The sequence below is a fragment of the Blastococcus sp. TF02-09 genome (genome assembly GCF_003319105.1).
Classification (GTDB): Bacteria; Actinomycetota; Actinomycetes; order Mycobacteriales; family Geodermatophilaceae; genus Blastococcus.
This window is the reverse complement of sequence record NZ_QOHH01000001.1, coordinates 225,096-450,921: the sequence shown is the minus strand read 5'-3', so window position 1 is coordinate 450,921 and position 225,826 is coordinate 225,096. Positions and strand designations below refer to the sequence as shown.

At 73.7% G+C, this 225,826-nt stretch carries 212 protein-coding genes, 1 tRNA gene and 3 pseudogenes (2 of these 216 only partly in view); 96 read left to right on the top strand and 120 right to left on the bottom strand.

Annotation, left to right across the window (positions count from 1 at the left end):
* Both gcvP and DQ239_RS02130 read left to right on the top strand, forming a co-directional pair.
* Window positions 1–2,987, top strand: partial view of an aminomethyl-transferring glycine dehydrogenase gene (gene gcvP / locus DQ239_RS02135; protein WP_199582488.1) — the 3' portion only. The gene continues 55 nt to the left of window position 1, outside the view; 2,987 of the gene's 3,042 nt are visible here — the last part of the coding sequence; the start codon falls outside the window, past its left edge; its stop codon occupies window positions 2,985–2,987.
* A gap of 62 nt (window positions 2,988–3,049) precedes the next feature.
* A complete protein-coding gene (locus DQ239_RS02130) occupies window positions 3,050–3,634 on the top strand; it encodes a DinB family protein (protein ID WP_113832585.1) in 585 nt (194 codons plus the stop codon).
* 35 nt (window positions 3,635–3,669) lie between these two features.
* On the opposite strand, the gene DQ239_RS02125 is transcribed toward DQ239_RS02130, so the two are convergent.
* Both DQ239_RS02125 and coaA read right to left on the bottom strand, forming a co-directional pair.
* On the bottom strand, window positions 3,670–3,873 hold the full coding sequence (locus tag DQ239_RS02125) for a DUF5999 family protein (RefSeq protein WP_113832584.1): 204 nt from the start codon (window positions 3,871–3,873) through the stop codon (window positions 3,670–3,672).
* A 163-nt stretch (window positions 3,874–4,036) separates the two neighbouring features.
* A complete protein-coding gene (gene coaA / locus DQ239_RS02120) occupies window positions 4,037–4,990 on the bottom strand; it encodes a type I pantothenate kinase (RefSeq protein ID WP_113832583.1) in 954 nt (317 codons plus the stop codon).
* A gap of 123 nt (window positions 4,991–5,113) precedes the next feature.
* Between coaA and DQ239_RS02115 the strand changes: the two genes are divergently transcribed.
* Window positions 5,114–5,920, top strand: coding sequence for a GNAT family N-acetyltransferase (locus DQ239_RS02115; protein ID WP_113832582.1), 807 nt, complete (start codon window positions 5,114–5,116; stop codon window positions 5,918–5,920).
* 1 nt (window position 5,921) lies between these two features.
* Here the strand turns inward: DQ239_RS02115 and DQ239_RS02110 are convergent, their stop codons facing one another.
* Window positions 5,922–6,467: a YbhB/YbcL family Raf kinase inhibitor-like protein gene (locus tag DQ239_RS02110; RefSeq protein ID WP_113832581.1), complete on the bottom strand. Its 546-nt coding sequence runs from the start codon at window positions 6,465–6,467 to the stop codon at window positions 5,922–5,924.
* A 156-nt stretch (window positions 6,468–6,623) separates the two neighbouring features.
* Here DQ239_RS02110 and DQ239_RS02105 point away from each other — a divergent pair, with 156 nt between their 5' ends.
* Together DQ239_RS02105 and DQ239_RS02100 are read left to right on the top strand one after the other, a co-directional pair.
* On the top strand, window positions 6,624–7,367 hold the full coding sequence (locus DQ239_RS02105; protein WP_233488643.1) for a beta-phosphoglucomutase family hydrolase: 744 nt from the start codon (window positions 6,624–6,626) through the stop codon (window positions 7,365–7,367).
* A complete protein-coding gene (locus DQ239_RS02100) occupies window positions 7,364–9,754 on the top strand; it encodes a glycosyl hydrolase family 65 protein (RefSeq protein WP_113832580.1) in 2,391 nt (796 codons plus the stop codon). Before DQ239_RS02105 ends, DQ239_RS02100 begins: the two co-directional genes overlap by 4 nt.
* Here DQ239_RS02100 and DQ239_RS02095 read toward each other — a convergent pair.
* Window positions 9,751–10,467 carry a M50 family metallopeptidase gene (locus DQ239_RS02095; RefSeq protein ID WP_113832579.1) on the bottom strand — a complete coding sequence of 239 codons (717 nt, stop codon included), beginning with the start codon at window positions 10,465–10,467 and terminating at the stop codon, window positions 9,751–9,753. The genes DQ239_RS02100 and DQ239_RS02095 overlap by 4 nt on opposite strands.
* Window positions 10,468–10,761: 294 nt before the next feature.
* On the opposite strand from DQ239_RS02095, the gene DQ239_RS02090 reads away from it, so the two are divergent.
* A complete protein-coding gene (locus tag DQ239_RS02090) occupies window positions 10,762–11,247 on the top strand; it encodes a GNAT family N-acetyltransferase (RefSeq protein WP_158544764.1) in 486 nt (161 codons plus the stop codon).
* A gap of 508 nt (window positions 11,248–11,755) precedes the next feature.
* Here DQ239_RS02090 and argB read toward each other — a convergent pair.
* Both argB and DQ239_RS02080 read right to left on the bottom strand, forming a co-directional pair.
* The gene (gene argB / locus DQ239_RS02085) at window positions 11,756–12,775 is read right to left on the bottom strand and encodes an acetylglutamate kinase (protein ID WP_233488642.1); all 1,020 of its coding nucleotides are present in this window, start codon (window positions 12,773–12,775) and stop codon (window positions 11,756–11,758) included.
* 47 nt (window positions 12,776–12,822) lie between these two features.
* Entirely contained in the window at window positions 12,823–14,298 is a 1,476-nt protein-coding gene (locus DQ239_RS02080; protein ID WP_233488641.1) for a M1 family aminopeptidase, read from the bottom strand.
* A gap of 185 nt (window positions 14,299–14,483) precedes the next feature.
* Here DQ239_RS02080 and DQ239_RS20520 point away from each other — a divergent pair, with 185 nt between their 5' ends.
* On the top strand, window positions 14,484–15,647 hold the full coding sequence (locus tag DQ239_RS20520; RefSeq protein ID WP_199582482.1) for a hypothetical protein: 1,164 nt from the start codon (window positions 14,484–14,486) through the stop codon (window positions 15,645–15,647).
* A 67-nt stretch (window positions 15,648–15,714) separates the two neighbouring features.
* Here the strand turns inward: DQ239_RS20520 and DQ239_RS02070 are convergent, their stop codons facing one another.
* Genes DQ239_RS02070 through DQ239_RS02060 form a run of 3 tightly spaced genes read right to left on the bottom strand, consistent with a single transcriptional unit; the run spans window position 15,715 to window position 21,885 of the window.
* Entirely contained in the window at window positions 15,715–16,431 is a 717-nt protein-coding gene (locus DQ239_RS02070; RefSeq protein ID WP_199582480.1) for a BPL-N domain-containing protein, read from the bottom strand.
* Entirely contained in the window at window positions 16,412–17,695 is a 1,284-nt protein-coding gene (locus DQ239_RS02065; protein WP_147251963.1) for a heparan-alpha-glucosaminide N-acetyltransferase domain-containing protein, read from the bottom strand. Before DQ239_RS02065 ends, DQ239_RS02070 begins: the two co-directional genes overlap by 20 nt.
* On the bottom strand, window positions 17,692–21,885 hold the full coding sequence (locus tag DQ239_RS02060; RefSeq protein ID WP_113832574.1) for a Pls/PosA family non-ribosomal peptide synthetase: 4,194 nt from the start codon (window positions 21,883–21,885) through the stop codon (window positions 17,692–17,694). The genes DQ239_RS02065 and DQ239_RS02060 overlap by 4 nt, the downstream gene beginning before the upstream one ends.
* A gap of 1,070 nt (window positions 21,886–22,955) precedes the next feature.
* Between DQ239_RS02060 and DQ239_RS02050 the strand changes: the two genes are divergently transcribed.
* Both DQ239_RS02050 and DQ239_RS02045 read left to right on the top strand, forming a co-directional pair.
* Window positions 22,956–23,423, top strand: a complete 468-nt coding sequence (locus DQ239_RS02050; RefSeq protein ID WP_158544763.1) for a 4'-phosphopantetheinyl transferase superfamily protein — start codon at window positions 22,956–22,958, stop codon at window positions 23,421–23,423.
* 80 nt (window positions 23,424–23,503) lie between these two features.
* Window positions 23,504–24,073, top strand: coding sequence for a TPM domain-containing protein (locus tag DQ239_RS02045; RefSeq protein ID WP_233488640.1), 570 nt, complete (start codon window positions 23,504–23,506; stop codon window positions 24,071–24,073).
* Between the two features lie 4 nt (window positions 24,074–24,077).
* On the opposite strand, the gene DQ239_RS02040 is transcribed toward DQ239_RS02045, so the two are convergent.
* The 3 genes from DQ239_RS02040 to DQ239_RS02030 form a co-directional block, all read right to left on the bottom strand.
* The gene (locus tag DQ239_RS02040; RefSeq protein WP_113832570.1) at window positions 24,078–24,269 is read right to left on the bottom strand and encodes a hypothetical protein; all 192 of its coding nucleotides are present in this window, start codon (window positions 24,267–24,269) and stop codon (window positions 24,078–24,080) included.
* Window positions 24,270–24,321: 52 nt separating this feature from the next.
* Complete coding sequence (locus DQ239_RS02035) at window positions 24,322–24,684, bottom strand: VOC family protein (protein WP_113832569.1); 363 nt, start codon at window positions 24,682–24,684, stop codon at window positions 24,322–24,324.
* A 99-nt stretch (window positions 24,685–24,783) separates the two neighbouring features.
* Entirely contained in the window at window positions 24,784–25,392 is a 609-nt protein-coding gene (locus DQ239_RS02030) for a hypothetical protein (RefSeq protein WP_113832568.1), read from the bottom strand.
* 509 nt (window positions 25,393–25,901) lie between these two features.
* On the opposite strand from DQ239_RS02030, the gene DQ239_RS02025 reads away from it, so the two are divergent.
* Complete coding sequence (locus DQ239_RS02025) at window positions 25,902–26,147, top strand: hypothetical protein (RefSeq protein ID WP_113832567.1); 246 nt, start codon at window positions 25,902–25,904, stop codon at window positions 26,145–26,147.
* 60 nt (window positions 26,148–26,207) lie between these two features.
* On the opposite strand, the gene DQ239_RS02020 is transcribed toward DQ239_RS02025, so the two are convergent.
* Window positions 26,208–26,609 (bottom strand): hypothetical protein, encoded by a 402-nt coding sequence (locus DQ239_RS02020; RefSeq protein ID WP_233488639.1) that lies wholly within the window; start codon window positions 26,607–26,609, stop codon window positions 26,208–26,210.
* Window positions 26,610–26,774: 165 nt separating this feature from the next.
* On the opposite strand from DQ239_RS02020, the gene DQ239_RS02015 reads away from it, so the two are divergent.
* From DQ239_RS02015 to DQ239_RS02005, 3 genes are all read left to right on the top strand, one after another.
* The gene (locus DQ239_RS02015; RefSeq protein ID WP_199582477.1) at window positions 26,775–27,551 is read left to right on the top strand and encodes a glycerophosphodiester phosphodiesterase; all 777 of its coding nucleotides are present in this window, start codon (window positions 26,775–26,777) and stop codon (window positions 27,549–27,551) included.
* Complete coding sequence (locus DQ239_RS02010; RefSeq protein WP_233488638.1) at window positions 27,536–28,276, top strand: thymidine kinase; 741 nt, start codon at window positions 27,536–27,538, stop codon at window positions 28,274–28,276. The genes DQ239_RS02015 and DQ239_RS02010 overlap by 16 nt, the downstream gene beginning before the upstream one ends.
* A gap of 204 nt (window positions 28,277–28,480) precedes the next feature.
* Window positions 28,481–28,825, top strand: coding sequence for an RNA polymerase-binding protein RbpA (locus tag DQ239_RS02005; RefSeq protein WP_040339339.1), 345 nt, complete (start codon window positions 28,481–28,483; stop codon window positions 28,823–28,825).
* 64 nt (window positions 28,826–28,889) lie between these two features.
* Here DQ239_RS02005 and DQ239_RS02000 read toward each other — a convergent pair whose 3' ends face one another.
* The 3 genes from DQ239_RS02000 to DQ239_RS01990 all read right to left on the bottom strand — a co-directional run bounded on the left by DQ239_RS02000 (window position 28,890) and on the right by DQ239_RS01990 (window position 32,510).
* Window positions 28,890–29,396, bottom strand: coding sequence for an FxsA family protein (locus DQ239_RS02000; protein WP_113832565.1), 507 nt, complete (start codon window positions 29,394–29,396; stop codon window positions 28,890–28,892).
* 23 nt (window positions 29,397–29,419) lie between these two features.
* Window positions 29,420–31,036 carry an apolipoprotein N-acyltransferase gene (lnt, locus tag DQ239_RS01995; protein ID WP_233488637.1) on the bottom strand — a complete coding sequence of 539 codons (1,617 nt, stop codon included), beginning with the start codon at window positions 31,034–31,036 and terminating at the stop codon, window positions 29,420–29,422.
* Window positions 31,037–31,649: 613 nt separating this feature from the next.
* Window positions 31,650–32,510 carry a lysophospholipid acyltransferase family protein gene (locus DQ239_RS01990; RefSeq protein ID WP_113832563.1) on the bottom strand — a complete coding sequence of 287 codons (861 nt, stop codon included), beginning with the start codon at window positions 32,508–32,510 and terminating at the stop codon, window positions 31,650–31,652.
* A 169-nt stretch (window positions 32,511–32,679) separates the two neighbouring features.
* On the opposite strand from DQ239_RS01990, the gene DQ239_RS01985 reads away from it, so the two are divergent.
* Entirely contained in the window at window positions 32,680–33,534 is an 855-nt protein-coding gene (locus DQ239_RS01985; protein ID WP_113832562.1) for a hypothetical protein, read from the top strand.
* Between the two features lie 28 nt (window positions 33,535–33,562).
* Here the strand turns inward: DQ239_RS01985 and DQ239_RS01980 are convergent, their stop codons facing one another.
* Genes DQ239_RS01980 through DQ239_RS01970 form a run of 3 tightly spaced genes read right to left on the bottom strand, consistent with a single transcriptional unit; the run spans window position 33,563 to window position 37,385 of the window.
* Window positions 33,563–35,740 carry an intein-containing Rv2578c family radical SAM protein gene (locus DQ239_RS01980; RefSeq protein WP_113832689.1) on the bottom strand — a complete coding sequence of 726 codons (2,178 nt, stop codon included), beginning with the start codon at window positions 35,738–35,740 and terminating at the stop codon, window positions 33,563–33,565.
* Window positions 35,741–35,782: 42 nt separating this feature from the next.
* Window positions 35,783–36,256: an Lrp/AsnC family transcriptional regulator gene (locus DQ239_RS01975; RefSeq protein ID WP_199582474.1), complete on the bottom strand. Its 474-nt coding sequence runs from the start codon at window positions 36,254–36,256 to the stop codon at window positions 35,783–35,785.
* The gene (locus DQ239_RS01970; protein WP_233488635.1) at window positions 36,231–37,385 is read right to left on the bottom strand and encodes a Xaa-Pro peptidase family protein; all 1,155 of its coding nucleotides are present in this window, start codon (window positions 37,383–37,385) and stop codon (window positions 36,231–36,233) included. Before DQ239_RS01970 ends, DQ239_RS01975 begins: the two co-directional genes overlap by 26 nt.
* A 76-nt stretch (window positions 37,386–37,461) precedes the next feature.
* Between DQ239_RS01970 and DQ239_RS01965 the strand changes: the two genes are divergently transcribed.
* Window positions 37,462–38,379 carry a 5'-3' exonuclease gene (locus DQ239_RS01965; RefSeq protein WP_113832561.1) on the top strand — a complete coding sequence of 306 codons (918 nt, stop codon included), beginning with the start codon at window positions 37,462–37,464 and terminating at the stop codon, window positions 38,377–38,379.
* Window positions 38,380–38,381: 2 nt separating this feature from the next.
* On the opposite strand, the gene DQ239_RS01960 is transcribed toward DQ239_RS01965, so the two are convergent.
* The 8 genes from DQ239_RS01960 to DQ239_RS01925 all read right to left on the bottom strand — a co-directional run bounded on the left by DQ239_RS01960 (window position 38,382) and on the right by DQ239_RS01925 (window position 46,076).
* Window positions 38,382–38,756, bottom strand: coding sequence for a DUF4333 domain-containing protein (locus DQ239_RS01960; protein ID WP_158544761.1), 375 nt, complete (start codon window positions 38,754–38,756; stop codon window positions 38,382–38,384).
* Between the two features lie 11 nt (window positions 38,757–38,767).
* Complete coding sequence (locus DQ239_RS01955) at window positions 38,768–41,614, bottom strand: DEAD/DEAH box helicase (protein ID WP_113832559.1); 2,847 nt, start codon at window positions 41,612–41,614, stop codon at window positions 38,768–38,770.
* Between the two features lie 9 nt (window positions 41,615–41,623).
* Window positions 41,624–42,529 carry a diacylglycerol kinase family protein gene (locus DQ239_RS01950; protein WP_113832558.1) on the bottom strand — a complete coding sequence of 302 codons (906 nt, stop codon included), beginning with the start codon at window positions 42,527–42,529 and terminating at the stop codon, window positions 41,624–41,626.
* Between the two features lie 14 nt (window positions 42,530–42,543).
* On the bottom strand, window positions 42,544–43,452 hold the full coding sequence (gene tatC, locus DQ239_RS01945) for a twin-arginine translocase subunit TatC (protein ID WP_233488632.1): 909 nt from the start codon (window positions 43,450–43,452) through the stop codon (window positions 42,544–42,546).
* Between the two features lie 25 nt (window positions 43,453–43,477).
* Window positions 43,478–43,831 (bottom strand): Sec-independent protein translocase subunit TatA, encoded by a 354-nt coding sequence (gene tatA / locus DQ239_RS01940; protein ID WP_113832557.1) that lies wholly within the window; start codon window positions 43,829–43,831, stop codon window positions 43,478–43,480.
* 77 nt (window positions 43,832–43,908) lie between these two features.
* Window positions 43,909–44,103 carry a hypothetical protein gene (locus DQ239_RS01935; RefSeq protein WP_113832556.1) on the bottom strand — a complete coding sequence of 65 codons (195 nt, stop codon included), beginning with the start codon at window positions 44,101–44,103 and terminating at the stop codon, window positions 43,909–43,911.
* A gap of 9 nt (window positions 44,104–44,112) precedes the next feature.
* Window positions 44,113–45,099, bottom strand: coding sequence for a WYL domain-containing protein (locus tag DQ239_RS01930; RefSeq protein ID WP_113832555.1), 987 nt, complete (start codon window positions 45,097–45,099; stop codon window positions 44,113–44,115).
* On the bottom strand, window positions 45,096–46,076 hold the full coding sequence (locus tag DQ239_RS01925) for a WYL domain-containing protein (protein WP_113832554.1): 981 nt from the start codon (window positions 46,074–46,076) through the stop codon (window positions 45,096–45,098). Before DQ239_RS01925 ends, DQ239_RS01930 begins: the two co-directional genes overlap by 4 nt.
* A gap of 65 nt (window positions 46,077–46,141) precedes the next feature.
* Between DQ239_RS01925 and DQ239_RS01920 the strand changes: the two genes are divergently transcribed.
* Window positions 46,142–47,251, top strand: coding sequence for a DUF3866 family protein (locus DQ239_RS01920; protein ID WP_113832553.1), 1,110 nt, complete (start codon window positions 46,142–46,144; stop codon window positions 47,249–47,251).
* Window positions 47,252–47,301: 50 nt separating this feature from the next.
* Here the strand turns inward: DQ239_RS01920 and pafA are convergent, their stop codons facing one another.
* The 8 genes from pafA to DQ239_RS01880 all read right to left on the bottom strand — a co-directional run bounded on the left by pafA (window position 47,302) and on the right by DQ239_RS01880 (window position 56,049).
* Window positions 47,302–48,660, bottom strand: a complete 1,359-nt coding sequence (pafA, locus tag DQ239_RS01915; protein ID WP_113832552.1) for a Pup--protein ligase — start codon at window positions 48,658–48,660, stop codon at window positions 47,302–47,304.
* Window positions 48,661–48,740: 80 nt separating this feature from the next.
* On the bottom strand, window positions 48,741–49,622 hold the full coding sequence (prcA, locus tag DQ239_RS01910) for a proteasome subunit alpha (RefSeq protein ID WP_113832551.1): 882 nt from the start codon (window positions 49,620–49,622) through the stop codon (window positions 48,741–48,743).
* Between the two features lie 3 nt (window positions 49,623–49,625).
* Entirely contained in the window at window positions 49,626–50,483 is an 858-nt protein-coding gene (prcB, locus tag DQ239_RS01905) for a proteasome subunit beta (RefSeq protein ID WP_113832550.1), read from the bottom strand.
* Entirely contained in the window at window positions 50,480–51,256 is a 777-nt protein-coding gene (locus tag DQ239_RS01900) for an endonuclease VII domain-containing protein (RefSeq protein ID WP_233488630.1), read from the bottom strand. The genes prcB and DQ239_RS01900 overlap by 4 nt, the downstream gene beginning before the upstream one ends.
* 33 nt (window positions 51,257–51,289) lie before the next feature.
* Window positions 51,290–51,499 (bottom strand): ubiquitin-like protein Pup, encoded by a 210-nt coding sequence (locus DQ239_RS01895; protein ID WP_113832685.1) that lies wholly within the window; start codon window positions 51,497–51,499, stop codon window positions 51,290–51,292.
* Between the two features lie 93 nt (window positions 51,500–51,592).
* Window positions 51,593–53,098, bottom strand: coding sequence for a depupylase/deamidase Dop (gene dop, locus DQ239_RS01890; protein ID WP_113832549.1), 1,506 nt, complete (start codon window positions 53,096–53,098; stop codon window positions 51,593–51,595).
* Window positions 53,099–53,307: 209 nt separating this feature from the next.
* Window positions 53,308–55,089 (bottom strand): proteasome ATPase, encoded by a 1,782-nt coding sequence (arc, locus tag DQ239_RS01885; RefSeq protein ID WP_113832548.1) that lies wholly within the window; start codon window positions 55,087–55,089, stop codon window positions 53,308–53,310.
* Between the two features lie 114 nt (window positions 55,090–55,203).
* A complete protein-coding gene (locus tag DQ239_RS01880) occupies window positions 55,204–56,049 on the bottom strand; it encodes a tRNA (adenine-N1)-methyltransferase (protein WP_348519319.1) in 846 nt (281 codons plus the stop codon).
* A 125-nt stretch (window positions 56,050–56,174) separates the two neighbouring features.
* Between DQ239_RS01880 and DQ239_RS01875 the strand changes: the two genes are divergently transcribed.
* Window positions 56,175–57,104, top strand: coding sequence for a RecB family exonuclease (locus DQ239_RS01875; RefSeq protein ID WP_113832547.1), 930 nt, complete (start codon window positions 56,175–56,177; stop codon window positions 57,102–57,104).
* An 8-nt stretch (window positions 57,105–57,112) separates the two neighbouring features.
* On the opposite strand, the gene DQ239_RS01870 is transcribed toward DQ239_RS01875, so the two are convergent.
* The 3 genes from DQ239_RS01870 to DQ239_RS01860 all read right to left on the bottom strand — a co-directional run bounded on the left by DQ239_RS01870 (window position 57,113) and on the right by DQ239_RS01860 (window position 59,471).
* Complete coding sequence (locus tag DQ239_RS01870; protein ID WP_233488628.1) at window positions 57,113–57,856, bottom strand: HAD family phosphatase; 744 nt, start codon at window positions 57,854–57,856, stop codon at window positions 57,113–57,115.
* A 49-nt stretch (window positions 57,857–57,905) separates the two neighbouring features.
* Window positions 57,906–58,601 (bottom strand): class F sortase, encoded by a 696-nt coding sequence (locus tag DQ239_RS01865; RefSeq protein WP_233488626.1) that lies wholly within the window; start codon window positions 58,599–58,601, stop codon window positions 57,906–57,908.
* A gap of 93 nt (window positions 58,602–58,694) precedes the next feature.
* Complete coding sequence (locus DQ239_RS01860; RefSeq protein ID WP_113832546.1) at window positions 58,695–59,471, bottom strand: hypothetical protein; 777 nt, start codon at window positions 59,469–59,471, stop codon at window positions 58,695–58,697.
* Between the two features lie 302 nt (window positions 59,472–59,773).
* On the opposite strand from DQ239_RS01860, the gene DQ239_RS01855 reads away from it, so the two are divergent.
* Together DQ239_RS01855 and DQ239_RS01850 are read left to right on the top strand one after the other, a co-directional pair.
* Window positions 59,774–60,280 carry a copper resistance protein CopC gene (locus tag DQ239_RS01855; protein ID WP_158544760.1) on the top strand — a complete coding sequence of 169 codons (507 nt, stop codon included), beginning with the start codon at window positions 59,774–59,776 and terminating at the stop codon, window positions 60,278–60,280.
* Window positions 60,277–61,677 carry a CopD family protein gene (locus tag DQ239_RS01850; protein WP_113832544.1) on the top strand — a complete coding sequence of 467 codons (1,401 nt, stop codon included), beginning with the start codon at window positions 60,277–60,279 and terminating at the stop codon, window positions 61,675–61,677. Before DQ239_RS01855 ends, DQ239_RS01850 begins: the two co-directional genes overlap by 4 nt.
* An 8-nt stretch (window positions 61,678–61,685) precedes the next feature.
* On the opposite strand, the gene DQ239_RS01845 is transcribed toward DQ239_RS01850, so the two are convergent.
* Both DQ239_RS01845 and metH read right to left on the bottom strand, forming a co-directional pair.
* On the bottom strand, window positions 61,686–62,669 hold the full coding sequence (locus DQ239_RS01845) for an NAD(P)-dependent oxidoreductase (RefSeq protein ID WP_113832543.1): 984 nt from the start codon (window positions 62,667–62,669) through the stop codon (window positions 61,686–61,688).
* Window positions 62,666–66,466 carry a methionine synthase gene (gene metH / locus DQ239_RS01840; protein ID WP_233488623.1) on the bottom strand — a complete coding sequence of 1,267 codons (3,801 nt, stop codon included), beginning with the start codon at window positions 66,464–66,466 and terminating at the stop codon, window positions 62,666–62,668. Before metH ends, DQ239_RS01845 begins: the two co-directional genes overlap by 4 nt.
* A 213-nt stretch (window positions 66,467–66,679) precedes the next feature.
* Here metH and DQ239_RS01835 point away from each other — a divergent pair, with 213 nt between their 5' ends.
* Window positions 66,680–67,549: a PAC2 family protein gene (locus tag DQ239_RS01835; RefSeq protein WP_113832541.1), complete on the top strand. Its 870-nt coding sequence runs from the start codon at window positions 66,680–66,682 to the stop codon at window positions 67,547–67,549.
* A 111-nt stretch (window positions 67,550–67,660) separates the two neighbouring features.
* Here the strand turns inward: DQ239_RS01835 and DQ239_RS01830 are convergent, their stop codons facing one another.
* Together DQ239_RS01830 and mshC are read right to left on the bottom strand one after the other, a co-directional pair.
* Window positions 67,661–68,695 carry an HD domain-containing protein gene (locus tag DQ239_RS01830; RefSeq protein ID WP_113832540.1) on the bottom strand — a complete coding sequence of 345 codons (1,035 nt, stop codon included), beginning with the start codon at window positions 68,693–68,695 and terminating at the stop codon, window positions 67,661–67,663.
* Window positions 68,695–69,945: a cysteine--1-D-myo-inosityl 2-amino-2-deoxy-alpha-D-glucopyranoside ligase gene (mshC, locus tag DQ239_RS01825; protein ID WP_113832539.1), complete on the bottom strand. Its 1,251-nt coding sequence runs from the start codon at window positions 69,943–69,945 to the stop codon at window positions 68,695–68,697. The genes DQ239_RS01830 and mshC overlap by 1 nt, the downstream gene beginning before the upstream one ends.
* 81 nt (window positions 69,946–70,026) lie before the next feature.
* Here mshC and DQ239_RS01820 point away from each other — a divergent pair, with 81 nt between their 5' ends.
* On the top strand, window positions 70,027–70,743 hold the full coding sequence (locus DQ239_RS01820; RefSeq protein ID WP_113832538.1) for a maleylpyruvate isomerase family mycothiol-dependent enzyme: 717 nt from the start codon (window positions 70,027–70,029) through the stop codon (window positions 70,741–70,743).
* A 36-nt stretch (window positions 70,744–70,779) separates the two neighbouring features.
* Here the strand turns inward: DQ239_RS01820 and DQ239_RS01815 are convergent, their stop codons facing one another.
* From DQ239_RS01815 to DQ239_RS01790, 6 genes are all read right to left on the bottom strand, one after another.
* Window positions 70,780–71,166, bottom strand: a complete 387-nt coding sequence (locus DQ239_RS01815) for a VOC family protein (RefSeq protein WP_113832681.1) — start codon at window positions 71,164–71,166, stop codon at window positions 70,780–70,782.
* Window positions 71,167–71,171: 5 nt separating this feature from the next.
* Window positions 71,172–71,999, bottom strand: coding sequence for a thioesterase family protein (locus tag DQ239_RS01810; RefSeq protein WP_113832537.1), 828 nt, complete (start codon window positions 71,997–71,999; stop codon window positions 71,172–71,174).
* A gap of 54 nt (window positions 72,000–72,053) precedes the next feature.
* Window positions 72,054–72,803: an SCO1664 family protein gene (locus DQ239_RS01805; RefSeq protein WP_113832536.1), complete on the bottom strand. Its 750-nt coding sequence runs from the start codon at window positions 72,801–72,803 to the stop codon at window positions 72,054–72,056.
* A 13-nt stretch (window positions 72,804–72,816) separates the two neighbouring features.
* The gene (locus tag DQ239_RS01800) at window positions 72,817–73,368 is read right to left on the bottom strand and encodes a DUF3090 family protein (RefSeq protein ID WP_113832535.1); all 552 of its coding nucleotides are present in this window, start codon (window positions 73,366–73,368) and stop codon (window positions 72,817–72,819) included.
* 105 nt (window positions 73,369–73,473) lie between these two features.
* Window positions 73,474–74,172, bottom strand: a complete 699-nt coding sequence (locus DQ239_RS01795; RefSeq protein ID WP_113832534.1) for a histidine phosphatase family protein — start codon at window positions 74,170–74,172, stop codon at window positions 73,474–73,476.
* A gap of 35 nt (window positions 74,173–74,207) precedes the next feature.
* Window positions 74,208–75,053: an undecaprenyl-diphosphate phosphatase gene (locus DQ239_RS01790; protein WP_113832533.1), complete on the bottom strand. Its 846-nt coding sequence runs from the start codon at window positions 75,051–75,053 to the stop codon at window positions 74,208–74,210.
* Window positions 75,054–75,216: 163 nt separating this feature from the next.
* Here DQ239_RS01790 and DQ239_RS01785 point away from each other — a divergent pair, with 163 nt between their 5' ends.
* Both DQ239_RS01785 and DQ239_RS01780 read left to right on the top strand, forming a co-directional pair.
* On the top strand, window positions 75,217–76,197 hold the full coding sequence (locus tag DQ239_RS01785; protein ID WP_113832532.1) for an aldo/keto reductase: 981 nt from the start codon (window positions 75,217–75,219) through the stop codon (window positions 76,195–76,197).
* Window positions 76,194–78,206 carry an AAA family ATPase gene (locus DQ239_RS01780; RefSeq protein WP_233488621.1) on the top strand — a complete coding sequence of 671 codons (2,013 nt, stop codon included), beginning with the start codon at window positions 76,194–76,196 and terminating at the stop codon, window positions 78,204–78,206. Before DQ239_RS01785 ends, DQ239_RS01780 begins: the two co-directional genes overlap by 4 nt.
* A 19-nt stretch (window positions 78,207–78,225) precedes the next feature.
* Here DQ239_RS01780 and DQ239_RS01775 read toward each other — a convergent pair whose 3' ends face one another.
* Entirely contained in the window at window positions 78,226–78,489 is a 264-nt protein-coding gene (locus DQ239_RS01775) for a hypothetical protein (protein ID WP_199582471.1), read from the bottom strand.
* Between the two features lie 131 nt (window positions 78,490–78,620).
* Here DQ239_RS01775 and DQ239_RS01770 point away from each other — a divergent pair, with 131 nt between their 5' ends.
* Window positions 78,621–78,824 carry a DUF5703 family protein gene (locus DQ239_RS01770; protein ID WP_113832680.1) on the top strand — a complete coding sequence of 68 codons (204 nt, stop codon included), beginning with the start codon at window positions 78,621–78,623 and terminating at the stop codon, window positions 78,822–78,824.
* Here DQ239_RS01770 and DQ239_RS01765 read toward each other — a convergent pair.
* Together DQ239_RS01765 and DQ239_RS01760 are read right to left on the bottom strand one after the other, a co-directional pair.
* On the bottom strand, window positions 78,800–79,642 hold the full coding sequence (locus tag DQ239_RS01765; RefSeq protein WP_113832531.1) for a pentapeptide repeat-containing protein: 843 nt from the start codon (window positions 79,640–79,642) through the stop codon (window positions 78,800–78,802). The genes DQ239_RS01770 and DQ239_RS01765 overlap by 25 nt on opposite strands.
* A gap of 32 nt (window positions 79,643–79,674) precedes the next feature.
* Window positions 79,675–80,631 carry an NADPH:quinone oxidoreductase family protein gene (locus DQ239_RS01760; protein ID WP_113832530.1) on the bottom strand — a complete coding sequence of 319 codons (957 nt, stop codon included), beginning with the start codon at window positions 80,629–80,631 and terminating at the stop codon, window positions 79,675–79,677.
* 119 nt (window positions 80,632–80,750) lie between these two features.
* Here DQ239_RS01760 and DQ239_RS01755 point away from each other — a divergent pair, with 119 nt between their 5' ends.
* A complete protein-coding gene (locus DQ239_RS01755) occupies window positions 80,751–81,335 on the top strand; it encodes an rRNA adenine N-6-methyltransferase family protein (RefSeq protein WP_113832529.1) in 585 nt (194 codons plus the stop codon).
* On the opposite strand, the gene DQ239_RS01750 is transcribed toward DQ239_RS01755, so the two are convergent.
* Window positions 81,336–82,136: an SDR family NAD(P)-dependent oxidoreductase gene (locus DQ239_RS01750; RefSeq protein ID WP_113832528.1), complete on the bottom strand. Its 801-nt coding sequence runs from the start codon at window positions 82,134–82,136 to the stop codon at window positions 81,336–81,338.
* A 13-nt stretch (window positions 82,137–82,149) separates the two neighbouring features.
* The gene (locus DQ239_RS01745; protein ID WP_113832527.1) at window positions 82,150–83,469 is read right to left on the bottom strand and encodes a M20/M25/M40 family metallo-hydrolase; all 1,320 of its coding nucleotides are present in this window, start codon (window positions 83,467–83,469) and stop codon (window positions 82,150–82,152) included.
* Window positions 83,470–83,607: 138 nt separating this feature from the next.
* Here DQ239_RS01745 and DQ239_RS01740 point away from each other — a divergent pair, with 138 nt between their 5' ends.
* Both DQ239_RS01740 and DQ239_RS01735 read left to right on the top strand, forming a co-directional pair.
* Entirely contained in the window at window positions 83,608–84,645 is a 1,038-nt protein-coding gene (locus DQ239_RS01740) for a GGDEF domain-containing protein (protein WP_233488620.1), read from the top strand.
* A gap of 55 nt (window positions 84,646–84,700) precedes the next feature.
* Window positions 84,701–84,785 (top strand) — tRNA-Leu (locus tag DQ239_RS01735).
* Here the strand turns inward: DQ239_RS01735 and DQ239_RS01730 are convergent.
* From DQ239_RS01730 to DQ239_RS01700, 8 genes are all read right to left on the bottom strand, one after another.
* Entirely contained in the window at window positions 84,767–85,132 is a 366-nt protein-coding gene (locus tag DQ239_RS01730) for a hypothetical protein (protein ID WP_199582468.1), read from the bottom strand. The two genes, DQ239_RS01735 and DQ239_RS01730, sit on opposite strands and share 19 nt — an antisense overlap.
* A 21-nt stretch (window positions 85,133–85,153) precedes the next feature.
* Window positions 85,154–86,173: an alcohol dehydrogenase catalytic domain-containing protein gene (locus tag DQ239_RS01725; RefSeq protein ID WP_113832526.1), complete on the bottom strand. Its 1,020-nt coding sequence runs from the start codon at window positions 86,171–86,173 to the stop codon at window positions 85,154–85,156.
* Window positions 86,174–86,283: 110 nt separating this feature from the next.
* Complete coding sequence (locus DQ239_RS01720) at window positions 86,284–87,051, bottom strand: SDR family oxidoreductase (protein ID WP_113832525.1); 768 nt, start codon at window positions 87,049–87,051, stop codon at window positions 86,284–86,286.
* Between the two features lie 57 nt (window positions 87,052–87,108).
* On the bottom strand, window positions 87,109–88,776 hold the full coding sequence (locus DQ239_RS01715) for a Na+/H+ antiporter (protein ID WP_113832524.1): 1,668 nt from the start codon (window positions 88,774–88,776) through the stop codon (window positions 87,109–87,111).
* A 43-nt stretch (window positions 88,777–88,819) separates the two neighbouring features.
* The gene (locus DQ239_RS01710; RefSeq protein ID WP_113832523.1) at window positions 88,820–89,212 is read right to left on the bottom strand and encodes a nuclear transport factor 2 family protein; all 393 of its coding nucleotides are present in this window, start codon (window positions 89,210–89,212) and stop codon (window positions 88,820–88,822) included.
* A gap of 2 nt (window positions 89,213–89,214) precedes the next feature.
* Window positions 89,215–89,391 (bottom strand): hypothetical protein, encoded by a 177-nt coding sequence (locus tag DQ239_RS21335; protein ID WP_348519317.1) that lies wholly within the window; start codon window positions 89,389–89,391, stop codon window positions 89,215–89,217.
* A 9-nt stretch (window positions 89,392–89,400) separates the two neighbouring features.
* Window positions 89,401–90,099, bottom strand: coding sequence for an aldo/keto reductase (locus tag DQ239_RS01705; protein WP_348519316.1), 699 nt, complete (start codon window positions 90,097–90,099; stop codon window positions 89,401–89,403).
* 85 nt (window positions 90,100–90,184) lie between these two features.
* Window positions 90,185–91,615, bottom strand: coding sequence for an MFS transporter (locus DQ239_RS01700; protein ID WP_199582465.1), 1,431 nt, complete (start codon window positions 91,613–91,615; stop codon window positions 90,185–90,187).
* Between the two features lie 100 nt (window positions 91,616–91,715).
* Between DQ239_RS01700 and DQ239_RS01695 the strand changes: the two genes are divergently transcribed.
* The 3 genes from DQ239_RS01695 (at window position 91,716) to DQ239_RS01685 (ending at window position 93,969) form a co-directional block, all read left to right on the top strand.
* The gene (locus tag DQ239_RS01695; protein WP_113832522.1) at window positions 91,716–92,612 is read left to right on the top strand and encodes a helix-turn-helix transcriptional regulator; all 897 of its coding nucleotides are present in this window, start codon (window positions 91,716–91,718) and stop codon (window positions 92,610–92,612) included.
* 444 nt (window positions 92,613–93,056) lie between these two features.
* Complete coding sequence (locus DQ239_RS01690; protein WP_113832521.1) at window positions 93,057–93,230, top strand: zinc transporter permease; 174 nt, start codon at window positions 93,057–93,059, stop codon at window positions 93,228–93,230.
* Between the two features lie 127 nt (window positions 93,231–93,357).
* Entirely contained in the window at window positions 93,358–93,969 is a 612-nt protein-coding gene (locus tag DQ239_RS01685) for a thioredoxin domain-containing protein (RefSeq protein ID WP_113832520.1), read from the top strand.
* 304 nt (window positions 93,970–94,273) lie between these two features.
* On the opposite strand, the gene DQ239_RS01680 is transcribed toward DQ239_RS01685, so the two are convergent.
* From DQ239_RS01680 to ptsP, 3 genes are all read right to left on the bottom strand, one after another.
* The gene (locus DQ239_RS01680) at window positions 94,274–94,630 is read right to left on the bottom strand and encodes a DUF5335 family protein (protein WP_147251959.1); all 357 of its coding nucleotides are present in this window, start codon (window positions 94,628–94,630) and stop codon (window positions 94,274–94,276) included.
* Window positions 94,631–94,755: 125 nt separating this feature from the next.
* Entirely contained in the window at window positions 94,756–95,718 is a 963-nt protein-coding gene (locus DQ239_RS01675) for an MBL fold metallo-hydrolase (protein ID WP_199582462.1), read from the bottom strand.
* A 257-nt stretch (window positions 95,719–95,975) separates the two neighbouring features.
* Window positions 95,976–97,673: a phosphoenolpyruvate--protein phosphotransferase gene (gene ptsP, locus DQ239_RS01670; RefSeq protein ID WP_113832517.1), complete on the bottom strand. Its 1,698-nt coding sequence runs from the start codon at window positions 97,671–97,673 to the stop codon at window positions 95,976–95,978.
* Window positions 97,674–97,825: 152 nt separating this feature from the next.
* Here ptsP and DQ239_RS01665 point away from each other — a divergent pair, with 152 nt between their 5' ends.
* The 6 genes from DQ239_RS01665 (at window position 97,826) to paaI (ending at window position 103,427) form a co-directional block, all read left to right on the top strand.
* Window positions 97,826–98,596: a DeoR/GlpR family DNA-binding transcription regulator gene (locus tag DQ239_RS01665; RefSeq protein WP_113832516.1), complete on the top strand. Its 771-nt coding sequence runs from the start codon at window positions 97,826–97,828 to the stop codon at window positions 98,594–98,596.
* Complete coding sequence (locus DQ239_RS01660; RefSeq protein ID WP_113832515.1) at window positions 98,593–99,612, top strand: 1-phosphofructokinase family hexose kinase; 1,020 nt, start codon at window positions 98,593–98,595, stop codon at window positions 99,610–99,612. The genes DQ239_RS01665 and DQ239_RS01660 overlap by 4 nt, the downstream gene beginning before the upstream one ends.
* A gap of 19 nt (window positions 99,613–99,631) precedes the next feature.
* The gene (locus DQ239_RS01655) at window positions 99,632–101,758 is read left to right on the top strand and encodes a fructose-specific PTS transporter subunit EIIC (protein ID WP_113832514.1); all 2,127 of its coding nucleotides are present in this window, start codon (window positions 99,632–99,634) and stop codon (window positions 101,756–101,758) included.
* 53 nt (window positions 101,759–101,811) lie between these two features.
* Window positions 101,812–102,072 carry an HPr family phosphocarrier protein gene (locus DQ239_RS01650; RefSeq protein ID WP_113832513.1) on the top strand — a complete coding sequence of 87 codons (261 nt, stop codon included), beginning with the start codon at window positions 101,812–101,814 and terminating at the stop codon, window positions 102,070–102,072.
* Window positions 102,073–102,207: 135 nt separating this feature from the next.
* Entirely contained in the window at window positions 102,208–102,999 is a 792-nt protein-coding gene (locus DQ239_RS01645) for an enoyl-CoA hydratase-related protein (protein WP_113832512.1), read from the top strand.
* A complete protein-coding gene (paaI, locus tag DQ239_RS01640; protein WP_113832511.1) occupies window positions 102,996–103,427 on the top strand; it encodes a hydroxyphenylacetyl-CoA thioesterase PaaI in 432 nt (143 codons plus the stop codon). The genes DQ239_RS01645 and paaI overlap by 4 nt, the downstream gene beginning before the upstream one ends.
* Before the next feature lie 17 nt (window positions 103,428–103,444).
* Here paaI and DQ239_RS01635 read toward each other — a convergent pair whose 3' ends face one another.
* Entirely contained in the window at window positions 103,445–104,056 is a 612-nt protein-coding gene (locus tag DQ239_RS01635; protein WP_113832510.1) for a TetR/AcrR family transcriptional regulator, read from the bottom strand.
* The gene (gene paaK, locus DQ239_RS01630; protein WP_113832509.1) at window positions 104,053–105,396 is read right to left on the bottom strand and encodes a phenylacetate--CoA ligase PaaK; all 1,344 of its coding nucleotides are present in this window, start codon (window positions 105,394–105,396) and stop codon (window positions 104,053–104,055) included. The genes DQ239_RS01635 and paaK overlap by 4 nt, the downstream gene beginning before the upstream one ends.
* Window positions 105,397–105,474: 78 nt before the next feature.
* Between paaK and paaA the strand changes: the two genes are divergently transcribed.
* From paaA to DQ239_RS01600, 6 genes are all read left to right on the top strand, one after another.
* Window positions 105,475–106,434, top strand: coding sequence for a 1,2-phenylacetyl-CoA epoxidase subunit PaaA (gene paaA, locus DQ239_RS01625; RefSeq protein WP_113832508.1), 960 nt, complete (start codon window positions 105,475–105,477; stop codon window positions 106,432–106,434).
* On the top strand, window positions 106,427–106,792 hold the full coding sequence (gene paaB / locus DQ239_RS01620) for a 1,2-phenylacetyl-CoA epoxidase subunit PaaB (protein WP_113832507.1): 366 nt from the start codon (window positions 106,427–106,429) through the stop codon (window positions 106,790–106,792). Before paaA ends, paaB begins: the two co-directional genes overlap by 8 nt.
* A 10-nt stretch (window positions 106,793–106,802) precedes the next feature.
* The gene (gene paaC / locus DQ239_RS01615) at window positions 106,803–107,714 is read left to right on the top strand and encodes a 1,2-phenylacetyl-CoA epoxidase subunit PaaC (RefSeq protein WP_113832506.1); all 912 of its coding nucleotides are present in this window, start codon (window positions 106,803–106,805) and stop codon (window positions 107,712–107,714) included.
* Window positions 107,715–107,740: 26 nt separating this feature from the next.
* Window positions 107,741–108,214, top strand: coding sequence for a 1,2-phenylacetyl-CoA epoxidase subunit PaaD (gene paaD, locus DQ239_RS01610; RefSeq protein WP_233488618.1), 474 nt, complete (start codon window positions 107,741–107,743; stop codon window positions 108,212–108,214).
* Window positions 108,214–109,302 (top strand): 1,2-phenylacetyl-CoA epoxidase subunit PaaE, encoded by a 1,089-nt coding sequence (paaE, locus tag DQ239_RS01605; protein ID WP_113832504.1) that lies wholly within the window; start codon window positions 108,214–108,216, stop codon window positions 109,300–109,302. Before paaD ends, paaE begins: the two co-directional genes overlap by 1 nt.
* 115 nt (window positions 109,303–109,417) lie before the next feature.
* Window positions 109,418–110,323 (top strand): class III extradiol ring-cleavage dioxygenase, encoded by a 906-nt coding sequence (locus tag DQ239_RS01600; RefSeq protein ID WP_113832675.1) that lies wholly within the window; start codon window positions 109,418–109,420, stop codon window positions 110,321–110,323.
* 150 nt (window positions 110,324–110,473) lie between these two features.
* On the opposite strand, the gene ppk2 is transcribed toward DQ239_RS01600, so the two are convergent.
* The 7 genes from ppk2 to DQ239_RS01565 form a co-directional block, all read right to left on the bottom strand.
* Window positions 110,474–111,310, bottom strand: a complete 837-nt coding sequence (gene ppk2, locus DQ239_RS01590; RefSeq protein ID WP_113832503.1) for a polyphosphate kinase 2 — start codon at window positions 111,308–111,310, stop codon at window positions 110,474–110,476.
* Between the two features lie 71 nt (window positions 111,311–111,381).
* Entirely contained in the window at window positions 111,382–112,155 is a 774-nt protein-coding gene (locus DQ239_RS01585; RefSeq protein ID WP_113832502.1) for an SDR family oxidoreductase, read from the bottom strand.
* Between the two features lie 42 nt (window positions 112,156–112,197).
* Entirely contained in the window at window positions 112,198–112,503 is a 306-nt protein-coding gene (locus tag DQ239_RS01580) for a muconolactone Delta-isomerase family protein (RefSeq protein WP_113832501.1), read from the bottom strand.
* A gap of 132 nt (window positions 112,504–112,635) precedes the next feature.
* Entirely contained in the window at window positions 112,636–113,427 is a 792-nt protein-coding gene (locus tag DQ239_RS01575; protein WP_255411189.1) for a DUF3500 domain-containing protein, read from the bottom strand.
* The gene (locus tag DQ239_RS21130; RefSeq protein WP_255411187.1) at window positions 113,355–113,807 is read right to left on the bottom strand and encodes a DUF3500 domain-containing protein; all 453 of its coding nucleotides are present in this window, start codon (window positions 113,805–113,807) and stop codon (window positions 113,355–113,357) included. Before DQ239_RS21130 ends, DQ239_RS01575 begins: the two co-directional genes overlap by 73 nt.
* Before the next feature lie 171 nt (window positions 113,808–113,978).
* The gene (locus DQ239_RS01570; protein ID WP_113832500.1) at window positions 113,979–115,304 is read right to left on the bottom strand and encodes an MFS transporter; all 1,326 of its coding nucleotides are present in this window, start codon (window positions 115,302–115,304) and stop codon (window positions 113,979–113,981) included.
* Window positions 115,305–115,433: 129 nt separating this feature from the next.
* Entirely contained in the window at window positions 115,434–116,183 is a 750-nt protein-coding gene (locus DQ239_RS01565) for a TIGR04222 domain-containing membrane protein (protein ID WP_158544759.1), read from the bottom strand.
* A 60-nt stretch (window positions 116,184–116,243) separates the two neighbouring features.
* On the opposite strand from DQ239_RS01565, the gene DQ239_RS01560 reads away from it, so the two are divergent.
* A complete protein-coding gene (locus tag DQ239_RS01560) occupies window positions 116,244–117,122 on the top strand; it encodes a helix-turn-helix transcriptional regulator (RefSeq protein WP_113832498.1) in 879 nt (292 codons plus the stop codon).
* 133 nt (window positions 117,123–117,255) lie between these two features.
* On the top strand, window positions 117,256–118,230 hold the full coding sequence (locus DQ239_RS01555; RefSeq protein ID WP_113832497.1) for a zinc-binding dehydrogenase: 975 nt from the start codon (window positions 117,256–117,258) through the stop codon (window positions 118,228–118,230).
* 37 nt (window positions 118,231–118,267) lie between these two features.
* On the opposite strand, the gene DQ239_RS01550 is transcribed toward DQ239_RS01555, so the two are convergent.
* Genes DQ239_RS01550 through DQ239_RS01540 form a run of 3 tightly spaced genes read right to left on the bottom strand, consistent with a single transcriptional unit; the run spans window position 118,268 to window position 120,276 of the window.
* Complete coding sequence (locus tag DQ239_RS01550) at window positions 118,268–118,507, bottom strand: hypothetical protein (RefSeq protein WP_113832496.1); 240 nt, start codon at window positions 118,505–118,507, stop codon at window positions 118,268–118,270.
* 1 nt (window position 118,508) lies between these two features.
* Complete coding sequence (locus DQ239_RS01545) at window positions 118,509–119,111, bottom strand: hypothetical protein (RefSeq protein ID WP_113832495.1); 603 nt, start codon at window positions 119,109–119,111, stop codon at window positions 118,509–118,511.
* Between the two features lie 16 nt (window positions 119,112–119,127).
* On the bottom strand, window positions 119,128–120,276 hold the full coding sequence (locus DQ239_RS01540; protein WP_113832674.1) for a zinc-dependent alcohol dehydrogenase: 1,149 nt from the start codon (window positions 120,274–120,276) through the stop codon (window positions 119,128–119,130).
* 402 nt (window positions 120,277–120,678) lie between these two features.
* Between DQ239_RS01540 and DQ239_RS01535 the strand changes: the two genes are divergently transcribed.
* A complete protein-coding gene (locus DQ239_RS01535) occupies window positions 120,679–121,800 on the top strand; it encodes a DUF2254 domain-containing protein (RefSeq protein ID WP_255411186.1) in 1,122 nt (373 codons plus the stop codon).
* 13 nt (window positions 121,801–121,813) lie between these two features.
* Here DQ239_RS01535 and DQ239_RS01530 read toward each other — a convergent pair whose 3' ends face one another.
* The 6 genes from DQ239_RS01530 to DQ239_RS01505 form a co-directional block, all read right to left on the bottom strand.
* Window positions 121,814–123,958: an EAL domain-containing protein gene (locus DQ239_RS01530; RefSeq protein ID WP_113832494.1), complete on the bottom strand. Its 2,145-nt coding sequence runs from the start codon at window positions 123,956–123,958 to the stop codon at window positions 121,814–121,816.
* Between the two features lie 61 nt (window positions 123,959–124,019).
* On the bottom strand, window positions 124,020–124,694 hold the full coding sequence (locus DQ239_RS01525) for a DUF1345 domain-containing protein (RefSeq protein WP_199582456.1): 675 nt from the start codon (window positions 124,692–124,694) through the stop codon (window positions 124,020–124,022).
* A gap of 24 nt (window positions 124,695–124,718) precedes the next feature.
* Window positions 124,719–125,894, bottom strand: a complete 1,176-nt coding sequence (locus DQ239_RS01520) for a zinc-dependent alcohol dehydrogenase (RefSeq protein WP_113832493.1) — start codon at window positions 125,892–125,894, stop codon at window positions 124,719–124,721.
* Window positions 125,891–126,379 (bottom strand): hypothetical protein, encoded by a 489-nt coding sequence (locus DQ239_RS01515; RefSeq protein WP_113832492.1) that lies wholly within the window; start codon window positions 126,377–126,379, stop codon window positions 125,891–125,893. The genes DQ239_RS01520 and DQ239_RS01515 overlap by 4 nt, the downstream gene beginning before the upstream one ends.
* Window positions 126,376–126,951: a type 1 glutamine amidotransferase domain-containing protein gene (locus DQ239_RS01510; RefSeq protein WP_113832491.1), complete on the bottom strand. Its 576-nt coding sequence runs from the start codon at window positions 126,949–126,951 to the stop codon at window positions 126,376–126,378. The genes DQ239_RS01515 and DQ239_RS01510 overlap by 4 nt, the downstream gene beginning before the upstream one ends.
* A gap of 1 nt (window position 126,952) precedes the next feature.
* Complete coding sequence (locus DQ239_RS01505) at window positions 126,953–128,107, bottom strand: glutathione-independent formaldehyde dehydrogenase (RefSeq protein ID WP_113832490.1); 1,155 nt, start codon at window positions 128,105–128,107, stop codon at window positions 126,953–126,955.
* Between the two features lie 216 nt (window positions 128,108–128,323).
* Here DQ239_RS01505 and DQ239_RS01500 point away from each other — a divergent pair, with 216 nt between their 5' ends.
* Together DQ239_RS01500 and DQ239_RS01495 are read left to right on the top strand one after the other, a co-directional pair.
* On the top strand, window positions 128,324–128,542 hold the full coding sequence (locus DQ239_RS01500) for a hypothetical protein (protein WP_113832489.1): 219 nt from the start codon (window positions 128,324–128,326) through the stop codon (window positions 128,540–128,542).
* A gap of 51 nt (window positions 128,543–128,593) precedes the next feature.
* Complete coding sequence (locus tag DQ239_RS01495; RefSeq protein ID WP_113832488.1) at window positions 128,594–129,622, top strand: hypothetical protein; 1,029 nt, start codon at window positions 128,594–128,596, stop codon at window positions 129,620–129,622.
* Window positions 129,623–129,627: 5 nt separating this feature from the next.
* Here DQ239_RS01495 and DQ239_RS20245 read toward each other — a convergent pair whose 3' ends face one another.
* Both DQ239_RS20245 and DQ239_RS01485 read right to left on the bottom strand, forming a co-directional pair.
* Window positions 129,628–130,716 carry a LysR family transcriptional regulator gene (locus tag DQ239_RS20245; protein ID WP_158544758.1) on the bottom strand — a complete coding sequence of 363 codons (1,089 nt, stop codon included), beginning with the start codon at window positions 130,714–130,716 and terminating at the stop codon, window positions 129,628–129,630.
* Window positions 130,713–133,241 carry an ATP-dependent Clp protease ATP-binding subunit gene (locus DQ239_RS01485; protein ID WP_113832487.1) on the bottom strand — a complete coding sequence of 843 codons (2,529 nt, stop codon included), beginning with the start codon at window positions 133,239–133,241 and terminating at the stop codon, window positions 130,713–130,715. The genes DQ239_RS20245 and DQ239_RS01485 overlap by 4 nt, the downstream gene beginning before the upstream one ends.
* A 251-nt stretch (window positions 133,242–133,492) precedes the next feature.
* On the opposite strand from DQ239_RS01485, the gene DQ239_RS01480 reads away from it, so the two are divergent.
* Window positions 133,493–134,536, top strand: a complete 1,044-nt coding sequence (locus DQ239_RS01480; RefSeq protein ID WP_113832486.1) for a helix-turn-helix transcriptional regulator — start codon at window positions 133,493–133,495, stop codon at window positions 134,534–134,536.
* 19 nt (window positions 134,537–134,555) lie between these two features.
* Here the strand turns inward: DQ239_RS01480 and DQ239_RS01470 are convergent.
* From DQ239_RS01470 to DQ239_RS01460, 3 genes and pseudogenes are all read right to left on the bottom strand, one after another.
* Window positions 134,556–137,252, bottom strand: a pseudogene (locus DQ239_RS01470) (glycoside hydrolase family 2 TIM barrel-domain containing protein).
* A gap of 80 nt (window positions 137,253–137,332) precedes the next feature.
* Window positions 137,333–138,163 carry an FAD binding domain-containing protein gene (locus DQ239_RS01465; RefSeq protein WP_113832483.1) on the bottom strand — a complete coding sequence of 277 codons (831 nt, stop codon included), beginning with the start codon at window positions 138,161–138,163 and terminating at the stop codon, window positions 137,333–137,335.
* Window positions 138,160–138,660: a (2Fe-2S)-binding protein gene (locus DQ239_RS01460; RefSeq protein WP_113832482.1), complete on the bottom strand. Its 501-nt coding sequence runs from the start codon at window positions 138,658–138,660 to the stop codon at window positions 138,160–138,162. The genes DQ239_RS01465 and DQ239_RS01460 overlap by 4 nt, the downstream gene beginning before the upstream one ends.
* A gap of 128 nt (window positions 138,661–138,788) precedes the next feature.
* Here DQ239_RS01460 and DQ239_RS01455 point away from each other — a divergent pair, with 128 nt between their 5' ends.
* Window positions 138,789–141,170, top strand: coding sequence for a xanthine dehydrogenase family protein molybdopterin-binding subunit (locus DQ239_RS01455; protein ID WP_113832672.1), 2,382 nt, complete (start codon window positions 138,789–138,791; stop codon window positions 141,168–141,170).
* Between the two features lie 12 nt (window positions 141,171–141,182).
* Here DQ239_RS01455 and DQ239_RS01450 read toward each other — a convergent pair whose 3' ends face one another.
* The 5 genes from DQ239_RS01450 to DQ239_RS01430 are packed head-to-tail and all read right to left on the bottom strand — an operon-like array spanning window position 141,183 to window position 146,675.
* Window positions 141,183–141,950, bottom strand: coding sequence for a type II CAAX endopeptidase family protein (locus tag DQ239_RS01450; protein ID WP_233488617.1), 768 nt, complete (start codon window positions 141,948–141,950; stop codon window positions 141,183–141,185).
* Entirely contained in the window at window positions 141,947–142,888 is a 942-nt protein-coding gene (locus DQ239_RS01445; RefSeq protein WP_113832481.1) for an NAD(P)H-binding protein, read from the bottom strand. The genes DQ239_RS01450 and DQ239_RS01445 overlap by 4 nt, the downstream gene beginning before the upstream one ends.
* A gap of 49 nt (window positions 142,889–142,937) precedes the next feature.
* The gene (serA, locus tag DQ239_RS01440) at window positions 142,938–144,149 is read right to left on the bottom strand and encodes a phosphoglycerate dehydrogenase (RefSeq protein ID WP_113832480.1); all 1,212 of its coding nucleotides are present in this window, start codon (window positions 144,147–144,149) and stop codon (window positions 142,938–142,940) included.
* Between the two features lie 10 nt (window positions 144,150–144,159).
* On the bottom strand, window positions 144,160–145,077 hold the full coding sequence (locus DQ239_RS01435) for an NAD-dependent epimerase/dehydratase family protein (protein ID WP_113832479.1): 918 nt from the start codon (window positions 145,075–145,077) through the stop codon (window positions 144,160–144,162).
* A gap of 29 nt (window positions 145,078–145,106) precedes the next feature.
* Window positions 145,107–146,675 (bottom strand): acetyl-CoA acetyltransferase, encoded by a 1,569-nt coding sequence (locus DQ239_RS01430; protein WP_113832478.1) that lies wholly within the window; start codon window positions 146,673–146,675, stop codon window positions 145,107–145,109.
* 65 nt (window positions 146,676–146,740) lie between these two features.
* On the opposite strand from DQ239_RS01430, the gene DQ239_RS01425 reads away from it, so the two are divergent.
* The gene (locus DQ239_RS01425) at window positions 146,741–146,944 is read left to right on the top strand and encodes a zinc-ribbon domain-containing protein (protein ID WP_113832477.1); all 204 of its coding nucleotides are present in this window, start codon (window positions 146,741–146,743) and stop codon (window positions 146,942–146,944) included.
* Between the two features lie 8 nt (window positions 146,945–146,952).
* Here DQ239_RS01425 and DQ239_RS01420 read toward each other — a convergent pair whose 3' ends face one another.
* Entirely contained in the window at window positions 146,953–147,351 is a 399-nt protein-coding gene (locus DQ239_RS01420; RefSeq protein WP_113832476.1) for a nuclear transport factor 2 family protein, read from the bottom strand.
* Window positions 147,352–147,483: 132 nt separating this feature from the next.
* On the opposite strand from DQ239_RS01420, the gene DQ239_RS20240 reads away from it, so the two are divergent.
* Together DQ239_RS20240 and DQ239_RS01410 are read left to right on the top strand one after the other, a co-directional pair.
* Window positions 147,484–148,485, top strand: coding sequence for a hypothetical protein (locus DQ239_RS20240; RefSeq protein ID WP_158544757.1), 1,002 nt, complete (start codon window positions 147,484–147,486; stop codon window positions 148,483–148,485).
* A complete protein-coding gene (locus DQ239_RS01410) occupies window positions 148,479–149,540 on the top strand; it encodes an aminoglycoside phosphotransferase family protein (protein ID WP_113832475.1) in 1,062 nt (353 codons plus the stop codon). Before DQ239_RS20240 ends, DQ239_RS01410 begins: the two co-directional genes overlap by 7 nt.
* An 18-nt stretch (window positions 149,541–149,558) precedes the next feature.
* Here the strand turns inward: DQ239_RS01410 and DQ239_RS01405 are convergent, their stop codons facing one another.
* Genes DQ239_RS01405 through DQ239_RS01395 form a run of 3 tightly spaced genes read right to left on the bottom strand, consistent with a single transcriptional unit; the run spans window position 149,559 to window position 153,327 of the window.
* The gene (locus DQ239_RS01405) at window positions 149,559–150,929 is read right to left on the bottom strand and encodes an MFS transporter (protein WP_147251957.1); all 1,371 of its coding nucleotides are present in this window, start codon (window positions 150,927–150,929) and stop codon (window positions 149,559–149,561) included.
* A complete protein-coding gene (locus DQ239_RS01400; protein WP_113832473.1) occupies window positions 150,929–152,251 on the bottom strand; it encodes an alpha-amylase family protein in 1,323 nt (440 codons plus the stop codon). Before DQ239_RS01400 ends, DQ239_RS01405 begins: the two co-directional genes overlap by 1 nt.
* Window positions 152,248–153,327, bottom strand: coding sequence for an NADH:flavin oxidoreductase (locus DQ239_RS01395; RefSeq protein WP_113832472.1), 1,080 nt, complete (start codon window positions 153,325–153,327; stop codon window positions 152,248–152,250). Before DQ239_RS01395 ends, DQ239_RS01400 begins: the two co-directional genes overlap by 4 nt.
* Window positions 153,328–153,447: 120 nt before the next feature.
* Between DQ239_RS01395 and DQ239_RS01390 the strand changes: the two genes are divergently transcribed.
* Window positions 153,448–153,840 (top strand): VOC family protein, encoded by a 393-nt coding sequence (locus DQ239_RS01390; protein ID WP_113832471.1) that lies wholly within the window; start codon window positions 153,448–153,450, stop codon window positions 153,838–153,840.
* Window positions 153,841–153,905: 65 nt separating this feature from the next.
* Here DQ239_RS01390 and DQ239_RS01385 read toward each other — a convergent pair whose 3' ends face one another.
* Window positions 153,906–155,396: a DHA2 family efflux MFS transporter permease subunit gene (locus tag DQ239_RS01385; RefSeq protein WP_113832470.1), complete on the bottom strand. Its 1,491-nt coding sequence runs from the start codon at window positions 155,394–155,396 to the stop codon at window positions 153,906–153,908.
* On the bottom strand, window positions 155,393–155,863 hold the full coding sequence (locus tag DQ239_RS01380) for a MarR family transcriptional regulator (RefSeq protein ID WP_113832469.1): 471 nt from the start codon (window positions 155,861–155,863) through the stop codon (window positions 155,393–155,395). The genes DQ239_RS01385 and DQ239_RS01380 overlap by 4 nt, the downstream gene beginning before the upstream one ends.
* Window positions 155,864–156,036: 173 nt before the next feature.
* Here DQ239_RS01380 and DQ239_RS01375 point away from each other — a divergent pair, with 173 nt between their 5' ends.
* The 12 genes from DQ239_RS01375 (at window position 156,037) to DQ239_RS01320 (ending at window position 170,651) form a co-directional block, all read left to right on the top strand.
* A complete protein-coding gene (locus DQ239_RS01375; protein WP_158544756.1) occupies window positions 156,037–158,016 on the top strand; it encodes an arabinofuranosyltransferase in 1,980 nt (659 codons plus the stop codon).
* 149 nt (window positions 158,017–158,165) lie between these two features.
* Window positions 158,166–158,936 carry a class I SAM-dependent methyltransferase gene (locus DQ239_RS01370; protein WP_199582449.1) on the top strand — a complete coding sequence of 257 codons (771 nt, stop codon included), beginning with the start codon at window positions 158,166–158,168 and terminating at the stop codon, window positions 158,934–158,936.
* The gene (locus tag DQ239_RS01365) at window positions 158,933–159,829 is read left to right on the top strand and encodes a methyltransferase domain-containing protein (RefSeq protein ID WP_113832467.1); all 897 of its coding nucleotides are present in this window, start codon (window positions 158,933–158,935) and stop codon (window positions 159,827–159,829) included. Before DQ239_RS01370 ends, DQ239_RS01365 begins: the two co-directional genes overlap by 4 nt.
* Before the next feature lie 133 nt (window positions 159,830–159,962).
* Window positions 159,963–162,299, top strand: coding sequence for a CDP-alcohol phosphatidyltransferase family protein (locus DQ239_RS01360; RefSeq protein ID WP_199582446.1), 2,337 nt, complete (start codon window positions 159,963–159,965; stop codon window positions 162,297–162,299).
* Window positions 162,296–163,279, top strand: coding sequence for a zinc-binding alcohol dehydrogenase (locus DQ239_RS01355; RefSeq protein ID WP_113832466.1), 984 nt, complete (start codon window positions 162,296–162,298; stop codon window positions 163,277–163,279). Before DQ239_RS01360 ends, DQ239_RS01355 begins: the two co-directional genes overlap by 4 nt.
* A 3-nt stretch (window positions 163,280–163,282) precedes the next feature.
* On the top strand, window positions 163,283–163,681 hold the full coding sequence (locus DQ239_RS01350; RefSeq protein WP_113832465.1) for a 6-carboxytetrahydropterin synthase: 399 nt from the start codon (window positions 163,283–163,285) through the stop codon (window positions 163,679–163,681).
* Entirely contained in the window at window positions 163,678–164,760 is a 1,083-nt protein-coding gene (locus DQ239_RS01345) for a glycosyltransferase family 4 protein (RefSeq protein WP_113832464.1), read from the top strand. The genes DQ239_RS01350 and DQ239_RS01345 overlap by 4 nt, the downstream gene beginning before the upstream one ends.
* A 22-nt stretch (window positions 164,761–164,782) precedes the next feature.
* On the top strand, window positions 164,783–165,781 hold the full coding sequence (locus DQ239_RS01340; protein ID WP_113832463.1) for a lysylphosphatidylglycerol synthase transmembrane domain-containing protein: 999 nt from the start codon (window positions 164,783–164,785) through the stop codon (window positions 165,779–165,781).
* Complete coding sequence (locus tag DQ239_RS01335; RefSeq protein WP_113832462.1) at window positions 165,774–166,493, top strand: RibD family protein; 720 nt, start codon at window positions 165,774–165,776, stop codon at window positions 166,491–166,493. Before DQ239_RS01340 ends, DQ239_RS01335 begins: the two co-directional genes overlap by 8 nt.
* Entirely contained in the window at window positions 166,490–167,146 is a 657-nt protein-coding gene (ribA, locus tag DQ239_RS01330) for a GTP cyclohydrolase II (protein ID WP_113832461.1), read from the top strand. Before DQ239_RS01335 ends, ribA begins: the two co-directional genes overlap by 4 nt.
* Window positions 167,147–167,303: 157 nt before the next feature.
* The gene (locus DQ239_RS01325) at window positions 167,304–168,959 is read left to right on the top strand and encodes an AMP-binding protein (protein ID WP_113832460.1); all 1,656 of its coding nucleotides are present in this window, start codon (window positions 167,304–167,306) and stop codon (window positions 168,957–168,959) included.
* A gap of 75 nt (window positions 168,960–169,034) precedes the next feature.
* Window positions 169,035–170,651, top strand: coding sequence for a GGDEF domain-containing protein (locus tag DQ239_RS01320; protein WP_113832459.1), 1,617 nt, complete (start codon window positions 169,035–169,037; stop codon window positions 170,649–170,651).
* Between the two features lie 22 nt (window positions 170,652–170,673).
* Here DQ239_RS01320 and DQ239_RS01315 read toward each other — a convergent pair whose 3' ends face one another.
* The gene (locus tag DQ239_RS01315) at window positions 170,674–171,993 is read right to left on the bottom strand and encodes a lytic transglycosylase domain-containing protein (protein ID WP_147251955.1); all 1,320 of its coding nucleotides are present in this window, start codon (window positions 171,991–171,993) and stop codon (window positions 170,674–170,676) included.
* Between the two features lie 96 nt (window positions 171,994–172,089).
* Here DQ239_RS01315 and DQ239_RS01310 point away from each other — a divergent pair, with 96 nt between their 5' ends.
* Entirely contained in the window at window positions 172,090–172,596 is a 507-nt protein-coding gene (locus DQ239_RS01310) for a cupin domain-containing protein (RefSeq protein WP_113832457.1), read from the top strand.
* Window positions 172,597–172,608: 12 nt separating this feature from the next.
* Here DQ239_RS01310 and DQ239_RS01305 read toward each other — a convergent pair whose 3' ends face one another.
* Window positions 172,609–173,391, bottom strand: a complete 783-nt coding sequence (locus DQ239_RS01305) for an alpha/beta hydrolase (protein WP_113832456.1) — start codon at window positions 173,389–173,391, stop codon at window positions 172,609–172,611.
* Between the two features lie 147 nt (window positions 173,392–173,538).
* Between DQ239_RS01305 and DQ239_RS01300 the strand changes: the two genes are divergently transcribed.
* The 8 genes and pseudogenes from DQ239_RS01300 (at window position 173,539) to DQ239_RS01265 (ending at window position 181,003) form a co-directional block, all read left to right on the top strand.
* A complete protein-coding gene (locus tag DQ239_RS01300; protein WP_233488616.1) occupies window positions 173,539–174,342 on the top strand; it encodes an ABC transporter ATP-binding protein in 804 nt (267 codons plus the stop codon).
* 1 nt (window position 174,343) lies between these two features.
* The gene (locus DQ239_RS01295; RefSeq protein WP_113832455.1) at window positions 174,344–176,887 is read left to right on the top strand and encodes an ABC transporter permease; all 2,544 of its coding nucleotides are present in this window, start codon (window positions 174,344–174,346) and stop codon (window positions 176,885–176,887) included.
* A 68-nt stretch (window positions 176,888–176,955) separates the two neighbouring features.
* Window positions 176,956–177,648 (top strand): annotated as a pseudogene (locus DQ239_RS01290) (rod shape-determining protein); the annotation flags it as partial.
* A 62-nt stretch (window positions 177,649–177,710) separates the two neighbouring features.
* Entirely contained in the window at window positions 177,711–177,950 is a 240-nt protein-coding gene (locus tag DQ239_RS20775; protein WP_348519318.1) for a rod shape-determining protein, read from the top strand.
* Window positions 177,951–178,570: 620 nt separating this feature from the next.
* Complete coding sequence (locus DQ239_RS01285; RefSeq protein WP_113832454.1) at window positions 178,571–178,753, top strand: hypothetical protein; 183 nt, start codon at window positions 178,571–178,573, stop codon at window positions 178,751–178,753.
* A gap of 450 nt (window positions 178,754–179,203) precedes the next feature.
* The gene (locus DQ239_RS01275) at window positions 179,204–179,851 is read left to right on the top strand and encodes an HAD family hydrolase (protein WP_113832452.1); all 648 of its coding nucleotides are present in this window, start codon (window positions 179,204–179,206) and stop codon (window positions 179,849–179,851) included.
* A 38-nt stretch (window positions 179,852–179,889) separates the two neighbouring features.
* Complete coding sequence (locus DQ239_RS01270) at window positions 179,890–180,429, top strand: GNAT family N-acetyltransferase (RefSeq protein WP_158544755.1); 540 nt, start codon at window positions 179,890–179,892, stop codon at window positions 180,427–180,429.
* A gap of 94 nt (window positions 180,430–180,523) precedes the next feature.
* Window positions 180,524–181,003, top strand: a complete 480-nt coding sequence (locus DQ239_RS01265) for a GNAT family N-acetyltransferase (RefSeq protein WP_113832450.1) — start codon at window positions 180,524–180,526, stop codon at window positions 181,001–181,003.
* Between the two features lie 1,043 nt (window positions 181,004–182,046).
* Here the strand turns inward: DQ239_RS01265 and DQ239_RS01260 are convergent.
* The gene (locus tag DQ239_RS01260) at window positions 182,047–182,547 is read right to left on the bottom strand and encodes a hypothetical protein (protein WP_147251953.1); all 501 of its coding nucleotides are present in this window, start codon (window positions 182,545–182,547) and stop codon (window positions 182,047–182,049) included.
* Window positions 182,548–182,772: 225 nt separating this feature from the next.
* On the opposite strand from DQ239_RS01260, the gene DQ239_RS01255 reads away from it, so the two are divergent.
* The 3 genes from DQ239_RS01255 (at window position 182,773) to DQ239_RS01245 (ending at window position 184,031) form a co-directional block, all read left to right on the top strand.
* Window positions 182,773–183,105 carry a hypothetical protein gene (locus DQ239_RS01255; protein WP_147251951.1) on the top strand — a complete coding sequence of 111 codons (333 nt, stop codon included), beginning with the start codon at window positions 182,773–182,775 and terminating at the stop codon, window positions 183,103–183,105.
* A gap of 105 nt (window positions 183,106–183,210) precedes the next feature.
* Window positions 183,211–183,555: a hypothetical protein gene (locus DQ239_RS01250; RefSeq protein ID WP_113832447.1), complete on the top strand. Its 345-nt coding sequence runs from the start codon at window positions 183,211–183,213 to the stop codon at window positions 183,553–183,555.
* Window positions 183,556–183,689: 134 nt separating this feature from the next.
* The gene (locus tag DQ239_RS01245) at window positions 183,690–184,031 is read left to right on the top strand and encodes a hypothetical protein (protein ID WP_113832446.1); all 342 of its coding nucleotides are present in this window, start codon (window positions 183,690–183,692) and stop codon (window positions 184,029–184,031) included.
* Between the two features lie 850 nt (window positions 184,032–184,881).
* On the opposite strand, the gene DQ239_RS01240 is transcribed toward DQ239_RS01245, so the two are convergent.
* The 4 genes from DQ239_RS01240 to DQ239_RS01225 all read right to left on the bottom strand — a co-directional run bounded on the left by DQ239_RS01240 (window position 184,882) and on the right by DQ239_RS01225 (window position 189,960).
* Window positions 184,882–187,830, bottom strand: coding sequence for an FtsW/RodA/SpoVE family cell cycle protein (locus tag DQ239_RS01240; RefSeq protein WP_233488614.1), 2,949 nt, complete (start codon window positions 187,828–187,830; stop codon window positions 184,882–184,884).
* A gap of 17 nt (window positions 187,831–187,847) precedes the next feature.
* A complete protein-coding gene (locus DQ239_RS01235; RefSeq protein WP_113832445.1) occupies window positions 187,848–188,933 on the bottom strand; it encodes a hypothetical protein in 1,086 nt (361 codons plus the stop codon).
* 167 nt (window positions 188,934–189,100) lie between these two features.
* Window positions 189,101–189,703: a hypothetical protein gene (locus tag DQ239_RS01230; protein WP_147251949.1), complete on the bottom strand. Its 603-nt coding sequence runs from the start codon at window positions 189,701–189,703 to the stop codon at window positions 189,101–189,103.
* A gap of 47 nt (window positions 189,704–189,750) precedes the next feature.
* On the bottom strand, window positions 189,751–189,960 hold the full coding sequence (locus DQ239_RS01225; RefSeq protein WP_113832443.1) for a hypothetical protein: 210 nt from the start codon (window positions 189,958–189,960) through the stop codon (window positions 189,751–189,753).
* 118 nt (window positions 189,961–190,078) lie between these two features.
* Between DQ239_RS01225 and DQ239_RS01220 the strand changes: the two genes are divergently transcribed.
* Entirely contained in the window at window positions 190,079–190,753 is a 675-nt protein-coding gene (locus DQ239_RS01220; RefSeq protein ID WP_113832442.1) for an NRDE family protein, read from the top strand.
* A gap of 12 nt (window positions 190,754–190,765) precedes the next feature.
* Here DQ239_RS01220 and DQ239_RS01215 read toward each other — a convergent pair whose 3' ends face one another.
* Window positions 190,766–193,057, bottom strand: a complete 2,292-nt coding sequence (locus DQ239_RS01215; protein ID WP_113832441.1) for a lysylphosphatidylglycerol synthase transmembrane domain-containing protein — start codon at window positions 193,055–193,057, stop codon at window positions 190,766–190,768.
* A gap of 193 nt (window positions 193,058–193,250) precedes the next feature.
* On the opposite strand from DQ239_RS01215, the gene DQ239_RS01210 reads away from it, so the two are divergent.
* From DQ239_RS01210 to DQ239_RS01195, 5 genes are all read left to right on the top strand, one after another.
* Window positions 193,251–194,762, top strand: coding sequence for an NAD(P)/FAD-dependent oxidoreductase (locus tag DQ239_RS01210; RefSeq protein WP_113832440.1), 1,512 nt, complete (start codon window positions 193,251–193,253; stop codon window positions 194,760–194,762).
* Between the two features lie 23 nt (window positions 194,763–194,785).
* Window positions 194,786–195,607 carry an alpha/beta fold hydrolase gene (locus DQ239_RS01205; RefSeq protein ID WP_113832439.1) on the top strand — a complete coding sequence of 274 codons (822 nt, stop codon included), beginning with the start codon at window positions 194,786–194,788 and terminating at the stop codon, window positions 195,605–195,607.
* 60 nt (window positions 195,608–195,667) lie between these two features.
* Complete coding sequence (locus DQ239_RS01200; protein ID WP_113832438.1) at window positions 195,668–196,696, top strand: LLM class flavin-dependent oxidoreductase; 1,029 nt, start codon at window positions 195,668–195,670, stop codon at window positions 196,694–196,696.
* Window positions 196,697–196,743: 47 nt separating this feature from the next.
* Complete coding sequence (locus DQ239_RS20515; protein ID WP_199582443.1) at window positions 196,744–196,914, top strand: hypothetical protein; 171 nt, start codon at window positions 196,744–196,746, stop codon at window positions 196,912–196,914.
* A gap of 141 nt (window positions 196,915–197,055) precedes the next feature.
* The gene (locus DQ239_RS01195) at window positions 197,056–198,087 is read left to right on the top strand and encodes an MsnO8 family LLM class oxidoreductase (protein ID WP_113832437.1); all 1,032 of its coding nucleotides are present in this window, start codon (window positions 197,056–197,058) and stop codon (window positions 198,085–198,087) included.
* A 39-nt stretch (window positions 198,088–198,126) separates the two neighbouring features.
* Here the strand turns inward: DQ239_RS01195 and DQ239_RS01190 are convergent, their stop codons facing one another.
* Window positions 198,127–198,489: an STAS domain-containing protein gene (locus DQ239_RS01190; RefSeq protein WP_199582440.1), complete on the bottom strand. Its 363-nt coding sequence runs from the start codon at window positions 198,487–198,489 to the stop codon at window positions 198,127–198,129.
* A gap of 424 nt (window positions 198,490–198,913) precedes the next feature.
* On the opposite strand from DQ239_RS01190, the gene DQ239_RS01185 reads away from it, so the two are divergent.
* Window positions 198,914–199,630, top strand: coding sequence for a GAF and ANTAR domain-containing protein (locus DQ239_RS01185; RefSeq protein WP_233488612.1), 717 nt, complete (start codon window positions 198,914–198,916; stop codon window positions 199,628–199,630).
* 128 nt (window positions 199,631–199,758) lie between these two features.
* Here DQ239_RS01185 and DQ239_RS01180 read toward each other — a convergent pair whose 3' ends face one another.
* The gene (locus DQ239_RS01180) at window positions 199,759–201,012 is read right to left on the bottom strand and encodes an MFS transporter (RefSeq protein ID WP_113832435.1); all 1,254 of its coding nucleotides are present in this window, start codon (window positions 201,010–201,012) and stop codon (window positions 199,759–199,761) included.
* 108 nt (window positions 201,013–201,120) lie between these two features.
* Here DQ239_RS01180 and DQ239_RS01175 point away from each other — a divergent pair, with 108 nt between their 5' ends.
* Window positions 201,121–201,780: a TRIC cation channel family protein gene (locus DQ239_RS01175; protein WP_113832434.1), complete on the top strand. Its 660-nt coding sequence runs from the start codon at window positions 201,121–201,123 to the stop codon at window positions 201,778–201,780.
* Between the two features lie 115 nt (window positions 201,781–201,895).
* On the top strand, window positions 201,896–202,918 hold the full coding sequence (locus DQ239_RS01170) for a porin PorA family protein (protein ID WP_158544754.1): 1,023 nt from the start codon (window positions 201,896–201,898) through the stop codon (window positions 202,916–202,918).
* 14 nt (window positions 202,919–202,932) lie between these two features.
* Here the strand turns inward: DQ239_RS01170 and DQ239_RS01165 are convergent, their stop codons facing one another.
* The 5 genes from DQ239_RS01165 to DQ239_RS01145 all read right to left on the bottom strand — a co-directional run bounded on the left by DQ239_RS01165 (window position 202,933) and on the right by DQ239_RS01145 (window position 209,320).
* A complete protein-coding gene (locus DQ239_RS01165; protein WP_113832432.1) occupies window positions 202,933–204,060 on the bottom strand; it encodes an acyl-CoA dehydrogenase family protein in 1,128 nt (375 codons plus the stop codon).
* Window positions 204,057–205,256 (bottom strand): acyl-CoA dehydrogenase family protein, encoded by a 1,200-nt coding sequence (locus DQ239_RS01160; protein ID WP_233488610.1) that lies wholly within the window; start codon window positions 205,254–205,256, stop codon window positions 204,057–204,059. The genes DQ239_RS01165 and DQ239_RS01160 overlap by 4 nt, the downstream gene beginning before the upstream one ends.
* A gap of 46 nt (window positions 205,257–205,302) precedes the next feature.
* The gene (locus tag DQ239_RS01155; RefSeq protein WP_113832430.1) at window positions 205,303–206,796 is read right to left on the bottom strand and encodes an AMP-binding protein; all 1,494 of its coding nucleotides are present in this window, start codon (window positions 206,794–206,796) and stop codon (window positions 205,303–205,305) included.
* Window positions 206,797–206,959: 163 nt separating this feature from the next.
* Complete coding sequence (locus tag DQ239_RS01150) at window positions 206,960–208,900, bottom strand: MFS transporter (protein WP_113832429.1); 1,941 nt, start codon at window positions 208,898–208,900, stop codon at window positions 206,960–206,962.
* 138 nt (window positions 208,901–209,038) lie between these two features.
* On the bottom strand, window positions 209,039–209,320 hold the full coding sequence (locus DQ239_RS01145; RefSeq protein WP_113832428.1) for a hypothetical protein: 282 nt from the start codon (window positions 209,318–209,320) through the stop codon (window positions 209,039–209,041).
* A gap of 194 nt (window positions 209,321–209,514) precedes the next feature.
* Here DQ239_RS01145 and DQ239_RS01140 point away from each other — a divergent pair, with 194 nt between their 5' ends.
* The 3 genes from DQ239_RS01140 (at window position 209,515) to DQ239_RS01130 (ending at window position 212,285) form a co-directional block, all read left to right on the top strand.
* Window positions 209,515–210,498 carry a hypothetical protein gene (locus tag DQ239_RS01140; RefSeq protein ID WP_113832427.1) on the top strand — a complete coding sequence of 328 codons (984 nt, stop codon included), beginning with the start codon at window positions 209,515–209,517 and terminating at the stop codon, window positions 210,496–210,498.
* A gap of 81 nt (window positions 210,499–210,579) precedes the next feature.
* Window positions 210,580–210,951, top strand: a complete 372-nt coding sequence (locus DQ239_RS01135; protein ID WP_113832426.1) for a hypothetical protein — start codon at window positions 210,580–210,582, stop codon at window positions 210,949–210,951.
* Window positions 210,948–212,285, top strand: coding sequence for an ANTAR domain-containing protein (locus DQ239_RS01130; protein ID WP_113832425.1), 1,338 nt, complete (start codon window positions 210,948–210,950; stop codon window positions 212,283–212,285). The genes DQ239_RS01135 and DQ239_RS01130 overlap by 4 nt, the downstream gene beginning before the upstream one ends.
* 25 nt (window positions 212,286–212,310) lie before the next feature.
* Here DQ239_RS01130 and DQ239_RS01125 read toward each other — a convergent pair whose 3' ends face one another.
* From DQ239_RS01125 to DQ239_RS01105, 4 genes and pseudogenes are all read right to left on the bottom strand, one after another.
* Window positions 212,311–214,263 (bottom strand): CheR family methyltransferase, encoded by a 1,953-nt coding sequence (locus DQ239_RS01125; protein WP_113832424.1) that lies wholly within the window; start codon window positions 214,261–214,263, stop codon window positions 212,311–212,313.
* Between the two features lie 4 nt (window positions 214,264–214,267).
* Window positions 214,268–215,293 (bottom strand): chemotaxis protein CheB, encoded by a 1,026-nt coding sequence (locus DQ239_RS01120; protein ID WP_147251947.1) that lies wholly within the window; start codon window positions 215,291–215,293, stop codon window positions 214,268–214,270.
* Between the two features lie 118 nt (window positions 215,294–215,411).
* A pseudogene (locus tag DQ239_RS21245) lies at window positions 215,412–215,945 on the bottom strand (UGSC family (seleno)protein).
* Complete coding sequence (locus DQ239_RS01105; RefSeq protein ID WP_113832665.1) at window positions 215,942–217,339, bottom strand: thioredoxin family protein; 1,398 nt, start codon at window positions 217,337–217,339, stop codon at window positions 215,942–215,944. The pseudogene DQ239_RS21245 and the gene DQ239_RS01105 overlap by 4 nt, the downstream one beginning before the upstream one ends.
* Window positions 217,340–217,474: 135 nt before the next feature.
* On the opposite strand from DQ239_RS01105, the gene DQ239_RS01100 reads away from it, so the two are divergent.
* The 4 genes from DQ239_RS01100 (at window position 217,475) to DQ239_RS01085 (ending at window position 220,491) form a co-directional block, all read left to right on the top strand.
* The gene (locus DQ239_RS01100) at window positions 217,475–218,716 is read left to right on the top strand and encodes an HNH endonuclease signature motif containing protein (protein WP_113832420.1); all 1,242 of its coding nucleotides are present in this window, start codon (window positions 217,475–217,477) and stop codon (window positions 218,714–218,716) included.
* A gap of 189 nt (window positions 218,717–218,905) precedes the next feature.
* Window positions 218,906–219,373 (top strand): DUF4375 domain-containing protein, encoded by a 468-nt coding sequence (locus DQ239_RS01095; RefSeq protein WP_158544753.1) that lies wholly within the window; start codon window positions 218,906–218,908, stop codon window positions 219,371–219,373.
* A 290-nt stretch (window positions 219,374–219,663) separates the two neighbouring features.
* Window positions 219,664–220,026 carry a DUF6228 family protein gene (locus tag DQ239_RS01090; RefSeq protein ID WP_147251946.1) on the top strand — a complete coding sequence of 121 codons (363 nt, stop codon included), beginning with the start codon at window positions 219,664–219,666 and terminating at the stop codon, window positions 220,024–220,026.
* 183 nt (window positions 220,027–220,209) lie between these two features.
* Window positions 220,210–220,491, top strand: a complete 282-nt coding sequence (locus DQ239_RS01085) for a hypothetical protein (protein WP_113832417.1) — start codon at window positions 220,210–220,212, stop codon at window positions 220,489–220,491.
* Between the two features lie 836 nt (window positions 220,492–221,327).
* Here the strand turns inward: DQ239_RS01085 and DQ239_RS20065 are convergent.
* Window positions 221,328–221,558: a hypothetical protein gene (locus DQ239_RS20065; RefSeq protein WP_147251944.1), complete on the bottom strand. Its 231-nt coding sequence runs from the start codon at window positions 221,556–221,558 to the stop codon at window positions 221,328–221,330.
* A 342-nt stretch (window positions 221,559–221,900) separates the two neighbouring features.
* Between DQ239_RS20065 and DQ239_RS01070 the strand changes: the two genes are divergently transcribed.
* Together DQ239_RS01070 and DQ239_RS01065 are read left to right on the top strand one after the other, a co-directional pair.
* On the top strand, window positions 221,901–222,254 hold the full coding sequence (locus DQ239_RS01070) for a hypothetical protein (RefSeq protein WP_113832414.1): 354 nt from the start codon (window positions 221,901–221,903) through the stop codon (window positions 222,252–222,254).
* A gap of 164 nt (window positions 222,255–222,418) precedes the next feature.
* Complete coding sequence (locus tag DQ239_RS01065; protein ID WP_233488608.1) at window positions 222,419–223,465, top strand: TerC family protein; 1,047 nt, start codon at window positions 222,419–222,421, stop codon at window positions 223,463–223,465.
* Window positions 223,466–224,010: 545 nt separating this feature from the next.
* Here DQ239_RS01065 and DQ239_RS01060 read toward each other — a convergent pair.
* A complete protein-coding gene (locus DQ239_RS01060) occupies window positions 224,011–224,667 on the bottom strand; it encodes an AAA family ATPase (RefSeq protein ID WP_113832412.1) in 657 nt (218 codons plus the stop codon).
* 167 nt (window positions 224,668–224,834) lie between these two features.
* Here DQ239_RS01060 and DQ239_RS01055 point away from each other — a divergent pair, with 167 nt between their 5' ends.
* Window positions 224,835–225,761, top strand: a complete 927-nt coding sequence (locus DQ239_RS01055; protein WP_147251942.1) for a serine hydrolase — start codon at window positions 224,835–224,837, stop codon at window positions 225,759–225,761.
* Between the two features lie 58 nt (window positions 225,762–225,819).
* Here DQ239_RS01055 and DQ239_RS20235 read toward each other — a convergent pair whose 3' ends face one another.
* Window positions 225,820–225,826: the 3' portion of a hypothetical protein gene (locus DQ239_RS20235; protein WP_158544752.1), read on the bottom strand. It continues 578 nt past the right edge of the window; only the last 7 of its 585 coding nucleotides appear in the window; its start codon lies beyond the right edge, outside the window; its stop codon occupies window positions 225,820–225,822.

Below are 225,826 nucleotides of genomic sequence, written 5' to 3'. Positions count from 1 at the left end.
TGACCGGGTCGCTCCCGTCGCTGGAGTCGTTGAACCCCGCCGGGTCGTTCGCAGCCCGGCACATCGGGCCGCGGGGGGACGACACCGCGGCGATGCTCGAGGTCGTGGGGCACCCCACGCTCGAGTCGCTGGCCGACGCCTGCGTGCCCGAGAAGGTGCGCGACCGGACGCCGCTGGCGCTCCCGGCCGCCGCCGACGAGGGCGCGGTCCTGGCGGAGCTGCGCGAGCGCGCCGCGGAGAACGACGTCTTCACCTCGATGATCGGGCTGGGCTACCACGGCACCGTCACCCCGGCGGTCATCCAGCGGACCGTGCTGGAGAACCCGGCCTGGTACACCGCCTACACGCCCTACCAGCCCGAGATCAGCCAGGGCCGGCTCGAGGCGCTGATCAACTTCCAGACGATGGTCTCCGACCTCACCGGGCTGGACGTGGCCGGCGCCTCGATGCTCGACGAGGCAACCGCCGCCGCCGAGGCCATGACGCTCGTCCGGCGCGCCGGACGGGCCAAGCCGCAAGCGGTCTTCGTGGTCGACGCCGACACGCTGCCGCAGACGCTGGCGGTGCTCGAGACCCGCGCCGAGCCGCTCGGCATCACCCTGCACGTCACCGACCTCGCGCAGGGCTGGCCGACCGACCTTCCCGAGGCCGGCGCGTTCGGCGTCCTGCTGTCCTACCCGGGCGCCAGCGGTGCCGTCCGCGACCACCGCGCACTGGCCGCGGCCGCGCACGAGGCCGGTGCGTCGGTGGTCGTCGCCGCCGACCTCCTCGCGCTCACGTTGCTGGAGGCCCCGGGGGAGTGGGGCGCCGACGTCGCCTGCGGCACCACCCAGCGCTTCGGCGTCCCCATGGGTTACGGCGGCCCGCACGCCGGCTACCTGTCGGTCCGCGAGGGGCTCGCGCGGCAGCTGCCCGGCCGGCTGGTCGGTGTCTCGGTCGACGCCGACGGCGACGTCGCCTACCGCCTGGCGCTGCAGACCCGCGAGCAGCACATCCGCCGCGAGAAGGCGACCAGCAACATCTGCACCGCGCAGGTGCTCCTGGCCGTGATGGCCGGTGCCTACGCCGTCTACCACGGGCCTGAGGGCCTGGCCGCGATCGCGGCGCGGGTGCATCGCAGCGCCCACGCGCTGGCCGGCGCCCTGCGTGCCGGTGGGCTGCCCCCGGTGCACGAGCACTTCTTCGACACCGTCACGGTCGCCGTGCCGGGCCGGGCCGCCGAGGTGGTGGCCGCGGCGGCCGAGCGGCGGATCAACCTCCGCCTCGTCGACGGCGACACCGTCGCGGTCGCCTGCGACGAGACCACCACGCCGGAGATCCTGCGGGCCGTCGCGGAGTCCTTCGGGGTCGCGTTCGACGACGCCGCGCTCGCCGACGACGGCGGCGACGCCCTGCCGGCCGAGCTCCGGCGCCGCACCGCCTACCTCACCCACCCGGTGTTCTCCGCGCACCGCTCGGAGACGGCGATGCTGCGCTACCTGCGCATGCTCAGCGACAAGGACCTCGCGCTGGACCGCACGATGATCCCGCTGGGCTCGTGCACGATGAAGCTCAACGCAGCCACCGAGATGGCGGCCATCACCTGGCCGGAGTTCGCCGGGCTGCACCCCTTCGCCCCGGCCGAGCAGGCGCGTGGTTACAGCCGCTTGATCGACGAGCTCTGCGGCTGGCTCGCCGAGGTGACCGGCTACGCCGCCGTGAGCGTGCAGCCCAACGCCGGCTCGCAGGGCGAGTTCGCCGGCCTGCTGGCCATCCGCGGCTACCACCGCTCCCGCGGCGACGAGGGTCGCGACGTCTGCCTGATCCCGAGCTCCGCGCACGGCACCAACGCTGCCAGCGCAGTCATGGCCGGCATGCGCGTCGTCGTCGTCGCCTGCGACGAGGCGGGCAACGTCGACCTCGGCGACCTGCGTGCGAAGGTCGACCAGCACGCCCAGCGGCTCGCCGCGATCATGCTGACCTACCCCTCCACGCACGGCGTCTACGAGACCGAGGTGCGCGAGATCTGCGCCGCGGTGCACGACGCCGGCGGTCAGGTCTACGTCGACGGCGCCAACCTCAACGCCCTGGTCGGCCTGGCCCGCCCGGGCCGGTTCGGCTCCGACGTCAGCCACCTCAACCTGCACAAGACCTTCTGCATCCCGCACGGCGGGGGCGGTCCCGGCGTCGGCCCGATCGGCGTGGCCGAGCACCTGGTGCCCTTCCTGCCCGGCCACCCGCTGGTGGACACCGGGGCGAAGGGGCCGGCGGTCTCCGGCGCGCCGTACGGCTCCGCGGGGATCCTGCCCATCTCCTGGGCCTACGTCCGGCTGATGGGGCCCGACGGGCTCACCCGGGCCACCGAGCACGCCATCCTCGGCGCCAACTACCTGGCCGCCCGGCTGCGCGAGCACTTCCCGGTGCTCTACACCGGCGCGGACGGCATGGTCGCCCACGAGTGCATCCTCGACATCCGGCCGCTCACCAAGGCCACCGGCATCACCAACGACGACATCGCCAAGCGGCTCATCGACTTCGGCTTCCACGCGCCGACCATGAGCTTCCCGGTCGCGGGGACGCTGATGGTCGAGCCGACCGAGAGCGAGGACAAGGCGGAGCTGGACCGCTTCGTCGAGGCCATGGTGACCATCCGCGGCGAGATCGAGAAGGTCGCCACCGGCGAGTACGACCGCACCGACAACCCGCTGCGCAACGCGCCGCACACGCTGGCGATGCTGGCGGGGGAGTGGGAGCGGCCCTACCCGCGGACGACGGCGGTGTACCCGGTGCGCGGGCTCCAGGGCCGCATGTACCTGAGCCCGGTGCGGCGCATCGACCAGGCCTACGGCGACCGCAACCTGGTCTGCGCCTGCCCGCCCATCGAGGCGTTCGCCGACCACGACTTCGGGGACCACGCGCCGGCGGCGGGCGGGTCGACGCCCGAGCGCTCGGCCGGTGCCCTCGACGACCTGGGGACGGCGGCGGACGTGGTGGGCGCCTCGGCCTGAGCCGCCGGGGGAGTGGGGCGACCCGGTCGACGCCGTCGTACCCCCGTGCGACGGTGTCGCCCGTGACCCCTGACGACGACGCCAAGGCCGACCTGCGCACCTACCTCCAGGAGGGCCGGGACGTGCTGGTGTTCAAGCTCGACGGCCTCCCCGAGTACGACGCCCGCCGCCCGCTCACCCCGACCGGTACCAACCTGCTGGGGCTGCTCAAGCACCTGGCGTACGTGGAGATGGGCTACTTCGGCCCGGTGTTCGGCCGCCGCGTGCCCGAGGTCGAGGCGTGGATGGCCGAGGAGGGCGAGCCCAACTCCGACATGTGGGCCACGGAGGAGGAGTCCCGGGCCGACGTCCTCGCCCTCTACCGCCGCGCGTGGGCGCTCACCGACGCCACCGTCGCGGAGCTGCCGCTCGACGCCGGCGGGCGGGTGCCGTGGTGGTCGCGGCCGGAGGTGACCCTGCACCGGGTGCTGGTGCACGTCATCGCGGAGACGCACCGGCACGCCGGGCACGCCGACATCGTCCGCGAGCTGGTCGACAGCTCGGTGGGGAACCAGGGCGTTGGCGACAACCTGCCCGAGCGGGACGCCGACTGGTGGCGCGACTACCGGGGGAACCTGGAGGACGTCGCCCACCGGGCGGGGAGGTGACCGCGGCGGCCCGGGTGTCCCGGGCCGCCCCGCGGTCAGGCGCCGGCCGGCTCCGGAGCCAGCCAGGTGTGCGGGTGGCTGATCGCGCGGCCGTCGGGCAGCAGCTCGCCGTCGTCGTCGAAGAGGACGACGCCGTTGCACAGCAGGTTCCAGCCCTGCTCGGGGTGGCTGCGCACGATGGCGGCGAGGTCGCGCGCCTCGCTGGCGGCGTCGGGGCAGGGCGTGACGTGGGGGCACATGGCGGTTCCGTCCGTTCGAGCCTCGTGAGCTCAGCTGACTGCGGGTGAGCGATCGATCACCGACCACTGCCAGTGTGCGCGCGTGCTCGCCGCGTCTCGGTGACCCAGGTCACCAAGTCATCCCGCCGGGTGGTGCGAAGTTGCCAACGGCCGCGGCCGCCGGTCAGAGCTTGCGGAGCAGGATCCGCCGCACGGAGTGGTCGGCCGCCTTCTGCAGGACGAGCCGCGCCCGGGACCTCGTGGGTGCGATGTTCGAGCGCAGGTTGGGCGCGTTGACCGCCGACCAGATGCCCAGCGCGGTATCCCGCGCCTGGTCGTCGGTCAGTGCGGCGAACCGGTGGAAGAAGGCGGTGGAGTCGGCGAACGCCGTCCGGCGCAGCGCCAGGAACCGCTCCACGTACCAGGTCTGGATGTCGCTCTCGGAGGCGTCGACGTAGACGGAGAAGTCGAAGAAGTCCGAGGCGAACACCTCCGGCGCGGTGCCGTCGGGGCGGGGTCCCGCCTGCAGCACGTTGAGCCCCTCGACGACCAGGATGTCGGGCCGGTCCACGGCCTGCTGCCGGCCGGGCACGATGTCGTAGGACTGGTGGTCGTAGACCGGCGCGAAAACCTCCTCGCGGCCGCTCTTCACGTCGGCGAGGAAGCGCAGCAGCGCCCGGCGGTCGTAGCTCTCGGGAAAGCCCTTGCGCCCCATCAGGCCCCGGGCCTCGAGGACGGCGTTGGGCAGCAGGAACCCGTCGGTGGTGACCAGGTCGACGCGCGGCGAGCCGGGGCCGGCGGCGAGCAGCGTCTGCAGCAGCCGGGCCGTGGTGCTCTTGCCGACGGCGACGCTGCCCGCGACCGCGATGACGAAGGGCACCTTGGCCGTGGAGTCGCCGAGGAACTCGCTCTGCGCCGCCCACAGGCTGCGGCTGGCGGTGACGTGCAGGTGCAGCAGCCGAGCCAGCGGCAGGTACACCGTGGCCACCTCGTCGAGGTCGATGCGGTCACCCAGCGAAGCGAGCGCGGAGAGGTCCGCCTCGTCCAGCGGGAGCTGCGACCCCGCGGCCAGCGCCCGCCACGAGGCGCGGTCGAACACCGCGTAGGGCGAGATGGAGCCGCGCGTCCCTGCCGTCACGCCCCCATGGTGCCGTCCGGCCCTCCGGGGCCCTGCGCGCGGGTCACCCGTGCGGGTGGGGAAGGCATGGTCGCGGCCCGCGCGGGGGATGCCCCGCCGCCGGGCCGGTCTAGGGTTCGCGCTGTGCCAGCCCGCCCGGGACTGCTCGAGTGCATCGAGCGCTACCACTCCGCCGCACCGCTCGCGGACGCACGGATCGAGCGCGCCGGCGCCCTCGACGTCCCGGTCGGCGATCCGGCCTGGCCCTATCCGGCCCGCCCCCGGCGGGGCACCGAGTCGCGGGTGACCGTCGCCGACGTGCGCGCGGCGACGGCGCTGCAGCAGGAGGCGGACCTGCCGGTCGCCCTCGAGTGGCTCCCGCAGCGCAGGCCCGAGGTGGGCGCGGCCGCGCGCGCGGCGGGCCTCGTGGTGGAGGAGCTGCCGCTGCTGGTGGCCGACGAGCCGGTCGAGCTGCTGCTGCCGGCGGGGGTGCGGCTCTACCTCGTGGGTGCCGACGACCCCGAGCTGCCGCACTACCAGGAGGTCTCCGCGGTCGCGTTCGCCCACCCGGGGGGACCGGACGACGTGCAGGCCACCCGGCCCGATCCGGCGGCCCGGGACGCCGCGACCACGGCCGCGCTGCGCGAGCGGATCGCGACCGGCCGGACCGTGATGATGGTCGCCATCGAGCGCGGCGCGCCGGTGGCCGTCGGGCTGCACCAGCCCGTGGACGTCGACGGCACCGTGGTCAGCGAGATCCTGGGGCTGGCGACCAGTCCGCACCTGCGTGGCCGCGGGCTGGGCGCCGGCATCGCCTCCGCGCTGGTCGCCCACGCGCGCGAGACCGCGGACCTGGTGTTCTTGGCGGCCGGCGACGACGACGTGGCCCGCGTCTACGAGCGGGTCGGCTTCGCCTGGCTCGCGCGGGTCGCCGTCGCCGGCCTGCCCTGACTCAGCTTTCCTCGTAGGTGACGACCAGCGTCGCCCGAGCCAGCGTCTGGAAGAACAGGTTGAAGCCGAGGACGGCCGGGGTGGTGTCGCCGTCGACGTCCAGCTTGTCGGTGCCCACGGCGTGCACGACGACGAAGTAGCGGTGCGGTCCGTGGCCGGCCGGGGGAGCGGCCCCGACGTACCCCGCGAAGCCGCCGTCGTTGCGCAGCTGCACCACCCCCGGGGGCAGCTGCGGGGCGTCCTTGTTGCCGGCGTCGGCGGGCAGCTCGGTGACGGAGGCGGGGATGTTGGCCACCGCCCAGTGCCAGAAGCCGCTGGCCGTCGGTGCGTCCGGGTCGTAGACGGTGACGGCGAAGCTGCGCGTGCCTTCCGGGAACCCCGACCAGGACAGCTGCGGCGAGCGGTCCTCCCCGCCCGCGCCCATCACCCCGCTGACGTGCGGCATGGGCAGGGTCGCGCCGTCGGTGACGTCGGTGCTGGTGACGGTGAACGAGGGCACCTGCGGCAGGAAGTCGTACGGGTTCGGGGGCAGCGGCCGGTCGGCCATGTCGGTCCTCTCGTCGACGGAGCGGGACGGGCGCGACCTGGTGCTGGCGCGCCCTCGTCGCGACCCTAGGCAGCAGCGGCGGCTCGCGCGCGTCGGCACACGACCGATGCAGCGTCGGAACGGTGCGGCAACGTCGGCGCCGGTAGCGTGCCTGCCGTGCCTGGATCCCGCCTGGGGCTGCCCGAGTCCGTCCGCGCCTGCCTCTTCGACCTCGACGGCGTGCTGACCCGCACGGCCACCGTGCACATGGCCGCCTGGAAACGCACCTTCGACGAGTTCCTGCACCGGTTCGACCCCGCGCAGCCGGAGTTCAGCCAGTCCGACTACAACAGCTTCGTCGACGGCAAGCACCGGGCCGACGGCGTGCGCGGCTTCCTCGCCAGCCGCGGCATCACCCTCCCCGAGGGCGGTCCCGACGACCCGCCGGACGCCTCGACCGTCCAGGCGATCGCCACCCGCAAGAACGCGCTGGTCCTGCGCGAACTCGAGGAGAACGGCGTGGAGGTGTACCCGGGTTCGGTGCGCTACCTCCAGGCCGTCAAGGAGGCCGGCCTCCCCACCGCGGTGGTCACGGCATCGGCCAACGGGGAGCAGGTCATCGCCGCCGGCGGGTTCGCCGACCTGATCGACGCGCGGGTGGACGGCGTCGTCGCCGCCCGCGAGAGCCTGAAGGGAAAGCCGGCCCCCGACACCTTCCTGGCGGGGGCCCGGCGGCTGGGCGTGGAGCCCGCCGAGGCGGTGGTCTTCGAGGACGCGCTGTCCGGGGTGGCCGCCGGTCGCGCGGGGCACTTCGGCTTCGTCGTGGGCGTGGACCGGGTGGGGCAGGCCGACGACCTGGCCGCCGCCGGCGCCGACGTCGTCGTCACCGACCTGGAGCAGCTGCTGGGGGAGCGGGCATGACCGAGGGCCGGACGATCTTCCCCGTCGAACCGTGGTCCCTCACCGAGGTGGGGCTGGACCACGGGAGCCTCGGGGTGCACGAGTCGGTGTTCGCGCTGGCCAACGGGCACATCGGGATGCGCGGGTCGTTCGACGAGGGCGAGCCCGCCGTCGTCCCCGGCACCTACCTCAACGGCTTCTACGAGGAGCGGCCGCTGCCCTACGCCGAGCGCGGCTACGGCTACCCGGAGCAGGGGCAGACGGTCGTCAACGTCACCGACGGCAAGCTGATCCGGCTGCTGGTGAAGGACTCCCCGTTCGACCTCAACTACGGCGAGATCCTCGACCACCGGCGCACCCTCGACCTCCGGGCCGGGGTGCTGCGGCGGATCACCGACTGGCGCTCGCCCGGCGGTCGCTCCGTGCGCGTGACCAGCACCCGGCTGGTGTCGCTGTCCCGCCGGTCCATCGCCGCCGTCGAGTACCAGGTGGAGGTCATCGACGACCTCGGCGACCTGTACGTGGCGCTGCAGTCGGACCTGCTGGCCAACGAGACGGCTCACGGCGAGAGCGCCGACCCGCGCGCGGCGGCGGCGCTGGACAAGCCGCTGCAGGCCGAGTTCGGGGTCGGTCGCGGACGGCGCGCGGTCCTGGTGCACCGCACCGCCCGGAGCCGCCTGCGCATGGCCGCCGGCATGGACCACGACGTCGTCGTGCCGGACACCAGCACCGAGGACCTCCTCGCCAACGGCGACCTCGCCCGGTACACCCTCGCCGCCCGGATCCCCCCGGGAGGCTCCCTGAAGCTGGTCAAGTACCTGGCCTACGGGTGGTCCTCGCGCCGCTCGGGCGCGGCGCTGCGCGACCAGGTCGAAGGAGCGCTGGCCACGGCGAAGCTGGCCGGCTTCGACCGGCTGCTGCGGGAGCAGCGCGAGCTGCTCGACCAGCACTGGGACGAGGCCGACGTCGAGATCGAGGGCGACGACGAGCTGCAGCAGGCCGTCCGGGTCGGGATGTTCCACGTCCTGCAGGCCGGGCTGCGCGCCGAGCGCCAGCCGATCCCCGCGAAGGGGCTCACCGGCCCGGGCTACGACGGGCACACGTTCTGGGACACCGAGACCTACGTGCTCCCGGTGCTCACCTACACCGCACCGGAGGCGGCGCGGGACGCGCTGCGCTGGCGGCACTCGATCCTGGAGCTGGCCCGCGAACGGGCCCGGGTGCTGGGCTTGCGGGGTGCGGTCTTCCCGTGGCGGACGATCCGCGGCGAGGAGACCTCGGGCTACTGGCCGGCGGGGACGGCGGCCTTCCACATCAACGCCGACATCGCCGACGCCGTGGTGCGCTACTACAACGCGACCGACGACGAGGACTTCGACCGCGACTTCGGGGCCGAGCTGCTCATCGAGACCGCCCGCATGTGGGCGTCGCTCGGGCACTTCGACGACGAGCACGGGTTCCGGATCGACGGCGTGACCGGGCCGGACGAGTACACCGCGGTGGTCGACAACAACGTCTTCACCAACCTCATGGCCCAGCGCAACCTGCGGGAGGGCGCCCGGGCGGTGTCCCGGCAGCCCGAGGTGGCCCGCCGGCTCGGCCTGGAGGACGACGAGGTCGAGGTGTGGCTGCGGGCGGCGGCGCTCATGGCGGTGCCCTACGACACCCAGCACGGCGTGCACATGCAGTCCGACGGCTTCACCCACCACGAGGAGTGGGACTTCGCGGGCACGCCGGCCGACCACTACCCGCTGCTGCTGCACTACCCCTACTTCGAGCTCTACCGGAAGCAGGTGGTCAAGCAGGCAGACCTGGTCATGGCCCTCCACCTGCGCGGGGACGCCTTCACCCTCGAGGAGAAGATCGCCAACTTCGCCTACTACGAGGCCCGCACCACCCGCGACTCGTCGCTGTCGGCCAGCGAGCAGGGCGTCGTCGCGGCCGAGACCGGCCACCTGGACCTGGCCTACGACTACTGGGCCGAGGCGGCGCTCACCGACCTGCAGAACCTGCACCACAACTCGGGGCACGGCCTGCACATCGCCTCGCTGGCTGGCGGCTGGACCGTAGCCGTCGCGGGTTTCGGCGGCTTGCGCGACCACGACGGCGAGCTCACGTTCGCGCCGCGGCTGCCCAGCCGGCTGACCAAGCTGCGCTTCCGCGTGGTCTACCGGGGCCGGAAGCTGGTCGTCACTGTGACGCCGACGCAGGCCACGTACCGGCTGGTCACCGGCGAGCCGCTGGACATCCACCACCACGGCAGGCTGGTGACCGTCGACCAGGCCGACCTCGTGCTCGACATCCCGCCGCCGCTCCAGGTCGACCCGGTCAGCCAGCCGCTGGGCTGCGCACCGCGGCGGCGCACCCGCCCCGGCACCAGGCCGCTCGAGCACCGCACGCTGGACTAGCCGGAGGTCCCGGCCAGCAGCCAGCTGCCCCCGAGCAGCAGCGCGCCGACGTCCACGGCGAGGAAGAACCCGACCCACACCACACCGGGGACGCGGGTCAGCCGGGCCAGCTGGTCGGCGTCGGAGTCCGGGGCCCGCCGGTGCCGGCGGGCGCGCTGCAGCTCCACGACGGCACGCGGTGCGGCCAGCAGCAGGAACCAGGTGGTGACGGCGGCGAACGCGGCCTGGGCCTCCGCGGCGAGGAACCAGGTGGCGGCGAGCACGAGGCCGCCGCTGACCAGCACCGACCAGAGGCCGTACCAGTTGCGGATCTGCACCAGCAGCAGCCCGAGCAGCCCGACCAGCGCCCAGAGCGCGCCCACGGCGTGCCCGGCCGCCAGGAGGGCGGCCGCCCCGAGGCCGAACAGCCCGGGACCGGTGTAGCCGGCGGCGCAGGTGAGCACCATGCCGATGCCGGTCGGCCGCCCGGAGGAGACGGTGACCCCGGAGGTGTCCGAGTGCAGCCGGATGCCCGCCAGCCGCCGGCCGACCGCCAGCGCGACGAGCCCGTGCGCGCCCTCGTGCGCGATGGTCACCGCGTGCCGCGTCAGCCGCCACAGCGGGCCGTACAGCACGAGCACGGCCGCCGCGGCCGCCGTGAGGAGCAGGACGGTGGGGGAGAGGTCGGGAGCGGGGGCGCTGACCCGGTCCCAGAACCGGTCGAGTGCGTCCACGCCGGGCAGTCAACAGCAACCGGCGAGCGCACATCGGCAGGACTGCCGATGGCCTCCGCCGGACGAGATCCTCCATCGTGGAGGCAGGAGGGACGGTCTGGTGCTGCCGATCTCCGGGACGACCGCATCGCACCCACGAACGGAGCACGCTGTGAGCGAGTCAGACGGACGCGACCGGCCCGTAGTGCCCACCCGACAGCCCTGATGCGGGTGCGTTCCAGCGGACAGGGTGCTCACGCCTTCGTCGGGGAGCCTCTCGACGACGAGCCACAGAACGTCGGGATCACAGCGACAGTGGTCGGCCCGGAGGACTGGCGCCGCTGGCGGCGGCTGCGGTTGGCCGCCCTGGAGCAGGCGCCCGAGGCCTTCGCGGAGCGTCTCGCCGCCTGGACCGGCCGCGGCGACACCGAGACACGGTGGCGTGCCCGACTCACGGACATGCCGTTCAACCTGGTCCTCACCGTGGACGGCAGCGACGCCGGGATGGTGAGCGCCACCCGGAGGGACGCCGACGGCCGGATCACCCTCACCTCCCTGTGGGTCGCTCCGTGGGCGCGCGGCCTCGGCATCGGCGACATCGCGGTGCAGGCTGTGCAGGCGTGGGCAGCAGAGCGCGGCGGCTGTGACGTGGTGCTGTCGGTCAGGGCGACCAACGCTGCGGCGATCGCGCTGTACCGGCGGAACGGCCTGGTCGACATCGGTAGATCCCCCCGGGACCCGCACAAGAGGTTGATGCGCTGCGCGGGGCGGACGGGTCGCCCCGACGGCCACGGCGAGTGAGGGCGGTCCGTCGGCCCTCACTCTCGAGACGTCATGCCGAGCGGTCCCGGAGCGGGGCGATGCAACAGCCGTCGCAGCCATGGGCAGCGGAGACGCCCCCGGTCGACTGGAGCTCGACGACGTCATCAGGGTCCGGGTGCCCGTAGCCGTGCGGGCACCACCGCAGGTGGTACCCACGGTGAGCGCTCCAGGTCGAGGGCCACTCCCTCATGTGGTGATGGCTGGGATGGTGCCGAGAACAGCCACGGCCCTCGCACGAGCTCGGGTCATGGGCAGCGGGGGGCGTCATCGCAGTCGTCTCACGGTGTCGCCACAGCTTCGTCCGGTTCCCTGCTCCCCGCGGGCTGACGATCGCCGGTTCGCGCCCGCGGGTGCAGGATGCCACAGCAGAGCCGGGCGGAAGGGGCGGAGCGACGTCCTCAGGGTGGCGGGTCCACGTGTCCATGCCGAGCACTGTTCCGTGTGCAGCTCCCGCTCCGCGGTGAAGCAGCTGTGAACCCCCTGGGGGTCAGGGCGTGGGTCGACCGTGGTCGGCCGGGAGAACCATCGTCCCGGCGCCGTCGTCGGTGAACATCTCCAGCAGCACGGCGTGCGGTGCGCGGCCGTCGACGACGGTCGCCTGCCCCACTCCGCCCTCGACCGCCCGCAGGCACGCGGCCATCGTCGGGCTCATCCCGGCGTGCAGCGCCGGCAGCAGCTCGGCCAGCTCGCGGGCGCCGATCCGGTGGACGAGCGAGTTCCGGTCGGGCCAGTCGGTGTAGAGCCCCTCGACGTCGGTGAGGACGACGAGCTTCGCCGCCCCGAGGGCCGCGGCGAGGGCGGCGGCCGCGGTGTCGGCGTCGACGTCGTGCACGACGCCGTGGACGTCCGGGGCGAGACTGGCGACGACCGGGATGTGGCCGGAATCCAGCATCGTGGTGACGGCCGACGCGTCGACGGTCGCGACGTCGCCCACGAGGCCGATGTCGACCGGCTGCCCGTCCACCACCGCGTGCGTGCGAGCCGCGGTGAAGATCCCGCCGTCCTCACCGGACAGTTGCACGGCCATCGAGCCGTGTTGGTTGATCAGCCCGACGATGTCGGGGCCGACCTGGCCGGTGAGGACCATGCGGACGACGTCGACGGTCTCGGGGGTGGTCACCCGCAGGCCGCCGCGGAACACGCTCCCCGCGCCCAGCCGGCCCAGCATCTCGGTGAGCTGCGGGCCGCCGTCGTGCACGACCACCGGGAGGATCCCGCAGGCCCGCAGGAAGACCACGTCCTCGGCGAATGCACGCCGGCACTCGTCATCGATCATCGCGTGGCCGCCGTACCTGATCACCACGACGCTGCCGTGGAACTCCTGGAGCCAGGGCAGCGCTCCGGTGAGCACGGCGACCTTCGTCGCAGCTCCCACCGGACCCTCGGCGAGGATCCGGGTGCCACCCTCTCCCGGGGCGGTACCGGTTCCTCCGGCCGGTACCCGGGCCAGGTGCGCTGCGGGGTCTCGACGGCTGTCGTCGGCATCGTTCAGTGCGGAGAGCGTCACGGTGTACTCCTGGAGATGGGGAACCGGGTGTCGTGGCGGGGCAGTGCTCAGGTCAGCGCGCCGACCTCGCGGAGCACCGCGAGCACGTCGGGGAGGTCCTCGAACGCCGTCCGTACGTCGGCGGGCGTGGCGATGGAGTGCGCGTTCTCGCGCACGTACCGGGAGAGCGCGGCGTCGAAGGCCTGGTGCCCAGCCCGGTCCCGCGCCTCCACCAGGGCCGCGCCGCCGAGGGTGTAGACGGTGTCGTAGTACGTGCTGCTGGGGCGGCGGAAATCGGTCCAGGAGGACATCGACCCACCGACCGGCGGGAGATCGGAGTCGGGGGTGTGCACGTAGGGCTCGTCCTCGCCGTCCGCCACGATCTGGGCGAAGGTGGCGAAGGACTCGTCCAGCCAGGGGTGCTCACCCTGGTCGTTGCCGACCAGTCCGTAGAACCACATGTGCGCCAGCTCGTGGCTGATCAAGCCTCGGCGTCGTTCCGGATCCACGTCGCCGAACTGGATCGCTCCCGGGAACTCGATGCCGCTCGTCTGGGCGGACAGCACCGTGACCCAGAGGTCGTCGTACGGGAATGGGCCGAGCAGTTCCACGAGGTCGCGCGTCGACTCCGCGATCGACGCGAGCCAGGTCGCCGGGTCGGCCGCTGCCACCGCCGCGTCCACTCCCACGTGCACGCGGACGCCGTCGACCACCCGCTCGACCACGTCGAGGTTCCCCACGGACACCGCGACGTCGCGCACAGCCGGGGCGGTGAACCGGTGGAGCGTCGTGCCGTCCCGCGCCTTCTCGGCCCCCATGGCGCTGCCGGTGCCGAGCACGTCGTACCTCGAGGGGGCGACCACCTCCAACGACGCCAGCTCGAAGTCCTCGCTGACCGCCATCTCCCCACTGACCGGGACCGCCGGCCCGCGTGCCCATCCTCGATCCCGTTCCCAGGCCAGCAGCGGGAACGCGGTGGCGAACCACGCCACCTCGGCGGCCGAGGAGGTGCCGATCCGCTCATCGACGTCCTCGCCCAGCTCGAGGTCGAAGTCGGTCTCCACCGAGATCTCCTGGCCGGGCTCCGCACACTGCTCCAGCGGAACCTCGATGAGGGTGCCGGCCGGGGCGCTCTCCGGCGCACCTGCGGCGACGTCGTCGACGTCCGCCGGCCTCCCGTCGACGCGGACCTCGGAGACCACGAGAGAACTGCCTTCCTCCGCCGTGAGTGGCTTGTTCGGCCACGCCCTCAGCACCACGTCGCAGGTCGCGAGATCAGGGGTGAAGACGATCCGCTGCCACGCGCTCACCGACGTCAGGTCGTCCGCCACCTCGAAGCGCAGCTCGACCACCGGACGGTCGGCCCAGGGGTCGGAGGCGATCCGCTCCGGGTCAGGTGAGCCCGGCGCCGTGCACCCGGCCGCGGAGAGTGCCAGGCAGCACAGTGCGGTCGCCAGCAGTCGCCGGTAGCGCCTCGTCTCCGCCACCGAGGGCCGGCGCCGCCGGTCGGCGGGCGAGGCCACCCCGACGCGCCTCTGCCTCATCGGCGCGGGCCCATTCGAACCGTCATCGGCAGGGCGCGGTGACGCCTGGGGTCGGTGTGACGGGTGCGACGAGACAGCCTCCGTCGTGACCTTTCCTCGACCCAGCGAGCATGGCAGCATCGAACTGTCACGGGGGCATTACGCAACGTCACTACGATCGATGAACCACCGGGAGACCCGTTTTCGTGCCCACCACTCGTTCCGCAGCCGGTCGCTGCTCCCGCCTCCTCGCCGCTGCCGCGCTGGTGACCGTGATCACTGCGTGCGGTCCCGTCGACGTCATCGCGTCCGCTCCCGACGCCGGCACCAGTGCGCCGACCAGCGCTGCCGGAGCCGCCGTCGCCGACGTGCCGGCCTCCCCGCCCGTCGAGCCGGCCCCGGAGCAACCCGTCGGCACGGCGCCGATCGACGAGGCGCCGGCCGTCAGCGAGCCGGTCGACAGAGAGCCCGTACCACCCTCCGGTCCGCAGGCCGACGAGTCGTCCGCGCCGGCCACCACGCGCGCCGCCGAGCCCGGCCCCCAGGTCCCGCTCCGGTCCGCGGCGGCGGCCGGCCCGAGCGCCGAGGCACCCGAGCCCTCCACCGGGTCCGGCCAAGTGCACGGTGCTTCGCTCGCCACTCCGGTGGCCCTCACAGCCAGCAGCGGCGCGGGCGGGTCGTACACCGACCAGCAGCGCACGGCCTTCACCGCCACCAACGGCAAGACCGGCCGATTCCTGCGGTACGCCGGCGGCATCGATCCGTCGCGCCCCGTCGGGCTGGTCGTCTATGCCGACGGAACCGGTGAGTACGGCGTCGACAATCCGTCGTCCTCCTACGCGCTGGGTGGGTCGTCCGGGCTGATCGCCGTGGCCAGGAATCGCAACATGGTCACCCTGGCCGTGGAGAGCCCTGACCAGTCGTGCGAGTGCTGGCACACCGGCGACACCAGCCGCAATGCCGACTTCCTCGCCGAACTGATCGAGAAGCAGCTGCGCAGCTATCCGATCAGCGAGGTGTGGTTGGTCGGCTTCTCCTCCGGCGCCCAGGAGATCACCCGCTTCCTGGTGCCCCGGCATCCGGAGCTGCTGCGCCTCGGCGGAGGCTGGGTCGTGTTCGGCGGCGGCGGCCCCGCCGCGGAGAGTGGCAGCAAGGTCACCGCGCAGCGGATGGCGGGGGTGAGGGGGCACTGGTTCACCGGCACCGCGGACACCGCCGTCCCGCTGACCGCGTCCTGGGGTGCAGCGGCAGGCGAGCGGTGGTACGGCGCCCGCGGCGTCAGGACCTCCCACGACTGGGCCTCCGGGGTCGGGCACAGCCTGGACGGCCGACTGGGACGTACGGTCGCGCGACTGCTCGACGAAGGCTGAGCGAGCCCCGGTGCGCCGCCCCCACGGGCGGCGCGCCGGGCTCGTCGCTGGCCATGCACTCATCCCTTCAGCGGACGGGCAACCGCGCCAGGACCCGGTCGAGCAGGTCCTGGGTGAGGTCCGCGGTGAGGTCGGGCGGCACCGGAAGGCCGCTGTCGACGTACCAGCCCGCCGGCGCCTCGGGATGCGGGCCCACCACGCCCACCATCCCTCGGGCGAACGGCGCGATGAGGGCGGCCGGGAGTCCGTTGGCGTACGTCGCCAGGACGTCGGCCGGCCCGCGGGCGGCGTCCAGGTCGAACCAGGGGCCGTCCTGGAAGAACATCTGCCGGTGCCGGCCGTTCCAGTCCAGCGTCACCAGATCGTCGCCCGCGTGGTCCGGCCGGGCCCCCGGCGAGGAGATGTAGCGGTCGCTGTCCCCGGGCAGGAGCCCGAAACCGGGAGTCTCGCCGGCCAGGTACCCCCCGAGGCAGAAGCCCAGGTAGCCGCCGCCGGTGCGGACGAACGTCCGGATCGCCGGCGCATGACGCCGCAGCCTGCGGTACGCCCTCCGGAGCGTGCCGCCTCCCGGCTGGGCGAACAGCGCCGCGCGCGCCAGCGTCTCCGGGCAGAGCGGCAGCGCCTCCCTCGGTCCGACGTATCGCACGTCCAGGCCCCAACGGCTGCGGACCAGCGCCTCGGCCACCGCCTCCGGGCAGCCGGGCGTGGACGCCGGACCGCGGTACACCAGTGCGAGCCGGCGTCCGTCCTGCGGTGCCCGCGCCTCAATCCCCGGGTGCGGCACCGATCGTCCCCTTCGCACCCCGGCCCGAGAGGAGCCGCCGCCGGGTGGCACTGGTCGCCGACGCCACGACGTCCTCGAGCGGACCGCGCGCGTGGTACCGGCTCCACCCGAGACCGAAGGCGACGACCACGGCCACCTGCAGCAGGAACGACGCACCGTCGTGGTCGGGCATGAACGGGGAGCTGAGCATGAGCAGGTGCAGGCAGTAGAGCGTCAACGTCATGCTTCCCGCCGCTGCGAGCGGGCGCAGCCAGGAGGTGCCCGTGCGGCCGATGAGGATGCAGGCGCCGAGCACCGCCAGCGCCACCCCGATGGTGAAGACGAGATCCAGCGGGGTGCTCGAGTGCGGAGAGACGGTCGCCAGCCACCACGGGGTGTCCGCCGGGGTGATGCCGGAAGGCCCCCAGTCCAGCAGATCCGTGTACTCCTCGCTGGACAGCGACTGCAGAGCCACTGCCTCGAGCTCCGACCGTCCGCCCAGCACGTCGAGCAGGAACCAGGACACCGCTCTCGCGCCGACTGCCAGGCCCAGCCCGGCGACGGCCATCGTGGTCGCGACGCGTCGCGTGGACAACCGTGCCTGGCCGACGGCCATGCCGACGCACAGATAGGCCAACCAGCTCAGCGCCGGGTAGGTGCCGGTCAGCGTCAGCTCGGTGAGCAACCGACCGGGGTCCCCGAGCAGGTCCTCGAACGTCGGGTTTCCCGCGACCGCCGTCTCGGTCCCGGCACGCAGCAGGTGGCTGAGCACCGGCATGCCGACCACGATCACTGCGGCGACGGCGAGCAGCGCCCGGATCGACAAGGACAGCAGCGGGATGGCCAGCAGGAACAGCAGCGCGTAGTACGGCAGGATCACCGCAGCCAGGCTGCGGGGCACCAGGTAGCCGAGCACCAGTCCCACCATGGCGATGAGCAGCGCACGGACAGCCAGGGACCCCGCGTTGGCCACCCACGCCCGCCCGTGCGGGCGGTGGCGTCGGCCGCTGGAGAAGGCGATGCCGACGCCGGCCAGCAGCGCGAACAGTGCGGCCGACTTCCCGCCCGCCAGGCTCCAGGCGAGGGACGGCGTGCCGTCGGGACCGACCGGGTCCAGCACGTGGACCGCCATCATGCCCACCAGCGCGACACCGCGGGCGGCGTCGATGCCGATCAGGCGGGATCTGGCCCGGTCGGGCGCCGCCGCGCTCGACGGCGTGCCGGCGACGTCGCCCGGCTCGCAGGCGTGGGCCAGGGAAGAGGCCTCCTGCGGCCCCGCCGTCATCGCCGGGCCGCCGCGGTCAGCGAGCGGACACGGACACCCGTGGGCGGTGGGGGCGTCGGCGGGCGGGCCACCTTCTGCGCGGGGATGCCGCACCACGTGGTCCCGGCAGGCAGCACCTCGCCCTTCATCGCCAAGGACATCGCTGCCAGCGAGGCGTCCTCCTCCACCACGGAGCCGTAGAGCACCACCGCCTTGGCGCCGACACTGGCCCGCTCCCTGAGGACGACGTGGTCCATCTTCATGACCCGGTCCTCGAACAGATGCGTCTGCAGGGAGGCGATGGCTCCGACGGACGAGTCGTCCCCGATCTCCACCAGGTCGAACTCCGTGAGGTACGTCGTGTCGATCAGCGTCCGACGTCCGATCCGGGCCCCGAACAGCCGGAGCGCCGGGCCGAGCAGCGGCGTTCCGGTGAGGAAGGCGAGGAGCGCGGGAACCGCTGCGGCCTCGTAGATGCCGGTGACGAACTCCGTGCGACGGACGAAGCCGCTCCACAGCGGGCGGACGCGCGGCCGGTAGCGGCCGACCAGGGTCCACTTGAGCGCCGCCACGAGGAGCAGCACGGCGATGCTCGAGCCCAGTGCGATGAACGGGGCCAGCAGAACGGTCGCCGCCGTGCCCCACGAGGACGCCACGGTCGACAAGCCGTACAGCGTGGCGAACGTCGCCAGACCGAGGATGGAGCTCGGCAGCACGATCCGGAGGAACTCGATCGCGTACCTCGCCCGGACCCGCGACCGTGGCGGCGTGAACGTCTCCTCGTCGGTGAACTCCTCGAAGAGCTCCCGGCGGGGGAGGAAGAACGCCGGCGATCCCAGCCACGCGGTTCCCGCCGGCACGCCCTCGGGCGGCGGCACGCTGCGGACGCCGATGAGGGACTCATCACCCAGCTGCGCGCCCGAGGGGATGAAGGCGGCGTTCCCGACGAAGGCGCGGGTGCCGATCTCGGTGCGCCGGAAGGCCACGTGACCGTTGGCGTAGGTCGCGCTGCCCACGCTGGCCATGTCGGCCACGAAGCTGCCGTCGCCGAGGACGAGCAGGTCGGGGTCGATGTTGGCGATGGTCGAGACCTCGGCGCCCGTCCCGACCCTCGTGCCCAGTGCCCGCAGCCACAAGGGCGTGTAGAGGGTGGAGTACAGCGTGTTGTTGAGCAGCAGGCTCAGTTCGAGCAGCTTGTCGCCGAGCCACTTCTCCAGCCCCAGCTGGGACCGCAGGTGGTGGATCCCCTCCGGCGTGGAGGGCAGGACCAGCCGGCGCATGCCGAGGACGAGCGCGCAGGACGTGGCCACGAACAGCGGGCCGGACAGGGCCGTCGCCAGCAGCGCCGCGAGGGTGCCGTACCTCAGCAGCGCCCACCACACGACCGCCACCGTCGGCACCATGATCAGGAAGGGCATGAGTTCCAGCAGCAGGATGCCTCCGGCGAAGCCGGCCAGAAGCGTCCGCGACCAGGTGCGAGGCGCGGACGCACAGGCGGCCATGAGCTCCATCACCGGGTCCGCCGACTCCGCCGAGGGCCGAGCGGGGGAGCCCGACCACGTCTGCGCGTCGGGGACCTCCTGTCCGGACAACAGCAGCGACTGCTCACGGAGGATGGCTCCGTCGCCGACACGTGCGTCGCACTCGACGACGCTCTCGGCGCCGACGACCGCACCCGCGCCGACGGTCAGCTCACCGAGGGTGAGCACACCCTCGGTGATGCGGTGCGCATGCAGCTGGGTGCCGTATCCGACGGTGGCGCCGCGGTGCACGCGGACGAAGGTCGGCAGTGAGATGTCGGCCGTGCCGAGATGGCAGTCGTCGTCGACCTGGGATCCGGCCAGTCGCAGGTAGGTCGCCGCCCAGGGAGACCCGCCGAGGACGGTCAGCGGCGAGATGGTCATCAGCTTCTGCACCATCCACACCCGCAGGTGCACGCTGCCCCACAGCGGGTGGTCGCCCGCGGTCAGGCCGCGGGACAGCAGCCGGGAGCCGACGACGGGCAACCCCCAGCGGGCGAGCAGGTACAGGGTGGGGAGGGCCAGTGCGAGCTGGACCACCAGACCGACGGAGGGCTCGCCGTCGTGGACGCCGTACACAACGGCGATCGGAAGCGTGAACAGTCCGATGACCACCGCGAAGCCGGCCACCTGGGCCGCCCCGAAGGCAGCGACGCGCCTCCGCGACGGCGGTGCCGGGCGCGGGGCCCGCGGCTCCAGGACGACCGGTTCCGCTGCATGTGCTCGGGCGTCCTCGAGGTGCTCGGCCAGGTCGCGGACCGTCGGGTGCCGGTAGAAGTCCAGGATGGACAAGCCGGCGCCGAGATCGCTCTCCCGCATCGCGGAGACGACGGTTGCCGCCACCAGGGAGTGGCCGCCCAGGGAGTCGAAGAAGTTGGCCGTCACGGACACCGACCCCTCGGGGAGACGCAGCACCTCCTCCCACAGACCGGCGATCCAGGCCTCGGCGGGGCTGGCCGGACTCTCGTGATCGGTCTCGGTCCGGACCAGCCGCGGCCGCGTCGGCTCAGGAAGCCTGGCCCGGTCGGCCTTTCCGCTGGGCAGCATGGGGATGGTGGTGACCACGTCCATGTAGGCCGGCACCATGTACGCGGGCAGCTGCAGGAGGAGCTGCTCGTGCAGTTCGGCGATCACCGCGTCGGCCCGTTCGCCGGTTCCGTCGCCGCCGGATGCTGTGTCGTCCCGGAGTACGACGTAGCCGGCGAGTTCTCCGCCGGTGTCGGGGCCGGTGAGCAGCGTGACCACGGCACCGGTCACCTCGGGGTGGACGAGCAGCAGGCTCTCGATCTCCTGCAGGTCCACGCGGTGCCCGCGCACCTTGACCTCGCTGTCCGCGCGCCCGAGGTACTCCAGCTCACCGTCCGGCAGGAGACGGCCCAGGTCGCCGGTGCGGTAGATGCGTTCCCCGGGGGCCCCACCGGGATCGGCGATGAAGCGGTCGGCGGTGAGGTCGGGGCGGTTCACGTATCCGCGGGCGACCCCGGGCCCGCCGACGCAGATCTCGCCCACTTCTCCTGCGGGCACCGGCCGGCGGTCGTCGTCGAGAACCATGATCCGGTACGTGGGGAGCGGCCGACCGATGGTGACCTGCTTGCCGGGCCGGAGCTCGGCCATCGTGCAGGTGACGGTCGTCTCGGTCGGCCCGTAGGTGTTGAGGATCCGGCGACCGGGACCCCACCTGTCGACCAGCTCGCGAGGGCATGCCTCCCCGCCCACGTTCACGGTCCGGATGAGCGGGAGAGTGCGGTCCAGGGTGGCCAGCACGGTCGGGACGCAGTAGATCATCGTGATCTCGTGCTCGGCCAGGAAGTCGGCAAGGCCCGACCCCACCCGGCGGCCGTCCGTGGGACCGGCGACGAGCGTCGCGCCCACCGCCCAGGTCGGCCAGATCTCCTCGATGGAGAAGTCGAACGCGATGGTCATGCCCTGGTAGACCCGGTCGGTCGGCTCCACCCCGTACAGGGCAGGCACGATCCCGATGAAGTTGCAGATGCTCGACTGCGTGATCTCCACGCCCTTGGGTCGACCGCTCGAGCCGGAGGTGTAGATGATGTAGCACACCGGGTCCCCGTCGGTCTCGACGGCAGGACGGGTGCTGGGCTGCATGGCCAGTTGCGGCACGAGGTCGTCGAGCGGGAGGACCGCGCAGGGGAGGCCGGCGTAGGTGGCGGCGAAGGACGTGGTGGTGACCACGAGCCCCAGGTCGGAGTCCTCGGCGATGAACTCCAGTCGGTCGGCAGGCGCCGCAGGGTCGATCGGTACGAAGGTCGCCTCGGTCTTCGTCACGGCGAGCAGGGCGACGTAGGTGTCCACCGAGCGGTGGAGCAGGATCCCTACCCGGACGCCGCTGCCGACGTCGCGGGACAGCAGCAGGTTGGCCAGGCGGTTCGCACGGGCGTCGAGATCGGCGTAGGAGAGGTGCTCCCCGTCGCACTCGAGCGCGATGGCCGAGGGGCGGCTGTCGCAGGCCCGCTCGAAGTAACGGCTCAGCCGGCGGCAGCCCGCGACCTGGCCGGACAGCTCGGCCACCACGTTGTCGTGAAACCGGATGCGGGAGTCGGTGGTCGTGGCGATCGGCTCGCGCTCCGCGGTCCTACCGGAGGGCGTGGAACCCGCGGACGCGGTCAGTGGTGCCGCCAGATCGTCGATCGTCGTCGAGAACAGATCGAAGTCCTCCCTGGGGGGTTTCATCCGGTCACCTTTCTGCACGTTCTCGTTCCGTACGTTCTCTGGCATGCGTTCGTCGTGGGTCACCTCTCGTGCCGGACGAGGTGACGTGCTGGAGCAAGAGCCGTCGGCGGCGTGGAGCGCGGCCCGCACCCATCGGCAGTCAGGCCGCAGTGGGCGGCCGTCCATGCCGCCTGCACGCGGTCGCGTCAGCGCTCCCGTCGGGGCAGCGGGGGAGCACCGCTCGGGCGCAGGACCGGCAGCCGCCGCAGACGGTGGACGGCACCCTAACCCGGATGCCGACGGCGATCGGGCGCATCGACGAGCGGACCGGGTGGACCGCACCGACGAACTCGACGTGGCCCGCGCCATCCGGGTAGCGGGCGTCATGCCGTGGGAGGGCGGCAGCTGGGAGCCGCCGTTCGCGCGTGCTGTCCGTGGACGATGGCGTCGCTGAGGCGCACGACCACCGGTCGCACCTCGTCCGTCCTGACCTCTGAGGTCGTCACGACACCATCGCTCGCATCGGTTGCGCACCCTCCTCGACCCGGGCCCTGAAACGGGACAGCACCCGAGCGTCGACCGGCCGGCGGGTTGCTGGCCTGCCGTCCGAGTCTCCGCCGGCCGAGGGCCCCGCGAAATGGGCAGAACTACCGATAGATCCGCGTCCCGGAACCTGGCTGGATGGAATGGCTGTCTGGCGCGTCGTACAACGCGGCGGGGTCCTCGGGTAGGGGACAGGTAGTGGTCGCAGCCGCACACGAACGCAGGAGAAGAGCAGCGTGATCCCCAGCCGCGATGGACCACTCGTCCACGCCGCCGCCCCTGACCATGTTCTCCGCACCCTGGACGACGGACTGCTCACGGCCGACGAACGCGACCGCTGCGGGCGGCTCCGTTCGAGCGCCGACCGAGACGCGCGGGTGGCGGCACACCTGCTGGTCCGGTGGAGTGCCGCGCAGCTGACCGGTCAGGCGATCGAGACGCTCGAACTCGTGCAGCGTTGTCCACAGTGCGGGTCCAGCGACCACGGCCGGCCGTCGATGCCTGCTCTGCCCGGTGTGCACGTCAGCCTTGCCCACACGCGCGGTGCCGTGGCGGCCGCGGTCGGGTGGGACCCGGTCGGGGTGGACGTCGAGACGGCACGGTCCGGGGATGCGCTCGACGCGGCGCTCCTCCACCTGACCCTGACGGAGCGGGAGATGCTCCAGGTGCGGTCGTCACCGGAGCCCCGGGCGACCTTCCTCCGGCACTGGACGCTCAAAGAATGCCTCGTGAAGGTGGGGGCTGCGACGCTGGACGGGTTGTCGCGGCTCGAGATCGACCTGTCCACAGCACACCGGACCGCCGAGGGGCGGACGTGGACGACGTACCGCAACCTGCATCTCCTGGAGTGGTGCGACCCCGGGCTGGGCGCGGTGATCGGTGCCGCGGGCGCGGCACCGCCCGTGGTCGACACCTTTCCCGTGACCTCCAGCCAGGCAGAGACCGGGACCGAGAGCCGGTGGGGGTGGACCGCCGTCCGTGCCGGGCGCCTCGTCACGGCCGGTGGCCGCAGGTGACCGTGCGAAGCCGGCTCATCGTGTTCGCGGTCCTCGCTCTCCTGCTCACGCGGACCGGCCCAGCTGCTGCGGACACACCCGTGTCGCTGTCCGACCGGGTCACCGACACGGTCGGCGTCCTGGGTCCGGACGCGCCCCAGGTCAGCGCGGCCGTCGATGGACTGGCGGCTCAGAGCGGGATCGGCTTGTACACCGTGCTGGTCCCGTCCTTCTCGAGCGAGGGCGATGCGGACTGGACCGAGCAGACCGCCCACCTGTCCGGGCTCACGGATTCCGACATCCTCCTGGCCGTCTCGGTGGGCGACGACGACTACGAGTACGGCTGGTGGATCGGCGAGTCCTTCCCGCTCTCCGACGCCGACGTCGACGACGCGATCACGCGCGAGGTCGTCCCCGATCTCGAGGAGCGGAACTGGGACGCCGCGGTCATCTCCTTGGCCGACCAGCTCGGGCGGTTGTCGGCCAGCGCCGACGAGGCGGCCACCGCCGATGAGACAGCCGGCGCCGAGGAGTCGGTTCCCGTCGACGAGGAGAGCTCCCCGTCGACCTGGTCCGGAACGACAACGGTGTTGGTCGTGGCTGGTCTCGCGGTGGCGCTCGTCGGCGCACACCTGTTCTCCCGCCGACGGACGCCCGCAGCGCGGCGGTGAGCGCTCAGTTACCCGGCTTGACCTCCTTGCCGCGCTGCTGGTCGTCCTCGTCGGCCTCGTAGACCCCCGGCACGGCGGTCGCGGACCCGTCGTCCGCACCGGGGGTGACCGGCTTGCGGATCAGGTCGTCCTGGCCCTGGGTGGGGGTGCCGCCGGGGTCGGCGTGCTCGTCGGTGTCCGGGCGTGAGTCGGCCACGGGGTTCCTCCTGGTGTCGTCGTCCCGGGGCCGCTACCCGCCTGCGGAGACGTCAAAGCGGCTGCGTGAGGTTCAGCGCGTTCCCGTCCGGGTCGCGGACGTGGGCGACCCGCTGCCCCCACGGCATGTCGTTCGCCCCGGACGTCGCCTCACCGCCCAGCGCGGGCACGCGGACCAGTGCCGCGTCGACGTCGGGCACCTCGAGGCTGAGCAGCACCCGACCCGGGGTGCCGGGCGTGACGTCTTTGTCCGCCACCAGGCCGAGCCGGGAGTCGCCGATCCGCAGGGTCAGGAAGAAGAGCTCACCTTCCTCGGGCTGCCGGTCGACGACTTCGGCCTCGAGCAGCCCGGCGTAGAAGCGTTGCAGCCGATCGACGTCGCCGGTGACGACGATGGCCTGCACGGTGGGGGGCATCGGACCTCCAGGTGGTGGGTTGTCGGACGGAGGACCCGGTCGGGCCCCGGAACTCATCGCCGGCGGTACCGGGCGCCCGGCAGCAGGCTCCGGCATCCGTCACTGTGACGGAATGTCGCCCGACGCCGGGACGAAGAGCCACCGGGCGAAGACGGCGTCCTCGTCCAGCCGGGTCATCCACTGCACCCAGATCCGGTAACCGTGGGCGGTGGCACGCAGCAGGGGGCCGCCCGCCCCGGCCTGCCGCTCGTCGAAGTCGCCGGAGTCCGGCAGTGGCCCGGGCGACTCGGGTCGCAGGGGAGCGGCCTCTACGCCGGCGCCGTCGAGAGCCGCGCTGATGAAGGCGAGGCGCCCGCTGGGGACCGTCACGTGGTCACCCGGCTCCGCGGCGTCCTCCGGCTGTGCGAGCGCGGCCGCGACGGCGGCGGGGTAGTCACTGCCCGAGACCTGCAGCACGACGACGGCGTCGTCGTCGGCACGGAAGACCTCCAGCCAGCCCTCGTCGGCGACCTCCGTGTCGGTGAGGACGACGGCGGCTCGGCCGGCGCCCACGGGAATGCTGGTGAGGTCGTAGGCCAGGTCGGGCACCAGCTGCTCGTAGTGACCGTCGGTCTCGCCGGACCAGTCGGGCAGCAGGTCGCCGTCGAGGGCGAGGAACGGCTCGCCGTTGCTCCAGCAGCGGCCGACGTGGGTCCAGGTGCGCGCCATGCCGTCATCGTTCCCCAGTGCTGCGGGGAGGGGTGAACGATGCTCAGGGGCGGGGTTCCGGCAGGCTAATTGACATAATGTGCATTATCGGCGCTACGGGCAGGCGGTCCGAGAGGGGGCCGACCCGGCTGTCGGCTGGCACGTCGAGCGCCCGGTTCCGTGCTCGCATGTCGATGCCGCAGTGCGGCGCCGTCCCCGTCGGCCACGGCGTCGTGCCTCGACCAGCACGCCGACGCGGCTCGGCGAGACCTCCGGTCGGCGGTCGTCCGGTCCGTCTCGTGACGCCCGGGTCGCCAAATGGTCGCGACTCCCCCTGAGTTGATCTTGTCCAGGACCCGGGTCGGAGCGTCCTCAGGTCGACTCATGGCCGCCTGTGACCGCCCGTCGTCCCCACGTCACCGAGCTCCCCTGTCCTGCCAGTCCGGTCGAATTGCGTAACAGTGACGAAAGACGGGGTGTGTCGCTGTGCTCGACGGGCGATCCGCCGCAGGTGTTCGTAGGGTCGAACCATGCAGATCCGACGGCCGCTCGCCGCGCTCCTGACCGCTCTGGCGCTCTTCGGCGGCGGCGCCACGATGACCGCGTGCTCGGATGCGGACGTGACCACACCGAACGAGGGCACGACGGACGACGACAGCGGCAACACCGAGGGGAACGACCCGGGCAGCGACGAGCAGGACAACCTGCCGGACAACTCGAACGAGGACCAGGGCAACGACGAGGACCAGAACGACGACTCGAGCGATCCCGACTGAGCACCGTTCATCGTCTGACCGCGAACCTGGCGGCCGGTACCGGACAGCCGGTGCCGGCCGTCAGCTGCGTTCGGTGACCCAGAGCCGGTCCAGCCGGCCCGTCGAGTGCAGGAGGTCGGACAGCGAGCGCTCGAGCTCGGCCTTGGTCGGCTTCTCGGTGAGCAGCGTCTGCACGTCCTCCAGGGCGCAGCGCAGCTGGTACAGCCGGTCCTGCAGCCCGTCGAGCTCGGCGCGCGAGACCAGCACGACGTCGGCCGGCAGACCCGCCTTGGCGGTGGCCGAGCGCTGCTCGTAGGCGCGCTGCCGGCACGCCTGGCCGCAGTACAGGCGCGGGCGACCCACCGATCCCTGCTCGGGCAGGACCCGACGGCACCAGCCGCACCGGCGACCCTCACCGCTCCCCCGGTTGGGCGCGGGGGAGATGGGGGCGTGCGTCACCGTGCCGGTCGCGTGCTGTGCCACGTCTCGGCACGCTAGACGCCACCGGCGACGGCACCCGCGGAACACGCCAGGACGCCGCCGATCCGCGACCAACACGCCCTGACCAGCGGTCTCGTGACGGGAGGCCGCGGTGGTCGGCGCAGGGTGGCCGCAGCGGGGACCGGGGCGCCTGACTAGCGTGTCGCTGTGCCCCCTGCGCGGTTCGCCTACCTCGACGCGCCGACGCCTCTCGCCATGGCTCACCGCGGCGGTGCGATCGAGCACCTGGAGAACACGCTCCCGGCCTTCCAGGCCTGCGTGGACCTGGGCTACCGGTACCTCGAGACCGACGTGCAGATCACCGCCGACGGCACGCTCGTGGCCTTCCACGACACGACGCTGGAGCGGGTCACCGACCGCACCGGCCGCGTGGACGCGATGCACTGGTCGGAGCTGTCGGAGGCCCGCATCGGCGGCCGCGAGCCGATCGTCCGCCTTGAGGACCTGCTCGGTGCCTGGCCGGACGTGAAGTTCAACCTCGACATCAAGGCCGCCGGTGTCCTGGCGCCGCTGGTGCGCCTGGTGAGCCGCATGGGCGTGGCCGATCGCATCTGCCTCGGCTCGTTCTCCGACGCCCGCATCGCCGCGGCCCGCCGTCTCTTCGGCCCCGCCGTGTGCACCTCGCTAGGCCCTCGCGGCGTGGCGGCGCTGCGGCTGTCGTCCTACTCCCCCAGGGCCGCCGGCCTCGTCCGCATCCAGGCCGGCTGCGCCCAGGTGCCGCTCCAGCTGGGCGGCCGCGCCCTCGTCGACGAGCGCTTCCTGGCCGCCGCCCACGCCCGCGGCCTCCAGGTGCACGTCTGGACCGTCGACGACCCGGACGAGGCCCGCACGATGCTCGACCTCGGGGTCGACGGGATCATGACCGACCGGCCGGCGATGCTGCGGGAGGTCCTGGAGGAGCGCGGCCTGTGGGCCCCGCGGTGAGTCCGCTGCCGGTGGCCGGCCCGGCCGCGGTCCCGGCGTCCGGGGACCGGCGGCGGCACCCGGCACCGGCGCACCTGCGCTTCTTCCACGGACCCATGGACTGCGGCAAGTCCACCCTCGCCCTCCAGGTCGACCACAACCAGAGCCGGCAGGGCCGCCACGGGCTGCTGGTGACCCAGGGCGACCGGTCGGCGGCTCCGCAGATCACCTCCCGGGTGGGGCTGTGCCGCGCCGCGATCGAGATCGACGGGGGGACCGATCTGCGGCTGCTGGTTCGCGAGCGCTGGGCCGCCGGCGACCGCGTCGACTACGTCATCGTCGACGAGGCCCAGTTCCTCACCGACCGCCAGGTCGACCAGCTCGCCGAACTGGTCGACGAGTCGCACGTCGACGTCTACGCCTTCGGCCTGACCACCGACTTCCGCACCCACCTGTTCCCCGGCACCCGCCGGCTGCTGGAGGTCGCCGACGACGTCCAGCGGGTCCAGGTCGAGGTGCTGTGCTGGTGCGGGCTGCCGGGTCTGCTCAACGCCCGCGTCGTGGACGGCGTCATGGTGCGGGCCGGCGAGACCGTCGTCGTGGCCGACACCGCGCCGGCCCAGCTGCCCGGTGAGGAACCCGGCTCCTCCCCCGCCGTCCGGTACCAGGTGCTGTGCCGCCGGCACCACGTGCGGGGCCAGCTGGGCCCCACGGCGGCGGGCCCGGGACAGCTCGCCCTCCCCTGAGGTCCCGGGAGCTCACCCCTCCGAGGGGGCGGGAGGGCCCCGCAAGGCCCCGGATCCCACCCCATGCGATGATGAGGGACCTGTTCGGCGGAATCTTCCCGCCACATCTGTCGTTCGTCTCTGTGACTCCCTCGGTGTGCGGGTATGTGCCTGCGCACCGGAGTCGAGTCCCGACCGACACCACGTACGAGAGGACGGTGTGCAATGGGCGAGCGTTCCTTGCGCGGCAGCCGACTGGGCAGCGTCAGCTACGAGACCGAACGGAACACCGCGCCCATCGAGCGCCAGTACGCCGAGTACCGGTGCCCCTCGGGCCACCTGTTCACGGTGCCGTTCGCCGATGACGCCGAGCTCCCCGACACCTGGGAGTGCAAGTTCGACGGTGCCGCGGCGAAGCTGGTCGGCGGCTCGGAGCCGGCTCCCAAGAAGGTCAAGCCCCCGCGCACCCACTGGGACATGCTGCTCGAGCGTCGTTCCGTCGAGGACCTCGAGGAGGTCCTGGCCGAGCGCCTCGAGGTGCTGCGCGGCCGGCGGACCCGCGCCAGCTAGGACCCAGCGTCACGAACGGCCCCGGTGGATCTCCACCGGGGCCGTTTCGCGTGCAGAGCGTGACTCAGGCACCCGGGCGACCCTCGGGGCCGCGGAGCACCTCGCCCTCGATGACCAGGGGCGCCGTCCGGACGGGCTCCTCCCGGCGGGGCACCTCGGCCGTGCGGACGCTGTCGACCCGCACCGGCGGGCGCAGCCCGACCGGCAGCCGGGACACGATCAGGCGCCCCAGCGCCGCCCGCACCAGCGACCGGGTGCCCGGCAGCAGGCAGAGCAGGCCGAGGACGTCGCTGATGAAGCCGGGCAGGACCATCAGCAGCCCGCCGGCGGCCACCAGCCCGGCGTCGCCCAGCTCGCGGCCCGCGCCCGTGCGACGACGGGTGCGCGCGCTCTCCCTCAGATCGGCCAGCGCCTTGGTGCCCTGACGGGCCAGCAGTGCCCAGCCCAGCGCGCTGGTGGCCAGGGCGAGCAGCACGGTGAGTCCCGCGCCGATCCTTGCGGCCACGAGCACGAACACGACCACCTCGGCGAGCGCCAGGAGGCCGGCGGCGATGCGTATGCGACGTCCCACGGTCCTTCCAACGCGCGGAGCGGTCAGCTTGCTCCCGAGCCGCCCGCCGACGCCCGGCGCTGCCTGAGGGCGGCGGCCACCGCGCCGAGCCCGAGGGCGGTGAGCGCCCACTCCGGTCCGGCCCCGAGCCGGGCGGCCAGGCTGCGCGAGTCCCGCTGGGCGATCTCCTCGACGAAGACGTCGGGGGTGAACAGCTCCGAGGAGCGGACGACGGTGCCGTCCGGGGCCACGATGGCGGAGATCCCGCTCGTGGCGGCCACGGCGACGGTGCGACCGTGCTCGACCGCCCGGAGCCGGCTCATCGCGAGCTGCTGCTCGCTCTCGGCGGTGCGGCCGAAGGTGGCGTTGTTGGTCTGGACGACGAGCATGCCGGCGTCGGCGACGTCGGCGACCAGGCCGTCGTAGACCACCTCGAAGCAGATGAGGTCGCCGACCCGGGTGCCACCGATGTCCAGCAGGCCGGGCTCCTCCCCCGCGCGCTGGTCGGTGACGCGGTCGACCTGCGTGCTGAAGAAGCGGAAGAAGTCGCGGGCCGGGACGTACTCACCGAACGGGACGGGGTGCCGCTTGACGTAGGTCTCCCCCGGGCCGTCCTCGGGGTCCCAGACGATGGCGGTGTTGCTGATGAAGCGGCCCGGGCCCTGCACGACGGCGCCGACCAGGATGGGCGCGTCGATCGCGCGGGCGGCGCTCTCGATCTGCCCGGCGGCGTCCTCGTTGATGTAGGGATCGATGTCGGAGCTGTTCTCCGGCCACAGGACGACGTCGGGCTGGGGCTGGTCGCCGGCCCGCACGGCCTCGGCGAGCTCCAGGGTGCGCTGCACGTGGTTGTCCAGGACGGCGCGGCGCTGGGCGTTGAAGTCCAGTCCGGCCCGCGGCACGTTGCCCTGGATGACCGCGACGGTCGCCGTCGGCCCGCCCTCGGTGAGCGAAGGGCCCGGCAGCGGCAGCCAGGCCACGGCGCCGACGAGCGGGACCGCCACGAGCCCGGCGACCGCGACGGCGAGCGGGCGTGCCGCGGCCCGTCGCGCCGGCGGCTCCGAGCGGAGCAGGCGGTGGAGGGCGAGCGCGGCGGCGGCCAGCAGCGTGCCGATCAGGGCGACGGCGAAGCTGACGAGAGGCACTCCCCCGTAGGCGGCCAGAGCGAGCAACGGGCCGTCGGTCTGGCTCAGGCCCAGCCGGCCCCAGGGGAAGCCGCCGAGCACCAGACGGCCCCGCAGTGCCTCGTCGGCCACCCACAGCGCGGCGGCCCACAGCGGCCACCAGCGCAGACGGGACATCAGCGCGGTGGCCGCTCCCAGGAGGGCGAGGTGGAGCGTCTCGAAGACGGCCAGGGCGAGCCACGGCAGCGGGCCGACGTAGATGCCGGTCCAGCTCAGCAGCGGCACGAAGAAGGCCAGGCCGGTCACCAGCCCGAGCCACAGTCCGCCTCGGACGCTGCGCCCGTGGACCGCGAGGGCCAGGGCGGCGGGGCCCAGCACCGCGAGCGGCACCAGGGCGGGCCCGGGGAACGCCAGCATCATCGCCAGGCCCCCGACGGCCGCCAGGAGCGTCCGCCACGGCAGGCGGGCGGCAGTGCGGCGAGCCGAGCCGTCGCGCTCGGTGGTGGTGGGGAGCAGCGCGCCCGGTGCTGTGGCCACGCTCGTCCTCCCGAGGAACCGTCGGCCCGGAGCAGGGACGTCCCTGCCGCCGGGTGCGCTCCCCGGTCCGGTCGGACGGGGGGTCGGGACCGCCGCACTCGCCGCCGCGGCCCTGACCCAGCATCCCATCCCGGCGCATCCGCGGGCCGACCGCGTGACGCGGGCCCCGGAGGTGCCGGAGTCGTCCCACGACCGGCGGGCGTCGGCGGACCGCCCACCGCGGCTCCGTGTCTTCGGGCCGGACGGCCGCGCACTGGCTGCGCGCGGCTCGACCGTTGTCTGATGACACGGATCTCGGGGGCTCCGCCGGGGTCCCGGACGCACGCCCGGGTCGCACGCGCCGGCCCCCACGCCCCGGATCGCACGGCCGGCGCGGGCGCCGTCCGTGCCGGCCGAGGGGCCCGCACGCTCGATCCGGAGAGGCACGTCTCGGTGCTCCCGGTGAGGAACTGCAGGGACTGTAAGAACAGTCCGGGGACGGTCAGGTACCTGCGATGACCCTGAGGGTCACTGTGACCTGATCGTTACGACCGGGCTGCTTCCGGACGATGCAGTGACTGGAAGAACGTGACTTGCGGGTGAGGTGGAGCCGGCTCTCTTCCCGCCCGGCTGCTCAGCGCCGGCGCAGGATGCCGGTGATCCGCTGCAGCGGGGACTTCTTCCGCGCCTTCGGGCCGTGACCCGCGGCGCGGGCGGCGTCGGCCACCAGGGCCTCCTCCGGGGTCGGCGCGGTGCCGCCCAGGTGCACGGGCAGCCACCAGCGGTCCTCGGGGCCGGCCGGCTGGTCGGGGTAGTCGCGCTGCGCCTCGTCCAGCAGCGCCCCCATGGCGGCACGGGTGCGGCGCAGCAGCTGCTGCACCTTCTCCCCCGGTTCCGGGACGATCGGCTCGCCGAGGATGACCATCACCGGCACGCCGCGCCGCAGCTCGACCTTGTGGCCCTTGGTGGCGACCCGGTGCCCGCCCCAGACGGCGGCCGGGATGATCGGCACGCCCGCCTCGATCGACATCCGCGCAGCACCCGCCTTGAGGTCCTTGACCGTGAAGCTCCGGCTGATGGTCGCCTCCGGGAAGACGCCCACCACCTCGCCGTCCTTGAGCGCCCGCACGGCGGCGTCGAAGGCCGCGGCACCTGCCCGGCGGTCGACCGGGATGTGCCGCATCGCCCGCATGAACGGGCCCGCGAACCAGTGGTCGAACACCGCCGACTTCGCCATGAACCGGACGAGCCGGTGCTGGGAGATGGCGCCCAGTCCCAGGAACGTGAAATCGAAGAAGCTGACGTGGTTGCTGCAGATGACCGCGCCGCCGGTCGCGGGGACGTGCTGGGCGCCACGGACGTCGAACCGGAAGCGGAAAAGGTGGAAGACCACCAGGCACAGCCGGATGATCAACCGGTAGGGCCGGTCGCGACGGTCCGGCGATGCACCGAACAGATCGGTCCGCACGACGTCGCGCCAGCTCGCGGTGTACATGAGCGGACCCTAACCAACCCCCGGGTGCACTGCCCGGTCGGAGGCCCGGCCGGATGCGCCGCCGGTGGGCACTGCTGATCCACCGCCCGGAGGGCGGTGCGGGTGTCAACGGCGAAATACCACGAGCGACAAGTCGCATCATGGTTGGGGATAACGGTAGTGTCCCGGCATGTCGCGCGCGTGGCAGCAGCCGTTGCCCGAGATGCCGTCGCCGCCGCCGGAGCGAGCCTGGCGCCGCTGGCCGCCCCCACCCAGGTACGAGGTGCAGTGGCGCCGCCTGTCCGAGGCGGCGCTCGAGCTGGACATCGGCCCGGACGAGCTGGCCCGCACCGGCCTCGCGCCCCTGGCGGCCGCCCGGGAGTGGAAGCCCGCGACCGTGGCGCTGTACAGCAAGGTCGCCCGGTACGGCGGGCTGGCCCTGCCCCGGGCTCGCACGCCCGAGCCCGAGCCGCAGGAGCTGGACCTGCGTCCGCTCACCGAGCTCCGCGGATCCGATCCCGAGCACGTGCGGGCGGTCGCGTGGTGCGCGCTGGCACTGGCCTGGCCGGCGCCCGTCGGCATGTTCCGCTCCCTGTGCCGGGACCAGGTGCACGCCGGTACGCGACGGCTGGTCCTGCGCACCGACGACGGCGAGTGGTCGGTCACTGGCGCGCTCACCGCCTGGCACGCGTGGGAGACGGTGCGGGAGCGCTTCCCCGCGCTGGCGGCGAGCCCCTGGGTGCTGCCGGCGCTGCGCCGCGGCCCAGGGCTGGACTCGCGCATCGGTGGGCGGTTGTCCAACCAGGCGCTGCAGGTGACGTTCGGCAAGCACGCCGGGCGCACCGCCCAGCACCTGCGGGCCACGGCCCCGCCGTCGCGCGAGGCCGCCGCGGCGGACCTGGCGGCGGCGTACCGCGATCTTTCCTACGACTCGTACCGGCGGCTGGCGCTGGCGGGCGGCGCTCCTCCGGTGTCCGCGCGCGGTGTGGTGCGGGCTGCCCGCTCGGTGGCCCGGACCTCGAGGAGCGGCCGCGCCGCCGGCTGAGCGGGCCGCGGTACGACCGGGCCGCCGCTCAGAGCAGGGAGAGCTGCCCGCCGTCGTCGGCGGCTGGTCCGGGTGCCGGGGTGACGGCGTCCGGCTCACCCTTGGGTCGGACCCCGGGCAGGCCGGTGGTCGGCAGGCTGCCCGCCGGGAATCCGACCTCCTCGTCGCCGGGCACGCCGGTGACCTGCGCTCCGTCGGCACCGCGCGCCGCTCCCCCGCTCTGCCGGTCCAGCCCGTGCCGGGCGAGCAGCGGTGCGACCCGATGCGCCAGCCAGGTCCGGTACTCGGCGGAGACGTAGGCCCGGCGGGCGTACATCCGCTCGTAGCGCGGTACGAGCTCGGGGTGGGCGGTGCGCAGCCACGCCATGAACCACTCGCGGGCGCCCGGACGCAGGTGCAGCGGGATGACCGTGACACCGGTGGCCCCGGCCGCTGCGATCGCGCCGAGCGCGGCATCCAGCGACGCCTCGTCGTCGGTGAGGCCCGGCAGCACCGGTGCGAGGAAGACCCCGCACGGCAGGCCTGCGTCCGCGAGTGCCCGGACGAGGTCGAGCCGTGCCCGCGGGGTGGGCACGCCCGGCTCGAGCGCCCGGTGCAGCTCGTCGTCCCAGATGGCCATGGAGACGCCCAGGCCCAATGGGACCTGTCCCGCGGCGTCGGCCAGCAACGGGACGTCGCGGCGCAGCAGCGTGCCCTTGGTGAGGATGGAGAACGGCGTGCCCGACTCCGCCAGGGCGCGGATGACCCCGGGCATGAGCCGGTAGCGGCCCTCGGCGCGCTGGTACGGGTCGGTGTTCGTGCCCAGGGCGACGTGCTCGCGCGTCCAGCCCGTGCGGGCCAGCTCCCGGCGCAGCACCTCGGCCAGGTTCGTCTTCACCACGACCTGGGTGTCGAAATCCCGGCCCGAATCGAATTCGAGCCATTCGTGCGTCCTGCGGGCGAAGCAGTTGTGGCTGATGACGCCGTTCGCCACGAAGTCACCCGTGCCGGTCGTGATGTCGTACATCGGCATGTCGAGTCCGAGACTCTCCACGGCGACCACCCGGAGATCCGCGTCGCTCTTCACCGCGATGTTCTCGACGGTGCACTTGCGGCGGATCGCCGGGTCGGTCAGGTGCAGGAAGCGCATGTGCTCCTTCAGACCGCCCCTGAGGCGCACGGTGCGCACCCTGTTCTCCCGGCCCGGGTCTTCGAGAACGGCGTCGAAGCCGAAGGCAGTGCACGCGTCCTGCGTCCGGGCCAGCATCTCGTCGTCGGCGTTGCTGATCCGCAGGACACCCTGGCTGCGGCTGCCCTCCGCATCGAAGATGCCGGCGAGGAATCCGCGCTGCCACGCCCGGGAGGGCTCGACCGGCCACTCGATGAGTTGCTGTATCCGCGCCACGGCCGCGGCGCTGGACGCACGGATCGCCGTCATGGCGCGCCGGTTCCCGGTGGCGCCGGAGAACTCGAACTGGTCGGTCGGGATGCCCTCCATCGCCAGGTAGGCCTGCGAGCGGATCAGTCCGTCCACATCGGCGAGCGCGAGCCTGAACCTGTGGACGTCACCGTGGGTGCGACCGGCCCGCTGGTACCGGTAGACCTTGAGGTTCGCATCGCCGCGGACCATCCCGGTGAGGTAGCCCCGCCGATACTGCTCGCACGCGGCGACCGGGGATGCCGCACCCCCGAAACCGAGCAGGGAGTCGTTGGTCGTGAGGTAGGGGCGGCGGTCCCGCCCGGCCATGGCTCCGACGACGTGCTTCCAGCCCCGGCCCGTGAGGAAGCGGTGGTCGCCGCTGGCTGTGAGCTCGGTTCCGTCGGCCAGTGAGACGCGGTACGCCGGCTTCACCGTCGACCAGTGGGCGAGGACGTCCGTGGTGACGTAGTGCCGATAGGTCCCACGCTGTTCGGTTCCGACGATCCGATCACCCACGCGCAGCTCGGAGATCGGCTTCTGGCGCCCGTCGGCCATGAGGACCAGGGTGTCTCCGGCCACGCAGTAGACACACGAATGGCTGCATCCCCTGTAGGGGTTGATCGTGTAGCAGAAGGGCATCGCGGAATCGCCGGGCACCTTGTTGAGCGCTGAGCGCGCCCGCACCTCGTGGAACGTCAGCCCGGGGAACTCCGGCACCTGGACGCTGCGCAGCAGGCCCCGGATGCTCGGCATGCCGGGCAGGGTCGTCGGCTCGTCGAGGTCGAGCCGCTGCGTTTCCCACCGCATGCCCACCATACGAACACGTGTTCGAACCGATGTCCAGCCCGGTCAGAGCGGCGGGCGGTCCTCGTATTGCGTGGAGAGGACGACGGTGGTCCGCGTGGAGACGTTGGCGCACGCCCGGATCTCGCGGAGCAGCAGTTCCAGTGCGTCGGGCGAGGCCACCCGCACCTTGAGGATGTAGCTCTCCTGGCCGGCGACGGAGTGGCACTCCTCGATGGCCGTCAGGTGGGCCAGCAGCGCCGGCGGGTCCTCGTTCTGCGCGCCGATCGGGGTGATGGAGACGAAGGCGGTCAGCGGCAGCCCCAGCAGCTTCGGGTCCAGGGTGGCCCGGTAGCCGGTGATCAGCCCCCGTTGCTCCAGCCGCCGGACGCGCTGGTGCACGGCCGAGACCGACAGGCCCACCTTGTCGGCCAGCTCGGTGTAGCTGGCCCGCCCGTCCCGCGCCAGGGCCGCGAGCAGCAGCCGGTCGACGTCGACCGGCACCGGCCCCGGGTCAGCCGGGGAGTTCGACGAGCTCACGCGGACCGCCGTTCAGCGAGCGGACGCCGTCGTCGGTGCACACGACGATGTCCTCGATGCGGGCGCCGCAGCGGCCGGCGAGGTAGATGCCCGGCTCGACCGAGAACGCCATGCCCGGCTCCAGCGGCAGGTCGTTGCCGGCCACGATGTAGGGGGCCTCGTGCGAGTCCAGCCCGATGCCGTGCCCGGTGCGGTGGATGAAGTGCTCGCCCCAGCCGGCGTCGGCGATCACGTCCCGCGCCGCGGCGTCCACCTGCTCGGCTGTGACCCCCGGCCGGACGGCGGCGACGGACGCCTGCTGCGCGGCGTGCAGGACGGCGTACCACTCGGCGACGTCGGCGGGAGCGCTGCCGCCGACGACGTAGGTGCGGGTGCAGTCCGAGCGGTACCCCGTCGCGGTCTCGCCGCCGATGTCGACGACGACGACGTCGCCGGCCCGGACCACGCGGTCGGACAGCTCGTGGTGCGGGCTGGCGCCGTTCGGGCCCGACCCGACGATGGTGAAGTCGACGCCGACGTGCCCCTCCTCGAGGATCGCCGCCGCGATGTCGGCGCCCACGGCGGCCTCCGTGCGGCCGACGGTGAGGAACTCGGCCATGCGGGCGTGCACGCGGTCGATGGCCGCGCCGGCCAGCGCCAGCTCCTCGATCTCGGCGGCGGACTTGACCATGCGCAGCCGGTCCAGCACCGGCCCGGCGAGCTCCAGCGCCGAGCCGGGCAGCGCCCGCTGCACCCCGAGGACGTGCTCGGCCCAGGTGCGGGCCCCCACGGCGACGCGGGCGGGGGCGGAACCCAGCCGCGCGGTCGCCTCCCCCGCCAGCAGCGCGAACGCGTCGTCCGTCTCGTCCCACGCGAGCACGTCGAGACCCAGCGCACCGGCCGGGCTCACGTCGACCATCGGGGCCTCGAGGCGCGGGACGACGAGGAAGGGCTCCCCCACCCGCGGCACGGCGAGCGCGGTCAGCCGCTCCATGGCGTGGGCGTCGTAGCCGGTGAGGTAGCGCAGGTCCGAACCCGGCGTGAGGACGAGCAGGTCGGTGCCCGACTCGGCGGCCAGCGCCCGCGCGGCGTGCACCCGGTCGGAGGTCACGAGCGGGCCGGTCGGCGACGGCACGGAGGCGCTTCCCACGGGCGCAGACTAACCACGGACCCCGACGGTCTCCGCACGTCCCGCCCGCCCGCTAGCGTCCCTCCCCGTGACGACCATGCTGCTGGACGCCGCGTCGCTGTACTTCCGCGCCTTCTACGGGGTGCCGACCAGCGTGACGACGCCCGACGGCCGGCCGATCAACGCCGTGCGGGGCTTCCTCGACATGACCGCCCGGCTGCTCACCGCGCACGGCCCGGACCGGCTCGTCGCCTGCTGGGACGACGACTGGCGCCCGGCCTTCCGGGTCGAGGCGCTGCCCTCGTACAAGGCGCACCGCGTCGCGTCCGAGGGCGAGGAGGAGGTGCCCGACGAGCTGAGCCCCCAGGTGCCGGTGCTCGTCGAGGTGCTGGCCGCCGCCGGCGTCGCCCGCGTCGGCGCCCCCGGCTTCGAGGCCGACGACGTCATCGGCACCCTGGCCACCCGCGCCCGCGGCCCGGTCGACATCGTCACCGGCGACCGCGACCTCTTCCAGCTCGTCGACGACGAGCGTGGCGTCCGGGTGCTGTACACCAACCGCGGGATCGCCGACATCGAGACGGTGGACGAGGCCGCTGTCGCCGACAAGTACGGCATCCCGGGTCGCGCCTACGCCGACTTCGCCGTGCTGCGCGGGGACCCGAGCGACGGGCTGCCCGGGGTCGCCGGCGTCGGCGCCAAGACCGCGGCGGCGCTGATCGACGAGTTCGGCGACCTCGCGGGCATCCGGGCGGCCGTGGCGCGCACCGTCGTCCCGACGGCGCCGCTGACCGCCGCCGTCCTCAAGAAGCTGCACGCGGCCTCGGACTACCTCGACCGCGCGCCGGTGGTGGTCGCCGTGGCCACGGACATCGACCTGCCCGCGGTGGAGGGGACGCTCCCCCGGTCCCCCGCCGACCCCGCCGCGCTGGCGCAGCTGGCGGAGCAGCACGGCCTGCAGTCCTCGCTCGGCCGCCTGGGCGCGGCCCTGGGCTGGCCCGCCGGCGCGCTGGGCTGACGTCAGTCGACGTCCCAGGTGTAGGCGGCCGGGTCCTCGTCGGTGATGGTGACGACGAGGGTGAGGTCCTCGTTGTCGTCGGTCTCCGCGTCGCAGTCGTACTCGCGGCCCTCGCTGACCTGCATGCCGCGCGGGCAGTCGACGTCCACCCCGACGTCGTAGCGCTGCTCGAACTGCTCGGCGATGTCGCTCTGCACCTGGCCGTCGTCCAGCAGCGTCGGGCCGAGGCCGGCCCACCGGGCGACGGCCAGGGCGACCAGCACCGCGGCGAGCACCAGCCACCCGTACAGCGGGCGCAGGATCCGCCGCCTGGTCCCGCTCTCCGCGGTCGCCCCGGCGTGGTCGGGCTCGCTGGTCTCCGCGGGCTGCCTCGGCATCTCGGTCATGGTCAGCCCCCCACGGCGACGGCGACGACACCGCGGCGGACCTTGCCGACGGCGGCACGGGCCACGGAGGCCACCGCGTCGTCGGCCACCGTGGCGATCTGGTCGAGCAGGTCGATGAGCTGGCGCATCCAGCGGACGAAGTCACCGCCGGAGAGCTCGGTGCCGGCCTGCTCGGCGCCGGCGAGCACGCGGTCGAGGCTCTGCCCGTCGGCCCACCGGTAGGCCGCCCAGGCGAAGCCGAGGTCGAGGTCGCGGGTGGCCCGCACCCCGTGCGCCGCCTCGACGTCCTCCAGGCGCGACTTCACCTGCCGCATCTCCGCCACCGCCGCGCTGACCTTGCCGCTCGGGATCGCGGGCAGGGAGGGCAGGTCGCGCCGCGCCTCGAACACCACCGTGGAGGCGGCGGCGGCCAGCTCGGCGGCGTCGAGCCCCTTCCAGGCGCCGGCGCGCAGGCACTCGGCCACGAGCAGGTCGGCCTCGGACCAGATGCGCGCCAGGCGCCGGCCGTCGTCGGTGACTATGTGCTCCCCCACCCTCCCCACGTCGGTGGCGCCGATGACCGCCGTGTCCGCGGGCACCAGCTGGGCCGGCTCGGGCACCAGGTAGCCCAGCTCCTCCAGGACGTCGCAGGTCGCGTCGAACTGCCGGGTGAGCGAGCCGGTGCGCTCGGCCATCGTCCGGTGCAGCGCCTCGGCCTCGCGCACCGCACGCAGCCAGCGCTCGGCCACCCGGACCCGCTCCTCGCGGTCGGGCAGCGCGTGCACGGGGTGGCGGCGCAGCACGGCCCGCAGGTCGGCGAGGACCGGGTCGTCCGCGGCCGCCGAGCGGTTCTTGACGCGCCGGGCACCGAGGTCGTGCTCCACGCGGGCGTTGCGCAGCGTCGAGGCCAGGTCGCGGCGGGCGTGCGGGCTGCGGTGGTTGAAGTTCTTCGGCACTCTGACCCGCGCCAGCGCCGTCACCGGCGTCGGGAAGTCGATCGAGGCGAGCCGCCCGGCCCACTTGTCCTCGGTGAGCACCAGCGGCCGCGGGTCGGCGACGTCGGAGACGCCGGGGTCCAGGACGACGGCCAGGCCCTGCCGGCGCCCCGACGGCACCCGGATGACGTCACCGGGCCGTAGCGCGGCCAGCGCCTCGGCGGCCTCCATCCGGCGCTTGGCCTGCGAGTCGCGGGAGAGGTGCTTCTCGCGCTCGGAGATGTCCCGGCGCAGCTGCGCGTACTCCCCCACGTCGCCGCGGTCGGAGTGCATGTCGGCCGCGAACCGCTCGGCCTCGCGCTCGTGCCGCGCCGCGGCCCTGGCCAGCCCGACGACGGAACGGTCGGCCTGGAACTGCGCGAAGGAGGAGGCGAGCAGCTCGCGGGCCCGCGCGCGGCCGAACGAGCCGACCAGGTTGACCGCCATGTTGTAGCTGGGCCGGAAGCTCGACCGCAGCGGGTAGGTGCGCGTGCTGGCCAGCCCGGCGACGACGGAGGGGTCCATGCCGGGCGCCCAGATGACGACAGCGTGCCCCTCGACGTCGATGCCGCGCCGTCCGGCCCGGCCGGTGAGCTGGGTGTACTCCCCCGCCGTGACGTCGACGTGCGCCTCGCCGTTCCACTTGACCAGCCGCTCGAGGACGACGGTCCGTGCCGGCATGTTGATGCCCAGCGCCAGCGTCTCGGTGGCGAATACGGCCTTGACCAGGCCGCGGACGAAGCACTCCTCGACCGTCTCCTTGAACGCGGGCACCAGGCCGGCGTGGTGCGCGGCCAGGCCGGCGAGCAGCCCCTCGCGCCATTCCCAGAAACCGAGGACGTGCAGGTCCTCCTCCGGCAGCGAGCCGGTGCGCTCGTCGATGATCGCCGCGATCTCGGCGCGCTCGGCCTCATCGGTGAGCCGCAGCCCGCTCATCAAGCACTGGTGGACGGCGGCGTCGCAGCCGTTGCGGCTGAACACGAAGGTGATCGCCGGCAGCAGGCCGGCCTTGTCCAGCCGCTCGACGACGTCGGGCCGCGCCGGCGGCCGGTAGCGCGGCTTGTGCGACGACTCGCGCCGGCTCGGCCCGCCCCAGCCCTCGATCCGCCGCTCGTGCTCGCGGACGTACCGGACGAGCTCGGGGTCGACCACGGAGGCGCCGCGCTCGCGGGTGGACAGCGGCCGCGGGCTGTCGCCGTGCTCGGCGGCGTGGGCGGCGGGGCGCAGCGAGAACAGGTCGAACACCCGGTTGCCGACGAGCATGTGCTGCCACAGCGGGATCGGGCGCACCTCGCTGACCACGACCTCGGTGTCGCCGCGCACGGTGACCAGCCAGTCGGCGAACTCCTCGGCGTTGCTGACCGTCGCCGACAGCGAGACCAGCGTGACCGACGGCGGGAGGTGGATGATCACCTCCTCCCAGACGGCCCCGCGGAAGCGATCGGCCAGGTAGTGCACCTCGTCCATCACCACGTAGCTCAGGCCCCGCAACGCCGGGGACTCCGCGTACAGCATGTTGCGCAGCACCTCGGTGGTCATCACCACCACGGGGGCGTCGCCGTTGACGGCGTTGTCGCCGGTCAGCAGACCGACGCGTTCGGGGCCGTAGCGCTCGACGAGGTCGTTGTACTTCTGGTTGGACAGCGCCTTGATCGGCGTCGTGTAGAACGCCTTGCGGCCCTCGGCCAGCGCCTTGTGCACCGCGAACTCGCCGACGACGGTCTTGCCCGCGCCGGTCGGTGCGCAGACCAGGACGCCGGACCCGCGGTCGAGGGCCTCGCACGCCTCCACCTGGAACGGGTCGAGGGAGAAGCCCAGGTCGGCGGTGAAGTCGACGAGGTCCGGATGGGCCGTCCGGCGCCGGGAAGCGGCGTACCGCTCAGCGGGGCTGGACATGCCTCCACGTTAGGCGCGCGCCGCCCCGTCGGCTCGCCGCGCCCCGACGATCCCCAGCGCGCCGGGGACGCAGTCCGCGACGACGGGCAGCGCGGCCACCGGCTCGCCGTCGGCCCAGGTGGTCACGCCGGGGCAGGCGAGCTCGACCCGCGTCGCCCGGAAGACCGAGACCGCAGGGCTGTCCACGTGCGAGCCGTCGGTCAGCTGGGGACGGGCGCGGATCAGCTCCAGGCGGGTCAGGGGGCCGACGACGGTGACGTCGAACCGGCCGTCGGCGGGGTCGGCGCCGGGGCAGATCTCCATGCCGCCGCCGTACCAGGCCGTGTTGCCGACGGCGACCATCGTGGCCGGCACGGTGCGCACCTCGCCGTCGAGGACCAGGGTGATCTCGTTCGGCCGCAGCCGGGCCAGCTCCAGCAGCACCGCCAGGTCGTAGCGGCGCCGGCCCCGGGGCCAGCGCAACCGGTTGGCCCGGTCGGTGACCGCCGAGTCGAAGCCGCAGCACAGCACGGTGGCCCACCACCGGTTCCGCACCCGGCCGGCGTCGACCCGGCGGGCCTCCCCCGCCCGCAGGTCGGCGGCCAGCGCCCGCACCGCCGCGGCCGGGTCGGCGGGCACGCCGAGGGCGGTGGCGAGGTCGTTGCCGGTGCCCGCGGGGACCAGACCCAGCGGCGTCGCGGTGCCGGCGACGGCCTGCAGCGCGGCGTGCGCGGTCCCGTCCCCGCCGACGGCGACCACCGCGCCCGTGCCGGCCGCGACCGCCGCGCGCGCCCGTGCCTCGGCGTCGGCGCCGCTCGTGGCCGGGAGCACCGTGGGCGTCAGCCCGGCGGCGCACATCTCGCGCAGCACCGCGTCCCCGAGGGCGCGGGCGCGCCCGCGGCCGGCGGCAGCGCTGACCAGGACGGCGACGTCCACGGGTCGGTCGGCGGTCAGCCGCGGAAGGACGCCGGCGTGGAGTCCTGCGGCTCGTCCAGGGACGACGGCGTCGCATCCAGCGGGGAGGCCTCGTCGTCGTCGATGTCGTGGAAGTGCTCGACCGCCGCCCGCTTGGCCCGCCGCTTGTCGACGACGCGCGCGATCTGGATGGCCAGCTCGAACAGCACGATCATCGGGCCGGCCATGAGCAGCATCGTGAACGGGTCCTGGGTGGGGGTCACGAACGCGGCGAAGACGATGGTGAGGAAGAAGATCCAGCGCCGGCTACGGGCCAGCACCTCGTGGCTCAGCGCCCCCACCAGGTTGAGCGCGACGGCGATCAGCGGGACCTCGAAGCTCACTCCGAAGGCGACCAGCAGGGAGAGCACGAACCCGATGTAGTCCTGGGCGGTGAGCGCCACGACCACGCCGTCGCCGGCCAGGCTCAGCAGCAGCTCCAGGCCCTTGGACAGCGAGACGTAGGCCAGGAGCGCGCCCAGGGCGAACAGCAGCGTGGAGACCGCGACGAACGAGACGCCGTAGCGCTTCTCGTTGCGCTTGAGCCCGGGCGTGATGAACGCCCAGAGCTGGTAGAGCCAGAACGGCGCCGACAGCACGGTGCCGGCGAGGAAGGAGACCTTCAGCCGGATGAACACCCCGCCGAAGACGTCGGTGATGAGCAGCCCGCAGCCGCCGGCGTCGTCGCCGCCGTAGCGGAGGTCCTCGTCCAGGCTGCAGTACGGGTCCCGGATGAAGTCGCCCAGGCCGTGCTCGTACCACCAGAAGGAGAAGGCGGTCGCGATCAGCAGGAACAGCAGCGCCTTGGCGATGCGGTTGCGGAGCTCGGTGAGGTGCGCGACCAGCGACATCGTCGCCGCCGCGTCGCGGGGTGCCCGGCGCCGACGCAGCCGGGGGCCGCTCACCGTCGTCCTACCGGGTGCTGGTGGCTCAGCGGGAGCCGTCGGCCGCGCGGGACTGCTCGGCCCGGGCGCGCAGCTCGGCCGCGCGCGCCTCGGCGGCGCGGGCCTCCTCGTGCAGCTGGGCGGAGAGGTCGCCGTCGGCGGACGTCGCCGGGGTGGCGGGCGCGACGATCTCACCGCGGACCGGCGTGGTCCGCGCGGCGTCCTTGCTGCGGAGGTCCGTGCCCGCGGAGTCGTCGTCCTTCATGCCCTTCATCTCGCCCTTGAAGATCCGCAGCGAGCGGCCGAGCGAGCGCGAGGCGTCCGGGAGCTTCTTGTAGCCAAAGAGCAGCAGGATGGCCAGGATGATCAGGCCGATCTCCAGCGGGCCGAGGCTGGTCATGACTGGTCCTCCGTAGGTGGGTGGCGTCCTCGATGTTACGTCCCCGACGTCCGCGCGCAGCCCCCCGAGATGGGGGATCAGGAGGGTTTCTGCACCTGCTCGAGACGGGCGCCGGCGGCCTGCGCCTCGGTCAGCAGCGGGCGGACCTCCCGCTCGAACGCGGTGATCTCGCGGGCCAGGCGGGTGCGGGCGCCCTGCACGCCGTAGGCCACCGCCCCCAGCACGACGAGAGCCAGCACCACGACGACGACCCACACGACCAGCAGCAGCACGGGGCGACCCTAGCCCGCGCCCGGCTCCGGGGCGGCGACGCCGTAGCGGGCCAGCGCCGCCCGGGCGTCGGCGGCGATCCGGTCGGCCAGCCCGGCCGGCTCGTCCACGACGGCGGTGCCGCCCAGCGAGGCGACCAGCCGGCGGGCCCACGCCAGGTCCGCGGTGCGCACGGTGACGGCCAGCCCGCCCGGCGGGTCGTCGACGGGCGTCGCCGACTCCACCGGGTAGTACTCGGCGACCCAGCGGGCGCCGCGGGCCAGCCGCAGCCGCACGGCCGGCGCGCCGGGCTCGGGCTGGTAGACCCCGCCCTCGAGGTCGCGGCCGTGGGCCTCCGGCGGCGGCGCGGCCGGCTCGTCGAGGACGACGACGTCGTCGACCCGGTCCAGGCGGAACAGCCGCACCCCCTCGACCCGGCGGCACCAGGCCTCCAGGTACCAGCGGCCGTCGACCAGCAGCAGCCGCATGGGGTCGACCGTGCGCTCGGTCCGCTCGTCGCGGCTGGGCACGTAGTACTGCAGGTGGACCGCGCGCCGGCGCTCCAGCGCCTCGCGGACGACGGCCAGGGCGTCCTCGCGGGCGTCCACGCTGACGGTCACCGGGGTGACCTCGGCGGCGTGGCCGGCGGCGGCCGACACCTTGGCCAGCGCCCGGCCCACCGCCTCGCGCTCGGCCAGGCCGGGCAGCTCGAGCAGGGTCTTGAGCGCCACCACCAGCGCCACGGCCTCGTCGGTGGTCAGCCGCAACGGCCGAACCATGCCGGCGGTGAAGGTGACGTGCACCCGGTCGCCCTCGAAGGAGAGGTCGATGAGGTCGCCCGGCCCGTGGCCCGGGAGCCCGCACATCCAGAGCAGCTCGAGGTCGTTGCGCAGCTGCCGCTCGGGAACGCCGAAGTCCCGCGCCGCCTCCTGCACGCGCACCCCGCCGGGCCGCGCGGTCAGGTACGGGACGAGGGCGAGCAGCCGGGTCATCCGGTCGGTGGTGCCGGTGGCGCTCATGCGGGGGCTCCCATCGCGGCCAGCCGGGTGAGGTGGCCGATCACGGCGTCCCGGACCTCGGCGGGCGACTCGACGACGACGTCGGCACCCAGGGCGGCCAGCTGGCCGGCCAGCCCCCACGGCTCGGTCGTGCGCAGCTCCAGCCGGTCCTCCGATCCGTCCTCGGTGGGGCCCAACGGCGTCGCCCAGCGGCGCAGCCCGACGGCCGTGCCGGGCCGGGCGCGCACGACCACCACGTGCTCCTGGCCGCCGACCTGGGAGGCCACCATGGCGCCGAGATCGAGGTCGGCGGGCGGCTCGAACGCACCGGAGGGTCCGGAGGCCTTGGGGGTGCCGACGACGCGGGAGAGCCGGAACATCCGCGGCTGCCCGCGGTCGAGGTCGAGGCCGCCGAGGTACCAGCGGCCGTGCCAGGCGATGACGCCCCAGGGCTGGACGCGCCGGCGGGTGGGGGCGTCCTCGTCGGGGCGCTGGTAGTCGAAGGCGAGCTCCCGGCGGTCGCGGGCGGCGGCGTACACGGGCTCGAAGGCCGGCTCCCCGGCGTCCAGGCGCGGCTGGAGCGGGATGCCTCCCCCGGCGTCGACGTCGACGCCGGCGGCCCTGAGCTTCACCAGGGCGCTCTGCGCGGCACCGGCGAGCTGGGCGGACTCCCACAGCCGCAGCGCGAGGCCCACGGCCGCGGCCTCCTCACCGGTCAGCTGGATCTCGGGCAGCTCGTAGTCGGCCCGGGCGATGCGGTAGCCGTCCTCGGTGTCGAACACGCTCGTGCGGCCGGTCTCCAGCGGCACGCCCATCTCGCGGAGCTCGGCCTTGTCCCGCTCGAACATCCGCTTGAAGGCCTCGTCGGCGCGGTCGGTGCCGTCGTCGGGCTCGTAGCCGGGCACCGTGGCACGGATGCGGGCGGCCGTCACGTACTGCCGCGTGCTCAGCAGCGCGATGACCAGGTTCACCAGTCGTTCCGCCCGCTTGGCCGCCATGGGGCCCAGGCTATCCAGGTCGGGCCGACCAGCCGTCCGCCGGGACGCTGGTTAGCCTGCGAGGCATGAGCTCTTCCCCCTCCTCCCGCATCCGCTGGCGGCGCGGCGAGGTGACCGCGCTGGGACGGGGAGGGCACGACTCGCTGGAGCTCACCGTCGCGGTGCCCGAGGACGGCGACGTGCGCGCGCTGGCCTACCCCTCCCTCGTCGGCGTCCCCCAGGTCGGCGACACGGTGCTGCTGAACACGACCGCGTGGGCGCAGAACCTGGGCACCGGCGGCTACGCGCTCGTCGTCGCCGTCCCCGACCGGCTGCCCGCCGACCCGACGGGGCCCGGGCACCTGGTGAAGGCCCGCTACACGCCCCTGCAGGTCACCGTGCAGGGCGTCGACGAGCAGGACACCGAGCACCACGCGACGCTGGCCGAGGCCGATTCGCTGGACGGCATGCCGGTGGTGGTGGCCGACCTGCACTCGGCGCTGCCGGCGGTGCTGATCGGCGCGCTGGCCACCGACCCCGACCTCACGGTCGCCTACGTCATGACCGACGGCGGGGCGCTGGCCGCCGGCTTCTCCCGCACGGTGGACGCGCTGCACAAGTCGCTGGCCGGCGTGATCACCGTGGGGCAGTCCTTCGGGGGCGACCTCGAGGCGGTGACGCTGCACACCGGCCTGCTGGCTGCCCGGCACGTGCTCGGCGCGGACCTGGCGATCGTCACCCAGGGGCCCGGCAACCTGGGCACCGGGACGCCGTGGGGCTTCTCGGGGGTGGCCGCCGGTGAGGCCTGCAACGCCGTCACGGTGCTCGGCGGGGTGACCATCGGGGCGCTGCGCATCTCGGAGGCCGACGAGCGGCCCCGGCACCGAGGGGTCTCGCACCACTCGCTGACCGCGTTCGGCCGGGTGGCGCTGGGCGGGGTGACGCTGGTCGCGCCGCGCGGGCTCGGCTCGGAGCTCGGCTCGCAGGTCGACGAGGACCTCGCGGGCCAGCCCGCCCGCAACCCCGTGGTCTGGGTGGACACCGACGGCCTGGAGGAGGCGCTCAGCCTCTCCCCCGTGCCCTTGCGGACGATGGGGCGCGGCATGCCCGAGGAGCGGGCCTACTTCCTCGCCGCCGCAGCCGCCGGCCGCTACGCCGCCCTGCAGGTCCCCGTCTCCCCCGAGCCCGCCGCCTGACCCCTGCATTTCCGCGGAAAAGCAGACCGCTTTTCCGCGGAAAGGCAGGGTTACATCGAGGCGATCAGCTTCTCGACGCGGTCGTCGACGGCCTTGAACGGGTCCTTGCACAGAACCGTGCGCTGGGCCTGGTCGTTGAGCTTGAGGTGCACCCAGTCGACGGTGAAGTCGCGGCGCTTCTCCTGGGCCTTGCGGATGAACTCGCCGCGCAGCCGCGCACGGGTGGTCTGCGGCGGCACGTTCTTCGCCTCGAAGATGCGCGGCTCGTGCGCGACGCGCTCGACCTGACCCGCCCGCTCGAGGAGGTAGTACAGACCGCGGGTGCGGCTGATGTCGTGGTAGGCGAGGTCCATCTGGGCGACCCGCGGTGAGGACAGCGGCAGGTCCCGCTTGGCCCGGTAGCGCTCGATGAGGCTGTGCTTGATGGCCCAGTCGATCTCGCGGTCGATGAGGCTGAGGTCCTCGCCGTCGACGGCCTTGAGCACCCTGCCCCACAGCTCGAGCATCTGGCGGTGGACCGGCCCGACGCCCTCGCGGTCGGCGAACTCCAGGGCCCGGTCGTAGTACTCGGACTGGATCTCCAGCGCCGACATCTCCTTGCCGCTGGAGAGCCGGACCTTCCGCCGTCCGGTCATGTCGTGGCTGATCTCGCGGATGGCGCGGATCGGGTTCTCCAGCGTCATGTCCCGGATGGGTGCGCCGGACTCGATCATGCGCAGGACGAGGTCGGTCATGGCGACCTTGAGCAGCGTCGTGGTCTCGCTCATGTTCGAGTCGCCGACGATCACGTGCAGCCGCCGGTAGCGCTCCGCGTCGGCGTGCGGCTCGTCCCGGGTGTTGATGATCGGCCGGCTGCGGGTGGTGGCGCTGGAGACGCCCTCCCAGATGTGCTCGGCCCGCTGGCTCACGCAGTAGACCGCGCCCCGGGGGGTCTGCAGCACCTTGCCGGCGCCGACGACGAGCTGCCGGCTGACCAGGAACGGGATCAGCACGTCGGCCAGCCGGCTGAACTCGCCGTGCCGGCCGACCAGGTAGTTCTCGTGGCAGCCGTAGCTGTTGCCCGCGGAGTCGGTGTTGTTCTTGAACAGGTAGATGTCGCCGGTGACGCCTTCCTCGGCGAGGCGCTGCTCGGCGTCGACGAGCAGCCCTTCGAGGATCCGCTCCCCCGCCTTGTCGTGGACGACGAGCTCGGTGAGGTCGTCGCACTCGGCGGTGGCGTACTCGGGGTGGCTGCCGACGTCGAGGTACAGCCGGGAGCCGTTGCGCAGGAAGACGTTGGAGCTGCGCCCCCACGACACCACCCGGCGGAACAGGTACCGGGCGACCTCGTCCGGGGACAGCCGGCGCTGCCCCTTGAAGGTGCACGTGACGCCGTACTCGGTCTCGATCCCGAAGATCCGTCGGTCCACGATCCGAGCCTAGGCGCCGAGGGCGACACAAGCGCGTCCCGCGCGCGCTCGGCGTCGACCGTCCCGGCGCGGGCAGGGGGTCAGCCCTCGCCGCCGTCCTCGTCGTGCGGGTCGTACTCGTCGAAGGTGCCGCCCGCGGCGGTGTCGGGGTTGGCGGGGTCGCCGAGGCCGGCGGGCGTGCCGGGCTCGGGCACGCTCGGGGCGTGCGCGCTGGTGGCGGGCGCGTCCTGCACGACGTCCGGGGTGGGCTCGTCGCCGAGCAGCCGGCGCAGGGCCGAGCCGGTGATGCGGCGGAACGCCCGCTTGGGACGCCGCCGGTCGAGGACGGCGACCTCCAGCTGGGCCGCGGTGAGCTTCGCGGGCCCCCCGTTGCCGGCGCCGGCGGTGACCGGGCTGACCGCCGACAGGGCCCGCACACCGACCTCGAGGGCGTCGGAGAGCCCCATGGCGGCGTGGAAGTGCTCGCGCAGGTGGCCGGTGACCGCCTCGGCCTGCCCGCCCATGACCACGAAGTCCGGCTCGTCGACGATCGAGCCGTCGAACGTCAGGCGGTACAGCTGGTCGGTCTCGGGCCGGTCGCCGACCTCGGCGACGCAGAGCTCGACCTCGAACGGCTTGGTCTGCTGGGTGAAGATCTCGCCGAGGGTCTGCGCGTAGGCGTTGGCGATGACCCGGCCGGTGACGTCGCGGCGGTTGTAGGAGTAGCCGCGGACGTCGGCGAGGCGGACACCGGCGACGCGCAGGCTCTCGAACTCGCTGTAGCGGCCGACGGCGGCGAACCCGATCCGGTCGTAGAGTTCGCCCACCTTGTGCAGCGTCGAGCTGGGGTTCTCCGCGATGAAGAGCACGCCGTCGGAGTAGGTGAGGACGGCGACGCTGCGACCGCGGGAGATGCCCTTGCGGGCGTACTCCGAGCGGTCCCGCATCAGCTGCTCGGGCGAGGCGTAGTACGGCATGGTCATGGCTCAGGCCTCCCGGTGCATGTTCTGGCGGTCGGCCTCGGCCCGCTCGGTGACGATCGCGTCGGCGACGGCGGCGACCTCGTCGTCGGTCAGCCGCACCGCCCCTTCGGCGTCCACCCGGTAGACGATCGGGTAGAGCCGGCGGACGGGGTCCGGACCGCCGGTGGCGGAGTCGTCGTCGGCGGCGTCGTAGAGGGCCTCGACGACGGTGCGCGTGGCGGCGTCGGCCGGCAGACCGGCGCGCCAGGTCTTCTTGAGCGAGTTCTTGGCGAACAGCGAGCCCGAGCCGACGGCCGCGTAGCCGCGCTCCTCGTAGTTCCCGCCGGTGACGTCGTAGCTGAAGATCCGGCCGGGTGCGGTGCCCTCGCCGGCGTCGAGGTCGAAGCCGGCGAACAGCGGGACGACGGCCAGGCCCTGCAGGGCGGCCCCAAGGTTGCCGCGGATCATCTGGGCGAGCCGGTTGGCCTTGCCGTCGAGGCTCATCGTGAGCCCCTCGATCTTCTCGTAGTGCTCGAGCTCGACCTGGTAGAGCTTCACCATCTCGATGGCGATGCCGGCTGCGCCCGCGATGCCGATGACGCTGTAGGAGTCGGCCGGGTAGACCTTCTCGATGTCGCGGGAGCTGATCAGGTTGCCCATGGTGGCGCGGCGGTCGCCACCCATGAGGACGCCATCCTCGTAAGTGACGGCGACGATGGTTGTGCCGTGCGGGGCGAGGTCTCCCACGGGCGTGCTCGGGGCGGGACGGCGGCCGGGCAGCAGGTCAGGCGCCGCGGCCGAGAGGAAGTCGGTGAACGAGGAGCCCACCCGGCCCAGGTAGGCGGGCGGGAACCCGCTCCGGCCGCTCCACGACTCGTTCACGCATCCGCCTCTCCCGCCTGCTCGCGCCGGCGTGCACCGCTGGTCCGCCCGGTGCTCCGCACACTTGCGCCGCGGGCTCCTGGTCGTCGCTGCGACCCTACCGGCGGCTCCCCCGGCCGGCTGGCCGCATCCGGCTCCCCGGCGATCACCGCTGCCGAGGCCGCCACCAGCGCATCGATCGCCTGGAGCTGGTTGTGGTGCTGGACGTAGAAGACGGCCGCCTGCAGCACGGCGGGGTCGTCCTTGAACTGGCCGAGGCCGCCGTTGCAGTTGAAACACAACAGGGCTCGCACCCGGCCGCTCGAATGGCAGTGATCAACATGCGCGGCCGGTGCCGTTCGACAGATCGCGCAGACGCCATCCTGAGCCTCGAGCATCAGGTCCGCCTCGTCCGACGTGATCCCGTACCGGCGCGTCAGGTGGTAGGTGCGGGCGCCGCCGACCTTCTCCCGCGATCGCTGGCCGCGGGCGTTGTGACACGGGAGGCAGTACGTCGCGCGCCCGGTGGCGGAGGTCCTCGTGCGCGGGAACTGCTCGTACGGCTTGACGTTGCCGCAGTCAGGACACCATTTGGACCCTTCCGGGACGTCCAGGTCCTTCGGGGTCAGGCGGTGCGTGCGTGGTTGCAGCCGGCGAGCCTCGCGGCTTCTGGCCGAGCGCTCCGCCAGGTGCGCGCGACAATAGAAAGCGAGTCCGTCACGCGACTTCTTGTTCTTACTGAACTCCGAGACAGGGCGGTGCGCGCCGCAGTCACGACAGAACTTGGTGTCCATTGCTGGAGGCCCGTTGCCAGAAGTTGATCTTGGTCACTCCCCCCCTTTTTGTACGTAACTACGCACGAAGTCCTCAGCATTGGACTCGAGGACCTCGTCGATTTCATCGAGAATGGAATCGACGTCGTCCGACATTTCCTGCCGGCGCTCGGCTGCCTCGGTGTCGACCGAGGCCTCGACCTCGTCGGTCTCCTCGCGCGTGCGCGTCGCCTTCTGCTGCCCGCCGGTGTCCCTGGTGGCCATGGCCTGCCCCTCCCGTCGTGGGAACTGCTCCTGGAACTGAAAGCTACCCGCCGGATGTGACATCCGGGGTCCGGCGAACGGGTGCTGGGGAGATCAGCTGCCGGTGATGGTGTCGACCAGCTGCTGCGCGGTCGCCGACGCCTCGAACAGCGCCCCGACGTGCTCGCGGGTACCGCGCAGCGGCTCCATCGTCGGGATCCGCACGAGATTCTCCCGGCCCAGGTCGAACACGACCGAGTCCCACGACGCCGCCGCCACCGAGGCCGGGTAGCGGCGCAGGCACTCGCCGCGGAAGAAGGCGCGGGTGTCGGCCGGCGCGTGCACCACCGCGTGCTCGACCTCGGCGTCGGTGAGCAGCCGCTGCATGACGCCGCGTGCCACCAGCCGGTTGTAGAGCCCCTTGTCGGGCCGCACGTCGGAGTACTGCAGGTCCACGAGCTTGAGCCGGGAGTCGCCCCACTCCAGGCCGTCGCGGGAGCGGTAGCCCTCTAGCAGGCGCAGCTTGGCCGGCCAGTCCAGCCGGTCGGCGCAGCGCATCGGGTCGATCGCGAGGTCCTCGAGCACCTCGGCCCACCGGCGCAGCACGTCGTCGGTCTGCTCGTCGCCCTCACCGCGGTGGGCGACGAACTTCTGCGCGTGCTCCAGGTAGGTCTGCTGCATCTCCAGCGCCGTCATCCGGCGGCCGTCGCGCAGCCGCACCGTGTGCGTCAGCGAGAGGTCGTGGCTGATCGCCTGCAGCGCCTCGACCGGTTCCTCGAGCGACAGGTCGTGCGGCAGGAAGCGCGCCTCGATCATCGCCAGCACGAGCGACGTCGTCCCGACCTTGAGGTAGGTGGACAGCTCGGCGAGGTTGGCGTCCCCGATGATCACGTGCAGCCGGCGGTACTTGTCCGCGTCGGCGTGCGGCTCGTCGCGGGTGTTGATGATCGGCCGCTTGAGCGTGGTCTCCAGGCCCACCTCGACCTCGAAGAAGTCCGCCCGCGAGGAGATCTGGAAGCCGTCCCCCCGGCTCTCCGCGCCGATGCCCACCCGCCCCGCGCCGGCGAACACCTGGCGCGTCACGAAGAACGGCACGAGGCCGCGGATGATGTCGACGAACGGCGTCCGCCGGTCCATCAGGTAGTTCTCGTGGGCGCCGTACGAGGCGCCCTTGCCGTCGGTGTTGTTCTTGTAGAGCTGGATCGGCTGGGTGCCCGGCACGCGGGCGGCCCGCCGGGACGCCTCGGCCATGACCCGCTCCCCCGCCTTGTCCCAGAGGACGACGTCGCGCGGGTAGGTGACCTCCGGCGTCGAGTACTCGGGGTGCGCGTGGTCGACGTAGAGGCGGGCGCCGTTGGTCAGGATGACGTTGGCCATCCCGGTGTCCTCGTCGAGGTCGTTGTGGTCCAGCGCCTGCGCCGGGGTGAGGTCGAACCCGCGGGCGTCGCGCAGGGGCGACTCCTCCTCGAAGTCCCAGCGGGGACGACGGCGGGTCGGGGCCTCGGCCACCGCCCAGGCGTTCACGACCTGGCTGGACAGCGTCGTCGGGTTGGCGGTCGGCTGTCCCGGCACCGAGATGCCGTACTCGACCTCGGTGCCCATGACCCGCCGCACGCTCATGCGCCAACCCTATGCGCCATCCGTCGCCCACCGTCCCCTAAGACGCCGGACGGCGGGCAGGTTGGGACCTCACGACCGACGGTGTCGACGGCCTCGGCCGTGAGCGCCACGAGCACGCCGGCCCGGCCCCGCACCTGCGGGACCGGGCCACGCGGCCTCGTGCAGGGGCCCGCCCTGAGCATGCGAAGGGTGGGGAGGACGAGGTCCTCTCAGAGGTACTGGCCGGTGTTGGTGGCGGTGTCGATGGCGCGGCCGGACTCGGTGCCCTTGCCGCTGATCAGCGTGCGGATGTAGACGATCCGCTCGCCCTTCTTGCCCGAGATCCGCGCCCAGTCGTCGGGGTTGGTGGTGTTGGGCAGGTCCTCGTTCTCCTTGAACTCGTCCACGCACGCCTGCATGAGGTGGCCGACCCGGAGCCCGCCGTTGCCGGTCTCCAGGCTCTCCTTGATGGCCATCTTCTTGGCGCGGTCGACGATGTTCTGCAGCATGGCGCCGGAGTTGAAGTCCTTGAAGTACAGGACCTCCTTGTCACCGTTGGCGTAGGTGACCTCGAGGAAGCGGTTCTCCTCGACCTCGGTGTACATGCGCTCGACGGTCCGCTGGATCATCCCGGCGATCGTGGCCTCGTGGCTGCCGCCGTGCTCGGCCAGGTCGTCCGGGTGCAGCGGCAGCGTCGGCAGCAGGTACTTGCTGAAGATGTCCCGCGCCGCCTCGGCGTCCGGCCGCTCGATCTTGATCTTCACGTCGAGCCGGCCCGGCCGGAGGATGGCCGGGTCGATCATGTCCTCGCGGTTGGAGGCGCCGATGACGATGACGTTCTCCAGGCCCTCGACACCGTCGATCTCGCTCAGCAGCTGCGGCACGATGGTCGATTCGACGTCGGAGGACACCCCGGAGCCACGCGTCCGGAAGATCGAGTCCATCTCGTCGAAGAACACGATGACCGGCGTGCCCTCGCTGGCCTTCTCCCGCGCCCGCTGGAACACCAGCCGGATGTGCCGCTCGGTCTCGCCGACGTACTTGTTGAGCAGCTCGGGGCCCTTGATGTTGAGGAAGTAGGACTTGCCCTGCCCCTCCCCCTTGAGCGCCGACACCTTCTTGGCCAGGGAGTTCGCGACCGCCTTGGCGATCAGCGTCTTGCCGCAGCCGGGCGGGCCGTACAGCAGGATCCCCTTCGGCGGCCGCAGCTGGTACTCGCGGAACAGGTCCGCGTGCAGGAACGGCAGCTCGACGGCGTCGCGGATCTGCTCGATCTGGCGGGCGAGCCCGCCGATGTCGCCGTAGTCGATGTCGGGAACCTCTTCGAGGACGAGCTCCTCGACCTCGCTCTTCGGGATCCGCTCGTAGACGTAGCCCGACCGGGACTCCAGCAGCAGCGAGTCACCGGCGCGCAGCGGCTGGTCGGTCAGCGAGTCGGCGAGGTAGACGACCCGCTCCTCGTCGGTGTGGCCGATCACCAGCGCCCGCTGGGTGACGCCGTCGACCGGCTCGAGCAGCTCCTTGAGCATGACGACGTCGCCGGCGCGCTCGAAGCCGCGCGCCTCGACGACGTTCATCGCCTCGTTGAGCATGACCTCCTGGCCGGGGCGCAGCTCCTCGCCCTCCACGTTCGGCGACAGCGTCACCCGCACCTTGCGGCCGCTGGTGAAGACGTCGACCGAACCGTCCTCGTGCCGCGTCAGGAAGACGCCGTAGCCGGACGGGGGCTGCCCCAGCCGGTCGACCTCCTCCTTGAGCGTCACCAGCTGCTCGCGCGCGTCGCGCAGCGTCGAGGACAGCTTGTCGTTGCGCTCGGACAGGAAGGCCGCGCGGCCCTCCGCCTCGGCGATGCGCTCCTCGAGCGCCCGCGCCTGGCGGGGGCTGTCGGCGACTTTGCGGCGCAGCAGGCCGATCTCCTCCTCGAGGTAGGAGATCTGGGTCAGCAGCGCGGCGACGTCACGGTCACGTCGCGCCTTGAACTCGTCGGGACCGTCGACCGGACCTGGGCCCATCGCGCACCTCCGCAGTTCCGGGGAGCCAGGACGCAAATCTATACACGCGGGGCGACTCTTCGCCGTGGGCTCGCAGACGTCCCGGGCGGCCGGACGGGCCCTGGCACCCGAGCCCTAGAACTTCTGCGCCCGCCGCTGCCGGATCGGGGCCACCGCGCCCTCGGCGAGCCGGCGCGCGGTCACCAGGAAGGCGGTGTGGGCGACCATCCGGTGCTCCGGGCGGACGGCGAGACCCACCGCGTGCCACGGCCGCAGCAGCGACTCCCAGGCGTGCGGCTCGGTCCACACACCCTGGGCCCGCAGCGCCTCGACGTAGGTGGACAGCTGCGTCGTCGTCGCCACGTAGCCGACCAGGACGCCACCGGGGCGGAGCGCGGCGGCCACGGTCGGCAGCACCGCCCAGGGCTCCAGCATGTCCAGGACCACCCGGTCGACGACCTCGTCGGTGGGGTGGTCGGCCAGGTCGCCCTGCCGCAGGCTCCAGTTCGCCGGCACCTCGCCGAAGAAGGCCCCGACGTTCCCCCGGGCGACGTCGAGGAAGTCCTCGCGCCGCTCGTAGCTGATCAGCGAGCCCTCGGATCCCACGGCCCGCAGCAGCGAGCAGCTCAGCGCACCGGAGCCGGCGCCGGCCTCCAGCACGCGCATGCCCGGCCCGACGTCGCCGAAGCCCACGATCTGGGCGGCGTCCTTGGGATAGATGACCTGCGCGCCCCGCGGCATCGACAGCACGTAGTCGGCCAGCAGCGGGCGCAGCGCCAAGTAGCCGGTGTTCGCGGTGGAGTGGACGACCGACCCCTCGGGGGCGCCGATGAGGTCGTCGTGCTCGATGGCGCCGCGGTGGGTGTGGAACTGCTTCCCCGGCTCCAGGACGACGGTGTGGTGCCGGCCCTTCGGGTCGGTCAGCTGCACCCGGTCCCCGGCGACGAACGCACCGAGCACCGCATCCCGCTGCCCGGTCACCTCGACGTCGGGCTGCTGCTCGATCTCCACGGGCGGTCAGGGTACGGACGGCGTCGGTGTGACCCGTGTCCCCGGTGCGGCGCGGGCACTCGGAACTGTCGGAGGGGCGACCTAGCCTCGGGTGCATGACGGCGATGGTCGAGACGGACGTGAGCACCGGGGTCCAGCCCGACGAGGCACAGGCCCCGCGACGCCCCTCCCTGTCCCCGAGCCGCGCGGCCGACTTCAAGACCTGCCCGCTGCTCTACCGGTTCCGCACCATCGACCGGCTGCCCGAGCGCAAGAGCCTGGCCGCCGTGCGCGGCACGCTGGTCCACTCCGTGCTGGAGCGGCTCTACGACCTGCCTGCGGCCCAGCGCACCGTCGCCGGCGCCCTCGAGCTGCTGGAGCCCGCCTGGGCAGAGCTGCGCGAGGAGCCCGGGGTCGCCGAGCTCTTCGAGGCCGCCCAGGGCGAGGGCGCGGAGAGCGACGTGAACGCGCCCGAGTCGCTGCAGGCGTGGCTCGCCTCGGCCGGCGCGCTCGTCGAGCGCTACTTCACCCTCGAGGACCCGCGCCGCATCGAGCCCGAGGGGCGGGAGGAGCTCGTCGAGGTCACGCTGCCCGACGGGCTGCTGCTGCGCGGCTACGTCGACCGGCTGGACGTGGCGCGCAACGGCGCCCTGCGGGTGGTCGACTACAAGACCGGCTCGATGCCGCGCGAGGCCTTCGAGAGCAAGGCCCTGTTCCAGATGAAGTTCTACGCCCTGGTGCTGTGGCGCACCCGGGGCGTGGTGGCCGCCCAGCTGAAGCTGATCTACCTCGGCGACGGCGACGCGCTGACCTACGCCCCCGACGAGGCCGAGCTGCTCCGCTTCGAGCGCACCCTGCTGGCCATCTGGGCGGCGATCGAGCGAGCGGTCAGCACGGGTGACTTCCGGCCCAACAAGACCCGGCTGTGCGGCTGGTGCGACCACCAGGCCGTCTGCCCGGAGTTCGGCGGCACTCCCCCGCCGTTCCCGACCGAGGCGGCTGCGGCGGCCGGCTGGCCCACGTTGCCCGTCGTCGAGCGCGACTGAGGCCCGGGTCAGCGGACCGCAGGCTCCGCGGCCTGATGGGCGGCGAGCACCTCGGCGAGCTCGGGCAGCCCGATGCCCTCCAGAGTCTCGACCTGCACGAGACCGGGGGCCGGCGGCACCGGCTGCAGCCCGGCCACGCCGATCACCGCGGCCCCCGCGGCCAGCCCGGAGGTGACGCCGACCAGCGAGTCCTCGATCACGACGCACTCCTCCGGCGACACCCCGAGCGCGGCCATCGCCTGCAGGTAGGGCGCCGGGTCGGGCTTGCGGGCCGGTACCTCGTCGCCGCAGACGGTCACGTCGAACGGACCGCCGTCCGGGGAGCCGGCCTCGATGTGGGAGATGACCAGGTCGGCCAGCCGGCGCGGCGTCGTCGTGACCAGGGCGGTGCGCAGGCCCGCCGCGTGCACGGCGGTGAGCAGCTCCTGCGCGCCGGGGAGCCAGATCAGCCGCTCGGCCATCATCCGGGCCACGGCGTCCATGACCTGGGTGGCGTCGGCCTGCAGCTGCTCCTCGGTGCGGGTGACGCCGAGGTCGGCGTACAGGGTGCCCATCGCCACCCGCATGCTGGTGCCCACGGTGGCGGCGCGGGCCTCGGCCGACATCCGCCCGCCCAGCTGCCCGGCGAGCTCGAACATCGCCTCGCCCCAGTACTCCTCGGTCTCCACGAGGGTGCCGTCCATGTCGAACAGCACCGCCCGGAGCCCCTCGGCCGTCGCAGGTGTTTCCCGTTCGTCCCCGCTCCCAGCCACGCGACGAGTCTAGGGAGCGCCGCGGCCGCCCCCGCGGGGGCGCCGGGACTCAGGCCGGCCGGGCGCCGGTCAGGGTCGCGAACGCGATGATGTTGTCCTCGTAGCTGCGCGCGCCCGAGTCGAAGTCACCGCCGCAGGTGATCAGCCGCAGCTGGGCGTCGGAGGTGTTGCCGTAGACCTCGATCGTCGGGAAGGCGTTCTTCGGGTGCCGCTCCACCCGGTCGACGGCGAAGAGCGCCACGGTGCCGTCGGCGCGGGCCACCTCGACCTCGTCCCCGGGCTGCAGCGCGCCGAGGTCGAAGAAGACCCCCGGGCCGTACTCGGCGGAGTCCACGTGGCCGAGCATCACCGCGGGACCGACCGCTCCCGGAGCCGGCCCGCGCTGGTACCAGCCGGCCTTGTCGTCCCGCTCCAGCGGCGGCACCTGCACGGTGCCGTCCCCGTTCAGGTCCAGGCGCAGCAGACCGCTGGTGACGTCGATCGCCGGGATGCCGACGGACACCGGCTCGGCCACGGGCGGGGCCGGGGCGACCGGCGGTGGGGTCTCCGACGCCGTGGACGGCGCGGGGGCCGGCACGGAGGGGCTCGAGGACCGGCCCGGGTCCGCGGTGGCACCCGCCGGCTGGGGCGCCTGCTGCTGGCCGGTCACCGCCACGACGACGGCGATGACCGCCACGAGGGCGAGGCCCACCGCGAGGGCGATCCACGTGCGCGCGCTCGGCTGGCGGCCGGTGCCTTCGGTCACGGCTGTCCTTCCAGAGGAATGTCCAGGGGACGACGTGCTGGTGCTCGGCCGCACGGGAGGCTGCGCACCTCCCGTGCGGCCGGGCAGCCGGGATCAGGCCTGGTCGGCCTGGCGGCGCCGGTAGGCGACCGCACCGGCGCCGACGGCGCCGGCAGCGGCGAGGGCACCCACACCGATGGCGCCGAGGTTCTCGACACCGGCGGTGCTGCCCGCACCCGTCTCGGCACCGCCGGACGGCGCGGTGCCCATCTGGGCGGTGTCGAGCGCGCCGCACGCGGCCGGCGCGGTGGCCTCCATCGGCAGCGACGGGTCGAGGTCGCTCTTGATGTCGCCGTCGTAGGCGCCGCTGCCGTCCTTGTCGGCACCGTGCACCACGATGACGGCGGTGCCGGCCTCGAACGCCTTGTGGACGTCGTCGCTGACCTCGAAGGTGCGGTTGTAGCTGATCGAGCCACCCTCGGCGGTCGGGAACCTGTCGACGGCCAGGCCGCTGTCCGGGCTGGTGTCGCCGGTGAGCGTCAAGGACGAGCCGATGGCGCCGTAGTACTTGGCCGCCTCGCTGACGCTCACCCAGCCGTCCTTGTCGGCGTCGTCCTCGAGGCCGTTGGACGGGCAGCTGCCCAGCGCGGCGATGTGGAAGTGCTGGGCGTGCGGCGCGCCGGCCAGCAGGCCGGTCGCCTCGATCATGACGGTGGCGGTGTTCCCGTCGAGCGTCACCATCCCGGTGCCGGTGACGCCCGAGCCGTTCACCGAGGCCAGGTCGGCCTGGTAGCTGGTGGCGCCCTCGTGGGCCGAGGCGGTGCCCATGGCCAGCATCGGGAACGCCGCGGCGGCGATGGCAACGGTGGGCAGTGCGAGTGCCTTGCGCATGTCTGCTCCTTGATCGGCGTGGTGCCGGCACGGCGCCTCGGTGCGCCTGCCGTCGATCCGGTCGGATGACCCGGTCAGCGGGGGGAAGCAGGCAGATCTGCTGCCCGCCGCGCTGTCCGTGTGGCGTTCGACACGACGTGACGGATCGGTTCACCCCTCCCGCCGAAAAGTTTTCCGGCGATACGCGGAAGTTCTCGCCGGCCGCCAACCGGATCCCCCGGCCGCGACGAACGCTGGGCATGAGTGCTCCGCGTGGCACATCCCATGCAGGGATCCACCGCCGGGCTGCGACAGCCTCGGCCGTGCTGGTCGCGGCCGGCGCCCTGGTCCTCGGCGCCCCGTCGGCTGCCCTGGCGCACGACGGGCTCGTGGCCACCAGCCCGGCCGCCGGCGCAAGCGTCGTCGAGGCGCCCGACGCGCTGGAACTGGACTTCACCGGCGAGCCGCTCTCGCTGGGCACGCTGGTCGAGGTCACCGGTCCCGACGGCGCTCTCGTGTCGTCCGGCGATGCCGAGATCCGCGGGACGACCCTGGTGCAGCCGATCGAGGACGACGTCGCCGCGGGCACCTACCGCGTCGAGTGGCGGAGCACCTCCTCCGACGGCCACCCGCTCTCGGGCACCTTCGACTTCACCGTGACCGAGGCGGAGAACGCACCCGCCCCGGCCGCGACGTCACCGGCGGCCGATGCGCTCGCCGACCAGGAGCCGGCGGACGACGGCATCGCCCCCGTCTGGCCGGCAGCGGGTGCCGTCGTCCTCGTGGGGATCGGGGCGCTGGCCATGACCCGCCTGCGGCGACGCGGATGAGCTCCGCCGCGCCGGCCGTCCTGGCGCCCCCGACGGACCGGTCACCGGTCACGACCGGTCGCGCACGGCACGCGGTGGCCGCGCTCCTCACCGCGGCCGGACTCGGCGGCGTCCTGTTCTGGGCGCTGGCCGTCGGCGACGGAGGACCGGCCGCCGACCCGGCCGGGCTCCCCGCCTCCGGGCGGTTCGTCGAGTGGGGGCTCCCGGTCGCCACGCTGGCCGGACGGGTCGCGGCGGTCGGGACGATCGGGACGCTCGTCCTCGCCGCGGTGCTGTTGCCCGCACGGGACGGAGCGCCGACGGCGGAGGTGCAGCGGGTGCTCCGGGCGACGTCGGCGTGGGCGACGGCCTGGGTGGCAGCGACGGAGCTCGGCGCGCTCCTCACCCTCAGCCGGCTGCTGGGCACCGACCCGACGGCGCTGTCCTGGGCGTCGCTGCGCGTGTTCGTCGAGGACACCGGCACCGGGCGCGCGGCCCTGCTAGGGACGGCGCTGATCGGCGTCGTCGCGGTCGGTGCGGCCCGGTGCACGGTGGCCGGTGCGCGGATCCTGCTAGCGGTGGCCCTGACGGCGCTCGTCCTTCCGGTGGTGCTGAGCGGCCACTCCTCGGCCGCCGCGAACCACCTCGCCGCCGTCAGCACCCTCGGCGTCCACGTCGTCGCCGCGACGGTCTGGATCGGCGGTCTGCTCGCCCTCCTCGTCCACGGACGGCGGGGGGTGTGGCTGCCCGTGGCCGTGCCGCGGTACAGCCGGGTGGCGCTGGCCTGCTTCGTCGCCACCGGGCTGTCCGGCGTCCTCGCCGCCTGGCTGGTGCTGGGCGGCAGCGGCGCGGTGCTCGCCGCCCTGGGCACCGGCTACGGCGCCCTGCTGCTCGCCAAGACCGCCGGCCTGGTGCTGCTCGGGCTGTGCGGGTGGCAGCACCGCCGTCGCACCCTCCCCCGGCTCCGCGCCGGCGAGGCCAGTGGGTTCCGCCGGTTCGCCGCGGGCGAGGTGCTGCTCATGCTCGCGACGCTGGCCGTGGCCGTCGCGCTGGCCGCCTCCCCTCCCACGGCGGAGGCCGCGAGCCCACCCGCGCCGTCGGCCACCGCCCCGGTCGCCACCGCGCCGCCCGGGGACGCGGCGGATCCGATGGCCGGCCACGACCACGGCGAGCTCACCGTCGGCGTCCTCGTCGACGACGAGCGGTTCCACGTCGCCGGACCGGTGGCCGCCGGCTCGCGGGTCACCGTCTTCAACAGCGCCGACACCACCGTGACCCTCACCGCGGACGACGCGTCCTTCGACGTCGTCGTCCCCGCCGGGGCGCTGACGACCTTCGTCGCTCCCGACCAGCCGGGCGAGCACCCGTTCACCAGCGCCCACTCCACGGCCTTCGCCGACGTCCTCGTCGTCGAGTGACCCCGGCGTCAGCGGACGGTGTACGGACCGATGCTCACGTCGTGGTACCCCTTGGCGCCGATCGCGACCGCCAGCGGGCTGCGCGCCGGCGCGCCGCTGCGGAGCAGGTCCAGCGCGTGCGCGAAGTCGTAGCGCGGGCGCCAGCCGAGATCGGCCCGCGCGCGCTCGTTGACGTAGACGCGGTCGATGCGCGGGAACATCCGCCAGCCGAGCCGGGCGTAGACGTCGCGGTACTCCGGGAACAGCCGCTCGACGACGGCGGGGGCGTCCCGGTGCAGCTCGGCGAGGTCCTCCGGCCCGAACGGTGTCGTGGCACTGACGACGTACCGGCCGAAGCCGAGCCCGGGGGCCCGGTCGATCGCCGCCAGGTGGGCGTCCACGACGTCGTGCAGGTCGGCCCGGCGGTACAGCAGCTCGTTGACCTTCGCGTTGGCGTCGGCGTAGCCGGTCCGGACCTGATCGCTGTCGTCGGCCGCCGGGAAGAAGCGCGACGTCCGCAGCACCACGCAGGGCAGTCCGGCGTCCCGGGCGAGGAGCTCGCATAGGTCCTCCGCCGCGACCTTGGTCGTCCCGTAGATGTTCAGCGGGCGCGGCACGACGTCCTCGGTGATCCAGGCCGCCGGGGCGCCGTCGCCAGGGGTCAGCGCCCGGCCGAAGGCGCTCGTGGTGCTGGTGAAGACGAAGGCGCCGACCCCGGCGGCCACCGCCTCCTCCAGGGCGACGAGCGTCCCCGTGACGTTGGTGTCGACGAAGTCCTGCCGCGAGTGCGTGCCCACGTGCGGCTTGTGCAGCGTCGCGGTGTGCAGGACGGCGGTCACGCCCTCCATCGCCCGCCGGACCGACTCGCGGTCGGTCACCGAGGCGACGACGTCGGTGGACGGCGAGGCGAGCCGGTCGAGCCCGACGACGTCCCGGCCGGCCTCCCGCAGCGTCCGCACCAGCGCCTCCCCCAGGTGACCGGCGCTGCCCGTCACCAGCACGCGCCCCGTCATTCGTCCTCGGTGCGGTAGCCCAGGTTCGGCGAGAGCCACTTCTCCGCCTCGGCGACGGTCCAGCCCTTCCGCCGGGCGTAGTCCTCGACCTGGTCCCGGCCGACCCGCCCCAGCACGAAGTACCGCGACTGCGGGTGGGAGAAGTACAGCCCGCTGACCGCGGCGCCCGGCCACATGGCCATGCTCTCGGTCAGCTGGATGCCGGTGTGCGCCTCGACGTCGAGCAGCTCCCAGATGGTCTGCTTCTCGGTGTGCTCGGGGCAGGCCGGGTAGCCCGGCGCCGGGCGGATGCCGCGGTACTTCTCGCCGATGAGCGCGTCGTTGTCCAGGTGCTCGTCGGCCGCGTAGCCCCAGAACTCCGTGCGCACCCGCTCGTGCAGCCGCTCGGCGAACGCCTCGGCCAGCCGGTCGGCCAGCGCCTCCAGCATGATCGCGCTGTAGTCGTCGTTGTCCTTCTTGAACGCCGCCACCCGATCGGCCGAGCCCAGCCCGGCGGTCACCGCGAAGGCGCCGACGTAGTCGCGCAGCCCGGTCTCCTTGGGCGCCACGAAGTCGGCCAGCGACTTGCGCGGGGAGCCGTCCCGGCCCTCGGTCTGCTGCCGCAGCTGGTGCAGCACGGCGCGCACCTGCGACCGCGACTCGTCGGTGTAGACCTCGATGTCGTCGCCCGCGACCTGGTTGGCCGGGAACAACCCGACGACGCCGGCCGCGCGCAGCCACTTCTCCTCGACGATCCGGTCGAGCATCGCCTGCGCGTCGTCGTAGAGGCGGCGCGCGGCCTCGGCGGTGGCCGGGTTGTTGAGGATGTCGGGGAACCTGCCGCGCATCTCCCACGCGTTGAAGAACGGCTGCCAGTCGATGTAGCCGCGCAGCTCCTCGAGCGGGTAGTCCGCGAACGTTTTGACGAACTGGGTGGCCCCGCCGTGCAGGTGGTCGCAGTCGGGTCCGGTGCACACGTCTTTGGCCTGCTGGAGCAGCATCCGCGGCCGCGGTGGCGCGTAGTCCGGCCAGTCGACGGGCGTCGCCGCATCGCGGGCGGCGGCCAGCGGCAGGAGCGCCCGGGTGTCCTGGCGCGCGGCGTGCCGCTCGCGCAGGGCGGCGTACTCCGCGTCGGTCTCGGCCAGCAGCTTCGGCCGCTGCTCGTCGGAGAGCAGCGCCGCGACGACCGGCACCGACCGCGAGGCGTCCTTCACCCAGATCACCGGGCCGGAGTACTGCTGCGCCACCTTCACCGCGGTGTGCGCGCGCGAGGTGGTGGCCCCGCCGATGAGCAGCGGGATGTCGAAGCCCTGCCGCTCCATCTCCGAGGCGAGGTTGACCATCTCGTCCAGGGACGGCGTGATCAGCCCGGACAGCCCGATGACGTCGGCGCCCTCCTCCTTGGCGGCGTCCAGGATCTTCTGCGCCGGCACCATGACGCCGAGGTCGACGACGTCGTAGTTGTTGCACTGCAGGACGACGCCGACGATGTTCTTGCCGATGTCGTGGACGTCGCCCTTCACGGTGGCCATGACGACCTTGCCGTTGCTGCGCTCGGCGTCCCCGGGCTTCTTCTCCGCCTCGATGTACGGGATGAGGTGGGCGACCGCCTTCTTCATGACGCGGGCGGACTTCACCACCTGCGGCAGGAACATCTTCCCGGCGCCGAACAGATCGCCGACGACGTTCATGCCCGCCATCAGCGGGCCCTCGATGACCTCGATCGGCCGGCCGCCGCGCGCGGCGATCTCCTGGCGGAGCTCCTCGGTGTCTGCCGCGGCGAACTCGTCGATCCCCTTGACCAGGGCGTGGGTGATCCGCTCCCCCACCGGCAGCGACCGCCACTCCTCGGTGGCGACCTCCTTGGCGGCGCCGTCGCCGGCGTAGTCGGGGGCGATCTCCAGCAGCCGCTCGGTGCTGTCGGGGCGGCGGTTGAGGATGACGTCCTCGATGCGCTCCCGGAGCTCCGCCGGCACCTCCTCGTAGACCTCCAGCGCGCCGGCGTTCACGATGCCCATGTCCATGCCGGCGGCGATCGCGTGGAACAGGAAGACCGCGTGGATGGCCTCGCGCACCGGGTTGTTGCCGCGGAACGAGAAGGACACGTTGGAGACGCCGCCGGAGACCAGCGCGCCCGGCAGGTTCTGCTTGATCCAGCGGGTGGCCTCGATGAAGTCCAGCCCGTAGTTCGCGTGCTCCTCGATGCCCGTGGCGACGGCGAAGACGTTCGGGTCGAAGATGATGTCCTCGGCCGGGAAGCCCACCTGCTGGGTGAGGATGTCGTACGCCCGCCGGCAGATCTGCGTGCGCCGCTCGAGATTGTCGGCCTGGCCGTCCTCGTCGAACGCCATGACGACGACGGCGGCGCCGTACTTGCGGCACAACCGGGCCTCGCGGACGAACTTCTCCTCGCCCTCCTTGAGCGAGATCGAGTTGACGATCGACTTGCCCTGCACCGTCTTGAGCCCGGCCTCGATCACCTCCCACTTGGAGGAGTCGATCATCGTGGGCACGCGGCAGATGTCGGGCTCGGCGGCGATCAGCTTGGTGAAGCGGTCCATCGCCTCGACGCCGTCGATCATCCCCTCGTCCATGTTGACGTCGATGACCTGCGCGCCGGCCTCCACCTGCTGGCGGGCCACGGTGAGCGCGGTGGCGTAGTTGCCGGCCTTGATCAGGTTCCGGAAGCGGGCCGAGCCGGTGATGTTGGTGCGCTCGCCGACGTTGACGAACAGCGTCTCCTCGGTGACGGTCACCGGCTCGAGCCCGGAGAGGCGCAGCGCCGGCGCCACCTCGACGGGCGTGCGGGGGGTTTTGCCGGCGACCTCGCGCGCGATGGCGGCGATGTGGTCCGGCGTCGTGCCGCAGCAGCCGCCGACGAGGTTGACGAAGCCGGCCTCGGCGAACTCCGCCACGATCGCGGCGGTCTCGTCGGGCGACTCGTCGTACTCGCCGAAGGCGTTGGGCAGGCCGGCGTTGGGATAGGCCGAGACGAAGGTGTCGGCCAGGCGCGAGATCTCGGCGATGTAGGGCCGCATCTCCTTGGCGCCCAGCGCGCAGTTGAGGCCCACCAGCAGCGGCCGCACGTGCCGCACCGAGTACCAGAACGCCTCGGTGACCTGGCCGGACAGGGTGCGCCCGGAGGCGTCGGTGATGGTGCCGGAGATCATGACCGGCCACCGGCGGCCGCGCTCCTCGAACAGCGTCTCCAGGGCGAAGATCGCCGCCTTGGCGTTGAGCGTGTCGAAGATCGTCTCGATCAGCAGCAGGTCCGCGCCGCCGTCGACCAGGCCGTTGGCCTGCTCGAGGTAGGCCGTCACCAGCTCGTCGAAGGTGATGTTGCGGGCGCCGGGGTCGTTCACGTCCGGCGAGATGGACGCCGTCCGGCTGGTCGGGCCGATCGCGCCGACGACGTACCGCGGCTTGTCCGGGGTGCGGGCGGTCATGGCGTCGGCCTCGCGGCGGGCCAGCCGGGCCGAGGCGACGTTGAGCTCGTAGGCCAGCGCCTCCATGCCGTAGTCGCTCAGCGAGATCGTGGTGGCGTTGAAGGTGTTGGTCTCGATGAGGTCCGCGCCGGCCTCGAGGTACTCGCGGTGGATGCCGGCGATGATCTCCGGCTGGGTGATGCTCAGCAGGTCGTTGTTGCCCTGCACGTCGCTCGGCCAGTCCGCGAAGCGCTCGCCGCGGTAGCCCGCCTCGTCCGGGCGGTCCCGCTGGATGGCGGTGCCCATGGCGCCGTCGAGCACCAGGATGCGCTGCTCCAGCAGCGCGGTCAGCTCGGCGGTCGCATCGGGGCGGAGGGTGGGTGAGTCGGACACAGGCGATCCCCAGTACTGCGTGGCTGTCGGTGTGCGGGCTCCGTCCGGCGTGGACGAGCTCCGGCACCCCCGGCGGGTCTGCCCAGGCTTGAGCGGTCCCGATGTCCTCCCCATCGTCTCACTTCAGCGCAACGCCGTTGCCGACCTCCGCCCTGTTCACACGCGCGGGTCATCCGCCCCGTCCTGTCGTCGGGGCGACGTAGGCTCGCAGGGGTGATCGACCCGAAGCCAGGCGCCGAGGACCTGCCCGAACTCACCGACCCCGTGGTGGTCGTGGCGTTCGAGGGCTGGAACGACGCCGGGGACGCCGCGACCGGGGCGGTCGAGCACCTGGAGCTGATCTGGGACGCGAAGCCGCTGGCCGCGCTGGACCCCGAGGACTACTACGACTTCCAGGTCAACCGGCCCACCGTGTCCCTGATCGGCGGGGTGAACCGGCGCATCGAGTGGCCGACCACCCGCATCTCGGTGGCCCGGCCCCCGGGCAGTGAGCGCGACGTGGTGCTCATCCGCGGGATCGAGCCCAACATGCGCTGGCGCGGCTTCTGCGCGGAGCTGATCGGCCTGCTGGAGGAGCTCGACGTCCAGACCGTCGTCGGCCTGGGGGCGCTGCTGGCCGACACGCCGCACACCCGCCCGACGCCGGTCACCGGCTCGGCCTACGACGAGGACTCCGCGAAGACCTGGGGCCTGGAGACGTCGCGCTACGAGGGCCCCACGGGCATCCTCGGCGTCTTCCAGGACGCCTGCGTCCAGGCGGGCCTGCCGGCGATCAGCTTCTGGGCCGCGGTGCCGCACTACGTCTCCCAGCCGCCGTCGCCCCGGGCGACGCTGGCCCTGCTGCGGCGGGTCGAGGAGGTCCTGGAGATGACGGTTCCCCTCGGCGCGCTCCCCCAGCAGGCCGACGACTGGGTCGCCACCGTCGACGAGATGGCCAACGAGGACGAGGAGGTCGTCGAGTACGTGCGCTCCCTCGAGGAGCGGGCCACCGAGGTGGACCTCTCCCAGGCCAACGGCGACCAGATCGCCCGCGAATTCGAGCGCTACCTCAAGCGCCGCGACGGCTCGGCCGGCGGCGCCTGAAAGTTCTCCGCGCGCTCGGAGGCCGACTGCGGGGTTACGGTCGCGGCGTGCGGCGTGTCCTGACGTGTCGCCGCCCGTAACTCCGCACTCGGCCCAGGAGGCGTCGGGAGGTCAGCCCTCGCGGAGCAGGGGCCGCATCCGGGACGTCGCGTCGTCGTCGAACAGCCGGTCGTGCGTGGACAGCGCGAAGCGGTCGGTCATCCCGGAGACGTAGTCGACCACCTGCGTGACGACGTCGGCCTCGGTGTCGCGGTAGGACTCCGGCAGCAGCTCCGGGTGCGCCAGGTGGTGGTCGACGAGCCGGCGGATGACGTCGATGGCGACGTGCTTCTGCCCGGCCGCCGTGTCCGAGGCGTACACCCGCTCGAACATGAACGCGCGCAGCTCGTGCATGGCCTCCAGCGGCTCGGGCGCCATGACCACCCGCCCGCCGTCGGCGAGGGACCCCGTGACCACCGCGTCGATCATCGTGCCGACCATCTGGCTGCCGGGCTCCCCGAACACGGCGCGGGCGCGGGCGGGCAGGTCGGTCGGCGCCAGCACCCCGGCGCGGACGGCGTCCAGCGCGTCGTGGGACAGGTAGCCGATCCGGTCGGCGTAGCGCACGCACTCCGCCTCGCGGGTCGACGGCGGCGGCGTGATCTTCCAGCTGTGCGCCCGGACGCCGTCCCGCACCTCCCACGTCAGGTTGAGGTGCTCGAGCACCTCCACGATGCGCACGCCCTGGGCGGCGTGGTGCCAGCCGCCGGGCACGTAGGGGTCGAACGCGTCCTCGCCGATGTGCCCGAACGGCGAGTGGCCGACGTCGTGGGCCAGCGCGATCGCCTCGGCGAGCGTCTCGTTGAGCCCCAGGGCGCGGGCCAGCGACCGGGCCACCTGGGTGACTTGCAGCGTGTGGGTCAGCCGGGTGACGAAGTGGTCGCCGTCGGGGTTGAGGAAGACCTGCGTCTTGTGCTTGAGCCGGCGGAAGGCCTTGGCGTGCAGGATCCGGTCGCGGTCCCGCTCGAAGGCCGTCCGCAGCGCGTCCTCCGGCTCGGGCCGGGCGCGACCGCGCGAGGCGGCCGCCCGGCACGCCGCCGGTGCCAGCTGCTCCTCGGCCCGCTCGCGGGCGGCCCGGTCGGTGAACCGGAACGGGGCGCCGGTCATCAGCCGTCCTGCAGCGCGACGCCGAGCAGCGCGTCGACGGCGTCGCACACGACCGCCGGGGCCTGCTCCTCGCGCTCCCCGTCGCCGGCCAGGGTGGCCGCGGCCCACGCGTCGACCACGGCAATGGCGCCGGGGCTGTCCAGGTCGTCGGTGAGCCGGTCCCGCAGCCCGTGCAGCACCGGGCCGGCCGGCGCCCCGGTGTCCTGCGAGACCGCGCGCCGCCAGGTGCCCAGCCGCTCCTGCGCCTCGCGGAGCAGGGCCGGCGTCCAGGCGCGGTCGGTGCGGTAGTGCCCCGACAGGAGGGCCAGCCGGATCGCCATCGGGTCCACGCCCTCGCCGCGCAGCTTGGAGACGAACACCAGGTTGCCGCGGCTCTTGCTCATCTTCTCGCCGTCCAGCCCGATCATCGCCGCGTGCACGTAGGCCCGGGCGAAGGGCTTGGTGGCGGTCAGCGCCTCGGCGTGGACGGCGGAGTACTCGTGGTGCGGGAAGACCAGGTCGCTGCCACCGCCCTGCACGTCGAAGCCCATGCCGATGGTGTCCAGGGCGATCGCGGCGCACTCGATGTGCCAGCCGGGCCGGCCCTCGGTGCCGCGGGGGCCGGGCCACGAGGGCTCGCCCGGGCGGGCACCGCGCCACAGCAGCGGGTCCAGCGGCTGCCGCTTGCCGGGCCGGTCGGGGTCTCCCCCGCGCTCGGCGAAGAACCCGAGCATCGTGGCCTCGTCGTAGCCGGACTCCCCACCGAAGCCGGGCGCCTGGGAGATGTCGTGGTAGACGTCGCCGGTGCCGTCGTCGAGCACGTAGGCCAGGCCAGCGTCGAGCAGGTGCTCGATGTAGCCGGCGATGCGCGGGATCGCCTCGACCGCGCCCACGTAGTCCTCGGGCGGCAGCACGCGCAGCGCGGTCATGTCCTCGCGGAACAGCGCCGTCTCGCGCATGGCCAGCACGATCCAGTCCTCGCCGTCGCGGGCCGCGCGCTCGAGCAGCGGGTCGTCGATGTCGGTGACGTTCTGGACGTAGTGCACCGCGTGGCCGGCGTCCCGCCAGACCCGGTTGATCAGGTCGAAGGCCAGGTAGGTGGCGGCGTGGCCCAGGTGCGTGGCGTCGTAGGGGGTGATGCCGCAGACGTACATCCGCGCCGTCCGGTCCGGGCTGGTGGCGACCACCTCGCCGAGCGCGGTGTCGTGGACCTTGAGCGCGGGGCCGGTACCCGGCAGGGTCGGCAGGAGCGGAGCGGGCCAGGAGTGCACGCCCCGAGCCTAGAAGGACCCCGTCCGCCCCACTGCTCGCAGGCTCGGAACGGACCCTGGACGGGGTCGGGAGGAGACGCCGTGGAGATCGACCAGTACCTGCCGTCGCTGCGACGGTCGAACGCACGGTTCGCCGAGGCGTCCGCCGCCGCCGTCCTCGACCACGGGTGGGCGGCCCGCGTGCCGGGCTGCCCGGACTGGACGCTGGCCGACCTCGTGTGGCACCTCGCCGAGGTGCAGCGGTTCTGGGCCTGGGTGGTGCGCACGCGCGCCCAGGACCCCGCCGGCTACGAACCGGCCGCCCGGCACCCCGACGACGAGCTGCTCGGCTACGCCACGGCCCGGGGCGCGGAGCTGGAGGCGGCCCTGGCCGACGCCGATCCGGCCGAGCGCGTGTGGACCTGGGCCGGGCAGCAGGACGTGGCGTGGGTGCTCCGCCGGCAGGCCCAGGAGGCGGTGGTGCACACGGTCGACGTGGAGCAGGTGCTCGGCGACGTCCGGCCCATCCAGGCCGACGTCGGCCTGGACGGCCTCGACGAGTGGCTGGAGGTCATGGTCCCGGGCGCGCTGCCCGACGGGGCGCCCGCCGAGGCCCATCCGGTGGTGTTCCACGCCGTCGACGCCGATGCCGAGCGCACCCTCTTCGCCGGCTCGCGCCCGTTCCCCGTGGCCACTCTGACCGGCACCGCCGGCGACCTGCTGCTCGCGGTGTGGCGTCGGGTGCCGCTGCACGTCCTCACGGTCGACGGCGACGGGCTTCAGGCGGCGGCCATGATCGACCTGGTCGAGCTCGGATGACCAGCGCGGGCGCTCAGCCCCGACGAGCGGTGGTGCTCACGGCCAGGTGACCGCGTGCCGCTCGAACTCCTCGCCGGTCTGGACGCCGACGACGCAGAAGACCAGCCCGGCGGGATCCAGCAGCTGCCAGAACGAGCCCATGTCGCGGTGACGGGTGGCGCCGAGGGCCTCGAGCCGAGCCACCTCGGCCGGGATGTCGTCGGTCTCGACGTCGACGTGCCAGCGCGGCGGCGTCCCCTCCCCCGTCCGCTGGATCTCCACGTGCCAGCCGTCGGCGAAGGAGCCGAGCGATGCCCAGTCGGCGTCGTCCGCCTCGGGGGTGGCCGGGCGCCCGGTGGCCCCGGCCCAGAACGCCGTGCCTGCGGCGTGCTGCTCCGGCGGCAGGTCGAGCAGGAGGATGGCCAGGCGGCTGCGGTGCGGCACGTCGGTCAGACCGGCCGACGGCGGTAGAGGCACTGGCCGCCGCCGGAGGCGTGCAGCGTGCCGCTCGGCGACCACACGTTCGCCCGCCAGCCGAACAGGCCCCGGGTGGACACCGGCGCCGAGCCGTCGCAGAGCAGCCACGGCTCGTCGGTCGCCGGACGGTGAAAGGCGACGTTGAGATCCAGCGTGGGCGCGGTGAACGCCGGCCGCTGCCAGGCGTGCGGGCGGACGGCGGCCGGCCAGCTGGGCAGGTCGATGAGGATCACCGACCGCGTCGCGTCCACCCACGGGTCGGCGAAGGTCGGGGTGGTGCGGAACCGCAGCCACTGCTGCCAGACGGCGGGACGCGGACCGTCCGGCGGGTGTTCCTCCCACGCGATCGGCCGGCTCTCCAGGTTGTTCCAGAACGGGTAGGACGGCCCGCTGCCCTCCGGGACCAGTTCCTCGATCGGCCTCAGCTCGTCCGGGCCGGGGACGTCGGGCGGCACCGACTCGTCGTGCTCGAGACCCTCGTTGCCGGCGACCGCCCACACCATCGCGTTGAGGATGGGCCGCCCCTCCTGGGTGATCGACACCGTCGAGGACCCGGCGGTGCGGCCCGGCTTGGCGCTGCGCACCTCGATGTCGACCGGCTCGGGGCGGGCCACCCCGAGGTAGTGGCAGGAGAAGGCGGCCGGCTCGTGCTCCGGCACGGTGGCGCCGACGGCCCGGAGCGCGAAGGAGGCGATGTAGCCGCCCATCGGCCCCCAGATGTCCCACTCGGGCGACGGCGTCGCGCGGAACCGCCCCTCGTCGACCTGCTCCACCTGCGTGTCCGTGCCGAGGTCACCCACCCCGACACCTTCGCCGAGCCGGGGCGTCGAGCGCAAACAGGTTCGGGGGGCCTTCTAGAAGGGCGGCCAGGGCAGGGCGGGCCAGTCGCCGCTGGGCTCGGGGTGCAGCTTGGTCCGGAGCAGCTCGGCCACCCGCTGAGAAGTGCGACGCACCTCGCGGCGGGTGAGGTGCTCGTGCAGCTGCTCCCCCAGGTCGCCCCGCAGGTCCTCGGCCAGCCGCTCGAGCACCTCGAGCGACGCCAGCGGGATCGGCCGGCCCGCCCAGCGCCACAGCAGGGTCCGCAGCTTGGGGTCGACGGAGAAGCAGATGCCGTGGTCGACGCCGTACACGTGGCCGTCTGGCATCGGGATGATGTGCCCGCCCTTGCGGTCGGCGTTGTTGACCACCGCGTCGAAGACCGCCATCCGCCGCAGCGCGGGGTCGTCGCTGCGGACGAACTCGGCCAGGTCGACGTCCTCGTCGCCGTCCATCCAGAGCTGGACCATGCCCGGCCCGAAGGGCCCGTCGCGGAGCACGGTGGGGGGCACGACCCGCCAGCCGGTGGTCTCCGAGACCAGGAACGCCGAGATCTCCCGGCCGGCCAGGGTGCCGTCGGGGAAGTCCCAGAGGGGGCGCTCGCCCGCGACCGGCTTGTAGACGCACTCGCCGCCGACGTCGCCCGAGCGGATCCTGCCGACCAGCGTCACGTTGGAGGCGTCGAGCATCCGGCCCTCGAGGTCGATCTCACCGGTCTGCAGCAGGTGCAGGGCCTCGGCGTCGTCGGCGGGGGGCCGGAGGACCGGGTCGGCAGGTTGCTCGCTCATCGCACGCCGCCGGTCAGCGGCGGTAGCCGTTCTGCCGCGGGCAGACGTGGCCGGTGGCGTCCAGCGGCAGAGAGCACAGCGGGCAGGACGGCCGGCCCGCGGAGATCACCCGCCGGGCGCGGGCGATGAAGGCGCGCGCCGCCATCGGGGTGATGGTCACCCGCAGCGCGTCGGGGCCCTCCTCGCTGTCGGAGAGGATCGCGTCCTCCTCGATCGGCTCCTCGCCCGCGGCGACGGCCTCGACGACGACGGCCTGCGCGGCGCCGTCCCAGGCCAGGCCCATGGCGGCGACCCGGAACTCCTCGTCCACCGGCGGGGTGAGCGGGTCGAGGTCGTCGACGTCGGCGTCGGGCGGGATGACCGCGTCGGCGCGGCCGGACACCTCGTCGAGCAGCTCGGCCATGCGGTCGGCCAGGACCTGGACCTGCGTCTTCTCCAGCGCGACGCTCACCGTGCGGCCGCTGCCGTCGGACGCCTGCAGGTAGAACGTGCGGTCGCCTGGCTGGCCCACGGTGCCGGCGACGAACCGGCTCGGACGATCGAAGAGATGGACCTGACGGGGCACGCGCCCAGGTTACGCGGTGGAAGGACCCCGTCCTCCTCACGTCGCGCTTCGCTACGACGCGAGCCTCGGGACGGGGCCGACAACCTGCCGGACGGCGCCAGGGTGTCAGGCGGGCGCGCCGGACCCGCCGCCGACGACGGCATCGGAGGACCTCGCCCGGCGCCCGCGCTTCTTCTTCGGCGGGATCAGCGCGGAGACGTCCCCGCCGGTGTCGTTGATGCGGACGACGAACGGCCGGGTGTCGGTGTAGGTGACCACCGAGATCGACGCGGGGTCGACGACGATGCGCTGGAACTGGTCCAGGTGCAGGCCCAGCGCGTCGGCGAGGACGGCCTTGATGACGTCGCCGTGGCTGCAGGCCAGCCAGACGGCGTCCGGGCCCAGCTCGGCGTTGATCTCGCGCACCGCGGCGACGGCGCGGGCCTGGGTCTGGGCCAGCCCCTCCCCCTCCGGGCCGGGGAACACCGCGGCCGAGGGGTGCTGCTGCACGATCTTCCAGAGCGGCTCCTTGGCCAGCTCCTTGATCGTGCGGCCGGTCCAGTCGCCGTAGCGGGCCTCGCCGAGCCGGTCGTCGGTGCGCAGCTCCAGGTCGCGCCCCGCCGTGACCGCGGACGCCGTCCGTACGCAGCGCTCCAGCGGGCTGCTGACCACCGCGGCGAGCGGCACCGGTGCCAGCCGCTCCCCCACCGCGGCGACCTGCGCCGCGCCGGCCTCGTCGAGCTGCACCCCCGGCGTCCAGCCGGCCAGGATCCCGCCCGCGTTGGCCGTCGTCCGCCCGTGCCTGAGCAGGATCACCGTGGTCACGCCGGCGAGCCTACGGGCGGGACCGCCTGCGGAGGTCAGGGCGCCGTGGACCCCGTCGGGTCGAGGACGCCGGCGAAGACGAGTACGAGCACCAGCACGCCCAGGGCGATCCGGTAGACGACGAACGGGGTGAACGAGCCGCGGTCCAGGTAGCGCAGCAGCCAGGCGATGACGGTCAGGCCGACGCCGAAGGCGATGACCGTGGCCAGGATCGTCGGCCCCCACGAGACGCCGGTGCCGGTCGCGTCGCCGCTGAGCTCGTCGTAGGCCTGGTAGAAGCCCGAGGCCAGCACCGCCGGGATGGCCAGCAGGAACGAGTACCGGGCGGCCGCGGCCCGGCTGTAGCCGAGGAACAGCCCCGCGGTGATCGTGCCGCCGGAGCGGGAGACGCCCGGGATGAGCGCCAGCGCCTGGGCGAAGCCGTAGCCGATGCCGTGCGGCACGGTGAGCTGGTCGAGCCGGCGCTGCTTGGTGCCGATGCGGTCGGCCGCGTAGAGGATCAGCGCGAACACGATCAACGTCGTCGCCACGATGCGCAGGTCGCGGAACGTCGTCTCGATGTCGTCCTGGAACAGCAGGCCGAGGATCCCGATCGGCAGGCTGCCGACGATGATCAGCCAGCCCATGCGGGCGTCCGGGTCGCCCTTCCGCCGCCCGCCCAGCGAGGCGAACCAGGCGGTGAGGATCCGCCAGATGTCCCGCCGGAAGTAGAGCAGGACGGCGGCCTCGGTGCCGATCTGGGTGATCGCGGTGAAGGCGGCGCCGGGGTCATCCCACCCGAAGGCCTCCCCCACGAGGCGCAGGTGCGCGCTGGAGGAGATCGGCAGGAACTCGGTCAGGCCCTGGACGATCCCCAGGACGACCGCCTCGACCCAGCCCATCAGCGCATCCCCCCGCGGACGGGCGGCGCGGACGACGTCGGGAGCTGGCTGGCACGCACGACCGTCCACCCTAGGCCGCCCCCGCGGCGGGTTCCGGCGCGCCGCTCCGAGGCTGCGGGTGCTCGCCGGTGGGGACGGCCGGGCGCCGGTAGGTTGGCCGGTCGTGGAACAGAGGGCGCTGGGGCGCAGCGGTCTGGTCGTGAGCCGGCTGGCGCTGGGCACGATGACCTGGGGCCGCGACACCGACGGGGACGAGGCTGCGATGCAGCTGACCGCGTTCGTCGACGCCGGCGGCACGCTGGTCGACACCGCCGACGTCTACTGCGACGGCGACAGCGAGCGGATCCTCGGCCACCTGCTCGCCGACGTCGTCCCCCGCTCCGACGTCCTCGTCGCGACCAAGGCCGCCGGCCGGACCGGCCCCGGGCCCATGGGGCGCGGCGCCTCCCGCGGGCACCTGCTCGCCGCGCTGGACGCCTCTCTGCAGCGGCTGGGCCTGGACCACGTCGACCTGTGGCAGCTGCACGCCTGGGACGACGCCACGCCGCTGGAGGAGACGCTGGCCGCCTGCGACCTCGCCGTCTCCTCGGGCCGGGCGCGCTACATCGGCATCAGCAACTTCTCCGGCTGGCAGACCGCGCAGGCCGCCACCTGGCAGCGCGCCTGGCCGGGGCGCACGCCGATCGTGAGCACCCAGATGGAGTACTCGCTGCTGCAGCGCGGCGTCGAGCGCGAGGTCGTGCCCGCCGCCGAGGCCCTCGGGCTGGGCGTGCTGGCCTGGTCCCCGCTGGGCCGCGGTCTGCTCACCGGCAAGTACCGGCACAGCACGCCCTCGGAGTCGCGCGGGGCCTCCCAGCAGTGGCAGGTGTTCATCGACGGGCTGCGCTCGAAGAAGTCCGACCGGATCGTCGAGGCGGTGATTACCGCGGCCGAGGGCCTGGGCACCAGCCCGCTGGGGGTGGCCCTGGCCTGGGTCCGCGACCGGCCCGGCGTCGTCGCGCCCGTCGTCGGCGCGCGCACCGCCCAGCAGCTGCAGGCCTCCCTCGACGCCGACGGCGTCCGGCTGCCCGCGGCCATCCGCACCGCGCTGGAGGACGTGTCCGCGGCCCCGACCGGCTACCCCGAGCGGCTGGCCGAGCGGTGACCGCCGCCGTGCCGGCCCCCGGTGGCGATCCGGTCTTCGCGGCGTTCTGCGCCGCCGGGCTGTGGCCCGGGCTCGGCCGGCGGACGGCGGCGGAGCTGCCCGCGGCCGGCATCACCCGGCCCGACGACGTCACCGCCGACCGGCTGCTGAAGCTCCCCCGGGTCGGGCGGCAGCGCGCCGAGCGGCTGTTCTCCAGCTTCCTGGCCGCCCAGCCCACCTACGAGGTGGTGGAGCTGCTGATCGCCGCGGGCCTGCAGGCCAAGCTGGCCGCGGGGGTGGCCGACGCGCTCGGGCCCGACGCGGCGCGACGGCTGCGCGACGACCCGTGGGCGCTGCTCAGCCTGCCCGGGGTGTCCCTCGCCGAGGCCGACCGGCTGGCCATCGCCGTCCTCACGGGCGCCGACCGGCAGGACGCCCGCCGCGGCCGGGCCATCGTCGGGCTCACGCTGCGCACCGCCACCCGGGACGGGCACACGGTTCTGCCGGCCGACCTGGTCGTGGCCGCGCTGCGCGCCGAGGGCATCACCGACCCGGCGGCCGCGATCGTGGCGGCGGTGGACGGCGGTGAGGTGCTCGAGCACGAACCGCCCATGCCCGAGGACGACGGCGATGCCGACGCCGAGCCCGCAGAAGGACCTCCGTCTCCCCTCCACTCGCAAGCTCGCGAGGGAACCCGGACGGAGGCCACCGACCGCATGCTGTCCCTGGCGCGGTTCGGGATGGCCGAGGAGGCGGTGGCCGAGAACGTCGCCCGGCTGGCCGCCGCCGCGGAGCTCATCGCGGACCCGCTCTCGGTGCGCAAGGTCGCGAAGGGCCTGGACAAGGCGCAGACGGCGGCCGTCGCCCAGGTGCTGGGCAACGGGGTCAGCCTGCTCACCGGCGGTCCGGGCACCGGCAAGAGCCGCACGGTGGCGGCCGTGGTGCAACTGCTGCGCGCCAAGGGCACCGAGATCGCGCTCGCCGCGCCCACCGGCCGCGCCGCCAAGCGGCTGGAGGAGCTCACCGACCACCCGGCGACGACGGTGCACCGGCTGCTCGGAGCCCAGGGCATGACCGGCGGGTTCTCCCGCAACGAGGAGTGGCCGCTGGACGCCGAGGTGGTGGTGGTCGACGAGGCCTCGATGCTCGACGTCGAGCTCACCGCCGCCCTGCTCGAGGCCTGCCCGGACGGCACCCACCTGCTGCTGGTGGGCGATCCGGCGCAGCTGCCCTCGATCGGGCCCGGTCACGTGCTGGGCGACCTCATCGACTCGGGAGCCGTGCCGGTCACCGAGCTGACCACGCTGTACCGCCAGGCGGAGGGCGGCGCCATCGCGCGGTTGGCGACCGGGGTTCGCGGCGGGGAGCTGCCGCCGGTCGACTCCCCCGACCGCGAGGTCGTCATCGTCCCGGCGACCGGCTCGGCCGAGGCGGCCCGCCGCGTCGTGCAGCTGGTCACCGACTCGATCCCCCGGGCCCTGGGCATCGAGCCCGGCGCGGTCCAGGTGGTGACGCCGGTGCACCGCGGGCCGGCCGGGACGATCGAGCTGAACAAGGCGCTCAAGGCGGTGCTCAACCCGGGTGAGGGCACGGTGTTCGGCTTCGACCCCGGCGACCGCGTCGTCGCCACTGCCAACCACCTCGACCTGGAGCCGATCGGGTTCGCCAACGGCGAGGTCGGGGTGGTCACCAAGGCCGGGGAGGGCTCGCTGGACGTCGCGTTCGCCTCCGGGCCGGTGACGGTGACCGGCACGGCGCTGTCGGACCTGCGGCACGGCTGGGCGATCACCGTCCACCGGGCGCAGGGCTCGGAGTGGCCGGGTGTGGTCGTGGTGCTGCCGCCGGAGGCGGGCGGGATGCTGTCGCGCCCGCTGGTCTACACCGCGCTCACCCGGGCGCAGAAGCACCTGTCGATCGTGCACGCCAGCGGCGCGGCCCTGGTGCGCGCGGTCCGCGAGGTCGACGTCCGGCCGCGGCGGACCCGGCTGGCGTCGCTGCTGGCCGAGTACGCCGCCGACCACGCCGGCTGATCAGACGGGGACCGCCTTGTCAGCCGCGGGCGTCGTCCTCGTCGACCGGCACGTCGGCCTCCTGCTCCAGGACGTCGGCCTCGTTGGCCTCCCGGTCGCCCACCGGACGCAGCGGGTCCTCGGCCTCACCGGGATCGGCCGCGAGCTGCTGCTCCAGGGCGTCGGCCTCCGGCACGCCGACACCGGGCGCGACGGCGTCCCCGGCCAGCGCGACGGCCGGCGGGTCGACCAGCGCCTCCTGCTCGGCGCGGTCGGCGTCGTTCGCGGTGCCGGGATCGGTCACGTCGTCCTCCGTGGATCGTGCGGTCGGGTCGGTCCCATCCTGCCGTCCGGCCACCCGTCCGGCGCGGCGTCGGGTGTGAGCCAGGGAACGACCTGATGACCCGCGGGCGACGGAGAGGCACAATCGTGCCGATGGAGGCGACAGGCGAGTACGAGTTCGCGCCGCTGCGGATCCCCCCGGGTACGTCCCGGTCCGCGGCGGCGACCATGCTGAGTCTTCAGTCCGACGTCGGCGGTTGGGAGCTGGCCCGGCTGCAGCTGCACGCCGACGGCACCCGCAAGGTCATCCTGCGGCGCCGTTCGCGGCTGTCCTACCTGCCCGGACCGCACATCTGAGACCAGTGACCGGGGCGCGGCAGCCCCGGCGGCAGGGCCGTCGCCGCGTCGCCCCGGGCGGCCTCGAGCTGCGGCCGGGTGAGGAACAGGCAGACCGACAGGTCGGCACCGCGGACGTCCGCGGCGCGCAGGTCGGCGCCCAGGAGGTCCGCCCGCCCCAGGTCGACACCGCGCAGGTCGGCGCCGATGAGGTAGGCCCCGCGCAGACCGGCCCCCCGCAGCCGGGTGCGGCGCAGGTCGCGGCCCATCAGGTCCGCGCCGCGGCGGTCCGGCCCCGGCGGGGTGCGGACGGCGTCGCTCACCTGCTGCAGCAGGGCCCCGACCTCGGCCCGGTGCGCACCCACGTCGACCGTGCGGAGCACCTCCGCGTCCGAGCCGGCCAGCCGTTCGGTGGCCTCACGGGCCCGCTGGACCGCCGGGTGCAGCTCGGCGGCGGCCGGCAGGGTCGCGGCCTCGGCCAGGTACCAGAGCATCTCGTGCAGCTGGCGCATCACCGGCAGCACCCCGAATTGCGCCGTCGCCAGCTCCGGGGACTCTCGCCAGGTGCGCCCGCCGAAGGTCTGCTGGGTGATCCGCTGGCCGGCGCCGAAGCAGTCGAACACCGTGCACCCGGGGAAGCCCTCGCGACGCAGCCGGTCGTGGATGCCGCAGCGGAAGTCGTCCTGCAGGTGGCGGCACGGGGTGCCCGCGGGCTTGTCGATCGCGAAGTCGGCGGACGCGGCGAAGGCCGGCGCGACGCAGCAGAGCCCGGCGCACCGGGAGCAGTCGGCCGAGAGCCCGTTCCGCGCCGGCACGATCGGCAGCGGGCGAGGCGTCATGACCGGCCTAGCCTAGGCGCGGGCGGGCCGGGTCAGGGAACGAGCACGACCTTGCCGACGGTGCCGCGGTCGCCCAGCCGTGCCAGGGCCTGCGGCGCCTGGTCGAGCGGCAGCACGTCCCCGACCAGCGGGTCGATGAGGCCGGCGTCGACCAGCCGGACGAGCTCCGCGTGGACCTGCGGGAACAGCGCCGGGTCGTGCTTGCGGTACAGCCCCCAGTGCAGCCCGACGACGCTGTAGTTCTTCACCAGCACGTGATTGGCCGGCGCCGACGGGTGGACGCCGCTGGTGAACCCGACGACCAGCAGCCGGCCCTCGAAGGCGATGCACCGCCGCGACCGGTCGAACACCTCACCGCCGACCGGGTCGTAGACGACGTCGGCGCCGTGCCCGCCGGTGATCTCCTTGACGATGGGGACGAAGTCGTCGGTCGTGTAGTCGATGACGTGGTCCGCGCCCAGCTCGCGGCAGATCTCGGTCTTGCGCCCACCGCCGGCCGTGGCGATCACCCGCGCCCCGGCCGCCTTGCCCAGCTGGATGGCGGCCGATCCGACGCCGCCGGCCCCGGCGTGCACCAGGAGCCACTCCCCCGCCTGGAGGTGGGCCCGGCGGTGCAGGCCGACGTGCCCGGTCGAGTACGTCAGGTACAGCGACGCGGCCTTCTCGTCGGAGAGCCCCTCGGGCGCGGGGTAGGCGGCCGCGGCGTCCATCACCGCGTACTCGGCGAACGCGCCCGGCCCGCCGGCCGGCGACCCGACGACGCGCTGCCCGGTCTCGACGATCTCGCCGCACAGCTCGACGCCGGGCGTGTAGGGCAGCGGCGGCTTCTCCTGGTACAGGCCCTGGGCCATGAGGATGTCGGGGAAGTTCAGGGCCGCGGCCCGGACCTTGACCAGGACCTGCCCTTCACCGGGGGTCGGGATCTCGACCTCGTCGAAGCTCATGACCTCTGCTGGGTCGCCGAGCTCGTGGACCCGCCATGCACGCATCCCCCGACCCTGCCAGACGCGAGGTGACCGCCGTCACCTGCCCCCGGTCTGCGCTCGCCGGCCCGTGGCCACCGTGACAGTGTGCGTGGGGACCCGGCCGGCCGACCCGCGAGGAACGCATGAGACAGCACCTGACGGACCCGCTGCGGTTCTTCGCCGCGTTCGTCGCGCACCCGCGCCAGATGGGCGCGGTGCTGCCGACCTCGCGCACGGCGGTGCGGGACATGCTCGACCTGGCCGACGTGACCGCCGCCGACCTCGTGGTCGAACTCGGCGCGGGCACCGGCGTGCAGACCGGCGAGATCCTGGCCAGGCTGCGGCCGGGGGCCCGGTTGGTGGCCGTCGAGATCGACGCCAAGCTGTCCGCACTCCTCGCGAAGCGCTACGCCGACGACGACCGGCTGCAGGTGGTCACCGACTCGGCCGAGAACGTGGTCGCCTACCTGGACGGGCAGCGCGCCGACGTCCTCGTCTCGACCATCCCCTTCACCTCGCTGGACGGCGAGCTCCGCCGGCGGATCCTGGACGCCCTGCCCGCGCTGCTGGCACCGCGAGGGGTGCTGGTGCTCATCCAGTACACGCCGCTGCTCCTGGGCGAGCTGCGCCGCCGGTTCCGCTCGGTGCGCTGGCGGATCACGCCGTGGAATGTGCCGCCGGCCTTCCTGTTCGCCTGCGCGCAGGAGGGGGCCGGCGGCACGTCCTGATCAGGTCGCGGAGCCCGGCTGCAGCGCGCCGGGGACGCCGGCCGTCTCGCCGGTCGGGGTCTTGGCCGCGGGCACGCCCTTGAACTTGTAGGGCACCGCGCCGATGCCGGGCTGGACGATGTAGGCGGCACCCGGCTCGCCCGAGGTCCAGGCGGCGATCATCGCGTCGGCGACCTCCTCGGCGGACAGGATCGGAAAGTTGTTGTCGATGAACGTCTGGCGGATCCCGTCGATGATCGCGGTGTCGGCGAAGCCGGGGCAGATCGCGGTCATGGTGATGTTCTCGTCGATCACCCGCGCGGCCATGGAGCGCACGAAGGTGATCGCGCCCCCCTTGGCGACGCTGTAGCCGGGGTCGGTGGCCAGCGGGGCCAGGCCGGCGAGCGAGGCGGTCACGACGATCGAGCCGCCGCCGGCCCGGCGCAGCGCCGGCAGGGCGGCCTCGGTGCCGTAGACCACGCCGAACAGGTCGACGTCGACGACCTTGAGGAACTCGTCGACGTCGAGGGCCTGGCGCGACTTGCCGGCGATGCCCGCGTTGAGGAAGGCGGCGTCGAGGCGGCCGTGGTCGGCCTCCACCTGCGCGACGACGGCGGCGTTCGCGGCGCGGTCGGCGACGTCGAGGACGACGAACGGGCAGCCGAGCTCGTCGGCGACCTGGCGGTTGCGCTCGCTGTCGAGGTCGGCGAGGACGACGGTGATGTCGAGCGCCTTCAGCTTGGTCGCGAGGGCGCGGCCGAAGCCACCGGTGCCCCCCGTGATCAGTGCGACGGAACCGGGCTTGGGTGTGGGAGCAGTCACAGGGGTCATCAGATCACGCGGCGCGGAGGAACCGGTCCAGCACCCGGACGCCGAAGCGCAGCGACTCGACCGGCACCCGCTCGTCGATGCCGTGGAACAGCGAGGCGAAGTCCAGGTCGGCGGGCAGCCGCAGCGGCGAGAACCCGAAGCACCGCATGCCCAGGCGCTGGAAGCTCTTGGCGTCGGTGCCGCCGCTCATGGTGAACGGCACCGGCCGCGCGCCGTCGTCCTCCGCCTTGAGCGCGGTGACCATCTGGTCGACCAGCGGCCCGTCGAACGTCGTCTCCACCGCCTGGTCGTGCACGAGCCACTCGCGCTGCACGCCCTCGCCGACCAGTGCGGCGAGCTGCCGCTCGAACTCCTCCTCCTGCCCGTGCAGAAAGCGGCCGTCGACGGTCGCGCTCGCGGTGCCCGGGATGACGTTGGCCTTGTAGCCGGCGTCGAGCATCGTGGGGTTGGCGGTGTTGCGCAGGGCCGCGCCGATCATCCGGCTGATGCTGCCCAGCCGGGCCAGGGCCAGCTCGGGTTCGGCCGGGTCGATCTCGATGCCGTAGGCCTCCTCGACCGCGGCGATGAACTGCCGCATCGGCGGGGTGAGGGTGAGCGGGAACCGGTGCGCGCCGATGCGGGCCACCGCCTCGCACAGCCGGGTGACGGCGTTGTCGTCGTGCACGAACGAGCCGTGCCCGGGCCGGCCGGCGGCGGTGAGCCGCATCCAGGCCAGCCCCTTCTCGGCGGTCTGCACGAGGTAGAGGCGCAGGTCGTCGCGCACGGTGATGCTGAAGCCGCCGACCTCGCTGATCGCCTCGGTGCAGCCCTCGAACAGGTCGGGGTGCTCGTCGACGAGGTAGTGCGCGCCGAGCACGCCGCCGGCCTCCTCGTCGGCGACGAAGGCCAGCACGATGTCGCGGTCGGGCTGCACGCCGGTGCGGGCCCAGTCGCGCACCAGCGCCAGGACCATCGCGTCCATGTCCTTCATGTCCACGGCGCCGCGGCCCCAGATGTAGCCGTCCCGCTCCTCGCCGGAGAACGGGTGCACGCTCCACTCCGCCGGATCGGCGGGGACGACGTCGAGGTGCCCGTGCACCAGCAGGGCCGGGCGGCTGCGGTCGGCGCCCGGGATGCGGGCGACCAGGCTGGCCCGGCCCCGCTCGGACTCGTGGATGACCGAGTCGATGCCGGCCTCGTCCAGCTTGCCCGCGACCCACTCGGCGGCGGACCGCTCCCCCGCGCTCGTGGCGGTGCTGCCGGTGTTGGTCGTGTCGATGCGGATCAAGTCCGAGAGCAGCTCGGCGACCTCGTCCTGGGCGCCCACGGGGCTGGTGCTTTCCACGCGCCGAGCCTAGGGGCGCGACGTGCCCGCCGTCGGGAGGCGGTTCCCCCGGGTGCGACCACCGTCACGCCCGCGCGGCTCCCCCGGTGGGGTGAGCACCCCCTGGCCCCACCGAGCGGGCACGCCGATGCCCTGGATGTGAGCGCGAAGCTGAGCCTGCGGGCGCGGGCGCCGGAGTCGGCGGCCCGCAGCTGCGTCCTCATCCTGGTCGTGGCGGCGGTCGCCCTCGCCGCGTTCATCGCCTTCCAGCCGCTGGACTACAGCACGCGGGCGACGGTTGCCTCGTGGTCGGCCGTGGGTCTCGTGCTGCTGGTCGCCCTCGCCGTCTCCCGGGCCTCCGCCGAGCGCCTCGACCGGTTCGGCGTGTGCACGGCCATCGCCGTGGGCGGGGTGTTCCTCATCTGCGGGCTGAACCTCGTCACCCACGATCCGTCGGCGGCCTCGCAGGCGTTCCTGGCGTTCCCGGTGCTCTGGTCGGCCGCGCACCTGCAGCGCGCCGCCGTCGCCGTCGTGACGACGACGGCCGTGCTGGGCAACGGGATGTCGCGGGTGCTCATCCTGCCGCTCGACGAGGCGATGGCCGACTTCACGTACTTCGGCGCCGTCCTCGTGGTCATGGCGGTGATGCTGGTGCGCGCCTCCGCGAGGCAGGACCGTCTGGTGGCGGCGCTGCAGGAGCAGGTGACGGTCGACGCCCTCACCGGGCTGGCCACGCGTCGGGCCTTCGACGGCGCCCTCGAGGCGGCGGTGGGCAGGTCGGCTCCCGGGGGCACGGCGCTGATCCTCATCGACGTCGACTCGTTCAAGTGCATCAACGACACGTACGGCCACCCGGTGGGCGACGACGTCCTCGTGCACCTGGCGCAGGTGCTGCGCGGGCGGGTGCGGTTCCAGGACGTCGTCCTCTCCCGGCTGGGTGGGGACGAGCTGGCCGTCCTCATGCCCGGCTGCACGAGCGACGTGGCGCACCACCGGGCGGAGGACCTGCTCGAGGCGGTGCGCTCGACGCCGATGCGCCTGCCGGACGGCGGCCTGCTGGCGCTGTCGATCAGCGTGGGCGTGGCTCACATGTCCCAGGACTCGGCCGACCGGAGGGGGCTGTACATCGCCGCCGACGCGGCGCTCTACGCGGCGAAGCGGGCGGGGCGGGGCCGGGTGTCGGGCGCCGCGAGCTGAGCGGCGGGGGGTGCTCCGGACGGCGGATCGGTTCCGGTAGTCTTGCTCCGCACTCGTCCGGGTGGCGGAATGGCAGACGCGCTAGCTTGAGGTGCTAGTGCCCTTTATCGGGCGTGGGGGTTCAAGTCCCCCCTCGGACACAGCAGAGAACCCCCACGGTCGGTGACCGTGGGGGTTCTGTCGTCTCCTGCCGGTTGAGCCGTCGGGCGGATCGGCGGGCGGCCTGGCCGTACTCCGCGTCGGTGTTCCCGGGCCGGATCACGACGACGTCGCCGCCGCGCGACTGAGTCAGGCCGACTCCCTCGGTGACGTGCAGGATCTGACCGTGGGCGTGCCGGTGCCACGCGGTGCGGGCCCCGGGGGCGAAGTGAACCGCGTTGACCTTGCCGCGGGAGGCGCTGCCCGGGGCGATGACGTCGAAGAACACGACGCCGGTGAACCACTCCGCCGGCCCCTGGACCGACGGCTGCTCGGGGAGGATCTCCACGTCTGCTCTCTTCTCCTGTGCTCAGGGCTGGACGAGGACCTTGAGCGCCTCGCGGGAGTCCATCGCCTTGTAGCCGGCGGGGACGTCGTCCAGGCCTACGGTGCGGTCGAACACCCGGCCGGGCTCGATGCGGCCTTCGAGCACGTCGGGCAGCAGCTCCTCGACGTAGGAGCGCTGCGCGCCGGGGCCGCCGGTGAGGGTGATGTTGCGGCCGAACAGGTCGAAGCCGGCCGGCGCCTGCTCGTACTGCGGTACGCCGACCCGGCTGATCACGCCGCCGGAGCGCACGACGCCGAGGGCCTGCTCGTAGGCGGGCAGGTGCCCGACGCACTCCAGGACGGCGGAGCTGCCGTGGCCACCGGTGAGCTCGCGGACCGCGGTGATGCCCTCCTCGCCGCGGGCGGCGACGACGTCGGTGGCGCCGAACTCCCGGCCCAGGTCGGTGCGTGCCTGGTGGCGGCCCATCAGCACGATCTGCTCGGCGCCCAGCCGCTTGGCCGCCAGCACCGCGAGCAGGCCGACCGCGCCGTCGCCGATGACCGTCACCGACGAGCCAAGGCCGACCTGGCCGCGCACGGCGGCGTGGTGGCCGGTGATCAGCACGTCGGACAGCGTGAGCAGCGAGGGCAGCAGCGCGGAGTCCTCGCCGACGGGGGCCTTGACCAGCGTGCCGTCGGCGAGCGGCACACGGACGGCCTCGGCCTGCGCGGTGGAGAAGAACCCGCCGTGCTCGCACGAGGTGGTCAGGCCCTCCCGGCAGAACACGCAGGTGTTGTCGAAGTAGGCGAAGGGGGCGATGACGAAGTCGCCGCGGCGGATGGTGGCCACCTCGGAGCCGACCTCCTCGACCACGCCGATGAACTCGTGCCCCATCGGCCGGCCCTGCTCGTCGGCCGGCATGGAGTGGTAGGGGTGCAGGTCGCTGCCGCAGACGCAGGTGCGGACGACGCGGACCAGGGCGTCGCTGGGCTGTTCGACGACCGGGTCGGGCAGCTGCTCCACCCGCACGTCGCCGGCGCCGTACATCACTGTTGCTCGCACGAGTTCGTGCCTTTCTCTCCGGGGTCGGGATCCAGACAACCGCGGGCCACGGTGGCGCGGGAGTGCCTGTCGTTCGGGGTACTGGCGGTGCCCCCCGGCCGGCGCGCCGGTCAGCCGGCGAGGCGTGCCAGGTCGTCCTGCACCGCGGGCGGCTCCTCCGCGACCGGCGGCAGGGTGGCGGGATCGCCGGCCGCGTCCAGCGCGCCGGCACGGTCGGGCGTCAGGGCGCCGAACAATCCGGACCAGTCCGTGGGTGCCGGACCGGCCTCGGCGAACAGCTCGAAGGTCCGGCCGACGGCAGTGTCGGTGAGCAGGCTGCGCACGAGCACTTCGGCGAGCTGGTCGCGGCCGATGCCGCCGTTGCCGGTGTCGGTCTGCTCCAGGACGAGCCGGTCGTCTCCGGCGCCCACGGCGTCGAACCAGCCGGGGCGGACGATCGTGTACGGGGCGCCGCTGGCGCGAACCAGCCGTTCGGAGCGCCGCTTCCAGTCGAGCAGCTGACCGGTGCTGCCGCCGTAGGTGCCGCGGCGGCTGACACCGATGGAGGTCATCAGGGCCAGCCGGGGTGTCCGGCCGTCGAGCGCCTGCAGGACGGCGGCGACGCCGCCGTAGTCGATGGACCGGGCGGCGTCGGGGCTGCCGTTGCCGCCGTGGGTGAACACGATCGCGTCGACGCCGGAGACGGCCGGGCGGAGGGTGTCGGGCTGCTCGAGGTCGCCGGGAACGAGGCCGGCGCCGGGCAGGAGCCGCTCGGCGCGGGCCGGGTCGCGGACGAGTGCGCGGACGTCGAGGCCGTGCCGCTGTGCGGCGGCGACGACGCGGCGGCCGATCCCGCCGGTGGCCCCGACGACGAGGACGGACGTGGGTGAGCTGGGCATGGGATCTCCTCCTGGCGGCGGAGCCGCTCGGTGGTGGGTCGGGTGGGCGGCCCGCCGTCAGTCGACGGGGTCGACGCCGGTGAGCCGGAGTTCTTCGATGTCGATGCGGGCCTGCACGCGGCGCGCCACGGAGTCGTCGATGGCGCCCTCGCGGCGCAACCGGAGCAGGACCTCGCGCTTGCGGTCCAGGAGGGCCAGGCGGAGCCGGCGGTACTCCTCGTCGCGGGCCAGCGGCGACGCCTCGGCCAGCGCCACCGGCCTGGGCGCGGGATCGAGCCCGGCAGCCGCATCATCGTCGGCGTCGGTCCGCTCCGGTCCGGACGTGCGGCGACGGTCGGCGTGGTGGGCCTCGACGAGGCTCAGGTGCTCGGCGTAGTCGCGGGCGACCCGGTCGCGGACCTCGTCGCTGATGCCGTGCTCGTCGGCCAGCTCGGGGATCGCGGTGACCGTGGTGGTGGTCAGCGCCCGCTCGGCCAGCTCCTGTTCGTCGTCCAGACCGGTGTCCTCCGGCAGCCGCGCCCACCGCACCACGACCGGCAGCAGCGGGCCCTGGACCAGCAGCGTCAGCACGATGACGCCGGTGGTGACGAACACGATCTCGTCCCGCCCCGGGAAGGGGGACCCGTTCTCCAGCGCCAGCGGCACCGACAGCGCGATGGCCAGCGAGACCGCGCCGCGGAAGCCCGCGACCGCGCTGACCACGCGGGCCCGGTAGCTCATCCGCCGGGCCCGCTGGGAGGGCCGGCGGTCCAGCAGCCGGATCAGCAGGACACTGAGCGTCTGGAAGACGAACCGGACGACGAGCAGCCCGAGCCACACCGCCACCACGACCCCCAGCAGCCGGCCGACGTGGGCGATGCCCAGGTCCCGGACGACGACCTGCACCTCGAGCCCGATGAGCACGAACAGCGCGCCGTTGAGCAGCTGCGAGCCCAGCGGCCAGGCCGACTCGGTCTGCCGGCGCGACGCCGCGGTGCTGATCCGCGCCGAGGCGTACCCCACGGCCAGGCCGGCGACGACGACGGCGAGCACGCCGGATGCGCTGATCAGCTCCGCCAGCAGGTAGGCGACGAACGGGACGAGCAGCAGGCCGATGTTGATCGTCGTTGCGTCGCGCAGCGGCCGGAGCAGCAGGTACGCCGCGCCCGCCACCGCAGCCCCGACGGCCACCCCGCCGAGGTAGGACCGGGCCACGAGGCCGGTGACGTCGAGTGCGGTGTAGTCGCCGCCGACCGCGATCCCGACGGCGATGGCGTAGACCACCAGCGCGGTGCCGTCGTTGGTCAGGCTCTCGGCCTTGAGCAGCATGAAGTTGCGGTGCGGCAGGGTGCGCCCGAGCGCGGCGACGGCGGTGGCGTCCGGGGGCGCGACGGCGGCCCCGAGCACCAGTGCGGCTGCCCACGGGATGCCGAGGGCGTGCGCGATGCCGGCGACGGCGAAGGCGGTGGCGACCACCAGCAGCGTGCTCATGATCAGAATGCCGCGGAAGTCCCGCCGGATCGACCGCAGGGACGTGGTCAGGCTCTCCCAGAACAGCATCACCGGCAGGAAGATCAGCAGCACCATCTCCGGGTGCAGCTCGATGTGGCGCAGTTCGGGGACGAACCCCAGCGCGACGCCCAGCAGCAGCAGGAGCAGCGGGGTGGCCATCCGCAGGCGGGGTGCCAGCACGGTGCCGGCGAAGACCGCGGCGCCCAGCGTCACGGTGATCTCGAGGCCGTTCATGGCCTGCCCTCAGTTCTCGTCATCGGTGTGCGGGCGCCGTCGCTCAGCGCCAGGTGGAAGCGACGCTGCTGGCCGCGACCCAGGCGCCGTCCTGGTGGCGGTAGGTGATCCGCAGCCGCAGCGGCCAGGTGCCGTGACCGCCCCAGATGGTCGCCTCGGTGCTGGTGCGGGCATTCAGCACCGGGGCGTCCCCGGACACGTCGACGGACACGTCGACGTCGGCCATCGAGTGGTAGGTCATCTGTCCGGACCGGACGTCGGCGAGCCACTCGGCCTTCGGCTGCCGGTAGCCGGTCATGTGCACCAGCGTGAAGTCCTCGGCCAGCAGCGCGCCGAGCGCGTCGGCGTCCCCGGCGACCATCGCCCGGCACTGCGCCGCGTAGTTGGCGAGGACCGCGTCGCGGACGTCGGTGTCGTCGGTGTCGTCGGTGACCACGGTCAGGCCTCGGGGATCTCGCGGCCGAAGTTCGCGCGGGTGACGTCGGCCGGCTCCGGCCCACCGCGTACCCCGGTGTCGAGGGCGTCGATGGCGGCGAGCTGCTCGCCGGTGAGCTCGAAGTCGAACACGTCGAGGTTCTCGCGGATGCGGGACGGGGTGACCGACTTGGGGATCACCTGGCGGCCCTACTGGATGTGCCAGCGGAGCATGACCTGCGCGGGCGTCTTGCCGTGCGCGGCCGCGATCCTGCCGATGGTCGGGTCCTGCAGCGTGCTGCCGTGCGACCCGTCGCGGTAGAACGTGATGCCGCCGATCGGCGACCACGCCTGGGACAGGATCCCGTGCTCGGCATCGAGGGCGAGCAGCTGCGACTGCCGGAAGTACGGGTGCACCTCGATCTGGTTCACCGACGGGACCACCGACGTCTCGGCCAGCAGCCGGGTGAGGTGCTCGGGCATGAAGTTGCTGACCCCGATGGCGCGGACCGCACCCGCGGCCAGCAGCTTCTCCAGCGCCTTGTAGGCACCGATGGTGAGCTCGAACTCATCCGGCAGCGGCTGGTGCAGGATCAGCAGGTCGACCTGGTCGAGTCCCAGCTTCCCGGCGCTCTTGTCGAACGCGTGCAGCGTCTCGTCGTAGCCGTAGTCGCTGATCCAGATCTTGGTCTCGACGAACACCTCGGAGCGGTCGATCCCGGACCGCCGCAGCGCCTCACCGACCTGCCGCTCGTTGCCGTAGGCCGCGGCGGTGTCGATGTGCCGGTAGCCGACCTCCAGCGCGGTCTGCACGGCGGTGACGGTCTCGTCCGGCGGGGTCTGGAAGACGCCGAACCCGACGGACGGGATCTGCACGCCGTTGTTCAGGGTGAAGGAAGAGCCGCTCATGACTCCAGCCTCTGCCCGCCGACGCGGGCCTGGCAGTGCCTGTCGTTCGGGGTACTGGCAGTGCCCCCCGGCCGGTGCGTACCCATCAGGCAGCCGCCCGGACGGCCGGCCGCTCAGCGGCGGACGAGCGCTGCTCACGGTGGCTGCGCGCGGCCGGCACCAGGACGACGAGGACCACGAGCAGCGCCACGGCCAGCAGCACGCTGGCGGCGGTCAGCGCGGCGCCGACGTGCTCGGCCACGGCCGCCGGGCCGGTGAGGCCGGCCCCCGCGCCGGCGGCGACCGCGGACAGCACCGCCAGCCCGAGCGCCATCCCGAGCTGATGGGCGGTGTTGATCAGCCCCGACGCGGCCCCGGCGTCGGAAAAAGCCACCCCGGCGATGCCCGAGCTGGTCAGCGGGGCGAAGGCCAGGCCCTGCCCTCCACCGACCAGCACCATCGGCAGCGCCACGGAGGACAGGTAGCCGTCCTCGACGCCGGCGCGGCTCAGCCAGACCATGCCGACCAGCGTGATCAGCACGCCGGCGGCGAGCAGGACGGCGTCGGACAAGCGGGTGCGCAGCCGCGGGATGGCCAGCGCGACCCCGAAGTTGACCAGCGACATCGGCAGGAACCCGAGCCCGGCCTGCAGCGGGGTGAAGCCGAGCGCGTCCTGCAGAAGCTGGGTGGTGAAGAAGAAGAAGCCGATCATCGCGCCCATGTACAGCGCGCGGGCGGCGTAGGCGCCGCTGCGCTCGCGGCTGGCGAACAGCCGCAGCGGCATCACCGGCTGCGCCACCCGCGCCTCGGTGACGACGAGGGCGGCCAGCAGCAGGACACCGACGACGAGCGCCACGATTACCCGGGCCGAACCCCAGCCGGCCTCACCGGACTCGATGATCCCGAACACCAGCGCGCCCATGCCCAGCGTCGCGCAGAGCGCGCCGACGACGTCGAAGCGCCCGCGCTGCCGCGGCGTCTCGGTCAGCACCGCACGGGCGCCGACGATCATGGCGACGGCGATCGGCACGTTGACCAGGAACGCGGCCCGCCAGGAGATCAGGTCGGTGAGCGCGCCGCCGACCAGCAGGCCCAGGCTCGCGCCGATGCCGACGGTAGCGGCGTACCAGGCGACCGCGCGGGTGCGCGCCTCGCCCTCGAAGTAGGCGGTGATCAGCGCCAGCGACGTCGGCGCGACGATCGCGGCGCCGACACCCTGCAGCGCGCGGGCAGCGATCAGCCACCAGCCGGTCGGTGCCAGCCCGATCAGCAGTGACGCAGTACCGAAGACGCCCAGGCCGATCACGAACAGCCGCCGCCGTCCGACGAGGTCCCCTGCCCGGGCACCCAGCAGCAGCAGACCCCCGAAGACCAGCGTGTACGCGTCCTGGACCCAGGACAGGCCGGTCGGGCTCAGGTCCAGCCCTGCGCGGATGCTGGGCAGGCCGGTGAAGATGACCGAGTTGTCCAGAAGGATCATGAAATAGCTGATCAGGATGATGGCCAGGATCGCGCCTGGCTTGCTGTTCCGGGGCACGCTTCCAGTGCACGGCGTCCGGAGCGGGTGCGGGAGTTCCGGTCGTTCCGGGTACTGGCAGTGCCTCCCAGCCGGTCCGTCGGCTGCCTACCGTGGAGACATGAGCAAGGCCGAGCTGAACGCGGAGATCCGCGACTTCCTCAGCACCCGACGCGCCCGCATCACCCCCGAGCAGGCCGGCTTGCCGGCCTACGGCGGCAACCGCCGGGTCAAGGGCCTGCGCCGCGAGGAGGTCGCGATGCTCGCCGGCGTCTCGGTCGACTACTACGTCCGCATGGAGCGTGGCGGCCTTGCCGGCGCCTCGGAGAGCGTGCTCAACGCCCTGGCCGAGGCGCTGCGGCTCGACGAGGCCGAGCGTGATCATCTGTTCGCCCTCGCGCGCGAGAGCGGTGCACACGGCGCCCAGCGCAAGCGCGCCGCGCCGACCGCGGTCCGCGCGGGCGTCCAGCAGATGCTGGACGCGATGACCGACGCGCCGGCCTGGGTACGCAACGGCCGGCACGACATCGTGGCGATGAACCCGCTGGCCCGGGCGCTGTACTCGCCGGTCCTGACCACCCCGCGCCGCCCGGCCAACACGACCCGGTTCGTGTACCTGGAGCCGGACGCGGCCCGGGAGTTCTTCGTCGACTACGACCGGATCGCCAACGACGCCGCCGCCATGCTCCGGCTGGAAGCAGGCAAGAACCCCGGGGACAAGGCGCTCATCGAGCTGGTGGGCGAGCTGTCCACCCGCTCGGAGCTGTTCGGCCGACGGTGGGCCCAGCATGACGTGAAGTTCCACCGCAGCGGGCAGAAGCGGCTGCGCCACCCCGTCGTCGGCGAGCTCGACCTGGACTTCGAGGGGCTGGAGCTCGCGTCGTCGCCAGGGCTGCACCTCAACGTCTACACCGCCGCCGCTGGCACGCCGACCGCCGACGCCTTGAAACTTCTGGCTTCCTGGGCGGCCTCGCACGACGACCTGCCCTCTGAGAGCGTCGCGACGCCCGCGACCTGATAGGGCTCCATCTGCGCACAGGTTCGACAACGCCGTGCGCGCGGGTCCGAGGAGTCAGGTCATGACCACTCGCCCTCGCAGCGGTCGAAGCGCATGTCAGTCAGGTGATCGACGAGGTGCGCACACGGCGATCCCACCACCCGCCCAGCGTCTGGCCAACGCTGCGCTGCGGTCGGGCGGAGCGCGGCTGCGGTACCGAGGGGACATCGACGCACCGGGCCTCACGAGGGCAGGCCACGTCCGATGGGATGCCGCCCCACCGTGGATCTGGTGAGCCAGCCGTTCTCGTGGCCTGCTTCCGACCAGGCCGTGGCGCCTGGCTCTGCGGCGGCGTAGCGTCGGCGACGGCCGATTCGGGTGACCCCCCCCGCCCGCTCCTCTACTTCGTCGCTGCGCCTCACACGCCGGCCACCGCCGCAGCGCTTCCGGAGGAGGCGACACCGCGTGACCACTGCGGCCGCCTGCAACCAACACCAGTCCGCCGACCACCAGCACGTCCACGGCACGGGCTGCGGCCACGAGACGGTGCAGCACGGAGACCACGTGGACTACGTCCACGACGGGCACCGGCACGCCGACCACGAGGGCCACTACGACGAGCACGGCGACACGGACTGAGACAGGTCCGGCCGACGGCGATGACCTGAGGAGCGGGCTCCCCGTCGACACCCCTTCGACCGGGCGTGCTCACCGCGCGCCCGGCGTGCCCCTGCCCAGGGAGGGCACCGTGAGACATTCCCTCTGGATGCGCGCACTCCCCCTCGTGCTGCTCGCCCGAACCGCGCCGAGGGCCGGCGTGCCGACCGCCCCTCGGCGGGTCCCGGCGCATGCTGCACCCGAGGGCGACGGCGTCGTGGTGGGCAGCGGACCGGTGGTGGTGGACGCCTACATCGACTTCCAGTGCCCCTTCTGCCGGGCTTTCGAGCTGTCGTCGGGGGACGAGTTGCGCGCCATGGCGGCCGACGGCCGGACGACGCTGGTCTACCACCCGATGGATTTCCTGGATCACGCTTCGACGAACCACTACTCGTCGCGCGCCGCCTCCGCCTCGGGGTGCGCCTCCGACGGTGACCGGTTCGAGGACTACGCCCGGGTGCTGTTCGCCAACCAACCGCCGGAGGGCGGCCCGGGGCTCACCGACGACCAGCTCGTCGAGCTCGGGACCAGCGTGGGCCTCACCGATCCGGGCTTCGTCCAGGGCGTGCCCTCGCACCCCTACGTGCCGTGGGCGGACTACGTCACCCAGCGCGCGCTGGCCCGCGGCGTCAGCGCTACCCCCACCACGCTGGTCGACGGGGTGCCGGTGCCGGCCAACGCGCGAGCGATAGCCGCCGCCGTGGCATCAGGAGCCCGCTGAGCCGCGTCGACGGATACCCGCCGGTCTCCGGTGAACCGGTGGCCCCGGGAGGCCCCGGCACCCCGGACCCAAGAACACCCGCATGACGTCACGCACAACCGCCACCGCTGTGCGCCAGCGGGCATCACGCTGGCCCGCCCGGTTGACGGTCAGGCCGGTGCGGATGGTGGGCTCGTCCTCGAGAGGCAGCACGAGAAGGGTTCTGCCCGGGACTCCGGTCCTCGCGAGGCGATGGTCTCCACCTGGCGCGGTTGGTGGAGTCGGCAGGGAGCGACCTGCTGCGATACGGCTGACGGTGCGGAGTTCAGGGCGCCTGACCGCCGTCCCGCGGTCGGAGCAGGCTGACCAGCGTCGTCGTCCCGGACTCGTCGGTGACCTTCAGTGCAGCGCCCTGAGGGTTCTGGTCGACCACCAGGTCACGCGGGTGGTGGATCACGTGGCGGAGCACGACCGGGTAGCGCTGGTCCTTGCCTCCGACGGCGACCACCAGCACGTCGTCCCTGTCGTCGTAGGTGACGCCCTCGAACGGCAGCCGCTCCACCATCTGGTTGTCGCCGATCTCGGGGTCGAGCACCTCGATGGTCACGTCGTAGTCCGGGTACTCGGAACTCAGCTGGGCGGTGAGCCTGCTCCACTCCGTGCGCTGTTCGGGCGAGGTCACGGCCATGACTCCCTGCGGTGTCGGTCGGGCCGCATGGGCTGAGCGGATCTCGCGGTGTTCCCCGGAGCCACGAGCAGTAATCATCTCCGTCCCGTGTCCCGGGAGCGCTCGTCGCGACGGCAGCCCTACCCCGCCGAGAACGTGTATGTCGTGCCGACGGCGTTGGGGATGAACGCGTCGGACAGATCGGCGGCGAAGCGGTTCTGCGCCTTCCACCCCGTGCAGTGGGCAGGCACGAGCACGTCGGGCGCCAGCTCGGCGAACGCGTTCACGGTCGGCTCGATGATCGGCTCGAACGCGGGGCCGGTGAGGTGGAACCCGCCGAGCATCGCGTGCAAGCGATCGGTCCCGGTGAGCCGAAGGGCATGCCGGGCGATGTTGACCGCACCGGCATGGCCGCATCCGGTGAGCACGACCAGGCCCCTCCCGCGGACCTGCACCACGAGCGCCTGCTCGTCGACGATGAGCGGGTCGGGCTCCCATCTGCCGTTCCGGTGGGCCTCGTGAAAGGGCAGCCCCCGTTCGAAGTCCGTCGTCCGGTCCACCTCGCCGGTGATGAGGACGGCGCCGTCGAGCAGCAAGGAGGGCTGGCGCCGCTCGATCACCGTGAACCCCTCCCCCTCCAGTGCGGAGCGGCTCAGAGTGGGCAGCTCCCACGGCGGCCCGCCCGGCGTCACGAACCGGCGGCGGCTCCAGACGAGCGGGTGCACCGTCAGCGGCGGCGGTCTGCCCCGACGCATCCGGGCGAGGCCGATGAACCCGCCGGTGTGATCCACGTGCCCGTGGCTCAACACCACCGCCTCGATCGCGCCGGCATCGACCTCGAGCCGTTCGGCGTTGAGGCCGACCCCGTCCGGACTGACCCCGGTGTCGAACAGCAGGGTGTGCGTGCGCTCTCCCCGCCGAACCGTCACCAGCGCCGAGAATCCGTGCTCGGCGATGAGCCCGGGGTAGGTCCGCCGCTCCTCGAAGTGGGGTGCGGGCACGGTCGGCAGACGGCCGAGCGGGGCGCGCCGGGCGGGTCCCACGTCGGTCATCAGCCCGTCGTAGCTGTTGTCCATCAGCATCGTGACGACGACGTCGTCCACGGGCTCGAGCGCGATCGGGTCGACCGCCGGGCCCTCTGCGGGTCTGGGAGCGGACCGACGGGCCGCCGCCTCGGAGCCACCGCCGTCGCACATGGAGTGCCTCCCGCCCGTCACCCGGACGTCGTCGCGCGGACCGTGGCCTGGTCCCCGGACCCAGCCTGCGCCCCCGGCGAGATGCGGCAACACGGGTCCACCGGTCCCGGGTCTCCCGGACGCGCACGAGCGTCGTCCCCCGTTCCAGCGCTCAGTGAGAGCGGTCAGCCGGCGAGCACCGCGCGGGCGGCGGCGCGCGCCGCCGCGGGGTCGTCCGCGGCCAGGGCGGCCTCTGCCGCGCGCTGACAGGTCGCGAGGTCGACGGTGGCCAGCCGCGCACCGACCCGGGCCACGGCCGAGGTGGCGCAGGACAGCGACGTCACGCCGAGTCCGACGAGGACGCACCCGAGCAGCGGGTCTGCTGCGGCCTCGCCGCACACCCCGACGGGCTTGCCGGCCCGCTCCCCCGCCGCGGCGGTGAGCGCGACCAGCTGGAGGAGCGCCGGCTGCCACGGGTCGGTGAGCTCGGCCAGGTCGGCCGAGAGCCGGTCGGCCGCGAGCGCGTACTGCGAGAGGTCGTTGGTGCCGATGGACAGAAAGTCGACGTGCGCGAGCAGCCGCTCGGCGTGCAGCGCCGCCGACGGCACCTCGATCATGACGCCCGGCACGAGGCCGCGGGAGCGCACGGCAGCGGCGAACGCGGCGGCCTCGGGGACGGTGGCCACCATCGGCGCCATCACCCACGGCGTCGAGCCCGTCCGGGCGGCCGCCTCGGCCACGGCGTCGAGCTGGCGCTCGAGCAGCCCGGGATCGCGGCGGGCAACCCGCAGCCCCCGCACGCCGAGCGCCGGGTTCGCCTCGTCCGGCGGGGTGGCGAATGCCAGCGGCTTGTCCGAGCCGGCGTCGAGCGTCCGGACGACGACCTTCTGCCCCGGGAAGGCCGCGAGCACCTCGGCGTAGCCGGCCGCCTGCTCCTCCACCGAAGGTTCCTGTGCCCGGCCCAGGAAGGCCAGCTCGGTGCGGAAGAGCCCGACACCCTCGGCGTGGGCCCCGGCCGCCGCCCGCGCTCCGGCTCCGTCCTGCACGTTCGCCAGCACCTGGACGACGTGGCCGTCCTTGGTCCGGCCGGGGCCCGCGTAGGAGGCCAGCGCCTCGGCGGCCAGTCGCGCCGCCTCGACCCGCGTCCGCGCCTCCTCGGGCTCCGGGTCGACGGTCACCGTGCCCTGCTCGCCGTCGATGAGCACGGTCGCGCCCACCGGGACGTCGTCCAGCCCGCCCACGCCGACCACGCACGGCAGGCCGAGCTGCCGGGCGATGATCGCGGTGTGGCTGGTCGTGCCTCCCAGGCGCGTCGCCAGACCGAGGATGCGCGTGGGATCGAGGCCGGCCGTGTCCGCCGGCGCCAGGTCGTCGGCCAGCAGGATGGAGGGCTGCTCGGGAGCGGGCACGCCGGGCTCGCCCTGCCCGGTGAGCTCGGCGACGATGCGGTCGCGGACGTCGCGGACGTCCGGGACGCGCTCGGCCATGAGGCCACCCAGCGACTCGAACATGTCCACGAACTGCTGTGCCGCCTGGACGGCGGCCAGCGGGGCCGGGACGCCCTCGTCGATCTTCTGCTCCGCCACGGTGCGCAGCGCCCGGTCGCGGGCGATGCCCGCCGTGGTGCTCAGGACCTCGGCGCTGACCCCGGTGGCGGCCGCGGCGCGGGTGGTGAGCCGCTCGGCCACGACCTCGGCCGCGGCCCCGTACCGGGCCTTCTCCGCCTCCCGGTCCGCCTCCGGGACGGGCGTCCCCTGCTCCTCGGGGAGCCGGACGGCTCCGGCCGGGCGCACGACCGGCCCGACGGCGGCCCCCGGCACCACGGGCGTGCCCGTGAGAACGGCGGGACCGGTGGTCGCGGGCGAGGAGACGGTGGTCGACATGGAGACCTCCACAGAGAGGGTGGCGAGCGGGCCGGTCTGGTGATCAGGGTCACGAAACAGTGTTGACTTGTCAATGAAACAGACGTAGAACAACACAACCACAACGCCAAAGCCACACGGTCGGACATCCCACCGCGACCCCGGAGGACAGCGTGCTCTATCCCGAGGAGCGCCAACAGGCGATCGCCGCCCGCGTCGCCGACCGGGGACGGCTCGCGGTGACCGCGCTGGCCGAGGAGTTCGGCGTAACGACCGAGACGGTGCGCCGCGACCTCGCCGTCCTCGAGCGCGCCGGGATGCTGCGCCGCGTCCACGGCGGGGCGGTGCCCGCCGGAGCCCTCACGCTCGTCGAACCGGGTCTCGGCGAGCGCCACCGCTCGCGCAGCGAGCAGAAGCGGGCCATCGCCACCGCGGCACTCGCGCTCCTGCCCGGCGCCGACGGCAGCATCGTCCTGGACGGCGGCACCACGACGGCCGGCCTCGCGGAACTCCTGCCCGCCGACCGCCGGCTGCTCGCCGTGACGTCGTCGGTGCCCATCGCCTCCCGGCTGTCGGTCACGGCAGGCGTCACCCTGCACGTGCTGGGCGGCCGGGTGCGCGGCGTCACGCAGTGCGCGGTCGGCGAGACGACCGTCCGGGCGCTGGACGAGCTGCGGGTCGACGTCGCCTTCCTGGGCGCGAACGGCATCACGCCCGGGCACGGCTTCACCACCCCCGACGACGCCGAGGCCTCCGTGAAGCGGGCGATCGTGCGGGCCGGCCAGCGCGTGGTCGTGCTCGCCGACAGCAGCAAGCTGGGCCGCGAGCACCTGGTGCGCTACGCCGCGATCGAGGACGTCGACGTCCTGGTCACCGACGAGGGGGCCGATCCCACGGTCGTCGCCGAGCTGGAGAAGGCCGGCGTCGAGGTCGTGCTCGCATGAGCGGCGCACGGGTGGTGACCCTCACGGCGAACCCGAGCCTGGACCGCACCCTCGAGCTGCCCGTCCCGCTGACCGAGGGCGGCATCGTCCGGCTCGCCGGCACCAGCACCGAGCCCGGCGGCAAGGGCGTCAACGTGGCGCGCGCGATCGCGGCGGCGGGCGGCGACGTCGTCTCCGTCCTCCCCGCCGCCGACTCCGATCCCATCCTGCAGGCGCTGCGGGCCCTCGGCCTCGAGCTGGCGACCGTCCCCGTCGAGACCCCGGTGCGCACCAACTACACCCTCGTGGACCCGGCCGGGACGACGACGAAGCTCAACGAGCCCGGCGCCCCGCTGACCGAGCACACGCGGGCGGCGCTGACCGGCGCGCTCCACGCCCACGCAGCCACCGCGCAGTGGGTGGTCCTCTCCGGATCGCTCCCGCCGTCGACTCCGCCCGGCTGGTACGCCGAGCTCGTCGTCTCCCTGCGCGACACCGGCGCCCGGATCGCCGTCGACACCAGCGAGGCACCTCTGCTGGCCCTGCTGCAGGCCGGTCCCGCGGCCGCGCCGGACCTGCTCAAGCCGAACGCCGAGGAGCTCGCCCAGCTGGCCGGCCGCACCGAGGCCGACGTCCTCGCCGACCCGGCGGTGCTCCTGGCCGCCGTCCGGTCGCTGCACGAGCGCGGCGTCGGCGAGGTGCTGCTCACCCTGGGCGGCGACGGCGCGGTGCTGAGCACCGCCGACGGCGGTCTCTGGTCGGCCCGGCCGCCGGCGGTCACCGTCCGCAGCACGGTCGGGGCCGGCGACAGCAGCCTCGCCGGCCACCTCCTCGCCTCCCTCGCCGGTGCGCCACCGGCCGAGCGGCTGCGCTCCGCCGTCGCCTACGGGTCGGCCAGCGCGTCGCTCCCAGGATCTGCCGTCCCCAGCCCGGCCCACGTGGACGGTTCCGCCGTCCGGGTCATGGCCGGGCTCCCCGGCAGCAGCACCCCCGTTCCACCCCCCTCCGTTCCGGCCGCCGGCCGCGACGTCCTCTGACGCCTCCGGGAGAGGTCCCATGCCCGCACTGATCACCACCGACCTGGTCGCGCTCGACGCCGACCTCGGTGCCGACAAGGGCGCGGTCGTGCGCCGGCTGGCCGAGTTGGTCGCCCGGGCCGGCCGGGCCACCGACGCCGATGCCCTGCACGCCGACGTCCTCGCCCGCGAGGCGCAGGCCGCCACCGGCCTGCCCGGCGGCATCGCCATCCCCCACTGCCGCTCCGCAGCGGTCACGGAGGCCTCGCTGGCCTTCGCCCGGCTCCGGCCGAAGGTCGACTTCGGCGCGCCGGACGGGCCGGCCGATCTCGCCTTCCTCATCGCGGCGCCGGCCCACGGCGACGCCGACCACCTCACGCTGCTCACGGCGCTGGCCCGGGCGCTCGTCCGGCCGGAGTTCGTCGCCTCGCTGCGGTCGGCGTCCTCGGCCGAGGAGATCGTGCGCCTGGTCGAGGAGGTCGTCGCACCGGAACCCGCGGCCGCGACGGCCGGGGCGACCGCGGCGCAGGCCACTGCGCCGGCCGGAACGGCGTCCGGGGCGCCGGCCGCGCGCAAGAGCATCGTCGTCGTCAGCGCCTGCCCGACCGGCATCGCGCACACCTACATGGCCGCCGACAAGCTCGTCGCCGCGGGCAAGGCGGCCGGGGTCGACGTGCACGTCGAGACCCAGGGCTCCTCCGGTGCGACGCCGCTGGACCCCGCCGTCATCCGGGCCGCGGACGCCGCGATCTTCGCCGTCGACGTCGGCGTGCGGGACCAGGGCCGGTTCGCCGGCAAGCCGCTCGTGCAGAGCGGGACCAAGCGGGCCATCAACGAGCCCGACGCGATGATCCGCGAGGCGCTGGCCGCCGCGGACGACCCCAACGCCCGCCGGGTGTCCGGGGCCGCCTCGGCCGAGGCGCCCGCGGCGTCGGGCGGCGGTGGGGCCCGGACCGGGTCGGAGATCCGGCGCTGGCTGCTCACCGGCGTCAGCTACATGATCCCGTTCGTCGCGGCCGGTGGTCTGCTCATCGCGCTCGGCTTCCTCTTCGGCGGCTACCAGATCGTCAACGGCAACCCCGACGTCGAGGGCCAGAGCTACGCCCTGTCCTGGGTGCTGAACAACTCGTTCTTCGACCTGCCGAGCGCCTCGGGCATCGAGGGCCTCAACGACGGCTTCCTGGGCTACCTCGGTGCGGTCTGCACGGTGCTCGGCCAGGCGGCGTTCGGCTTCCTGGTGCCGGCCCTCGCCGGGTACATCGCCTTCGCGATCGCCGACCGCCCCGGCATCGTCCCCGGCTTCGTCGTCGGCGCCGTGTCGGTGACCGTCGGCGCCGGCTTCATCGGCGGCCTGATCGGCGGCATCATCGCCGGCTTCGCCGCGCTGTGGATCAGCCGCTGGAAGCTGCCGGCCGGTGTCCGGGGCCTCCAGCCGGTCGTGATCATCCCGCTGTTGGCCACGCTGATCTCCAGCGGCCTCATGGTCGTCGTCCTCGGCCGTCCCCTGGCCGCGGCGCTGGAGGGGCTGGGCAACTGGCTTAACGGCCTGACCGGCTCGGCCGCGATCCTGCTCGGGATCATCCTCGGCCTGATGATGTGCTTCGACCTGGGCGGCCCGGTGAACAAGGCGGCCTACGTGTTCGCCACCACCGGCCTCACCGCCGCCATCGCCGGCGACGGCGGGCAGCAGGAGCTGGTCATCATGGCCACCGTCATGGCGGCCGGCATGGTGCCGCCGCTGGCCATGGCGCTGAGCACGGCGATCCGGCCGCGGCTCTACACGCCCGCGGAGCGGGACAACGGCAAGGCCGCCTGGCTGCTGGGCGCGTCGTTCATCTCCGAGGGCGCGATCCCCTTCGCCGCCGCCGACCCGCTGCGGGTCATCCCCTCGATGATGCTGGGCGGCGCCACGACCGGAGCGATCGCGGCGGCCAGCGGTGTCGAGCTGCGCGCCCCGCACGGCGGCGTGTTCGTGCTCTTCGCCATCAACGGTGTGCTGATGTTCCTGGTGGCGATCATCGCCGGGATGATCGTCGGAGCCCTGGCCGTGACCGTCGCCAAGAGCATCGGGCGGTCCGATGCCGAGGAGGCCCCCGAGGACGCCGTCGACCTCGAGCACGCGCACACCCCGGCCTCCGCCGTCCCGGCGCGCGCGGCGAGCGCCTGAGCGGTAGAGAGAGGGACACGAGCACGCATTCCCAGCAGCGAGGAAGAGGACCGATGCCCAGCCAGACCGTCACCGTGGGATCGCGCGTCGGGCTGCACGCCCGGCCCGCCGCCCTGATCGCCGAGGCCGTCGGGAAGGCCGGGGTGCCCGTCACCCTGGCCACCCCGGGTGGGAACCCGGTCGACGCCGGGTCCCCGCTGATGATCATGACCCTCGGCGCCAAGCAGGGCACCGAGGTCGTGGTGAGCAGCGACGACCAGGCGGTGCTCGACCAGATCGCGGGCCTGGTGGCCCAGGACCTCGACGCGGAGTAGCACGCACCCACCCACGACGGCGCCCCCTCCCAGATCCCGGGAGGGGGCGCCGTCGCTGGATCGAGGCGTCGCCGACGTCGACACTGTCGACACCGCCAGGCCCCTGCACCTCATCTCTCGTGCCAGGAGACGACGATGACGACGCCGCAGACCGGAGCAACCGTGACCCGCGCCGATGCCGACGCCGTCGCCACCGTGATCCTGCTGAACTCCGGCCTCACCCACCGGTCCCGTGCCGAGCTGACCGACGTCCTGCACGACGTCGCGGCGGACGGGACCGTGCGCGCCGTCGTCCTGACCGGTGCCGGGCGGGCGTTCTGCGTCGGGCAGGACCTGACCGAGCACGTCGAGGCCCTGCGCGCCGACCCCGCCACCGCCATGGAGGTGGTCGCGGAGTCCTACAACCCCATGGTCCTGGCCCTGGCGGCGATCCGGGTCCCGGTCGTGGTCGCGGTGAACGGCGCCTGCGTGGGAGCCGGCCTGGGGCTCGCTCTCGCCGGCGACCTCCGCGTCGCCGCGGCCGGCGCGAAGTTCGGCACCGCCTTCACCGGCATCGGCCTGTCCAGCGATTCCGGCCTCGCGTCCCGGCTCGTCCACTGCCTCGGCCTGTCCCGCGCGACGGAGCTGCTGCTCCTGCCCGAGCCGGTCAGCGCCGAGACGGCGCTGCAGTGGGGCCTGGTCCACCGGGTGGTCGAGCCCGACCGGGTGCACCCCGAGGCCCAGGCCCTGGCCACCCGGCTGGCCCAGGGACCGACGGCGGCCTACCGGGCGGTGAAGACCGTCCTGGCCACCGCCGCGACCGACTCGCTCGAGGACAGCCTGTCTCTCGAGGCGAGGCTCCAGGCCGCGCTGGGACGGACCGCCGACCACAGCGAGGCGGTCGAGGCGTTCCTCGCCAAGCGGCCCCCCGTGTTCACCGGGCGATGAGCGGTGACCCTGCCGCGCAGGCCGCGGCGGAGGACGCAGTCCGGCGCTTCCTGGCCGACGACGCGACGGCGCGGGCGCTCGGCATCACCGTGAGCGGGGTGGCGCCCGGCGTCGTGCGTACCCACATGGTCATCCGGCCGGCGATGCTCAACGGCCACGGCACGGCCCACGGCGCCGCGCTCTTCGCCCTGGGCGACATCGCGTTCGCGATGGCCTGCAACTCCCACGGCCTCCCGGCGGTCGGACGGTCGTGCAGCATCGAGTACCTCGCCCCGGCCGCCGAAGGGGACGCGGTCACGGCGTCCGCGGTGGAGCGCTCGGTCGTCGGGCGCACCGGCATCTACGACGTCGCCATCGTCCGGGACGCGGACGGACAGCTGCTCGCGGAGATGCGCGGGCACAGCCGGGTCGTCGCCCACCCCACCTGATCCGGCGGGGATCGAGGTCAGGGCCGGGCGCGCAGCCCGCGGAAGGTCGTGGTGACCAGCGCGTCGGCGAGGTCGTCGGCGGAGAGGCCGCCGTCGGGCCGGTACCACTCGGTGAGCGAGTTGACCGTGCCGAAGAGCAGGCGACTGGTGACGGCGGGGTCGACGTCGGGACGGACGTCGCCCTCGTCCTCGGCCGCCCGCACCAGGTCGGTGACGACGTGGTCGAACTCACGCCGCCGCTGCAGCGCCGCCTGCTCGACCGGGGAGTTGCCGCGTACGCGCAGCAGCAGCGTGACGAACGGCAGTTCGGCCGCCAGCACGCGGACCGAGCCCCGGACGACGTGCTCGAGCCGATCGATGGCCGGACCGGTCGTGGCCTCCGGCTCGGTGGTGACGGCGGAGAGCGCGTCGAGCGCTCGGTCCAGGGCCAGCCGCAGGAGCTCGACCTTGGTCGGGACGTGGTGGTAGATCGCCGACTTCGTGACGCCGAGACGCGTCGCCAGCTCCTCCATGCTGGTGGCGTCGTAGCCGCGCTCGTTGAACAGGGCGACGGCGACGTCGAGCAGCGAGTCCAGCGAGTGCCCGGGCCGGCCGCGGCGCGCGCGGGTGGGGTCGGCGGTGGACGTCACGCGCGCTCCCGGTGGTCGGCGAACCGCTGCAGCTTGCCCACCGACCGGGGCAGGGTCTCCGGATCGACGACGAGGACCTCGATGCTGGTCCCGACGGTGTCCTTGACCCCCTGGGCGACCACCGCCGCAGCGGCCGCGCGCCCGTCCGCGGGAGAGTCCGGCCGCGCCTCGACGCGGCAGACGAGGTGGTCCATCCGCCCGCGGGTGACGAGCTCGAGCGCGAAGTGCGGGGACAGTCCTGGTGTGCGCAGCACGATCTCCTCGATCTGCGTGGGGAACAGGTTGACGCCACGCAGGATGATCATGTCGTCGGTGCGACCGGTGATCTTCCGCATCCGCCGGAAGGCGGGGCGTGCAGACCCCGGCAGCAGGCGGGTGAGGTCGCGGGTGCGGTAGCGGACGACCGGCATCGCCGCCTTGGTCAGCGAGGTGAGGGCCAGCTCGCCCTCCTCGCCGTCGGGGAGCACCTCACCGGTGATCGGGTCGATGACCTCCGGGTAGAAGTGGTCCTCCCAGACGTGCAGGCCGTCCTTGGTCTCCACGCACTCCTGGGCGACGCCGGGGCCGATGACCTCGGACAGGCCGTAGACGTCGACGGCGTGGATCCCGGCCCGCTCCTCCATCTCCCGGCGCATCTCCTCCGTCCACGGCTCTGCGCCGAAGATGCCGATCTCCAGGCTGCTGGCCCGCGGGTCCAGGCCTTGCTTCTCGAACTCGTCCAGCACGGTCAGCATGTACGACGGCGTGACCATGATGATCCGCGGCTCGAAGTCGCGGATCAGCTGCACCTGACGCGGGGTCATGCCCCCGGACACGGGGATGACGGTGCAGCCGAGCCGCTCGGCGCCGTAGTGCGCACCGAGGCCACCGGTGAACAGCCCGTAGCCGTACGCGTTGTGCAGCCGGTCCCCCGGCCGGCCCCCGGCGGCGCGGATCGATCGGGCCATGACCGACGCCCACGTGTCGAGGTCCCGCTCGGTGTAGCCGACGACGGTGGGCGTGCCCGTGGTGCCGGACGAGGCGTGCACGCGCCGGACCCGGTCCTGCGGGACGGCGAACATCCCGAACGGGTAGTTCTCGCGCAGGTCGCCCTTGCTGGTCGTCGGGAACCGCGCCAGGTCGGCCAGCTCCCGGCAGTCGTCGGGGTGCACGCCGGCGGCGTCGAACGCTCGACGGTAGTGCGGCACGTTCTCGTACGCGTGCCGCAGCGACCACCGCAGCCGCTCGAGCTGGAGAGCACGGAGCTCGTCGACGCCGATCCGCTCGACGGGATCGAGCAGCGCCGGGTCGGGCGCCTCGCCCACTCGCCGTGCTGCCGGTGTCTGCTCGGTCGTCGTCATGGCGGTCCCTTGTGTGCGGGCGTGGTGTGGGTCACACTATTCCTGACCAGTTGGTCAGTAAATAGCCCAGGAGAGCCGATGTCCGCGCCTTCGCTGGACCGCCCGACCGCCCCCGACGAGAAGGCCCTGCAGGACCAGTTCGACGCCACCCTCGCCGCCGACCACCGGATCGAACCGCGCGACTGGATGCCCGAGGGCTACCGGAAGACCCTGATCCGCCAGGTGGCGCAGCACGCCCACTCGGAGATCATCGGGATGCAGCCCGAGGGCGACTGGCTGCTCGCCGCCCCCAGCCTGCGCCGTAAGGCGGTGCTGCTGGCCAAGGTGCAGGACGAGGCCGGCCACGGGCTCTACCTCTACTCGGCGGCCGAGACCCTCGGGGCCGACCGCGCCGACCTCACCGACAAGCTCATCGAGGGCACGCAGAAGTACAGCTCGATCTTCAACTACCCGACGCTCACCTACGCCGACGTCGGGGTGATCGGGTGGCTCGTGGACGGCGCCGCGATCTGCAACCAGGTGCCGCTGTGCCGCAGCTCCTACGGCCCGTACGCCCGCGCCATGATCCGCGTCTGCAAGGAGGAGTCCTTCCACCAGCGGCAGGGCTACGAGCTGCTCATGACGATGATGCGCGGCACCGACGAGCAGCGGGCCATGGTGCAGGACGCCGTCGACCGCTGGTGGTGGCCCTCGCTGATGATGTTCGGCCCGCCCGACGACGACAGCCCGAACACCGCGCAGTCGATGGCGTGGGGCATCAAGCGGCACACCAACGACGAGCTGCGGCAGCGCTTCGTCGACATGTCCGTCCCCCAGGCCGAGGTCCTCGGGGTCACGCTCCCCGACCCGGAGCTCTGCTACGACGCCGCGACCGGGCACCACCGCTTCGGGCAGCTCGACTGGGACGAGTTCAAGCGGGTCATCGCCGGCGACGGGCCGATGAACGCCGTCCGCATCGCCCGCCGCCGGGCCGCCCGCGACGACAACGCCTGGGTCGTCGAGGCGGCCACCGCGTATGCGGAGAAGCACGGTGCCTGATTTCACCGCCGAGGGTGGCCACGGCGCCGTCCCCACCGGTCCTGAAATCCCGGTCGAGAGCCGGCCGTCGAAGGTCCGCCGCGACTGGCCGCTCTACGAGGTGTTCGTCCGCGGCAAGCGCGGGATCAACCACGTGCACGTCGGTTCGCTGCACGCCCCCAACGACGAGATGGCCGTGCACGCGGCGCGGGACCTCTACACCCGGCGCAACGAGGGCGTGAGCATCTGGGTGGTCAAGGCCGCCGACATCACCGCCTCCAGCCCCGACGAGAAGGACCCGATGTTCGCCCCCAGCGGTGACAAGGTCTACCGGCACCCGACCTTCTACGACATCCCCGAGAACGTCCCCCACATGTGAAGGGCCCCGCATGGCGCACGAGGAGACCGTCTACGACGCGCTGACCAACGCGCACGACGACGCCGGGCACTGGGCGTTCGGCACCGGGTTCGACGACCCGCTGGCCGGCGTCGACACCACCGTCCCCGACGGCGTCGACCCGGCCGATCTCGGCGTCTACTGCCTGATGCTCGGGGACGACGCGCTGGTGCTCGCCCAACGGTTGACGGAGTGGATGACGAACGCGCCGGAGCTCGAGGAGGAGGTCGCGTTCGGCAACATCGCCCTGGATCTGCTCGGCCAGGCCCGGCTCCTGCTGGCCCGCGCCGGCTCGACCGGCGTCCTCGGGCGGTCGCGGACCCTCGCGACCGGGTCCATCCCCGACGAGGACGCGCTGGCCTACTTCCGGGACGCCGACGAGTTCCGCAACACCGCTCTCGTCGAGGCGCCGAACGGCGACTTCGCGCAGACGATGATCCGGCTCCTCGTCGCCACGACGGTGCGACTGGCGGTGTTCGCGCGGCTGCGCGGGTCCCGCGACCCGGTGCTCGCCGCCATCGCCGCGAAGGGCGTCCACGAGCTGACCTACCACCGGGACCATGCCGCGCGCTGGGTGCTGCGGCTCGGCGACGGGACGGCCGAGTCCTCCCGGCGCGCCCGGGCGGGGGCCGCCGCCGTGTGGCCCCTGACGGCCGAACTGTTCACCGCCACGGACGTCGAGGCCCGGCTGACCACCCTCGGGGTGGCCGTCGACCCGGTCGACGTGCGCGACGAGGTACGGGGCGTGCTCACCACGGTTCTGGAGCGGGCGACCCTGACCGTGCCGGCCTGGCCGGCCGAGACCCCTCCGCGTGGGCGCCAGGGTGTGCACGGTCCCGAGCTGGCCGACCTCCTCGCCACCCTGCAGGGGCTGGCCCGGCAGCACCCGGCGGCCACCTGGTGAGCGCCGGAGCGGTCGATGCCCGGTCGGTGGCCAGCACGGTCACCGACCCGGAACTGCCCCTGCTGACGCTCGCCGACCTGGGCATCCTGCGCGACGTCCGGGTCGAGGACGGCACCGTCGTCGTCGAGGTCACGCCGACCTACTCCGGGTGCCCCGCGATGGGCGTCATGCGGGCCGACCTGGTGCTCGCCCTGCACCGGGCCGGGTTCGCCGCTGTCGACGTGCGAACCGTGCTCTCCCCCGCGTGGTCCACCGACTGGATCAGCAATGAGGGCCGCCGCAAGCTCGCCGCGGCGGGCATCGCGCCACCGGGCGCGGCGCCGGCCCGGGCGCCCGGCCCCGTTCCACTGCAGCTGGGCGCGGTGCGCCGGACGGCGGCCTGCCCGCGGTGCGGTTCGCCCGACACCGTGGAGCAGAGCGAGTTCGGCGCCACCGCGTGCACGGCCCTGCGGCGCTGCCGCAGCTGTCTCGAGCCGTTCGAGCACGTCAAGGAGATCTGATGACGTCGACCGCTCCCGCCCGTCCGCGCCGGCGCCCCCGGTTCCACCCGCTGACGGTGGCGAAGGTGGAGCGGCTCACCGACGACGCGGTCGCGGTGACGTTCGACGTCCCGCCGGAGCTGGCCGAGGACTACCGCTTCCAGCCCGGTCAGGCGCTCACCCTGCGGCGGCTGGACGGCGACCGGGACGAGCGCCGTTCCTACTCGATCTGCGCGCCGGTGGGTGCCGCACCGCGGGTCGGCGTCCGCGAGGTCCCCGGCGGCTTCTTCTCCTCCTACCTGGTGCACGAGGTGCGGCCGGGCGACGCCATCGAGGTGCTCCCCCCGTCGGGCACCTTCACCGCCGACCTGTCGACGCCCGCCGACCACGTCTTCGTCGTCGCCGGCTCGGGCATCACGCCCGCGCTGTCGCTGGCGGCCAGCGTGCTCCGCGACGGCGAGTCCACGGTCACCGTCTTCTTCGGCAACCGGCGCACCAGCACGGTGATGTTCGCCGACGAGCTGGCCGATCTGAAGGACGCCCACGGCCCCCGGCTGCAGCTGGTGCACGTGCTCTCCCGGGAGCCCCGCGACGCGGAGCTGACCAGCGGCCGGCTCGACGGCGCGCGGCTGCGCAGCCTGGTGCAGAACCTCGTCGAGGTCGAGCGCGTCGACCACTGGTGGCTCTGCGGCCCGCACGGCATGGTCGGCGACGCACGCGAGCTCCTCGCCGAGCTGGGGGTGCCGTCGGAGAAGGTGCACCAGGAGCTGTTCTACGTCGACGACGTCCCGCCGCAGCCGGTCCGCGGCGACGACCGCACCGTCGCCGGACCCAGCAGCCAGGTCACCATCGTCCTCGACGGTCGCTCCACCACCCTGGCGCTGCCGAAGGAGGAGACGGTGCTGGACTCCGCCCAGCGCGTCCGCTCGGACCTGCCCTTCGCCTGCAAGGGCGGGGTGTGCGGCACCTGCCGGGCGCGGGTGACCGACGGCGAGGTCGAGATGCGGCGCAACTACGCCCTGGAGACCCACGAGGTCGAGGCAGGCTACGTGCTCACCTGCCAGACGACGCCCGTCTCCGACCGCGTCACCGTCGACTTCGACGCCTGACCTCGAAAGCGGCGGCCCGGAGCGTGGGCTCACCAGGGCGGTCGGAATGGTTGACGATTGAAGTACCTTGAGGACCGGTGACCCGCACGACCGTCCTCCGGAGCCCCCCGTGACCATGCCGCAGCGCAGCAGCACCGCCGACGCCGACGCCCGCATCCCGGCCGGCCATCCGTTCGCGGCGCACCTGCGCCGCGTCGCCGCGGTCGAGGCCGCGCAGCCGCACCGGCCGTGGACGCCGGAGGACGGGCCGCTGCCCAGCCTCTACCTGTCGCACGGTGGCGGACCGCTGCCGTTCCAGGACCCGCAGTGGCTCGACCCGCTGCATGACTGGGCCCGGTCACTGCCCAAGCCGAAGGCGATCCTCGTCGTCTCCGCGCACTGGGAGTCCGCGCCCCTGTCGGTCAGCGCCACCCGGCCGAGCGACCTGGTCTACGACTTCGGCGGCTTCGACCCGCTCTACCACTCCTTCCGGTACGACACCCCCGACGCCGGCGAGCTGGCCCGGCAGGTCGTCCGGCTCATGCCGGACACCGAGCAGGTGCACCAGCACGCCCGCCGCGGCCTCGACCACGGCGCGTGGGTGCCGCTCAAGATCATGTACCTGGCGGCCGACGTCCCGGTGCTGCAGCTGAGCCTGCCCACGGAGGACCCCGACGCGCTGCTGGCCCTCGGCGAGCGGCTGCGGCCGCTGCGCGAGGAGGGCGTGCTCGTCGTCGGGTCGGGGCACATGACCCACGGCCTGCCCTTCCTCACGCGCGAGATGTTCACCGGGAACGTGGTGCCCGGCTGGTCGGCGGACTTCGACGCATGGGCCGTGGACGCGCTGGCCCGCGGCGACGTCGCCGAGCTCGCCCGCTACCGCACCGCCGCGCCGGGGATGCCGTACGCGCACCCGACGGTGGAGCACTTCACCCCGCTGTTCGTCACCCTCGGGGCGGCGACCGACCCCACGGCGCCGGTCCTCACCACCCTGGAGGGCTACGGCGTCGGGCTGTCCCGGCGTTCCTTCCAGGCGGCCTAGCAGGGGCGCCGAGGTCAGGGCCGCGGCAGGACGGTCAGCACCCGCACCACGTGGTCGCGGAACTCCTGCATGTAGTCCTCGAGGAAGCCGGCCGTCGTCTCGTCGACCACCTCGCCGTCGTCGCGGAAGCGCGGGACGACGGCCGGTCGATCACGCCGGGACGACGTCGGGAACGAAGTGCTGGCTCTCCTTGGGCGGCCGGACGTAGTCGCCGCGCACCCGCGGCCGGGGCGGCAGCGTCGGGGGCTCGGGGGTGAGGTCCTCGTACGGCACCTGTCCGAGCAGGTGGTTGATCACGTTGAGCCGGGCACGCTTCTTGACCTCCGCCTCCACCACCCACCAGGGGGCCTCGGGGATGTCGGTGGCGGCGAGCATCGCGTCCTTGGCGCGGGAGAAGTCCTCCCAGCGGTTGCGCGCCTCGAGGTCCATCGGGCTCAGCTTCCAGCGCTTCGTCGGGTCGGTCAGGCGCTGCTGGAACCGCCGCTCCTGCTCGTTGTCGCTCACGGAGAACCAGTACTTGATCAGCTGGATGCCGCTGCGGACCAGCATCCGCTCGAACTCCGGACAGGAGCGCAGGAACTCCCAGTACTCCTCGTCGGTGCAGAACCCCATGACCCGCTCGACGCCCGCGCGGTTGTACCAGGAGCGGTCGAACAGGACCATCTCGCCGCGGGCCGGCAGGTGCGGCACGTAGCGCTGGAAATACCACTGCCCCCGCTCCCGGTCGTTCGGGGCGGGGAGGGCGACCACCCGGGCATACCGGGGGTTCAGCGGCTCGGTGATGCGCTGGATCGCCCCTCCCTTGCCGGCGGCGTCGCGGCCTTCGAAGATCAGGACCACCCGGAGGCCCTGCGCCCGGATGAACTCCTGCTGCTTGACCAGCTCCACCTGCAGCCGGACCAGTTCGCGCTCGTAGTACTTGGTGCTCACTCGGGCGGTCGACCGCGGAGCCTCCTCGACCGACGCCTTCTGCTTGGCAGTCGTCATCCCTGGAGCGTCCTCTCGGCGAGGCGGCACATCAACGCCCGCGGTCCCGGCGGCACCGCGCCGGCGCCAGGTCAGACGTGTGCCTGCCCCGTGGACGCGCTCGTACCGCCGTCCACCGGCAGGATCGCCCCGGTCACGTACCGGGCGGCGTCACTGGCGAGGAAGAGCACGGCCGGCGGGATGTCCGTCGGCTCCCCCGGCCGGCCGAGGGGGATGCGGTTGACGTGCGGGGCCAGGGACGCCTCGTCCCGGCCCACGCCCTCGGTCAGCTCGGTGAGGGTCAGCGCGGGAGCCACCGCGTTCAGCCGCACCCCCTGCGCACCCCAGTCCAGCGCCAGCGAGCGGACGAAGTTGTCGATCGCGGCCTTCGTCGCGTTGTAGGCGGCCTGGCCCCAGTCGCCGCGCTGCCCGGAGACCGAGGAGACCGCGACGAGGTTGCCGCCCGACGTCGCCAGGTGCGGCAGAGCCGCCTTGGCGAGGTGGAAGAACGCATCGACGTTGGTGGCGCGCAGCCGCTCCCACGCCTCGTCGCTCAGCTCGGTGAGCGGGCCGGTCTCGTAGCCCGCGGCGTTGCTGACGACGACGTCCAGCCGGCCGAACCGGGAGACGACGTCGGCCACCAGCGCGGCGACCTGGCTGCCGTCGGAGACGTCGGCGGGCAGCGCGGCGGTCCGCTCCCCCGGGTACCCCTCCAGCGCCTCGGCCAGCCGGTCGGGACGGCGCCCGGTGATCGCCACCGTCGCCCCCGCGTCGAGGAAGGCGCGCGTGATGGCCCGGCCGATGCCGGTGCCACCCCCGGTGACCAGGACGACGGAGCCGGTGAAGTCGAACGACGCGGTGGGCACCGACGCATTCTCCCCCGGTCGGCTGCTGACGGGCCGAGGAGGTCAGGGCTGCCAGCGCGCGCGCACGTCCTCGGCGAAGGCCGTGTACTCCCGCACCGGGAGGACCTCCTCGAGGGTGAGGTGGTGACTCATCGGGAGGGCGCCCATGACGATCTGGTCGAGCTGGTCGTGCGACTCCACGTCGACGATGCCGATGACCCGACGCTGCCCGGCGACCTTGTACAGGCTCCTGATGACGCCGGCCTCGATCGCGCCGAGCGCCGCTTGCGTCTCCCGTTCCCATTCGTCCCAGAACGCGTCGCGGTCGAGCCGGGTGTGGTCGACGCGGAAGCTGACGTGGAACAGCATCGGGTGCTCCGAAGGTCCGGGCGGCGCCCGGCCGACGCCGCGTCCATCAGGATGGCCGACAGCGTGCCCGCGCCTCCCCGTGCGCGACAAGACGTCGAGCAACGGGGACGTCGCGTGGGTGCGACCCCGGGGTCAGGCCCGGCGGTGCCAGTCGGCGCGGTGCCGGGCCAGCACGTCCAGCCCGAAGTCGGCCTCGGGGTCACGCCAGACGGAGTGGGCGTGGTTGGCCCCCCGCTGGGTGTTGTCCCACTCGAGCAGCAGCCGGGGCCCCTGGAGCCGGTAGTAGTGCGGCTCCCCCGGGCCGATGGGGCCGGCCCAGGCGAGGTGGACGGCGTCCAGCTCCGCGTCGTCGTCGTACCGGCGCAGCGGTGACACCTCGTCGGGCACGCGGCCCAGATAGGTCCCGAGCAGTCCTCGCAGCAGGGCGCGCTGCTCGGCGTCGAGGTCGGCCGCCGGGACGCCCTTGGGTTCGGAGGTGTACTCGAGCGCGGCGTGGTGCTCGTCGCCGTAGCCGGCCGCGTCGTCGATCGCGTCGCTGAGGGCCTGGAGCTTCGCCTGCTCGGACGCGTCGGGGAACCGCTCGTCGCGCCAGATGCCGGCGAGCGGGATCACCCGGTCCCCGGCGGCGACCGTCGTGCGGTTCGCGGTGACCAGGTCCGAGGGCGCCCGCGCCAGCAGCACCGCCCGAGCCGCGAGGTCGGGGTGCAGCGAGCGGACGAGGTCGCGCGCGAGGTCCTCGACGCGGGCCAGCGGCCGGTTGACCGCGCCGCCCAGCAGCGGGGACGTCGCCGGGTCGGCCCCGAGGAAGCAGGGTGTGGTGGCGACGACGGCGCCGTCGACCACCAGGTTGTTCAGCGAGACGTGGTGGCCGCCGAACCGCCATCCCCACGGCGCGGCCCCGCCCGGCTCGCCGAAGACGCGCAGGTAGTAGAGCCCGGGATCGCGGCCCCGCTCGCGGTGAACCGGCTGACGAAGCCCTCCGTCCGGTCGAGCACGTTCTCCAGGCCGATGATCGTCGCCGCCGTGACGTAGGCCGGCGTGGACAGTCCCGTGGACACCAGGCGCATCGCCGCCCGCTGCTGGGCGGGCCGCTGCTGGTGGAAGGTCAGCCCGCCGTGGTCGGTCGGTGTGTAGAACCAGCGGCGACGCTCGGCGTCCGCCGCGCTGTCGTCCGGTACCGCCCCGGTGGCGACGGCGCGCTGCTCCGGCTCCAGGGCGTCCAGCCACAGGTTCGCCGCCTCGGCCATGCGTGCGGCCACCTGCCGTGCGGCGACGTCGTCCACGGGGGTCCGCACCTCGGCCATGGCGCCATGCTGCCCCGGAACGTTCCTGCGCGACATGGGGCTGCGCCGTCGCACCCGGCTGCGAAGCCTCGGCGCCCTCCTGGCCGGCCAGCCGCCAGGGCCCACCGACGGAGGTGCCGGGTGGCCACTCCCACGGACGACCGACCAGAACTGCTCACCGTCATCGCGGTCTCAGCGTGAACCGGGTGCAGCGGATCGCGTAGCGGCCCGTCGCCGGCCGGCGACCGCATAGGCGGTGACGACGGCGATCACCCCGAGCCCCATCGCGGAGAGCGTCCAGCGCAACCCGACCAGGTCGGCGAGCAGGCCCAGCGGGAGCGCGGCGATGCCGAATGCGCCGAAGCTGAGCATCACCAGGCCCTGCACCCGCCCCTGGTACTCGGCGTCGGCCAGCTCGAGCAGCTGGGACTGGTTGCTGGTCTGGAACCCGAGCATCGCCCCACCGACGGCGAGGAGCGCGGCCAGCGCGACGGCGGCCGTCGGCGCGATCGCGAGCGAGCACACCGCCAGGCCGAACACGACGCCCGATCCCACGAGGACGCGCCGGCGCCGTACCCACGGGCCGCGCCGGCCCAGCAGCAGACCCGCCGTGACGCCGCCGACCGCGGAGGTCGCCGACAGCACGCCGTAGCCGACCGAGCCGAGCCCGAACAGGTCGCCGGCGATGGTCGGCATGAACGCCAGGTAGGGCATCCCGAGCATCGTGACGCCGATGCCGCACCACACCAGGGCGGAGAGCTCCCGGTGCCGGCGGACGTAGCGCACCCCGTCGGCCAGCTCCCCCAGCGGGGACCGGCCCGACGGCTCCCCCGGCCGCCCGGCCGGGAGCGCCGCGGTGAGCAGCAGCCCGACGAGCGCCAGGACCGCGCTGAGCAGGAAGATCGCCTGGATGCCCCAGGTCGCCGCACCGATGACCACCCCGGCCAGCGCGGGACCCACCACCCGGTTCACCTCGGCGTTGACCAGCAGCAGCGAGACGGCCTGCGGCATCGAGGCGCGCGGGACGAGCTCGCCGAGGAAGGCCATCCGGGCGGGGCCGAACAGGGCGAACCCCACGGCCTGCAGCACGCTGGCGGCCAGCAGCATCCAGTAGGCGATCACGTCGAGGACGACGGCCAGCCCCACCCCCGCGCTCGACACCGCCAGCAGGAACACCGAGAGCTGGAGCACCAGCCGCTTGGGCAGCCGGTCGGCGGCCACCCCGCCCCAGGGCGTCGCCAGCAGCAGGGCCACGCCGAAGGCCAGCAGGATCCCGCCCAGCGCGGCGTTGGACCCGGTGAGCTCGAAGGCGAGCCAGCCACGGGCGATCGCCTGCGCCATGACGCCGAGGAACACCGCGGCGGAGTTCAGGTACAGGACCAGGAAGCCGCCCGTCCGCAGGATCGCGAGGGCGCCGGGCGCGACCGGCACCTCCGGTGACGGAGGCGGCATCGTGGCGGGCGCCGCTGCGGGCTCGTCGCGCCGCGCCTCGACGGGCCGGACGGTGTCCCCGGTCATGGCTCCCCCGTCCGGCGCCCGTACCGGACAACCCGACCGTCCGGCACCACCTCACGAACGAGCTGGCGCAGCCCCGACCCTGTCACACAGGACGGTCGCCGGTGGCGACGTCCCGGAGCTCAGCAGCGCTCAGCCGCCCCCGCCGTCGCCACCTCCACCACCGCCGTCGCCACCGAAGCCACCCCAGCCCCCGCCGTCGATGCCGCCGCCGTGCTCGCTGCCCGCCACCCAGAACGTCGCCCCCGCTGCCGAGGTCGACAGCCCGAACCGTGCGTCGCGGATCTCCTGCCGGCGGCTGCGTCCGCTCGGGACGCGCGGGGCCGGCGGGTGGAACAGCGCACGCCGGAGGGAGGTGTCGCTCACGGCCGCCGGTCCGCCGAGCGCCACCGCCATGACGTCCGTGCCTGCGGGGAACCGGTCGAACGGCGGCTCCGCCCGCAGAGACCGCAGCGTGCGCCGTCCCTTGCCGGTGAGGGCGACCAGCCGCCACGCGCGGCGCCCACGGGACCCGGAGGCCGATCGGCGCAGCAGGCCGTCGCCCTGCAGGCGCCGGCCCACCTCGGCGAAGCGCCCGTCGAGCTCCAGCCGGCGGTGCAGCGTCTGCACCGTGCGCCAGTCACGCCGGCCGACGCCGTCGGAGACGGCCGCCTCCAGCCAGTGGTGCCGCGGGACGCCGGCCGCCGTCAGGTGGCCCGTCGAGCGATCGACGGTGAGGTGGCCGCTCGCGACCAGAGCAACCACCGCGGTGTCCACCGCCCGGCGCGCTCCGCCGGCGAGGTAGGCGATGTCGTAGACGTCGTGGTGGAGGGCGGGAGTGGGTGTTCCGTTCATGACGTCGATCCCTTCCGGCCGAGCTGGTTGATGGCTCGAACGGTGCACCCGGCGTTGCCGACAGCCCAGAGTCCTTGCAACATTGCACGACCGCCGTAGCGTCACCCCATGGTGCTGGAATCGCCGTCCGCACGGGAGCGCCGGCTGGCCAGGGAGCTGCGTGACCTCCGCGCCGCCGGGCCGATGCGGGGCAAGGAGGTCGCGGCCCTGCTGGGCTGGTCGGCGTCGAAGGTGTCCCGCATCGAGAACGGCCGGATCGGCATCTCGGCCGAGGACCTCGAGCGCCTGCTGGAGCTGTACGCCGTCCCCGAGGCCGCGGCGGACTTCCTGCGGCGCCTCGCCCCCTCGGCCCGACCGAAGGGCTGGTGGGACGCCTACGCCGAGACCCTCTCCCCCGGCTACGCCAACCTGATCCGGCTGGAGGCCGGCTCGCGCGCACTCCGGTGCTACGGCGCCCTGGTGCCGCACGCCCTGCTGCAGGGCCCCGACTTCGTCCGGCAGGTGATCCTGTCGACCTGGGAGACGCCGTCGCAGGTGGAGATCGACCGGCGGATGCAGGCGTGCCGGCGCCGCCAGGACGTCCTCGACGCCGACTCTCCCGACGGCCCGCTGCGGTTGCACGCGGTGCTCGACGAATCGGTCCTCCGCCGGAGCCCGGTGGCACCGGGTCAGGACGGCGGCACGACCGTCCTGCGCGGCCAGCTCGCGTGGCTCTGCGACGCGGCCACCCGGCCGAACGTGACCCTGCAGGTGCTGCCCTTCGCCGCCGGCCTGCCACCGGTGACCGCGGGTTCGTTCTCGGTCCTGGAGTCGCGCGCCACCGGCACCCCGGACGTCGTGTACCTGGAGAACAAGACGCGGGTCTTCTACCTCGACACGCAGGCTGAGGTGCAGCGATACGGGCAGGCGTTCGAGCTGCTCAGCCGGATGGCGCTGGATCCGGCGGAGTCCCTCGCGCTGGTCCGCCGGACCGCCGACCAGATCTGAGCCCCGTGGCCAGGTCACCGTGTCGTGCGCGACCGGCCGGTGCGGCAGGCTGTCGGGACCGCCGACCGGTCGCGCCCACGGGCGCCGAGCCGGGCGGGCGGCCCGGCGCCGGCACAGCAGACGGAGATCTCCCATGTGGGCACAGACCCTGAGCGGTCCCTATCGGTTCGAGCAGGTCGAGATCGCGGCCCCGGATCCCGACAGGTTGCCGCCCCGGCACGTGCTGCTGGCCACCCGCGCCGGGGCCATCTGCGGCAGCGACCTGCCCAACTTCCGCGGCGGCCTCTGGCCCCATCCGGCCGCCGAGGACGGCTGGGGCGCCACGCGGGCGCCGGGCTTCCCGATGCACGAGATCGTCGGGGAGGTCGTCGCCAGCCGGCATCCCGACCACTCCCCCGGCGACCTCGTCGTCGGCTGGGCGTCGATGTTCGACGGCATCGCCGAGCTGGTGGTCACCGACGGCGACGGCCTGGCCGGTTACGACGCCGGGCTGCCGCCCACCACCGCCGTGCTGCTGCAGCCGCTGGCGTGCGTGCTCTACGCCGTCGAGCAGCTCGGCGACGTCTCGGGGCGGTCGGTGGCCGTGATCGGTCAGGGCCCCATCGGCCTGCTCTTCAGCTCCGTGCTCAAGGACCGCGGCGCCGCGCGGGTGACCGGCGTCGACCCGGTGGACCGCAGCGACGTCGCCCAGGTCTTCGGCGTGGACGAGACGGTGACCGCCCGGGCCGAGCGGTGGGCGGGGCGCCTCTCCGACGCCGACCGGCCGTCGGTGGTCGTGGAGGCGGTGGGCCACCAGATCTCCACGCTGGCGCCGGCCCTGGACGCCGTCGCGTTCGGCGGCCAGGTCCTCTACTTCGGCGTGCCGGACGACCCGATCTACCCCTTCGACATGATGACCTTCCTGCGCAAGAACCTGACCCTGCGCTCCGGCGTCGCCCTCGAGCGGCGCCGCGTGCTCGCCGACGCCGGCAGCTACCTCGCGGCGCACCCGGAGCTGCGGGAGTCCTACGTGACCCACGTCCACCCGGTCGCCGACGTCCAGACCGCCTTCGGCGCCGCGGTCGCCCCGCGCCCCGGACAGCTGAAGATCGCCGTCGACATGACCTGACCCGCCGGAAGGCAGGCCAATGCCGGACGTCGCCCGGTCAGGCGCGCGGGGCCAGCTCGTAGACCGGCCCGAGGTCGGTGGGGCTGGTGTCGGGCACCTCGTGCAGGATCTTCGGCTCGGTGTGCAGCAGCCGGTGGACGGCGGCGCGGGTGCGTTCCAGCTCCAGACCGGTGCGGCGCGCGAGGTCCTGCAGGTGCGGCGCACCGGTGAGGTCCTCCAGCTCGGCCACGGCCCGGTACACCGCGGCGTCGTCCCCGTCGAGCTCCTCCGCTCGCACGTCAGTGCACCGAACGCGCGCCGTCGGACCCCGCGCGCGACAGCGACCTCGCCACGCCCCGGGCGCCGACGTAGACCGCCCCCGCCGCGGCGACCCACGGGCCACCGACGATCACCGGGTCGAGCACCTGGTGCTTGAGGTCGGTCCGGTGCTGCCCGAGCCGGGACTTGAGGCCGTGGTGGGTGAACTCGGCCTTCACCCCGGTCTGCGTGACGGGGTTGTCCGGGCGCAGCGTGAGCAAGGACTTCAGGTGGTGCTCCCAGGCGTCCACCCGGTCGCCGAGGACGAGCAGCAGCCAGTGCGCCAGGCGCCCTTCGCTGTAGTGGTAGGCGTAGCGGCGGATCGCCCCCGAGAGCCCGGACGGCGGCTGGGCGGTCCCGAAGACCGGGGTGAGCATCCCGTGCTCGACCGACCGCTCCCGCGGGTACTTCTCCGGCTGCCGCTCCGGGGACTCCCAGTGCGCGCCGGTGAAGTCCTCCTGCCACTGCAGCTTCGGCACCGACGGCCGGTCCTTCGGGTCGAGGTCGACCCCCCAGCCGGGGATGCGCGTCCGGAGCTCGTCGGGCGACTCGGCGATCGGGGGCTTGTGCGGTGTGTACGTCATCGAGTTCTCCTGTCGCTCACGCCGCGGTCGGGACGACGAGGGGCTTGATGATCCCGTCGAGCTTGGCCGAGAACATGTGGTAGCCCTCGGCGATGTGCTCGAGGGGCACCCGGTGGGTGACCAGCTCACTGGGCTTGAGGTAGCCGTTGCGCACGTGCTCGAACAGCCGCGGCCACTGCCGCTTCACCGGGGCCTGGTTGGTGTGGATCGTCAGCCCCTTGTTCATCGCGTCGCCGAACTTCACGGCGCTGAACAGCGGGCCGTAGGCGCCCATCACCGAGATCGTCGCGCCCTTGCGCACGGAGTCGATCGCCCAGTTGAGCGCCACCGGGGAGCCGCCCTGCAGCTTGAGCTTGGACGAGGTGACGTGCTGCAGGAAGTTGCCGTCCGCCTCCGCACCGACGGCGTCGATGGCGACGTCGGCCCCGAGCCAGTCGGTCGTCTTCTTCATCTCGAGGACGATGTCGCCGTACTGGGTGAAGTTGTAGGTCTCGGCGTGGGCGAAGGTGCGTGCCTTCTCGAGCCGGTGGTCCAGGTGGTCGATGACGATGACCCGGCCGGCGCCCATCAGCCAGGCCGACTTGGCCGCCACCAGGCCGACCGGTCCGGCCCCGAACACGATGACGACGTCGCCCTCGACGATGTCGCCGAGCTGCGCGCCGAAGTAGCCGGTCGCCGTGGCGTCGGTGAGCAGGACCGCGTCCTCGTCGTCCATCCAGTCCGGGATCTTCGACGGGCCGACGTCGGCGAACGGCACCCGGACGAACTCGGCCTGGCCGCCGTCGTACCCGCCGGTGGTGTGCGAGTAGCCGTAGATGCCGCCGACGGCCGTGGCGTTCGGGTTGACGTTGTGGCAGTTGGAGTACAGCCCCCGCGCGCAGTACCAGCAGGTGCCGCAGAAGATGTTGAACGGCACCATCACCCGGTCGCCGACGGCGAGGTTCTGCACCGACGAGCCGACCTCGTCGACCACGCCGATGAACTCGTGGCCGAAGGTGTGGCCGATCCGGGTGTCCGGCATCATCCCGTGGTAGAGGTGCAGGTCGGAGCCGCAGATCGCGGCCAGCTGCACCCGGATGATCGCGTCGTTGGGATGCTCGATCGTCGGCCGGTCCTTCTCCTCCACCCGGACCTTGTAGGGACCTCGGTAGACCATCGCCCGCATCGACACTGCCTCCTGGATCGCCGGCCCCGGGCTCGCGAGCAGCACAGGGCAACCACCGGCCCGCACCGCGCACCGGTGCGTCGACCCTGCTCCGGGCATCCTCCGCACGGAATCGGCAGGTCTGCCGATATCCGAGCCGTCCTCGGCTCGGTGTGCTGGGCTCATGCGCCTCACTCGGGTTCTGCACGCGCTGCGGACCAGTCTCTGGGTGGTTCCCCTGCTGTGCGTCCTGGCCGGCGTGCTGCTCGCCGTCGTCACCCTGTGGCTGGACCGCCGGTCGGACTTCACCCTGGTCCCCCAGAGCCTGACCGGCACGCCCAGCGACGTGCAGACGACCCTGTCGCTGTTCGCCACCGCGACGGCCTCGCTGATCAGCCTCGTGCTCACCGTGACCCCCTGGTCGTGGTGCAGCTCGCGATGGGTCAGTTCTCCCCCCGGATCGTGGGCGCGCTGCTGTCCGACCGGGCCAGCCAGCTGGCGATCGGCCTCTTCGGGGCGAACTTCGTCGTCGCCGTGCTCGCCCTGCGCGAGGTCCGGGGGTCCGACACCGGCACGGTGCCCGGCCTGACGGTGCTGGTGAGCTACCTGCTCATGCTGGCCAGCCTCCTGGCGCTCGTGCTGTTCGTGCACCACGCCGGGCAGGGCATGCGCGCCTCCGGCCTCATCGACCTGGTCGGCGACCGCACCCGCGACCTCATCGACTCGTCCTTCCCGCCACCGGACCGTCTGACGCCGGGGTCCACCGACCCGGCCGTCGTCACGGCCCCCGAGCCGGGCAACGTGGTGCGGGTCGACCGCGCGGGCCTGGTCGCCGCGGCCCGTCGCGCCGGCTGCGTCCTGGAGCTGGTGCCCGTCATGGGCGACTTCGTCCCGGGTGGGGCACCGCTGTTCCGCATCCACCCCGCGCCCGGGCCGGCGCCGGACGTCGTCGCGGCGGCCGCCCGGCTGCGCGCGGAGGACGTCGCCCGACTGGTGCTCGTGGGTGCCGAGCGGGTGCACTCCGAGGACGCCGCCTACGGGGTCCGCAAGCTCGTGGACATCGCGGAGCGGTCGATCGCCCAGCCGTTCGACGACCCGACGACGACCCTGCAGGCGCTGCACCGGCTGCACGACCTGCTGCGCCAGCTCGCCGTGCGACCGCTCCCGGACGGCGAGCACCGGGACGACGCCGGCGTGGTCCGACTGGTCGAGCGGACGCTGTCGTGGGACGGGTACGTGCGGCTGGCCTTCGACGAGATCCGGCTGGCCGGCGCGAGCACGCCGCAGGTGACCCGCCGGCTGAGCGCGGCGCTGCAGGACCTCAAGGCCGTCGCCCCGCCCGACCGGCAGGCTCCCCTCGACCGTCAGCTGCGGTTGCTCACCGCCGCCGTCCACCGCGCGTACGACGACGACGAGGACATCACCGCCGCCCTCACCCCCGACTCGGAGGGCATCGGCTCGGGAGCCGACGTCACCGTGCCGGCGCCCCTGGGCAGCGACCGGCCGGACGCCGTCGAGCGGCCGGGCGCACGGCTCGTGGGCTGAGCACCCCGCGTGCTCAGCGCTGCGGGGACGTCGGGCCGGGCACCCGCGCCACGGTCGGATGCAGGCCGACCGGCCAGCGGAAGGACGCCTCGGTGGGGAGCGTCAGGGGCAGGTGCTCGGGAGCCGCGGGCCGGGCGAGCAGGTACCCGCACGCGGAGTCGACCCCCAGCGCGCTGAGCGCGGTCAGCTGCGGCAGCGTCTCGACCCCCTCGGCGACGACGTGCGCGTCGATGGCCCGCGCCAGCGTCACGATGCCGGCCACGAACGCCTCGCCGCGCGCGGTCCCCAGATCACCGACGAAGGACTTGTCGATCTTGACGACGTCGACCGGGAACTCGGTGAGGCGGGCCAGGGAGCTGTAGCCGGTCCCGAAGTCGTCGACGGCGATCGCCACCCCCAGGTCGTGCACCTGCCGGAGCACCTCCCCCGCACCGGCGCCGTCCGCGAGCGCCGACTCGGTGACCTCGATGCCCAGGCGCTCGGCGGGCAGCCCGGCCCGGTGCAGCGCGGCGGCGATGCGGTCCGGGATCGCCCGGTCGACCAGCTGCGCCGGGGACACGTTGACCCACACCCGGAGGTCGGGCAGGTGCGTCCACCGCCGGGCCTGCGCGAGCGCCCGGTCGAGCACCTGCTCGCCGATGCGCCCGACGAGCCCGGTCTCCTCGGCCACCGGGATGAAGTCCTGCGGTGCGACGAGGCCACGCAGGGGGTGCCGCCAGCGGACGAGCGCCTCCACGTGGCGGATCCGCTCCTGCCGGAGGTCGAAGGCGGGCTGGTACTCGACGAACAGCTCGTCCCGGTCCACGGCCTGCCGCAGGTCGTTCTCGATCTCGACCCGGCGCACCGACTCCACGTGCATCTGCTCGTCGAACCAGACGGCGCGGTCCCGTCCGTCGTCCTTGGCGCGGTGCAGCGCCACGCCGGCCTCCCGGAGCAGGATGCCCGGATCCGGAGCGCACACGTCCCGGGCCGCCAGGCCGATGCTGACCGTGACCAGCAGACGGGGGCCCACGTCGAGCTCCTCGCGACAGGCCCGGAGGACCTGCTCGGCGAAGCGGCCGGCCTCCTCGGTCGAGCGGTCCACGAGCACCACGACGAACTCGTCGGCGCCGTAGCGGGCCACCGCGTCGGCCGGACCGGTCAGGGCGGCCAGCCGCCGGGCGAACTCGCCCAGCACCCGGTCGCCGGCCCCGTGGCCCAGGCTGTGGTTGACCAGCTTGAACCGGTCCAGGTCCATGGAGACGACGGTGAGCCGGGCGCCCGGCCGGTCCGCGAGCACGCGCTCCACCTCCAGCCGCAGGCCGGCCCGGCTCAGCAGACCGGTGAGCTCGTCGCGCGTCGCGCGCCGGGCCAGGTCGCGCTGGGCCTCCCGGGCCACGCGCTCGGCCTCGAGCAGACGTTCCCGCTCCTGCTCCCGCGCCCGGCGCTCGGAGATGTCCCGGAAGTAGACGGCGATCCCCCCGCGGCGCAGCGGGTACACGCGGGCCTCGCACCACAGGTCCGCCTCGTCGTAGCGCGCCTCCAGGGAGGCGGGGCGGCCGGTGCGGGCGACCTGCCGGTACACCGGCTCGAAGTCCGAGCCGACCAGCGCGGGGAACTCCTGCCAGATGTCGCGGCCCACGACGTCCTCGCGGGCGACGCCCAGACGGGCCTCGGCCTTGGCGTTGATGTAGGTCATCCGCCAGTCGGCGTCGACACCGATGTACATGTCGCTGACGGACTCGAGGGCGTCGACCACGTCCTCGGCCGAGCGCGCGGTGGCCTCCGCCCGCTCCGCCGTCGCGTCCTCCGCCGCACCCACGTCCCGCAGGCAGACGTACGCGCGGGACTCCCGTCCGTCGAGGAAGGTCCCCGTGGTCACCTCCGCCGAGAAGGTGATGCCGTCCCCGTGGACGACCGGGACGACGCCGCGGAACGCGTTCGTGCGGTCCCGGATGCCGAGGACCTCGCTCCACCGGCCGTCTGACCCGCCCACGATCCCCGGGAGACCCAGCTCGACCAGCTCCTGCTCCGTGCGCCCGAGGAGCTCGCAGGCCCGCGCGTTCGCGGCCAGGACCCTGCCGTCGACGGAGGCGATCAGCATCCCGTCGGGCGCGTGGACGAACAGCGCCTCGTAGATCCCGCTGCGCAGCGTCGGCGTCGCCGTGTCGAGGGTCATGCGCTCGTATCGGCGCCCACCACGTTTCGGTTGACCCGGTTCCGCAATTCGGGTGAGCCGGTCAGCCCTGCTGGCCCAGGTTCGTCACGAGGTTGACGGCCACGGCGATCACGACGGTGCCGAACAGGTAGGACAGCAGCGCGTGCCCGAGAGCCACCTTGCGGATCGACGTGTCCGCGATCTGGGTGTCCGGGACGGCGAAGCTCATCCCGACGGTGAACGCGACGTAGGCGAAGTCGCTGTGCGCCGGTGCTTCCCGCTGGCCGAAGTCGATGCCGCCGTCGCCACCGGCGTGGTAGTGGCGCGCGAACTTCAGGGCGAAGACGGTGTTGACCAGCGCCCACGACAGGATCACCACCAGGACGCCGAGGATCACGGTGGCGACCCCGACGGCGTCCCCGGAGCCGGACCGGACGAGGGCCTCCACGACGGCGGCAAGGCTGGCCACCGCGGCGCCCAGCACCGCCGTGTCCGTGACGCGGGTCCGGCCCTCCTCCTCCGCCAGCCGCTTCGTACCGTCCGGGCCGCGCGGCCAGCTGATCCGCCACACCCAGACCAGCAGGGCCCCTGCGGCGACGACCCAGCCGACGAGCACCGCGACGTCCGGGAGGCCGGCGACCGCGGTCGCCGTCGCTGCGACGGGTCCGCCGGCTGGGCGGACCAGCAGGCGGCGCCACGACCGGATCGTCGGTCGTGGCGCCGCCTCCGCCCCCGTCGTGTCAGGCGGGACACGCACGGGGGCGGGTCGCCGGCCGGTCGGTCAGCTGCCCGGGCGGAACACCGCACGGACGCACCCGTCCTCCTTCTCCTTGAACATCCGGTAGCCCTTCGGCCCGTCGTCGAGCGACATCACGTGGGTGGCGAGGTGCTCGGTCTTCACCTCGTCCCGGCTCATCAGGTCGAGGATCTCCGGGATGTAGCGGTGCCCGTGCTGCTGGGCGCCGCGCAGGGTCAGCGCCTTGTTCATCACCGCCCCCATCGGGAACTTGTCCACGAGCCCCGCGAACACCCCCAGGGCGAACACCGTGCCGCCCTTGCGGCAGGCGTAGATGGCCTCCCGGAGGGCGGTCGGCCGGTCCGACTGCAGCCGCAGCTGCTGCTTGACCTGGTCGTAGAGGTACTGCGGACCGGTGCCGTGCGCCTCCATGCCGACGGCCTCGATGCACACGTCCGGCCCGCGCCCGCCGGACATCTCCCGGAGCTCGGCGGGGACGTCGACCTGCTCGTAGTCCAGCGTCTCCGCCCCGATGTGCTGCCGCACCTGCTGCAGCCGGTTGTCGAACCGGTCGATGACGACGACCTGCTCGGCGCCCATGAGCATCGCCTTGCGTGCCGCCATCTGCCCGACACCGCCTGCGCCCCAGACCGCGACGACGTCCCCGGGCTTCACCTCCGCCTGGTGCGCACCGGTCCAGCCGGTCGGAGCCGCGTCGGAGGCGAACAGCGCCCGCTCGTCGGAGACCCCGTCGGGGATGGCGAAGGCCCCCTGGTCGGCATAGGGCACCCGCATGTAGGGGGCGTGGCTGCCCGCGTAGCCGCCCAGCGCGTGGGAGTACCCGAAGCAGCCCCCGATCCCCTGGCCCCACAGCGTCTCGGTGATCCCCGGGTTGGGGTTGCCGTTGTCGCACAGGGACCACAGCTCGTTCTTGCAGTACCAGCACTGCCCGCAGCTGGTGAACGAGACGACCACCACGCGGTCGCCGACCTTGTGCTTGGTGACGTTCTTGCCGACCTCGGCGACGGTGCCCATGAACTCGTGACCGAGCACGTCACCGGCGCGCATCGCGGGGATGTAGCCGCCCAGCAGGTGCAGGTCCGAGCCGCAGGTCACGGACAGGCCGACCTCGAGGATGATGTCGTGGTCGTTGAGGATCTTCGGTTCCGGGACGTCCTCGACCCCGACCTCGTTCACGCCCCGCCAGGTCACCGCCTTCACAGCACTCCTCCCTTCGGCGCCCGCTTCGTCGCCGCCTCCAGCAGCGCGCCGCCCGGCGTGGCGGTCCGCTTGCCGTGCGGGGTCGGGTCGACCGCGAGGACCTCACCGACCTCGATCAGCTGCTTGGCCTGGCGCAGCGCGGACCGCAGGTCGCCCTGCGGGTCGCTGCCCGCCAGCCGCGCCGGGGCGGAGGCCTTCCCCGAGGAGCCCCCGGTCAGCCGCACGGCGAGCTCGCTGCCCTTGCCGCCCGGCGCCGGGCGGACCCGTGTCTCGATGCTGCCGCCGTACGCGGCCAGCGGCGCCGGCAACGCGGTGACGTCGATCTCGCTCGGCTCGCGGTAGATGCTCACCACGAGCCACCCCGATGCGGGTGCGCTCGCCGCACCCGCACCTCCGCCCTGCCCGAGCGCCGAGCGGACCTGGTCGACGACGGCGCCGCCCGCTCGGGCCGCCAGCGACGCCACGCTCCCCAGCGCGCTGGTCACGAGCTCCCACCCGCCCCTGCGGGCTCCGGAGCCCGGGCGAACTCCTGCACGATGCGGGCGCAGAACGCCGGCAGGTCGTCCGGCGACCGGCTCGTGGTGATGTTGCCGTCGGTGACGACCTCCTCGTCGACCACCTCGGCCCCGGCGTTGCGCAGGTCCGTGCGGATGCTCGGGAACGAGGTCAGCCGGCGGCCGCTCGCGACGCCGGCCTCGACGAAGTTCCACGGCCCGTGGCAGATGCTCGCCACCGGCTTGCCGGACTCGACGAAGTTCCGGACGAACGCGACCGCCGTCGGCTCCATCCGCAGCTTGTCCGGGTTGACGGTGCCTCCCGGGAGCAGCAGCGCGTCGTACTCGTCCACCGAGGCGGCCCCGACCAGCCGGTCGACGCCGAAGGTGCCGGCGTCCTCCAGGTCGTTGTTGCGGGCCGCGATCTCGCCGCTCTTGATCGAGATGACGTCGGTGCGCGCACCGGCGTCGTCCAGGGCCCGCCGCGGCTGTTCCAGCTCGACGCGCTCCACGCCGTCGGCCGCGAGGATCGCGACCCGTCGTCCGTTCAGCTCCCCTGCCATGTCAGGCACCCGCCATCGCCGGGTGGAGCACGACCTTGGTCCAGCCCTCGTCGCGCTTGTCGAAGTGCTCGTAGGCGTCGGGCGCCTGGTCCAGCGGCAGCTCGTGGCTGACGATGAACGACGGCTCGGCCTTGCCCCCGGCGATGAGGTCGCGCAGCTGCCGGTTGTACTTCTTGATGGGTGCCTGGCCGCTACCGATGTGCTGGCCCTTGAACCAGAACATGCCGTAGTCGAAGGCGATCTTGCCCTGCTTGGCCAGGTCGTCGGCGCCGCCGGGATCCTGCGGCACGTAGACGCCGACGCAGCCGATCTTCCCGGTGAAGCGCACCGAGGCGACCAGCCGGTTCATCGTCAGGTTGGCCTGCTCCTGGCCGTCCGGCTCGTGCGCCTGGTAGCCGACGCACTCGCAGCCGTTGTCCGCGCCCAGCCCCATCGTCTGGTCGAGCACGGCCTGCACCGGGTCGACCTTCGAGTCGTCGATGGCGATCGCGCCGATCGACTCGGCCAGCCGCAGCCGGTCGGGGTGCCGGTCGACCACGAACACCTTGCCCGCGCCGCGGATCGTGGCCGACAGCGCGGCCATCAGCCCGACGGGGCCGGCACCGTAGATGACGGTCTGATCACCGGGCTTCACGCCGGCCATCTCGGTGGCGTGGTAGCCGGTCGGGAAGATGTCGGCCAGCATCACGTAGTCGGTCTGCTTCTGCTCGGCGTCCTCACCGAGCCGGAGACAGTTGAAGTCACCCCACGGCACGCGCAACAGCTCGGCCTGCCCACCGGCCCAGGGGCCCATGTCGGCGAAGCCGTAGGCGGCGCCGGCGAAGTTGGGCACCGGCTGCGCGGTGAGGCAGTAGTTGGTGAGCTGCTGCTCGCAGTTCTTGCAGTGCCCGCAGGCGATGTTGAACGGCAGGACGACGTACTCCCCCACCTTCACCTTGTCGACACCCTCGCCGACCTCGACCACCTGGCCCATGTTCTCGTGCCCGAACCAGCGCCCGGTCTCGAAGTCGGTGCGGCCCTCGTACATGTGCAGGTCCGAGCCGCAGATGTTGGTCGAGGTGATCCGCACCAGGACGTCGGTCGGGCGCTCGATGCGTGCATCGGGAACGTCCTTGACGCTGACCCGCCGCGGGCCCTCGTGCACCACTGCCTTCACGTTGACTCCTCGAATCGCGCGTGTCCCCGCCGCCTCGGGCGCGGGGTCGGAACTCGATCGAACCCGCGACGACCGGGGGCGCGGTATCGGTCGTTCTGCCCATCCCGCCGACGAGCGCCGACATCGGCCGATCGACCGATGCCGCGGGTCCCTGATCCGCCCTAGCGTCGGTCCCGCGCCTCGACGGCGCCGACGACGGACACCGATGGAGGAGCCGTGAGCGAGCCAGAACTGGAAGACGTCGGGACCGGACCGAACGCCAAGCGGATCGGACAGGCGCCGACGACGACGGACGTGACCGATCCGGAGCGGTCCTCGCGGAACACCGCGGCGGGCTCCGGGTCCGAGCCGGGCGAAGGCCCGGTCCAGCCCGCCGCCGACAAGGGAGTGGACCCCTCTGCCAGCATCGAGCCCCACAACGAGGGCTTCGTCTGACGGGACCGCACCGGATCATCGTCACGGGCGTAGGGCGGGAGGACTGTGGCGATGGTCGGCACCGGCCCGGAGCTGCCGCGTCTCCGGAAGGAGCTCGCGGACATCGCGGCCTCCCGGGCGCCCGTCGAGGAACGTGCCGCCGAGGTCCTGCACCGGATCGGGCGCATCCTGCCGTTCGACGCCGCCTGGCTGGCCGTGCGCGATGCCGAGCGGCGCCTGCACGTCCCCCTCGCCACCACCGGCGAGGCCGCGCCGCTGCGCGAGTACTTCGGCCGCCCGGACGCCGAGGAGGAGGTGGCGGGGCTCGGCCTGAACCGGCACCGGCCCCCGATGCTCGCCAGCGAGATACCGGTCCCCCTGGCCGAGGTCGGCGCCTGGGCCGACCATCTCCTGCCGGCCGGTTTCCGCGAGGGCCTGGCGGCGGGGCTGTTCACGTCGTCGGGGCGGCACATCGGCTTCCTCAGCCTGCTCTCCGGCGACCCGTCGCGACCGAACCGCGTGGATCTCCGCGTCGTCGCCGCCCTCACGTCGGTGATCGCCGACGATCTCGACCGCACGCGGGACATCGCCGCGACCTCCCGGATCGTCGCGGGCGCCGCCGCCGGCGTCGTGCTCACCCGCGGGGGCGACGTCCTCCCGCTGCCGGGTCTGCCCGACGACCGCCTGCTGGTGCGCGGCTCACGGGTCCTCGCGGTCGCCGCGGACGAACTGGCCGACAGCGGCGAGCACATCTCCTTCCTCGCCCCCTCGCCGGGCCCTGGCGGGGACGGCCTGGTTCGCGTCACCGCGCTGGACTTCGCCCGCCCCGAGCTCGACCAGCTCTCCGCGGCGGTGCTGCTGAGCCCACCCGGCGACCTCTCCGGCCTCGGCGTCCTCGACCTCCGGGTGCTGGGCGTCCTGGTCGAGGGGGTCACCGACCTCCGGGCCCTGGGCACGGCGCTCGCCGTCGACACGGTGGCGGTGGCCGGTGCCCTCGGGCGCAGCCTGGCCGCTCTGGGCACGACCGACCTCACGGCCACGGCGGTCCGCGCGCTGCGCAGCGGGCTGCGGATCCCTCCCCGGCTGGGCACCCCGGACTGAGCCCCTCAGAGCCCGGCCGCCTCCTCGTGCGGACGACGCCGGGGAGCCGTGACGGGGACGGCGGGGTCGTCGGCCGCCGCGACGAGGTACTCGACCAGCCGCCGGACCGCGGTGCGGGCGGGCCGGCGCCAGACCACCTCCAGGTCGAGCAGCAGCGGCGGATCCAGCGGCCGTTCGACGACCCCGTCCACGGCCAGGTGCGCGGTGACGCCGAGGATCGCCGGAGCGAGCCCGGACCCCGCTGCGACGGCCCGCAGCATCGCCTCGGGGCCGTTGATCAGGTCGCGCTCGACGACGATCTGCCCGGGTTCCACTCCCCCCGGCAGCACGTGGTCCACGGCGCGCTGCCAGATGCCCGCGAACGGGGGGAACGGGAACATCACCACGGGTTCCTGCCCGAGCGCGGCGACCGGGATCCCCGCACGGCCGGCGAGCCGGTGCCCCTCCGGCAGGACGACCCCCCACAGCACCGAGCCCAGCACGACCCCGTCGAGGTCGCGGTGCTCCGGCGGGCGGTGCCACACGACCGCGGCGTCGGCCCGCCCCTGGCGGACGGACTCGACGGCGTCGTCCCCGGGGCTGGACGAGACCACGACCTCGACGCCCGGCACGGCCGCGCCGACCTGCCGCAGCGGTCCGTCGAGGGCCCGCTCCGCCAGGGTGGAGACCCGCAGCGCCACCTGTTCCCGGCTGTCGGGCCCGGCCGAGCGCACGTCGTGCCGGGCGCGCTCCACCTCGGTCATGATCACTCGCGCCCGCTCCACGAGCAGCCGCCCTGCCGGCGTCAGCTCGGCCCCGCGGGAGGTGCGGTCGAAGAGCGTGACGTGCAGGTCGCGCTCCAGGGCCCGGATCTGCTGCGAGAGCGAGGGGGCGGCGATGTGGAGCCGGCGCGCGGCCGCGGCGAAGCGCCGCTCCTCTGCCACGGTGAGGAAGTACCTGAGCTGCCGGAGGTCCACGGGGCAGGCTACCTCCGGGAACGGGACGGCGACCCATCCGCGGGGGTCGCCCTCGTCGGCCGCTCCCCCGCTCGACGGGTCGACGATGCGCAGGTCCGCACCCGACGTGCGGACGCCGGGACGCGGCCCGCCGCTCACGCTCCCGATCCGGCGGGCTGCTGGGCCTCCTCCACCGCGAGATCGAGGTCCCCGTCCCGGACCTGCACGCGCACCCGCTGACCGCTGCGCACCCGGCCGTCGAGCAGCAGCCGGGAGAGCCGGCTGTCGACCTCGCGCTGGATCGCGCGCCGCAATGGGCGGGCGCCGAACTGGGGCTCGAAGCCGCGCTCGGCCAGCCAGCTGACCGCCTCCGGGGTGAACTCCACCTCGATGTCCTGGGCCCGCAGGCGGCGGCGGGTCTCGTCGAGCAGCAGCTCGGTGATGCGCTCCAGCTGCGTGCTGTCCAGCTGCTGGAACACCACGATCTCGTCGATCCGGTTGAGGAACTCCGGCCGGAAGGACTCCCGCAGCCGGCGCATGACCTGGCTGCGCAGGTCGTCACTGGCGGTTCCCTCACCGGTGAAGCCGAGCGGGCCGCGGCCGGCGTTGACGATCGCCTCCGACCCCAGGTTGCTGGTCATGATGATCACGGTGTTGCGGAAGTCGACGGTCCGGCCCTGCGAGTCGGTCAGCCGGCCGTCGTCGAGCACCTGCAGCAGGGTGTTGAAGACGTCCGGGTGGGCCTTCTCGATCTCGTCGAACAGCACCACCGAGTAGGGCCGGCGCCGCACGGCCTCGGTCAGCTGCCCGGCGTCCTCGTAGCCGACGTAGCCGGGCGGGGACCCGACCAGACGGCTGACTGTGTGCCGCTCCTGGAACTCGCTCATGTCCAGCCGGATCATCCGGTCCTCGTCGCCGAAGAGCGCCTCGGCAAGGGCGCGGGCCAGCTCGGTCTTGCCGACGCCGGTCGGCCCGAGGAACAGGAAGCTGCCGATCGGCCGGTCGGGGTCGCCCAGCCCCACGCGGGACCGCCGCACCGCCTCGGCGACCACCTCGACCGCCTCGTCCTGCCCGACCACCCGCTCGTGCAGGCGCTGCTCGAGGTCGAGCAGCCGCTGCATCTCCTCCTGGGTGAGCTGGCTGACCGGGATGCCGGTGGCCCGGGACACCACCTCGGCGATGTCCTCGACGCCGACCTCCGGCACGCCCGACCCCGCGCCCGAGCCCTCGCCGCCGCGGGCCTGCTCGAGCCGCTGCTGGGCCTCGGCGACCTCGTCGCGCAGCGAGGAGGCCCGTTCGTACTGCTCGGCGGCCACGGCCTGGTCCTTCTCCCGCTGCAGCCGCTCGACCTCCTGCTCCAGTCCGCGCAGGTCGGTGGGTGGCGTCTTGACCCGGCGGCGCACGCGCGCGCCCGCCTGGTCGATGAGGTCGATCGCCTTGTCGGGGAGGTGCCGGTCGGTGATGTAGCGGTCGGAGAGCTCCACGGCCGCGACGACGGCCTCGTCGGTGAACCGCACCTGGTGGTGGGCCTCGTACCGGTCGCGCAGGCCGCACAGGATCTGCACGGTGTCCTCAACGCTCGGCTCGGCCACGAGGATCGGCTGGAAGCGGCGCTCCAGCGCGGCGTCCCGCTCGATGTTGCGGCGGTACTCGTCCAGCGTCGTGGCGCCGATGATGTGCAGCTCGCCGCGGGCCAGGGCCGGCTTGAGCATGTTGCCGGCGCCACCGGAGCCCTCGCTGGCGCCCGCACCGACGACCGTGTGCAGCTCGTCGATGAAGGCGATGACCTCGTCGCTGTGCTCGCGGATCTCGTCGATGACGTTCTTCAGCCGCTCCTCGAAGTCCCCGCGGTACCGGGTGCCCGCGACCAGCCCGGTCAGGTCGATCTCCACCACCCGGCGGCCGCGCAGGGTCTCCGGGACGTCGCCCTCGACGATCTGCGCGGCGATCCCCTCGACGATGGCGGTCTTGCCGACGCCGGCCTCCCCGATGAGCACCGGGTTGTTCTTGCGCCGGCGGGAGAGCACCTCGACGGTCTGCTCGATCTCGGCCTCCCGGCCGATCACCGGGTCGATCTCACCGTTGCGGGCCATCGCGGTCAGGTCGCGGCCGTACTCGTCGAGCGTGGGGGTGCTCGACGGGGGCCGGCCGCCCCCGCCCTGGCCGCCGCCTGGGCTGGTGGCGGCCCGCTGCAGGGCCTCGGGGGTGACGCCCCGCTGGCGCAGTAGCCGCCCGCCCGGGGAGTCCGGGTTGATCGCCAGCGCGAAGAGCAGGTGCTCGGGACCGATGTAGGTGGACCCCAGCGCGCGGGAGATCTGGTGGGCGTCGAGCAGCGCGCGCTTGGCCGCCGGGGTGAGGGCCGGCGTCTCGGAGCGCGGCTCGCCACGCCGCGGCAGGCCGTCGAGCTCGGCGCGCAGCTGCTCCGGGTCGGCGCCCGCACGGGCGATCAGGTGCCGGGTGCCCTCCTCCTCGGTCATCACCCGCAGCAGGTGGTCGGTGTCGAGGTCCGGGCTGCCGGACTCGGCGGCCCGGCGCGCTGCGGCGTTGATCAGTTCCCGGGCCTGCTCGCTGAGGAACTGGGTGATGTCGACGCGCTGGCGCGGCCGCCGAGCCCCACCCATGTAGCGGGCGAAGAAGTCGTCGAAGGGGCTGCCGTAGGAGCCGGGGAAGTAATCGCTGGTCATCGCTGGTCCGTCCCGGTGGTGACATGGGCCTCTAGCCCTACCCGCGCCGGCCGGCGATCTCCATCGGTCATCCTGCCCACTCGGCCCCGCCGGCGAGGGGGCTCCGGCTCACGCGCCGGTGGATCTACGTCATGGCTCATGTGGTGGACCGCCGTCGCACGCGGTATCTCTGACTCAGCGGTGTCGCCCGAGGGATCGAACAACGGTCCGGTCGTGCAGGCGGCCCGCCTGCGCACCTCCCAGGAGCTGCCATGCGCTCGGACCAGGCTGGCGAATTGCTGCTCGCCGAGGCGGCCGCCTCGGCCGGCAGCACCGCCGAGCGCGGTCGCTCACTGCTCGAGATCCTCCACCGGCTCGTCCCCTTCGACGGTGCCTGGCTGGCGCTCGCCGATCCGTTGGGGTCCGGCTACCACTCGCTGGCCAGCGTCGACCTGGACGGCCCGGTCGTCGACTTCCTCTCCGGGCCCCTCAATGCCCGGGACATCGCGACCACCGGCACCGACCAGCCACGGCCGCCGTTGAGCCCCTCCGACCTGCCCTATCCGGCCGCGGAGCTGCAGACCTGGGCGGAGTGCCTCCACCCGGCCGGCATCCACGAGGGCCTGGCCGTCGGCCTGTTCGGTTCGGAGGGGCGGCACGTGGGCTTCCTCGCCCTCCTGTCCGGCACCTCCGAGCCGCCGTCCCCGGAGGTCCGCCGCCGGCTCGCCCGGGTGGCGCCGGTCATCGCGGACGGCATCGACCCCATGCGGTCGCTGGCCACCGCCGCCCGTCTGGTGCGGGGCGCCACCGCCGGCGTGGTGCTGCGCGCCGACGGCGGGCGCCAGGGTTTGCCCGGCATGCCGTCGGACGCGCTCCTGGGTGTCGGCTCCCCCGTCCTGGCCGCCGCGCGGGAACGGGTCGACGACGGGCACGTCTACTCGTCGTTCCTCTGGCCGCTCGGGGGCACCCAGGCCCCCGACGGGCACGTGCGCGTCACCGTGCTGGCGGCGCCCGACGACGTGCCGCGCGGCCTCACCGCCGTCACGCTGCTGTCGCCGGCGCACGACCTGCACGGCCTGACGCCACGGGAGCTGGAGGTGCTGGGCCTGCTGGTCGAGGGCTGCTCCAACCAGGAGATCGCCCGCACGCTCGTGGTCGCGCCGCGCACCGTCGCGGCCCACCTCGAGCACGTCCTGGTGAAGCTCCAGGCGCCCACGCGGACGCTGGCCGCGGTCCGCGCGGAGCGGGACGGCCTCTACGTCCCCTGCTCGTGGCCCCGCGGGCCGGCGGGAACCGCGTCCCACCGGTCCGGGTAGCGCGGCCCTCCGGACGTCGTCACCGGAGCCGGTAGCTCCACCGGTAGGTGCCGGGGCCGATCCGGTGCGGGGCGCTGACGTTGGGCCCGACCGCTCCGGAGCCGACGCCGCGGTGCCGGGCGTCGATCCACGGGTAGGCGTGGTTGCGGGCCGGCAGGTCCTCGAGGTGCCCGGCGGCCGCGAGCTCCTCGTCGGTCCAGCGGCTCACGGTGACGTCGAGGTCGTCCAGCTCGTCGACGGTGAGCACGACCCGGTCGTCGGCGTCGAGGAAGCGCAGCTCCCGCACCCCGGTGCGGTTGCCGCTGGCCTGCGGGTGCACGTAGGGCACCGGCCAGTCGTCGACGGCGGTGCGCCAGCGCCCCACCGTCGTCCCCGCCCGGCGGTCGGAGTAGTTCTCGTGGGGGCCACGGCCGAGCCAGTCCACCGCGATGACGCCCGGTGGCAGCTCGAGCCGGACGCCGACGCGCGGCAGGTCGTCCCAGTCCGCCGGCACGGTCACCTCGTGGGTGATGCGGTCGCCATGGGTCTCCGTGCGCAGCTCGATCCGCTCATGCGCCGTGGGCAGGCCCAGCTCCGCCCACCGGGCGGCGTGCCGCGGACCGAAGGTCTCGTTGTCGATCGGCGCCCGCCACAGCGCCAGCCGGGTCGGCGGGGCGGGCACGGTGGCCGCCGCCGGGGGGCCGGCGTCCTCCGAGCGGGCCAGCTCGACCTGCCACGAGGCGACCGCGCCGACCCGCAGGGCCAGGTGCGCGACCTGCCGGCCGTGCAGCTGGAGCGGCGGCACGGGCACGCGGAGGTCCGCCGTCGCGCCCGGCGGCAGCGGGACCCGGCCGAGGGTGCCCGCCGCCACCTCGTCGCCGTCCACGGTGACCGCCCAGTCCACGTCGGCGACGTCGGCCAGGTCGGTGAAGTCGTGCTCGTTGGTGAGCCGGACTCCCCCTCCCCCGGTCCAGGCGAACCCGACCGGCTGCAGCACGTGCGCGAGCTCCAGCAGGGACGGGTGCGGGGTGCGGTCGGCGGAGACGACGCCGTTGAGGCAGAACGGGCCGTCGTGCGGGTGGTCGCCGAAGTCGCCCCCGTAGGCCAGCCGCTCGGTCCCGTCCGGGAGGCGCTGGACCAGCGCCTGGTCCACCTAGTCCCACACGAAACCGCCCTGCAGCCCGGGATGGCGTTCGATCGCCGCCCAGTACCGGTCGAGGTCGCCGCCGGAGTTGTTCATGGCGTGCGCGTACTCGCACATGATCAGCGGCCGCTCGGGCAGCTGCCCCGCCGTCGCCCACTCCTCCAGGTGCTCCACCGAGGGGTACATGGGCGGGACGACGTCGGTCTCCCGCCGGGGGACGCGCCAGGACTCCGGCGGCGTCAGCCCGCCGGCGAGCGAGCCGTCGAGGTAGCCGTTCTCGTAGTGCACCGGACGCGTGGGGTCGTAGGCCCGCAGCCACGCGGCGGCGGCGTCCAGGATCGGCGCCCAGCCGCTCTCGTTGCCCAGCGACCACATCACGACGCACGGGTGGTTCTTGTCGCGCAGCGCCATGCGCGTGACCCGCTCGAGCACGGCCGGGCCCCACTCGCTCGCCGTGAGCAGGGAGCGCAGATAGGCGTGCGTCTCGAGATTCGCCTCGTCCACGACGTACATGCCCAGCTCGTCGCAGACGTCGTAGAGGTAGGGGTCGTTCGGGTAGTGCGAGGTGCGTACCGCGTTGAGGTTGTGCGCCTTCATCAGCTCGACGTCCCTGCGCATGACGGCGCGGCTCACCGTCTTGCCGGTCCGCGGGTCGTGGTCGTGCCGGTTGACGCCCTTGACGAGCACGGCCCGGCCGTTGACCAGGAGCTCGTGACCGCGCACCTCGACCCGGCGGAAGCCGACCCGCAGGCCCACGGCGTCCAGCAGCGCGCCGTCGGCGTCCACCAGCTCGACGCGGAGGTCGGAGAGGTGCGGGTGCTCGGCCGACCACGCCGCCACCGCGGGGACCTCGGCCGCGACCGTGGCGCCGCGGCCGGTGAACAGGTAGGCGTTCGCGTGGACGTTCGTCGGGTGCTCCCAGCGGGCCCTCGCCGCACCGACCGGTTCCCCGTCCAGGAGCACGCGGACCTGCGCGCCCTCGCTGCGCGCCTCCCCGGTGGTGGCGTGCACGGTGAGCAGCCCCGTGCCGGTCGCCGGATCGCGGTCGGTCACGGCACGGACATCGGCGAGGTGCACCCGCGGAGTGCGGTAGAGCAGCACCGACCGGTGCAGGCCGGCGTGGTACCAGTGGTCCTGGTCCTCCAGGTAGCTGGCCGCCGACCACCGGACGACGGTGAGCACCAGCTCGCACGGCCGGCCCGGGGTGACCAGGTCGGTGAGGTCGAACTCCTGGCCCAGCCGCGAGTCGGTGCCCATGCCGACCGGCCGGCCGTCGACCTCGACGTAGAGCACGGAGTCCGCGCCGCCCACGTGCAGCACGACGCGGGAACCCCGCCAGGCCTCCGGGATGTCGACGCTCCGGCGGTACACGCCGGTGGGATTCTCCTCGGGCACGTGCGGCGGCGGGCCCGGGAAGGGCATCCGGATGTTGGTGTACTGCGGCGGGTCGCCGACGTCCTGCATGGTCCAGCAGCCCGGCACCTGCACGGTCGTCGCGCAGCGGACGGCGCCGCCGGGCCGGTTCAGCAGCGTGAAGGACCACGCGCCGTCGAGCGACAGCACGTCGGCGTCCTCGCGCAGGAACGTCGTCATCGGCAGCCGGTTCAGCGCCACCACCTCGGGACGGGCCCAGGAACCCACGGGGACCGGGCCGGCCCGCTCGTCGGACGACGTCACGCGGCGGCGGTCGCCTTCTCCAGGGCCCGGCGGGTGAGCAGCCGGGCGAGGTGCCGGCGGTAGTCGGCGTCGGCGTGCATGTCGGCGACGGGTGAGGTGCCCTGGTCGGCCAGCTCCGCGGCCTCGGCGATCGAGGCGCCCGCGGCCAGCGCCTCCTCCGTGGCGGTCGCCCGCACCACCGTGCCGGCCATGTTCGCCAGTGCCACGCGGCCGGCCACCGCCGCGGCGGCGACGATCGGCCAGTCGTTCTCGCGGCGGGTGAACTTCTCGTACCCGAACCCGGTGACGCCGGTCCGCGGCACCCGCAGCTCCACGACGAGCTCGTCCGGCGACATCGCCGTCTCGAAGAACCCGGTCCAGAACCCGGTCACCGGCACCTCCCGCCGGCCGCCGGGCCCCTGCAGGACGACGGTCCCCCCGAGGGCCAGCAGCGCGGTGGGCAGGTCGGACGCCGGGTCGCTGTGCGCCGTCGTCCCGCCGATGGTGCCGCGGTGCCGCACCTGGGCGTCACCCACCCGGCCGGCGACGTGCGGCAGCAGCGGCACCTCCGCCCGGGCCACCTCGTTCCGCTGCAGCTCGTGGTGCCGGGTGCCCGCGCCGATCGCGACGACCGCGTCGGCGCCGTCGCCCTCGACCCGGACATAGGAGAGGTCCCGGATGCCGCCGATGTCGACCAGCACGGCCGGGGTGGCCAGCCGGAGCTTCATCAGCGGCAGCAGCGAATGCCCCCCGGCCAGCACCTTGGCGTCCTCGCCGTGCTCGGCGAGCGCCGCCAGCGCCTCCTCCACGGACCCGGCCCGGACGTAGTCGAACGGCGCGGGAATCACGCCTCCACCCGCCCCTGGGGAACCCGGCCGGCCGCCGCACCGGCCTTCGCCGCGGTGCGGACCGCCCGGACGATGTTGTGGTAGCCCGTGCACCGGCAGAGGTTGCCCTCCAGGCCCTCTCGCACCTCGCGGTCGGTCGGGTCCGGGTTGTCGGCCAGCAGGCCGATCGCGGCCATGACCATGCCCGGCGTGCAGAACCCGCACTGCAGCCCGTGCTCCTCCCGGAAGGCCGACTGCACCGGGTGCAGCTCGCCGTCCGCGGCCGCCAGGCCCTCCAGCGTGGTGACCTCGGCGCCGTCGGCCTGCGCGGCGAGCACGGTGCAGGACTTCACGCTGAGCCCGTCGACGATGACCGTGCACGCGCCGCAGGAGGTCGTGTCGCAGCCGATGTTGGTCGCCCGCAGTCCGCGCACCTCGCGCAGGTAGTGGGCCAGCAGCAACCGCGGTTCGACCTCGTCGGTGCGCTGGTTCCCGTTCACGGTGATGGAGACCTGCATCGGCTGCCCCTCTGCTGACGGCGGTGATCGAGGTCTACACCGTCCGGGCGCCCGGCACACCCCCGGACACGGCCGCTCCCGCGTGTCCGCCCTTGCACGCCGGCCGGTGCAGTGCCACGTTCCCGGTCATGGCGATTCCGGAGACGACCGGCGTCCCGCTCCCGGCGGGCAGCATCCTGGGGACGCGGGTGCTCCGCAGCGAGGACCCCGGGTTCCTCACCACGGGAGCCGTGTACACCGACGACCTCGTCGACGAGCGGCTGGCCGGCGCGGTGCACGCGACGTTCGTGCGCTCGCCGATCGCGCACGCGCGGATCGGGTCGATCGACGTCTCGGGCGCGACGGGGATGCCGGGCGTGGTCGCCGTGCTCACCGCCGACGAGCTGGGCGCGCCGGAGCAGCGGCCGATGATGCCGATGTACCCGGCGCCGATGATGCAGCCGCTGCTGGCCCGCGACGTCGTCCGCTACGTGGGCGAACCGGTCGCCGTCGTCCTCACCGAGGAGCGCTACCAGGGCGAGGACGCCGCGGAGCTGGTCGCCGTCGACTACGAGCCGCTGCCCGCCGTCGTCGATCCGGCGGACGCGCTGACCGACGAGGTGCTGCTGTTCCCCGAGGCCGGCACCAACGTCTGCTTCCGCAGCCCGGTCGCCGCCGCGCAGGCCGCGGCCGGGGAGGACCTGGCCGCCGCGGAGGGCGCCACCGACGACGGCCCCGCGGCCGCCGCTGACGCGTTCGCCGGCTGCGAGGTGGTGGTGTCCCAGGAGATCCTCAACCAGCGAGTGGCCGTGGCCCCGCTGGAGGTCCGCGCCGCCGCGGCGGCCTGGGACGAGGACGGCCGGCTGACGATCTGGCTGCCCAACCAGGGCGCCCAGGGCAGCAAGCGCTCGGTGCGCGGCATGCTGCGCCTCGGTGCCGACGCCGTCCGGGTGATCACGCCGGACGTGGGCGGCGCGTTCGGCGGCAAGTTCGGTGCCGACGTCGAGCACGCCGTGATCGCCCTGGCCGCCCGCTCCGTCGGCCGGCCGGCGCGGTGGGTGGAGACCCGCTCGGAGAACCTGGTCGCGATGACGCACGGCCGCGCCCAGGTGCAGACCGTCACCGTCGGCGGCGACCGCGACGGGACGATCCGGGCCTACCGGCTGCACGTCCTGCAGGACAGCGGCGCCTATCCCAAGTTCGGCGCGCTGCTGCCCTCGCTCACCCTGCTCATGGCGCCCGGCGTCTACGACGTCCCGGTGCTGGAGACGTCGTTCGCGAGCGTCGTCACGAACACGACCCCGGTGGGCGCCTACCGCGGAGCCGGGCGGCCCGAGGCCACGGCGGCCGTCGAGCGGGCCGTGGACCTGTTCGCCGCCGAGATCGGGATGGACCCGGCCGAGGTGCGGCGGAAGAACCTGATCCCGGCCTTCACCGAGCCGCGCCTGAGCAAGGGCGGCGCGCTGTACGACTCCGGGGACTACGCGGCGGCCCTGGACACGGTGCTCGCGGCGGCCGACTACGCGGGGCTCCGCGCCGAGCAGGCGGCCCGGCGCGAGCGGGGCGACGTCCGCCAGCTGGGCATCGGGCTCTCGGTGTACGTGGAGATCACCGGCGGCGGCTCGGAGTCCGGGGAGTCGCGCGAGAACGCGCTGGTCGAGGTGCACCCCGACGGGTCCGCGACGATCCTGACCGGCACCTCCCCGCACGGGCAGGGCCACTCGACGGTGTGGGCGATGCTGGCCAGCGAGGAGCTCGGCATCCCGGTCGAGCGGATCACCGTCCGCTGGGGCGACACGGACCTGGTCCCCGAGGGCGGCGGCACCGGCGGCTCGCGCAGCCTGCAGCAGGGCGGCGCCGCGGTCCGGCAGGCCACCGAGGAGCTGATCGAGCTCGCCCGGCAGCGGGCCGCCGACGAGCTCGAGGTCGACCCCGCCGACCTCGTGGTCGACCGGGACAACGCCGAGCTGCAGGTCGCCGGCGTCCCGGGCGCGGCCATCTCCTTCGCCGCACTCGCGGAGAAGGAGCGGTTGTTCGTCCGCAGCGTCTTCACCGCCCCGGGCGCCACGTACCCGTTCGGCGCGCACGTCGCCGTCGCCGAGGTCGACGTCGAGTCCGGCAAGGCCGAGCTCGTCCGGCTGATCGCCCTCGACGACGCCGGCGTGATCATGAACCCGCTGATCGCCGAGGGGCAGCGGCACGGCGGGCTGGCGCAGGGCGCAGCGCAGGCCCTGCTCGAGGAGGTCCTCTACGACCCCGACGGCAACCCGACGACGTCGACGTTCGCCGACTACCCGATCGTCTCGGCCACCGAGCTGCCCACCTTCGAGCTGGTCACCACCGAGACGCCGACCAGCTACAACCCGCTCGGCGCCAAGGGCATCGGCGAGGCGGGGACGATCGGCGCGACGCCGGCCGTGCAGAACGCCGTCGTGGACGCGGTCGCCCACCTGGGCGTGCGGCACGTCGACATGCCGACCACGCCAATGCGGGTCTGGCGGGCGATCCGGGCCGCCCGGCCGGCGAACTGACCGGCCGCGGCCTCACCCGTCGTCGGCCGTGCGCCGCTCCTCGGCGAGCCCGCGGGTGAACAGCGGCGGCAGGTAGCGCAGCATCAGCGCCGACCACACCACGTGGGTGAGCATCGACGCCTGGATGCCGCCGGTGATCCGGCGCTGCTGGGCGAAGAGCAGGCCCATCGGCACGCTGGCCAGCACCAGCGCCGGGTTCCGGGTGGCGGTCGTGGCCAGCCCGTAGACGGCGGTCGAGGCGAGCACCGGGCGGCGCGTGCCGGCCGCCGCGTAGACCGAGCCGCGGAAGAAGACCTCCTCCGCGGCGCCGTTGGCCAGCGTGGTGGTGAGCACCAGCGGCGTCGTCCCCTGGTCGGCGTAGCGGAGCACCGAGGCGATCGCCCGCTCGAGCACCGGGATCCGCCGGGCGACCAGCGCCGCGCCGTAGAAGGCGCCGAACGCGCCGATCCCGGAGAGCACCGGCGTGACGACCGGCCGGCGCAGCTGCTCCCCCGGCCCGAACATCCGGCCCAGGTGCAGCGGCCCGGACGCCAGCCCGCCGACCACCCAGGTGCCCGCGACCCCGAGCGTGAGCCCGTAGAACCGGGGCGAGCCCGGTGGCGTCGACAGCGAGACCCCGAGCAGCGAGGCACCGGCCACAGCGGTCGCCGCGGTGACCCGCCGGCGGCGGCGGAAGGCCTCGTCGCTCTCCCAGTGGTCGCGGGGCACGCTGCGCAGCAACGGCCCGGCGGCCCGGAGCATCCGCGCCCGGAGCCCGCGCCCCGATCCGCCGCCGCTCACCGGCGGGCTCCGCGGCTGAGCCATCCGCCGCGCCGGTCGCCGACCCGCCGCCGGCGCTCGCGGGCCCGCTCGACCAGGGCGGTCATCACCATGGCGTCGTAGTCCATCGGCTCGAAGGGCACGACCGACCGGACGGCGTCGTCGGTGACGACGACCTCGTTGGTCATGGAGTCGATCAGCGAGCGGCCGGTCGCCAGGTCGACGTCGGTGACCAGCGCCAGCCAGCGCGAGGACAGCTGCGGGCTGAGCAGCGGCACGGGGACGACGAACAGGTGCCGGTTCTGGATGTCGGCGACCCGGATGAGCATCTGCAGATAGGTGAGCACCTCCGGGCCGCCCACCTCGAACACCCGCCCGGTGGCCTCCGGCGCCTCGAGCACGCCGACGAGGTACCGGACGACGTCGGCGACCGCGATCGGCTGCGTCCGCGTGCTGACCCACCGCGGGGTGACCATGGCGGGCAGGTGGGCCACGAGCTGGCGGGTCATCTCCCACGACACCCCGCCGTGGCCGACGACGATGCCCGCGCGCAGCACGGTCACCGGCACCCCGGTCCCGCCCAGCAGCCGCTCGACCTCGCGACGGCTGCGCAGGTGCTTGGACAGCCGGTCGTCGTCCTTGCCCAGGCCGCCGAGGTAGATGATCCGGCCGACACCCGCCGCGGCCGCGGCCCGGGCGAAGGCGCGCGCCGCGTCGGCGTCCTTGCGCTCGAAGTCCGGGTCGTCCAGGGAGTGCACCAGGTAGTAGGCGGCCTCCGCGCCCTGGAGCGCCGTCCGCAGCGAGTCCTCGTCCCCGACGTCCCCGGCGACCGGCGTCCCGGGCCCGTCGTAGCGCTCCGGTCGCCGGGTCATCGCCCGGACCTCGTGCCCCGCCTCCTCCAGCGCGGCGGCCAGGCGGCTGCCCACGAACCCGGACGCGCCGGTGACCAGTACCTTCACCGGCCCAGCCTGGGGCCGGGACGCCGTCGCCGCACGCCGGGAACCCTGGTCAGCGGGCGCGGTGGTCCTGGGGTGTGGTGAGACGGAGGCTCTCCGGGAGCGACCGCAGCGCCTCGAGCAGCCCGGCCGGCAGCTCCTCGTTCACGTCGGTGAGCACGTAGCCCAGCTCGCCGCGGGTGGCCAGCACCTGGCCGTCGACGTTGAGGCCGTGCTCCCCCACGAGCGCGTCGACCCGGGCCAGGACGCCGGGCACGTTGCGGTGCAGCAGGGCGAACCGGGCCGCCGACTGCCCGTGCAGGACGACGGTGGGCACGTTGACGCCGAGCGTCGTCGTCCCGGCCCGCGAGTAGTTCACGAGCTTGCCGGCAACGAAGCGGCCGATGTCGCGCTGCGCCTCCTGGGTCGATCCGCCGACGTGCGGGGTGAGGACGACGTTGGGCAGCCCGCGCAGCACCGAGTCGAACGGGTCGCCCTGCTCGCGCGGCTCCTCGGGGAACACGTCGACCGCTGCGCCGGCGATGTGGCCGCTGAGCACGTGCTCGCGCAGCGCCTCGTGGTCGACGACGAAGCCGCGGGAGAGGTTGAGGAACAGGCTGCGCGGGCGCATGCGGGCGAACTGCTCGGCACCGAACAGCCCGGCGTTCCCGCCGCGGCCGTCCACGTGCAGGGTGACTGCCTCGGCCCGCTCGAGCAGCTCGTCGAGGGTGTCGCAGCGCTGCGCGTTGCCCAGGGCGAGCTTGTCCTCGAGGTCGTAGTAGACGACCCGCATGCCCAGCGCCTCGGCCAGCACCGACAGCTGGCTGCCGATGTTGCCGTAGCCGACGATGCCCAGCGTCCGCCCGCGGATCTCGTGGCTGCCCGCCGCGGACTTGTCCCACGTGCCGGAGTGCAGGGCGCGGTCCCGGTCGACCAGCCGCCGGGCCAGGATGATGATCTCCGCCAGCGCCATCTCCACCACGCTGCGGGTGTTGGAGAACGGGGCGTTGAACACCGCGACCCCGGCCTGCGCGGCCGCGCCCAGGTCGATCTGGTTGGTGCCGATGCAGAAGGCGCCGATGGCGAGCAGCTCCGGGCGGGCGGCGATCACGCCGGCGGTCACCTGGGTCTTGGACCGGATGCCCAGCAGGGTGACGCCGTCGAGCGCGTCGATCAGGTCGCCCTCGTCCAGGGCGCCGCGCCGCGTCTCCACGTCGTACCCGGCGGACTCGAGGAGCTCGACCGCCACCGGGTCGATGTTCTCCAGCAGCAGGGCTCTCGGCATGCCCCCGAATCTAGTCGCCCGGGTCGGCGGCGCTGACGCCGCGCCTCAGCTCGGCGAGGGCAGTGCCCAGATCCACCCGCGGCGCCCAGCCCCACCGCCGCGCCCGGTCGGTGCGCAGCTGCCCGGTCCAGACCGGCTCGTCGGTCCACTCGGGCGCGACCCCCAGCGCGTCGGTCACCGTGCCGAGGTAGTCCCGCCAGGTGGCCGGCTCGCCCGCGACGATCACCGGGGTCGCGCGCCCGGCGACCGGCCCACGCTCCGGGTCGTCGGCTGTGGCGACGGCACCCGTGGCGACGTCGGCGATGAACGCGGCGAGGTCGTCGACGTGCACCCAGGACCAGGTCTGCTCCGGGTTCGCCCGGCGGTGGCCGTCGCGCACCGCCCGGGGGCGCAGCGTGTTCCACACCGAGGTCTGCCCCGCGCCGATGATCGCCGGCGGCCGCACCAGCACGGTCGTGAGCCCCTCGACCTGCGCGAGCGCGGCGTCGGTGGCGTTCTTGGTGTCGGGGTAGGCGCCGCTGCCGTCGGGGGTGAGGGCGCCGTCCTCGGCCACGTCGCCCATCTCGGGCGAGCGGTCGTAGACCCCGGCCGTGGAGACGTGCACCAGCCGGGCCACCCCGTTCTCCCGGGCGGCCCGGGCGAGGACGGGCGTGCCCTCGGCGCCCACCCGGTGCTGCTCCTCGCGGGAGGAGCCCATCGGGTGGACCGTCGTGACGACGGCGTCGGCCCCGCGGGTCACCTCACGCGCGAAGCTCTCGTCGGCGAAGTCGCCGACGTGCTCGGTCACCCCGTCGAGCGCGGGCGCGCTGCCCGCCCGGCGGACGACGGCGCGCACCTGCGCCGACCGCGCGGCGAGGGCCCGGCACACCGCGGCGCCCACGAGTCCGTTGGCACCGGTCACGACGACGACGGGAGAGGAGTCGGCCATGGCCCCCACCCTGCCAGCGACCGCCCCGGTCACGCCCGGTGGGCCGCCCCGCAGGTCACCCGGTTGCCGCGCTCGGTGGACCGGACGAACACCCGCTGCCCGATGGGCTCACCGGTGGAGAGCAGCCCGAGCACGTCGTCGTCCCCGTCGTCGGTCCGGGCGAGGAACCGCCGGCCGTCGTCCGCCAGCCGGCCGACGACGACGCCGGTGCGGTTCCCCGCGCGTCCGTGCGTGACGGTGTACGTCTCGATCGTGGCCCAGCCGTCGGCCCGCCCGGCCTGCGCGGGAGCCGGCCAGCCGTCCACCCCGGCCTGCAGGGCGGCGCTGTCGTCGCCCCGCCAGGCGACCGGCGTCGTGGAGTAGACGCCCGCCGAGTACTTGCTCAGCATGCCGCCGTTGGCGCCGACGAAGCCGACGGTCCCGAGAGCGGTGCGCGCCCGCTGCACCGTCTCGGCGATGGCGTGCATGGAGTAGTTGTTGCCGGCGCCGCCGAAGAACGGCAGCCCGCCGGTGAGGGTGAGCCCGCGCGGGTCGTCGGGGGCCAGCCCCAGCCCGTCGACCGCCGTGACGGAGACGGCGACCGGGAAGCAGCTGTAGAAGTCGAAGGTCGCGAGGTCGGCCACCCCTACGCCGGCGACGTCGAGGGCGTGCCGGGCCGCGAGCACCGAGGCGGGGCTGCTGCCCAGGTCGGCGCGGTCCAGCGGGTCGCGCTCGCGCAGGTCGGCGTGCCCGTGCAGGAACACCCACTTCTCCTCCGGGACGCCGAGCCGCCGCGCCGCGGCTACCGACGCGAGCAGCACCGCCGCGCCCTGGTTCACCTGGTCCCGCGAGACGAGGTACCGGGGATAGGGGTCGGCGATCGGCCGGTTGGCCGGCGTCGGGGTGACGAGCTCGAGGGCGTCCCGCTCGACCGGCGCCGCGGCGTGCGGGTTGCGCGCGGCCACGCGCGTGAACGGAGCGAACAGCTCCCCCATCGTCCGGGCGTACTCCTCGCGCGGGAGGCCGAGCCGCGCCCGGCGCGCGTTCTCGAACAGCGCGTACATCGCCGGCGCGCCGGTGATGCCGTGCTCGCCCGCGCGCGGCGGGAACAGCCCGTCGAGCGCGTGACCGCGGTCCTCGAGGTCGCCGTCGACGTGCTCGGTGAAGTCGGGCCGGTCGGCCGCCGCCGCCAGGTGCCGCGCGGTGGAGATGGCCTCGGACCCGGCGAGCAGCACGACCTCGGCACCGCCCGCGGCGATCGTGGCGGCGAACTCGTTCACCAGGTGCTGGGGCGACTGCCCGCCGACCACCTCGAGGACCGCCCGCCGCGGTGCGGCACCGACCCGGCCGGCCACCGAGCGGGGGTAGTTGTCCGACCGGCCCAGCGGGGCGGTCGCCCCCGGCGAGGAGATCTCGAACTGGCGCACCCCGGCCACCGTGTCCACGGCGGCCGCGACGACTTCGGGGTGCGCCCCGGTGTCGGCGAGCGCCTCCCGGACGGCCGCGGCGGCGAGGTCCACGGCGGAGAGGCCGCGGTACCCGGGGCTGTCGATGCGCTCGGAGGACTGCCCGACGCCGACCAGCACCGGGGTCCGTGGATCGAGGCCTGCGAGGGTCATGCGCCGATCGTCTCCCACCACCCCGACGGCGGACCGGCCGGCGTGCCGGTGCCTACGGTGGAGCGATGTTCTTCCTCTTCGGGTTCGGCACCAAGGAGCAGCAACTCGGACCCGGAGCGGTCCGCACCTGCCCGAACTGCGGGAACACCACGACGTGGGCGCGGGTGCGGGTGGTCCGGCAGCTGACCGTCTTCTTCATCCCGGTCGCCCGGTGGGGACGGCGGCAGTTGGAGGTCTGCGGCATCTGCGGGTGGGCCGTCGAGGTCTGAGCGCGTCGTCAGCCGCCGGCGGTCAGGAGCCGGCCCATCTGCTCGTGCACGGCCTGGATCGCCTGCAGCGGCCGGATCATGACGCGGAACTCGACGATGCGGCCGGTTCCGTCGACGGTGATGATGTCGACGCCGTTGACGTACCTCCCCCCGACGCTGGTCTCGAACTCCAGCACCGCGGTGTCGCCGGCGAGCACCTCCTTGGTGTAGCGGAAGGTGCCGGCCTCCCCACCGCCGAGCGCGCGCGCCGCCGTCTCGAGGTACACGGTGGTGATCTCCTTGCCGCGCTGCGGCGCGAACACCACCGGCGACCAGAAGACGACGTCGTCGGCGAGCAGCTCGTCGAGGCCGCCCGGCAGCTCGCCGGCCAGGTAGCGGTGCCAGCGGGCGATCACGTCGTCGATCACGGAGCCTCCTCGTCCCAGCGGCACGCGTGCGCGCGCCGCGACGGATGCTGCCCTGTCGACGCGTCGCTGGTGGACGCCGACGACGCGCGCCGCTCGCTAGTGTTCCGGGTCACACCCCGAGGAGGCACGCCCGTGGCCCGTCCCACCCCCGCCGACGAGCAGCTGGTCCACCAGCTGCCCGAGCTGCTCCCCGCGGTCGCGACGCCGCACCCGCACTGGCGGGAGAGCCACTTCTTCGACGTGCACGACCCCTCGGGCACCGGGGACGCCGTCTTCTTCACGATGGCCGTGCGCCCGGGGCGGGGCGAGATGGACAGCCTGCAGATGGGCCGGGTCGGCGGCGAGCAGCTCCTGCACGGCAGCGCCCGGCCGCTCGGCGACGACCCGCAGACCCCCGAGGTGCCCGGCGCCCGCGTCGAGATCGTCAAGCCCTGGCAGGAGGTCCGGCTCTGGGCCGACCCCGACGCCGGCCCGATCGGCGTCGACCTGACCTTCACCGCCCGCACCCAGCCGTACGGGCTGCGCCGCGGCACCATGCGCGCCACCGACGGCGTCGTCTGGGACCAGAGCCACATCCTGCAGTCGGGCACCTGGACGGGCACGTACACGATGGGCGGCACCGAGCACCCCGTCGACGGGTGGACCGGCCAGCGCGACCACTCGTGGGGCGTCCGCGACCACGCCCGCTGCCCGCTCTGGCTCTGGTTCCAGATCCAGCTGGAGGACGGGATGCTCGGCATCTGGCACTGGGAGCTGGCCAACGGCGCGCCCGTCTACACCGACGGCTGCTGGGCCGCCGCCGACGGCAGCGACCCGGTGCCGCTGGTCGGGTTCACCTACGACGTCGACTGGCGCGGCCCGGACGGCGCCGTCGCGGCCTACGGGAAGAACGGCGAGCAGGTGGCCGGGCTCGCGGGCAGCTGCCGGTTCGTCCTCGCCGACGGCCGGACGATCGAGGTCGAGGCCGCGGGCGATTTCGTGCGGCCCTACGAGCCGTTCCACCGCGGCGGGCTGAACGTCGTCCGGGTGCGCACCGGCGACGGCCGCTCCGGGACGGCGGTGTACGAGGTGACCGGCGCCCGCCACCACCGCTTCTTCCCCGACACCGACGTGGAGGGGGTCCTGCCGTGCTGAGCATCGCCGACACCCCGGACGCGCTGACCGCTGACTGGCTGACCGCCGCGCTGACGGCGTCGGGCAGCCTCGCGGAGGGACGCGTCCTCACCGCCGACGTCCGCCCCCTCGGCACCGGCCAGATGTGCGACAGCGCGCGGATCCGGCTGCGCTACGACGCCCCGGGCGCGGGGCCGGCCTCGCTGGTCGCCAAGCTGCCCGCCGCGGACGAGGGCAGCCGCGCCACCGCGAAGGCCTTCCGCTCCTACGAGAAGGAGGTCCGCTTCTACCAGGAGCTGGCCGACCGGCTCCCGGTGCGCACGCCCCGACTGCACTACGCCGACCTCGACGTCGCGACGGCGTCCTTCGTGCTGCTGCTGGAGGACCTCGCGTCCGCCGAGCCCGGCGACCAGCTGACCGGGTGCGACGTCGACGTCGCCGCGGCTGCCGTGGCGGAGCTGGTCAACCTGCACGCCCCGCTGTGGGGCGACCCCGCGCTGTCCGAGCTCGAGTGGCTGCATGGCGACCCCGAGGGCCGGGGCGCCCTGCTCGGGGAGGTCCTGCCGATGCTGTGGGCCGGCTTCCAGGAGCGGTACGCGGCCGCGCTGCCGCCGCACGTGGTGCAGGCCGGCGAGATCTATTTCAGCCGGCTCGCCACCGGCCGGGCGGCCGACCGGGTCGCCACGATCACGCACACCGACTACCGGCTGGACAACCTGCTCATCGCCCCGGACGGTGCCGTCACCGTCGTCGACTGGCAGACCTGCGGCACCGGGGTCGGGCCCAGCGACCTCGCGTACTTCCTGGGCGCGGGCCTGCTCCCCGAGGTGCGGCGGGAGGCCGAGGACCGGCTGGTCCGGAGCTACCACGACGGCCTGGTCGCCGCCGGGGTCGCCGGCTACGGCTGGGACGAGTGCTGGCTCGACTACCGCAGGGGCACCTGGGCCGGTCTGTCGATGGCGGTGCTGGCCTCCATGAGCGTGAAGCGCACCGACCGCGGCGACGCGATGTTCCTCGCCATGGCCGACCGGCACGCGCGGCACGCCCTCGACCTCGACGCCGCCGACGTCCTCTGATCCCCCGCCCGGACCGGCTCAGCGGGACGTGTGCGCGTCCCGGATGAGCAGCGCGAACGGCACGGCGATGAAGGCGCACGTGGCGGTCAGCAGGTAGACGACGGCGAACGGCCCGGCGGTCGTGGCGTCGCCCGCCAGCGCGGTGAACAGCCCGATGCCGACGACGGCGCCGATCTGGTTCGCCGTCTGCTGGAGCGAGGTCGCCAGCCCGAAGTCGCGCTCGTCCACGGCGTGGCCCATGGCCGACGTCAGCCCCGGCTGCGCGTGCCCGAACGCCCAGCCCGACAGCGGCAGCGCCAGGGCGATGGCGACGACCGACGTGGTGAGGGCCCCGACGGTCATCGAGGCCATCACCAGACCGAGGCCGAGCGCGGCGACCGCCACCAGCCGGCGTTCGCCGAACCGCTGCCCCCAGCGGGAGGCCGTCGGTGCCGCGCCCACGATGAAGACCGCACGCGGCACGCTCAGCAGCGAGGTGAGACCCGCCGACAGCCCCATCACCGACTGCAGAAGCAGCGGGGTGAGCACGAAGTTGCCCATCCACCCCGCCCCCAGGAAGAAGCTCGCCGCGGTGACCACGCGGGTGTTGCGCGACGACAGCACCCGGAGCGGCAGCAGCGGGTGCGGCGCCCGGCGCTCGATGACCACCAGGGCCCGGACGGCGAACGGGACGGCGACCAGGCAGGCGATCGGCACCGGTGACGGGCCCCAGACCCCGAGCCGGTTGACGCCGAAGGTGAGCGCGAGCGTGGCCAGCGCCAGGGCCAGCGCCCCGGGCAGGTCCAGCGGGATCCGCTCGCGCTCCCCCGGGTCGGCCGGCAGCACGAGGATGGCCGCTCCCAGCGCCGCGACGCACACGGCCGCCTGGACGGCGAAGATGACCCGCCAGCCGACCAGGTCCACGAGCGGGCCGCCGATGACGACGCCGACGACGGCCGCGCCGGCCAGCACGGCCGAGGCCAGCGAGGAGACCCGCACCCGCTGCTCGGGCGGGTGCGCGCGGAAGAGCATGGCGAACGAGCTCGGGATCGTGGCCGCGGAGCCGAGCTGGGAGATGGTGCGCGCGGTGATCAGGCTGCCGGCGTCCCAGGCCAGCGCCGTCCCCACCGCGAAGAGCGCGGCGACGGCCATCCCGGTGAGGAACAGCCTCCGGTGCCCCCGCAGGTCCCCGAGCCGCCCCAGCACCGGTGTGCTGACCGCGGCGGCCAGCAGCGGCGCCGTCGTCACCCACAGCACCGTCGACGGCGAGGAGTCCAGGTCGACCGCGATCGGCTGGACGGCGATGGTGAGGATCGTCGCCGGGAAGGTGGTGGCGAACATGCCGGCGAGGCAGGCCACCAGGATCCACCGGCGGCGCTCGGGCCGCGGGACGTCGGGCTGCCCGGACATCAGGCCGAGAGCACCGCCCAGCCCCGGGCCGGCAGCTGCACGCGGTCGCCGGCCAGCCGGCCGGTTCCGCACTCCGCCGTCGTGGCGTCCGCGGCGGGCAGCTCGACAGCCTCGGCCGACAGGTTGAGGGCGACGACGACCGCCGCGCCCGCGGTGCCGGACCGGAGCACGACCTGCTCGTTGGCCAGGTGGACGACGTCGGTGTGCGCTCGCGTCAGCCAGGGGTGCCGCCGGCACAGGGCGATCAGCGCCCGGTGCGCGTCCAGCGTCCCGCGGGCGGTCGCGTCCAGCTCCGACGCGTCGGGCGGCCGCGGGGGGAACTCGGGCCGCACCGCGTCGTCGCCACCGAGCCGCTGCTCCTTGACGCCGGTCCAGCCGTACTCGTCACCGGCGTAGACGCTCGGCACGCCGGCCACGGTGAACAGCACGGCCAGCGCGTGCGGCACCAGCTCGGGACCCACCGCCGAGGCGATCCGGGTGACGTCGTGGTTGCCGACGAAAGTGGACGGCAGGAAGGTCGCCAGCAGCCCGTTGTGCCGCTCCAGGGCGTGGGTCAGCTCGAAGAAGTTCCGGTCGGCGATGCCGTGCCAGAGGGCCTGCCACAGCTCGTACTGGGTGAGCGAGTCCACCGTCGAGGCCCGGACGAACCGGGCGGCGTCCCCGTGGATGACCTCGCCGGTGAACCAGGCGTGGGGGTGGGTGCGGCGCACCTCGGGGAGCACCCGCGCCCAGAACTCCGGCGGCACCGCGTAGGCGGCGTCCAGCCGCCAGCCGTCGGCCCCGCGGTCGAGCCAGTGGCGCAGCACCGCGACCACCAGCTCGGCGACCTCCGGCGAGGAGTGGTCCAGGGCGACGAGCTGGTCGTGCCCCTCGAAGACGTCGGCGCGCACGGGCTCCCCCGGCCGCCAGCCGTCCCGGTCGAAGCGGAACAGCCCCGCGGTCGGCGCCGCGGGCCCGTCGGCCTCCACCGCGGCGAACGCCGGGTGGCCGCGGCCGACGTGGTTGAAGACGCCGTCCAGGCAGACCCGGATGCCGCGGGCGGAGCAGGCGTCGATCAGCCGCCGGAGGTCGTCCTCGGTGCCCAGCCGCGGGTCCACGCGGAAGTGGTCGACGGTGTCGTAGCCGTGGGTCTGCGCGGCGAAGACCGGCCCCAGCGCCAGGCCGTTCAGCCCCAGCTCGACGACGTGGTCCAGCCAGGCGTGCAGCCGGTCCAGCCGCGGCACCGGGCCCTCGACCGGGCCCTCGGGACGGATCGGGGCGCCGGTGAAGCCGAGCGGGTAGACGTGCCACCAGAGGACGGTGTCGGCCCAGTCCGCGCTCACGACGCGTCCGCGACGAAGTTCCGCCAGTTGCGCATGTACTCGACGAACACCGGCGAGAGGCCCTCGGCGGCGAGGTGGTCGGGGCTGACCGGCGTCGGCACCGGCACGAACGCGTCGTCGCGACGCACCTGCTCGGGGAAGTCGTGGTGCAGGATCGCGGCGCGGCCGACCAGCACGAAGTCCGCCCCGCGCTCGAGCGTCTCGGCGGCAGCGCGCCCGCTGCGCACCTTGCCCGCCACACCCAGCGCGGTGGTGCCGCGGTCGAGATCGGTGAACCAGTCCATCAGCGGGCGGCCGGCGTACTCCTCCTCGACCGGCGCCTTGGTCACGTCCCACAGCGACATGTCCAGGTAGTCGACGTCACCCCGGCCCATCAGCTCGGCGGCGACGTCCCGGATCTCGCCCAGGCGCAGGCCGAAGCGCTCCGGCGAGAGCCGCACGCCGACCTGGAAGCCGGGGCCGCACCGCTCGCGGACGGCGTCCAGGATCTCCCCCAGCAGGCGGGCCCGGTTCTCCAGGGAACCCCCGTAGCCGTCGGTGCGCCGGTTGATCTCCGGCGAGAGGAACTGGGCGACGACGTACCCGTGCGCGCCGTGCACCTCGATGCCGTCGAAGCCGGCCTGCTCGGCCCGCTGGGCGGCGGCGGCGAAGTCCTCGACCAGCCGGCCGACCTCGTCGGGAGTCAGCGCCCGGGCGCCGGTCTCCTCGTCGTCCGAGGGGCCCACCGGCTGCCCGACCAGCTCCTGCGGCGAGCGGATGCCGGCGTGGTGCAGCTGCAGCGCGGACAGCGACCCGGCGTCCTTGAGCGCGGCGGCCAGCCGGGTCAGGCCGGGCAGGTGGTCGTCGGAGAAGACGCCGAGCTGACCGGGGAAGCCCTGCCCGCCGGCCTGCACGTGCGCGGCGCAGGACATGGTCAGCCCGTGGCCGCCGCGCGCCCGCAGCGCCAGCCAGTGCAGCTCCTCGTCGGAGAGCCGCCCGTCGGGGTGGCTCTGCGTGTTGGTGAGCGGGGCCAGCCACACGCGGTTGGGTGCGGCCGGGCCGTGGGCCAGCGTCAGGGGCGCGAAGAGGTCGGACACCCGGCCGAGCGTACGGAGGGGCAGATCACAGGGACGTCGGACCGTGGCGGGGCCCGCCGGGCAGGGCCACGCTGGGCGGGGTCCCGTCCGCACGGGGGCAGATCCCGATCGGAGCCAGCCGTGCTGAACACCAGCAGGGTCGAAGCCAACATCCCCGCCGCCGACCTCGGCCGGGCGCGAGCCTTCTACGCCGACACGCTCGGCCTCAAACCGACCCGCGAGCTGGCCGGTGCCGCCCTCACCTACGAGACCGACGGCGGCACCGCCTTCTCCATCTACGAGACGGCCTACGCCGGCCAGGCCGGGCACACCATCGCCCAGTGGCACGTCACCGACATCGAGTCCGAGGTGCGCGACCTCAAGGCCAGGGGCGTGACCTTCGAGGTCTACGACATGCCCGGGGTCCGCTGGGACGGCGAGATCGCCGCGCTCGAGGGTCTGGGCCGGGCGGCCTGGTTCAAGGACAGCGAGGGCAACATCATGTGCATCGACCAGGAGGACGCCGCCGGGTGAACGCAGCGACGGCCCTCCCGGAGGACCGGGAGGGCCGTCGCCGTGCCCCGTGGGGGCGGGTGCGGTCAGTGCATGAGCACCGGCGCGGGCGTCGCGCCGTCCTCGTCGTCGAGGAGGTGGGACTCCTCCTTCTTCCGCGGCAGGAACGCCACCGGGACGAGGGCGAGCAGGACCAGGACGAAGGCGACCATGAACGTCGCCCCGAAGCCCTCCGCCATCGACTGCAGCGGGTCGGTCGTGTTCTCCAGCCGCGACCGGATCTGGTTGGTCAGCACGACCGACAGCACCGCAGTGCCGATGGAGCCACCGACCTGCTGGACGATGTTGACCAGCGTCGAGCCGCGGGCGACCTCGGCGTTGCTCAGCGACTTCAGCGCCGAGGTCATGATCGGCATCATCGTGCCGCCCATGCCCAGGCCCATCACGAACAGCGCGCCGCAGAGCAGCGGGTAGGGCGTGTCGGCGTCGACCTGCGTGAAGGCGAAGAAGCCGGCGGCCATCACGAGCAGGGCGACCGGCACGGTCCGGCCGATCGGCACCTTGTCGGCGAGGACGCCGGCGATCGGCATCGTCACCATGGCGCCCAGACCCTGGGGGGCGATGAGCAGACCGGCCATCAGCGTCGTCTCACCGCGCACCTGCAGGAAGTACGACGGGAACAGCAGCCCGGCACCCATGAACGCGATGATGAACACGAACATCGACACCGTGGCGATCGTCAGCCGCCGGTTGCGGAACAGCCGCAGGTCGATCAGCGGCTTGTCCGTCCGCAGCGCGTGGGCCACGAACACCAGGATCAGCGCGACGCCGATCGTGGCCGACACCCAGACCCGCGGGCCGAAGGACGCGCCCTCGCCGCCCTCGGCGATCGAGGAGACGCCGAACAGGAACAGGGCCAGACCCGGCGAGAGCAGCAGCATGCCGAGGAAGTCGAACCGCTCGGTCGGGCTGGGCTGGTCCTTGGGCAGCACGGCGGAGGCGTAGGCGAGCGCCACGAGGCCGATCGGCAGGTTGATCAGGAAGATCCAGTGCCACGAGGCGATGTCGATCAGCCAGCCGCCGAGGATCGGGCCGGCGATGGGGCCCAGCAGCATCGGGATGCCCAGCACGGCCATGAGCCGGCCGATGCGGTCCGGGCCCGCGGCGCGGGTCAGGATCGTCATGCCCAGCGGCATGAGCATGCCGCCGCCGAGGCCCTGCACGACGCGGAAGGCGATGAGCATCTCGATCGAGGTCGCCACCGCGCACAGCACCGAGCCGGCGGTGAACAGGAACAGCGCGGCCAGGTAGAGGCGCTTGGTGCCGAAGCGGTCGGCGGCCCAGCCGGTGAGCGGGATGACGGTGGCCAGCGCCAGCGTGTAGGCCGTCATGGTCCAGGCGACCGTGGCGTAGGTGGCGTCGAAGACGTCCTGGAAGGTGGGCAGCGCGACGCTGACCACGGTGATGTCGAGGATCGACATGATGGCGCCGAGCACGACGACACCGGCGATCTTGAGCACCGCCCCGTCGATCTTCTCGGGGTATGCCGGTGGCAACGGTGGAGCGGAGTCGGTCACAGGCAGGTCTCCTGGTCAAGGGCCGGGCGGAGGGCGCCGCCCGCGAGGATGTCGGTCAGTGCCCCGTGCAGCTGGTCGCGCTGCTCCGGGGCGAGGGTCTGGGCGAAGGCCCGGAGCGACTCGCGCTTGGCCTCGATGTGCTGGGCCACGAGCTTCTCGCCGCCGGGCGTCAGCGACACGAGCTTCACCCGGCGGTCGCTCGCGCTCTCCCTGCGCTCGACCAGGTGCAGGCCGACCAGCTGGTCGACGTTCCGGCCGGCCGCGGCCATCGACAGGCCCAGGGCCTGGGCGATGGAGTGGATCGGCATCGGCTCGGCGGTCTTGGAGAGCAGGAACAGCGCGCGCGCCTGCGAGAACGACAGGTCGCTCTCGATCAGTGCGTCCAGGCCGTCGGACTCGCTGAGGTTCATCAGGCGGGTCAGGAAGTCCACGAGCACGTCGTAGAGATCCTCGGGCTGGGTGGGCACCGGAGAACACTAACGCAGATGCAACTGTCGATGAAGTGAGACGTTTGACGTCCCGCGATGAAGTGCGCCACACGGCCGGGACCCCCGGCCACGGTGCTGGGCCAGAATGGGCGCATGACCTCGCGCCCGGCGTCCCTCCGGCTCCCGGCGCCGGCGGACGGCCACGGCGGCAGGTGAGCACCCCCGCCGCCGAGGACGTGCGCACCGCCCCACCTCCTCCCTCCCCCGCACCGCGTGCCCGGCGGCACGTCGGCCGGCTGCGCCCGCTCCTGCTCCTGGCCGCGGCTCTCGTGGGCTGGGCCGTCACCGCCGGGCTGGTCGCGCTCTGGGACGTGTCGGTCGTGGAGGAGGAGTGGCGCGACCGCCTCGTGCCGGTCCTGACCGTCCTCGGCGGTGTGGCCGGCGTGGCTGTCGCCCTCGCCGCCCGCCACCGCCCGCGCGCGGCCGCGGACGCCGGGGCCGTCCTCGCGGGCGTGCTGATCGGTGCGGCGGCCACGGCGGCGCTGCACGGCACCCGCTGGGGCTGGGGCGGGCTGTACTCCGACTCCGCCTTCCGCACGCAGATGGCCACCCGCTACGCCGAGACGCCGGGGTTATTCGACTACAACTACCGCGGTCTGCCCGCCTACTACCCGCCCGCGCTGGGCTGGATCCAGGGCCGGCTCGCGGCGCTGACCGACGTGCCCGGCTGGGAGGCGGTGAAGCCGGTCCAGCTGCTCGTCGGCGTGCTGGTCCCGCTGGCCGCCTACCTCCTCTGGCGGCCGGTGGCCGGCGCTCTCCCGGCCGCCGCCCTCGTGACCATCTGGACCGCCGAGCCGCACAAGCCCGACGAGTGGCTGGTGCTCGCCTGCCTGCTGCCGTGGTTCCTGCTGGCGGTGCGCGACGTGCGGGCGCCGGGGGTGGCGCGCTGGCCGGCCTGGCGGCTCGGCGCGGTGCTCGGCCTGCTCGCGCTCGTGCACACCTACTGGTTCCTGCCCTTCGGCCTGGCCACGCTCCTGGCGCTCGCGTACGACGCGGTGCGGCGCCGCGTCCCCCGCCGGTCCGGTCCGCCCCGCGCGCCCGTGCTGCCGCTGCGGCGGGCCGCAGCGATCGGCGCCGTCGCCGTCGCGGTGGCCGCGCCCACCTGGGTGCCCCTGGTCGTGGCCCGGCTGCGGTTCCCGTCGGACGGCCTGCAGCTGCGCTACGGCTTCCCCGGCGGCCACGAGCTGGTGCTGCCGTCGGTGTTCGAGGAGGCGCAGGCCGCCGGGGTGGTCGGCCTGGTCTGGCTGGCCTGGGCCACCTGGTGCCGGCTGCGCGGCCGGGACCTGGGCGGCGCCACCTACCCGCTCGCCGCCGGGCTGGGGCTGGCCGTCCTCGGCTGCTGCGCCACCCTGGGGCTCGGTGCCCTGGCCGAGCGCGCCGACGTCGGCTTCCTGGCCTTCAAGACGCAGGACGCCCTGCTCCTGGTCCTGCTCGCCGCAGGCGTCGTCGGTGCCGCCGACTGGCTGGGCCGCTGGTCCCGGCGCACCGGGCCGGCGGCCCGCGCCGCGTGGCTCCCCCGGCTCGCCGCCGTCGTCGTCGCGGGCGGCGCGGCGGCGTCGGCGGCCCACCACCTCGCCGCGGACTGGGTGGTGGGGCACCACGCGCTCACCGCCCAGACCACGCGCTACCCCGACGGGTCGGTGCCCGCCGGGGACCCCGACGGGCCGCCCTACATCCCCACGCTCTTCGTCGACCCCGCCGACCCGCCGGTGACGGAGGTCCGCGCGGCCTGGCGGGAGCTGCGGCCCGACGTCCCGCTGGACGAGGCGGTGCTGGTCACCTCGCAGGTGGACCTGCTGGCGACGACGCCCGTGCACGGGTTCCTGACGTTCAAGAGCATCTACTCCCACCCCAACGGCCGGTTCGAGGACCGCAGGGAGCTGCTCGAGGAGGTCGCCGACTGCCCGACCTCGGCGTGCGCGGCCGACCTCCTGCGGAGCAACGACTTCGACGCCGTCGACGGGCTGGTGCTGCAGCGGACGGGCGAAGACCTGCTGCTGCCGTTCACGGTCGACGACTTCCCCGACCGCACGGTCCGCGACGCGGTCGCCTTCCCCGACCGGGTGCTGACCGGGCCGGAGTTCGAGCGCATCGAGCTCGGCCGGATCGTCGTCGTCGCGCTGCGTCGCTGACGCGACGGGGACGCCGCGCGCAGCCCGGCGCGGCACCCCCTTCCTGCCGGCCGCCGGACCGGCCAGAGTGCGGGCGTCCCCGGTCGGTCCGCTGCCGGTCCGACGACGTCCGCACCGGCCGATCCCGGAGGCACCATGGGCAGCAGGCAGTGAGGCAGGACCGGCGCGCCCCGTTCGTCGCGGCGCTGGAGCACGCCCGGGCGGCCGCCTATCCCGCGGGCGAGTACGTCGGGCAGGAGAGCTTCCTGCGTGCCGCCGAGATCCGCCGGCTGGCGCACCGCGCCGGTATCGGCCCGGGGGTGTCGGTGCTGGACCTGTGCTGCGGCACGGCCGGTCCGGGCCGCCTGCTGGTGGCCGAGCTGGGGTGCGGCTACCTCGGGCTGGACTGCTCCGCGAGCGCCGTGGAGATCGCCCGCCGCCTGGCCGGGGACCTGCCGTGCCGCTTCGAGCAGGCGCAGATCCCGCCGGTGCCGGACACCCGGGTCGACGTCGTCCTCCTCCTGGAGACCATGCTCGCCTTCCCGGACAAACCGACCCTCCTGGCCGAGGTGGTGCGGGTGCTCGCGCCCGGGGGCCGGTTCGCCTTCACCGTCGAGGAGGGGCGGCCGCTCGCACCGGGAGAACGGGCCCGGATGCCGGACGCCGACACGGTCTGGCTCGTCGAGCTGGCGGAGCTCCGGGCCATGCTCGGGGCGGCGGGGCTCACGGTCACCTGGCAGGAGCAGTGGAGCGTCGCTCACCACGCCACCGCGACCGCGCTGCTGGCGTCCTACCGGGCGGACGCGGGCACCGTCGCCCGGCACGTCGGGGCCACCGCCGCGGCCGAGCTGATCGCCGCCCACGAGCTGTGGTGCGACTGGCTGGGCGGCGGCCGGGTGCGGAAGTTCGCGGTGGTGGCCCGCAAGGGAGTGGACCGGTGAGCGCCGGGACGGCGAGCCATCCCTACAGCCGGTACCTGGCCGCGAAGCGGACCGTGGACGACCGGGCCCTCAACCGCCCCGTCCTCGACGAGCTGCGCCGCCTGCTGCCGCCGCGCCCGCCGCGGGTCCTGGAGATCGGTGCGGGGCTGGGGACGATGGTGGCCCGCCTCCTGGACTGGCAGGTCATCGGCGACGGCGAGTACACCCTGCTCGACGTCGACCCCCGGCTGCTGGAGGACTCCCGCGCCTGGCTCTCCGCGTGGGCCCAGGCCCGCGGGTTGCCGGCGCAGACGCTGCCGGACGGGGTGCGCCTTGGCGGGCTGCGCGTGCGGCTCATGGAGGCCGAGCTGGGCGGCTACCTGCGGACCGGCGGAGCCGGACCCGTCGACCTGCTGATCGCCAACGCCGTGCTGGACGTCGTGGACGTGCCGTCGGTCCTGCCGCCCCTGCTGGCGCTCCTCGCCCCGGACGGCGCCTACTGGTTCACGGTCACCTTCGACGGCGACAGCGTCTTCCAACCCGACCACCCCGCCGACGACGCCGTCCTGGGCGCCTACCACCGCAGCATGGACGACCGGGTCCGCTACGGCCGGCCCGCCGGGGAGCGCCGGGCCGGCCGGCACCTGATCGGGCACCTCCGCACGGCCGGCGCGCCCCCTCGGGCGGCGGGTTCGTCGGACTGGGTCGTCCTCGCCGGCCCGGACGGCAGCTACCCCGACGACGAGGCCTGGTTCCTCGAGTGCATCCTCCGGACCATCCAGGACGAGCTGGCCGGTCCGGCCGCACCGGCCGGCCTCGCCGGCTGGCTCGCCGCCCGCCGTCACCAGCTGGCCCGCGGCGAGCTGGTCTACCTGGCCCACCAGCTCGACGTCGCGGGCAGGTCGCCCGGGTGATCACCGGGCCCGCCGCCGGGTTCCCGTGGCGGAGCGGGCCCACGCCGGCGCCCATCCGTGCTACACCGCATGTCCGTGGTTCGACGCCCCACCGGTGAGCCGCGGCGAGGGCGTGGATCGCTGCGGAGGCGCCGTGGGCACTGTTCGAGCGGAGGCGGCCTCCGGCGCGCTGGCCACGCCCGCCCTCCTCGGCGTCCTCTCGCTGACCACCGGCCTCGGCGCGGCGGGCTGGGCCGCCGGCCTCGCCGTCGGCTGGGCGGCGACCGCGCTGATGGCCGTCGGGCGGGCCCGGCGCGGGCAGCCGATCCTCCCGCCGGACCGGGTCACCCTCACCCGGGCGCTGCTGAGCGCCGGGGCCGCGGGACTGGTCGTCGACTCCGCCGGCGGGCCGCCGGCGGTGCCCGCGCTGGTCGTCCTGGCGTCGGTCGCGCTGCTGCTCGACGCGGTGGACGGGCGGGTGGCGCGCCGCACCGGGACCGTCACGCCGTTCGGCGCCCGCTACGACGGCGAGGCCGACGCCTTCCTCATCCTCGTGCTGAGCGTCGCGGTCGCGCGCGACCACGGGAGCTGGGTGCTGGCCATCGGCGCCGCGCGGTACGTGCTGCTGGTCGCCGGGTGGGCGGTCCCGTGGCTGGCCGCTCCGCTCCCCTACCGCTTCTGGGGCAAGGTCGTCGCCGCCGTCCAGGGCATCGTGCTCACCGTCGCGGTGTCGGGCGTGCTGCCGCCGCTCGCCGCCACGGTCGCGCTGGCGGTCGCGCTGCTGCTGCTCGCCGAGTCGTTCGCGCACAGCGTCGTCTGGCTGTACCGGGCCGGCGCGGGTCCGCGCACCCGGCGGGCGGTGCGGGCGGCCGGCGCGCTGGCCGCGACGGCGGTGGTGTGGACGGCGCTCGTCCTGCCGCCCCGGCTGGACCAGCTGACCCCGGCAGCGTTCGCCCGCATCCCGCTGGAGGGGCTGGCCCTGGTCGCGATCGGGCTGCTGCTCCCGTCCCGGCCCCGGCGGGTCGTGGCGGCTGCCGCGGGGACCGTGCTGGCGCTGCTGGTCGTCGTCAAGCTCCTGGACGCCGGCTTCACCGCGCAGTGGGGCCGACGCTTCAACCCGGTCTTCGACTGGGGCGCCCTCCGCGCCGCGGTCGGGGTGCTGCGCGACTCGATCGGGACCGCCTCGACCGTCGTCGCGCTGGTCGTGGCGGGGCTGGGCCTGGCCCTGCTCGCCGTCCTCGTCGTCGGGTCGACGCTCCGGCTCAGCAGCGCGACCGCCCGGAACGCGCGCCGGTCGGTCCGGGGACTGGCCGCCGTCGGCCTCGTGTGGGCGGTGTGCGCCGCGCTGTCGCTGCAGCTCGCCCCGGCCGGGCCGGTCGCCTCGGCGAGCACCGCCGGACTGGCCCTGGTCCACGGCCGGGACGTCCGGACGGCGCTGGAGGACCAGCAGCGCTTCGAGGAGGCCACCCGCTCCCCCGACCCGCTCGCCGCGCTCCCCGAGACCGAGCCGCTGAGCGCCCTGCGCGGCAAGGACGTGCTGCTTGTCTTCGTCGAGAGCTACGGGCAGGTCGCCCTGGAGGACCCGGACCTCTCCCCCGGCGTCACTGCGGTGCTGCGCGACGGCGACACGCAGCTGGCACGGGCCGGGCAGGAGACCCGCAGCGCCCTCCTCGACTCCCCCATCGTCGGCGGCGGCAGCTGGATGGCCCACGCGACGCTGCAGTCGGGGCTCTGGATCGACAACCAGTCGCGCTACGACCAGCTCCTGGCCAGCGACCGGCTCACGCTCAGCGGCGCGTTCGGCCAGGCGGGGTGGCGCACCGTCGGCGTCAACCCGGCCAACGACCGGCCGTGGCCGGAGGGCGCCTCGTTCTACGGCCTGGACCAGCTCTACGGCCGGTTCGACCTGGGCTACCAGGGGCCGGCGTTCAGCTGGTCCCCCATGCCCGACCAGTACGTCCTCGACGCCTTCCAGCGGCGCGAGCTCGGCCCCGATCACGGGCCGCTGATGGCCGAGATCGACCTCACCACCTCGCACCAGCCGTGGACCCCCCTGCCCCGGATGGTGCCGCGGGAGGAGCTCGGCGACGGCTCCGTCTTCGACCCCATGCCGGCCGAGGGACTGCAGGCGGAGGAGGCCTGGCGCGACCCGGACACCGTCCGCCGGCTCTACGGCGAGTCCGTCGCCTACTCCCTGGAGGCGCTGATCTCCTGGGTCGTCGACCTGGACGACGACGACCTCGTCCTGGTCCTGCTGGGCGACCACCAGCCCCTGCCCCTGGTCGCCGGTCCCGATGCCACCCGCCACGTGCCGATCTCCGTCGTCACCTCCGACGCCGACGTGCTCGACCGCGTCGACGCCTGGAACTGGCAGGACGGACTGCTGCCGAGCCGCAGCGCACCGGTGTGGCCCATGGACGAGTTCCGGGACCGGTTCATCGAGGCCTTCACCCCCGCGTCCGGCGCGCAGGCGCTCCGGCAACCGCGATGACCGGCGACGTCCGCGCCTTCTGGCTGCGCGAGCCCGGGGCCGGCGAGCTGCGGACGGTGCGGCTCCCGGAGCCGGGTGCCGGCGAGGTCCTCGTTCGGGCCCTCCACTCGGGCATCAGCCGGGGGACGGAGACCCTCGTCTTCCGCGGCGAGGTGCCCGAGAGCCAGTGGGAGGCGATGCGCGCCCCTTTCCAGGACGGCGACTTCCCCGGCCCGGTGAAGTACGGCTACCTCAACGTCGGGGTGGTCGAGCGCGGACCGGCCGACCTGCTCGGACGCACCGTCTTCTGCCTGTACCCGCACCAGACGGCGTACGTGGTGCCCGCGGACGCCGTGCTGCCCGTCCCGGACGGCGTCCCGGCCCGGCGCGCCGTCCTCGCCGGGACGGTCGAGACCGCGATCAACGCGCTGTGGGACGCCCCGCCGCTGCTCGGCGACCGGGTCACGGTCGTCGGCGCCGGGATGGTCGGGTGCTGCGTCGCGCGGCTGCTGGCGCGGTTCCCGGGCACCGACGTCCAGCTGGTCGACGTCGACCGGAGCCGGGCGGACGTCGCGGCCCGGCTCGGCGTCCCGTTCGTCGCACCGGAGGACGCCGCGGGCGGACGGGACCTCGTGGTGCACGCCAGCGCCACCGCGGCGGGGCTGCAGCTGTCGCTCGGGCTGCTCCGCGCCGAGGGCACCGTGCTCGAGGTGAGCTGGTACGGCGACCGGGAGGTGACGCTGTCGCTGGGAGCCGCGTTCCACTCCCGCCGGCTGGCCGTGCGCGCCAGCCAGGTGGGCGTCGTGGCACCGGCGCGCCGGAGCTCCCGGAGCCCCCGCGACCGGCGCGCGCTGGCCCTGGACGTGCTGCGCGATCCGGCGTTCGACGCGCTGCTCACCGGGGCGTCGCCGTTCGACGACCTGCCCGGGGTGATGGCCCGGCTCGCGGCCGGCCGGCTGCCGGCCCTCTGCCACACGATCAGCTACGACGCCCAGGAGTGATCGGTGTTCACCCTCACGGTCCGCGACTCGATGATGATCGCGCACAGCTTCACCGGCGCGGTGTTCGGCCCGGCGCAGCGCCTGCACGGCGCGACCTACGTCGTCGACGCCACCTTCCGCCGGTCGGAGCTGGACGAGGACGGCCTGGTCGTCGACATCGGGGCCGCCGGCACCGCCCTGCACGCGGTGCTCGGGGAGCTCACCTACCGCAACCTGGACGACGACCCCGACCTGGCGGGGACGAACACGACGACCGAGGCGCTGGCCCGCGTGGTCGCCGACCGGCTCGCCGCCCGGATCGGCGACGGCGCCCTGTGCCCCGGCGGCGCCGGCCTCGAGGGGCTCACCGTCACGCTTCACGAGTCGCACGTGGCCTGGGCGAGCTACGAGCGCGGGCTGTGAGCGGCCTGCTCGTCGTCGTGCCGGCCGGGATCGACGACCCGGCGCGGGTCAGCGGCGGCAACCGCTACGACCGGGAGGTCTGCGACCGGCTGCGCGCCGTGGGCTGGACGGTCTCGGAGATCGCCGTCGAGGGCGGCTGGCCGCGGCCGGACGACCGCGCGCTGACCGCGCTGGCGGCGCAGCTCGACACGCTCCCCTCTGACGCCCTCGTCCTGGTCGACGGGCTGATCGCCTCCGCGGCCGCCCCGGTGCTCGTGTCGCGGTCGTCCCGCCTGCGGTTCGTCGTCCTCGTGCACATGCTCTTCGGGGAAGACGACGGCGCCGTGCCGGCGCGCTGCGAGGCGGCCGTCCTCTCCGCGGCGCGGGCCGTCGTCACCACCAGCGAGTGGACCCGTCGCCGCGTGCTCGAGCGGTACCGGCTGCCGGCGGCGTGCGTGCACGTCGCGCGCCCCGGCAGCGATCCGGCGCCGGTGAGCCGACGCCGGCCCGACGGGCAGCGGCTGCTGTGCGTGGGCACGCTGTCCCGGCTCAAGGGGCAGGACGTGCTACTGGCCGCCCTGGGGAGGATGACCGCCCTGCCGTGGAGCTGCGCCCTGGTCGGTCCGTCCGACCGGGAACCGGGCTTCGCGGCCTCGCTGGTCCGGGAGGCAGTGCCCGCCCTGGCCGGCCGCATCCGGATGCCGGGCACCTGCACCGCGGAGGCCCTGCGCCGGGAGTACGCGGACGCCGACCTGCTCGTCGTCCCGTCCCGCGCGGAGACCTACGGCATGGTCGTCGTCGAGGCGCTGGCCGCGGGCGTCCCCGTGGTCGCCAGCGCGGTCGGCGGTCTCCCGGAGGCCGTCGGGCGCACCCCATCGGGCGTGCCCGGGCTGCTCGTCCCCCCGGACGACCCGGCCGCCCTGGCCGGGGCGCTCGAGCGCTGGCTCACCGACGACCGGCTGCGCTGCCGTCTCCGGAGCACCGCGCTGGCCCGGCGGGACGCCCTGCCGGGCTGGGCCCGCACCGGCGATCTCGTGAGCGGGGTCCTGGCCTCTGTCCCGGACGCAGCGGACCCGGTAGAGATCCGGGGTGGCGGGTGATGCGGACGGAAGGCCGGTCGCCATGAGCAGACGGGCATGGGCAGCGGTGCGGCTGCTCGGCGGCGTCCTGGTGCTCGCCGTCGTCGTCTGGCGGGTCGGACCGGACCCGCTCGTGGACGGCGTGCGCCGGCTCGGCTCCGGCACGCTGCTCGCCGCCCTGGCGCTCGGCGCGGCGACGACGCTGTGCCAGGCCTGGCGCTGGCGCGTCGTGGCGGACGCGCTCGGCGACGAGCTGGCGCTGCCCGCCGCCACCGCGGCCTGCTACCGCTCGCAGTTCCTCAACAGCGCGCTGCCCGGGGGCGTGCTCGGCGACGTCCACCGGGGGGTGCGGTCCGGGATCGACGCCGGCGACCTCGGGCGCGGGCTGCGCGCCGTCGCCTGGGAGCGCGTCGCGGGCCAGCTGGTGCAGGGAGCGGTCGCGCTGGCCGTGCTGGCGGTCTACCCCTCGCCGCTGCAGGCCGCGGTGCCGTGGATCGCCCTGCTGGGCGCGGGCGCCGTGGGCGTGCTGCTGGGAACGGGGCGCGGCGTGGCGCGGCACGGACCCGCCCGCGTGGGCCGGGCGCTGCGCGGCGCGGCGCTCGAGGCCCGCGGGTGCCTGCTGCGGCCGACCGTCCTCGCACCGGTCCTGCTCGCCTCCCTCCTCGCGGTCGGCGGCTACGTGGCCATGTTCCTGGTCGCCGCCCGGGCCGCCGGGGTGCAGGCCTCGGCGCAGCGGCTCCTCCCGCTGGCGCTGGTCGTGCTGCTGGCCGCCGCGATCCCGGTCAACGTCGCCGGATGGGGGCCCCGCGAGGGTGCCGCGGTGTGGGTCTTCGCGAGCGCCGACGTCGGCGCCCCCGCGGGGGGCTCGGTCGCGACCGCGTTCGGCGTGCTGACCCTGGTCGCGGTGCTCCCCGGCGCCGTCGTCCTCCTCGCCGGCCGGCGGCGCCCGCCGCCGGCCGTCCGGCCCGCCGATCCCCTCCGGGGGTCGGTGCCCGTCGTCGTGCGCGGCGGGATCCGAGAAGACGGAGCGGCACATGGCTGACCGGCCCTACACCCTGCTCAGCTGCGGCATGTCGATCGACGGCTACCTGGACAGCGCGGAGACCGCGCGCCTGCTGCTGTCCAACGCCGCCGACTTCGACCGGGTCGACGCCGAGCGCGCCCGCTGCGACGCGATCCTCGTGGGTGCCACGACCATCCGGGCGGACAACCCGCGGCTGGTGGTGCGCTCGGCGGCCCGGCGCGCCGAGCGGGTCGCCCGGGGCCGCCCGGCCTCCCCGGTCAAGGTCACGCTGACCCGGCGCGGGGACCTGCCCGCGAGCGCCGCCTTCTTCACGACGGGCGACTCGGACAAGATCGTCTACTGCCCCGGTCCGGCCGCCGCGCGGGTGCGGGCCCGGCTGGGTGCGGTGGCCACGGTCGTCGCGACCGGTGCGGCCGCCGACGTCGACGTGGCGGGCGTGCTGGAGCACCTGTCGGCGCGCGGGGTCGACCGCGTGATGGTCGAGGGGGGCGGCACCGTCCTCACCCAGTTCCTGACCGCCGGCCTCGTGGACGAGCTCCACCTGGTCGTGGCGCCGCTGTTCGTGGGCGACTCCCGCGCGCCGCGGCTCGTCGGCGACGGGTGCTTCCCCTGGAACGCGTCCCGCCGGGCGCAGCTCGCGGGGGTGCGGGAGATCGGCGACGTCGTGCTGCTGCGGTACGCCCTGTCCAAGCGGTTCTGCGCCGAACCGGCTGCCGGGGCGGTCCGATGACGTCCGCGGCGCCGCACGCGGCGATCCGCACGCAGGTCCGGATCCCGTTGCGGTTCACCGACGGCTACAGCACGACGGCGCTCGTCAGCACCTTCACCGGGCTCGTCGACGGCCGGGAGCACCTCGCGCTGGAGTGCGGGACCCCGCCGCCGGTCCCGCTGGTCCGCCCGCACAGCGAGTGCCTCACCGGCGACGTGTTCGGCAGCCAGCGCTGCGACTGCGGCCCGCAGCTCCGGGAAGCCGTCGAGCGGATCACCGTCGCCGGCGGGCACCTGCTGTACCTGCGCCAGGAAGGGCGCGGCATCGGGCTCTACGACAAGCTCGACGCCTACGCGCTGCAGGACACCGGCCTGGACACCTACGAGGCCAACCTCGCCCTCGGGCACGCACCCGACGAGCGCGACTACACGGTCGCGGCGCAGATGCTCCAGGCGCTCGGGGTGTCCACGGTGGCCCTCCTGAGCAACAACCCGGACAAGGCCGTGCAGCTGGAGCGGCTGGGCGTGGCCGTCGCGGCGCGGGTGCCCACGGCCGTGCACCGCTCCGAGGCCAACGCCGGCTACCTCTCCACCAAGGCCCGCAACGGTCATCACGGCCTCGGCTCGGTGGAGCGGTCCGGCACCGTCCCGCCGTCCACGGCTGCCGCCGGGTGAGCGCCCGACCTCGACCTCGCGGTGTGGCCGCCGAGCTCGCCGTCGACCGCGCACCTCGCTGCCACACCGCGAGCAGGACGTCTGGTCGGCGGCGCCGCCCGGCGGTTGGATGGGCGGCGGAGCGGAGGCCTCGACCGCCACAGGGGGGACAGCGCACATGAGCACGTCGTCATCGCCGTCGTACGCCAGCGGGACGTCGACCGTCCCGCTGCTCGGGGACACCATCGGTGCCGATCTCGACCGGACCGCGGCACGGGTCGGCGACCACGAGGCGCTGGTCGAGTGCGCCACCGGCCGCCGCTGGACCTATCCCCAGCTGGTCGCCGACGTCGACGCGTGCGCGCTGGGCCTGGACGCCCTCGGGGTGCGGAAGGGCGACCGGGTCGGCATCTGGGCGCCCAACTGCGCCGAGTGGGTCTTCGTCCAGTACGGGACGGCGAAGCTGGGCGCGATCCTCGTGAACATCAACCCGGCGTACCGCACCCACGAGCTCGCCTACGTGCTGAAGCAGTCCGGCGTCTCGGTCCTGGTCTCGGCTCCCGAGTTCAAGAGCAGCGACTACCGCGCGATGGTGGCCGAGGTGCGCGGCGAGTGCCCCGAGCTGCGCGAGGTCGTCTTCCTCGGCTCCCCCGAGTGGGAGCGGCTGATGGACGTCGGCCGCGCCGGCGACCGCGAGCTCCTGGCGCGACGGACGGCCGAGCTGTCCGCCGACGACCCGATCAACATCCAGTACACGTCCGGGACGACGGGCTTCCCGAAGGGCGCGACGCTCACCCACCACAACCTGCTCAACAACGGCTTCTTCGTCGGCGAGGGCTGCGGCTACACCGAGGCCGACCGCATCTGCATCCCGGTGCCCTACTACCACTGCTTCGGCATGGGGATGGGCAACCTGGGAGCCACCTCGCACGGCGCCACCATGGTCATCCCCGCACCCGGCTTCGACCCCGCCCTGACGCTGCGGGCGGTGCAGGAGGAGCGCTGCACGTCGCTGTACGGCGTCCCCACGATGTTCATCGCCGAGCTGGGGCTGCCCCACTTCGCCGAGTACGACCTCTCCAGCCTGCGCACCGGGATCATGGCCGGCTCGCCGTGCCCGGTGGAGGTGATGAAGCGGGTGGTCAGCGAGATGGGCATGACCGAGGTGACCATCTGCTACGGCATGACCGAGACGTCACCGGTCTCCACGCAGACCGGCGCCGACGACGACCTCGACCGGCGCACCTCGACCGTCGGCCGGGTGCACCCGCACCTCGAGGTCAAGGTCGTCGACCCCGCCACCGGGCTGACCGTGCCCCGCGGGGAGCCCGGGGAGTTCTGCACGCGGGGCTACTCGGTGATGCTCGGCTACTGGGACGAGCCGGCGAAGACCGCCGAGGTCATCGACGCGGCGCGGTGGATGCACACCGGGGACCTCGCGGTCATGGACGACGGCGGCTACCTCAACATCGTGGGCCGGATCAAGGACATGGTGATCCGGGGCGGGGAGAACGTGTACCCGCGGGAGATCGAGGAGTTCCTCTACACCCACCCCGACGTCGTGGACGCCCAGGTGATCGGCGTGCCCGACGAGCGCTACGGCGAGGAGCTCATGGCCTGGGTCCGGCTGCGCGAGGGCGCCGAGCCGCTCACCGCGGCGGCGCTGCGCGAGTTCTGCGCCGGCCGGCTGGCGCACTACAAGGTGCCCCGCTACGTGAAGGTCGTCGACGAGTTCCCGATGACGGTCACGGGCAAGGTCCGCAAGGTCGAGATGCGGCAGGTGTCGGTGGAGGAGCTGGGCCTGCAGTCCGCCGCCGCGCACCGGTTCGCCTGACCCCGGCAGCCCTTCCGGGTGAGATCCGCCCGCGAACCCTCTCAGGCTTCCGGCCCACCCGCCGAAGGAACCGGTATGTCCTCGACGTCCGTCACCGCCCCGCAGCTGCCGGGCCCTGCGGACGACGCCCTGGTCGCGCGGCTGACCGCCGAGATCGCCGAACTGGAAGCCCTGTCGCGGTTCTCGGTCCGGGGCATCGCCGAACGCGCGGAGCGGGTGGCCGCGGCGGCGGAGGGGCCGGAGCTGGCCGAGCTGCGCCTGCGCGCGCAGCTGGTCGGCGCCGACATGGCGCGGTGCCGGGGCGCCCACGCCGAGGCCGGCCGGATCGCCCAGGACATCAGCCGCCAGGCGGTCGAGGAGGGCCGGCCGTTCCTCCGGGCACGCAGCGCCTACGTGCTCGCCGCGATCTTCCAGGAGCTGGGTGACTCCGCCACGGCCCTGGAGCACGCGGTCGACGCGGTCGACCTGCTCGACGACGGCGTGCCCCCCGAGCTGCGCATCGACCACTCGCTCCGGCTCGCCGACTGCCTGGGGCAGCACGGGGACACGTCGGCGTCCCTCCGCTACGCCGACGTCCTCGCGCTGACCCACGCGCTCGGCGACGGCCGCCGCGAGCTGGTGGTGCTCAACAACTGGGCCTACATCGAGACCCTGCTGGGCCATTTCGACGAGGCGCTGCCCATCGCCCAGCAGCTGGAGGCGCGGTCGGCCGAGCTCGGCGAACCGCTCAGCGTCGGCCGGCTGGACACCCTCGGCCGGGTGCTGATCGGCCTGGACCGGATGGCCGACGCCGAGGCGGTGCTGCAGCCGGGGCTCTCGCCCGAGGCGCTGGACAGCTCCACCGACGGCGACGCCGGAGCGGACTTCCTGCTGACCCTCGCGGAGGTGCGCCGCCGGCTGGGGCGCCTGGCCGAGGCGCGCCAGGCCCTGGACGACTGCGTGGCGCGGTGCGACCGGCACGGCCTGACCGCCATCCGGGTGCGCGCCCGCCAGGAGCAGGCCGAGCTGCACGCCGCGCACGGCGACCACCGGGCGGCCTTCGCCGAGCACAAGCTCTTCCACCAGCAGCTGATGGAGCTCCAGTCGGCCCGGCGGGACGCGCGGGCCCGCACCGTCCAGGCGATGTACGAGACCAGCGAGGCGCGCCGGCAGTCCCGGCGCTACCGGGAGCTGTCGCTGCGCGATCCCCTGACGGGGCTGTACAACCGCCGGCACATCGACGAGCAGCTGGCCCGGTTCCTCGGCCCCGGCAGCCTGCCCGCCGGGGCGCTGAGCGTCGCGCTGGTGGACCTCGACCACTTCAAGCGGATCAATGACTCCTTCGGCCACGACGTCGGCGACGCCGTGCTGCGCCGGATGGCCGACCCGCTCCAGGCGGCGGTCCCCGCGGACGGCGCACGGGCCCTGGGCGGGTCGTTCGCCGCCCGCATGGGCGGGGAGGAGTTCCTGCTGGTGCTCATCGACACGCCACCCCGGCAGGCCGCCGCGCTCGCCGAGGACCTCCGGACGGCCATCGCCGGGCACCCCTGGTCGGACGTCACCGGCGATCTCCCCGTGACCGCGAGCATCGGCGTCGCCACCGTCAGCGGGACCGTGGACCTGACGCCGGCCACCCTGCTCAGCCGCGCCGACGCGCTGCTCTACCGCGCGAAGGCCCAGGGCCGGGACCGCGTCATCACCGACGCCGGGTAGCCGCGGGCCGGCCGGTCGGGCGTCAGCAGACCGGCAGTTCCTCGTCGGTCAGCGGGACTTCGGGCTCCACGCCGAGCTCGAGCGGGGGCGTGGTGGGCGGCAGCGAGCCGTCGCTGCAGGTGGCAGGGGCCGGGTTCGGCGTCGTGGACGGCGCGGTCGTCGGCGTGGCCGTAGGGCTCGGCGTGGTCGTCGGGCTCGGCGTGGGCGTCGGGCTAGGCGTGGGCGTCGTCGTCGGCGAGGGCGTCGGGCTCGGCGTGGTCGTGGGCGTCGGCGTCGGCGTCGTCGTCGGCGTCGGCGTCGGCGTGGGCGTCGTGGTCGGGCTCGGCGTCGGCGTCGCGCTCGGCGTCGGCGTCGCGCTCGGCGTCGGCGTCGGCGTCGGCGTGACCGTCAACGGCGCCGGGGTGGGCGCCGGTGCCGGTGTCGGGACGACCGGACCAGAGCCGGTCACCGTCGGCACCGGCTCGTCGATGGCCAGCGGAGCAGCGGGGTGGGCCGGCGGCAGCGCCGGCGCCTCCTCCGGCGACGGCGTGCTGACGACCGGCGGGGCGGCCCCGGCGTACGCGGCGGCCAGCGTCAGGACCGTCGACACGTAGTCGGCGGAGTGGTTGTACGCGAACACGGCACGCGTCTGCCCGGCCACCGTCGAGAGGTCGCCGGCCGCGCAGAGGTACGCCGCGGTGCCCGCGGCCGCGTCGTCGATGTCGAGCGGGTCGCTCACCCCGTCGCCGTCGCCGTCGCGGGCGTAGGACTTCCAGGTCGACGGGATGAACTGGGTGGGGCCCACGGCCCGGTCGTAGACGGTGTCGCCGTCGAGCCGGCCGCCGTCGGTGTCGCGGATCAGTGCGCTGCGGGTGCCGTCCAGCGCGATGCCGATGATCGGGGGCGTCGAGCGCCCGTCGGTGCGCAGCACCGCCCCGGCGAAGCGACCGTGGTTGGACTCCACGCGCCCGATGGCGGCGATCAGCGGCCAGGTGAGGTGGCAGTCGGCCGGACTGCCCGCCGCCGCTCGGACGTAGGCCTCGAGCGCCGTGGTGGGGATCCCCGAGGACGCCAGTGCGGAGGCCGCCGCGGCGGCCTGCGGAGCGGGACCGGTCTCCGCGCCGGGTGCCGCTGCAGCCGCGGCGGGAGCCGTCGTGACGGCTGCGTCCGCCCCCGCGAGCAGCGCACGGACGACGTCGGACGACGCACCGTCGGTGGCGGCCACCGGCGAGGAGCCCGAGGCCCCGGTGGAGAAGGCCCCCGCCGGTCCTGCGCTGTCGGTGTGGACGGCCGCGACCAGTGCCGCCGTCGCGAGGCCGACGGCGGCCCGCCGGTGGAACGTGCGCCGGCGCGTGTGCGTCATGCCGACCACGCTAGGAAACCGGCCCGGGCGCGCGCACCTCCCGTGAGTGGGGGGCGCCCCCTCCCGAAATTGGGGGGATGGCGGCAGGCTGCACCGGTGAGCTTCCCCGACGCCCCCGGCTACCCGCCCGTCCGGTACCGCGGCGAGCGTGGCGAGCGCAGCGGCCGGCTGCGCCCCGCGGACACCGCCCCAGACCTGGTCGGCCCGGCCACCGAGATCGGCTTCCTGGCCACCGCCGTGCAGACCGACGGCGAGTTCGGGCTGTACCGGTACACGATGACCGGCCCGCCCACCGGTCCTGGCCCGCACTTCCACCGCACGATCTCCGAGTCCTTCTTCGTGCTGTCCGGCACGGTGCAGCTCTACGACGGCGGGACCTGGTACGACGCCACGGCCGGGGACTTCCTGCACGTGCCCGTCGGCGGGGTGCACGCCTTCCGCAACGCCGCCGGCGAGCGCGCGGACATGCTGCTGCTGTTCGCGCCCGGCGCCCCGCGGGAGACCTACTTCGCCGCGAACGTCGAGCGGGCCGTGGCCGGTGCGGAGCTCACCGAGGAGGAGCGGCTCGCGTTCCTCCTCGCCCACGACCAGTTCGACGCCTGACCAGGCCGCCCGTCAACCGCCGGCACGCTCCACGCGGGTGAGCCACTCGGCGAGCAGCGCCTCCAGGACCGCCGGCTGCTCGTGCGGCAGGGCGTGCCCGGCGTCGTCGACCACGGCCAGCGTGGCGTGCGGCAGGGCGCCCGCGAGCTCTCCCGCCGCGGCGTACCCGACCGTCGAGTCCAGCCGCCCCGCCACCACCAGCGCCGGACCGGCGTAGGGCGGTCCGGCGGGCAGGTCGAGCTCCCACCGCTCGGCCAGCCGCTCCTGCGCCGCGACGTCGACGAGCGCGGCCGCCGGGGCGACGACGCGCTCGTAGCGCTTCAGCATCTCGTGCGTGTGCAGCACGAAGTAACCGCGGAACTCCTCGTCGCCCAGGCCGGACTCGCCGGCGACCACGCGGTGCGCCGGGACGTCGCGCACGCCCGGGAGCAGCGGGCAGACGAGGGCCAGACCCGCGACCTGCTCCGGCCGCCGCGCCGTCATCCCCTGCGCGAAGTACGCCCCGGCCGAGTGCCCGGCCAGCAGGTACGGCGCGCCACCGGAGACCTCGTCGGCGAACTGCAGCAGCGCCGCCACGACGTCGTCGCCGCTGCGCAGCCGATCGGGCGCCGCGATCCGGCCCGAGCCGGGCAGGTCGGGGTAGATCCGCCGCAGGCCGGGGACGCCGGCGAGGGCCGGCTCGAAACATGCCTCCGCCTCCCGGTGGTCGACACCGGCGCCGTGCAGCACGAGGACCGGCCGGCCCCGCCCGTGCGCCACGGAGTGGAACCGCACCGGGACGCCGCCGCTGGCCATCCCGGTCAGCCAACCGCGCGGGGAACCCGACTTCAAGCCCGTGCTGCGGCTGGGCACCCGCTGGGCCAAAAGCCCTGTCGAAGTGTCGGTGATCTTCCCTACGGTCGGGGTCGCACGCCCCGGTCCGCCCTCATCCCTGGAGTTCCCGTGACCCTCCCCGGCTCGACGTCCGCCGCACCCCCGGCAGCACGCGGTCGCTCCCTCACCAAGGTCTTCGGCGCGGGCGACACCCGGGTGGTGGCGCTCGACGGGGTCGACGTGGACTTCGACCGTGGCCGGTTCACCGCGATCATGGGGCCGTCCGGCTCCGGCAAGTCGACGCTCATGCACTGCATGGCGGGGCTGGACTCGGTGACCGAGGGACAGGCCTTCATCGGCGACGTCGACCTGAGCTCGCTCGACGACAAGGCGCTCACCGTGCTGCGGCGCGACCGGGTCGGCTTCGTCTTCCAGGCGTTCAACCTGCTGCCGACGCTCACGGCCCTGGAGAACATCACGCTGCCGATGGACATCGCCGGCCGCAAGCCCGACCAGGCCTGGCTGGACCGGGTGATCGACACCGTGGGTCTGCGGGAGCGGCTGGCACACCGCCCCACCGAGCTCTCCGGAGGCCAGCAGCAGCGGGTGGCCTGCGCCCGCGCCCTGGCCGGGCGCCCGGACATCGTCTTCGCCGACGAGCCCACCGGGAACCTGGACTCCCGCAGCGGCGCGGACGTGCTGGACTTCCTCCGCAGCTCGGTGCGCACGATGGACCAGACCGTCGTCATGGTCACCCACGACCCCAACGCGGCCGGCTACGCCGACCGCGTCCTGTTCCTCGCCGACGGGCGGATCGTCGACGAGATGGCCGATCCCACCGCGGAGCGGGTGCTGGAGCGGCTCAAGGCGTTCGACCCCGCCGACGACCGCAGCGCCGACGGGGGCGCCGCGTCCCGGGCCGGGGTGCGCTGACGTGTGGCGCACCACGTGGCGCAGCCTGCTGGCGCACAAGCTCCGCCTGGCGCTGTCCGGCCTGGCGATCGTGCTCGGCGTCGCCTTCGTCGTCGGCACGCTGATCTTCACCGACACCCTGAGCAAGACGTTCAACGAGCTGTTCGAGAGCACCGCGGCCGACGTCAACGTCACCCGCGCCGCCGCCTTCGACCAGGGCCTCGAGGGCACCGGCACCGGCGGCACGGCCACCTACGTGCCGGCCGATCTCGTCGACGAGATCGCCGACGTCGAGGGCGTGGCGGCGGTCGAGGGCAGCGTGCAGGCCGAGGGCGTCTACATCCTCGACGCCGACGGCGAGGTGCTCGACACCGGCGGAGCGCCGGGCATCGGCGTCAGCTGGGACACCGAGGAGTCGCTCTCCCCCACGACGCTCGTCGACGGCCGGGCGGCCACCGCGCCCGACGAGATCATGATCGACACCAACTCGGCGGAGGAGACCGGCTACCGGGTGGGCGACACCATCACGGTGCTCACCCCCGGACCCCGCGTCGAGGCGGAGCTCGTCGGCACCTTCCGCTTCGGCGACGAGGGCGGGCTGGCCGGGGCGTCGCTGACCGCCTTCGACATGACGACGGCGCAGGAGCTGCTCACCGCCCCGGGTCAGTTCACCGGCATTGGCGTCGGCGCGGCGGACGGCGTCGACCCGGGCGAGCTGGCCGACCGGGTGGCCGCCGCCGTCGGCCCGGACTACGACGTGAAGACCGCGAGCGAGCAGGCCGAGAGCCTCTCGGCCGACTTCTCCGAGGCGCTGCAGTTCATCAACATCTTCCTGCTGGTCTTCGCCGGGATCGCGCTGTTCGTCGGCACCTTCATCATCCTCAACACCTTCTCGATGCTCGTCGCGCAGCGCACCCGCGAGCTGGCCCTGCTGCGTGCCCTCGGCGCCAGCCGCGGGCAGGTGAGCCGCTCGGTGCTGGGCGAGGCGCTCGTGGTGGGGATCGTCGGCTCCACCGTCGGGCTGGCCGCCGGGTACGGCATCGCCGCCGGGCTGCGGGCGCTGTTCGGCTCGTTCGGGCTGACCTTGGACGGGAGCCTGGTCCTCGCGGGCGACACGGTGCTGTGGGGCTACGCCGTCGGGGTCCTGGTGACGCTGGTGTCGGCGTACGTGCCGGCCCGGCGCGCGGCGCGGATGCCGCCCGTCGCCGCGATGCGGGACGACGTCGTCACGGTGCAGCGGGGGCTGCGCCGGCGCACGGCGGTCGGCGCCGTGCTGGCGGCGGTCGGGCTCGCCGCCCTGGTCGGCGGCACGCTCTCCGACGACGGCGGCACGGGCGCCTCGCTCGTCGGCCTGGGGGCCCTGGCGCTGATCCTCGGGGCGACGGCGCTGAGCCCGGTGCTCGCCCGTCCCTTCCTGCGCAGCGTCGGTGCCCTGCTCCCCCGTGTCTGGGGCACGACCGGGCGGCTGGCCCAGGAGAACGCCGTCCGCAATCCACGGCGCACCGCCGCGACGGCCTCCGCCCTCATGATCGGCCTGGCGCTGGTGAGCGCGTTCAGCGTCATCGGGGCGTCGACCAACGCGAGCATCGACAAGCTGATCGCCGGTTCGGTGCGCGCCGAGTTCGTCGTCTCCAGCGCCGTCGGTCTGCCGTTCAGCCCGGACGTCGCGGAACAGGTGGGCGACGTCGACGGCGTCGCCAGCGTCATGCCGCTGCGCTGGGGACAGGCCCAGCTCGACGGGCAGACCACCTTCCTGACCGCCGTCGAGCCCGACCGCCTCGCCCGGACGATCGAGCTGACGTGGGTCGACGGCTCGGCCGAGGGCCTCGGTGGCGACGGCGTCATCGTCGACCAGCCCACCGCCGAGGGCCGCGGCTGGGCCGTCGGCGACCCGGTGGAGGTGCTGACCCTCGACAACCGGGAGCAGCAGCTGACGGTCTCCGGGATCTTCGAGTCCAACCAGGTGATCGGCTCCACGGTGATCTCCCTCGGCACCCTGGCGGGCGCCGGCGGCGTCGACCAGGACCGCTTCCTGTTCGTGGACCTCGACGACGGCGTCTCGACGGCCGACGTCCGCCCGCAGCTGGACGAGGTGCTCGCGGCCTATCCGATCGTCGACCTCAAGGACCAGACCGAGTTCCAGGACGAGCAGAAGGGCCAGGTCGACCAGCTGCTGCTGCTGATCAACGCGATGCTGGTGCTGTCCGTGCTGATCGCCGCCCTGGGCATCGTCAACACGCTGGCGATGTCGGTGATCGAGCGGACGCGGGAGATCGGGCTGCTGCGGGCGGTCGGGCTGGGGCGGGCGCAGCTGCGCCGGATGGTCCGGCTGGAGGCCGTGGTCATCTCGATCTACGGCGCGGTGCTCGGGCTGGTGCTCGGCACGCTGTTCGGCGTGGCCCTCAGCCGGTCGCTGGCCGACCAGGGCATCACCGAGCTCGCCGTCCCCGTCCCGCGGATGGTGGTATTCCTGCTCGTCGCGGCGGTGATCGGCGTGCTGGCCGCCGTCGGTCCCGCGCGGCGGGCCGCCCGGCTGAAGGTCCTGGACGCCATCGCCCAGACCTGACGCGAGCGGGAGCCTTCCGCGGGCGGCCCGGGCGGCTCCACACTAGACCGCCCGCCAGGAGGTCAGGCATGGATCTCGGGATCGATCTGGGCACCGCCAACACCGTGGTGAGCGAGGTCCGCCGGGGCATTGTCCACGACGAGCCGAGCGTGATGCTGCTGCGCGAGGGCGGGGGCCGGCGGAACCGCGTGCTCGCCGTGGGGCGGGACGCGGCGGAGCTGATCGGCCGCGCCCCGGCCCGGTTCACCGCCGTCCGCCCGTTGCACGACGGCGTGGTCACCGACCTGGAGAGCGCCCGGCTCTACCTGCGGGCGGTGCTGGCCCGTGCGGGACGCCACACCTGGAGCCCGACCCGGGCGGTGATCGGGGTGCCCGCCGACAACTCGACGCTGGAGACCCGCGCGCTGCTGGAGGCGGCCGAGGAGGCGGGCATCCGGCCGGTGACGGCGCTCGACGACGCGGTGGCCGGGGCGGTCGGCTGCGGGATCGATCCGCTCGAGCGGCGGGTGCACATGGTGGTCGACGTCGGCGGCGGCACGGCCGAGGCGGTGGCGTTCTGCTTCGGCGGGGTCCTCACCCAGCGCACCAGCAAACTGGGCGGCGACGAGATGACCGTGGCGGTCGCCCGGTACCTCCGCGAGGAGCACCAGCTGCTCGTCGGTGAGCTGGAGGCCGAGCGGGTCAAGACCTTCCGGGCCGGGCAGGACGAGAGCCCCGACGGACCCGTGGTCGTGCACGGCCGGGACGGCACCACGGGCCGGCCGCGGCTGGCGACGGTCCAGCCCGCCGACGTCGCCACCGCCGTCCGGCCGGTGGTCAGCGGATCGTCCGGGCGCTCACCGCGTGCCTGGACGACCTGCCGCCGCAGGCGCTCGCCGACGTCTTCGCCGAGGGCGTCCTGGTGTTCGGCGGGGCCTCGCTCACCGTGGGTCTGCCGCAGCAGATGGAGCAGGAGCTGGGGCTGCCGATCAAGCTGGCCGAGGAGCCGCTGACCTGCGTCGCCGACGGCGCCGCCCGCGCGCTCCGCAACCGTCGGCTGCTCGCGGCGTACGGCCGGAACTGATCCTGCCGAAGCCAGTTCCCCGTTCGCTTAGGGGTGTCCCTGAAGGCGGCTTCAGGGACGCAGGTGCCATCTCACCCCTGAGCGGGCGTTCCTAGCCCTTCTGGTCGTGCTCCCGTCGTTGTGCCCACCAGTTGGGCGACCACCGTGCCCATCGGGCGTCCCAGGCCATGCCCGTCGCGAGCGCCAACTGCGAACAGCCCACAACGATCAGCAGCCAGTTGCGAAGCAAGACAGCGAGCACGAGGTAGACAAGCCAGAAGATGGCGAAGACGAACCAACCCCGTCGGCAAGGTCGTCGCCATCGTCTCATCACAGACGCATCATTCCTGGCGTGCCCTGTCGCGAGAACGGTATGAGCCCATCGTTCATCCGGCACGTTGACAGGGCATCGGCCAGCCCTTGTGGCCCTTCCCCATGCATGGACCTCGGCACGCCCGAGTGTGCCGGTGTGTCAAAATGGGCCGCTCAGGGACAGAAGGCGGCCGATGGGACACCGCCGAGGGAGCTCTGTTGCGAAGGGATCACGGCCTCCACAAGGTGGCGATCATGATTCTCGAGGGGCTGGAACGGTCTTGACCCTGCTGTGGGTTGGTGTCTTCTGCTTCGTCGGAGGTGGCGCAATGCTGCTGTTCCGCCGCCCGTTGACCAGATGGAACGCACGCACCGGGAACGCGATGAGGAGCGAGCACATTCGTCAGGTAGCCGAACCGTTCGACGGAGCCCCCGGCTACATCGCCGGCGGCGGCGGACTCATGCTGGCGGCGGGAGTCGTCCTCGCTGTGGTCGGCGCACTTCAAGCCTGAGACCTGCCCTGGCCCTGGGTGGGCCGCTCAGGGACAGAAGGCGGGGCATGGGCACGCTGGCGTCCCTCGACCCAGCGTTGGTCGGCGTCTGCCAGCCAGGCGAGCAACCCCAGCCCGACGGCCCCGGCCAGCCAGCCGGACCAGTCCGGATCGTTCCGGAGGGTCGCCACGCCGGAAACCAAGCAGCTCACCCCCACGATCAAGAGCGACAAGCGCCAGACGGGGAGCCTGCGCTGCGCTGGCTGTCCCGGGCCCACGCGCGGAACGTACATGCGCGACAGGCTGACTCGGGCCTCAGCGGCTGCCGACTAAGCGGTCTTGTCCTCCTGAACCAGGTGTCTGCTCCGAGGACGACCTCCTCCGCCCGAGCGACGCTCGTGTGCACGAGGGTCGTCTCTGCAGGTGGACGGCATGTTGTGGAAGCCGGAATTCGATCATTAACGTGCCCCGGTGCCCCTCGCGCTCTTCGACCTCGACAACACGTTGGCCGACCGCGAGCGCGCGTTCAGGCTCTTTGCCGCTCAGCTACTGGAGCAGCATGGGCTTCCACCGGAACACCTGCCTTGGTTGATCCAGGCGGATGGGGACGGGTTCGTTCCCCGGCCACAATTCCTCGAAGCAGCTCGTCAGCATCTGGGACTCGCGGTGATGCTGGACGAGCTGATCCGGTGGTACGACGCGACCTACCCGACCTGCTACGTCCGCGAGCCTGACTCGATCAAGGCGCTCCGGACGTTGAAGCAAGCAGGATGGCTGCTCGCCGTCGTGACGAATGGCAGGACCAGCATCCAGTCAGAGAAGGTGCGCAGGACTGGCCTGGACGCAGTCGTGGACGTCGTCTGCATCTCGGAGGACGTCGGCGTCCGCAAGCCGGACCCGGCCATCTTCTACGAAGCGGCACGGCGGTGCGGCGCACCCCTGACCGGCTGGATGGTCGGCGACTCGGCTTCCGCCGATGTCGGCGGCGGTGCTGGGGTCGGCCTGCGAACGGCGTGGCTGCACCGTCAACGCACGTGGGACCCCGCCGCCGAGCCGCCTGATCTGGTCGTCGATCGCGTCGCAGATGTGGCTGCTCACTTGCTCGACTCATCGGCGTAGGCGCACGTCGACCGGGACGTTCTGGTCATCATCGGAGGGTGCAGACCCCGCCCGTCGCTCTCACGGCAGGCAGCGACCTCGAACTCCGGCTGCTCCATGAGGACGACGCCGCGGCGCTCCAACGCGCGATCGATGAGAGCCGGGACCACCTCACACCATTCATGCCGTTCGCCACGGCGGACCCACCTGGCCTTTCGCATCGGCGGTCATGGATCGCAAAGTCGCGGGACGCCTTTCGCACCGGGCAGCGATTCCACTACGGAATTCTTCGCGCCGGCGAGGTGATCGGTGAGTGCAGCATCCATCCCGTCGACGGCCGCATGGCGTCCATCGGTTTCTGGGTGCATGTGGCGCACGTCCGTCAGGGAGTGGCTTCGGCGGTGGCAGTTGCGCTCACGAAGGCTGCGCTACAAGCTGGATGCGACCTCGTCCGCATCCGCCACGACCGAGCCAACGCGGCCAGCGGGTCGATCGCCGCCCGTCTGGGCTACGAGCGCCTCGGGGAAGAGCCACACGCGATCGACGCCCCGGGTCAGACCGGAACCAGCGTCGTCTGGCTACTCACGCGCACCGTCTGACTCCGCTCCTCCAGCGGCGGGGCCTGCGGGACGGCGACGTGCCCTGACGTTCCTTTCGACCGCTCGTCCGAAATCAACCGACGAGGATGTCGGCATGAGCATCGACGTATCACCTGCCACCGAAGACGAGAAGCCGGTGGTGCGAAGGCTGATGGAGCTCAACTCGCACGATTTCTCCGAGTTCGATGGCCGAGACCTGGGCCCGACGGGCGAGTACGGCTACCGGTATCTGGATCACTACTGGATCGAAGATGAGAACCGGCATCCATTCATCGTCCGACTGGATGGCACGATCGCGGGCTGTGTCCTCGTGAGGGCTGGGTCCCCGCATCGGTTCGGTGAGTTCTTCATCGTCCGTAAGCACCGCCGGAACGGCGTGGGAACGAAGGTGGCCCGTGCGATCTTCAGCCGGTTTCCCGGTGAGTGGCTCGTGGAGGAATCCCCCGGGAACGACGCCGCTGTCGCATTCTGGCGGCGTGCCATCCCGGTGGACTTTCACGAGGTCGCGTCAAGCTCCGGCACCAGCCAGCGGTTCGTGAGCAGCGCTCACCGGCCGGAATGGACAGGAGAGTGAGCGACCTGCTCTGACACTGAGAAGTAGAACCCTGTCGTGGGACCGCCCAGGATGGGAGCTCTATGGCGCCGCCGCCGGCCATCGAGGCCGCCTGACGTCCTGCTCCCCATGGCATGTCCCATGGGTCCTCATCGACCGGTCAGCCGTAGGTTGTCCGCGTGCAGGTCCCTGACCGATGGCGGCGGAGGATCCGCTTCTACGGCAGCTGCCCTGCCTGCGGGCACGACTGGCGCGAGCATCCTGGTACGCCGGACATCGACGGTCCGCACTGCGGCGAGTGCGTCTACGAACAGGAGCACGGTCTACAGGAGTCCGACGCCGGCTCGCTCTCGCTGTGCACACGCCGGGCACCCGGGCCACCCGGTGCCTGAGGCGGCCGGTCCGTGCTCAACCGCTCTCGGCACATGTGAGTCGACGACAGAGCCCAACGCTGGGCCGATAGGAGATGACCATCGCTGCGTTGAAGACGTTTTCGCGGGAACATCTTCAACGGAAATCGGATGCCGTTGGTGAGAGTCTGGACGCGGTGATGGATGAGACCGACAAGAGGAAGCCGCACTGCTCCGACCCCCTCTCTTGTGACCAGAGCGGCTTTCCAGCGGTGCCCTCGTACCTCCGGCGCTCCTGGACGGGCCTTCGGTGGTCGGATCAGCGAGCCGTCCTCCGTGCCGCACGCCGTGGAGAGACGCACCCCGACCCAGCGATAGCGAAGGCCGCCGGGACTGGGCTTGCCGGGTGCTGGCCGTGCGACCCTCGTCAGGAAGGTGGCGCGACGCCCTCCTGCGCCTCGTCGAGGACCCCTTCGGCGCTTCGCTCGGCCTGTGGTTCGGGGAACGTCGAGCCGCGCGCAGCATTCTGGCCGTGAAGCCCTCGCAGCAGGGGAAGCCGCCGTGCAGTTGACCGTCCGTAGCAGGGCTTCGAGACGCCGACCTGGTGCCCTGCGGTAGGACCTCATGGGACACCGCGGGAGCATGCCGCCGGGCCTGTCGCCGACGTTGCGGCTTGGGTCCAGCGTGCCTTCCGTACGTGGCTTCGTCGGCGGGTCAGTCCGTAGTGGAAGCGGGCACGCGGATAGCTGAACCGTCGAGGCCGCCCTGGAAGCGCAGCCAGTGGTTCAGCTCGGCGCACTCGGCCACACCCACGGATGGCCCGTCGATCTGGCCCACCTCGAAGACGCCGGCAGACACGGCACCGCCATCGGTCAGGACGACACGCAGACCCGAGTGGCGCAGCGTGCCCATCCCATACGGCGGCGGAGGCTCGAAGCGCACGACGTCGCCCGCGGACAGCATTCGAGTTCTCCAGAGTCCGCGCAGGGTCACGCGGCCCGGCGTCACGACTATCGCCATGCGCATAAGGCGATGGGCCGTCAGCAGTCCGAGAGCGAGAATGCCGAAACCGACGACGCGGCCAACCGCCACGTCGGTGACTGCGATCTCACTACCCAACCCGAGCGCGCAGACGGAAGCCATGACGAGGACCAATGCGGCCAGAAGGATGCGGGCCCGCCGGGTGTAGACCCGTCGTGTGCCGTCCGCACTCACCCGCACGGCAGCGCACCGCGGCCCCTCTCGAGGGAGGTCTCGGGAGGCATCCATCCCGGCACCGTCGCATGGCGGGGCGTGCCCATCGGTGCAGGGGCGGGCGCGTGTCGAGTCCTCCAGAAAGGATCCGACGGCGGCCGGGCAGTCCTCCCGTGATCGGCCGCTCGAAGCGAGCGTCCCGAGGTTCTGCTCCCGCCGGACCAGTACGTGTCCCAGGATTGCGCCATGCGAGCGGACCTCAGCGAGGAGCAATGGCTCGGGCCCGAGCAGCGCCAACTCACAGGGCCGGACCGACGTCGCTTCACTCGCCGCACGACGCGAGCGAAGCGCCAGGAGGTCGACAAGCTGATCGCCGACGGAGCGCCGCTGATCCTCTACTACTGGGGTGGAGGCACCCTGGACTGGTTCGACGGCGCCGACGCGCAGACCGAGTGGCAGGCCGTTCGGTCCGCTGTCACGGCCCAGCCCCCCGTACGCACGAGCGATCTCCAGTGGACCGCCGGCCGCTGGGAGGATGACGACGGACGGCCACTCGTCCTGCTGACCGGGCACTGCTGAGCCCGTCGCCGCTTCCGGCGACAAGTGGCCATGTGACCAGCAGGATGCGCCCGGAAGGCTTGCTGCACGATCGCGAATGCTCGTGGCCGCCTGCATGATCAACAGATGCCTGACGCCGAACCGGAACTGCACATCCGCCCGCCTCTGTGGGCACGGGTCTGGATCGTGCTGTTTCTCCCGGTCTGGCTAGGCATCATTCTCGCGAATGGGCCTGGAGCAATCGGCTGGGTGCTCGCTGCTTTCGGCGTGGCACTCGGCGCCCGCATGTTCGTCATGGGGGCCGTGGGCACTCCTGACGGCCGGCTGACCGTCCGCAACCAATTCACGACCCGCACGTTTCACCGCGACGAGCTGGCCGATGCTCGGGTGGACCGGGCCAACGGCCGCTTCGGCTCGGGCTGGACGGTGTGCTCCTCCTCCACAACGGGTCTCGCCACCGCATCCAGCTGACCGAGGTCCCGTTTCGTCCAGGCTTCAGCAAGGTCCTCGAACGACAGGCGGCGCAGCTTCGGCGATGGATTCAGACGCCGGGCAGCCCGCAACCATTTCTGTGATCGGCAGTCTCTCCTGCCTACCCTGCTCCCGTGATCGCCTTCAGCCGGGTGCAAGCGACCGTGTACCTGGCGGCAATGGCTGTCTGGGTCGCCGGCTGGCTCGCCCTCGTTCTGTCGAACGTCGGGGAACACGCGTCGGCGCCGCCTGGCGCGGTCGGGGTTCTCCTGCTGTCCCTTTTCGTAGCTTCCGGATCGATCGGCGTCATCGCCTGGACAACGGCTCACGAAGGCACTGCTCGGACGACAACCCCGACACTGGCCGGGGACTGGGATGAACTGCGGCTGTTCCTGATGTCAGGCCTGCTCTGCGTCCTGCTTCTCCATGGAGCGGGTCTGCCGGCTGCCTTCCGCGCGGTCAACGCGAACCGCTGACATCGGCGCAGTCACGCTTCCCGCCGCGGCGGCGGCGCAGCCGTTCCCGCGGATACGTCGGCGCTATGGCCGTGACCGGGTCGAGCCGACGCCTGCTGACGACGGCAGCGCTTGGGCGCCACTGCGGTGAAGGCGGCACACAAGAATTGTGCGCCCGTCTGGCCTGCGTTCCGCTGCGCGGGTGCCGAGCCGATTAGCCTCGGATCGTGGGGCTGATCCGAGGGCGACAGACGCCGATCGACTCTTCCGGGCCGCCCCCGCGCCCCAGGCCCCAGTCCTGGAAGTCGCCGGTCGCGCACCCGGCGAGCTCGACAGACAGCCTGGAGCGGCCCACCTTGCCCTACGTCGGATCGCGCTGATCGTCATGTGGCACCGATGTCATCCGACCTTCGAGGACCCGGAGTCGACGCGGGACTTCACGCTCATCGATGATTGGACGGTTCCGGGTGTCGGCGAGGTTGGCTTCAATGGCCCTCTCGAGGCGCTCTCCGTCCGCGGTTCCAGTCTGGGATTTCGCTTTGCAGGAACCGGGGAAGAGCGCGCGGGCCATCCCGGCGTGGACCTTCCGCATGCGCGCTTCGTCGTTACCGACTCTGCTGTCGAATTCGAGCTTCCCAGCAAACCGCGGCGCCGACTTCTGAGTCCGCCCATGGTCGATGGCTTCGGTCTTGCCAGCATCGAGTGGCGATCGAGCACCGATCAGATCCGCATCGTTGCCAGCGGTATGAGGATCGTGTGTGCCGGAGGGTTGTGGCACTGGGAGATGGACTGGGACAGGCGCCCGTCAAGTCCGGCAACTTGACCGCGTTCCCGCGGGAACGTCTGGCTGTGCGGGGACGCGACTGCATCGCTAAGGCGCCGGCGGGCCGGTGGCCAGGATCGCGTCGTGGTTCGCGTAGTAGTGGAACAGCCCGTCGTCGACCACGGCGGACGCGCTGTTGGCGCCCTGCCCCGGCCCCTGCACCAGCGCCGTCATCACGATCTCCGGGGCGTCGAACGGAGCGACGGCCGACATCCAGGTGTCGTACTCGTCGGCGCGCAGGCCGCCGTCCTGGGCCGTGCCGGTCTTGGCACCGACCGGCACCGGCAAGTCGTTCAGCCGGCTCCCGGTGCCGCCCGCCACGACCGCCCGCATCCCCGCGCGCACGGGCCCCAGGTCGGCGGTGAAGGGCAGCGCCCGTGGCGGCGGGGCGGCGATCGGAGTGGAGCTGCCCGGCCCGGTGCTCAGCGCCATGCCCAGCCGGGGGGTGATGAGCTGACCGGTGGAGATCGCCCCGGTCCACCCGGCGTTCTGCAGCGGCGTCACCGTCAGATCGCCCTGCCCGATGCCCAGGATGACCGTCGATCCGCCGTACCAGGCGCGCCCCTCGGCCTCGGCGGTCTGCGGCGAGCCGATCCGTCCCGCCGACTCCCCCGGCAGGTCGATGCCCGTCGGCGCCCCTACGCCGAGCGCCCGCGCGGTGTCGATCAGCCGGTCGGCGCCCAGCGCGACGGCGAGCTTGTAGAAGTAGACGTCGTTGGAGACTGCGATCGAGTCGACCAGGTCCATCGGGCCCATCGGCCGCCAGTTGCCGAAGGTGTGCCCCCCGTAGGTGAAGCTCGCGCCGGTCGGGATGATTTGGTTCGGCCCGTAGATCCCGTACACCTGGTTGGCCACGGCCGTGACCAGCTTGAACGTGGAGCCGGGCGGCGCCACCGCCTGCGTCGCGTGCTCCAGCATCGGTGACCCGGGCTGCCTGGCCAGCCCCTGCAGCGCCGCGGCGTCGACCGGCGGCCCGTACACGTTGTTGTCGAACGACGGCGTGCTCGCGATCGCCAGGACCGCGCCGGTCCTCGGGTCCATCGCGACGGCCGCGCCGATCTTGCCCGCCGGCCGCGGCTGCGCCCGCAGGGCGGCGACGAGGGCCGCGTCGAGCCGGCGCTGCAGGCCGAGGTCGATGGACAGCCGCAGATCGGCGCCGCGCACCGGCGCGCGGAACTCCCCCAGGGCCACCGGCACGCCCACCGGGTCGACGTACACGCACTGCCGGCCGTTGATCCCGCGCAGCACGGCGTCGTACTGCTGCTCCAGCCCCGCCCGGCCGACGTACTCCCCCGCGGGCAGCCCCGGCCAGCGCTGCTCGTCCTCGGGGGTGGCCACGCCGACGAAGCCGAGCACCAGCCCGAGGAGCGCGCCCTGCGGGTACGTGCGGCGCGGCTGCGCGACGACGAACACGCCCTCGATCGCTGCGGCGGTGACCGCACCGGCCACCGGACGGGGGACGTCGGCCACCGGCAGCGAGAGGGTCGTCGGCTCCGTGGCATCGAGCTGGGCGTGCAGGTCCGCCGGCGGCCGGCCGACCAGCACCGCGAGCCGGTCGACGTCGGCGGGCCGCTCCCGCAGGAGCGCGGGGACGACGAGGACCCGGTCCACCCCCGTGCCGGCGTCCGCGGCGTCCAGGGCCACCGGCACGTCGTGCCGGTCGGTGATCGCGCCGCGGGGCGCGGGCAGCCGGAAGCAGCGGGTCATCTGGTCGTCGCCGGCGATCTGGAGCGCCTCACCCCGGTTCTCCTGGAGCCGCCAGCCGTACACCCCGAACGAGATGAGCAGCACCGACAGCGCGGCGGCGACCACCCGCACCAGCCGCGGCCGGGGGTTGCGCCGGCCCGGTGCCGCCCACAGCCGGCGGCGGGCGCCGTCTCGGCGGACCCCGAGGACGACGCCCAGCGCGGCCAGGTGGACGACCAGCGCCGTGCCGCCGTAGCTGAGCAGCGGGAAGGGCACACCCGCCAGCGGCAGCAGCCCGAGGTTGGCGCCCACCGAGACGACGACCTCGACGCCGAGCAGGACCGCGAGCCCGCCGCCGACCAGCGCGCCGTGCGGGGTGCGGGAGGCCCGGCTGGCCAGCGCCAGCCGCCACACGAGCAGCAGCGCGGCGAGCACCACCCCGGCGCCGGCCACCAGCCCCCACTGGCCCACCAGGCTCGCCAGGGCGAGGTCGGTGTCCCGCTCGGGCAGGTACTGGGAGCGCAGCCCGCGCAGCGGATCGTCGGTGCGGCCGAACAGCCCGCCGGAGCCGACCGCGATGTGCGCCTGGCGGACCGCCCAGCCCGAGCTGGTCGGCGCCTCGTGCGCCCCGACCAGGAAGCTGCCCAGCCGGGACACCTGGTAGGGCCGCAGGAAGCTGATGAGCAGCGGGGCCGACACCACGGCCGCGGCCCCGAGCGGCAGCAGGAACCGCGCCGGGATGCGCCCGAGCAGCAGCATGCCGGCGGTCAGGACGACCAGCAGCATCGCGGTGCTGAGGTCGGGCTGCAGCAGGGTGAGCGCGATCGGCAGCACCGCCAGCACCACGGCGAGGAAGAAGCGCTGCCACGGCGGGCGCCCCGAGCCGAGGACGGCGGCCAGCACGAGGATCAGCCCCAGCTTGGCCAGCTCGGAGGGCTGGAAGGTGAGCGCCCCGACGGTGAACCACCGCGTCGCGCCGTTCGCCGAGAGGCCGACGACGAGGACGCCGACGAGCAGCAGCACCGCCCCGGCGTAGGCGATCCACGTGAGCACGGCGAGGTAGCGCCCGCGCACGCGCCAGAACACCGCCAGGGCGAGCACTCCCCCCGTGGCGATGAGGGTCTGCCGCACCGCGAGGTCGCGCGCCCCGATCAGGTACAGGTTCGCCATCCCGAGGCACACCAGCGCCGCCGCGGCTCCCACGGCGAGCAGGTCGAACCCCGCGCTCCGGCGGTTGCGCCGCTGCTCGCGCGTCGGCCCGGGCCTCGTCCGTCTCGGCGTCCGCGGCATCGTCGGCAGGGTCCTGGTCACGGGAGCCGCTCCGGGTCTCAGGCGTCCGGTCCGGCGGGGCGGCAGGAGCCGGCGTCCACCGGCGCGGAGGCCGCGACCGCCGGCGCGTCGGTGACGGCGAGGAGCGCCAGCCCGGGCAGCGCCGGCAGCGGGACGTCCGCCACGACCGCGGCCCGGTCGGCCTGCGGCGGCACGGCCACGGTGCCGCCCGGCACCGTCGTCGACACCCCCGTGCACCGGTCGACGACCCGGTAGGACCACGCCACCGTCCGGGGCTCGGCCGACGGCACCAGCCCGACGAGCACCCGCACGGTGCACGGTGTCCCGGGCGCGCACGGCGCCAGCGCCCGCAGGTCGACGCCGGTCACGCTCCCCGCCGCGGCCGGCGCCGGCGGCACGACGGGGAGGCCGTCGGGCTCCGGCTCGTCCACCGGCTGCTCGCCGCTGCGCCCGGCATCCAGCAGCAGTTCGATGTCGGTGCGGATGGTGTCGCCGAGCAGGACGACCTCCGCGACCACGGCGGCGCCCAGCACCACGAGCGACAGCAGCCACGCCCCGATCCGCCGCCCGGCCCGTCCGGCCCGGGGTCCCCCGTCGGGCGGCCGAGGCCGTCCGGTCACCCTCCGCGCACCACCCGGCAGCGTGCCGGAGCCGCCGGACCCCGGCCCCGCGGCCGCCCGCGCCAGGGCGCCCAGCTCGGCACGGACGCGGGCGCGGTCCAGCGCACCGGCCGCCGTCCGGAGCCGCCGGGCGGCGGGACCGACGCCGTCGGCGGCCAGCTCCGCCGCGGCCAGGTCGAGCTCGGCGAGCAGGCCCTCGGCCGCGGGGTCGGCGCCGGGGCGGCGCGCGGCCGCGCCCAGCTCGGCGAGCACCTGCCCCGCGGGACGTCCCCGGACGGCCGCGCCGGGCGCCGCGCGGCCGTCCGGGGTGACCACGACGTCGACGGCCCCGGGCACCGGCCCCTCCGCCGCGACGGCGAGCAGTCCCTCCAGCAGGTCGAGCCCGAGGAGGAGCGCCTGCGGCGGCGTCGGCCGGGCCAGGGCCAGCAGCCGGCCGAGCCCGATGCCCTCGGGGACGACGACGGGGCGCGCGGCCGGCGGCGACTCGAGCGGCTCTCGCGGCACGGGGGCCGAGGCGGGACGCTCCGCCGCGCGGGGGGTCCTGAGATCCGTCACCCGACCGTCACCCCCGCCCAACGGCTGCTTCCTGGGCACTCCCCCGTGACTCGTCGAGGCCGATGGTGCGGCAGGCCTCCCGGTATGTCACGGGGTTCCGGTGCGGCGTCGCGGCGTCACGACGGGAGGACCCGCACGAAGCCCTGCGGGCCCAGGCGCCAGCGGACGGTGAACGGCTGCGACGGGCCGCTGGCGTGGGAGTCCGATGCCGCGTACGCGGACATGGCGGCGACGATCTCGCCGTCCTCGATCGAGAGGGAGTCGTACCGCGGCGGCAGCGGCGCCGACCCCTGGAGCGTCCGCGGGCTGGGCAACGCCCCCAGCGGCCGCCCCGTCCCCGCCCGGACGACCACCTCCTGGAGGATGCCGTTGGACGGCTGCGGCGAGCACTCGAGCAGGACGGCGGTGTCGCCCCCGTCGTCGCCGTCGACGTCCCCCTCGGCCGTCGCCACGACCCGCACCTCGTAGTGCTCGTAGAAGGGCGGCCGGCTGCCGTCGGCGGGCACGCGCGCCTCCCCGTCGACCACCCGTGCCCGGAACCCGCCGGGGACGACGCCGTCGCAGGTCAGCTCGTACGTGGTCGCCCGCCAGTCGACCGAGGCGGCCGCCGGGAGGGTGCCGGAGCGATCGCCAGCGTCGCAGGCGGCCAGTAGCAGGCAGGCCAGCATCGCCGTCCGGGCACGGCGTCCCCTGCTCGCGGTCCTCGGCGATGCGGGCACGGGCGCTCCCCCCGACGGCGCCGGGGTCGCAGCCCCCGGGCGGAACCTCAGTGGGGGCGGTTCGGCACGCGCGAGCGGGCCGCGGCGATGTAGTGCTGCACCGCCTCCGGGTCGCCGCGGTGGCCGCGCGCCCGCACGTCGTGGCGGGCCTCCCACTCGGCCATGCACTTCTCCGCCGCGGTCATCTGCAGCGGATCGGGCTTCGCGCGCGCCTTGTCGGAGCGCGTCGGCCGGGGTGTGTCGCTGTCGGTGCTCATCACGCCTCCTGGACGGCGCCTGCCCCTCCCAGCCTCCTCCCCCGACCGCCGGCGTCCCAGAGCGGAAGGTCCCGCCCCGGCGCCCGCACCCGCCTCCCCGGCGCGCAGGATGGCCCGCATGTGCACGGTGGTGGTGCGAGGGCCCGACGAGATCCTCGCCGTCCGCGACGAGCTGACCGGCCGCGAGTTCGACGACCCCGGTCGCTGGTGGCCGGAGCTGCCCTCGGTCGTCGGCGGCCGGGACCGCGTCGCCGGTGGGACGTGGTGCGCCACCGACGTCGGCACCGGCGTCACGGCCCTGGTGCTCAACCGCTTCCACGAGCGGCCGGCTTCGCCGGGAGCGCCGAGCCGTGGCGTGCTGCCCCTGCTCGGCGTGCAGCACGGCGCCGGGTGGGTGGACCACGTCGCCCTGCCCGGGATGGCCGGGTTCCTGCTCGTGCTGGTCGCGCCGGACCGGGTGACCAGCTGGGAGTACGACGGCGGGACGCTGACCGCCAGCGAGCACCCCGAGGGGACCCGCGTGTTCACCTCGGGCGGGCCGGAGGACCGCAAGGGCGAGCTCTGGCGCGGGACGTTCGCGGCGGCACCGTTCCCCGACCGCTGGCGCGACCTGGTGCAGGAGCAGCAGCCGGCACCCGGGCCCGAGGCCCTCGTCGTCCGCCGCGAGCGCGAGGGCCGGGTGTACGGCACCGTCTTCGCCGAGACGATCGACGCCCGGCCCGGCCGAGTGCGCCTGCAGTACAGCCGGCAGCCCTGGACCGGCGCCTGGGAGACCGCCGCCTTCGACGCCTGAGCCCTCCCGCGGTCAGATCGCCTGGCGCCGCTGGAGCCGGAGGAAGGCGACCCAGCCCAGGGGTGCGGGCAGCCAGAAGGTGACGACGCGGAAGGCCAGCACGGCCGCGAGCGCGGCAGCCACCGGGACGCCGGTCGCGGTCAGCCCGCCGAGCAGCGCCGCCTCGACCGCGCCGAGCCCACCCGGGGTCGGCGCGACCGAGCCGACGGCGGAGGAGACCAGGTAGACGCCGATGACCGTGGGCAGCGCCAGCGAGGCGTCGAAGGCCCGCAGCGAGGCGTCCAGCGCCAGCACGTAGCCGGCGTTCTGCAGCAGGATGCCGCCCAGGGCCGTGGCCAGCCGCCGTGGCTCGGAGGCGGCGGCGAGCAGCTGCGGCAGCGACTGGCGGACCAGCGGCTCGAGCCGGCTGATCAGCAGCCGCCGCACCGGCGCGATCGCGGCCAGCAGACCGACGACGGCGACGGCGCCCAGCAGCACGAGCAGCACGTCCCCGCTGGGCACCAGGGACAGCCGCGCCGTCGACACCCCGCTGGCCCAGCCGACGACGAGCAGCAGCGCGACGGTCGCGGCGACCGTGGCCACCTGGCTCACCGCGACGCTGGCCGCGGCCGCGCCCACGGTCAGGCCGGCCCGCTGCAGGTAGCGGATGTTGAGGCCGACGTGGCCCACCGTCGGCGGGGTGACCAGCGTGAGCCACGCCGTCGACAGCTGGACGAGCGTGGTGCGGACCAGCGGCAGCGCGATCGGGACGAACGGGATGAGCGCGAGTGCGGCGCCCACGTAGGTCAGCGCGGAGCCGCCCAGCGCGACCAGCAGCCACAGCGGATCGGCGCCGCGCAGCTCGTCGACGATGCTCACCTGCGACAGCTGCGAGGCGAGCAGGAAGGCCGCGACGGTCGACGCCCCGACGGTGAGGATGACCCGCGGGGAGAAGCGCTCGAGGCGGGGCGCGGCGGCCACGGTGCCGTCCGGCCCGGTCAGCGCGCGGCGCAGCTCGGCGAGCAGCTCCGTGCCGCGCACCGCCCGCCGCACGGCCGCGGGGAGGGCGACCGGCTGCAGCAGCGCCGGGACCCGCGCGGGCGTGGGGTCGGCGCCGCCGCTCCGGAGCGCCGCGACCGCGGCGTCGGGCCCGACGACGGTGGCGCCGCCGACGAGCAGGGCCACGGTGTCGAGGTCGCGCTGCAGCTCACCGGCCGCCGGCTGCGCCGCACGCATCTCGCGGAAGCCCGCCGTGCCGTCGGGGTCGAGGACGACGGCGTCGGGGGTGAGCGCACCGTGCGCGAGCCCCACGGCGTGCAGCCGGCGCAGCGCGGCGAAGGCTGCGGCCAGGCCCTTCTCCGCGGCGTCCCCCGCCTCGGGGAGCGGGGTCCCGGCCAGTGGGCGCTCGACCAGCACCAGGGCGGGGCCCACGGCCAGCAGCGCCACGATCGCCGGCACGCGGACCCCGGCGGCGGCGGCCAGGGCCGCGCTGGAGGCCTCGCGTTCGAGGTCCCCGCGCTGGCTCAGGGACGGCCGGCCGACGACGGCGGCCCGGAACCGGAGCATCCGCCCGGCCCGTCGCACCAGCGGCAGCCCGCGGCCGTCGGGGTCGACGACGGTCACGCACACGGGGCCCGTGGGATCGGTCCCGGTGAGCCGGACCAGCCCGGCGTGCTGCTCGGCGACCTCCAACCGGTCGACCGGCAGACCGGCGCGGGCCAGCTCGGCGCGGATGACCTCGTCGCGCGGGCGGGCCGGCGTGACCCCGGCCGCCAGGCGCACGGCCAGCCCGGCCACCGATCCCAGCAGCACCGCCGCGACCGTCCCCTGGAGGGTGAGGTTGCCCAGCGCCACGCCGCAGCCCAGCCCGGCCAGCACCGCCCACCGGCTGGGTGTCCGCCAGCGCCGGCGCCGCTGCAGGTCGGCCCCGACGAGGAAGGCGATCGTGGCCACCACCGGCACCAGCGCGGCATCGGTCCGGGGCCCGGTCAGGACGCCGGCCACCACGCCCCCGGCGGCGTCACCGACGCGCTCGCCCACCGCGCCGAGCACCAGCCCGAGCACGCCCGCCACCAGCGCCTGCACCAGGGCCGCGCGCCGGTGCCGCGCGGCGTCGACGGCCACGGTGACCAGCACGCCCAGGGTGGCCAGCGAGGCGACCACCGACGCCACCGACAGCACCGTCCGCAGCGGGTCGCGCTCGACCACCGGCAGCGTGCGGTCCAGGGTGGCGACGGCGTCCGGCGCGGTGAGCGTGACCAGGACGAGCAGGCCCAGCGCCGTCGCCGCGAGGAGCAGCCGGACGACGTCGTTCGGCCGCCGCACCCGGGCTGCGGAGGCTGTCCCAACGCCGCTCCCCCCGCTCACGCCGCGATCATCCCCGAGCGGGCGGCGGGACCGGGCCGCGGGACGCCGAGTGCGCCCGTTCGGGTTCGCCCGCCGTGCCCGGACCGCTCCCCAACCCGGGGTCGGGCGGCTACGGTGTGGCCCACCTCACACCTGGCAGCGGAGGTCCGCGATGACCGCGACCGAGCAACGCACCCGCCCGGAGCAGGGTGCCGGACCGACGCCGGAGCACGTCGACGTCCTGATCGTCGGGGCCGGGGTCTCCGGCATCGGCGCCGCCCACCACCTGCGGGAGCGCTTCCCCGACCGGACCGTCGTCCTCCTCGACGCGCAGGACGCCCCCGGCGGGACCTGGTGGACGCACCGGTACCCGGGCGTGCGGTCCGACAGCGACCTGTTCACCTACGGCTACCGGTTCAAGCCCTGGCGGGGACCCTCCATCGCCGCCGGCGCAGCAATCCTCGAGTACCTGGACGAGGTGATCGCCGAGGACGGCCTCGCGCCGCACATCCGCTACCGGCACCGGGTCACCGCGGCCTCCTGGTCGACCGAGGACCGCCGGTGGACCGTGCAGGTCACCCGGCTCGACACCGGGGAGGAGCTCCGCCTCACCACCGACTTCCTCTGGATGTGCCAGGGCTACTACGACCACGGCAGCCCCTACCGGCCCGAGTGGCTGGGCATGGACAGCTACCGGGGTCAGGTCGTGCACCCGCAGCAGTGGCCCGACGACCTCGACCTCACCGGCAAGCGCGTCGTCGTCATCGGCTCCGGGTCCACCGCCGCGACGCTCATCCCGGCCATCGCCGGGCAGGCGGCGCACGTCACGATGCTGCAGCGGTCGCCGTCGTACTTCCTCGCCCCGCCGCTGACCACCGAGCTGGCCGAGACCCTGCGGGCCCTGGACATCCCCGACGAGTGGACGCACGAGATCCTCCGCCGCTCCTACTCCGCCCAGTTCGACGAGCTGGCCCGGCTGGCGCACGAGGCGCCGGACGAGCTGCACGACTTCCTCATGGAGTCGATGAAGCCGCTGCTGCCCGAGGGCTTCGACGTCGAGAAGCACCTCACGCCGCGCTACCGCCCGTGGCAGCAGCGCATCGCGGTCGTCCCCGACGGCGACCTGTTCGCCGCCCTGCGGGAGGGGAAGGCCTCGATCGTCACCGACACCATCGAGACGTTCACCGAGAACGGCATCCGGGTGAGCTGCGGGGACGAGCTCGAGGCCGACGTCGTGGTGAGCGCCACGGGCTTCGACCTCTCGGTGCTGGGCGGCGTCGCCTTCACCGTGGACGGCGAGGCGGTGGACTTCCCGGAGCACGTCACCTGGCGCGGCCTGATGATCAGCGGCGTCCCGAACATGGCCTACGTCTTCGGCTACTTCCGGCACAGCTGGACGCTGCGCGTGGACCTGGTCAGCGACCTGGTCGTCCGGCTGATGGAGACGATGCAGCTCAAGGACGCCACGATGGTCGTCCCCACGCTGCGCGCCGAGGACGCCGACATGCAGCTGCGCCCGTGGTCGGACCCGGACAACTTCAACGCCGGGTACGTCATGCGCTCGCAGCACCTGATGTTCAAGCAGGGCGACCGCGAGCCCTGGACGCACATGCTCGAGCACGCGGCCGAGGCGGAGATCCTGCCCAAGGCCGACCTGGAGGACGGGTCGCTCGTCTACCGCTGACCCCGAGCAGAGAGGGCATCGCCATGCCACGGACGGCCGTCCGGACCGGCGTCACGCTGAACTACGAGATCAGCGGCGAGGGTGACCCGCTGCTGATGGTCATGGGGACGTCGGGGTCGATCCCGTTGTGGGGCGAGCTCGTCCCGAAGCTGGCCGAGAAGTACCAGGTCATCGCCTTCGACAACCGGGGCCTGGGCGGCAGCGACCGGGGCGAGGACGCGATCTCGGCGGCCTCCATGGCCGAGGACACCTCCGCCCTGCTCGAGGCGCTGGAGATCCCCCGGGCGCACACCCTGGGCTGGTCGCTGGGCTCCGCCGTCGTCCAGGAGCTGGCGCTGCGCCATCCCGACCAGGTGGCGAGCGCCGTCCTGCTGTGCACCTGGGCGCAGTGCGACGGCTTCCAGCGCTCGGTGCTGTTGGCGCTGCGCCTGCCCTACGCGCACCGCGACATGGAGGCGGCGCTGGCCACCGCCGGCATCGCCTTCTCGCCGCAGCTGCTCGACCACCCCGACTTCGCCGCGATGCTGGAGCCGATGCTGCCGGCGTTCCCGCAGACCGAGGAGCAGATGCAGGTCACCGTCGAGCAGTGGGACGCCGACCTGGCGCACGACACCGCCGACCGGCTGGGCGGCATCGACGTCCCCACGCTGGTGGTCGTCGGCGAGCAGGACCTGCTGACCCCGCCCTGGCAGTCGAAGAAGGGGGCCGACGCGATCCCGGGCGCGCAGTTCGAGCTGCTCACCGGCCCGGGGTCCAGCCACGGCGTGCACATCGAGCGCCCCGACGACGTCGTCGGGCTGGTCACCGGCTTCCTCGACCGCTACGCGCTGCAGAAGCAGGGCTGAACGCCGCGCCGGGGGCGGCGGCTGGGACGATCGCCGCACCCGACGAAGGAGCGCTCCCGCATGCCCGTCCCTCCGCAGCCGCTGGAGAAGCTCGGCTTCCTGACCATCGGCTCCTTCGACGCCGCGGATCCGCGGGCCGGACACGAGACCACGCTGCGGGTCATCGAGCTGGGCGAGCAGCTGGGCTTCGACAGCGCCTGGGTGCGCCACCGGCACCTCCAGTACGGCATCTCCTCCCCCGTCGCCGTCCTGGCCGCGGCCACCCAGCGCACCAGCCGGATCGAGCTCGGCACCGCGGTGATCCCCCTCGGCTGGGAGAACCCGCTGCGCCTGGCCGAGGACCTCGCCACGGTCGACGTCCTCTCCGGTGGCCGGCTCAACCCCGGGGTCAGCGTCGGCCCGCCGATGCACTGGGACGACGTCAAGGGCGCGCTGTACCCCGACACCGCCGAGCTCGAGGACTTCTCCTACGGGCGGGTGGCGCGGCTGCTCGCGCTGGTGGCCGGCGAGCCGGCCAGCGCCTTCGCCGGACGCGAGGGTGTGGTCGAGGAGTGGTCCGACCGCGTCCAGCCGCAGGCGGCCGGGCTGCGCGACCGGCTCTGGTACGGCGGGGCGAGCACGGGCTCGGCGCGCTGGGCCGGCGAGCACAGCATGAACTTCCTGACCAGCAGCGTGGTCAAGGCCGAGGACGGCGCCGCGCCCGACTTCGCCGCTCTCCAGCAGGCCCAGATCCGCGCCTTCCGGGCCGCCCACCCCGCCGGGGACGCCGCCCGCGTCTCCCAGGGCCTGGTGGTCATCCCGACCGACAGCGCCACCCCCGCCCAGCGGGAGAAGTACGAGGCCTACGTCGCCGCGCGCCTGCCGCGCACCGCGAGCCCGCAGGGCCCGGCCCGGATGCTGTTCGCGCCGGACCTGATCGGCACCGCCGAGGAGATCGCGGAGCAGCTGCACGCGCACGCCGGCTTCCGCGAGGTCCGGGAGGTGGCGTTCGCGCTGCCGTTCAGCTTCGCCGACGAGGACTACGAGCAGATCCTCACCGACATCGCCACCCGCCTCGGGCCGGCCCTCGGGTGGCAGCCGCGGGCCTGACCGGCAGGACCGGTGCGCCGGGGACGCCGCGCTGGTTGACTGCTCGCATGGTGTCACCGCTGCCCGAGCCGGATCCGGAGATCGATCCCGACCAGCCGATTCCCGACGACCCGGCCGAACTGCTCCCCGACGCACCCGAGGAGCTCCCGCCCCCGCCGATCGAGGCGACGCCGGACGATCCCGGCGGCGACGCGGACGGGGTGCCCGAGCCCGCCTGACCCCTGGCGCAGGCCGTCGCCGCGAACCATGCGAACTCGTGGCCATCCGCCCGTGATGGCCACGAGTTCGCATGGTTCGGGCGTCCAGGAGCCCGGTGGCGGCTGCGGAACAGCCCGCCACCCGCCCGCGCTGCAGCAGCCGTGACCGACCCCGGACCAGGCCTCTCGCTGCTGGACCGCGCCCGCACGCGGGCCGGCGAACCCGATGGCGCGGCGCTGACCGGCGTCGTCGCCCGGGCGGTCGCCGCCGAGCGGCTGGGGTACGGCCGGTTCTGGGTCGCCGAGCACCACGGCGTCCCGGGCATCGCGGGCGCCGCACCCGCCGTCCTGCTGGCCGCGGTCGCCGGGGCGACGTCGACGATCCGGCTCGGCTCGGCCGGCGTGATGCTCCCCCACCACCAGCCGCTCGTGGTCGCAGAGCAGTTCGCCACCCTGACCGCCTTCGCGCCCGGCCGGGTCGACCTGGGCCTGGGCCGCTCCCCCGGCTTCACCCCGCCGGTGCGGCGCGCGCTGCGGGAGACCGAACGCGACTTCGCCGCCGACCTCGCCGAGCTGCGCGGCTTCCTCACCGGGTCCGGAGACATCACCCTGCGCCCGCAGCCGGCCGGCGACGTCCCGATGCACGTGCTGGCCACCGGGCAGGGGCTGCAGGTCGCCGCGGCGCTGGGGCTGCCGGCGATCGTCGGCGGCCCGCTGCTGGGCGTGGCGGGCGATCCCGAGCCCGGGCGAGCCGCCCTGGCCGCCTACCGCCGCGCCTTCCGGCCCTCGGCCCAGCAGCCGGAGCCCCGGGTGTCGATCAGCCTCGACGTGCTGGTCGCCGACACCGACGCCGAGGCCGCCGAGCTGCTGCTGCCCGAGGCCTGGGCGATGGCGGTGTCCCGCACCACCGGCTCGTTCCCGCCGCTGGAGCCGGTGGCCGCGGTGCGGGCGGCCTCCCCCACCCCGCGGCAGCAGCAGTACCTGGAGCGGACGGCGGCCATGGCGATCACCGGCACCCCGGCCTCGGTCGGCAGCCGGCTGGGCGAGCTGCTCGAGCGCACCGGTGCCGCGGAGCTGGTGGCGAGCAGCAGCACCTTCGACCGGGCCGCGCTGGCCGCCTCCGACGCAGCCCTCGCCGGGCTGCTGGGCGCAGTACCGGCGGCCCAGCCGCTCCAGCCGGCGCTCGGCCCATGACGCGTGCGGAAGGTCTGCCGGGTGCCACCCCGGATCAGGTCAGCGCCTCCGCGGTGCAGGCCCGCTCTCCGCACGAGGGACCTCGGTTGCGCAGGGCTGGCCCGGGCGCGTGTGACACTCGAACTCGGCGAGCGTGAGCAGCCTTCGAAGGAAGGGGCGCGCACCTACCGCGACGACGGCTGCACCCGCGTCCGCAGCGGCGCGGCGGACTGCGATCAGTGCCCGCAGCCCCTCGGCGTCGCAGAACGTCAGGCCGGCCAGGTCCACCGCCCACACCGGCGCGGCGGCCAGGGTCAGCAACGGGCACACCGCCAGCAGCTGCTCGCAGGTTCCCCGGTCCAGATCCCCGCTGAGCCCGAGTCGCCCGTCCGCCAGGTCGACAGCCAGGTCGAGTCCGGCCACGGCCGGCTCGGTTGGGGCAGGGGACGTCATCGTCGTCGGCACGGCATGTCCTCGACTCGGATGCGCGCCAGACCAGGCCCAGCACCCGCGGGCGACGAGCTAGAGCGCGCGAAGCGGGCCGTGCGCTCGACCCATGGATAACCGTAGCGCGCAATCGAGTGGTGTGCAGCCTGTCGACGCCGGCCGGCCAGACCGCCCCGGGAGTAGCATGAGGGGTACCGCGGGGAGCCGCCCGCGGCGACTGCGCGTCAAGCCTCGGCGTGCACGGCGGCGGACCGCACGGCGGTTCCGCTCACGCCGGCGGTCCGCGCCGCGGCGGTGTCAGACCGGGGGCCGTCTCATGGCCAGCAATCCGACTCCCCAGCCCAGGAACGGCGCCGAAGCGGTGGAGCGCCTGGGGCGGTTGTCCTTGCGCGAGGTGTCGATGGACAGCTTGCTGCAGACGGTGGCCGACGTGAGCAAGAGCGTGATGCCCGGCACGCCCGAGGTGTCGGTCACGCTCCTGGTGAAGGACAGGCCGACCATGATGGCGAGCACCGGCCGGCTGGCCACCGTGCTGGACGAGCGCCAGTACGAGCGCGATCACGGGCCCTGTCTGCACGCCGCCCGCACCGGCACGGTGGTGGAGGTCGCCGACGCCCGCCTCGACCCCCGGTGGCGGGACTACCTCATCCGGGCAGTCGAGCACGGCGCTCTGAGCTCCTTGTCGACCCCACTGCGCATCGACGAGGAGGAGGACGTCACCGGGGCGATGAACATCTACGCCCGCGACGCCGATGCGTTCGACGAGCACAGCCGCGCGGTGGCCGAGCGCTTCGCGCCCTACGCCGCGATCGCGGCAGGCAATGTGCACGCCTACCAGAGCGCCCGCGACAAGGCCGAGAACCTCGAGCTGGCACTGGAGTCCCGCGCGGTCATCGACCAGGCGAAGGGCGTCCTGGTGGAGCGCTACCAGCTCACCCCCGACCGGGCGTTCCAGCTGCTCGCCCGGGCGTCGATGAACAGCAACCGGAAGGTGCGCGACATCGCCGACCACCTGATGCGAACGGGTGAGCTCCTCGGTGCGGCACCGCCCGGCGATGTCGGCCGCCCCGGACCTGGAACCGTCGGCGGCGCACCCGACGGCACGCACCACTCCTGACAACCGCCAGGGTCTGCCCGGGGGGCTCCGGCGGCCAGGCCCCACCGGTTCCAACCACGAGCCGGTGGGGCCGCCTCCGTGCCCGAGTCGCTACGTACCTGGAAAGCGGAGCGTCACCACGGCCGGACTCAGCCCGGGGTGACGGCGTCCCGCTCCGCGGCCAGCCGGCGGTGGTGGTCGCGCACCATGGCCGGCGTGGCGTAGCTCGAGTACCTCGGCACCCAGCGGGCGAGCCCGGCCGCGCCCAGCAGGGCGACGCCGCCCATGACGGCGATGCCCGGACCGAGGGTGGCGACCGTCACGACGGCGGCGGGGACGACCGGGCCCAGCGACTGGCCCACGTCGCTCATCAGCCGGAACACGGCCAGGAACGAGCGCCGGTCCACCGGAGGCGAGGTGTCCGCGCCGAGGGTCATGACGATCCCGGAGCCGATCCCGTTGCCGAAGGCCATGACCATCGCGACGGCGGTGAGGCCGGCCGCGCTGTCGGTCAGGGGCAGGGCCAGCGTGCCCAGGCCCAGGACCACCATGCAGGGGACGGCGATCCACAGCCGGCCGAGCCGGTCCATCACGTGGCCGGAGGGATAGAACAGCGCCATGTCGACGGCGTTCGCGATGCCGAAGATGAGGCTGGTGGTCGCCGCGTCCAGGCCGATGTGGTCGGCCCACAGCGGGATCACCGCCACCCGGGCTGCCCGGACGGCGCTGATCGACGCAACGGCGACGCCGAGGGTGAAGAACAGCCGCCGGTGGCGCCGGAACATCTCCCGCACCCCGACCGGGCCGGCGTGCGCCCCCGCGTCCGCCCCCACGCCGCCGGTGACCGGCGCGAAGGCCAGGACGACCGCCGCCAGCAGCGACGCCACGACCGCGACGGCGAACGCCGAGCGGGTGCCCCACACCGAGATGACCGCCGCGCCGACGAACGGGCCGAGGAACAGGCCGATGCGGAAGATGCCGCCGAGGGTCGACATCGCGCGGGCCCGGTGGTGCACGGCCACCACCTCGGCCACGTAGGACTGCCGGGCCAGGTGCATGGTCGCTCCGCACGCGCCGAGCACGAGCAGCGCGACGGCCAGGGCGGCGACGGAGTCGGTGGCCAGTACCGAGAGCATCGCGACCGCCGAGGCGAGCATCGCCGCGAGCATGGCGTCCTTCTCCCCGACCCGGTTCGCGAGCCACGCGGCGGGGAGGTCGCCGAGGATCGTGCCGATGCCGATCGCGGCGAGCATCAGGCCGGCCACCGTCGTCGAGGCGCCGGCGTCGAGGGCCGTGAGCGCGATGACCGGCATGACCGCGCCGTGCCCGACCTCGTAGACCAGCATCGGCAGCATCACCGACGGCCCGATCTGCCGGAGGACGGTGCTCAGGGTCGAACTCATGCGCGGTGGTCCCCTCCTCCCGGCCCGTCGCCGGCTCGCGACCATTAGACGTCCTGCGCCCCCGGGTACCGGCGAGGGGCGGCCGGAGCGGGAGCTACGTTCCCCGGCATGACGACGACGGCGCTGCTGGTGCTCGACCTCGTCGGCACCTTCGCCTTCGCGCTCAACGGTGCGCTCACCGCGCTGCGGGCCACCCGGCTGGACATCGTCGGCGTCGTCACGCTGGGCATGATCACCGCGCTGGGCGGCGGCACGCTGCGGGACGTCTTCCTCGACGCGCTCCCGCCGGCCACCTTCCTCGACTGGCGCTACCTGGCCGTGGCCGCCGCCGGCGGGCTGCTCGCCTTCCTCACCGGGCACCGCCTGCACCGCCTCAACGGGACGATCAACGTCCTGGACGCGGCCGGACTGGGGCTGTTCGCCGTCACCGGCGCGCTCAAGGCGCTGGATCTCGGCTTCGGCCCGGCCCAGGCGGTGATCGTCGGGGCCATCACCGGCGTCGGCGGCGGCACCCTGCGCGACGTGCTGATCCGCCAGGTGCCGTCGGTGCTGAGCAGCGGGCTGTACGCGGTGCCGGCCCTGGTGGGGGCCACCGTGGTCGTGGTCGCCGACGTGCTCGACGCCCGGGGCGCGGCCGCCGCGGTCGCCGGCGCCGCGGTGTGCTTCGCCGTCCGCATGCTGGGGGTGCACTACGACATCGACGCGCCGTTCCCGCGCGCCGTCGGCCGCGGCGACGACCCGGAGCGGGGCGGCACCGGGCCCGCGTGACGGCGGTCACGGGCGCGTCCCGCGGCCGCCCCGGGCGGTCACCCGCACCCGCTGTGACCGCCGGCACGGGCGCAGACTGGCTTCTTTGCGCCCGTACGAACCCGGAGTCTGCTCAGTGAAACTGTCCCGTTCCTCCGTCGTGCTCGCCGTGGTCGGCGTGCTGCTGATCGTCGCGGCCGCCGTCGTCCGCTTCGTCGTGGTCCCCTCGGTGACCAAGCTGCCGGCCGACCTCGACGTCACCCTCGAGTTCACGGGCACCTACAACGGGATCAACCCCGCCGTGCTCTCCGGCGGCGCCACCGAGGTGCTGGCCGAGGACGTCCCGATCGTCGCCGTCCGCAACGTCTCGGCGCAGGACGTCGACGGCGACACCGAGATCGTGCGCCGCGCCGACGAGCGGACGGTGGGTGACGGCGAGCCGGCGCTCACCGAGGTCTTCTTCGCCGTGGACCGCGAGACCGCCCAGGCCGGCCCCGCCCCGGACGGCGCCGAGGATGTCACCGACGCCGAGGGCCTGGTGTTCACCCTCCCGATCGGCCCCTCGACCGCCGAGGGCGCCTACCGGTACTGGGACCAGAACACCCTGCAGTCCGCGCCGGTGACCTTCGAGGGCGAGGAGACCCTCGGCGGCCGCGACGTCTACCGGTACCAGTCGGTATCCGAGGGCGAGCTGGCCAACCCGGCCGCGCTGAAGCTGCCGACGTCGCTGCCCAAGGACACCCTGGCCGCCCTCGCGCCCGGCCTGGACGGCCTGGTCTCCCCCGAGCTGCTGGCCGCGCTGCCCGGCGTGCTGCCCTCGCTGCCCGCCGAGATCCCGATCGCCTGGACCTCGCGGACGACGACGCTCGTCGACGCCGACCAGGAGCTCGGCGCCACCATCGCCGGCGGCAGCACGCAGGAGATCACCGGCTCCCTGGACCTCGGGATCACCACCGTCGACGTGCCGTTCGCGACCATCGCGATCTACTCCTCGGACGAGTCGATCGAGACCCGCGGCGAGCAGGTCGGCGACGACTCGCGGCTGCTGAACCTCGTCGGCACCGTCCTGCCGATCGTCCTGCTCGTGCTGGGCGTCCTGCTGCTGGTGGCGGCCCTGCTGCTGGCCCGTCGCGCGGCCGCCCGGACCCGCACGCCCTGACCGACCCAGGCCGCTCAGCCCACCGGGGCCGGTGCCGGCAGGTCGACCAGCTCGGCCAGCCGGGCGCGGTGCGCGGCCGGGGTGCCGAGCGCGATCTGGTCGGCCTTGGCCCGCTTCAGGTACAGGTGGGCGGGGTGCTCCCAGGTCATGCCGATCCCGCCGTGGAGCTGGACGGCCTCCTCGGCCGCCTTCACCGCGACGTCGGAGCAGAACGACTGCGCCACCGCCGTCGACACCTCGGCGTCGGCGTCGCCCTCGGCCGTGGCCGCCGCCGCGTAGCGGGCCGCGGCACCCGCGGACTCGACGGCCGCGTACAGATCGGCCAGCCGGTGCTTGATCGCCTGGTAGCCGCCGACGACGCGGCCGAACTGACGACGGTCCTTGAGGTAGGCGATCGTCGTGGTGAGGCACCACTGGGCGACGCCGTACTGCTCGGAGGTGAGCAACGCCGCACCGACCTCGAGCGCCCGGGCCACCGCGTCCCCGCCCTGCGGAGCCCCGATCAGCTCCTGCCCCGCGGTGCCCTCGAGGGTCACGTCGGCGACCTGGCGGGTCATGTCGAGGGAGACCACCGGCTCGACCTGCGCGTCCGCGGCCGGCACGGAGTACACGGCGGTGCCCGCGGCGGTGCCGACCGGCACCAGCAGGACGTCGGCCTCCAGCGCACCGGCGACGCTGCGCGCGCTGCCGGTGAGCCGCCCGTCGGCGTCCACGGCGAAGCCCGGCACCTCGTCCCCGGGCCCGGTGGACAGCGGGAGCACCAGCGCGGCGGTCCGCTCGCCGGCGGCCAGCCCGGCCAGCAGCTCGTCGGCCGCCCCACCCTGCTCGGCGGCGAGCAGCACGGTCGTGGCGACGACGCTGCTGGTGAAGAAGGGCACGGGGGCGACCGACCGGCCCAGCTCCTCGAGCACCACGGCGACCTCCCGGGCCGAGGCGCCGGCACCGCCGCGCTCCTCGGGGATCAGCAGGCCGGCCAGGCCCAGGTCGCCGGCGATCGCCCGCCACAGCGGGTCCACCACGGAGCGGTCGCCGTCGTAGAGCGCGGCCACCGTCGCGGGCTCGCTGCGCGCGGCGACCAGGTCGCGGACGCTGCTGCGCAGGTCGTCCTCGACGTCGGTGTAGAGCAGGTCGAGGTCGCTCATCGGGGCAGGTCCTTCCAGGCGATACCGGTGTCCACGCGCGGCTCGGAGGGCAGTCCGAGCACCCGCTCGGCGATGACGTTGCGCAGGATCTCCGAGGTGCCGCCCTCGATGGAGTTGCCCTTGGCGCGCAGGTAGCGGTAGACCGCGTCGCGGCCGGTGAAGTCCACGTGCTGCGGGCGCTTCATGGTCCAGTCCCCGGCCCGCAGGCCGTCCTCGCCGAGCAGCTCGAGCTCCATCCCGCTGGCCTCCTGGGCGATGCGGGCGAAGGTCAGCTTCATGGCCGAGCCCTCGGGGCCCGGCTCACCGGCGGCGAGCTTCTGCCGCAGCCGCTGCCCGGTCATCCGGGCCACCTCGTTGTCCACCCAGAGCCGCAGCAGCTTGTCGTGCTGGCCGACGCCGCGCCGCTCGGGGTGCTCGCGCCAGCTCTTCGCCAGCACGCCGACCATGCCGCTCTCCCGGCCGCCGGCCCCGCCGCCGATGGCCACCCGCTCGTTGTTGAGCGTGGCCGTGGCGACCTTCCAGCCCTGGCCCTCGTCGCCGAGGCGCTGGCTGTCGGGGATGTGCACGTCGGTCAGGAAGACCTCGTTGAACTCGGCCTCGCCGGTGATCTGCCGCAGCGGCCGGACGTCGACGCCGGGGGCGTCCATGTTGCAGAGGAAGTAGCTGAGCCCCGCGTGCTTGGGCACCTCCGGGTTGGTGCGGGCGACCAGGATCGCCATCTGCGCCTTGTGCGCGCTCGACGTCCACACCTTCTGGCCGTTGACGACCCAGTCGCCGCCCTCCCGCACCGCCCGGGTGCTGACCGCGGCGAGGTCGGAGCCGGCACCGGGCTCGCTGAACAGCTGGCACCACACCCGCTCACCGGTCCACAGCGGGCGCAGGAACTTCTTCTTCTGCTCCTCGGTGCCGAAGGCCAGGATCGTCGGCGCGGCCATGCCCAGGCCGATGCCGTTGCCGCGCGGGTTGTTGTCGGGCGCACCCGCGGCGGCGAACTGGGCGTCCACCTGGCCCTGGAGGGCCCGGGGCAGGCCGAGGCCGCCGTGGCCCTCCGGGAAGTTCACCCACGCCAGGCCCGCGTCGAACCGGGCGCGGAGGAACTCCAGCCGGTCCATGGTCGTGTGGTCGTGCTCGGCGAGGAAGTCGGCGACCCGCTGGCGCAGGTCCTCCCCCACGGTTCGGGCGTCGGTCGTCGTCACGGTCGGGCTCCAGTCGGATCGGTGCATTGGGGTTGGGTCGGGGCCGTCACGGCTGCGCGGGCACCCGGTCGGCCAGCAGTTGGGAGCGCCGGACCTTGCCGGCGTCGTCGCGCAGCGGCTCGCGCACCAGCTCGAACGTGCGCGGCTGCTTGTAGCGGACCAGCCGCTCGGCCAGGTGGTGGCGCAGGTCGTCGAGGTCGACGTCGTCCCGGCCTGGGGCGGGCTGGACGATCGCGTGCACGACCTGGCCGAGGTCGGGGTCCGGCAGCCCGATGACCGCGCTGGAGGCCACCTGCGGGTGCTCGTCGAGCGCGGCCTCCACCTCCGCCGGGTACACGTTCGAGCCGCCGACCAGGATCATGTCGGTGCGCCGGTCGGCCAGGTAGAGGTAGCCGTCCTCGTCCATCCAGCCGATGTCGCCGAGGGACTCCCAGTCGCCGCGGGTGCGCGCCTCGGCGCCGATGTAGCGGTAGGAGGGCGCCTGCCCCTCGCCGCGGCGGAGGTAGACCTCGCCGACCGTCCCGGCGGGTAGCTGCTCGCCGTCGGGGCCGAGGATCGTCATCTCGCCGTAGAGGACCTTGCCGACCGAACCGCGGTGCTCGAGCCACTCGGTCCCGCTGATGATCGTGCCGGCCTGCGCCTCGGTGCCGGCGTAGAGCTCCATGAGCACCTCGGGGCCGACCCAGTCGATCCAGGCCTCCTTGAGCCACGGCGGGCAGGGGGCGGCCAGGTGCCAGACGGTCTCCAGCGAGGAGAGGTCGTAGGAGGCGCGGACCTCCTCCGGCAGCCGCCAGATGCGGCTCATCATGGCCGGCACGAGGTAGAGCCAGGTCGCGCGGTGCTCGGCCACCAGCGCCAGCACGCCCTCGGCGTCGAAGCGAGGCATGAGCACCATCGTCGAGCCGGAGAGCAGCCCGGCCATGGCGCTGGTGAACGGCCCGTTGTGGTACATCGGGCCGGGCATGAGGACGGTGCCGCCGGGCCGGTGCTTCCACACCATCGCCCCGAACGGCTCGACCACGCCGGCCTGGCCCGAGACGATCAGCTTGGGCCGGCCGGTGCTGCCACCCGAGGCGGGCGCCTTGTAGGCCGGGGAGACGACGGTGGGCAGCGGGCCGTCGTCGTCGGCCTCACCGATCAGCTCGTCGACGTCGGCGATCGGGCGGTCCAGCGGGATGTCGCCCCGGGCGATGACCAGCGGCGGGTTGGCGAGCTCGACGATGCCCTGCAGCTCCAGCGGCGGCATGGCCGCCGAGACCGGCTGCGGCACGGCGCCGGCCTTCCAGCAGGCGATGCAGGCCTCGACGAACTCGACGCTGTTGGGCAGGCCGATGGTGACCAGGTCTCCGAGGACGACGCCGCGCGCGAGCAGGGCGCGGGCGAGCCGGTTGGTGCGGCGGTCCAGCTCGGTCCAGCTGCGCGTGGTGTCCCCGCTGATGACGGCGGGCGCGTCGCCGAGTTCCGCGGCGAGCTGAGCGACCCGCTCGCCGATCGGCGGGGGTTCCTCGACGGGTCCGGCGGCCGGCGCGGTCTCGGTCATCGGCTGCCTCCCCGGAGCGGGCGGGCCGGTGGTGCACCCCGGTCCGCGTGAGCGGGCCCACATCGGCCCGCCGGTTTTCGGACTGTAACGCAGGCCTCATCGGACCCCGGAGGGCTCCGGGCCGGGGAGTTCGTCCCCGGCCCGGAACCCTCGTGGACCGCCGTTACCGGCCGAGCGCGGCCAGCTCGCGCTGCACCTTCTCCTCGTGCTCCCGCTCGTCCTCACGGGCCCGGCGCGGGCTCCACCGGCCGGTCATCACGAAGACGAACGGCAGGAAGAGCGCCTGGCCCGCGATGCAGACCCACCACCAGGTCTGCCACTGCTCGGGGTTGTCGGCCTGCGCCTCCTGCACCTCGGCGCCGTTCTCGCTCAGGTACTCGAGGTCGTCCGCGGGGATGGCGGCGTTCGCCTCCTGGAGGACGGTGGCGTAGGGGATGATCGACTCGAGGTCGGCCTGCACGTCCGGCGCGGCCAGGCTCACGAGCAGCTCCCCGGCCTCCGCCTCGCTCACGCCAAGCCCCTCGGAGATCTGCCCGATCGCCGTCGGGGCCACGCTGAGGTCGCCCGCCTGGAGCGTCGCCAGGGTGTCCGGGTCGATCTGCTGGACCGCGCCGAGCTGCGGCGCCCGCTCGACGACCGCAGCCGACACCGCGTCGGCCTCGTCGTCGCTCGCACCCTGCTGCCGGGCGACGTCCCCGAGCGCCGTGGACAGCGCGTCGATGTCGGTCGGGTCCTCGCTGAGCGCGGCCGACGCCTCCGGGTCGATGGCCGACAGGACCGCGACCTCGTCGGGGTGCTCGTCGACGATCTCCTGCACCCGGGTGCCTTTGTCCACCAGCACCGAGGTGGCCGGGACGACGAGGGTGAACACCGCGAGGGAGACGGTGACCACGAGCCGCAGGGTCCAACCCCAGATCGCCAGCCCGGTGGCCGTGGCCGCCGGGTTGTGCCGCTCCACGGTCTCGGTGAAGCTCGCCATCCACGCGACGTAGGCCATGCCGCCGCCCGCGGCGGCCAGCACGAAGTACCGGGCCAGCGTGTAGTAGTCGACGTCGGGATCGGTGGCCGCCAGGGCGAACAGGACGCTGCCGGCGATGCTGATCAGCCCGCCGACGATCATGAACGGCTTGCGCACCCGGAACCGGTCGGTGAGCACACCGGTCACGACCAGGGCGATCGCGTTGGTGATCCAGTACCAGTTGGCGAGCGCGTTGCCGCGCGCCTCGGAGTAGCCGTAGACGGTCGCGAAGTAGACGACCGCGAAGCCGACGAGGATGTAGTACAGGAGCAGGAAGACACTGACCGCGAACGCCGAGCCCAGGACGTCGAAGCGCAGCATCTGCTTCCAGTGGCCCTTGAGCGCCTGCTCGGGGTCGATCCCGGCGGCGCGGGCCTCGATCAGCGCCCGGTCGCGCATGCTGACCATCAGCTGGTCGCGCAGGGCCGGCGAGAGCTCCCGCAGGCCGAGGAACGCGATGACGAAGACGACCAGGCCGGCGATGCCGCAGACGTAGAACTGGAACCGCCAGTCGGGGTGGCTGTCCAGGGTGCTGCTGGACACCGAGGTGACCACGAGGCTGCCGAGCACCGGGCCGAGGGTCCAGAAGCCCATCGCGACGCCGCGGCCCACCTGGGGCGAGAAGTCACGGATCAGCGCCGGCGTCGCGACCAGGACGACGCCCTCGACGAAGCTCAGCAGCGCGAACAGCACGGTGAAGACGGTCTTGTTCGGCGCGTGCGGGAGGCCGAACAGGATGATCGCGCCGGTGATCAGCAGCCCGTAGACGACCAGGTTCGCCCGGCCCCAGCGGTCGGCCAGGCCGGCGAACAGCGAGGCGAAGGCGCCGATCAGGTTGCCGAGCACCGAGACGAACACGTAGCCGGTGAACGAGAAGTTGAAGTCGGTGATGATCTGCGTCGCCACCGCGCCCTGGATGTAGAGCTCGTAGTAGAGGACCACCGTGGCGAGCACGGTGATGGCCAGGTAGAGCGAGCGGGGCCCGTTCTCCGGATAGCTGGACAGCTGGCGGCGCCAGATGGAGGCCTTGCCGCCTGCCTCCGGTGCCGGGCCGCCGTCGCGCGGCGGTGCGGTCGTGGTGCTCATGGTCGTCCCTTCCCCGGCTCTCCCGGGCGACTGAGTGGAACGCCCGGTCGCGCACGAGGATCTCGCGGACGACCGGACCGTGTGTGGCAGAGCGCACACCGGTCGGGCAACCTACGCCCGCGAGCTGGGGTTCTCCGATCAGGGGGTCCGGCGCGCCGCCCGAGGTTCTCCGGAGCGGTCCGGGATCGGGGCCGACGGCGGCGCGCCCGGCCCGTCCACGGCGTCGCGCCGCACGCGCGAGCGCCCCTGGAGCCACTCGTCCCAGTCCGCCGAGGGACGCCGGTTCGCCGAGACGGCGGAGAGCACGAGGTAGCCCACGCCGATCACGACCGCGGCGACCAGCAGCACCACGATGCCCTCCCAGCCGAAGAGCGGCGGGACGGTCAGGCTGCCCGGTTCCGGGGTCGCGGGAGGGGTCATGCCACCGAGGGTGACCCCCGGGGAACGCCTGCGGCGAGCGGTGCGGGGACGCCGTCACCCGCCGGAGCGAGGCCGGGCACGGTGGGCGGCGGGCACCCTCCCCGTCCGGGTGATGCCACGCTCCGTGGCCGGGCGTTCACCCGCCGCCGCGCCTAGCGTCGTCCCCGATACCGGTACTGCTGGGAGTGAGTGGAATGACCATCGAGCTGCATGCCGACCGCGACACGGACGGCGACCCCGGTCCCCTCCTGCCCGGGACCGTCGAGCGCACGCGCCCGAACGTGGCCGGCGACCTCGACACGGTGCTGGGGTCCGCGCCGATGTTCCGGCGCGCGGTCGCCGGCTACGACCGGTTCGAGGTCCAGTCCTACGTCCAGTGGGCCGAGACCGAGCTGGCCACGGCCGACCGCGAGCGCGAGCACCTGCTGGCCCGCCAGCTGGAGACGCGCGCCGCGCTCGACGAGGCCCGCGAGCTCCTCGGGCACTCCACGGCGGGCGGGGAGTTCCTGCAGGTCTCCCGCAGCATCGGCGCGCTCATGGCCACCGCTGCCGACGAGGCCGACGCCCTGCGCGCCGACGCCGCCGCCGAGCGGCGGGCCGCCGCGCGCGCCGCCGAGCAGACCATCGCCACGGCCCGGCTGACGGCGGCCGACACGGCGGCCCAGGCCGAGCGGACGCTGACCGAGGCCCGCGACGCCGCGGCCACCCTGCTCGAGGAGGCGCGGCGGAGCCGGGCCGAGGCCGAGGCCACCGGTGCCCGCGCCCGGGCCGAGGCGGAGCAGCGGCTCGCTGACGTGGCCGCGCTCGAGCGGCGCGCCGCCGAGGAGGCCGGCCGGGTCCGGGAGCGGGCCGGAGCCGAGGCCGCGGCCGTTCTGGTGCACGCCCGTCAGGAGGTCGTCGCCCTGCTCGCCGCCGGGCGCGAGGAGCGCCGTCGGGCCGACGAGGCCGCGGCCGACGTGCGGACCCGGCTCGACGACGACGCCGCCACCCGCCGCGCGGCACTGCTCACCGAGCTGGACGTCCTGGCCGCGGAGGTGGCCGAGCTCCAGCAGCGGCGGGCCGACCTGCGCGCGCACGCCGACCACCTGGCGAACGCCGTCGCCGTCGCGCACGCCCGCCGGGCCGGACGGCGCCTGCTCGCCCCGCTGCGCCTCGCCGGACCACGACGCATGCCCTGAACGCGGTGCCTCTCCCGGGGTGTCTGTGACGCGTCCGGGAGAGTAGAAAGGACGGCGACGCGCCGGCACCGGAGGGGAACGATGTCCGAGTCGCACGACGCCGCCGGGCGGGCCGCCGAGCGCGCCCGGTCCGCGGGCCGGCGGGCCCAGGAGCTGGGCCAGCGGCTGACCCGGCTGGCCTCGGGGCAGGGATCGGACGCCGTCGACCTCGAGGTGGCGGAGGAGCACGCCGAGCAGGCCGCCGACCACGCCCGCGCGTCGCGGGAGAGTTCGCGCTCCGGCCACGAGCGGGCGGCGCGCACCCACGAGCGCACCGCCGAGGTGCACGAGCGCGCCGCACAGGCCGACCCCGCGCACGCCGAGGCCCACCGCAGGTCTGCCTGGGAGCACCGGGCGGCCGCGGCGATCGACCGGGCCCAGGCGCGCGCCGATGCGGACGGAGAACGACCATGACCGGCTCCCCCGAACCCGCGCCGCTGCCCCGCCCCGCACGGGACCGCCGCGCCCGGCTCACCGCGCCGGCGCAGGACACGGGTCCGGCGGCCAAGGCCCTGGCCGAGCTCGCCGAGCTGGAGGTCGCGCACGAGGAGCTGCACGTCGTCGAGGAGGAGCTGCGCGTCCAGCAGGAGCAGGTCAACCAGCTGCTCGCCCGGTACGAGTCCGAGCGCCGGTGGCGCGGCCAGCTGTCCGCCCTGGTCCCCGTCGGACTGGCCGCCACCGACGGCAACGGCAAGCTCCTGGAGGCCAACCCGGCGATCGCCCGCCTGCTGGGGGTGGGGTTGCACCGGCTGCCGGGCAAGCCGCTCACGCTGTTCGTCGACCGCGAGCACGTCGCCGAGGTGCGCGAGTCGCTGCGGGCCCTCGGCAGCGGTCAGGCGACCGACCGCCGCACGATGGTCACCGTCCGCCCGCGGAGCGGCGCGGAGCTGCGCGCCGAGCTCTTCGGCTTCGCCGACACCGTGGCCCCCCGGTCGGCCGACGCCCGCGTCCAGTGGGTGCTGGTGCAGGAGGACAGCGCTACGGCGGCCGCCTCCGACCCCGGCCCCCGCGAGGCGGACGACGCCGGCCCCCCGGACGTGCTGGGGCTGGCGACCTCGTTCGCGCAGCTCACGGCCCTGCCGGTCCAGGAGGAGGACCGGCAGCGGATGCTCCGCCGCATGGCGACCCTCGTGCAGAGCGCCGTCCCCGCCGCCTCCTGGGTGAGCATCACCCTGGGCTCGCCGCTGAACCCTCAGCGCCTCGGTGCCGACTCCCCGGAGGCCCTGGGGTTCGACGGGTTGCAGGTCCAGGCGGAGGAGGGCCCCTGCTGGGAGGCGCACCGGTCGGTGAGCGTGGTCATCGCCGACGACGTCAGGACCGACGACCGGTGGCCGGCGCTCGCCCGCATCGCGGAGCGGTCCGACGTGCGCAGCGTGCTGGCCGTCCCGGTGCAGGACGACGAGCAGAGCTCCGGGGTGCTCAACATCTACTCGCGCGAGCCGGCCGCCTTCGGCTCGGCCAACCGGCGCATCGGCGAGCTGGCCGCGGCGGCGGTCGCCGGCGTCCTGCAGAACGTGGCCGAACGCGAGGCGCTGCGCGACCTCGCCACCAACCTGGAGCGCGCCCTGACCTCCCGGGCCGTCATCGACCAGGCCAAGGGCGTCATCATGGCCAGGATCGGGGTCGACGCCGAGGAGGCATTCGCCCGGCTGGTGGCCCTCAGCTCACGGCTCAACGTGAAGCTGCGCGACCTCGCCCGGCTCATCGTCGAAGGCGAGGGCGAGGCGGTCATCACGGCGCTGACCTGAGCCGCGGACCCCTCGGCCCGGCCCGTCAGTCCCCGGACGGGTCCATCAGCAGCACGGCGCCGATCGAGCCGTCCGGCGCGCCCGTGAAGGCGCTCGCGGTGACGCGCACGCGCAGCGGGCGCCCCCGCCGGTTGACCGCGGCCAGCTCCACGCTCTCGTGGGTCACGGGCTCCCCCGCGACGAGGCGCTGCAGCGTCGTCCTCAGCTCGGCGACCGGGAGGCCGATGTCCAGGGCCAGGAGCTCCTGTCCGCGGGCCTCGTCCTCGCGGACGCCCCAGAGCTCCTCGGCGGCGCTGTTCCACGCGAGCACGCGGAGCGCGGTGTCCACGACCACGACACCGGCCCGGAAGCTGCCCAGGACGCCGGACATGAAGTGGTTGAGCGCGGCGACCTCGCCGGCGGTGGTGCGGAGCTCCTCGTTGGTGGCGTGGAGCTCGTCGTTCATCGACTGCAGCTCCTCGTTCATCGTCTCGAGCTCCTCGTTCGTGGACTGGAGCTCCTCGTTCGTGGTCTCCAGCTCCTCGACCGTCGACTGGAGCTCCTCGTTGGTGGTCTCGAGCTCCTCGTTCGTGGACTGCAGCTCCTCGTACGCCGTCTCCAGCTGGCGGTTGGAGAACTCGAGCTCGGCCTGCAGCCGGCGGTACTGGGTCACGTCGTCGAAGACGACGGTGGTGCCCAGCAGCGACCCCTCCTCCCGGAACAGCGGGGTCAGCTGGATGTCGTAGATCGTGGTGTCGTGCCCGGGGCGGCGACGCTCCACGGCGCGCAGCCACACCGGCCGGCGCTGCTCGATCGCCTCCGCGATCGAGGCGCGCAGTTCCGTCGGCCGGTAGGAGATCTCCAGGTCCTGGAACGGACGGCCGACGTCCCGCTGGGAGATGCCGAACACCCGGGACGCCTCCCGGTTGACCATCGCCAGCCGGCCGTCGCCGTCGAGGGCCAGCTGCGCCGCGGGGGCGGAGAGCATGGTCTCGCGCCGCAGCAGGGAGAGGTCACCGCTGCTGACCAGCGACGGTTCGCGCGGGGGCACCACGGCGACGGGGCGCTGCTCCTCGGGACGGACCCCCTGCTTGCGGAAGAACCGCCGGGCGAGGTCCACCGGCGTGAACAGTTGGGGGTGCGACAGCAGCATCTCGGCCTTGCCCAGGAACAGCAGGCCCGACGGGTTGAGCGCGAAGTGCAGCCGCCCCAGGATGCGGCTCTGCGTCTCGGCGTTGAAGTACATGAGCGTGTTGCGGCACAGCAGCAGGTCGACGTGCGAGATCGGGGCGTCCTGCACGAGGTCGTTGCGCCCGAAGATGACCGAGCGGCGCAGGTCCTTGCGGAACGCGTAGCGCCCGTTCTCCGGCTGGAAGTACTCCTCCACCTGCTCAGGGGTGAGCCCCGCCAGCTCCCGCTCGGAGTAGACGGCCTGGCGGGCCTGCGTCAGGGCGTCCTCGTCGACGTCGGTGGCGTAGATCTTGACCCGCTGCCGGAACTCCTCGGCGCCGAGCGCCTCCGCCAGCATGATCGCCAGGCTGTAGGCCTCCTGCCCGCCGGCCGAGCCCGCGCTCCACGCCCGGATCGTCGGCCCGGCCGCGGCGAGGATCTGCGGCAGCAGGTGCTCGCGCAGGTGGTCCCAGGACGGCCGGTCGCGGAAGAAGCTGGTCACGTTGATCAGCACGGTGTTGAACAGCGGGGTGAACTCCTCGGGGTGGACCTCGAGGAAGTCCTGGTAGTCGGCGATCGAGGCGACGCCGACCTCGGCCATGCGCCGCCGGACCCGGCGGACCAGGCTCGGCCGCTTGTACCCGGTGAAGTCGAAGCCCCGCTGCTCGCGCAGGTAGACCAGCAGCGACTCGAACTCGGGGTCGCGCCCGGCGATCGCGTCGTCGACGGTGCCGCCCTCGTCGTCGGTGTCCGCAGTGTCGAGCACGTCCTGCTCCGGGGGGACGGCGTCGGGCGGGGCGCCGTCGCCCGGGCGCTGCTCGGTGGTCATCGGTTCAGGCCTCCCCGACCTCGGTGGACGGCGCGTCGGCGTCCCGGTAGCCGCGCTGCAGGAGAGCGCGGATCAGCAGGGCCGCCTCCTGTGCTTCGTCGTGCCGTTGGCGGAACGACTCGGCGCTGTGCGCGTGCCCGCGCCGCGCGGCCCGCTCCCCCATGCGCAGGCTCAGCGCGGCGCGCTCCTCGAGTCCCCGGAGCGCCATCCACAGCGCCCCTTCCAGCGCCTCGGACTGCTCGGCGGCCAGCGCTTCCGGCGACCAGGCGTGGCCCACCCGGCAGCGGTAGCGCTCCATCCCGCCTTCGGAGATGGTGAACAGACTTCCGTGGCACGACGGGCAGCCGAACCCCGACGGCGTGCCCGGCCGCTCCGAGCGGTTGAGGGCGTCCGCGTCCAGGTCGGCCAGCGCCGTCTCCACCGCCATGAGCTCGCTGGGCTCCGGCGCTCCGGCCATGTCGACCTCCTCGGTGACCAGTTCGGTGAGCAGGGTCGCCATCTTCGCCACCGGCACGGAATGGTCGGCGCCGCCCACCACGAGCGCCTGCGTGGGCATGCTCCCGTAGATGGCGTCCTCGGGGTCCTGGGCCACGCCCACCCCGCCGCGCGCCCGGACCGCGACCATCCCCGCCGTGCCGTCGTCCAGGGCGCCGGAGAGCACCACCGCCACCACCCGCGGCCCGGCGGCACGCGCGGCGCTGCGGAACAGCACGTCCACCGCGGGGCGGTGGCCGTTCTCCCGGGGGCCGTGACTGAGCACCAAATGATCCCCCGCGAGCATCAGGTGGTGGTCGGGCACGCCCACCGTCACCGTGCCCGGGCGCAGCGGGGCGCCGTGCTCGGCCGCGGCCACGGGCAGCGCGCAGACCCGTTCCAGGATCGACGGCAGCGCACTGTGCGCGCTCGGAGGCATGTGCAGCACGACGAGCACGGCGGCCGGGAAGTCCGGCGGCAGGTCCCCCAGTAGCGTCCGCAGCGCCTCCACGCCTCCTGCGGAGGCGCCCATCACCACCACGTCCCGTCGCGCCATCACTGCGCCTCCGTCCGGTGCGAGGTGGTCGTCCGGCCCGGTGCCGGAACCCGACGACGCCCCCCCCCCCTGAACGCTAGCGCCTACCGACCGGCACGCACCCACTCGCCGCTACCGACTACCGGACGGGCGCGCCAGGCCGAGCCGTCACAGCCGCCACCACCGCGGCGTACGCGCCGTCGGCCGCCGCTCGGAGCTCGGCGTCCGTCCGGTCCTGGACCGGGTGCGGCACCAGCACGAACGGGGCGGGGAAGCCGAGCGCTGCGCCCTGCAGCCGCGCGGCGTCGGCGAACACCTCGCTGGCGAGGAAGACCCCCACCACGCCGCGGCGCTCGAGGTCGGCGATGTCGTGCACACTGCACGACGTGCACGAGCCCTAATCGGCGAGCGCCTCGATGACCACCTCGCACTGCTCGGCGATCTCGTGCCGCAGGTCCACCGGCGCGGTCCGGGTGAAGGTGGGCTTGCGGTAGCGCCGCACCACCACGCCGTCGGCGGCCAGCAGCTCCGCCAGCCGGTCGAGGACGACGTCGCCGCGCGGCTTGCTGATGTCGAGCAGGCCCACGGTCCGGCCGCGCAGGGACGCCGGGCGCGGGAGCAGGTCCCGCGCCGCTGCCTGCTGCTCGCCGGTCGGGTCCAGGACGGTTCTCATGCGCGTACCTCTCTGGTCACCGGGGAGCTCCCGGTCGGGCCGGACACCCAGCCGCCGACGACGGCGCTGAAGAGGCCGGCGTCGCCGCCGGCGTGCACGACGAGCAGCCCGCCAGAGCGGAACTTCGGCAGCTGCCGGCCGGCGAGCGCCTCGGGCACGCCCTCGGTGATGCCGCCCGCGCCCCGGAGCAGCTCGTCGGCGTCCAGGAGGAGCAGGGCCTCGAGCTCGGCGACCAGCCGGGCGCGGTCCCAGCCGGCCTCGCGGAAGACCCGCCCGTGCTCCGGGGACACGACGAGCACCGCGTCGAACGACAGCGGCAGCTTCGGGTGCCCGTTGACCCGCAGGCAGGCAGCGAACGAGCGCGCCAGCGACTCGGGCGTCCGGCTCAGCTGGTCGACGACCGGCTGCACGCCGGAGCCCGCGAACAGGGTGACGGCGTTCCCGGGGACGCCGCGGTCGGCGGCCAGCGGCGCGAACGGGCTGCCCTCCTCGCGCTCGGCGAAGCAGAAGGTCAGCTTGCCGGGGTTGCCGAGCGTCGCGCGGTCGATCTGACCGGGCCTTCCCCCGCCGACGTTGCGGACGACGAGCTGCAGCGCGCGCCCGATGGTGGCGTTGGCGCGGTTGCCCTGCCCCAGGGCGTTGACGCCGCTGTTCATGCCGATCCGGCGGGCCACGGGACCGTTGACGACGATCATCGGGCCGGAGAAGTACGTCGTCGCCAGCAGTCCGTGCAGGGCGAACTCCTCGGTGCACGCCGCCTCGAGCGCCGCGAGCACGACGGGCAGGTGCTCGGGCAGGCAGCCGGCCATCACGGCGTTGACGGCCACCTTCTCGACGGTGCACTCGACGAGGTCCGGTGGCACGACCGCGACGACCTCGTCCGGGGCGCGGGTGGTGCCGCGCAGCATGCGCAGCACCCGCTCCGGGGTCGGCGGGACGACGGGCAGGCCGTCGGTCCAGCCGCGGTCGAATATGGCCTCGTGCTCGTCCTCGAGGTCGGCGAGCTCGACGCGGTGGCTGCCGAGGCCGCTGCCGCCGAAGCGCGCCTCGAGGGCGTCGATGCGGAACGGGTCGACCGACAGCGAGCCGCAGCCCGGGCGGTGCTCCGGGAGGTCCGCACCGAGGCATTCGACCTTCGTGAGGTCCTCCCACTGTTCGCGGCTCCAGCCGACGACGCGGGCGGTCTCCTCGCCGTCCTCGACGCGGATCAGCGTCGGCACGGTCTCGATGCCGAGCCGGTAGGACAGCTCCAGCTCGGTGTCGTCGTGGTCGAACCAGCCGGCGTCGTCCTGGCACCAGACCTCGGCGCCGAGCTCGCGGAGCACCGGCTCGACGAGCACGCAGGTCGGGCACTCGCGCTTCACCACGGCCACGAGACCGTCGGGGAGCCGCATCGCCGGACCGTAGCGCACGCGCGTGCTCTAGTGGCAGGTGCGGATGGCCGTCAAGGGCTGCTTCTCGTCTGTGTATAGGCCGCTGACCTGCGGATTCGTCTGGTGTCGGGCGCCTCAGGGCGGTACTATTCGTACATGTGTTCGACCGGCTGCGTGACTCCGACGGCGTGCCTCGCCGGTGCGCTGTCGGCGCTGGCCGGTCAGGACCTCAAGGGGTCGTTCGGGCCGGCGGTGATCGAGCGCGCCGGCGCGCTGGTGATCGCGAAGAACCGGCTGGACGCCGAGCTGGCCCGCACGGTGCGTGAGGGTGAGCTGACCCAGGCCTGCGAGCACGACGGCAAGGCCACGATGGCGTCCTGGCTGCGCGGGCACCACCGGTTGTCGAAGGCCGAGGCGGCGCGGCTGGTGCGCAACGGCCGCACGCTGGAGCAGTTGCCGGTGCTGGCTGCCGCGGCGGCGGTGGGTGCGGTGACGGCGGAGGCGGTCGGGGTGATCGCGCCGGTGGTGTCGGAGGTGAACCTGGCCCGCGCCGCGGCCCAGGGCGTGGACGTGGGCGAGATCGACGCGGCGCTGACCGAGGCCGCCGTCACGGCCTCGCACGCCGATCTGCGCGAGGCCGTCGGTCACTATCTGGCCCGGCTGGACCCTGACGGCACCGAACCGGACCCCACCGAGCAGCGGTCGTTGTTCTTCACCAAGAACGGCGACGGGACGGTGTCCTTCCACGGCACCCTCGATGCTGTGGGCGGGGAGAAGTTCCAGGCCGCCGTCGAGTCCCACGTGCAGGCCGACCGGCCCGCCGGGGACACCCGCACCCGCGCCCAGCAGGCCGGCGACGCCCTCGTCCAGCTCTGCGACAACGCCCTGGCGTCGGGGAACCTGCCGACGCTGCGTGGGCACAAGCCGCACGTGGTCGTGACGATCAACCTCGACGACCTGATGGACACCTCGACCGGCGCCGGGGCCGGCCGCACCGGGTTCGGCGGGATCATCTCCGCCGCCCGGGCCCGCTGGCTGGCCTGCGACGGCAACGTCACCCGCGTCGTCATGGGGCCAGAAGGCCAGCCCCTGGACTTCGGCCGGACCAAGCGGATCGTCCCACCGCACCTGCGCCGCGCCGTCGAGGTGCGCGACCGGTCCTGCGTGTTCGCCGGCTGCGATGCGCCCACCCACTGGTGCGACGTTCACCATGTGGCCGAATGGCTGCTGGACGAGGGGCCGACCAACCTGGAGAACTCGGCGCTGCTGTGCGAACGGCACCACACCAAGGTTCACCACGGGTTCCGGGTCGAACGACAACCCGACGGCCGATGGCGCACCTGGCGCCCCGACGGCACCGAGATCGTCCTCCCCGAACCGTTCCTCGTCTCCGCCTGACCGCACGCTGACCGTCGCGGTCACGTCGGGCTGCCCGCTCACGTGCGACCGGCGCTTTCGCGGCTCAGTGGCCTGCGCTCTCCAGCGGAGCCCTTCGCTCAGCGCTGCCCGTCGCCCTGAAGGCGGCCTATGGGACACCGCGTACTGGGTCACCCATGGAGGACGGGTGCCCTGCCTAGGGTCGTTTGCATGACCTCTGTCGACGTCTGGTCCCTGTACAAGACACATGCCGACGACCGCTCGTTACTGTCACCGGCTCAGCGCCAGGTCATGGCCGTCTGCGACTGGCGGCAAGAGGTCAATGCAGACGGATTCGAGAACTACTTCCGTGCCTGGGGCGGCGATACGGCCGAGGAGGCGCTAGCCCTGCTGCCGACCGTTCTGGGCGATGACTGGGCGAAGTTGCTACGCGAAGGGATGGATCTGCTGGGCTCCCCCTACCCGATAGACGCCGACAGCCGGACCAACCGCATCGACCAGGGGCAATTCACAGATGCATTGAACGGCCTGGACGAACGGTTCTACGCGCTCGAAGGCAGCACGGACGCTGACGCTCGGCTCAACGACTTCGTCCGAACCGAGGCAGTCGGCGAGTGGCCCCCGCAGAATCGCGGCCCCGAACGATCCTTCTTCGGTCGGCTGCGGCGGCAGCGTTGACCGGAGATGCAACTGGGCCAACAGCGGACGCGCTCTCCGGCTGCCAGCCCTGCTGTCCCACGACCGAAGCCGGATTAAGGCGAGCACGTGAGGCCTGGCCGTCCGGCGAGCATTGGACGCCAGCCCAGGCGTGACCGCCTGAAGTCAGGCCCGCCGATTCGAAGTCCCACGAAGTGTCCCTAGGCGGGCCGCTCAGGGACAGAAGGCGGCCTAAGAGACAATCACAGACGGCCGACTCATAGCCTGATCATGTGGACGCCGCTGTACTGGGATCACGCAACGGACTTCGCTTGGAGCTGCATCCCGCTGGCTCAACGGAGCAGGGGTCGATGCCGATGTGGCGGGCTGTTCTGTCGGGCAGAGGCTTGAACGCGTCGTTGGTATTCGCCGAGGCCGGGTGGGAACCGCAGAGCTTGGCCGACTTCCTCGACGGCATCGCCGCAGACTGGCGAGGTTGGGTGGGCGACCGGCGCTGGCACAGCGAAGCAGCCGAGATGCGGTTTGTTCTCCGGCATGACAAGACCAACACGGTTCTTGTACGGGTGGAGCTGGAGGACGGTGCGCCGCCTCGCTGGCGCTGCGAGGCCGAGCTGGAGGTCGACCCAGGCGTCTTCCAGCAGCTCGCCGTGGAGGTTCGTCAGGCTGTCCCATAGCGGGCCGCTCAGGGACACAGGCTGCCAGGCTCGCTCTGAGGGCGGCTTCAGACGCTTGCTGGGGGTCCCGGAAGCGCTCATGGGCAGCTCCGTCCCGGCTAACGTCCACCCATGTGTAGCGGCAGCACGGTGCTAGCGCGGGGAGCGGGCACGGCAGCACCGGGCATCGGCGCAGCAGTCGTCGTGGCAACACTGCTGACGCTGCGCGCATGCGGAGCCAGCCCAGACGACACCACCTGCGGCGAGTACGCCAGCATTGACGCCGACGACCAGACTTCGACGATCCGGTCGCTGTTGGACGAGCACGATCTGGACGACGACGACACGGGCAACCTTCGCAGCTTGTGGAGAGAAGTCCGTGGCTACTGCGGCGCCGAGCCGGACGGAAAGCTGGGTGACGCAGCCGACTGGTGCGCCTCCTCCTGGGCAGCGAAATATCCGGATTCGATCTCTTGTGACTACTGAGCTCGTCCGCCAGGCAGGAACAGCACATGTCCCTTAGTGGGCCGCTCAGGGACACCAGCGCCGGCTCGCCCGGAAGGCGGCCGCGGGGACACATCGCCGCCTGTTACCTCTCGGGCAACTGGCGGTCCGCGTTCTTCTTGTGGCGGCGAACCTGCTCCGTCCGCACGAGCCAGGCCAGGAGGAGACAGATGCCTGCCGCCAGAAAAGCCGTGATGAGTGGCCGGATTCCAGGACTGCTCAGGCGAACCTGGTACAGCGAAACGATGCCGCCGGTAAGAATGCCGACGCATACCAGCCCAAAGACCTGGACGCCCCGGCTTGTCGCCCAGCCCGGCACGTCCTCAGCCGGACGCCACCACTGACGCCTCATTCACGCACCCGGCCCTATCTACGTTCGGCTGATTCTTGCGATACAACCCCGAGGCTGTGGTTCCGGGCGGCTGACGGTCGCACCATGTCCCCCGCGCGGGTGTGTACGAAGCCTCACCAGACCGACAAGGACGCGGTGTCCTTCCCATTGTGGGCCGCTCAAGGACACCGGCCAGACATGCCATGAAGGCGGCTATAGCGCACCCGAGGTAACAATCGTCGTGCTTGGGCTGCGCCGACAGGCGAAGTTCAAGCTCGCCGGGAGCGGCGACGTCGAACTCGAAGCACCGCGCCTTATGTGCACTGGAGTGACCTCCCGTACTTCCTCGATCTCGAGGTCGTCGGGCCGCCTGGGGATCAATAAGGTCGAAGTCCAGGCCGCGGCTACCACGGAGCACACCAAGATGGCGTGTGTCTCTTAGTGGGCCGTTCAGGGGCAGTTGGGCAGGCCGCCCCCTAAGGCGGCTCTAGGGACCACCGCCGGTCGGTGCTCGACTCGCACGCTCTTGATCAAGGTCGGTATCGAACACTTCACGGGCGATTACCTTGGAGTCGTTCTCGTCCAGCCAGCGAACCTCATGCAGGAGGTCCTCGCCCAGGACGACGTGGCCTGCGTCCCAAAGGTCCATCATCTCCTCAAGCCGGTCGTCCATAAACCATCCGAGATCGTAAGGGTGCTCAACAGCGGCAGCAGACACCCACACGTCCGCCGTTGTCTTCGGGTTACCCCAGCGCCGCCTCCAAAGGTGGCCTCCGACCTGCGTCCAGAAGACGATCGGGAGGACGAGCGCGTACCCCGTGTCTGTCTCCTCGGGGCTTCGCAACTCCCCGGCTCGGAAGGCGTAGCGATCAAGCCGATGCGGCGGATTCGGGTGATCGGGTCGCCACGGCACTAAACGACGCTACAAGCGGACAGTCACCTCTAGTCATCCGACTGCTGCCTGCTGATGGGGTGTCCCATTGTGGGCGGCTCAGGGATACCGCGAGGAGGCACGCCAAAAAGGCGGCTTCAGCACTCCTGGAGCCTGATACTGCCGGGCATGAGTGGCCCCACACGTGCGCGCGCTGTCCTGCTCTCGAGCGTCGGCATCCTTGCCGCCTGCGGGAACGCGTTCAGTTCGGTGGAGGTTTCCCTCCGGCACTGCGGCGTCGACGCGGTGACCGTCAATGGGCGCCTCTGGGAAGCGGTCACTCCGCAATCGGTCGACAGCAGCCCCGATCTACCACTGGATGGGACGAACACGCCTGAGGATTGGGTGGGGCGCGGAACCGTTGTCATTGCCGGTGACCAGATGACCTATACCGACCGGGGAGGCGAGGTCATCCAGTTCGTCCCGGACGACGGCATGGCACCACCGCCGTGCGCCCAGCTGGTCCGGCCCGGGCGCGGCTGAGAACAATGCGCGAGCGCTGACGGCCCGGTCAGCGCAGCTGCCGGCAAGGCCAGAGAGCGCACGACCATATGGTCAGCGTCGGTGACTCGCCCGACGGCCACCGTGCCGCCGGGTTAGACGGTCACTCCTGAGGGCATCCCCGGGTCCGCACGCTCAGCCCCGGCGTGAGGTCGCCCGCCGACGGGACGGAGACCGGCGTGCTCGACATCAGCGTCCGGACCTGGGCACTCACCATCGCGCTCGTGCTGGGCCTGCTGGCCGTGGACCTGGTGCTGGCCGCGGTTCGACCGCACCGCGTCGGCTTCCGCGAGGCCACCGCGTGGTCGGTGTTCTACATCGCGGTCGCCATCGCCTTCGGCGTCTGGTTCACGGTCGCCTACGGCGGCGACGCGGGCACCGAGTACTTCGCCGGCTACGTGATCGAGAAGAGCCTGTCGGTCGACAACCTGTTCGTCTTCGTCATCATCATGACGACGTTCACGGTGCCCGAGGAGCACCAGCACAAGGTGCTCACCTTCGGGATCGTCCTGGCACTGATCATGCGGACGATCTTCATCGCGCTCGGCGCGACGCTGCTGTCGCTGTTCTCCTTCATGTTCCTGCTCTTCGGCCTGCTGCTGATCTACACGGCCGTGCAGTTGTTCCGGCACCGCGACGAGGACCCCGACATCGAGAACAATGCGGTGGTCACAGCCGCCCGCCGCCTCCTGCCGGTCACTCCCGACTATGTCGGCGGCCGGCTCACCACCCGCGTCGACGGGAGGCGGATGGTCACCCCGCTGTTCATCGTGCTCATCGCGATCGGCAGCGTGGACCTGCTCTTCGCCCTCGATTCCATCCCCGCCATCTTCGGGGTGACCGAAGAGGCCTACATCGTCTTCACGGCCAACGCTTTCGCGCTCCTGGGCCTGCGGGCGCTGTTCTTCCTCGTCAAGGGGCTGCTCGACCGGCTCGTCTACCTGTCAGCCGGATTGGCGTTCATCCTCGCGTTCATCGGCCTCAAGCTGATCCTGCACTGGGGCCACGTCGACATCGACGAGCGCGTGCCGGAGATCCCCACCCCGCTCAGCCTGGGCGTCATCGTCGTCGTGCTCGCCGTCGTCACCGTCGCGAGCCTGGTCAAGACTCGCAGCGACCCCACCGCGAGGGCCCACCCCGGGTCGCTGCGCGAGACCGGTTCCCGGCACCGCGAGAACGAGCCGCTGACGTAGCTGCCACCCCGCGGAGCCCGCCCATGGTCAGCCACGCAGGCCGGCGGAGAAAGTGCGTACGCGTTCTCGGATATCTCTGTTCGGCCGCAATGACGCTGCGGCCTGGAGAGATCTTTTGGTCGGCCACCATGATGTGCGGGTGACCATTCGTGGTTGGGCTCTGCCTCTCACACTGCTGGCGCTCGCGACGTCGGCGTGCAGCGGGAACGGTGACCAGCAGACGCCCGCGGCCGACGATCACGACCGCCTGCTGGGCCTCTGGGAACGCGGCGACACGATCGCCCAGCCATCGGACTTCCGGTTGTACGAAGGCGAGACCCACTGCGACATGGACTCGGCCCTCCTCCTCGAACTGCGCTGGCCCCTCGACGGCGGCAGCACCGAGGACGCCAGGCGTCTGTTCGTGCGCGACCCCGAAGGGTCTTCGCCGCCGACACCGTCGAGTCGTTCGTCCCGGATGCCGACCTGCCCGACGACGCGATCCCGACCGGCTACGAGAACGGTGCCGGGGTCGAGCTCCTCCTGGCCGACGACCTCTCGACGGCCTACGCCGTGGACGGCGACACGGTCGAGGCGTGGCCCGCACTACCGGGCTGGATCTGCGCCTGAGAGCACGACTCTCCCTCCGTCCGGAATCGGCGGGGCAACGGCCGGCGGAGGATCCCGGCGAGGTCGAGGCGGTCGCTCCCCCGCCGGTCGACGACGAGGACGTCCGGCCCGGACGCCGCCCTGACACGGGCCGACCGCTCGAGGTGGCGCCGCATGGCGCGCTCCGAGAGCACTCGGCCGCGAGCCGACTGCCCCGCGGCGGCGAGTTCCGGCCCGGTGTCGAGGTGCACCACCAGCACCCGCCGGCCGGCCCGCGCGGCTGCCCGGAGCACCGCGGCGCGCCACCGCTCCCCGGTCCAGGGATCGGTGAGCACGACGACAGGAGACCCGCCGCGGACGGCCCGCAGCACCCGCCACCGGTGCACGACGTGCACCACCGGGCGGAGGAACCGGTACGTCAGAGCCACACCCGCCCGCCGGAAGTCCTCCGCGACGAACTCCGAGTCCAGTCCGGTCACTCCCGGCACCTGCTCGGCGAGGAGCCGTCGCAGCAGCGTCGTCTTTCCGCTGCCGGGCAGTCCGCCGATGACCACCAGGACCGGCCCGCCGAGGTCGACCCGCGACGGCTCCGCCAGCACGCGCGACTGCTGCATCCGGGCCTCCTCCCCCGCTGCACCGACCGCCGCGGAGCACCCGAGGGTCCGCGCCGTTCCTCGACGCAGCCCCTGGCGTGGCTGGGAGCGGCCTGAGAGCCCGGAAAAGTTGCGAGCCGACGCGGATTCACAGCCCGGTGCCAGAAATCGGGGGGACGATGGCGGAGGTGAGCCGCACCACCGAGCGGCTGCGTCGCCGGCCCCGCCTGGTGCTGGTCGCTGTCCTCGTCACCGTCGTCACCACGGTGTCGGCGGTCGTCGTCGTGGCCGGGTGCACGACCCGGCCGGCGGCCGCGTCCACGAGTTCGGCGGCCGCACCGGACGCCGGCGAGCCTCCCGGTGACCGGGCGCAGGAACTGCTCGCGAGGGCGTCCGTCGACACCGTGCGCATCCTCGACCAGGTCGCCGCCGCAGGGGCCGCTGTCGGGGGCACGATCGCCGTCGTCGCGCTCGACTCCGACGGCAACCCGCTGGTGAGCAGCCCGGAGGCCGGGCAGCCGCGGTACACCGCCTCCCTGGTCAAGATCGTGCTGGTCAGCCGCCTGCTGCTCCTCGACGCGGCCGGCGTCCTCACCTTGGCACCGGACGACCTGGCGCTGATGGAGCGGGCGGTGACGTCGTCCGACGACGCCGCGATGAGCGCCCTGTGGGTCCGGTTCGACGGCGCCCGGCTGGTGGCCGACGCCGCGGCGTCCCTGGGGCTGACCGTCACCGGCCCTCCCGAGATCACCGGGCAGTGGGGTCAGGCGTGGACCTCCGCCTCGGACACGGCCACCGTGCTCACCACGCTCGACGAGGTGCTGCCGGCCGACGACGCCGCGACCCTCCTCCGCTGGATGCGCGCCACCACCCCGCTCGCCGCGGACGGCTTCGACCAGCGGTTCGGACTCCTGGCCGGCGCGAGCGACGGGGTCGCGGCCAAGCAGGGCTGGATGTGCTGTGTGGACGACCGGCGGCAGCTCCACTCGGCCGGCGTGCTGGCCGACGGGCGGGTGGTCGTGCTCCTGGGCGACTTCCCCGAGGCCACCACGTGGGCGCAGGCCTCCGGAGCGCTCGCCCGGGCGGCCGACGCCGTCCGCGCCGGCATCGCATAGGCAGCGGCGCCGCCCCCGGGTGGGGAGCGGCGCCGCTGCCGTGGTGCCGCAGCCGGCGTCAGTCC

What these genes read in the sequence shown, in the direction of transcription:
- DQ239_RS02125 (WP_113832584.1), bottom strand. Translation starts at nt 3,873, where the DNA reads ATGTGCCCCCACGTCACGCCCTGCCCCGACGCCGCCAGCGAGGCGCGC.
- DQ239_RS02110 (WP_113832581.1), bottom strand. Translation starts at nt 6,467, where the DNA reads ATGGCCGACCGGCCGCTGCCCCCGAACCCGTACGACTTCCTGCCGCAG.
- DQ239_RS02100 (WP_113832580.1), top strand. Translation starts at nt 7,364, where the DNA reads ATGACCGAGGGCCGGACGATCTTCCCCGTCGAACCGTGGTCCCTCACC.
- DQ239_RS02080 (WP_233488641.1), bottom strand. Translation starts at nt 14,298, where the DNA reads ATGAGGCAGAGGCGCGTCGGGGTGGCCTCGCCCGCCGACCGGCGGCGC.
- DQ239_RS02065 (WP_147251963.1), bottom strand. Translation starts at nt 17,695, where the DNA reads ATGACGGCGGGGCCGCAGGAGGCCTCTTCCCTGGCCCACGCCTGCGAG.
- DQ239_RS02060 (WP_113832574.1), bottom strand. Translation starts at nt 21,885, where the DNA reads ATGAAACCCCCCAGGGAGGACTTCGATCTGTTCTCGACGACGATCGAC.
- DQ239_RS02035 (WP_113832569.1), bottom strand. Translation starts at nt 24,684, where the DNA reads ATGCCCCCCACCGTGCAGGCCATCGTCGTCACCGGCGACGTCGATCGG.
- DQ239_RS02030 (WP_113832568.1), bottom strand. Translation starts at nt 25,392, where the DNA reads ATGGCGCGCACCTGGACCCACGTCGGCCGCTGCTGGAGCAACGGCGAG.
- DQ239_RS02025 (WP_113832567.1), top strand. Translation starts at nt 25,902, where the DNA reads ATGCAGATCCGACGGCCGCTCGCCGCGCTCCTGACCGCTCTGGCGCTC.
- DQ239_RS02005 (WP_040339339.1), top strand. Translation starts at nt 28,481, where the DNA reads ATGGGCGAGCGTTCCTTGCGCGGCAGCCGACTGGGCAGCGTCAGCTAC.
- DQ239_RS01990 (WP_113832563.1), bottom strand. Translation starts at nt 32,510, where the DNA reads ATGTACACCGCGAGCTGGCGCGACGTCGTGCGGACCGATCTGTTCGGT.
- DQ239_RS01985 (WP_113832562.1), top strand. Translation starts at nt 32,680, where the DNA reads ATGTCGCGCGCGTGGCAGCAGCCGTTGCCCGAGATGCCGTCGCCGCCG.
- DQ239_RS01980 (WP_113832689.1), bottom strand. Translation starts at nt 35,740, where the DNA reads ATGCGGTGGGAAACGCAGCGGCTCGACCTCGACGAGCCGACGACCCTG.
- DQ239_RS01965 (WP_113832561.1), top strand. Translation starts at nt 37,462, where the DNA reads ATGCTGCTGGACGCCGCGTCGCTGTACTTCCGCGCCTTCTACGGGGTG.
- DQ239_RS01960 (WP_158544761.1), bottom strand. Translation starts at nt 38,756, where the DNA reads ATGCCGAGGCAGCCCGCGGAGACCAGCGAGCCCGACCACGCCGGGGCG.
- DQ239_RS01955 (WP_113832559.1), bottom strand. Translation starts at nt 41,614, where the DNA reads ATGTCCAGCCCCGCTGAGCGGTACGCCGCTTCCCGGCGCCGGACGGCC.
- tatA (WP_113832557.1), bottom strand. Translation starts at nt 43,831, where the DNA reads ATGACCAGCCTCGGCCCGCTGGAGATCGGCCTGATCATCCTGGCCATC.
- DQ239_RS01930 (WP_113832555.1), bottom strand. Translation starts at nt 45,099, where the DNA reads ATGAGCGCCACCGGCACCACCGACCGGATGACCCGGCTGCTCGCCCTC.
- DQ239_RS01925 (WP_113832554.1), bottom strand. Translation starts at nt 46,076, where the DNA reads ATGGCGGCCAAGCGGGCGGAACGACTGGTGAACCTGGTCATCGCGCTG.
- DQ239_RS01920 (WP_113832553.1), top strand. Translation starts at nt 46,142, where the DNA reads ATGAGCTCTTCCCCCTCCTCCCGCATCCGCTGGCGGCGCGGCGAGGTG.
- prcA (WP_113832551.1), bottom strand. Translation starts at nt 49,622, where the DNA reads ATGACCATGCCGTACTACGCCTCGCCCGAGCAGCTGATGCGGGACCGC.
- DQ239_RS01900 (WP_233488630.1), bottom strand. Translation starts at nt 51,256, where the DNA reads ATGGACACCAAGTTCTGTCGTGACTGCGGCGCGCACCGCCCTGTCTCG.
- DQ239_RS01895 (WP_113832685.1), bottom strand. Translation starts at nt 51,499, where the DNA reads ATGGCCACCAGGGACACCGGCGGGCAGCAGAAGGCGACGCGCACGCGC.
- dop (WP_113832549.1), bottom strand. Translation starts at nt 53,098, where the DNA reads ATGAGCGTGCGGCGGGTCATGGGCACCGAGGTCGAGTACGGCATCTCG.
- arc (WP_113832548.1), bottom strand. Translation starts at nt 55,089, where the DNA reads ATGGGCCCAGGTCCGGTCGACGGTCCCGACGAGTTCAAGGCGCGACGT.
- DQ239_RS01875 (WP_113832547.1), top strand. Translation starts at nt 56,175, where the DNA reads ATGACGGCGATGGTCGAGACGGACGTGAGCACCGGGGTCCAGCCCGAC.
- DQ239_RS01860 (WP_113832546.1), bottom strand. Translation starts at nt 59,471, where the DNA reads ATGCGCAAGGCACTCGCACTGCCCACCGTTGCCATCGCCGCCGCGGCG.
- DQ239_RS01850 (WP_113832544.1), top strand. Translation starts at nt 60,277, where the DNA reads ATGAGCTCCGCCGCGCCGGCCGTCCTGGCGCCCCCGACGGACCGGTCA.
- DQ239_RS01845 (WP_113832543.1), bottom strand. Translation starts at nt 62,669, where the DNA reads ATGACGGGGCGCGTGCTGGTGACGGGCAGCGCCGGTCACCTGGGGGAG.
- DQ239_RS01830 (WP_113832540.1), bottom strand. Translation starts at nt 68,695, where the DNA reads ATGACCGGCGCCCCGTTCCGGTTCACCGACCGGGCCGCCCGCGAGCGG.
- DQ239_RS01805 (WP_113832536.1), bottom strand. Translation starts at nt 72,803, where the DNA reads ATGAGCGAGCAACCTGCCGACCCGGTCCTCCGGCCCCCCGCCGACGAC.
- DQ239_RS01790 (WP_113832533.1), bottom strand. Translation starts at nt 75,053, where the DNA reads ATGGGCTGGGTCGAGGCGGTCGTCCTGGGGATCGTCCAGGGCCTGACC.
- DQ239_RS01770 (WP_113832680.1), top strand. Translation starts at nt 78,621, where the DNA reads ATGGAGGCGACAGGCGAGTACGAGTTCGCGCCGCTGCGGATCCCCCCG.
- DQ239_RS01765 (WP_113832531.1), bottom strand. Translation starts at nt 79,642, where the DNA reads ATGACGCCTCGCCCGCTGCCGATCGTGCCGGCGCGGAACGGGCTCTCG.
- DQ239_RS01760 (WP_113832530.1), bottom strand. Translation starts at nt 80,631, where the DNA reads ATGCGTGCATGGCGGGTCCACGAGCTCGGCGACCCAGCAGAGGTCATG.
- DQ239_RS01755 (WP_113832529.1), top strand. Translation starts at nt 80,751, where the DNA reads ATGAGACAGCACCTGACGGACCCGCTGCGGTTCTTCGCCGCGTTCGTC.
- DQ239_RS01720 (WP_113832525.1), bottom strand. Translation starts at nt 87,051, where the DNA reads ATGCCCAGCTCACCCACGTCCGTCCTCGTCGTCGGGGCCACCGGCGGG.
- DQ239_RS01715 (WP_113832524.1), bottom strand. Translation starts at nt 88,776, where the DNA reads ATGAACGGCCTCGAGATCACCGTGACGCTGGGCGCCGCGGTCTTCGCC.
- DQ239_RS01705 (WP_348519316.1), bottom strand. Translation starts at nt 90,099, where the DNA reads ATGAGCGGCTCTTCCTTCACCCTGAACAACGGCGTGCAGATCCCGTCC.
- DQ239_RS01695 (WP_113832522.1), top strand. Translation starts at nt 91,716, where the DNA reads ATGAGCAAGGCCGAGCTGAACGCGGAGATCCGCGACTTCCTCAGCACC.
- DQ239_RS01685 (WP_113832520.1), top strand. Translation starts at nt 93,358, where the DNA reads ATGCGCGCACTCCCCCTCGTGCTGCTCGCCCGAACCGCGCCGAGGGCC.
- ptsP (WP_113832517.1), bottom strand. Translation starts at nt 97,673, where the DNA reads ATGTCGACCACCGTCTCCTCGCCCGCGACCACCGGTCCCGCCGTTCTC.
- DQ239_RS01660 (WP_113832515.1), top strand. Translation starts at nt 98,593, where the DNA reads ATGAGCGGCGCACGGGTGGTGACCCTCACGGCGAACCCGAGCCTGGAC.
- DQ239_RS01655 (WP_113832514.1), top strand. Translation starts at nt 99,632, where the DNA reads ATGCCCGCACTGATCACCACCGACCTGGTCGCGCTCGACGCCGACCTC.
- DQ239_RS01650 (WP_113832513.1), top strand. Translation starts at nt 101,812, where the DNA reads ATGCCCAGCCAGACCGTCACCGTGGGATCGCGCGTCGGGCTGCACGCC.
- DQ239_RS01645 (WP_113832512.1), top strand. Translation starts at nt 102,208, where the DNA reads ATGACGACGCCGCAGACCGGAGCAACCGTGACCCGCGCCGATGCCGAC.
- paaI (WP_113832511.1), top strand. Translation starts at nt 102,996, where the DNA reads ATGAGCGGTGACCCTGCCGCGCAGGCCGCGGCGGAGGACGCAGTCCGG.
- paaK (WP_113832509.1), bottom strand. Translation starts at nt 105,396, where the DNA reads ATGACGACGACCGAGCAGACACCGGCAGCACGGCGAGTGGGCGAGGCG.
- paaA (WP_113832508.1), top strand. Translation starts at nt 105,475, where the DNA reads ATGTCCGCGCCTTCGCTGGACCGCCCGACCGCCCCCGACGAGAAGGCC.
- paaC (WP_113832506.1), top strand. Translation starts at nt 106,803, where the DNA reads ATGGCGCACGAGGAGACCGTCTACGACGCGCTGACCAACGCGCACGAC.
- paaE (WP_113832504.1), top strand. Translation starts at nt 108,214, where the DNA reads ATGACGTCGACCGCTCCCGCCCGTCCGCGCCGGCGCCCCCGGTTCCAC.
- DQ239_RS01600 (WP_113832675.1), top strand. Translation starts at nt 109,418, where the DNA reads ATGCCGCAGCGCAGCAGCACCGCCGACGCCGACGCCCGCATCCCGGCC.
- ppk2 (WP_113832503.1), bottom strand. Translation starts at nt 111,310, where the DNA reads ATGACGACTGCCAAGCAGAAGGCGTCGGTCGAGGAGGCTCCGCGGTCG.
- DQ239_RS01580 (WP_113832501.1), bottom strand. Translation starts at nt 112,503, where the DNA reads ATGCTGTTCCACGTCAGCTTCCGCGTCGACCACACCCGGCTCGACCGC.
- DQ239_RS21130 (WP_255411187.1), bottom strand. Translation starts at nt 113,807, where the DNA reads ATGGCCGAGGTGCGGACCCCCGTGGACGACGTCGCCGCACGGCAGGTG.
- DQ239_RS01570 (WP_113832500.1), bottom strand. Translation starts at nt 115,304, where the DNA reads ATGACCGGGGACACCGTCCGGCCCGTCGAGGCGCGGCGCGACGAGCCC.
- DQ239_RS01560 (WP_113832498.1), top strand. Translation starts at nt 116,244, where the DNA reads ATGGTGCTGGAATCGCCGTCCGCACGGGAGCGCCGGCTGGCCAGGGAG.
- DQ239_RS01555 (WP_113832497.1), top strand. Translation starts at nt 117,256, where the DNA reads ATGTGGGCACAGACCCTGAGCGGTCCCTATCGGTTCGAGCAGGTCGAG.
- DQ239_RS01545 (WP_113832495.1), bottom strand. Translation starts at nt 119,111, where the DNA reads ATGACGTACACACCGCACAAGCCCCCGATCGCCGAGTCGCCCGACGAG.
- DQ239_RS01540 (WP_113832674.1), bottom strand. Translation starts at nt 120,276, where the DNA reads ATGCGGGCGATGGTCTACCGAGGTCCCTACAAGGTCCGGGTGGAGGAG.
- DQ239_RS01530 (WP_113832494.1), bottom strand. Translation starts at nt 123,958, where the DNA reads ATGACCCTCGACACGGCGACGCCGACGCTGCGCAGCGGGATCTACGAG.
- DQ239_RS01510 (WP_113832491.1), bottom strand. Translation starts at nt 126,951, where the DNA reads ATGGCAGGGGAGCTGAACGGACGACGGGTCGCGATCCTCGCGGCCGAC.
- DQ239_RS01495 (WP_113832488.1), top strand. Translation starts at nt 128,594, where the DNA reads ATGGTCGGCACCGGCCCGGAGCTGCCGCGTCTCCGGAAGGAGCTCGCG.
- DQ239_RS01485 (WP_113832487.1), bottom strand. Translation starts at nt 133,241, where the DNA reads ATGACCAGCGATTACTTCCCCGGCTCCTACGGCAGCCCCTTCGACGAC.
- DQ239_RS01480 (WP_113832486.1), top strand. Translation starts at nt 133,493, where the DNA reads ATGCGCTCGGACCAGGCTGGCGAATTGCTGCTCGCCGAGGCGGCCGCC.
- DQ239_RS01460 (WP_113832482.1), bottom strand. Translation starts at nt 138,660, where the DNA reads ATGCAGGTCTCCATCACCGTGAACGGGAACCAGCGCACCGACGAGGTC.
- DQ239_RS01455 (WP_113832672.1), top strand. Translation starts at nt 138,789, where the DNA reads ATGGCGATTCCGGAGACGACCGGCGTCCCGCTCCCGGCGGGCAGCATC.
- serA (WP_113832480.1), bottom strand. Translation starts at nt 144,149, where the DNA reads ATGCCGAGAGCCCTGCTGCTGGAGAACATCGACCCGGTGGCGGTCGAG.
- DQ239_RS01435 (WP_113832479.1), bottom strand. Translation starts at nt 145,077, where the DNA reads ATGGCCGACTCCTCTCCCGTCGTCGTCGTGACCGGTGCCAACGGACTC.
- DQ239_RS01430 (WP_113832478.1), bottom strand. Translation starts at nt 146,675, where the DNA reads ATGACCCTCGCAGGCCTCGATCCACGGACCCCGGTGCTGGTCGGCGTC.
- DQ239_RS01425 (WP_113832477.1), top strand. Translation starts at nt 146,741, where the DNA reads ATGTTCTTCCTCTTCGGGTTCGGCACCAAGGAGCAGCAACTCGGACCC.
- DQ239_RS01405 (WP_147251957.1), bottom strand. Translation starts at nt 150,929, where the DNA reads ATGTCCGGGCAGCCCGACGTCCCGCGGCCCGAGCGCCGCCGGTGGATC.
- DQ239_RS01355 (WP_113832466.1), top strand. Translation starts at nt 162,296, where the DNA reads ATGACCGGCGACGTCCGCGCCTTCTGGCTGCGCGAGCCCGGGGCCGGC.
- DQ239_RS01340 (WP_113832463.1), top strand. Translation starts at nt 164,783, where the DNA reads ATGAGCAGACGGGCATGGGCAGCGGTGCGGCTGCTCGGCGGCGTCCTG.
- DQ239_RS01335 (WP_113832462.1), top strand. Translation starts at nt 165,774, where the DNA reads ATGGCTGACCGGCCCTACACCCTGCTCAGCTGCGGCATGTCGATCGAC.
- ribA (WP_113832461.1), top strand. Translation starts at nt 166,490, where the DNA reads ATGACGTCCGCGGCGCCGCACGCGGCGATCCGCACGCAGGTCCGGATC.
- DQ239_RS01325 (WP_113832460.1), top strand. Translation starts at nt 167,304, where the DNA reads ATGAGCACGTCGTCATCGCCGTCGTACGCCAGCGGGACGTCGACCGTC.
- DQ239_RS01320 (WP_113832459.1), top strand. Translation starts at nt 169,035, where the DNA reads ATGTCCTCGACGTCCGTCACCGCCCCGCAGCTGCCGGGCCCTGCGGAC.
- DQ239_RS01315 (WP_147251955.1), bottom strand. Translation starts at nt 171,993, where the DNA reads ATGACGCACACGCGCCGGCGCACGTTCCACCGGCGGGCCGCCGTCGGC.
- DQ239_RS01305 (WP_113832456.1), bottom strand. Translation starts at nt 173,391, where the DNA reads ATGGCCAGCGGCGGCGTCCCGGTGCGGTTCCACTCCGTGGCGCACGGG.
- DQ239_RS01285 (WP_113832454.1), top strand. Translation starts at nt 178,571, where the DNA reads ATGCTGCTGTTCCGCCGCCCGTTGACCAGATGGAACGCACGCACCGGG.
- DQ239_RS01265 (WP_113832450.1), top strand. Translation starts at nt 180,524, where the DNA reads ATGAGCATCGACGTATCACCTGCCACCGAAGACGAGAAGCCGGTGGTG.
- DQ239_RS01255 (WP_147251951.1), top strand. Translation starts at nt 182,773, where the DNA reads ATGCGAGCGGACCTCAGCGAGGAGCAATGGCTCGGGCCCGAGCAGCGC.
- DQ239_RS01250 (WP_113832447.1), top strand. Translation starts at nt 183,211, where the DNA reads ATGCCTGACGCCGAACCGGAACTGCACATCCGCCCGCCTCTGTGGGCA.
- DQ239_RS01225 (WP_113832443.1), bottom strand. Translation starts at nt 189,960, where the DNA reads ATGAGCACCGACAGCGACACACCCCGGCCGACGCGCTCCGACAAGGCG.
- DQ239_RS01220 (WP_113832442.1), top strand. Translation starts at nt 190,079, where the DNA reads ATGTGCACGGTGGTGGTGCGAGGGCCCGACGAGATCCTCGCCGTCCGC.
- DQ239_RS01210 (WP_113832440.1), top strand. Translation starts at nt 193,251, where the DNA reads ATGACCGCGACCGAGCAACGCACCCGCCCGGAGCAGGGTGCCGGACCG.
- DQ239_RS01205 (WP_113832439.1), top strand. Translation starts at nt 194,786, where the DNA reads ATGCCACGGACGGCCGTCCGGACCGGCGTCACGCTGAACTACGAGATC.
- DQ239_RS01200 (WP_113832438.1), top strand. Translation starts at nt 195,668, where the DNA reads ATGCCCGTCCCTCCGCAGCCGCTGGAGAAGCTCGGCTTCCTGACCATC.
- DQ239_RS20515 (WP_199582443.1), top strand. Translation starts at nt 196,744, where the DNA reads ATGGTGTCACCGCTGCCCGAGCCGGATCCGGAGATCGATCCCGACCAG.
- DQ239_RS01185 (WP_233488612.1), top strand. Translation starts at nt 198,914, where the DNA reads ATGGACAGCTTGCTGCAGACGGTGGCCGACGTGAGCAAGAGCGTGATG.
- DQ239_RS01180 (WP_113832435.1), bottom strand. Translation starts at nt 201,012, where the DNA reads ATGAGTTCGACCCTGAGCACCGTCCTCCGGCAGATCGGGCCGTCGGTG.
- DQ239_RS01175 (WP_113832434.1), top strand. Translation starts at nt 201,121, where the DNA reads ATGACGACGACGGCGCTGCTGGTGCTCGACCTCGTCGGCACCTTCGCC.
- DQ239_RS01165 (WP_113832432.1), bottom strand. Translation starts at nt 204,060, where the DNA reads ATGAGCGACCTCGACCTGCTCTACACCGACGTCGAGGACGACCTGCGC.
- DQ239_RS01155 (WP_113832430.1), bottom strand. Translation starts at nt 206,796, where the DNA reads ATGACCGAGACCGCGCCGGCCGCCGGACCCGTCGAGGAACCCCCGCCG.
- DQ239_RS01150 (WP_113832429.1), bottom strand. Translation starts at nt 208,900, where the DNA reads ATGAGCACCACGACCGCACCGCCGCGCGACGGCGGCCCGGCACCGGAG.
- DQ239_RS01145 (WP_113832428.1), bottom strand. Translation starts at nt 209,320, where the DNA reads ATGACCCCTCCCGCGACCCCGGAACCGGGCAGCCTGACCGTCCCGCCG.
- DQ239_RS01140 (WP_113832427.1), top strand. Translation starts at nt 209,515, where the DNA reads ATGACCATCGAGCTGCATGCCGACCGCGACACGGACGGCGACCCCGGT.
- DQ239_RS01135 (WP_113832426.1), top strand. Translation starts at nt 210,580, where the DNA reads ATGTCCGAGTCGCACGACGCCGCCGGGCGGGCCGCCGAGCGCGCCCGG.
- DQ239_RS01130 (WP_113832425.1), top strand. Translation starts at nt 210,948, where the DNA reads ATGACCGGCTCCCCCGAACCCGCGCCGCTGCCCCGCCCCGCACGGGAC.
- DQ239_RS01125 (WP_113832424.1), bottom strand. Translation starts at nt 214,263, where the DNA reads ATGACCACCGAGCAGCGCCCGGGCGACGGCGCCCCGCCCGACGCCGTC.
- DQ239_RS01120 (WP_147251947.1), bottom strand. Translation starts at nt 215,293, where the DNA reads ATGGCGCGACGGGACGTGGTGGTGATGGGCGCCTCCGCAGGAGGCGTG.
- DQ239_RS01105 (WP_113832665.1), bottom strand. Translation starts at nt 217,339, where the DNA reads ATGCGGCTCCCCGACGGTCTCGTGGCCGTGGTGAAGCGCGAGTGCCCG.
- DQ239_RS01100 (WP_113832420.1), top strand. Translation starts at nt 217,475, where the DNA reads ATGTGTTCGACCGGCTGCGTGACTCCGACGGCGTGCCTCGCCGGTGCG.
- DQ239_RS01095 (WP_158544753.1), top strand. Translation starts at nt 218,906, where the DNA reads ATGACCTCTGTCGACGTCTGGTCCCTGTACAAGACACATGCCGACGAC.
- DQ239_RS01070 (WP_113832414.1), top strand. Translation starts at nt 221,901, where the DNA reads ATGAGTGGCCCCACACGTGCGCGCGCTGTCCTGCTCTCGAGCGTCGGC.
- DQ239_RS01060 (WP_113832412.1), bottom strand. Translation starts at nt 224,667, where the DNA reads ATGCAGCAGTCGCGCGTGCTGGCGGAGCCGTCGCGGGTCGACCTCGGC.